We start from the raw sequence: 229,286 nt of genomic DNA on the forward strand, positions 1-229,286 counted from the left end.
CTTGATGGGCAGCACGGCGTGCGCGATGCGGGGCCCGAGGTCACGAGCCGGGTTGATGGCGTACCCGGTGGGACCACCGAGGCTCGCACCGATGCCGACCACGAGGAGCGCGACGGCCAGCGGGCCCAGCTGGTTGGGGGTGTTGCCGAACTGGATGACGATGTACACCAGCACGAAGGTGCCGAGCAGCTCGGTCATGAAGTTCCAGACGTAGGACCGGATCTCCGGGCCGGTCGAGAACACGCCCAGCTTCACGGCCGGGTCGGCCGGCTCGTCGAAGTGGTTCTTGTAGGCGACGAACGCCAGGACGGCGCCGAGGAAGGCCCCGATGAGCTGGGCCGCGATGTAGACGAGGGTCGAGGTCACGCTCACCTCGACCCCGGGGGCGTACTCCTCGGCGCCGTTGGCGAGCAGGCCGAGGGTCACGGCCGGGTTGATGTGCGCACCCGAGCGCCATGCGGCGAACACACCGGCGAACACCGCGAGGCCCCAGCCGAAGTTGATGAGGAGCCATCCGCCGCCGAACCCCTTCGTCCTCGGCAGGATGACGTTGGCGACCACGCCGGCACCGAGCAGGAGCAGCAGCCCCGTCCCGATGACCTCGGACAGGAAGACATCTCCCAGGGAGACAGAATCCACGTTGACCTCTCAGGTTGTGTTGACGGGACGTCCTTGTCACGTTCTGCACCGGGGAGCCATCCGCACGCCCCGGTGCGTCGCCGTCGGCGCAGCGGTGCGCCGGCGGAGCTCCTCTACGCGCCCGCCGCGAGCTGGCGCAGCGGGGTGATGTCCGGCGCGGCGTGCCGCGCACTCTGCGCGGCCTCGTCGTCCGGGGCCTGCTCGGCCTCGGCCTCGGCCTCGGCGCGCGCGGTGTAGGCGGCGACCTCCTCGGCGCGCGTGGACGCGTCCCAGCCGAGCAGCGGGGCCACGATGTCCGCGATCTCCTCGATCGCGCCGACCCCGCGGTCCGCCTGCTCGTAGTTGAGCCGGGTCCGGTGCAGGAAGACGTCGTCCAGGTGCAGGGCGCCCTCGTGCGTCACCGCGTACGCGATCTCGGCCCGTAGGTACGCGGGCGCGCCGGTCAGCCGCTCACCCAGGCTCGGATCGGCGTCCACGGAGGCGATGAGCTCGGGGAGCATCGAGCCGTAGCGGTGCAGGAGGTGGTCGAGCATCGTGCGGGACCAGCCGTACCGCCTCGCGATGGTCGGCGCCTGACGCTGGAGCACCTGCAGCCCCTCGGCCCCGGCGAGCGGGATGGTGTCCGTGATGGACGGCAGCCCGTGCGCGCGGCCGCCGATCGCGAAGTCGATGGCGTCCTTGGCCATCACGCGGTAGGTGGTCAGCTTCCCCCGGCGATGACGGTCAGCCCCGGGGTCGGGGAGGCGACGGTGTGCTCGCGCGACACCTTCGCCGACGACGTCCCCTCCTTGGTCCCCGGCTGCAGCAGCGGGCGCAGTCCGGCCCAGGTGCCGATGACGTCCTCGCGGCTGATCGGCCGCGACAGCACGGTGTTGGCGTGGTCGATGACGTAGTCGATGTCCGCGGCGTTGGCGACGGGGTGGACGAGGTCCTGGTGCCATGCGGTGTCGGTGGTGCCGATGACCCAGTAGCGGGACCACGGGATGATGAACAGGACGCTCTTCTCGGTCTGCAGGATCAGCCCGACGTCACCGGCGATGCGGTCGCGCGGGACGACGATGTGGATGCCCTTGGACGCCAGGACGCGCAGGCCGCCGTCGGTCCCGGCGAGCGACTCGGTCTCCTCGGTCCAGACCCCGGTCGCGTTGATCACGTGTCGGGCCCGGACGTCGAACGTCCGGCCGGTCTCGAGGTCTTCGACGGTCGCGCCCGTGACGGTGCCGCCCTCGGTCGTCGTCATCCCGACCACCTGCGTGCGCGACGCCGCGTGCGCGCCGTACGAGACCGCGGTGCGGATCAGGGTGGAGACGAGGCGGGCGTCGTCGACGCTCGCGTCCCAGTACCGGACCGCGCCGATGGCGGCGTCGTGGCGCAGGTCGGGGAAGAGCCGCTCCATGCCGCGACGCGTCACGTGCTTGTGGATCGGCAGCGCCCGACGGCGCCCGTTGACGCTGGCCAGCGTGTCGTACAGCGCGACGCCGGCGCCGACGTACGCCCGCTCCCACACGCGGTGCTCGAGCGGGTAGAGGAAGGACACCGGGCGCACGAGGTGCGGCGCGAGCCGGGTGATCAGCAGGTCGCGCTCGGTGAGCGCCTCGCGCACCAGGTGGAAGTCGAGCATCTGCAGGTAGCGCAGGCCACCGTGGACCAGCTTGCTCGAGCGGCTCGAGGTGCCGCTCGCCCAGTCCTGCGCCTCCACGATCCCCACCTTGAGACCCCGCGTCACGCCGTCGAGGGCGATCCCGGCGCCGGTGACGCCGCCTCCGATCACCAGGACGTCGAGCTCGTGGCCCGAGGTGGTGCTGGCGTCGAGCTCGTCCAGAGCCGCGCTGCGTGCCTGCGCCGTCAGTGCCGCTGTCTTCACCGTGTCCTCCTGTCGGTGCGAGCCGCTCGGCGCGCACGTCGCACGCCGACCGTCTCGTCCCCCGTGTGTCCGGAATGTCGCGCGTGCGACCCCTATGCTTCTCACCGGACGAACGGACGCGCAAGGAACGTGCACGAACGTGCACGCCACGAAAGGCTGACATGCCCGAAGAGCGCGAGCAGGACGTCCTCCGCGCGGCGTCGATGTACTACCTCCAGGACATGAAGATGGAGGTGATCGCCCGGCAGCTGCACACCTCACGCTCGACGGTGTCGCGGCTGATCAAGCGCGCGCGGGACACCGGCCTCGTCGAGATCACGCTGCGGCCGGCGAGCACGCGGGCTCCCGGGCTCGGGCAGACCCTCGGCACCCGCTTCGGCGTCGCGGCCTACGTGGTGCCCGTGCCGGACTCTGCGGCGCAGATCGACCGGCTGGACCAGGTCGCGGTCACCTCGGCCAAGCTCCTCGCGTCCTGGTTCGACTCCGACATGGTCATGGGGATCGCCTGGGGGACGACGCTCGCGGCGGTCAGCCGGCACCTTCTGCACAAGCCCACGCGGGGCAGCGCGGTCGTGCAGCTCAACGGTGCCGCCAACATGCGCACGAGCGGGATCGAGTACGCGAGCGACCTCATCTCGAGCTTCGGCTCGGCGTTCGACGCCGCGGTGCACCACTTCCCGGTGCCGGCCTTCTTCGACTTCCCGGACACGAAGGCGGCCATGTGGCGCGAGCGCTCGGTGCGCCGCGTCCTGGACGTGCAACGACGTGCAGACATCGCACTGTTCTCGGTCGGTGCCGTCGCCGGGGCGGTGCCGAGCCACGTGTACTCGGCGGGGTACCTCGACGACGCCGACATCCAGACGCTGCACGGCGAGGGCGTGGTCGGGGACGTGTGCACGGTCTTCCTGCGCGCGGACGGCAGCTACGCGGACGTCGCGCTGAACGCGCGCGCGACCGGTCCGACGCCCGCCGAGCTGCACCGCGTGCCGCGCCGGGTGTGCGTCGTGGCCGGTGACAACAAGGTCGTCCCGTTGCTCGCCGCGCTGCGCTCGGGTGTGGTGACCGACCTGGTGATCGACGAGCTGACCGCGCAGCGGCTGCTCGACGTCGCGGCGAGCGGGCACGGCGGGGCTGGGCACGGTGCAGCCGGGCACGGCGGGGCTGGGCACGGTGCGGCCGGGCACGCGGCCGGGCACGGTGGGGCCGGACGCGCGCCGCTACGGTGAGGGCGTGACCCGGACGCCCCTGACCGTGCGCCCCGCCGTGCCCGCCGACGTCCGCGCGATCCGGGACCTGGTGGCGCCGTACGCGACCGAGCGGATCCTGCTGGCCAAGGAGATGGTCGGGTACTACGAGTCGGTGCAGGAGTTCCTGGTCGCCGAGGCGCCGCCGACCAGCGAGGAGCGCGAGGGCGGGGCGACGCCCGCGGCGGGGGACGGCGGGCGCGAGCTCGCGGGCTGCGGTGCGCTGCACGTCATGTGGGACGACCTCGCCGAGATCCGCACGCTCGCCGTGTCACCGCGGTGGCGGCGTCGCGGGGTGGGCCACGCCCTGCTCGAGGCGCTCGTCGAGCGCGCCCGGACCCTGGGCCTGCGTCGGCTGTTCTGTTTGACCTTCGAGGTCGACTTCTTCGCCGCGCACGGCTTCCGGCCGATCGACGGCACACCGGTCCCATCCGACGTGTACGCCGAGCTGCTGCGCTCGCACGACGACGGCGTCGCGGAGTTCCTCGACCTCGCCCGGGTCAAGCCCAACACCCTCGGCAACACCCGGATGCTCATCGAGCTGGACTGACGCCGGGCGGCCGCCGACGACGGCCGCACCGGCGCCGGTGCTCGCCCGGCGTCCCGGCATGCTTGCGCGGCGTCGCGGCATCCCGGCGTCCCGGCGTCGCGGCGCGTGGGTGCGGCCTCAGGCCGGCAGCTGCAGGGACACGTCGTCGTCCGGCCCGACTCGCTGCACGAGACCGTCCGCGACGAGCCCGTCGACGCACCGCCGCAGCTGGGCGGCGTCGTCCCCGTCGGTCGTGAACGTCGCCAGCGGCACCGGTCCGGCGGCCGCGCGCAGCAGACCCATGACGCGCCCGCGGACCTGCCGGTCGGTGCCGGCCCAGCCCTGGGCGCGGCGCCGGTCGGCGTGCACGTCCCCGGGGTACCCGGCGGCCCGCCACGCGCAGAGGTCGGCGACCGGGCACCGGGCGCACCGCGGCGACCGTGCCGTGCACACCACGGCACCGAGCTCCATGGACGCCGCCGCCCAGGCGGCGGCCTGCGGAGCGCTCGCCGGGACGAGGGCGGCCGCGCGCCGTACCTCGGCCGCGGTCTGCGTCGGGGCGGGCAGCGCGTGCCCACCGATCACCCGGGCGACGACCCGCCGTACGTTCGTGTCGAGCACCACCGACCGTCCCCCGTACGCGAACGCGACGACGGCCGCCGCGGTGTAGGCGCCGATCCCGGGCAGCGCCCGCAGGGCGTCCTCGTCGTCCGGCACGACGCCGGCGTGCCGCTCGGCCACCGCGCGGGCGCACTCCTGGAGCCGCAGCGCGCGCCGCGGATACCCGAGCCGACCCCAGGCCCGCAGGACGTCCGCGGTGCTCGCGTCGGCCAGGGCGCGCGGCGTCGGCCACCGCTGCATCCACGACGTCCAGACCGGCGCGACCCGCACGACCGGCGTCTGCTGCAGCATCACCTCGCTGACCAGGACGCCCCAGGCGGTCCGGTCCGGCGCGCGCCACGGGAGGTCACGGCGGTTCTCGCCGAACCAGGCGACCGTCCGCTCGACCAGAGCCGCCGCGGGCGGGAGCGGGGTCGGGGAGGGCGGACGCACGCGCCCATGGTGCCCGACGCCGGCGACCGGACCGAGCCGTCGCCGTCGCCGCTGCCGTCGCCGTCGCCGTCGACGTGGCCTCGACGGCGACCGGCGTGCCGTCCGGGTCACCGTGCCGGCCACCCGTACGGTGAGCGGGTCGAGCCGGCCGACGACGGCGAGGCCGGACAGCAGAGGAGTGGTGATGAGCACGGTCCTGCATCCCGTCGGCCCGCAGCGCGCCCGCGTGTACTGGATCCGGCGGTTGCTGGTCGTGCTGCTCGTGGTCGCGCTCGTGGTCGGCTCCGCGAGCCTGGTCTCCTGGCTGCGTGGCGACCGCGGCGGCGACGCCGGGGCCGCGGCGGCCACCGAGCAGCAGGCCGACGTCGACGCGACCTCGGGTGACGACGGCGAGGCGGGGGCGGCCGACGACGCCGGTGCTGTTGACGACGCCGCCGACGGCGAGGACGGCGGCGAGGACGACGCCCCGGCGACCCCGGTCGACTGCACCCCGGCCGCCCTCCAGCTGACGCTCACCGCGGCGGACGTCGAGGTCGCGCCCACCGCGAACCCGGTGCTGACCGCGACGGTCACGAACGTCGGTGACCTGCCGTGCACGGTCGACGCCGGCGACGCCGCACGCGAGGTCGTCGTGACCTCCGGCGAGGACCGGGTCTGGTCGACCAAGGACTGCGCGCCCGACGACCGCGCCTCCCGCCAGCTCCTGCTCGCCGCCGGGGCGGCCGACTCGGTGCCGATCGAGTGGGCGCGGGTCCGCTCCGCCGAGGGGTGCCCGGCCGACCTGCCCGCACCGCGCGCCGGCACCTACCAGGCGGTGGCGACCCTCGGCGCGGCGACGTCGCAGACGGTCGTGTTCATCCTGGAGTGACGCGGCGGACGGGCCTCGCGCGTCAGACGTAGCGCTCGAGGATGCTCGACTCCGCCAGGCGGGACAGCCCTTCGCGGACCGCGCGGGCGCGCTGCTCCCCGACGCCGTCGACGGCCATGAGCTCGTCGATCCCCGCGGCGAGCAGCTTCTGCAGGCCGCCGAAGTGCCCGACCAGCCGGTCGACGATGGTGTTCGGCAGCCGCGGGACCTTCGACAGCAGGCGGTACCCGCGCGGCCCGACGGCGGCGTCGAGCGCGTCGCCACCGCCCGGCAGGCCGAGGATCCGCGCGATGTGCGCGAGGTCGAGGAGCTCGGTCGAGTTGAGCGCCGCCAGGGCGGCCTGCACGGCGGCCGGCTCGCGGTCCTTGCGGGACGTCTCGACGTAGTCGCGGATGACCAGCTCGTGGTCCGCGCCGATGCCGCCGATGAGCTCGTCGAGCTGCAGCGCGAGCAGACGCCCGTCCGTCCCGAGCTCGACGACGTAGCCGGCGATCTCCTCGGAGATCCGGCGCACCATCTCCAGCCGCTGCACCACGGCCGACACGTCGCGGACGGTGACGAGGTCCTCGATCTCGAGCGCGGACAGCGTGCCGCTGACCTCGTCCAGGCGCGACTTGTACCGCTCGAGCGTGGCGAGCGCCTGGTTCGCACGGGACAGGATGGTGTCGGAGTCCTCGAGGACGTACCGCAGCCCGCCGACGTACAGCGCGACGATCCGCATGGACTGGCTGACCGAGATCACGGGGTAGCCGGTCTGCTTGGCGACGCGCTCGGCGGTGCGGTGCCGCGTCCCGGACTCGGTGGTCTCGATGGACGGGTCCGGCAGCAGCTGCACGGCGGCGCGCAGGATGCGGGTCGCGTCCTTGTCGACGACGACGGCGCCGTCCATCTTCGCGAGCTCACGCAGGCGGGTGGCCGAGAACTCGACGTCGAGCACGAAGCCGCCGGTCGAGATCGACTCCACGGTCCGGTCGAAGCCGAGCACGATCAGGGCCCCAGTGCGGCCGCGCAGGATGCGCTCCAGGCCGTCGCGGAGCTCCCCGCCCGGGGCGACGGCGGCGAGCGTCGTCCGCAGCAGGTCGTCGGGCGTGAGGGAGGGGTGGCCACGTGCGGATCCTACGCGGGCGGTCCCGGCCCGGGGCGGAGGACGGCGGCGCCACGCCCGGGCCGCGCCGGGTCGGCGCCCGGCGTCAGTGCGTCGTCGCCTCGCGCGGCCCGCTGGCGTGCAGCACGGCCTCCGCGAGGTTCCCGGCCTCGGCGACCGTCATGCCGTCCGGTGCGCCGCCGGGCTCGACCGAGCCGAGCGGCACGACGGCGTTGGTGAAGCCGAGGCGGGCGGCCTCCGCCAGCCGGCGGGACACCCCGGCGACCGGGCGGATCTCGCCGGCCAGGCCGATCTCACCGAGCGCGATCATGTTGGTCTTGAGGGCGACGTTGTCCCGCGCGCTCACCGTGGCGAGGGCGATGGCAAGGTCGGCCGAGGGCTCCACCGTGCGCGCGCCGCCGACCGTCGAGACGTACACGTCCACGTCGGCGAGGCGGGCCCCGACGCGGCGCTGCAGCACCGCCAGGACCATCGCGAGCCGGCTGGAGTCCACGCCGCTGGTCGTCCGGCGGGGGTTGGTCAGGACGCTGGGGGCGACGAGTGCCTGGACCTCGGCGGCGAGCGGTCGACGGCCCTCGAGGGTCACGGTGACGCAGGTGCCGGGGACGTGGTGCAGCGCCTGGGAGAGGAACAGGCCGCTGGGGTCGGTGAGCCCGACGATCCCCGTCTCGGACAGGTCGAAGCAGCCGACCTCGTCCGTGGGCCCGTACCGGTTCTTGGTCGCGCGGACCATGCGCAGCCGGGAGTGGCGGTCCCCCTCGAACTGGCAGACGACGTCGACGAGGTGCTCGAGGGTGCGCGGCCCGGCGATCGCGCCGTCCTTGGTGACGTGCCCGACGAGCACCGTCGGGATGTCGCGCTCCTTGGCGACCGCGATGAGCGCCGCGGCGACCTCACGGACCTGGCTGACACCCCCGGCCGCCCCGTCGACCTGGGCGGACGCGATGGTCTGCACCGAGTCGACGACGATCATGTCCGGCCCGACCTGGTCCACGTGCCCGAGCAGCGTCGCGAGATCCGTCTCCGCGGCGAGGAGGAGCCCGGGGTCGACGGCGTGGATCCGCTCGGCGCGCAGCCGCACCTGACCGGCCGACTCCTCACCGGTCACGTACAGCACCCGCCGGCCACCGCGGGCTGCGCGGGCCGCGACGTCGAGGAGCAGCGTCGACTTGCCCACACCGGGCTCGCCGGCGAGCAGCACGACCGCCCCGGGCACCAGCCCGCCACCGAGCACGCGGTCGAGCTCCGCGACCCCGGTCGGCCGGGCACGGGACAGCTCGACGTCGATCTCCCCGATGGGGCGCGCCGGCGTCCGGATCGTGGTGGTGGCGACGGTGCGGGGGCCCCGCCACCCGGGCCGGTGTCGTCCACGACGGTGCCCCAGGCCTGGCACTCGCCGCAGCGGCCGACCCACTTGGTGGTCGTCCAGCCGCACTCAGCGCATCGCAGACCCGTCCGCGGGGTGCGCTCGGGACGTCGGGCGGTGGAGGAGGTGGCCATGCGTCGGAGGCTAGCCCGCGCCACCCACACGCCCGACCGACCCGCTCGTGCCTGTGGACCGGGTGCCGGAGGGGCGCCCACGCACGGGCACGGGCACGGGCACGGGACCGGGCACGGGCACCGGACTGGGGTCCACCCGGCGGCGGGTCCCGGTGCGTAGGCTCGCGCCGACGTGGCCCGCGAGATGGCCCTGGACACGGTCGGAGGCACGGATGACGGATGCGGGGCGGCGGCCGACCACCGCCGGGCCGCCGGGCGATTGGCCGTTCGAGCCGACGACCGCGTCCCGGTCCGGCCTCGGTCCCCCGACGGCCCCGGACGGCGACATGGCCCCCGCGGCGGAGACCGCCGACGCCGCGACGCCGCGGCGTCGGCGGTCCCGTCGGGCGATCGCGCTCGGTGCCGTCGCCGCCGTGCTGGTGGCCGGTGCCGGCGCGGCCGCCGCGGTGGGTGCGTTCCGGCCGGATCCCGTACCTGCGCCGCCGCCGCACGTCGTCGTCCTGCCGTCCCCGACGCCGACCGTCGCGCCGGTCGAGCGGCAGCCGACCAGCCCGTTCGCGGATGCGCTGCCGTCGACCGTGCTCGCGTTCGCGCTGACCGGGATCACCGAGGAGCGCTCCCTGCTCCTCGACGGTGCGCTCGAGGGTCACCGTCTGGACTACGCGGACGGCGCGGGTGGCACCCTCACGGTCCTCGCGGGGCAGTGGCCCACCCCGGAGGACGCGCGGGACGCCTGGACGCGCGCGGTGCGCGAGCCGGGCGGGGGAGCGGACGCGAGCGGCGAGGCGTCCGCCGACGACCCGACCTCCGGCGAGCCGGACCCCGACGCCCCGGACCCCGGCGACCCGACGTCGGGCGAGGTCATGGTCGACGGCACGCCCGTCGGGCGGTGGGCGCTCACGCCGGTCGACGACGGCACCGCCGTCGTGACCTGGACCAACGGGACCGCGCTGCTGCAGGTGACCGGGCCGGCCGACGTCGTCCGGGACGTGCACGCGGCCTTCCCTCTGTAGGTCCGCCCACGCGGGCCGCCTGCCGACCGGACGGCCCGCTCACCTACGCTGACGGGCGACGTCCCGCCGTCCGGCGCGGACCACCGCCGGAGAGGGACGAGATGACCGACGACGTGACCACCCCTCGGCTCGCGGTGCTCGGCGGTGGGGTGATGGGCGAGACGGTCGTGGCCGCCGCCCTGCGCGCGGGGTGGACGCTGGACGACGTCCGGGTCGCCGAGCGGTCCGCGCTGCGGGCGAACGAGCTGGCCGAGCGGTACGGGGTCCGCGCGATGGACCCGGCGCCCGCGGTCGCGGGGTGGGCGGACGTCGTCGTCGTCGCGCTCAAGCCGGGCGACGTCGGCGGCGTGCTGACCGAGATCAGCGCGCGGCTGCGCCCCGGGACGCTCGTCGTCTCGGTCGCGGCCGGTCTGACCTGCGCGTTCCTCGAGTCGCGGTTGCCCGACGGCACCCCGGTGGTCCGCGTCATGCCGAACACCCCGGCCGTCATCGGGCAGGGCGCGAGCGCGATCAGCCCGGGCACGCACGCCGGCGAGGACCACCTCGCGCTCACCGAGCGGGTGCTGGCCCGGACCGGGCTCGTGGTCCGTGCGCCGGAGAAGGACCTCGACGCCGTCACCGCGATCTCCGGGTCCGGGCCGGCGTACGTCTTCTACGTCATCGACGCGATGGCCGAGGCCGGCGTCCTGCTCGGGCTGACGCGGGACCGGGCGCGCGAGCTCGCGGTCGCGACGGTCCAGGGCGCGGCCGCCATGGTGCAGCAGACCGGTGAGCACCCGGTCGTCCTGCGCGAGCGCGTGTCCTCACCGGGTGGGACGACGGTCGCGGGGTCCGCGAGCTCGACGCGCACGGCGTGCGGGCCGCGTTCGTCGCCGCGGCGCAGGCTGCGCACGACCGCTCCGTCGAGCTCGGGGCGCAGTAGGTGGCCGAGGCCCCGACCGACCCGGTGCGGACGCGGCCGCGCCCACCGGCGATGAGCGACGTCGCCCGCGTCGCCGGGGTGTCCCACCAGACGGTCTCCCGCGTGCTCAACGACCACCCGAGCGTGCGGGACGAGACGCGGGCGCGGGTGCTCGCCGCGATCGCGGACCTCGGCTACCGGCGCAACACCGCGGCGCGGGCCCTGGTGACCCGGCGCACCGGGACGATCGGCGTCGTGACGTCCGGCTCGGCGCTCTTCGGGCCGACCAGCACGCTGATCGCGGTGGAACGGGCCGCGCGGGAGGCCGGCCTGTTCGTCAGCATGGCGACGCTCGCACGCTGGGACGCCGCCGGCGTGCACCAGGTGCTCGAGCACTTCATGTCCCAAGGGGTCGACGGCGTCGTCGTCATCGCGGCGCACGACCACGCGGTCGAGGCGGTCCGGGCGTTCGGCGCCCCCGTGCCGCTGGTCATGGTGGGCCCGCGCGGGCTCGACCACCCGGGGCTGCAGGCGATCGCCGTCGACCAGTACGCGGGTGCCCGGATCGCGACCCGCCACCTGCTCGACCTCGGGCACCGGCACGTGCTGCACCTGGCCGGGCCGCAGGACTGGCTCGACGCGCGCTCGCGCGTGCGGGGTGGCGCGACGAGCTCGCGGCCGCCGGCGTCGCGGCGGGCGAGCCGGTCGCGTGCACCTGGCACGCCGGCCAGGGTTACGAGGTCGGACGCCGGCTGGTCGCCGACGGGCTGCCGACCGCGGTGTTCGCGGCGAACGACCAGCTCGCCCTCGGGCTGCTGCGCGCCTTCGCAGAGGCCGGCGTCCGGGTGCCCGACGACGTCTCGGTGGTGGGCTTCGACGACGTCGACGGCTCTGCGCACTTCTTCCCCCGCTGACGACCGTCCGGCAGGACTTCGGCGAGCTGGGCCGGCGCTGCCTGCAGCTGCTGGTCGAGGTCATGGAGGGACGGTCGGCCGACCATGCGCCGATCGTCCCGCGGCTCGTGGTGCGGGACACCACCGGAGCGCCCCGGGCCTGAGTCGGGGTGCCGCCTTGACGTCGCTGGTGTGAGCGTTAACATCGACGTGCCCCCGGCGACCCGCCGGAGGCGCACCCGCTCGTCGCGTTGTGGCGCAGGCGGTGCACGAGCCGTCCCGGACGGGAGCGACATGGCCGTCGACCCCCAGCAGCCCCCCGCGCGTCCCCCGCCGAGCTCATCACCGAGGGCGCCACGTCGCTCGGCATCGAGCTCGGCTCCACCCGCATCAAGGCGTGCCTCGTCGGGCCGGACGGCGCGGTGCTGGCGACCGGCAGCCACGACTGGGAGAACCAGTTCGTCGACCGCGTGTGGACCTACGACCTCGACGCCGTGTGGACCGGGCTGCAGGACTGCACGGCCGCACTGCTCGCGGACGCCGAGCGTCGGCACGGTGTGCGCCCCGCGACGGTCGGCGCACTCGGGGTGTCCGCGATGATGCACGGCTATCTCGCGTTCGACGCCGACGACGGGCTCCTCGTGCCCTTCCGGACGTGGCGCAACACGACCACCGAACGGGCCGCGACCGAGCTCACCGAGCTCCTCGGGTTCAACATCCCGCTGCGCTGGTCGGTCGCCCACCTCCTCCAGGCCGTGCTGGACGACGAGCCGCACGTGCCCGCGATCCGCTCCCTGACCACGCTGGCCGGCTACGTGCACCGGCGGCTGACCGGGCGCCACGTGCTCGGCGTGGGCGACGCGTCCGGCATGTTCCCCATCGATCCGGCGACCCACGACTACGACGCCGCCATGCTCGAGGCGGTCGACGGGCTCCTCGCCGGGCGTCGTCCGGGTCTGCCCGCCCTGCGGGACCTGCTGCCCGAGGTGCTGGTCGCGGGGCAGGAGGCCGGCCGGCTCACCGCGGAGGGTGCCGCGCTGCTCGACCCGACCGGCACCCTGACGGCCGACGTGCCGCTGTGCCCGCCGGAGGGGGACGCCGGCACCGGCATGGTCGCCACGAACGCGGTCGCCCCGCGCACCGGCAACGTCAGCGTGGGCACGTCGATCTTCGCCATGGTCGTCCTGGAGCGCCCGCTCGCCGGCGTCCACCACGAGCTCGACGTGGTGACGACACCGGCCGGGGACCCGGTCGCGATGGTGCACTGCAACAACGGGGCGAGCGAGCTCGGGGCGTGGGCCGAGGTCTTCGGTCAGTTCGCCACCGCGCTCGGTCACCCGACCGCGCCCGACGACGTCTTCGGTGCACTCCTGCGCTCCGCCCTGGACGGCGACGCCGACGGTGGCGGGCTGCTCGCCTACAACTACCTGTCCGGCGAGCCGATCACGGGTCTGGCCGAGGGGCGTCCGCTCCTCGTGCGCACCCCCGGCAGCCGGCTCACGCTCGCCAACGTCGTGCGCACCCAGGTGTACGCCGCGTTCGGCACGCTCAGCCTCGGCATGCGCGTGCTGGAGGCCGAGGGCGTCGCCGTCGACGCGATGTACGCCCACGGCGGCATGTTCCGCACGGCCGGGGTCGCGCAGCGCCTGCTGGCCGCCGCCGTCCGGGCCCCGGTCGGGGTCGCGACGTCCGCGGGCGAGGGCGGGCCGTGGGGGATGGCGCTCCTCGCCGGCTACCTCGGTGCGGCCGACGACGCCGACCTCGGCACCTACCTGCGCACCCGCGTGTTCGCCGGGGCCGCGGTCGACGTCGTGGAGCCGGACGCCGCCGACCTGGCGGGGTACGCCACGTTCCTCGACCGCTACGTCGCCGGCCTCCCGGTCGAGCGGGCGGCCGTCGAGGCGGTCGACCCGGCGTGACCGGCCCCGGCCGCACCGCACGACCGGACGCACGATCCCGATCCCCCGCCGCACGTCGGCGGCACCACGAGCAGGACGCACGGCAGGAGGCCGGACATGACGACGCAGGCACTGAGCACGTACCCGGAGGCGGTGCGCGACGCCGTCGCGCGGACCCGCGACGTCGTCGCGGCCCTGCACGCCGAGCTGCCCCGGTGGGGCCTGGTGGTGTGGACGGCCGGCAACGTCTCCCAGCGCGTCGTCGTCGACCCCGCGGCGGGGCCCGGCCCGGACGACCTCCTCGTCATCAAGCCCTCGGGCGTGACGTACGACGACCTCACGCCCGCGGCCATGGTCGTGTGCGACCTGGACGGCACCCTCGTGGACGGCGACCGGTCGCCGTCGTCGGACACCGCGGCGCACGCGTACGTGTACCAGCACATGCCGCACGTGGGCGGCGTCGTGCACACCCACTCGACGTACGCGACCGCCTGGGCCGCGCGCGGCGAGGAGGTGCCGTGCGTGCTGACGATGATGGCCGACGAGTTCGGCGGGCCCATCCCGATCGGTCCGTTCGCGCTGATCGGGGACGACTCGATCGGTCGCGGCATCGTCGAGACGCTGCGTGACAGCCGGTCGCCGGCCGTGCTCATGCGCAACCACGGTCCGTTCACGATCGGCAAGGACGCGAAGGCGGCCGTCAAGGCCGCCGTCATGGCCGAGGAGGTGGCCCGGACGATCCACATCGCCCGCCAGCTCGGCGAGCCCGTGCCGATCGCGTCGTCCGACGTCGACTCGCTGTACGCGCGCTACCAGAACGTCTACGGCCAGGGCTGACGCCCCACCGCCCGCCCGGGCGGGCGCCCGTCGCCCCCGAGTAGCACCCGACCCGCACCCGACCCGCACCCGACCCGCACCCGACCCGCACCGTCCGACCGCACCAGGAGCCCCGTCATGACCAAGCCGTACGCCGACCGCGAGATCTGGTTCCTCACCGGCAGCCAGGACCTGTACGGCGAGGAGACGCTGCGCCAGGTCGCCGAGCAGTCCCAGGTCATCGCCCGCGCCCTCGACGAGTCCGACGAGGTCCCGGTGACGGTCGTGTGGAAGCCGGTGCTGAAGAGCGCGGACGCGATCCGCCGCATGGCGCTCGAGGCGAACGCCAGCGACGCGTGCGTCGGCGTCGTGGCGTGGATGCACACGTTCTCGCCGGCCAAGATGTGGATCGCCGGGCTGGACGCGCTGCGCACGCCGCTGCTCCACCTGCACACGCAGGCCAACGTCGAGCTGCCGTGGTCCGAGATCGGCATGGACTTCATGAACCTCAACCAGGCCGCGCACGGTGACCGCGAGTTCGCCTACATCCAGACGCGGCTCGGGGTCGCCCGCAAGACCGTCGTCGGCCACGCGTCGAATCCGGCCGTGCGCACGCGCATCGGGGTGTGGGTCCGCGCCGCCGCCGCCTGGGCGGCCACGCACGACCTGCGCCTCGCGCGGTTCGGCGACAACATGCGCAACGTCGCGGTCACCGAGGGCGACAAGACCGAGGCGCAGCTGCGGTTCGGCGTCGAGGTCAGCACCTGGGGCGTGAACGACCTGGTCGAGGTGGTCGACGCCGTCGCGGACGCCGACATCGACGCGCTGGTCGCGGAGTACGAGGAGATCTACGACGTCGCCCCCGAGCTCCGGGCCGGCGCGGAGCGGCACGAGTCGCTGCGCTACGGCGCACGCCAGGAGATCGGGCTCCGGACCTTCCTCGAGGGCATCGGCGCCCGCGCGTTCACCACCAACTTCGAGGATCTGGGCGGGCTGCGTCAGCTCCCCGGGCTCGCGGTCCAGCGGCTCATGGCCGACGGGTACGGCTTCGGCGCCGAGGGCGACTGGAAGACGGCGGTCCTCGTCCGGGCCGCCAAGGTCATGGGGGAGGGGCTGCCCGGCGGCGCCTCGCTCATGGAGGACTACACCTACGACCTCGTGCCCGGTGACGAGAAGATCCTCGGCGCGCACATGCTCGAAATCTGCCCGACCCTCACCACCGCGCGGCCCTCGCTCGAGGTGCACCCGCTCGGCATCGGGGACCGCGAGGACCCGGTCCGCCTCGTGTTCGACACCGACCCCGGGGTGGGCGTCGTCGTGTCGCTGGCCGACATGCGCGACCGGTTCCGCCTCACCGCGAACGTGGTCGACGTCGTCGCGCCGGACGCCGAGCTCCCCACCTCCCCGTCGCCCGCGCCGTGTGGAAGCCGCGCCCGGACTTCGCGACGTCGGCCGAGGCGTGGCTCACCGCGGGCGGGGCGCACCACACGGTGCTCACCACCCAGGTCGGCATCGAGGCGTGGGAGGACTTCGCCGAGATCGCCCGCACGGAGCTGCTCGTCATCGACGAGGACACCACGCGGCGCTCGTTCGCGCGGGAGGTCCGGACGAACCAGGCGTACTACCGGCTCGCCCAGGGCCTGTAGGGCCGGCAGGGCCGGCGGGGGCGGCAGGGACGGCCCGCAGGGGCATCCGGCGGGGATGGGCCGGACCGGCTCACCCCCGCCGCTCACCCCCGCCGCTCGCGTGCGGGCAGCGGGGTGCGCCGGTGATCGCGCCGATCACGTCCTCGTAGCTTGCCGTCGCGGTGTCGAACGACCCGCTGTTCCGGCCGTGCCGGAGCACCTCGATGCGATCGGCGACGGCGCGCACGTCGGTCATGTTGTGGCTGATGAGGATCACGCCGAGACCGAGCTCGCGCAGGCGCTCGATGTGGGTCAGGACCTCGGCGGTCTGCACGACCGACAGCGCCGCGGTCGGCTCGTCGAGCACCACGATCCGCGGGGACCCGATGAGGGTGCGGGCGATCGCCACCGACTGGCGCTGACCCTTGGAGAGCCCGGACAGCGGTGAGCGCGCGGACGGGATCCGCGAGTTGAGGCTGCGCAGGATGCTGCGGGCGATCTCCTCCATGGAGCCGTCGTCGCGCACGCCGTGGCTCGTGAGCTCCCGGCCCAGGAAGAGGTTGGCGGTCACGTCGAGGTTCTCGCACAGGGCGAGGTCCTGGAAGACCATCGCGACGCCGGCGCTGCTGGCGACCTGCGGGCTGGTCAGGTCGACCGGCGTCCCGCCGATGGCGATGGTCCCGGTGTCCGGCTCGAGGACGCCGGACACCATCTTGGCGAGTGTCGACTTGCCCGCGCCGTTGTCCCCGACGAGGGCGACGACCTCGTGCTCGTGGACGACGAGGTCGACGTCGACCAGCGCCTCCACCGCGCCGAACCGCTTGGTGATGCCGTGCATCGCCAGCAAGGGCGCGCGAGCGTCGTCGGTCATGCCCGGTCACCCCGTCCCTGTCGGTCACGTCCCCGCGGCTGCGTGGGGCGTGCGTGCGTCGTGCGGTGTCGTGCTCGGGCCCACGGTGTCATGGCGCCACCTCCTGCTCCGAGCGGGCGAGCCTGAGCTCGTCCAACGAGACGTCGGTCGACTGCAGCGCGAGGACCATCGCACCGAGGACCTCCGCCCGGGCGCCGAGGGCGCCGGGGACGACCTCGAGCGGGGCCACCCGGTTGGGCAGCACCCCGCGACGGACCGCCTCGCGCAGCGGGCCCAGGAGCAGCTCGCCGGTCTCGGCGAGCTCCCCGACCACCACGCACTGGGGGTTGACCGCGACCGCGAGCGAGGCGATCACGGTGCCGATCGTGGTCCCCGCGTCGGCGACCACCTGGGCGCAGCCGCGGTCGCCCTCGCGGGCGCGGGTGATGACGTCGCGCAGCGTGAGGTTGCCGTACGCGCTGCGCAGCGCGTCGATCAGCGCGGTGGCGCCGACGACGGTGTCGAGGCAGCCACGACTGCCGCACCGGCAGATGTCGCCCTGCGGGTCGAGCTGCAGGTGGCCGATCTCGCCCGCGGTGCCGGCGGAGCCGCGGTGGAGCGCGCGGCCCAGGACGATGCCCGCGCCCGTCCCGTAGGAGGCGCGGACGTAGACCGAGTCGGCGTGGGCGCTCGAGGCGCCCAGGGTGCTCTCGGCGAGCGCGCCGAGGTTGGCGTCGTTGTCGACGTACACGGGGCGTCCGAGCCGGCCGGCCATGATCTGGCCGATGTGGACGTCCTCCCACCCGCGCATGATGTCGGCGACCGAGATGAGGCCGGTCGCGGCGTCCACCGGTGCGGGGATCCCGATCCCGAGCCCGACGACGTCGTCGAGCACGGAGCCCATCTGCTCCAGGAGGTCCACGACGAGCAGGGCCGCCCGGTCGAGCGTGGTGTCGACGCGGTGGTCGTGCGGCAGCGGGAGGGACTGCTCGGCGATCACCTCGTGCGTGAAGTCGCCGAGCGCGACCCGCAGGTGCCGGTGCCCGATCTGGATCCCCACGGCAAGCCCCACCCGGCGGGCGAGCGTGACCATCTGGGCACGCCGCCCGCTGCGGGTGGTGCCGGCGATGTCGACGACGCCCGCGGCGAGCAGCTCGCGGACGATCGTCGACACCGTGGCGGCGGACAGGCCGGTGGCCGCGGCGAGCTCGACCTGGGTCAGCCCGCCGTAGTGCTTGACCGTGTCCACCACGAGGGTCCGGTTGGCGGCCCGCAGCCCCTGCTGCGAGCCGGCCGCGCTGCCGCGCCTGCTCACTCCTACCGTCCCCCTGCCCCTGTGGTGCGACCGGCCGACACCGCCCTCGCGTCAGCGCGTCCCGGCGCGACGCTTGTTGAGCAGGTCGAACGCCACCGCGAGCAGCAGGACGAGACCCTTGATGGCCTGCTGCCAGGCCGGGTCGACCGCCATGATGGACAGGCCCATGTTGAGCACGCCCATGATCAGCGCGCCGACGATGGCGCCCGAGATCCGCCCGATGCCGCCGGTGACCGCGGCGCCGCCGATGAAGCACGCGGCGATCGCGTCCAGCTCGTAGTTCTGGCCCGCGGCGGCGATGGCCGCGCCGGCCCGGGACGTGGTGACGATGGCCGCGACCGCCGCGAGCACGCCGATGTTGACGAAGATCCAGAAGTCGACGCGCTTGGTGCTGACGCCCGAGAGGGCGGCGGCGGGACGGTTCCCGCCGATCGCGTAGATGTGCCGGCCGAAGACGGTCCGGCCCATGAGGAAGGAGTACGCCACCACCAGGACGCCGACGATCACCAGGACGATGGGCGTGCCGCCGGCGGAGAAGGACAGGATGACGGTGAGCGCACCGATGCCCAGGCCGATCACGACGAGCTTGGCGATGAACAGCCCGAACGGCTCGGCGTGCAGGTTGTGCTTGCGCAGCGACTGCCGGGCCCGGACCTGCGTGAACGCCAGGGCGACGAAGGCCGCGGCCCCGATGAGGAGCGTCACGACGTCGGCGTTCCCGACGAAGCCGAGCACGTTGGGCAGCGAGCCGCCCGCGATGTCGATGAACTGCGACGGGAGCCCGGCCACCGTCTCGCCGACGATGACGAGCGCCAGACCGCGGAAGATGAGCATGCCCGCGAGGGTCACGATGAACGCGGGTATCCCGATGTAGGCGACCCAGAAGCCCTGCCAGGCGCCGACCAGCGCGCCGGCCGCGAGGCCGACGAGGATCGCGACGACCCACGGCAGGTCGAAGTCGCGCATGGCGAGGGCGACGATGCCGCCCACGAACGCGACCACCGAGCCGACGGACAGGTCGATGTGGCCGGCGACGATGACCATCACCATGCCGATCGCCAGGATCATCACGTAGGCGTTCTGCTGGAACAGCGACGCGACGTTGTTGGCGAGCAGGAGCTTGCCGTCGGTCAGCACCTGGAACAGCAGGATGATGACGACGAGCGCCCCGAAGATGCCGTACTGGCGGGCGTTGCCGCCGAGCCCGCCGAGCCGTTGCGCGAGCGGCACGCGGGCGCGCTCACCGGCCGGCATGTTCGGTGTCGTATTCATGTCGACGCTCATGACGCCTTCCCGTCCTTCTCCATGGTCATGTACTGCATGAGTCGTTCCTGGGTGGCCTCGGCGCGCGGCACCTCACCGGTCACCCGCCCCTGGCTGAGGGTGTAGATGCGGTCGCAGATCCCGAGCAGCTCGGGCAGCTCGGAGGAGATGACCAGGACGCCCTTGCCCTGCTCCGCGAGCTTGTTGATGATCGTGTAGATCTCGTACTTGGCGCCCACGTCGATGCCCCGGGTCGGCTCGTCGAGGATGAGCACGTCCGGGTCGGCGTAGATCCACTTGCTCAGCACGACCTTCTGCTGGTTCCCGCCGGAAAGCTTCCCGACGAGCGCCTGCACGGTGTGGGTCTTGATGTTGAGGTCCTTGCGGAACCGCTCCGCGACGGCGCCCTCCTCGCGGCGGTCGACGACGCCGCCCCGCGACAGCTTCCCGAGGGCCGCGGCCGACACGTTGTGCTGGACCGTGTCGATGAGGTTCAGCCCGTAGTGCTTGCGGTCCTCGGTCGCGTAGGCGAGACCGCTCTTGATCGCCTGGTCGACGGTGTTGAGCTGGACGAGCTTCCCGTCCTTGAACACACGACCGGAGATCCGGGAGCCGTAGGAGCGGCCGAAGACGCTCATCGCGAGCTCGGTGCGGCCGGCGCCCATCAGTCCGGCCAGCCCGACGATCTCCCCGCGGTTCACGGTGATGCTGGCGCCGTCGACGACGAGCCGGCTCTGGTCGATCGGGTGGTGCACCGTCCAGTCCTCGATCCGCAGCACCTCCGCGCCGATGCTCGGCGTGTGCTCGGGGAAGCGGTTGTCGAGCGAGCGGCCGACCATCCCGCGGATGATGCGCTCCTCGCTGACCGGCTCGGCGCCGTTCATCTCGAGCGTCTCGATCGTCCGGCCGTCGCGGATGATCGTCGTCGAGTCGGCGATCGCCTCGATCTCGTTGAGCTTGTGGCTGATGATGATCGACGTGATGCCGCGGTCCCGCAGGCCGCGGATGAGACCGAGCAGGTGCGCGCTGTCCTCGTCGTTGAGCGCGGCGGTGGGCTCGTCGAGGATGAGGAGCTTGACCTCCTTGGACAGCGCCTTGGCGATCTCGACGAGCTGCTGCTTGCCGACGCCGATGTCCATGACCTTGGTGTCCGGCCGCTCGGTCAGCCCGACCTGGCTCAGCAGGTCGGCGGCACGCGCGTTGGTGCGGTTCCAGTCGACGATGCCGCGCGCGGAGCGCTGCTCGTTGCCGAGGAAGATGTTCTCGGCGATCGACAGGTAGGGGCTCAGGGCGAGCTCCTGGTGGATGATGACGACGCCCTTGGCCTCGGAGTCCCGGATCCCGCGGAACTCCACCGTCTCGCCGTCGAGGACGATGTCGCCCTCGTAGTCGCCGTGCGGGTAGACGCCCGACAGCACCTTCATCAGCGTCGACTTGCCGGCGCCGTTCTCGCCGCAGATCGCGTGGACCTCGCCGCGGCGGACCGCGAGCGTGACGTCCTGGAGCGCGATCACGCCGGGGAACCGCTTCGTGATCCCTCGCATCTCGAGGATGTTGTCGTTCATGCTCCTCGCCCCTGTCGGTGACCCGACGGTCGATGTCTGGTGGTGCGCGGTGGTGGGCAGTGGTGGGCACGGGCCCAGCCACGGGCCGCCGGCGCCCGCGGGTGCGGACGCCGGCGGCCGGTGGGGGTGGGGTCGGTGCTACAGGCCCAGGTCGCCGGCCTCGTAGAAGCCCGAGTCCACGAGGGTCTCCTGGACGTTCTCGGGGGTGACGACGACCGGCGGGAGCAGGAAGGTCGGGACGACCTTGACGCCGTTCTCGTAGGTCTCCTCGTCGTTGACCTCGACGGTCTCGCCCTGGGCGATCTGGTCGACCATGGTCGCGGCGCGTGCGGCGAGCTCGCGGGTGTCCTTCCAGACCGACATGGACTGCTTGTCGGCGAGCATGTTCAGCACGTTGGCGTTGTCGGCGTCCTGGCCGGTGATGATCGGCCAGTTCTGACCGGGGGTGTAGCCGGCGCCCTCGAGGGCCTGCGCGATGCCCAGCGCCAGGGAGTCGTTCGGGGACAGCACGACGTCGACCTGCGTGCCGCCGCTGTAGAACGAGTTGAGGCGGTTCTCCATCTCGGCCTGGGCGGTGTCGGAGCCCCAGCCCTGGATGCCGATGCTCTGCCAGTCGTCGTTCGACGCCGGGGACTTGCCCGACGGGACGACGAGCTGGCCGCTCTCGACGTAGGGGAGCAGGACGTCCCACGCGCCGGAGAAGAAGAACTTGGCGTTGTTGTCGTCCGGGGAGCCGGCGAAGGGCTCGAGGTTGAACGGGCCGGCTCCGCCGGCGAGGCCGAGCTGCTCCTCGATGAACTGCCCCTGGAGCTGGCCGACCTGGTAGTTGTCGAACGTCGCGTAGTAGTCGACGTTCTCGGTGTCGTTGATGAGGCGGTCGTACGCGATGACCGTGATGTCGCGGTCCGCGGCCGTCTGCAGCACGGGCGCCAGGGCGGTGCCGTCGATGGAGGCGACGACGAGGATGTCCGCCTCCTGGTTGATCATGTTCTGCAGCTGGGTGATCTGCTGGTCGACCTTGTTGTCCGCGTACTGCAGCGTGGTCTCGTACCCCGCCTCCTGCAGCTGCTCCTCGAGGTTCGCACCGTCACGGTTCCAGCGCTCGAGGCTCTTGGTGGGCATCGCGATGCCGACGAGGGTCTCCTCGGCCGACGCCGCGCCCTCCTCGGTGCCGCCGCCGCCCGCGGCGGGCTCGCGCTCGCTGCTGCACGCGGTCAGGGTGACCACCATGCCGGCGGCCAGGAATCCGGCCGCGGTCCTCTTCCACACACGAGACATCCTTGTCCACCTTCTGCTCGTTACGCGTCCGGCCGCGTGGGCGACTGCGAGGCTTCGACGCCTCGCTCCGGGTCCGACTCGGTCGTCCGCGACCGTGGCCGTCCCGTGGCCGGTGTTGTCGAAGTTGAATTTAGGACCTGAACTCAAGGGCAGCAAGGGCCGTGACCAAACCGTGTCCTGTGGGCGCAGAAGGGTCCCCCGTCGGGGTGACGCGGGTGTGTGGGTTCAGAGGGTGAAGGCAAGTGCCGCCAAGCCGACTATGGCCGGGCAGCGAACCGCTCGAGCAGGTCCGCGTGGCCCGAGACCACCAGGAGGTCGTCGGGGGAGATGCGGGTGTCCGGCTCGGCGTAGACGAAGTCCTGGCCCGGTGACTTCACGCCGACCACGGTGACCCCGTAGCGCTCACGGATCTTGGTCTGGCCGATGGTGAAGCCCTGGGTCTCGCGCGGCGGCCGCATCTTGACGATCGTGAAGCCGTCCTCGACCTCGATGTAGTCGAGCATCTTGCCCGAGACGAGGTGCGCGACCCGCGCGCCGGCGTCGGCCTCGGGGAGCACCACGTGGTGGGCGCCGATGCGCTGGAGGATGCGCGCGTGCTCGTTCGAGGTGGCCTTGGCCCAGATCTGCGGGATCTCGAGGTCGACGAGGTTGCCGGTGATGAGCACGCTCGCCTCGAGGTACGAGCCGACGCCGACCACCGCGACCGGGAAGTCGCGGGCTCCCACCTGCTCGAGCGCCTCGGGGTTCGCGGCGTCCGCCTCGACGAGCGGGATCCGTCCGGCCCACTGCGCGACGAGCTCGGGCGAGCGCTCGACGGCGAGGACGTCGCGCCCGAGGTTGTCCAGCGTGGTGGCGATCGCCGAGCCGAAGCGCCCCATGCCGATCACCAGGACGCCCGCGTCCTTGGCCGGCTTGTCCCGGTCCTTCTCCCGGGCGGCCGACGACGACCAGCCCCCGCGACCGGACCGCATGCTCTCAGCCAATGATCGGCCTCTCCTCGGGGTAGCGGATGACGCGCCGTCGGCTACGCAGTGCCAGGGCGGCGGCGAGGGTCATCGTGCCAGTACGGCCGACGAACATGAGCAGGGCCAGCACGTACTTGCCGGAGTCCGGCAGCGTCGGGGTGATGCCGGTCGACAGCCCGACCGTCGCGAACGCCGAGATCACCTCGAACAGCACGACGTCGAGGGTCAGCCCGGTGACGGCGAGCAGGGCGAGGCTCGCGACGAGCACGATGGTCGCGCTGACCAGGGAGACGGCGATGGCCACCTGGAGGGCCTCGCGCGGGATCCGCCGGCCGAAGGCCTCCACGTCCCGGTCCCCGCGGGCCTCGGCGACGATCGCGAGCAGCATGACCGCGAGGGTGGTGACCTTGATCCCGCCCGCGGTGGAGGCGCTCCCGCCTCCGACGAACATCAGCGCGTCGAGGAGGAGCCACGTGCCCTCGTGCAGCTGGCCGACGTCCACGGTCGAGAACCCGCCCGAGCGCGGCATGACACCGGCGAAGAGCGACGCGAGCAGCGTCGCGTCCCAGTCCAGGGGGGCGAAGGTGCGCGGGTTGGTCCACTCGAACGCCGCCACGATGAGCGCGCCGAACACGACGAGGACCAGGCTGGTGACGAGGGTGAGCTTGGCGTGCAGGCTCCACCGCCGCGGCGTGCGCCACAGCGTGAGGAGGTTGAGCAGCGCGGGGAACCCCAGCGACCCGACGAAGACGCCGATGATGATCGGCAGCAGGACCCACCAGTCCGAGACGTACGGGTCGAGGCCCTCGGCGGTCGGGATGAAGCCGGCGTTGTTGAACGCCGAGATCGCGTAGAACACCCCGTGCCAGACCGCCTCGCCCCAGTCCTCGCCGAGCATGCGGAAGCGCGGGATCAGCACGAGGGCGATCGCGACCTCGAACGAGGCCGACGTGAGCACGACGATCCGCAGCAGCGACCCGACCTCGCCGAGCCGGCCGGTCTTGGTCTCCGCGCTGACCAGCAGGCGCTGGGTGAGCCCGATGCGCCGGGACACCGCGAGGCCCAGCAGGGACGCCAGGGTCATGACCCCCAGGCCACCGATCTGGATGCCGACGAGGATGACGACGTGCCCCCACGTGGACCAGTAGGTGCCGGTCGGCACCGTGACCAGCCCGGTCACGCAGACGGCGGACGTCGCGGTGAAGAGCGCGTCGGCGAACGGCGCGCGCTCGCCGGTCGCGGTGGCGGCGGGCATCGACAGCAGCGCGGTGAACAGGGCGACGACCGACGCGAACACGCCGATCGCCAGCCGGGCGGGGGACTGGCGTGCGAGCCGGTCGAGCGCCTCGCGCCCCGGTGCGCGGTCGCGCAGGCGCGAGCGCGGCCCTGCACCCTCGCCCCGACGGTCACGGTCGCCCACTCTGGCACGTCCGTCGGGCGACGGCGTGCGGGCGTGCGGTGCCCTCGGTGTGAGCGGTGTGCCGGGTGGGGTCGCCACCCGGCTACCGTGACGCCCATGACCGACTCCGTGCGCGTGGTGTGGTCACCTGCGCTGCTCGGCTACAGCTTCGGTCACGGTCACCCCATGTCGCCGCTGCGCCTGGACCTGACCATCCAGCTCGCCCGCGCGCTGGGCGTCCTGCGGCCCGACGGCGTGCGCCTCGTCGACGCCGAGCCCGCGTCCGACGAGACCCTGCGCACCGTCCACGACGCCGACTACCTCGCCGCGGTCCGCGCCGCGTCGGTCGAGGGGCGTCCGGACCCGTCGCGCGGCCTGGGCACGGACGACGACCCGATCTTCCCCGGCATGCACGACGCCGCCGCGCGCATCGTCACCGGCAGCCTCGACGCCGCGCACGCGGTGTGGAGCGGCGAGGCGGTGCACGCGGTCAACATCGCCGGTGGCATGCACCACGCCATGCCGGACGCCGCGTCCGGGTTCTGCGTGTACAACGACGCCGCCGTCGCGATCCGCGCGCTGCTGGCGGCGGGCGCGCGCCGGGTCGCCTACGTCGACGTCGACGCCCATCACGGGGACGGGGTGGAGCGGATCTTCTGGGACGACCCGCGCGTGCTCACCGTGTCCGTGCACGAGAGCGGACGCACCCTGTTCCCCGGGACCGGGCACGTGACCGAGGTCGGCGGTCCGGGTGCCGAGGGCACGGTGGTCAACGTCCCCCTGCCCGCCGGCACCGGCGACCGGGGCTGGCTGCGGGCGTTCGACGCCGTCGTCGAGCCCGTGGTGCGGGCGTGGGCTCCGGACGTCGTGGTGAGCCAGCACGGGTGCGACGCGCATCGCGAGGACCCGCTGGCGCACCTGAGGGTGAGCGTCGACGCGCAGCGGTACGTCGCGCAGCGGGTGCACGCGCTCTCCCACGAGCTGGCCGACGGCCGGTGGGTGGCCCTCGGCGGTGGTGGCTACTCGCTGTTCGACGTCGTCCCGCGCGCGTGGGCCCACCTCCTCGCGATCGCGGCCCACGCCGACCTCGACGCCGCGACCCCCGTGCCGGAGTCGTGGCGGCGGACCGTCGAGACGCTCTCGGGGTCACCGGCGCCGCTGACGATGAGCGACGGGGTCGAGCCGGACTTCGCGCGGTGGGCGGACGGCTACGACCCGGCCGACGACCTCGACCGCGCGCTCCGCGCGGCCCGGCAGGCGGTGTTCCCGCTGCTCGGGCTGGACACCCACTACGACTAGGTGGCTCCGCTCGCCGGTCGCGGTGGGACGCCGGCGTCGTCCTCTTTCACACCGGCCGTGCAGGCCCTAGGGTGATCGCTGCACGTCCCGCCGTCGGCGGAGCACGAGTCCCCGTCGGCGCACCGCCGGCCCCGTCCCGGAGGAGCCCTGCGGCCCATGTCGAGCGACCAGCCCCGCGTGCGGTTCCTCACCGTGGCCGAGGTCGCCGAGATCATGCGGGTGTCGAAGATGACGGTCTACCGGCTCGTCCACTCCGGTCAGATGCCCGCCGTCCGGGTCGGCCGCTCGTTCCGGGTGCCGAAGGACGCGCTGGACCACTACCTGTCGACGGCGTACATCGAGGGCGACCGCCTCACCTCCTGATCCGGCCGGCCGGCCGCGCGTCGCGGCACCGTCGACGAAGACGGTAGGGTGACCACGGAATTGGCGTGCGTGGACGATCCGACCGCGCCGCGTGTCGATCCGACCAGCACCCGCAGATCGTGAGGACTCATGGGCTCCGTCATCAAGAAGCGCCGCAAGCGCATGGCGAAGAAGAAGCACCGCAAGCTGCTGCGCAAGACGCGCCACCAGCGTCGCAACAAGAAGTAGTACTCCGGGCCCGGCAGCTGATGCCGGGCCCGTGGTGTGTCCGCCGCCGGTCGCTCCGGACGGCCGGCTACCCCTGGAGACGGCGCTGCACCGAGCGCAGCGCGAGTCCGACCACCCAGGCCACGCCCGCCCAGCTCGCCGTGCGCACTCCGCGCCGCGTCGCCGCCCGCCGCCGCCCGCGGAACTCGCGCACCGGCCACCCGGCGGCCAGCGCGTGGCGGCGCAGCCGCTTGTCGGGGTTGATCGCGAACGGGTGCCCGACGGCGGAGAGCACGGCGACGTCGTTCGCCGAGTCCCCGTAGGCGTAGGAGAGGTCCAGGTCGATCCCGTCCCGCTCGGCCAGGGCCCGGACCGCGCTGGCCTTCGCCTGGCCGTGCAGCAGGTCCCCGACGAGCCGGCCGGTGTAGAAGCCGCCGCGGTGCTCGGCCACCGTCCCGACGCAGCCGGTCGCGCCGAGACGCCGGGCGATGACGTCGCCGATCTCGACCGGGGTGGCGGTCACCAGCCACACCTCGTGACCGGCGGCGAGGTGCTCGTCGAGCAGCGCGCGGGTGCCGGGGAAGATCCGCAGCTCCATGACCTGGTCGTAGACCTCCTCGCCGATCGCGACGACCTCGGCCACGGAGTGCCCCGTCATGATGTTCAGCGCCGACGAGCGGATCTCGTCGATCTGCTCGGTGTTCTCCCCGAACAGCTGGTAGCGCGCGTTCATCACGCCCGCCCAGGCGATGTCACGCAGCCGGAAGAACCCACGCTCGTACAGCCCGCGTGCGAGGTGGAACGCGCTCGCGCCGCGGATGATCGTGTTGTCCACGTCGAAGAAGGCGGCGATCCGGGGTCCGGTCAGGGGGCGGAGGTCTCGCCGGGCGTCGGATCGGGCACCCGGTCACTGTAACGAGCGTGCCAGGGTTGTCCCATGACTCTCCGTGCGTCGATCGACGAGCCCGCCGACGAAGGGCCCGACGAGCGGCCCGACGAGCCCCGCGTCGTGCTCCTCGGGCGTGCCGGCTGCCACCTGTGCGACGAAGCGCGCGAGGTGGTCCGGGCGGTGACGGCCGAGACCGGGGACGCCTGGCGCGAGGTGGACGTCGACGCCGCGGCGGCGCACGACGGCGGCGCGCTCCAGCGGGAGCATGGCGAGGAGGTGCCCGTCGTGCTCGTCGACGGCGTCCCCCGCGGCTTCTTCCGGATCGACCCCGACCGGTTGCGCAAGGCCCTCGCCGCGCCGCCCCCACGCCCTAGCCTGACGGCGACGACGGCGAGGGAGCCCCGGGTGACCAGTCTGAGCACGAGCGGTCCGATCACGAGTGGTCTGGGCACGACCGTGCGCCCGGCCACCCGCCCCGCCGCGGCGGGGGTGCGCGACATCCCGCCGGCCACCGTCGGCCGGCTGCCCGTCTACCTCCGGGCCCTCGGCGTGCTCGCCGAGCAGGGGGTGACCACGACGTCGTCCCGGGCGCTCGCGGCGATGGTGGGCGTCGGTCCGGCGCAGCTGCGCAAGGACCTGTCCCACCTCGGGTCCCACGGGACCAAGGGGGTCGGCTACGACGTCGGCCGCCTCTCGCGGCGGATCACGGTGGTGCTGGGGCTGACCAGCCGGCGGCACGTGGTGATCATCGGGGTCGGGCACCTGGGACACGCGCTCGCCAACTACTCGGGCTTCGCGGGCCCCGACTTCGCCGTCGCCGGGCTGGTCGACGCCGACCCGGTCGTCGTCGGCACCACGGTGGCGGGGCTGCAGGTCGAGCCGACCGACCGGCTGGAGGACGTCGTCGTGCGCACCGGCGCGACCATCGCGGTGATCGCGACCCCGGACGTCGCGCAGCAGGTGTGCGACCGGGCGGTCGCCGCAGGCGTGTCCGGGGTGCTGTGCTTCGCACCTCGCGCGCTGCGGGTCCCGCCCGACGTCGACCTGCGCGCGGTCGACCTGGGGTCGGAGCTGCAGATCCTCGCCTTCCACGACCGCAAGCGCGGCCGTGCGGCGGGCGGGACGCTCGGGCCCTGACCGCTCGGGCCCCGACCGCTCGCGCGCCGGCCCACGACCGCTCGGGTGAGCGGGCGTCGACGCCCGCGGCGGCACCACGCGCGCGAGGGGCGCCGAGCCCGCGTGGTCGCGGTGCTCGACGCCCCTCGCCGGGCGTGCGGGGGTGCTGCGGCTTAGGCCTGCTTGATGGCCGAGATCTCGAGCGCGACCTTGACGTTGTCGCTGACCAGGAAGCCGCCGGTCTCCAGTGCGGCGTTCCAGGTGAGGCCGAAGTCCTTGCGCGAGATGTCGGTGGTCGCGGAGAAGCCGGCGCGGGCGTTGCCGAACGGGTCGGTCGCGGTGCCGTTGAACTCCAGGTCGAGCTCGACGGTCCTGGTCACGCCGTGGATGGTGAGGTCGCCGACCAGCACGTAGTCGTCGCCCTTCGCAGAGACGGAGGTCGAGGTGAACGTCCACGTGGGCATGGTCTCGACGTCGAAGAAGTCGGCGCTGCGCAGGTGGCCGTCGCGGTTGGCGTCGCGGGTGTCGATCGTCGCCGGGTCGAGCACGGCGGTCACGGAGGAGGACGCGAGGTCCTCGCCGATGACGATGGAGCCCTCGGTGATGGCGACGGAGCCGCGGACCTTCGCGATCCCGGCGTGACGGGTGGTGAAGCCGGCCTCGCTGTGGGACGGGTCGATGGTCCAGGTCCCGACGAGGGTCTCGGTCGGCAGGGTCGTGGTGCTCATGGGGTCCTCCGTGGCGGTCGCGGTGGATCATTGAAGACTCAACGATCCGTTAGTTGATATTTCTACTATGCTTGGGGCTGTCGCGCAAGGCCTCGTCCGTCCCGGCGGGTTGCCGCGTCCCGGAGGAGGTCCGTCCCATGTCCACGTCGTCGTCGCAGACGCCCACGCCCAGCACCGCGTCCGGCGTCGAGCCCGTGCGCTGGCTCGACGCCGAGCAGCAGGGGCACTGGCGTGCGTTCCTCGTGGGCACCGCGCGGCTGCAGGACGCGCTGGGTCGCCAGCTCGACCGGGACAGCGACCTGTCGCTGAGCGAGTACGAGGTGCTCGTCCGGCTCTCGGAGTCGCCGGACCGCACGCTGCGCATGTCGCTGCTCGCCGACGAGCTGGCGCACTCCCGCAGCCGGATCACCCACACCGTGCGCCGGCTGGAGGCGGCCGGCCTCGTCGAGCGCCAGGCCTGCGACTCCGACGGGCGCGGCGTCAACTGCCACATGACCGACGCCGGCCTCGCGCGCCTGGAGGCCGCCGCGCCGGGCCACGTGCAGGCCGTCCGCACCCACCTCGTGGACGTGCTGACCGACGACCAGCTGCGCGCGGTCGGCGAGGCGATGACCGCGGTGCGCGAGGCGCTCGAGCGCGGCTGACACGGGCCGATCTCACACCGGCCGGACCCTCGCGGGCACCCAGCACGGGTGGTGGTTTGCGAGACTGGGGGCATGGTCGCCACCACGGTCCACCTCATGCGGCACGGCGAGGTCCACAACCCCGCCGGCGTGCTGTACGGCCGTCTGCCCGGGTACCACCTGTCCGAGCGCGGGGTCGCGATGGCCGAGCGGGTCGCCGCGCACCTGGCCGGGGACCGGGAGCCGGCACCGGGGCACGACGCGACCGAGCGGGCCGACGTCGTCGCGGTGTTCGCCTCGCCCATGGAGCGCGCGCAGGAGACCGCGGCACCGGTCGCCGCCGCCTTCGGCCTGACCATCCGGACCGACGACCGCCTGCTCGAGGCCGGGAACCGCTTCGAGGGCCGGACCTTCGGGGTCGGTCCCGGGTCGCTGCGCCGTCCGGCGAACTGGCCGCTGCTCGTCAACCCGTTGCGGCCGTCGTGGGGTGAGCCCTACCGGCACCAGGTGCGACGGATGCTCGCCGTCGTCGACGTCGCCCGGGAGGCGGCGCGCGGCCACGAGGCGGTCCTGGTCAGCCACCAGCTCCCGGTGTGGGTGACCCGTCTGGCGCTGTCCGGCGAGCGGCTGTGGCACGACCCGCGCCGCCGCGAGTGCACCCTCGCCTCCCTCACGTCGCTGCGCTTCGACGACGACCGGCTCGTCGGCCTGCACTACACCGAGCCCGCTGCCGACCTGCTGCCCGCCGCGAAGCCCGTCCCGGGGGCATGAGCGTGCGCCGCGGAGCGGTTGTCGCCCTCGTCGCCGCGCTCGCCCTGGGCGGGTGCACGGCCGGGACGAGCACCGGCAACGGGTACACCGAGGACGGGCAGTCGAGCGGGTACATCTCGAGCGACGGCAGCACCCAGACGTGGGCCCCGGACGAGCGCGGGGAGCCCGTGGAGGTGAGCGGCACCGACTTCACCGGGGCGCCGGTCGACGTCGCGGACTGGCGCGGCGACGTCGTCGTCCTCAACACCTGGTACGCCGCCTGCCCACCGTGCCGCGCGGAGGCGCCGGACCTCGTCGCGCTGGCGACCGAGTACGCCGACGACGGCGTCCACCTCCTCGGCATCAACGGCACCGACGACGCCGGCGCGGCGCAGGCCTTCGAGCGGACGTTCGACGTCCCGTACCCGTCGCTCGCGGACACCGACAACGGGGCCGTCGCGGCCCTGCAGGGCTACGTCTCGATCAACGCCGTCCCGACCACGGTCGTGCTGGACCGCGAGGGCCGCGTCGCCGCGCGCGTGCTCGGCCTGGCCGACGGGTCCACCCTGCGGGCGATGGTCGACGACCTGCTCGCCGAGCCGGTCGCCGCGGCATGACGAGCGGGCTGGGCGTGAGCGGGCTGGGCATGAGCGGGGGGCTCGTGACCGGCATCGGCGCGGACTTCGCGACCACCGCCTTCTCCGGCTCGATGCTGCTCGCGGTCCCCGTCGCGCTGGTCGCCGGGCTCGTGTCCTTCGCCTCGCCGTGCGTGCTGCCCCTCGTCCCCGGGTACCTGGGGTACCTCGGCGGCATGAGCGGCGCCGCCCTGGGGCAGACCGGGCTCGGCCGGGGGACCCGAACGGCCCCCGCGGCCGGCCGCGGCCGGCTGCTGGCGGGTGTCGCGCTGTTCGTGGCCGGCTTCACGGCCGTCTTTGTCGTGCTCGGCACGCTCGCGGGCTCGGTGGGGGCGCTCCTGGGGCAGTGGGAGGACCCGCTCACCCGCGTGCTCGGCGTCGTCGTCGTGCTCATGGGGCTCGCGTTCCTCGGGTTCGTGCCGTTCCTGCAGCGCGACACCCGGCTGCACGTGAGCCCGGCGGCGGGTCTGTGGGGGGCGCCGGTGCTCGGCGTCGTCTTCGGGCTGGGCTGGGCCCCGTGCATCGGCCCGACCCTGGCGGCAGTCATCGCGCTCTCCCTGGACGGTGGCTCCCCGGCCCGCGGTGCGGCCCTGTCCGTCGCCTACTGCCTCGGCCTCGGGCTGCCGTTTCTCGCGATCGCGCTCGGCCTGGGGCGCAGCGCGGCCGCGCTCGCGTTCCTGCGCCGGCACCGCCTCGTGATCAGCCGCATCGGCGGGGGACTGCTCATCGTCATCGGGCTCGCCCTGGTCACGGGCCTGTGGGGCACCTGGACGCAGTCGCTCCAGGGCCTCATCGCCGGCTTCCGGCCGGTGGTCTGATGGCCGGCTACCGCCCCGAGGGCATCGAGGACACGTTCGACGAGCGCACCCGTGCCGCCGACGGCCCCGCCCAGGCCGCAGCGCCCGCCGCGACGCGGGGTGCCGCGACGCCGGGGGCCGCGAGCCCGGGCGCCGCGACCCCGGGTGCCGGATCCGGACGCGGTGACCGGCCGGCCGAGCTGCCCCGGCTCGGCGTCGTCGGCTGGCTGCGGTGGACGTGGCGCCAGCTGACCAGCATGCGGGTCGCGCTGCTCCTGCTCATGCTGCTCGCGGTCGCCGCCGTCCCCGGCTCCGTCCTGCCGCAGCGACCGCAGGACCCGGCACGCGTCGCGGAGTACCTCGCCGACCACCCCGACCTGGGCCCGTGGCTGGACCGCCTCGGCGCGTTCGACGTCTACGCCTCGGCGTGGTTCTCGGCCATCTACCTGCTGCTGTTCATCTCGCTGGTCGGCTGCATCGTGCCGCGCACGCGTGCCCACCTCGGCGCCCTGCGGGCGCGGCCGCCGCGTACGCCGCGCCGGTTCGACCGCTTCCCGGCGCGCGCCGGGTGGACGACGGCGCAGACGCCGGCCGAGGTGGGCGAGGCCGCACGGACCGCCCTGCGTGGTCGGCTGCGGTGGCTGCCCCGGTTCCGCGTGGACGTCCGCGCCGAGGGCGCCGGCGTGACCGTCTCCGCCGAGCGCGGGTACCTGCGCGAGAGCGGCAACCTCGTCTTCCACCTGGCGCTCGTCGGGCTGCTCATCTCGGTCGGCACCGGCCAGTTCCTGCACTACCGCGGGCAGGCGATCGTCATCGAGGACCGCGGGTTCGCGAACGCCGTCGTCGGCTACGACACGTTCGAGAGCGGCTCCGGCTTCGACCCGGCGAGCCTCGAGCCGTTCTCGCTGACCCTCGACGCGTTCACCGCCGAGTTCGACCCCGAGACCCTCGCGTCCCGCTACTTCCGGGCCGACGTCACGGTCCGCGAGCCCGACGGCGCCGAGCGTGCCGAGTCGATCCGGGTCAACCACCCCTCACCGCGGGCGGCGCGAAGATCTACCTCCAGGGCAACGGCTACGCGCCCGACCTCACCGTGCGCGACGCCGCCGGCGAGGTCGCCTTCAGCGGTCCGGTGCCGTTCCTCCCCGAGGACGACGTCTACACCTCCCGCGGTGTCGTCAAGGTGCCGGACGTCTCCGACGGACCGCAGATCGGCATGGTGGGCTACCTGCTGCCGACCGCGGACGAGTTCCTGCCGGACCGCTGGCGGTCGGTGCACCCGCAGCCGCAGGACCCGCTGCTGGTGCTGTCGGTCTGGTCCGGCGACCTGGGGCTGGACGACGGCGTCCCGCAGAACGTCTACCAGCTCGACGAGACCGGCCTCGAGCAGGCGGTCGACGCCGAGGGCACCGCCGTGACGCTCTACCTGCGCCCCGGCGAGACCGTCGCGCTCCCCGACGGGCTGGGCGAGCTGACCTACGAGGCGACCCCGCGGTTCGTCGCGCTCGACCTGCGCCACGACCCGACGCTGGCGTTCGTCCTGGTCTTCTCGCTCCTCGCGCTCACCGGTCTCGCGGTGTCGCTGTTCACCCCGCGGCGGCGGCTCTGGCTGCGGGCGGTCCCCGGGGCGGACGGTCGTACAGTGGTCACCGCCGCGGCGCTCGCCCGCGGCGACGACATCGGCCTGCAGGGTGAGCTCGACGCGGTGGTGGCCGCGGTCGCCGGCCCGGACGCCCCGTCCGACGACGACGCCGGCCCGCACGACGCCGCCCCGCCCGCCGACGCCGCCCCGCGCGACGCCGGTCCGCGCGCCGGTTCGCACGCCGGGGCCCCGAACCCCGCGGGCACCCCGTCGGCGCCCACGCATCCCCTGCACGACACGCACGACCCCGACCACGACGCGGTGACGCGACCGGAGGCACGATGACCACGGCCCAGCTCGGAGACCTCAGCACCGGCCTGGTGTGGGCGGCCGCGACCGTCTACACCGTGGCGCTGGTGGCGTACACGCTCGACCTCGCGCGCCTGGTCGACCGTCTGCCGGCCGCCCGCGCCGCCGCGGCCACGGCCGTCGCCGCGGGGGCGCGGACCTCCGCCACCGGGGCGACGACCGCCGTCGTCGACCGCGGCCCGACGGCGCCCGGGGCGTTCGCCGGGTCCGCCGACCCCGGCCGTCGCCGGTCCAAGGCCCGCGGCATCGCCCGCTCGACCACCGTGCTCGGGCTGCTGCTGCACCTCGTCGCGGTCGTGACCCGCGGCCTCGCGGCGGGGCGTGCGCCGTGGGCCAACATGTACGAGTTCACGCTCGTGGGCACGCTCGTCGCGGTCGCCGTCCTGCTCACGGTGCTCCGCCGCCGTGACCTGCCGTTCCTCGGCGTGATGGTCACCGGCGTCACCGTGCTCGGCCTGGCCGCCGGGCTGCTCGTGTTCTTCATCCAGGCGGACGGCGTCCAGCCCGCGCTCGACAGCTACTGGCTGGTCATCCACGTCGGGATCGCCATCACCTCGACCGGCATCTTCACGGTCGCGTTCGCGGCCAGCGTCCTGCAGCTGCTGCGCGACTCGCGCGCCCAGGGCTCGGCCGCGCTCGCCGGCAACGGGTGGCGGTGGCTCGAGACGGTCCCGCGGGCGAGCGAGCTCGAGGCGCTGTCCTTCCGGCTCAACGCGGTCGGCTTCGTGCTGTGGACGTTCACCCTCATCGCCGGGGCGATCTGGGCCGAGCACGCCTGGGGCCGGTACTGGGGCTGGGACCCCAAGGAGGTCTGGACCTTCGTCATCTGGGTCGTCTACGCCGCCTACCTGCACGCGCGCACCACGCGCGGCTGGGCCGGTCGTCGGGCGGCGTGGTTCGTGATCGTCGGCTACGCGTGCGTGATCGCGAACTTCACGATCGTCAACATGTTCTTCGACGGCAAGCACTCGTACTCGGGTCTCTAAGGCCGAGCCGACGCCGCCTGCGTCGTCGCTGACGCCGGAGCCGGCGTCGCTGACGCCGCGGCGGAGCGTCGGGCGCCGCTTCCCGGGAGCGTCAGGCGCCGCTGCGGGGCCCGGCGTGCCGTGGCCCGGGGAGTCGTGCCCGGGGAGTCGTCCTCGCTGTCCGCTGGGCCGGTCACGGGACCGTCGGCCGAGCTGTCCGGCTGGGGCGGCACCCCGTCCGTGCTGCGGCCCGCGGCGTCCGCCCGGCGCTGCATGCGCTCCAGCCGCCAGAGGAACTCCGGGTCGTCGTCGGGGGCGACCGGGCCGGACGGTCGCCGGGGCCTCGGGCCGGACGGACGCGGGCGTGTCCCGCCGCCGCCACCACCGCCCCCGGCGCCGCGCGCGCGGGCTTGGGAGCGGGCGACGAGCCACGCGATCGCACCGAGCACCGGCAGCAGCACGATGAGCAGGATCCACAGGGCCTTGGAGATGCCCCAGCGCTCGTCCGCCTCGCTGCGCACGACGTCGATGATCGAGTAGACGACCAGCCCGATCAGCACGACGAACAGCAGGTTCCGCATGGCTCCACCCTATGTCGGGGTGCCGCATGGGCGGGCCTACCCTGGTGGGGTGCCGCTGGTGACCTACTCCGCCCTGAGGATCGCCCTGCTCGCCGCCTGCTTCGGCCTGGGGTACCTGGCCGGGCTGCGGACGTGGTTGCTGCTGATCGTGGCGACGCTCGTGGCGTGGGGGCTGTCCTACGTGCTGCTCCGGGGGCCGCGTGACCGCGCCGCGCTGTACCTGGCCGAGCGCGCCGAGCGCCGCGCGAGCGGTCACCGGTTCTCCGCGCACGCCGAGTCCGACGCCGCGCACGAGGACGCCGTCGTCGACGGCGCGGCCGGCGGACCGACGGTGGGTGGGGCGCCGGAGCACGGCACGCCGGGGCGTGGGTCGACGTCGTCCTCGACGACGGGGCCGGACGACCGCTGACCGCTCGGCGGTCAGCGGGAGACCGCGAGCCCCAGACCGAGCAGCACGCCGTACCCGAGCTCGAGCATCCCCGTCCCGGCGAGCACCGGGACCAGCGCGATCCCGCGGGCACCGACCCGCACGGTGATCGCGAGCAGCGCGGCCGGCGGGACGAGGCCGAGCACGAGCAGCGTCCACGGGGCGGTGAACGCGCAGGCCGCCGCGAGCACCAGGGGGATCGCGAGGAACGCGACGTACAGCCGGCGGGCGCGGTGCTCGCCCAGTCGGACCGCGAGGGTCCGCTTGCCGACGACGGCGTCGGTGGGGACGTCGCGCAGGTTGTTCACCATGAGCAGCGCGCACGCGAGCAGGCCGACACCGACCGCACCCGCGACCGCCGGCCACGTGATCCGGTCGGCGAGGAGGTAGGTGGTGCCGAGCACCGCGACGAGCCCGAAGAAGACGAACACGCCGACCTCGCCGAGGCCGCGGTACCCGTAGGGCTTGCGGCCCCCGGTGTAGAACCAGGCCGCGAGGATCGACGCCGCCCCGACGGCCAGCAGCCACAGGTGCCCCGTGACGAGGACGACGACCAGCCCGAGCACCGCGGCGACGCCGAAGCACGCGAACGCGGCGCGCTTGACGTGCCCGGCCGGGGCCGCACCGGACGCGGTGAGCCGCATCGGCCCGACCCGGTCGACATCGGTCCCCCGGACGCCGTCGGAGTAGTCGTTGGCGTAGTTGACGCCGACCTGCAGCGCGGCGGCCACACCGAACGCGAGGAGGGCGATGCCGGTCTCGCGCAGCCCCCAGGGCGCGACGTGCGCGGCGGCCCCGCTGCCGACGAGCACCGGGGCGGCGGCCGCGGGCAGGGTGCGCGGGCGCGCACCGGCGATCCACTCGGCGGGGGTGGCCATGCGGGCTCCGTTCAGCTCGGCGTGCGGGGGTCGGCGCGGCGGTCGAGGCGGGCTGCGGCGAGCCCGGCCACACCGCGGCGGTCGACCTTGCCCGGTCCGCGCAGCGGGAGGCGGTCCACCGCGACGACGTGCCGCGGGGCAGCGGGCGCACCCAGGGTAGCGGCGACGTGCGCGCGCACCTGCGCCGCCTCGGGCGGCGTCTGACCGGCCCGGGGGACGACGACGGCGACCACGACCTGTCCCCACTCGGCGTCCGGGACGCCGACGACGCAGACCTCCCCGACGCCCGGCAGGCCGGCCATCAGGGCTTCGACGGCCGCGGGGGCGACCTTGACCCCGCCGGTCACCACGACGTCGTCGGCGCGGCCGAGGACGGTGAGCCGGCCGTCGTCGATCCGGCCGAGGTCGTGCGTGCGCAGCCACCGGGCACCGCCGTGGTCGTCGGTGTGCTCGCCGGCTTGCGCGCCACCCTGGTCACCGGCCTGCGCGCCGGCCTGCTCGTCGGCCCGCCTGCCGGCCGGGACGGTGAAGGTCTCCGCGTCCAGGTCCGGTCGGCCGAGGTACCCGGTCGCGAGCACCGGGCCGGCGACCAGGACCGCGCCGTCGTCGTCGAGCCGGACGCGCACGCCGTCGAGCGGGACGCCGTCGTACACGCAGCCGCCGCACGTCTCGGACATGCCGTACGTGGTGACGACCGCGACCCCGGCCGAGCGAGCCCGGTCCAGCAGCGCGGGCGGTGCGGCGGCGCCGCCGAGCAGGACGGCGTCGAAGGTGCGCAGGGCCGCGCGCCCGGCGTCGTCGTCGAGCAGGCGGTGCAGCTGGGTGGGCACGAGGGAGGTGTAGCGCCGGTCCCCGGTGAGGCGGGCGGCGTCCGCGACGAAGCCGTCGGGGCGGAAGGCGCCCGGGCCGGCGACGACCGGGACCGTGCCGGCGAGGAGCGACCGGACGACCACCTGCAGGCCCGCGACGTGGTGCGCGGGAAGGGTGAGGAGCCACTGGGCGGGGCCGCCGAGGCGGGCGTCGGTCGCGGCGGCCGAGGCGCGCAGGGCGCTCGCGGACAGCATCACCCCGCGTGGTGTCCCGGTGGAGCCGGACGTCGTCACCACGACGGCGACGTCGTCGGGCACGAGGTCGGGCCGACGGGTGACGGGGCAGGTGGGCGCCGTCGCGTCCGTCACGAGGTCGGGCGTCGTCGCCGGCGCGACCGGCACGACGGCCGGTCCGTCGCCGTCCAGGGCGGCCCGCAACGCCTGCGCGAGGTGCCCCACGTCGCCCGGGCCGGCGGGCACGGCACGCAGGTCTCGGGTCACCGGGTCAGGGTAGGTGCCGCCGTAGAGTGTCGGCGGATCGCCGCCCGCCACGGTCGGTGCGAAGAGGAGTTCCTGTCGTGCGCACCACCCCAGCCCGGACCCGTCCCACCCTGCTCGTCGCGACGGTCGCCGCGCTGCTCGCCCTCGGCGGGTGCTCCGCCGAGCCGCCGCAGACGCAGGCCACGGTCACCCGGGGCCCGGACGTCGCCGTCGACAAGGGCGCCCCGCCCTCGCCCGACGTCCCGGTGAGCTGGCCGCTGACCGGCGTCGAGGTCACCGAGGTCGCCGACCGGCCCGCGCTCGCGGTGAAGATCGAGAACCCGGTCTCCGTGCGCCCGCAGAGCGGGCTGGACGAGGCGGACGTCGTCTGGGAGCAGGTGGTCGAGGGCGGCGTGACCCGGTTCGTCGCCGTCTACCACTCCGCCGTGCCCCAGGAGGTCGGCCCGATCCGCTCCGTCCGGCCGATGGACCCCGCGATCGCCGCGCCGCTCGGTGGCGTCATCGCGTTCTCCGGCGGGCAGCCCCGGTTCGTGGACGCGCTGGCCGACGCCGGTCTGCAGGTCGTCAGTCACGACGCCGGCGACGCCGGGTTCTGGCGCCGCTCAGGTCGTGCCGCGCCGCACAACGTCTTCGGCGACCCGACCCGGTTCCTCGAGCAGGCCGACTCCCGCCACACCGCCCCGCCGCCCCCGCAGTTCACCTTCGCGACCCGGCCGGACCTCGCGACCGCGACGGAGGGGCACGCCGACCGGCTCGATCGCGCTGACGATGTCCACCTACTCGCAGCCCGGCTGGACGTGGGACGAGGCCCGCGGCGCGTGGCTGCGGACCGAGAAGGGCGTGCCGGCGACGGCGGCGTCCGGTGCGCGCCTGGCCGCCGCCAACGTCGTGGTGCTGCGGGTCGACCTCGTCGATTCCGGCACCCGGGACCCGTCCGGCGCGGTGGTCCCCGAGACGCTTCTCGAGGGCACCGGCGACGCGCTCGTCGCGACCGGCGGGCGCACGCTCGACGCCACGTGGTCCAAGGGGGCGGTCACCGAGCCGGTGCGCCTGACGACCGCCGACGGCGCCCCGGTGCGCCTCGAGCCGGGCGTCACCTGGGTCGAGCTCGTGCCGAACGAGACCGGCGGGGTCACCGCCGGCTGAGCCGCACCGTGCTCGGCGGCCCGGGGCCGCCCGCGCCCGCTCTGGCCCGCCTGCCTGCGCCCGTGCGCCGGCGCGCCGCCTGCGGGGCTCAGAAGGCGTACGGGAAGCGCGACCAGTCCGGGTCGCGGCGCTCGAGGAAGGCGTCGCGCCCCTCGACCGCCTCGTCGGTCATGTACGCGAGACGGGTCGCCTCCCCGGCGAAGACCTGCTGCCCGGCCAGGCCGTCGTCGGCCAGGTTGAACGCGAACTTGAGCATGCGGACGGCCTGCGGGGACTTGGTCGCGATGATCCGGGCGTACTCGAGCGCGAGGTCCTCCAGGTCGTCGTGGTCGGCGACCTCGTTGACGGCCCCCCACCGCTCGGCGTCCTCGGCGGAGTACTCCCGGGCGAGGAAGAAGATCTCCCGTGCCCGCTTCTGCCCGATCTGCCGCGCCAGGTAGGCCGAGCCGTAGCCGCCGTCGAAGGAGCCGACGTTCGCGTCGGTCTGCTTGAAGCGCGCGTGCTGACGGGAGGCGATCGACAGGTCTGCCACGACGTGCAGCGAGTGCCCGCCGCCCGCGGCCCAGCCGTTGACGACCGCGACGACGACCTTGGGCATCGTCCGGATGAGGCGCTGCACCTCGAGGATGTGCAGCCGTCCGGCGCGCGCCGGGTCGATCGCATCCGCCGTCTGCTCCTGCGTCGTGCCCGTGTAGCGGTACCCGTCACGGCCGCGGATGCGCTGGTCGCCGCCGGAGCAGAACGCCCAGCCGCCGTCCTTGGGGCTGGGCCCGTTCCCGGTCAGGAGCACCGTGCCGACGTCGGACGTCATGCGGGCGTGGTCGAGCGCGCGGTACAGCTCGTCGACGGTGTGCGGGCGGAACGCGTTGCGCACCTCGGGCCGGTCGAACGCGATCCGCACGACCGGGAGGTCCCGCTCGGTCCCGTCGTCGTGCCGCTCCACCCCGCGGTGGTAGGTCAGGTCGGTCAGTCCCTCGAAGCCCGCCACGGTGCGCCACCGCGCCGGGTCGAAGGTCGCGGACACGGGCGCGGGGAGGTCGCTCACCCGCGTCACCCTAGCCGCGGGTACCGACAGCGTCCGGGCCGCCGGTGGCGGGCGGCCGCGGGGTCCGCGGGCGGTGCGCCCCGGGTCGGTGACGACGCCTAGCCTGGGTCCGTGACCGCCCCGACGCCGCCGACGCCCGAGGACGTCGCCGTGTGGAGCGTGCCGATGCGCACCCGGTTCCGTGGCATCACCGTCCGTGAGGGCGTGCTGGTGCACGGCGCGGCGGGCTGGGGCGAGTGGAGCCCCTTCACCGAGTACGACGACGACGAGGCGGTGGCCTGGTGGCGCGCCGCACGCGAGGCCGCGGACGACGGCTGGCCGGCGGCCGTCCGGGACACGATCCCGGTCAACGTGACGATCCCCGCCGTCGACGCCGCCACCGCGCACCGGCTGGTGACCGCGTCCGGCGGCTGCCGTACCGCGAAGGTGAAGGTCGCCGAGCCGGGCCAGGACGTCGGCGCCGAGATCGCCCGGCTCGAGGCGGTCCGGGACGCGCTCGGGCCCGACGGGGCGATCCGGGTCGACGCCAACGCGGCCTGGGACGTCGACACCGCGGTGACCCGGCTGCGCCTGCTCGACCGCGCCGCCGGCGGGCTGGAGTACGCCGAGCAGCCCGTCCCCGGCGTGGCCGATCTCGCGGCCCTACGCCGGGCGACCCACGTGCCGATCGCCGCGGACGAGTCGATCCGCCGCGCCGAGGACCCGCTCGCCGTCGCCCGAGCCGAGGCGGCCGACGTCGTCGTGCTCAAGGTGCAGCCCCTCGGCGGCGTGCGCGCGTGCCTGCGGCTCGCCGAGCAGGTCGGGCTGCCGGTCGTCGTGTCCTCGGCGCTCGAGACGTCGGTCGGGCTCGCGGCCGGGATCGCGCTCGCCGCCGCCCTGCCGGAGCTGCCGTACGCGTGCGGGCTCGCCACCGCGCAGCTGCTCACGTCCGACCTCGTCACCGACCCCCTGCTCCCGCTCGACGGTGCCATCCCGGTGCGCCGTCCGGAGCCCGATCCCGCGCGGCTGGCGGCTGCGGCGGCGTCGTCCGACCGGGCCGCGTGGTGGGCCGCGCGCGTCGAGCGGGTCCGGGCGCTGGACCGGGGCACCACCCGGCGCTCACTACGGTGAGCGGTATGACCGAGCCCCCCGCCGCCTCGGCGACGACAGCGGCGACCACGGCGGCCCGGGTGCTCGTCCAGGCGCTGGCCCGGCTCGGCGTGCGCGACGTCGTCCTGTCGCCCGGGTCCCGCTCCGCGCCGCTCGCGTACGCGCTCGCCGCCGCCGCGCTGCCCGACGGCGAGCGCCCCGCCGGCGCACCCGCGATGCGGCTGCACGTCCGCGTCGACGAGCGCGCCGCCGCGTTCCTCGCCCTGGGCATCGCCCGCGGGACCGCGGCGCTCGACGGTGCGCCGGACGACGTCGGGCCGCGGCCGGTCGCCGTCGTCACCACGTCCGGCACCGCGACGGCGAACCTGCATCCCGCGGTCCTCGAGGCCCACCACGCCGGCGTCCCGCTCCTGCTGCTCACCGCCGACCGCCCGCACGAGCTGCGCGGGACCGGTGCGAACCAGACCACCGACCAGGTCGGCCTCTACGGCGGCGCGGTCCGCTTCGCCGTCGACGTCCCCGCGCCCAGCGGGCGGGCGGGGAGGCCCGCGACCTGCGCCACCTCGTCGCCCGTGCCGTCGCCGCCGCCCGGGGCGCGCGCACCGGCGACCCCGGCCCGGTGCACCTCGACCTCGCCTACCGCGAGCCGCTCGCGCCGGGCGCGGGCGACGCCGCGTGGCCCGAGCCGAGCGAGGACGGCCTCGTGTCCGTCGTGCCGCGCGGGGCCCTGGGGGCAGAGGTGTGGCACGGCGGCGTGGCGGGTGCGGGGCCCCGGGGGCCGGCGTCGGACGGTCAGGGCACCGGCGACGGGAGCGGCCCGGATGCCGCCGGCGACGGGCGCCGCCCGGACGACGTCGTGCCGACCGCCGTCGTCGCCGGGGACGGTGCGGGCCCGGTCGCGCGGCGGATCGCCGAGGTGAACGGGTGGCCGCTGCTCGCCGAGCCGTCGTCCGGTGCGCTGGGCGGGCCGAACGCCGTCCCGGCGTACCGGCTGCTCCTCGCCCGCGACGAGCTCGGTGGGGCCGTGCGCCGCGCCGTCGTGCTCGGGCGGCCCACGCTCTCGCGTCCGGTGCAGGCGCTGCTCGCCCGCGACGACGTCGAGGTCCTCGTCATCGCCCCGCGTGGGGCGACCTGGCCCGACGCCGCCCGCCGCGCCGGCACCGTGCTCGCCGACGTGCCGCCCCGGCTGGTCGGCGAGAGCGACGGCACCGCGGTCACGCCCGTCGCGCAGCCCGGCCCGTGGATCGAGCGGTGGCGGGCGGCCGGGGAGCGCGCCGCCGCCGTGATCGACGCGGTGCTCGACGCCGGCGCGCACGGACCGGGCGCCCCCGGCGACCTCCCGGTCAGCGGACAGCAGGTCGCCCGGGCGGTCGCGCGCGCGTGCCGGCCCGGCGACGTCCTGGTGATCGGGTCCAGCAACCCCGTGCGCGACCTCGACCTCGTCGGCGCGTGGGGTGACGCGGCGCCGACGGTGCTGGCGAACCGCGGCCTCGCGGGGATCGACGGCACCGTCTCCACCGCCCTCGGCGTCGCGCTCGCCGCCCGGGAAGCGCCCGAGGTGGGGCACGTGCGTGCCCTGCTCGGTGACCTGACCTTCCTGCACGACGTCGGCGGGCTGCTGGGTGGGCCGCTGGAGGCCCGGCCGGACCTGCAGGTCGTGGTCGCCAACGACGACGGCGGCTCCATCTTCGCGACGCTCGAGCACGGGGCCGCCGAGCACGCCGACGTCTTCGAGCGCGTGTTCGGCACCCCGCACGGCGCTGACCTGGGCTCGCTGTGCGCGGGGTACGGCGTCCGGCACGTGTTGGTGCGCGACAAGGACGAGCTCGCCGTCGCCCTGGCCACCCCGGGGCCCGGGGTGAGCGTCGTGGAGGTCGCGGTGGACCGCACCCGGCGCCGTGCGCTGGGCGAGCAGATCGCCGCGGCGGTGACGCAGGCCCTGGACTGAGCTCGTCGTGCGCCTGGATTCTCACAGCGAACGTCCAGGGAACGCCGAGGGTCGTCGCAGGTACGGGGACTTCCATGGTGGCCAACGACAGGAGGCCACCACATGACCGAGCACGACCAGACGCCCCAGGCCGCACGCCCCGACGGCGCGACGGCCCCGCAGCGCGACGACCAGCCGACCCAGACGTTCCCCGCCCCGGGCCCGACCGCACCCATGCCCACCGTCGACGCCCGCGCCGAGGCGCCGACGCCGACGGTCGACACGTCGGCCGCGACGCCGATGCCGACCGTCCAAGGGCAAGGCGCGACGCCGACGCCCGAGGTCGCCGCTGCACCGGCGCCGGCGGGCTGGACGCTCGCCGGCTCGCCGGCGGCGCCCGCGCACGGGCACGCCGCTGCCGCGCCGTCGGCCGCCGGCGGGTCCGGGGCCGGGTGGGCCGGCACGCCCACCGATGCACCGGCACCGGAGGGTCCGTCCGCCGACCGGCGCCGCCCGACGTGGGTCCCCTCGTGGGTACCGCAGCCGCAGCCGCCCTGCTCGCGAGCGTGACGACCGCCGGCATGACCGGTGCGTTCGGTGACGACGCGGCGGCGACCACGACTCCGGCGTCGCTCGCGGACATCGGGCAGGCGTCGACCGCGACGGTGCCCGTCGCGGGCTCCACCTCGGACGACCCCGACTGGGAGGCGGTCGCCTCCGCGGTGAGCGCGTCCGTCGTCGCCATCCAGGTCAGGACCGCGAACGGTGGTGGGGAGGGCTCGGGCGTCGTCATCGACACCGACGGGCACATCATCACGAACAACCACGTGGTGGCCGGCGCCACGGACGACACGGTCCAGGTGACGCTGACCGACGGCCGCCTCTTCGAGGCGACCATCGTCGGCCTCGACCCCTCGACGGACCTCGCGGTCATCCGGATCGACGACGCACCCGACGACCTGTCGCCCGCCGCTCTCGGCGACTCCGACGACGTCGTCGTCGGCGCGCCGGTGATGGCGGTCGGCAACCCGCTGGGCCTGGCCAACACGGTCACCACGGGAATCGTGTCCGCGCTCGACCGGCCGGTGTCCGCATCGTCGAGCACCGCGACGAGCGCCTCGGACGTGGTGGTGACCAACGCCATCCAGATCGACGCGGCGATCAACCCGGGCAACAGCGGTGGTCCGCTGTTCGACGCCCGCGGTCGGGTCGTCGGCATCACCTCGTCGATCGCGACGCTGTCCAACGGGTCCTCACAGGCAGGCTCGATCGGTCTGGGCTTCGCCATCCCGGCGAACCTCGCCCGCGACGTCGCGCGGCAGCTCGTGGAGGACGGTGCCGCGGAGCACGCGTTCCTCGGTGTCGCGCTGAGCGACGGCACGGCGACCGCGGACGGCGTGACCCGTCGGGGCGCCGTCGTCGAGCAGGTGACGGCGGGCTCGCCCGCCGAGGGCGCCGAGCTGCGGGTCGGTGACGTCATCGTGGCGATCGACGGCGACGCGGTCGCCGGGTCCGAGTCGCTGACCGGCTACGTGCGCGAGCGGTCGTCCGGTGACACCGCCGAGCTCACGGTGGTCCGCGACGGGGAGGCCCTCGACGTGACGGTCACGCTGGCGACGCGGGAGACTCCGGTGCCCAGCGAGCCCGGGAGCGGCGACGACCGGTCGAGCGACCCGACCAACCCGAACAACCTGCCGCCGTTCGACTGGTTCGGCGGTCGGGGCTGACGGGGCGCCTCCTCGTCGGGTGCAGCGCCACCGCGGGGGTCCGCGGTGGCGCTGCGTCGTCTTCTCCGACTCCGTGACCGGTGTCGCGGGTCAGGTGGTCGGTCCGGCGACGAGGTGGGAGCGCGCCTCGTGGACGGTCAACGGGTCGCTCGACGACGTCGTGGTCGCGGTTCCGGCCACCGGCTCCCACCCGGTCGTCCCCGCGATCTGGAAGACCGCCGACCACGTGGTGGTGAGGGTGATGCGGTGGGTTCCCTCGCCGCGGTAGCGGTGCGCGACGGTGTGCTCGGGCCACGGCCGGCCGGGGTCGTCCGTGCGCAGCGGGTCGGACCCGTCGCCGAAGTCCCAGGTGAACGTCTGCGGCGTCGCGCGGATCCGCACGCCGATGCCGAGCACCGTGGTGTCGATGACCTGCTCGGCGTCGTCGGTGAACACGACGGTGTCCGCGTTGACCAGCGTCCAGCCCGACGGCGGCTCGACCGACAGCGACGACGGGGTCAGCGGCAGGCGCTGCAGCTCTTGCGCGATCGCAGCGCGGATGTCGACATCGACGACGCATCCCCCGGGTCGACCATCGACCAGTCGGACCAGCCGCCCGGTGCGGCGGCATCCGGGGTGCGGCGGAACAGCGGCGCAACGGCGCGCTCATCCGGAAGGCATTCACGAATGGCGGTGATGGTCCCGGGCGTGTCTGCGGTGCAGTCGGGTCCGAATTGGAGATCGGTGATCTCCGGGGCGAGACCACATGAGAGAGCGAGTGACCGTCGGTACTCGCTTGCAGAATCGGCTCCGCCATTCCGTGCGGCCCCCACAGCCTCCGCAGGCCGCCCCATTGTGCCCGCGACGAGATAGCTGTCTCGGTCCGAGTGAGCGCGCCAGCTGTCGTTGCCGGAAGCGAATGCTGTAGTAGGAACCGAGAGAATCCCCATGCATACGAGAGCGAGCGGGCCATGAAGGTGAAGCTGCTTCACCGTCATGCTTCGCCCACGACCACTGCAAGGATTTTCCATCCGTTGTTCGTCCACAACGTGTCGACTCGTACGGGTCCTGAGTCCCCCACGGTTTCGTTGATAACGGTTCCGTCGTTTGCGGTGTGCCGAACGGGTGCTTGCACAAAGTGTGCGTCGACCGGGTAGCCGCCGAGAAGATCGTCCTTGGCCAGAACGGTGACATCATCCAAAGCGATCTCGCCGCCAATGTACTGTTCTTCGTTTGCGAACATAGTGGCCGCGTCGCTCGCAATGCGCGAGCAAAAGCCGCAGACGTCGGAACTCATAGACAACCAGTTCGCCGTGTCCCCGGATTGCATCGTGTACGAGTACAACGACACAAAGTATTCCGCCGCCGCAGCCGCTCCGACCTCGTCAATGCGCTCGAGCTCAGCTGGTGGCTCGGGCGCGACGACCGGCGCCTGGGTCGGAGTCGGGGTCGGGCTCGGCGTGGGACTCGGCTCCGGCGCCGTCTCGGACGGCGACGACACGATCGGCGGAGGCTCCGGGTCGTCCTGCGACGTGCACCCGGCGGCGAGCAGCACGGCAAGCACCGTGGTCAGCGTGATGCCGCGCCTGTGCAGCATGCGCACCCCTGGCATGAGGACCGGCCGTGACCGTACCAACGCCGCCCTCGCCCGGAACAGACCCCCGATCGCGTGCTGTGGACGACGTCTCAGCCGGTCAGGCGCGGGTGGTGAGCGGCGTCAGTCGCTCGCGAGCGCGTGCCGCATGGGCTCGAGCTTCGCCTCGGACTCCGCGAGCTCAGCCGCGGGGTCGGACGCGGCGACGATGCCGCACCCGGCGAACAGCCGCAGGCGGTGCGGGTCCTGCGGGTCGATCTCGGCCGAGCGCAGCGCGATGCCCCACTCGCCGTCGCCGTCGGCGCCCAGCCATCCGACCGGCCCGGCGTAGCGGCCGCGGTCCATGCCCTCGACCTCGGCGATGAGCTCGCGCGCGGCGCGGGTCGGCGTCCCGCAGACCGCAGCGGTCGGGTGCAGCGCGGCGGCGAGGCCCAGGCTGGAGGGTGCGGCGGCCCCGCCGACGTCGTGCGCCAGCACACCGGTGATGTCGCTGGCCAGGTGCAGCACGTTGGGCAGGTGCAGCACGAACGGCACGTCGGGCACGTTGGTGGAGGAGCAGAACGGCTCGAGCGCGTCGGCGACGGAGCGCACGGCGTACTCGTGCTCCTCGAGGTCCTTGGAGGAGTGGGCGAGGATCGCAGCGCGGGCGAGGTCGGCGTCGTCGTCGCCGGTGCGGCGCACCGTCCCGGCCAGCACGCGCGACGTGACCAGGCCCTTCTCGCTGCGGACCAGCAGCTCGGGGGTCGCGCCCAGCATCCCGTCGACGCTGAACGTCCAGCACGTCGGGTAGGCGTCGGCCAGGCGCCCCAGCACCCAGCGCGGGTCGAGCGGCTGCGCGGTGCGCGCCACGACGTCGCGCGCCAGCACCACCTTGTCCACCCGGCCGGCCCGGATCGCGGCGACGCCGTGCGCGACGACGTCGCGCCACCCGTCAGCGGGCACCGCGCCGTCGGCGTAGGTGACCTCGCCCGGCGCCCGGACCGGCGCGCGGTGACCGACGACCCCGCGCAGCGTCGGGGCGCGGCCGATCACGGCGCCGCTCTCGATCGTCGTCAGCCAGGTGGTGCCGCCCCGTCGCCCGACGACGACGCGTGGCACCACGAGCGCGCCCGCGGAGGGCCCGGACGCGTGCGCGTCGAACGCGAAGGACCCGAAGGCGACGGGGCCGCTCCCCGGGAGCCGGACGTCGTCGCGCACGACGGCGTGCGCCAGGACGCGGCCCCACGCGGCCTCGGCGTCCGCGAAGCGGTCCGGTCCGGAGACCTCGAGGCGCAGCGCCTCGCCCCAGCCGACGAGGCCGTCGCCGCGTCGCACCCACGCGAGCGGCGCGTCGGCGGGCAGCAGGTCGAGGAGGGCACCGGGATCCTCGACGCGGACCGTGCGCACCACGAGCGGGTGCGGGACGGTGGTCGGCGTCGGGTCGGCGGACATCCCCACCAGGGTAGGTCGGCCCCTCGCACCTCGTGGCGCGAGGGGCCACCGCGGACCTGAGACGATGAGCACATGTCGCGCGCCAGCCTGGAGAAGCAGCCGCATGAGGTCGCCCGGATGTTCGACGGGATCGCCCGCCGCTACGACCTGACCAACGACGTGATGTCGCTGGGGCAGGACCGCGCATGGCGATCGGCCACCCTCCGCGCCCTCGACGTCGGCCCGGGGGACCGGGTGCTGGACCTCGCGGCCGGCACCGGGACGTCGAGCGCGCCGCTCGCGGACCGTGGCGTGCTGGTGGTGCCGTGCGACCTCTCCTTCGGGATGCTCGAGGTCGGCAAGCGCCGCCGCCCGGACCTGGGGTTCATCGCCGGTGACGCGACGCGGCTGCCGTTCGCCGACGCGTCGTTCGACGCCGTGACCATCTCGTTCGGGCTGCGCAACGTCGTCGACACCGCCCGGGCGCTGGGCGAGATGCTCCGGGTGACCCGTCCCGGCGGACGGCTCGTGGTGTGCGAGTTCTCGCACGCCACCTGGGCGCCGTTCCGGACCGTCTACGAGAACTACCTCATGCGGGCGCTGCCGACCGTCGCGCGGGCGGTCTCCAAGGAGACCGACGCCTACACCTACCTCGCCGAGTCCATCCGTGCGTGGCCTGATCAGCGCGCGCTCGGCCGCGAGATCCGCGCCGCGGGCTGGGACGAGGTCGCCTACCGCAACCTCACCGGGGGCGTGGTGGCGTTGCACCGCGCGACCCGCCCGGAGGCCTGACCGGGACCGCGACCGCGCGCGGGCGCCGGCCGCGCCCCGGCGTCCGACGTGGTGGCGCGGACCGGGGCCGTCGTGCGCCCGGACGAGGGACCGGCGACACCGGCACGGCCGGGTGAGGCAAGCCTTCGCAGACAGCGCCCGGACGCCTGACTACAGTGGGCGCCGCTGTAGTTCGTGAACGTCTTCACAGGTGAGGCGAGCCGTGACCGGTGCACTGAGCGATGACGCAGACGTCATCGTCGTGGGCGCAGGACCCGCTGGGTCCGCGACCGCCTACTGGTGCGCCTCCGCGGGCCTGAACGTCCTCCTCCTCGAGAAGGCCGCCTTCCCCGGGACAAGGTCTGCGGGGACGGGCTCACCCCACGCGCGGTCAAGGAGCTCGTCGCGATGGGGGTCACCCTGCGCGAGAGCGACGGCTGGATCCGCAACCAGGGGCTGCGCGTCATCGGGGGCGGTCACCGCCTCGAGCTGCCGTGGCCCGAGCTGTCCTCCTACCCGTCGTACGGGCTCGCGCGGTCCCGGATGAGCCTGGACCACGCGCTCGCCGACCACGCGCGCGCCGCCGGCGCCAAGCTGCTCGATCGGACCCAGGTCACCGGGCCGCTCGTCGACGAGCGGACCGGCCGCGTCGTCGGCGTGACCGCCCGGCCCGTGGACGACGCCGGTCGCCGCAACGGCGACCCCGTCGAGTACCGCGCCCCCGTCGTCATCGCCGCCGACGGCGTCTCGGCGCGGCTCGGTCTGTCCCTGGGGCTGGAGAAGCGGATGGACCGGCCCATGGGGGTGGCCGTCCGGACCTACTTCCGCACCCCGCGGCACGACGACGCCTGGATGGAGAGCCACCTCGAGCTGTGGGACGGCGCCCCGGGGACCTCGAACCTCATGCCCGGGTACGGCTGGATCTTCGCGCTCGGCGACGGCACCGCGAACGTCGGCCTGGGCAGCGTCGCCTCGACACCCAACGCGACGAAGGTCGACTACAAGGACCTGTTCGCGCGGTGGATGGCCAACGCCCCTGCCGAGTGGGAGTTCACCCCGGACCACCAGGTCGGTCCCGTGCAGGGGGCCGCGCTGCCGATGGGCTTCAACCGCACGCCGCTGTACGGCCGCGGGCTGCTCCTCGTCGGTGACTCCGGCGGCATGGTCAGCCCGTTCAACGGCGAGGGCATCGCCTACGCGCTGCAGGCGGGCCGGGTCGCCGCGGACGCCGTCGTGCAGGCGCACGCGCGGACCACGCCCGAGGCGAAGGAGCGCGCGCTGGCGACCTACGCCACGACGATGCGCGAGGACCTCGGCGGCTTCTACACGCTGGGCCGGTACTTCGTCCGGCTCATCGAGCACCCCGAGGTCATGCGGCTGTGCACCCGGTACGGGCTGCCGCGGCCGCTGGTCATGCGCTTCACGCTGAAGCTGCTCTCGGACTGCTACGAGCCACGCGGCGGCGACATGGTCGACCGCGTCATCTCCGGACTGACCCGGCTGGTACCGGCGGCGTGAGTGCGACAAGGAGTCAACGGTGAATCCCTTCGTCCCCATCCTGGTCCTCATGGCCGTCGCGGCCGTGCTCGCGCTCGGCGGCGTCGCGTCGAGCGTGCTCATCGGACCCAAGCGGTACAACCAGGCGAAGCTCGAGGCGTACGAGTGCGGCATCGAGCCGACGCCGCAGGCCACCGGGGTGGCCGGTTCCCGATCAAGTACTACCTCGTCGCGATGACCTTCATCATCTTCGACATCGAGGTGGTCTTCCTCTACCCGTGGGCCGTCGCGTTCAGCGAGGTCGCCCTGTACGGGCTCGTCGCGATGATGGCGTTCCTCCTGCTGATCACGGTGCCGTTCGTGTACGAGTGGCGCCGCGGCGGGTTCGAGTGGGACTGACAGGACGGAGCGTTTCCTGATGGGCATCGAAGAGGCGCCGTCCGGCTTCCTGCTGACGACGGTCGAGAACCTCGCGGGGTACTTCCGCAAGGGGTCGCTGTGGCCGGTCACGTTCGGCCTGGCGTGCTGCGCGATCGAGATGATGGCGACCGGCACGTCCCGGTACGACATCTCACGGTTCGGCATGGAGGTCTTCCGCGCGTCGCCGCGCCAGGCGGACCTCATGATCGTGGCCGGCCGGGTGAGCCAGAAGATGGCGCCTGTCGTCCGGCAGGTCTACGACCAGATGCCCGAGCCCAAGTGGGTCCTGTCGATGGGCGTGTGCGCGTCGTCGGGTGGGATGTTCAACAACTACGCGATCGTCCAAGGCGTCGACCACATCGTCCCGGTCGACATCTACCTGCCCGGCTGCCCGCCCCGCCCGGAGATGCTGCTCAACGCGATCCTCGCGCTGCACGACCAGATCCAGGCCGAGCCGCTCGGCGTGAACCGGCACGAGGCGGCCCGCGCCGCCGAGGCCGCCGCGCTCGCCGCCACCCCGACCGCCCACCAGAAGGGGCTGCTGCGATGACGACCGGACCGGAGGACAAGGGTCCGCTGGACGCCGTCGCGGCCCCCGCGCAGACGCCCCCGGCGCAGACCCGGGTCGACGCCTCGCCCGTGGAGTCCGACGCCGTCGTGCACACCGACGTCGAGCAGGCACAGCAGGAGCACACCCCGACCGGCCCCGACCAGGGCGGCCGGGCGCCGATCGACGTCGTCGACGTCCGGCGCGGCATGTTCGGCGCGGCCGACGGCGGCGACACCTCCGGCTACGGCGGGCTGGTCCGCACGATCACGATGCCCGGCGCGAGCGAGCGCCCGTACGGCGGGTGGTTCGACGAGGCCGTCGACGTCCTCGCCGAGGTGCTCGGCGAGGGCGACGGCCCCGGCTTCGACGCCGCCGTCGAGAAGGTCGTCGTCGACCGTGGTGAGCTCACCCTGTACGTGACCCCCGCCCACCTCGTCGCGGTGTGCCGGGCGCTGCGCGACGACCAGGACCTGCGCTTCGAGCTCAGCATGGGCGTCTCCGGGGTGCACTACCCCCACGAGACCGGGCGCGAGCTGCACGCCGTGATGCACCTCGTCTCCGTCACGCACTCCCGGCGCCTGCGCCTGGAGGTCGCGGTGCCGGACGCCCACCCCCACGTGCCGTCCACGACGTCGGTGTACCCGACGAACGACTGGCACGAGCGCGAGACCTGGGACTTCTTCGGGATCGTCTTCGACGGTCACCCCGCCCTGGCCCGCATCGAGATGCCCGACGACTGGCCCGGGCACCCGCAGCGCAAGGACTACCCGCTCGGCGGCATCCCGGTGGAGTACAAGGGCGCCACCGTGCCGCCGGCGGACCAGCGAAGGACGTACAGCTGATGGCCACCTCCCACGCACGCACGGCCGGGACCGGCGGTGCCACGCGCGCCCCCCACGCCACGAAGGGCTTCGACGACGGCGCCGGCGGCGCCCCCACGTTCGAGGCGTCCGGCGGCGACTGGTCGCAGATCGCCGAGGAGGCCGCGCGCCTGGGCGAGGAGCGCATCGTCGTCAACATGGGCCCCCAGCACCCGTCCACGCACGGCGTGCTGCGGCTCATGCTCGAGATCGACGGCGAGACCGTCACCGAGGCCCGGGCCGGGATCGGCTACCTGCACACGGGCATCGAGAAGAACATGGAGTTCCGCACCTGGACGCAGGGCGTGACCTTCTGCACCCGCATGGACTACCTGGCGCCGCTCTTCCAGGAGACCGCGTTCTGCCTCGGCGTGGAGAAGCTGCTCGGCATCACCGACGACGTCCCGGAGCGGGCCACCGTCATCCGCGTGCTCATGATGGAGCTCAACCGGATCTCGTCCCACCTCGTGTGCCTGGCCACCGGCGGCAACGAGCTCGGCGCGACGACGATCATGATCCTCGGCTTCACCGCGCGCGAGGAGATCCTCAAGGTCCTCGAGCTCGTCACCGGGCTGCGGATGAACCACGCCTACATCCGGCCCGGCGGCGTCGTGCAGGACATCCCGCCGGGTGCGCTGGAGAGCGTGCGCGAGGCGCTCGTCCTGGTCCGCGACTACATGAGCCAGCTCGAGGACCTCATGCTGGCCAACCCGATCTTCAAGGCGCGGCTGGTCGACGTCGGGCACCTGAGCCTGTCGGCGTGCATGGCGCTCGGCGTCACCGGGCCCGTGCTGCGCTCGACCGGGCTGCCGTACGACGTGCGCAAGGCCGAGCCGTACTGCGGGTACGAGACGTACGACTTCGACATCCCGACCTCGACCGACGCCGACGCGTTCTCCCGCATCGTGCTGCGCATCGAGGAGTGCTACCAGTCCATGCGCATCATCGAGCAGGCCGTCGAGCGGCTGCAGGCGATGGGCCCCGGACCGGTCATGGTCGCGGACAAGAAGATCGCCTGGCCCGCGCAGCTCGCCATCGGGTCGGACGGCATGGGCAACTCCCTCGACCACATCCGCGAGATCATGGGCACCTCGATGGAGGCGCTCATCCACCACTTCAAGCTGGTGACCGAGGGCTTCCGGGTCCCGGTCGGCCAGGTGTACCAGTCGGTCGAGGCGCCCCGCGGCGAGCTGCTCGTGCACCTCGTCTCCGACGGCGGCACCCGCCCCTACCGCGCGCACTTCCGCGACCCGTCGTTCAACAACCTGCAGGCCGTCTCGATGATGTGCGAGGGCGGCCAGGTCGCCGACGTCGTCGTCGCGGTGGCCTCGCTGGACCCCGTCCTGGGAGGGGTGGACCGCTGATGGCCGGCTACGACGAGACGACCGAGGCGCGGCTGACCGCGGACGCGCAGGCGATCATCGCCCGCTACCCGCAGGCGCGCTCCGCGCTGCTGCCGATGCTGCACCTCGTGCAGTCCGAGGACGGCTACGTCAGCCCGGCCGGCATCGCGTTCTGCGCGCGCACCCTGGGCCTGGCGACCGCCGAGGTCTCCGCGGTCGCGACCTTCTACACGCAGTACAAGCGCCACCCCAACGGCGAGTACACCGTCGGGGTGTGCACGAACACGCTGTGCGCGGTCATGGGCGGGGACGCGATCTGGGAGGAGCTGTCCACCCACCTCGGCGTCGGCCACGACGAGACCACGCCCGACGGCGCCGTCACCCTCGAGCGCATCGAGTGCAACGCGGCCTGCGACTACGCCCCGGTCGTGATGGTCAACTGGGAGTTCTTCGACAACCAGACCCCCACGTCGGCCGTGGACACGGTCGAGCGGCTCCGCGCCGGGCAGCCGGTCGCCCCCACCCGCGGCGCCGACTCGGTCTGCTCGTTCCGGCAGATGTCCCGCGTGCTCGCCGGCTTCCCGGACGGCCGCGCCGACGAGGGCGTCGGCGCGGGCGTGCCGACCGTCCGCGGGACCGTGCTGGCGCGCGAGCGCGGCTGGAGCGCCCCGGAGTTCGACGTCGTCGCCGACGACGCGGCCGGTGCCGGTGGCGGTGTCAGCGACGACGGGCAGCCGCAGTCCAGCGCGGAACGCCCACCGACCACCCCGGCCGACACCGAGTCCGGCCGCGGGCCCGGCCGCGGACCCGGCCGTGGATCCGGCCGCAAGCCCGGCACGACGACGTCCTCGGACAAGGAGTCCTGATGGCCGCGACCACCCCGCTCGCGCCCGTGATCAGCGCCCACTGGGACGCGGAGCGCTCCTGGACGCTGGCGACCTACGAGGCCCACGGCGGCTACGCCGGGCTGCGCAAGGCGCTCGCCCTGGAGCCCGCCGACGTCGTGACGACGGTCAAGGACTCCGGCCTGCGCGGCCGCGGCGGCGCCGGCTTCCCGACCGGGATGAAGTGGGGCTTCCTGCCCGCACCGGACGGCGGTCCCCGCTACCTCGTCGTCAACGCCGACGAGTCCGAGCCGGGGACCTGCAAGGACACCCCGCTGATGATGGCGTCGCCGCAGGCGCTCATCGAGGGCTCGATCATCACGTCGTACGCGATCGGCTGCCGGCAGGCCTTCATCTACGTGCGCGGGGAGATCCTGCACGTGTACCGCCGGCTGCTGCGTGCGGTCGAGGAGGCATATGCGGCGGGCTACCTGGGCACCGACATCCTCGGCAGCGGGTACGACCTCGACATCACCGTGCACGCGGGCGCCGGGGCGTACATCTGCGGCGAGGAGACGGCGCTGCTCGACTCGCTCGAGGGCCTGCGCGGGCAGCCGCGGCTCAAGCCGCCGTTCCCCGCGGTCGCCGGCCTGTACGCGCGTCCGACCGTCGTCAACAACGTCGAGTCGATCGCGTCGGTGCCCGGCATCCTGCGGGGCGGCTCGGACTGGTTCCGGTCGATGGGCACCGAGAAGTCCGCCGGGCACGGGTTGTTCTCGCTGTCCGGCCACGTGGAGCGGCCCGGCCAGTACGAGGCCCCGCTCGGGGTCACGCTGCGCGAGCTGCTCGACCTCGCCGGGGGCGTCCGCGCGGGTCACGAGCTCAAGTTCTGGACGCCGGGCGGCTCGTCGACCCCCATCTTCACCGCCGAGCACCTCGACGTGCCGCTGGACTACGAGTCCGTCGGTGCGGCCGGCTCGATGCTCGGCACCCGCGCGCTGCAGATCTTCGACGAGACGACGTCGGTGGTCCGCGCGGTCACGCGGTGGACCGAGTTCTACGCGCACGAGTCCTGCGGCAAGTGCACGCCGTGCCGCGAGGGCACGTTCTGGCTCAAGCAGGTGCTGCGCCGGCTCGAGGCCGGGCAGGGCACGCCGGACGACATCGACCTGCTGCTCGACACGTGCGAGAACATCCTCGGCCGCGCGTTCTGCGCGCTCGGGGACGGCGCGACGTCCCCGATCACCTCGGCCATCCAGTACTTCCGCGAGGAGTTCGAGGCCGGCACGCACACCCCGGCGTCGGTGCTGTTCCCGCCGGAGCGGTCCTCGCTCTTCCCCTACACGCCCCGGACGAGGGACCACCACCTGGCAGGGACGGTGCACGCATGACCGCGACGACGACGCCGAAGACGAAGCCGGGGGCCGGGGGCGCGATCGCCGCCCAGCCACCGAAGGCCGACGAGGTGACGTTCACCATCGACGAGCTCGAGGTCACGGTGCCCAAGGGCACCCTGGTCATCCGGGCGGCCGAAGGGGTCGGCATCCAGATCCCGCGGTTCTGCGACCACCCGCTGCTCGCGCCCGTGGGCGCGTGCCGGCAGTGCCTCGTCGAGGTCTCCACACCGGACCGCGAGGGCAACCTCAAGCCCATGCCGAAGCCGCAGGCGTCCTGCACGCTCGAGGCCACGAAGGGCATGGTGGTGCGCACCCAGCGGACCTCCGCCGTCGCCGACAAGGCGCAGCACGGCATCATGGAGATGCTGCTCATCAACCACCCGCTGGACTGCCCGGTCTGCGACAAGGGTGGGGAGTGCCCCCTGCAGAACCAGGCGATGAGCAACGGCCGCGCCACCAGCCGGTTCGTCGACGTCAAGCGGACGTTCCCCAAGCCGATCGCGATCTCCACCGAGATCCTGCTCGACCGCGAGCGCTGCGTGCTGTGCCAGCGGTGCACCCGCTTCTCCAGCGAGATCGCCGGGGACCCGTTCATCGACCTGCAGCAGCGCGGTGCCGCGCAGCAGATCGGGACCTTCTCGCCCGAGGTGCTCGGGTTCACCGGCGACCTCCCCGCCGCCGGCTCCGACGTGCCCGCGGGCGCGGGTGCCGACGGGGCAGGGGCCGGGGCCGGGTACACGCCGACCGGCGACGCGCCCCGCGGTCCGGCGCTGGCCGACGAGTCGGGGCGGCCGTTCGCCTCCTACTTCTCCGGCAACACCATCCAGATCTGCCCGGTCGGTGCGCTGACCGGTGCCGCGTACCGGTTCCGGGCGCGGCCGTTCGACCTCGTCTCGACCCCCGGCGTCTCCGAGCACGACGCGAGCGGCTCGGCGATCCGGGTCGACCACCGCCGCGGCGTCGTGCTGCGGCGCCTGGCCGGCGAGGACCCGGTGGTCAACGAGGAGTGGATCACCGACAAGGACCGCTTCGCCTTCACCTGGCAGTCCGCGCCGGACCGCATCACGACCCCGCTCGTGCGCGATGAGGCGTCCGGCGAGCTGGTCCCGACGTCCTGGGCCGAGGCGCTCGAGATCGCCGCCGACGGGCTCACCGCCGCCGCCCGCGCCTCCGGGGTCGGGGTGCTGCCCGGGGACGGCTGACCCTCGAGGACGCCTACGCCTACGCCAAGTTCGCCCGCGTCGCCCTCGGCACCAACGACGTCGACCTGCGCGCTCGACCGCACTCCGACGAGGAGGAGGCGTTCCTCGCCGCGCACGTCGCGGGCGCCGGGCTCGGCGTCACCTTCGCCGACCTGGAGACCGCGCCGACGGTCCTGCTCGTCGGCCTGGAGGCCGAGGAGGAGGCCGGGATCACGTTCCTGCGGCTGCGCAAGGGAGTGCTCGCCGGACGCACCCACGTCTTCGCGGTCGCACCCCTGGCCAGCCGCGGGCTGGAGCGGCTGGACGGCACCCTCGTCCCGGCCGCGCCCGGCACGGAGGCCGAGGTGCTCGACGCGCTGGGCGCCCTCACCGACGGCCAGGCCGACGACACCGACCCCGCCACGGGCGGACCGCTCCGCGCGACCGCGGACGCCCTCGCCGGCGGCGACGCGATCGTGCTCGTCGGGGAGCGGCTCGGGGCGGTCCCCGGTGGGCTGTCCGCCGCGCTGCGCCTCGCGGCCCGGACCGGCGCGCGGCTCGCCTGGATCCCGCGCCGCGCCGGGGAGCGGGGCGGCGTCGAGGCCGGTGCGCTGCCGTCCCTGCTGCCCGGTGGCCGCCCGGTCGCCGACCCCGGTGCCCGGGTCGACATCGCGGCGCTCTGGGACGTCGAGCACGTCCCGTCCGCACCGGGCCGCAGCACCGCGGGGATCCTGCGGGCCGCGCACGACGGCTCGCTCGCGGGTCTCGTCGTCGGCGGCGTGGACCCGGCCGACCTGCCGGACCCCGCCCTCGCGCTCGCCGCCGTCGAGCGGGCCGGGTTCGTCGTATCCCTCGAGGTGCGCCGCTCCGCGGTGACCGAGCGGGCCGACGTCGTCCTGCCGGTCGCGCCGCCGTCGGAGAAGCCCGGGACCTTCCTCAACTGGGAGGGCCGGCCGCGCCCGTTCCCGCAGGCGCTCGCGTCGACCGCGATGTCCGACCACCGCGTGCTCGACGCGCTCGCGGACGCGATGGGCGCCGACCTGGGCCTGCGGACGCTGGACGCCGTGCACGCCGAGATCGACGGGCTCGGCCCGTGGGAGGGGTCACGCACGCCCGCCCCCGCGGTCCCCGGTGCGGACCCGGTCCCGGTCGGCCCCGGCCAGGCGGTCCTCGCGACCTGGCACACCATGCTCGACGCCGGCCGCCTCCAGGACGGCGAGGCGTTCCTCGCCGGCACCGCCAAGCGCGCCGTCGCACGGCTGTCCGCGACCACCGCGGCCGAGGTCGGTGTCGCCGACGGCGCACCGGTGCAGGTGTCGACCGCGGCGGGCGCCGTCGTCGTGCCGGTCGCGGTGACCGACATGCCCGACCACGTCGTGTGGCTGCCGACCAACTCGACCGGCTGCGCGGTGCGGGCGACCCTGCGGGCCACCGCGGGCTCGCACGTGCACCTGTCACCCGCCGGGGTCGGCGTCGCCGCACCGGCCGGCGGGACGCCGGCCACCGGTGACCCGGACCGCGGGTGGGGGTCGCCGACGTCGGCGGCACGCATGCCGAGCACCACGGGCAGGAGACGTCCGGGCACGAGCCGTTCGAGCAGCGCGGCCACGCCGCGTGGGACGGCAAGGGTCTGGCCGGCACCACCGACACCACGGAGGCGGGGGCATGAGCGGGCTGGCGTCCGGTGCGCTCGTCGCGGCGACGGTCGACCCGTCGATCGCGGCCGACTTCAGCGAGGACACGATCTGGGTCTGGCTGATCAAGGCCGTCGCGATCCTCGTGTTCCTGCTCACCAGCGTGCTCATCGCGATCTGGTTCGAGCGCAAGGTCGTCGCCCGGATGCAGATCCGGCCCGGGCCGAACGTGCACGGGCCGTTCGGCCTGCTGCAGTCCCTCGCGGACGCGATGAAGCTCCTGCTCAAGGAGGACATCACCGTCAAGGCGGCGGACAAGCTCGTCTACATCCTCGCGCCGATGATCTCGGTGTTCTGCGCGCTGCTGACGTTCGCCGTGATCCCGTTCGGCCCCGCCGTCACGGTCCTCGGCGTCACCACCCCGCTGCAGCTCACCGACCTGCCGGTCGCGGCGCTCTACGTGCTCGCGTGCGCGGCCGTCGGCGTCTACGGGATCGTGCTCGGCGGCTGGTCATCGGGCTCGACCTACCCGCTGCTCGGGTCAGTCCGGTCCACGGCGCAGGTCATCTCCTACGAGCTCGCGATGGGCCTGTCCCTGGTGAGCGTGTTCATCATGGCCGGCTCGATGTCGACGTCGCAGATCGTCGCGTCCCAGGAGACGCTCTGGTGGGCCCTGCCCCTGCTGCCCGCATTCGTCATCTACGTCATCTCGATGATCGGCGAGACGAACCGGCTGCCGTTCGACCTTCCCGAGGCGGAGGGCGAGCTCGTCTCGGGGTACATGACCGAGTACTCGTCGATGAAGTTCGCGTGGTTCTTCCTCGCGGAGTACATCAACATGATCAACGTCTCCGCGATCGCGACGACGCTGTTCATGGGCGGCTGGCGCGCACCGTGGCCGCTGTCGGCGATCAACGACGGGATGCTCAACACCGGCTGGTGGCCGGTGCTGTGGTTCCTGGCCAAGATGTGGCTGTTCATGTTCCTGTTCGTCTGGGTCCGCGGCACCCTGCTGCGCCTGCGCTACGACCAGTTCATGAAGTTCGGCTGGAAGGTCCTCATCCCCGCGGCGCTCGCCTGGGTCGTCCTGGTCGCCGTCGTCCAGGGCATCCGGCAGTTCAGCACCGTCGACCTCACCACGCTCCTCGTGGGGCTGGGGGTCGCGGTCGTGCTGTTCGTGGCGGCCTCCTTCTTCATCCCGACCAAGCCCGAGCCCGAGCCCCCGGCACCACCGACCGGCGAGTTCGACCCGTTCGCCGGCGGCTACCCGGTGCCCCCGCTGCCCGGGCAGCAGCTGCCGCCCTCACCGCGCCGGCGCACCGCGTCGCGCGCCGCCGTGGGCGCGGCGTCGCCCGGTGCGCAGTCGGGCACCGCGACGACCACCGCCCCCGAGCACGACCCCGACCCGGAGGTGACCCGTGGCTGACACCCGCGACCCCCAGCCCGCCGACGACGCCGCCGCGACCGGCGCCGTCGCCCCCGGGGGCGGCGAGGCGGCGAGGTGGGCGAGGCGCAGCCCGCTCCGCAGCCGTACCAGCCGCTCATCGAGCCCAAGAAGGGGATCGGCGAGCTGCTCGCCCCGGTCGCCGGCTTCGGGGTCACGTTCGCCTCGATGTTCAAGCCGACGGTCACCGAGCAGTACCCGTACGAGAAGGTGCCGCCCAAGCCGCGGTACCACGGACGCCACCAGCTCAACCGGTACGCCGACGGGCTCGAGAAGTGCATCGGCTGCGAGCTGTGCGCGTGGGCCTGCCCGGCCGACGCGATCTACGTCGAGGGCGCCGACAACGCCCCCGACGCCCAGTACTCGCCGGGGAGCGGTACGGCCGCGTCTACCAGATCAACTACCTGCGGTGCATCTTCTGCGGGCTGTGCATCGAGGCGTGCCCGACGCGCGCGCTGACCATGACGAACGAGTACGAGCTCGCCGGGCCGACCCGCGAGGGGCTGATCTGGGAGAAGGAGGACCTGCTCGCGCCGCTGCGCTCCGGGCAGCTCGCCGCCCCGCACCCCATGGTCGAGGGCACCACGGACACCGAGTACTACCGCGGGGAGATCACCGGCCCGACGCCGCAGCAGGCGGACTGGGTGCGCGAGCACCGGCCGGACGACGCGAGCGCGGCCGGCGTCGCCGCCGGGTCGGCCGTGGGTGACCCCGGTGAGCGGACCGGTCAGCCGCACGCCCACGGGTCGACCGCCGCGGCCGCCGCGTCCGCCGCGACCGGCGCCGCACGCGCCGGCGCGCGGGAGACCGACCGGTGACCGGCGCGCTGCTCACCGGCCTGCCCGGAGCCCTCCCGACCGGCCTGCCCGCCGCGCTCGCCGGCTCCCTGACCGAGGCCGGACGCACCTCCACCGGCGAGGCCGTGCTGTTCTGGGTCGTCGCGCCGCTCATGGTGCTCGCCGCGCTCGGGCTGCTGTTCGCCCGCCGGGCCATCCACGCCGCGATGTGCGTCGTGTTCGTGATGATCTCCCTCGCGGTGCTCTACATCGCCGAGGACGCCCCGTTCCTCGGAATCGTGCAGATCGTCGTGTACACCGGCGCGGTCATGATGCTGTTCCTCTTCGTGCTCATGCTGGTCGGCGTCGACGCCTCGGACTCCCTCACCGAGACCATCCGCGGGCAGCGCTGGATCGGGCTCATCTTCGGCGCCGGGCTCGGCGCCCTGCTCATCGGGGTGGTGGCCCGGACGACGTGGGACCAGCCGGTCGGGCTGGTGGAGGCGAACGCGGACTCCAACCCGGTCGGCGTCGCGCTCCTCGTGTTCGGCGACTTCGTGTTCGCGTTCGAGGTCGTCGGCGTCCTGCTGGTGACCGCCGCGGTCGGCGCCCTCGTGCTGACGCACCGCCAGCGCCTGGCCCGCCGGGTCGGGCAGCGTGAGCGCGCCGACGCCCGGATGGCCGCCGGCGGCTCGATCACCCCGCTGCCCGCACCGGGCGTCTACGCGCGGACCAACGCCATGGACGTCCCCGCGCTCGACCCGCAGGGCCGGCCCATCGAGGCCTCGGTGTCGCGGGTCCTGCGCATCCGCGGGCAGGAGCGCGGCGTCGCGGACGTCGCCGTCGACCTCGGCCCCGGTGAGGACGGCGGCGGCCAGGTCGACCGGCCGACCCCGGTGGCCGGCGACCCCGGCGAGACGACCGGACCCACCACGTCCATCACGACCGGCCGCGGCCCGGAGGTCATCCCGTGACCCTGACCCACTACCTCGTGCTCGCGTGCATCCTCTTCGCGATCGGCGCCACGACGGTCCTGCTGCGACGCAACGCGATCATCGTGTTCATGGGCATCGAGCTCATGCTCAACGCCACGAACCTCGTGCTGGTCACCTTCGCCCGCATGCACGGGGACCTCTCCGGGCAGGTGATGGCCTTCTTCGTCATGGTGGTCGCCGCCGCGGAGGTCGTCGTCGGGCTCGCGATCATCGTGCAGATCTTCAACACCCGCCGGTCGGCCTCGGTCGACGACGTCAACCTGCTCAAGAGCTGAGAGGCTCCGGTGACCTCAACCATCGCGACCGCCCCCGTGGCCGCGGCGCTCGTCAGCGCCGCCCCGGCCGACGGCACGTTCACCCAGGCCTGGCTGCTCATCGCCCTGCCGCTGCTCGGCGCCGCCGTGCTCCTGCTCGCCGGCCGCCGCGCCGACCGGTGGGGGCACTGGGTCGGCGTCGCGGCGTCGGGCGCCGCCTTCGTCGTGGGCCTGGTGCTCCTGCTCGGCATGCTCGGCCGTGACGCCGAGGACCGCGTGCTCGACCTGCACCTGTTCCGGTGGATCCCCGCCGGACCGCTCGACATCGACGCCGGGCTGCGGCTCGACCCGCTGTCGCTGACCTTCGTGCTCCTGGTGACGTTCGTCGGCACGCTCATCCACGTGTACTCGGTGGCGTACATGGAGCACGACGCCGACCGGCGCCGGTTCTTCGCCTACCTCAACCTGTTCGTCGCGGCGATGCTCGTGCTGGTCCTGGCCGACAGCTTCCTGCTGCTGTTCGTCGGCTGGGAGGGCGTGGGCCTCGCGTCCTACCTGCTCATCGGGTTCTGGAACCACCGCACTCCCAACGCCGTCGCGGCGAAGAAGGCGTTCATCGCCAACCGCATCGGTGACCTCGGGCTGCTCATCGCGCTCATGCTCATGGTCGCGACGTGGGGCGCCGTCGACTTCGACACCGTGCTCCCGGCCGCGGCAGCAGCAGGGAAGGCACCCTGACCGCGATCGGCCTCATGCTGCTGCTCGCCGCGTGCGGCAAGTCGGCGCAGTTCCCGCTGCAGTCCTGGCTCGGGGACGCGATGGCTGGCCCGACGCCGGTCTCGGCGCTCATCCACGCCGCGACCATGGTCACCGCCGGCGTCTACCTCATCGTGCGGTCCGCGCCGATCTTCGAGGGGGCGCCCACCGCCCAGCTCGTCGTCGTCGTCGTCGGGGCGATCACCCTGGTCTTCGGAGCGGTCGTCGGGTGCGCGAAGGACGACATCAAGAAGGCGCTCGCCGCGTCGACGATGTCCCAGATCGGCTACATGATCCTCGCGGCCGGGCTCGGACCGATCGGCTACGCGTTCGCGATCTTCCACCTCGTGACCCACGGGTTCTTCAAGGCCGGGATGTTCCTCGGCGCCGGGTCCGTCATGCACGGCATGGACGACTCGGTCGACATGCGCCGCTTCGGCGGTCTGTCGCGGTCCATGAAGATCACCTGGCTGACCTTCGCCGCCGGGTGGCTCGCGATCATCGGCGTCCCGGGCCTGTCCGGGTTCTGGAGCAAGGACCTCATCATTGAGGCCGCGTTCACCGGGGAGGGCTGGCGGCCCTGGGTGTTCGGCTCGGTGACGCTGCTCGGCGCGGGGCTGACCGCGTTCTACATGTCGCGGCTGTTCTTCATGACCTTCCACGGCCGCCGGCGCTGGGACGACGGGCAGGGTGTGGAGCAGGGCGTCGAGCAGGGGGTGCGGCGGACGAGGCCGCACCGGTCCGCCACCCGCACGAGTCGCCGCTGCTCATGACCGTCCCGATGATCGTGCTCGCGGTCGGGTCGGTGCTCCTCGGCGGGCTGCTCGCGCTCGGTGACGGCTTCGTCACGTTCCTCGAGCCGGTGACCGGCCACGTCGAGCACCACGAGCCCGTCCTGCCGATCCCGGTCATCATCGCCCTCACGCTCCTCCTCGTCGCCGCGGGCGCCTTCCTCGCCTGGCGTCAGTACGCGTCGTCGCCGGTGGCCGTGGTGGCCCCGACCGGCTCCGCGCTGACCCGGGCCGCCCGCCGCGACCTGTACCAGGACGACGTCAACGACGCCGCCCTCGTGCAGCCGGGGCAGTACGCCACGCGCTCGCTCGTCTACGGCGACCGCGCCGTGGTCGACGGCGCCTTCACCGGGCTCGGGAAGGTGCTCGTCGGAGCCGGCGACGCCGGCCGGCGCGCGCAGACCGGGTTCGTCCGCTCCTACGCCTCGACGATGACGGTCGGACTGGTCGTCCTCGGCGTCGTCGTCCTGGCCACCCGGATCTGAGGGAGATCTGACGTGAACCTCGAAGGTTTCCCCCTGCTCACCGCACTGATCGTGCTGCCGCTCGTCGGCGCCGTCGTGCTCTGGGTGCTGCCCACCTCCCTGCGCGAGCGGGCCCGCACCGTGGCGGTGGTCGTCACGCTGCTCGAGCTCGCGCTCGGTGTGCTCGCGCTGACCGCGTTCGACACCGGCGTGGCCGCGACCCACCAGCTCACCGAGACCCACCCGTGGATCCCGGCGATCGGCGCGAGCTACGCGGTCGGCGTCGACGGCGTCGGGCTGCTGCTCGTGCTGCTGTCGGTCGTGCTGACGCCGCTCGTGGTGCTCTCGACCCGCCGGGACGAGGTGGGCCCGGCCGACCGGCTGCGCCACTACCTCGCGCTCGTCCTCGTGCTCGAGGCGTTCATGGTCGCGGTGTTCGCGGCCCGGGACGTGTTCCTGTTCTACGTGCTGTTCGAGGCCATGCTCATCCCGGTGTACTTCCTCATCGGGGTGTTCGGCGGGGCCCAGCGCCGGTACGCGGCGGTGAAGTTCCTGGTCTTCTCCCTCGCCGGCGGGCTGATCATGCTCGCCGCGGTCATCGCCCTGTACGTCGAGGGCCCGGGCGGGCCGGAGGGCTTCCTCACCAGCACCCTGACCGGTCTGGACATGCCGGTGGTCACCGAGCGGCTGCTGTTCCTCGCGTTCTTCCTGGCCTTCGCCATCAAGGCGCCGATGTGGCCGGTCCACACCTGGCTGCCGGACGCCGCGCAGAACGCGACCGCCGGGACCTCCACGCTGCTGGTCGGCGTGCTGGACAAGGTCGGCACGTTCGGGATGCTCACGCTGTGCCTGCCGCTGTTCCCGGACGCGTCCCGCTGGGCGGCGCCGGTGATCATCGTCCTCGCGGTGATCTCCGTGCTCTACGGCGCGGTCCTCGCGATCGGGCAGCAGGACCTCATGCGGCTGATCGCCTACACGTCGGTGTCCCACTTCGGGTTCATCGTGCTGGGGATCTTCGCCTTCACCTCGGTGAGCATCCAGGGGTCCGCGCTGTACATGGTCAACCACGGGCTCTCGACCGGGGCGCTGTTCCTCGTCGCCGGGTACCTGGTCGCCCGGCGGGGCTCCCAGCGCGTCGCGGACTTCGGCGGCCTGCAGCGGGTCACCCCGGTGCTCGCCGGGACGTTCCTCGTCGCCGGCCTGTCGGCGCTGTCGCTGCCGGGGCTCTCGACCTTCGTCAGCGAGTTCCTCGTGCTGGTCGGCACGTTCGCGCGGTCCGGCCCGGCCGCCGTCGTCGCCGTCCTCGGCGTCGTGCTGGCCGCGCTGTACGTGCTGCTCACCTACCAGCGCGTGTTCACCGGCCCCGTCCGCGACGAGCTCGCGACCACGCCGGACCTGTCCGCGCGCGAACGCTGGGCGGTCGCGCCGCTCATCGCGTTCATGGTGGTGTTCGGCTTCTACCCGGCTCCCATGGTCGACCTCGTGCGTGAGCCGTCCGGCCTGACGGTCGAGCAGGTCGGCGTCCAGGACGTCGCCCCGACGCAGGGGCTGCTGAGCGGCACCGGTACCGACGACGAGGAGCACGACGTGACCGGGGCCTTCGACGCGCCGCACATCGACTGGGCGCAGCTGTCGCCCGTCCTGCTGGTGCTGGGTGCGGGGGTGATCGGGGTGCTGGTCGAGGCGTTCGCGCCGCAGCGCCTGCGCCGCCCGATCCAGCTGACCCTCGCGCTCGGCGCGACCGCCGGCGCACTCGTGGCGCTCACCGCGCTGTGGGCCGGTGTCCGCGAGACCGGCGGGACGGTCGTGCTGGGTGGCTCGATGATCCTCGACGGGCCCGCGCTGATCCTGCAGGGCATGGTCGCGCTCCTCGCGCTCCTCGCGCTGCTCGTCGTCGCCGACCGCGGGCAGTCCGGTGAGGACGCCTTCTCGCCGCAGTCCGCCGCCGTCCCCGGCTCGGACTACGAGGAGGCCGCCCGGCGCAAGGGCCTGGCCCAGACCGAGGTCTACCCGCTCGTGCTGTTCGCGACCGGCGGGATGATGATCTTCCCCGCGGCGGGCGACCTGCTGACGATGTTCGTCGCCCTCGAGATGCTCTCCCTGCCGCTGTACCTGCTGAGCGGGCTGGCCCGCCGCCGTCGCCTGCTGTCGCAGGAGGCCGCGATGAAGTACTTCCTGCTCGGCTCGTTCGCGTCGGCGTTCTTCCTCTTCGGGGTCGCGCTGCTCTACGGGTTCGCCGGCTCGGTCCGGCTCGACGCGATCGGTGCGGCGACCGCGACGGTCGTGGGGATGGACCCGCTGCTGCTCGCCGGCGTGCTGCTCGTCCTGGTCGGGCTGCTGTTCAAGGTCGGCGCGGTGCCGTTCCAGGCGTGGACCCCGGACGTCTACCAGGGTGCGCCGACCCCGATCACCGGGTTCATGGCCGCGTGCACCAAGGCCGCCGCGTTCGGCGCGATGCTGCGGTTCGTCTACGTCGTGACCCCCGGCCTGGAGTGGGACCAGCGCCCCGCCCTGTGGACCGTGGTCATCGCGACCATCGCGCTCGGGACGCTCGTCTCCCTCGTGCAGACCGACATGAAGCGCATCCTCGGGTACTCCGCGATCGCCCACACCGGGTTCATCCTCACCGGGGTCGTCGCCCTCGACGTCGACGGCGTCTCCGGCGTCATGTTCTACCTGCTCGCCTACGGTGCGGCCGCCGTCGGCGCGTTCGCCGTCATCACCCTCGTGCGTGAGGTGGACGCCGACGGCGTCGTCCTCGGGGAGGCCACGCACCTGTCGCAGTGGGCGGGCCTCGGCCGGCGCAGCCCCTGGCTCGCGGGCGCCTTCTCGCTGTTCATGCTGTCCTTCGCGGGCATCCCGCTGACGGCGGGCTTCGTCGGCAAGTTCGCGGTGTTCTCCGCGGCGGTCCAGGGCGGCGCCGCGCCGCTCGCGGTGGCCGGCGTCGTCGGCTCCGCGATCGCGGTGTTCTTCTACATCCGGATCGTCGTGCTGCTGTTCTTCACCGAGCCGCCGGCCGACGCCGGGCACGGCGGCGTCGCCGTCGTGCGGTCCGAGGGGCTCACGACCGTGGGGATCGCCGTCACCGCGGTGGCCACGCTCGGCCTCGGCGTCCTGCCCTCGCCGGTTCTCGATCTGGTCGGTGAGGCGGCTAGGTTCATCCCGTGACCCCGACGACAGCGTTCCCGCTGCCCGACCCTGCGCTCGCGGAGCTGCTCACCGCCCGCCTCGCCGTGGTCGAGGAGCGCCTGCGGGACGCCGTCGCGCACGCGGACGTCCTCGCCGACGCGACCGCGCGGCACCTCGTCAACGCGGGCGGGAAGCGGTTGCGGCCGCTGCTGACCCTGCTCGCCGCCCAGCTCGGCGACGGGCAGCGGCCCGAGGTCCTCGACGCCGCCGTCGTGGTGGAGCTGACGCACCTCGCGACGCTCTACCACGACGACGTCATGGACAGCGCGCCGCTGCGGCGCGGCGCCCCCGCCGCGCACGAGGTCTGGGGCAACTCCGTCGCGATCCTCACCGGGGACCTGCTGTTCGCGCGCGCGTCGAGCGTGGTCGCGGGGCTGGGACCCGAGGCGGTCCGGCTCCAGGCCGCGACGTTCGAGCGGCTGTGCCTGGGGCAGCTGCACGAGACGGTCGGTCCGCAGGACGGCGAGGACCCGGTGGGCCACTACCTGCAGGTCTTGTCGGACAAGACGGGGTCCCTCATCGCGACGTCGGCCCGCTTCGGGGCGATGTTCGCCGGCTGCCCGCCGGAGATCCTGCGCACGGTCACCGGCTACGGCGAGAAGGTCGGCGTCGCCTTCCAGCTCGCCGACGACGTCATCGACCTCTCCGCCGACGGCGCCCGGACCGGCAAGACCCCCGGCACGGACCTGCGCGAGCGGGTGCCGACGATGCCGGTCCTCCTGCTGCGGGCACGCGTCGCCGGCGACGCGGCGTCCGAGGCGGACCGCGCGCTGCTCACCCAGCTGGACTCCGACCTGTCCGACGACGCCGCGCTGTCCCGGGCGGTCTCCGCCCTGCGCGCCCACCCGGTCGTCGCCCAGACGCGTGAGCTCGCGGTGACCTGGGCGCAGGACGCCGTCGCGGAGCTGCGGCCGCTGCCCGCCGGGCCCGCGCGCGACGCGCTGGTCGCCTTCGCCGACGCCCTGGTGGACCGGGCATCCTGAGCCGACGTGCGCGCCGCGGGCGGGGCACGCGGCGGGCGCTGAGGTGACCGCCGACCGACAGGGGGAACGACCATGACCATGACGCCCGAGCAGGCGACCGAGTTCGCCGGCACCTTCGAGCGGCTCGTCGCCCACGTGGGCGAGGCGGTGCTCGGCAAGGCGGACGTCGTCCGGCTCGCGCTGACCTGCATGCTCACCGAGGGGCACCTGCTGCTCGAGGACGCCCCCGGGACCGGCAAGACGTCGCTCGCCCGGGCGATCGCCGCGACCGTGGACGGCACCCACAGCCGCATCCAGTTCACCCCCGACCTGCTGCCGAGCGACGTCACCGGCGTGACCGTCTACGACCAGGGCACGCGCGCCTTCGAGTTCCACCGCGGGCCCGTGTTCGCCTCGATCGTGCTCGCGGACGAGATCAACCGGGCCTCGCCCAAGACGCAGTCCGCGCTCCTGGAGGTCATGGAGGAGGCGCAGGTCACCGTGGACGGCGTCACCCACGCGGCGCCGCGCCCGTTCATGGTGATCGCCACCCAGAACCCGATCGAGCAGGCCGGGACGTACCGCCTGCCCGAGGCTCAGCTCGACCGGTTCCTCGTCAAGACGTCCATCGGCTACCCGGACCACGCGTCGACCGTCGAGATCCTGGCCGGTGCGGCGCAGCGGGACCGGTCCGGGGCCCTGCAGCCGATCGTGGGCACCGCCGACGTCGCCGCGATGATCCGGGTCGCGACCACGACGCACGTCGACGGCGCGGTCCTGGAGTACGTGTCGCGGCTCGCGGAGGCCACCCGCGCCGCACCCGACGCCCGGCTGGGGGTGAGCGTGCGCGGTGCGCTCGCGCTCGTGCGCACCGCGAAGGTCTGGGCGGCGGCGCACGGCCGCCACTACGTCCTGCCCGACGACGTCAAGGTGCTCGTCGCGCCGGTGTGGAACCACCGGCTCGTGCTCGACCCGGACGCGGAGTTCGCCGGCACCACCGCCGAGGCGGTGCTCACGCGCGTGCTCGGCGAGGTCCCCGCGCCGCTGGAGCGTCGCGCCGCCGGCTGATCCGCCTCGGCCGATCCCTTCACCCGCGACCGCGTGCCGCCGATGAGGGGTGGACGGCTGTGGACGCAGGCGTGCACGCCCGCGGCGGTGAGGAGGGGCCCATGCTCGGACGACGCCTGGCGCGCGCCCGCGACGCCCGCCTGCCCGACGCGCGGGTGCCGGACGAGCCACCGGCAGCCGCGCGGGCGCGGGCCGACGCCGGCGCACGGGTCTCCCGCGCGCGGCCGTGCACGCGGCCACGGTCGGACTGGTCGGCGTCCTGGCGGCCCTCACCGTGTTCTCGGTGACGACCGCGGTGACCGACGCGCGGGCCGCGGAGCGCGCTCAGGTCAGCGCGGTCGTCTCGGCGTGGTCGCGGGAGGCCCTCACGGCGCTCGTGCTCGAGGAGAACCTGGTCGACCAGCTCAAGGCGCCCGGCCCCGAGGAGGACGGCGAGACCGCTCAGGAGTACCTCGACGCCCGCGCGGCCGTCGACGAGGCGCTCGACGGCCTGCGCGGATCCGTCACCCCTCCCGGCGCGGGACGGTCGAGGACTGGGCCACGCTGCACGCTCGGTACGGACGCGCGGTCGAGGCCATGCTGACCGGTGGGCCGATGGACCCGTCCGCGGCCGAGGACCACGAGGAGACCTACGTCGACCCGTACTTCGACCCGCTGGAGGCCGCCCTGGAGAACGAGGTGCAGCGCCACTTCGAGGAGGCCAGCACGGCGCTGACGGCGATGGGCAGCGCGCAGCAGGCGAAGCTCGTGGCCACGCCGGTCGTGTTCGGTCTCGGCCTGGCCTTCGTCCTGTTCTTCAGCGCGGTCGTCGTCCGCGGGCGGCGGGCCGTCGTCGAGCAGGGCGAGGAGAACCGGCGGCAGGCGCTGCGGGACCCGCTGACCGGGCTGCCCAACCGCCGCGCGATGGGTGAGCGGGTCGACGCCCTGCTGAGCGGATCCGCACCCGACGCCGCGCCGATCACCCTCCTGCTGATCGACCTGGACCGGTTCAAGGAGATCAACGACACCCTCGGCCACCGCTACGGCGACCGCGTGCTCGAGGTCCTCGCCGGCCGGCTGGGCGGGTGCGTGCCGGCGTCGGCGACCGTCGCCCGGCTGGGCGGGGACGAGTTCGCGATCCTCCTGCCCGACGTCGACGACGTCGCCTCCGCGCTCGCCGTCGCCGCGACCGTGCAGGCGACGATGGACACGAACGTCGACGCGCACGGCATCTTCCTCGACGTCGACGCCTCCATCGGCATCGCGCTGGGCGAGGGCGACATGGATGCTCAGGCGCTGCTGCGGCACGCCGACATCGCGATGTACCGCGCCAAGAGCCGCGGCACCGGCGTGTGCGTGTACGACGAGGACATCGACGAGCACAGCCGCGAGCAGCTCGCGCTGCTCGGCGAGCTGCGCGGGGCGCTCGACGCCGGCGACCTCGTCCTGCACTTCCAGCCCAAGCTGGCGCTCGCGGACGGCCGGCTGTGCGGCGTCGAGGCGCTGGTGCGCTGGCAGCACCCCGTCCTCGGGCTGCTGCCGCCGGCGCGGTTCGTCCCGGTCGCGGAGCGCACCGCGCTGATCCACCCGCTGACCCGGTACGTCCTGTCGGCCGCCCTCGCGGAGTGCCGCCGGTGGCACGACGCGGGCCGCGAGCTGCACGTGGCCGTCAACGTCTCGGTCCGCAACCTGCTCGACGACGCCTTCCTCGCCGACGTCACCGGGCTGCTCGCCGCCTGGGGCGTCCCGGCGCGGTGCCTCGAGCTCGAGGTCACCGAGAGCGCCATCATGGCCGACCCCGGACGCGCCCGCCTCATGCTCGCCGCGTTCGCCGACCTCGGCGTGACGCTGTCGATCGACGACTTCGGGGCCGGGTACACGTCGCTCGCGCACCTGACGCGGCTTCCGGTCCACACCGTGAAGATCGACCGGTCGCTGGTGGCCCGCATGGTGGCCGAGCCGACCGACGCCGTGGTCGTGCGGTCCGTCATCGAGCTCGCGCACCACCTCGGGCTGACCACCGTGGCCGAGGGCGTCGAGGACGCCGCGACCCGGGACCGGCTGGCGGCGCTCGGGTGCGACGTCGCCCAGGGGTACCTGTTCAGCCGTCCAGTGCCCGCTGCGGACCTGGCCGGGTGGGTGACCGGGCCGGACCACGCCCGTGCGGAGCGGCAGCGCACCGTCACGGCCGTGCGCCCGAGCCTGCGGCCGTGCCCGGAATCTCCCGCCCCGACCGGATTGCTCGCCGCCCGATCCTCATGACCCGGGCGATCCGGACGATGGGGACGGCAGAACGGCACCGCCGTCCGGTCACCGACCGGTGACGACCTGAGGAGTGGAGGGCCCTGTGCGCACGTCCTGGGGCTCGGCGACGGACCGAGGTCGGGTCCGTCGGCTCAACGAGGACGCCCTGCTCGCGCAGCCGCCCCTCTTCCTCGTCGCCGACGGCATGGGTGGTCACGACGCCGGTGACGTCGCGAGCCGGGTCACCGTCGAGGAGTTCTCCCGCCTCGCCGACCGCGACGGCGTCACCCACGACGACGTCCAGGCGGCCTTCGCGCGTGCCGCCGCTCGGGTGCGCGAGTCGGTGGGCGCCGGTCGTACCGCCGGCACGACCGTCGCAGGGGCCGCCGTCGCCGCCGGGGGCGCGCCGTACTGGCTGGTGTTCAACGTGGGCGACTCGCGCGTCTACCGCCTCGCCGACGGATCCCTCGAGCAGGTGAGCGTCGACCACTCGGTCGTCCAGGAGCTCATCGACGACGGGCGCCTGCGCCCCGCGGACGCCGAGTGGCACCCCGACCGCCACGTCATCACGCGCGCGGTCGGCACCGGCCCGGTCCCGGAGGCCGACTACTGGCTCATCCCCGCCGGCTCGGCCGACCGGCTGCTGCTGTGCTCCGACGGGCTCACCCAGGAGCTCGACGACGACGCCATCCGATACCTCCTCATGGACCAGCCCGACCCGCAGGCCGCGGCTCAGATCCTCGTCCAGGCCGCGGTGGAGGCCGGTGGCCGCGACAACGTGACCGCCGTCGTCGTCGACCTCGGCGACGCCCGCGCCGCCGGCGTGGACGAGGCGACCATCGAACGACCCGTGACCCCGCCGCTGCGCGGGGACGGAACGGAGCAGTGACCAGCGTGGACGCCCCCGAGTACACCCCCGGCGAGTGGGTCGCCGTCGTCGCGGACGGCGGCGTCGCGCTGCTCCCGCCGACCACACCGTCCGCGCTCGTGCACCGGCTGTGGGAGTCCCTGCGCCTCGCCGGTGCCGCCGGTCCCGCCGGTGTGGTCGACCACCTGCAGGTGCTGGTGCGGGACGGTCTGGCGACCCTGCCGCCCTTCGCGCTGCTCACGCTGGACGGCACCCGTCTGCACGCCGTCGTCCGCGGTGCGGTCGAGGTCGAGGTGACCGCGGCCGGCCGCGCGTTCGTGCTCACCGCCCCCGGGGTGTCCACGTGGTCCGACGAGGTCGTCGAGGGCGTCCGCACGGTCACCGTGCGCGCGCCGGGCGACGAGGCGGACGCTGATGCGACCGCGCTCCCCATGGCCGCCGGCGTCGCCCGTGCCGGCGGCGTCCGCCTGCGCCCGACCTGCCCGCTCGCCGCCGTCGAGCCCGTTGCCGTCGACCTCGCCGCTGTCGAGCCCGTCGCCGTCGACCTCGTCGCTGTCGAGCCCGTCGCCGTCGAGCCCGTCGCTGTCGACCCTGCGCCGGCCGTGCCGGTGACCGCCCTGCCGTCCGTCACCGCGGCCCCGGCCGGCACCGCTGACCCGTCCCGCGGGGCGGTGCCGTCCCCCGTGGGGAGCCGTCGCCCGCGGTGCCGGACGTCGTGCCGGCCCCGGTGCCGACCTCCGCGGTGCCCGCGGTGGGTCCGGGGTGGCTGCTCGTGCGGTGATGTCGGTGTCGGTCGCTGCACAGGTCGCCGCACCGGTCGCCGTGCTGCCCCACCCCGCCCGCGCCGCGGACCCCGTCGTCGGTGACGAGCCCCTCGACCTCACGATGCTGCGCCCGGCCGAGACGCCGCGGCACGCGGCACCCGCCGTGGCGGGGCCGACCGAGCCGACCGATCAGCCCACCGAGCAGCCCACCGACCGGCCGAGCGACGAGCCGGCCGGGACGCGCACCGACCGGTCCGGCGCGGAGCCCGCCGACCACCCGGTCGCGCCGGAGGTGCTGCCCACCGCGTCCACCGACCACGACGGCACCACGGTGCTGAGCGCGGACGTCGTCGCGCTGCGCCGTCGGCTGCCGGAGTGGGCGGGCCACGCGGTGGCCGCGCCGCTCGCCACGTCCCTGCCCACGCCCGCCTCGCCGGCGGCCGCCCGGCTGGCCCTGTCCACCGGCGAGCGCGTCACGCTGAGCCGGCCGGTGCTCATCGGCCGGGCGCCGCAGGCGTCGCGGGTGCACAGCAGCCAGGTCCCGCAGCTCGTCACCGTGCCCAGCCCGATGCAGGACATCTCGCGCACCCACGCCGAGGTCCGCATGGACGGCGACGACGTCGTGCTGACGGACCTGCGCTCGACCAACGGCGTGCTGGTCGTGCGTCCCGCCGCGGCGCCGCAGCGCCTGCAGCCGGGGGAGGCGACCGTCCTGCAGCCGGGCGTGCTCGTCGACCTCGGGGAGGGCGTCACGTTCACCGTGGAGCGCTCGCGGTGACGGTGCCCCGTCGCCCCTCCGCGCCGCCCGAGATCCCGGGTCACACCGTCGGGCGGCTGCTCGGCATGGGCGGGTTCGCGGACGTCTACCTCTACACCCAGCACCTGCCGCGCCGGCCGGTCGCGGTCAAGGTGCTGCCGGCGGACTCTCTTGACGCGGACGTCCTCGCGCGGTTCGGGACCGAGGCCGACCTGATGGCCCAGCTCTCCCACCACCCGTCGATCGTCACGATCCACCACGCGGCGGTCGCGGCCGACGGCCGCCCCTACCTCGTCATGGAGTACTGCGCGCGCCCCGGGCTGGGGGCCCGCTACCGCAGCGAGCGCATCTCGGTCGCGGAGGCGCTCCGCATCGGGATCCGCCTCGCGTCCGCGGTGGAGACGGCCCACCGGGCCGGCATCCTGCACCGCGACATCAAGCCCGCCAACGTGCTCACCACGGACTTCGGCTGGCCGGCGCTCACCGACTTCGGCATCGCCGCCACCACCGGCTGGAGCGGTGGCGCCGCGGTCGGCATGTCCATCCCGTGGTCGCCGCCCGAGCTGCTCGCCGCCGTCCCGGACGGCGACGTGCGGGCCGACGTCTACTCCCTCGCCGCGACCGTGTACTCCCTGCTCGCCGGACGGTCCCCGTTCGAGGTCCCCGGCAGCGCCAACGGTGCGGCCGACCTCGTCGCGCGCATCGAGCGGGACCCCCTGCCGCGCACCGGCCGCACCGACGTGCCGCCGAGCCTGCACGCCGCGCTCGCGCGTGCGATGGAGAAGAACCCGGTCCACCGGTTCCACTCGGCGCTCGCCCTGGCCCGCGCGCTGCAGGCCGTCGAGCTCGAGCTCATGCTCCCGGGGACGCCGGTCGAGCTCGCCCAGGAGGGGACCGACGAGACGGCCGGCCCGGTCACCCGCTCCGGCGCCGCCCCGCACGCGCCCGCCGACGACGCCGCGACGCGCCTGCGCCCCGTGGTGAGCATCGACCCCGAGGGGGACGACGCCGCCGATGACGAGCCCGGCCGGCCGCAGCGCACGGCGGCCGAGGAGGCCGCGACGGTCACGCGTCGGCGTCCGATCGCGAGCATCACGCCCGACGCCGAGCCGGTGCACGTCGGCCCCTGCCCGCACGCCGCCGGTCCGAGCACGCCGGCCACCGGCGTGCCGGTGCTGCCCTCCTTCACCGTCCCCGCGGCAGCCGACGAGCACGCGGGCGACGCGCACGACGACCCCGAGGTCGCCCCCGGACCCGGCCCGCCCGGTCGCGGCGCGTCCTCACCGCGCTCGCGGGCGCCGCCGTCGTGGCCGCGCTCGCGGCCTCGACCACCCTCGCGCTCGGCGCCGGCGACCCGGACGTCGCCGTCGCCGCCGAGCCCGCCCCGTCGGCCACGCCGGCCGCGGTCGTCACCGCGGTGCCGGCTCCGGTCGACGTCCGCGTCACCCCGCGGCCCGACGGCACGGTGACCGCGACCTGGACGAACCCCCAGCCGCAGGACGGCGACCGGTACCTGTGGGGCGTCGTCCGGGCCGGTGCCGACACCCGCCTCGAGCTCGTCGACGACACGCAGGTCACCGTCGAGGTCGCGACGGGGTCCCCGGCCGGGACCACGGCGGCCGCGGAGCGCACGTGCGTCGAGGTCTCCATCGTCCGGGCGGACCGGCGTGCGTCCAACCGGCCCGCGCTCGGGTGCACGCCGTGACCGCGCGCCGCGGCATGCCGAACCGGCGCACGTGGACCCGGACCGGCGCCGCCGTCACCGCCCCGGTGCTGCTCGCCGTGCTGGCCCTGATCCACCCGGGCCAGGCGGTGTCACAGCTCGACCTGCACGACGGCGGCGTGTGGCTCACCAACGCCTCGACCCTCGGCGTCGGGCGCTACAGCTCGACCGTCGGCGAGCTCAACGGCGGCCTGGTCGCGGGGTCGAGCGAGGTCGACGTGCTCCAGGACGGCGCCGACGTGCTCATCCACGAGCCCGGCGTCCTCGCCGCGGTCGACCCCGCCGCCGTCACCACGACCGCCGAGGTCGCGCTGCCCGCCGGTGCCCGGGTGTCGTCGGCCGCCGGGACCGTCGCCGTCGTCGACCCCGCGGACGGCGCACTGCGGATCGGGCGCGTGGGCACGCTGGCCGAGCTCGTCCCCGACGGCCCGGCGGACGCCGAGCTCGGCGTCGGCGGGGCGGCGGTCGTGGCCGTCGGCGGGGACGTGCTGACCGTGGCCGCGGACGGGACCCGCCGCACGCTGCGGGCGGACGGCGACGGGGCCGGGGCCCGCGTCCTCACCGCCGGGGAGCCGGACGCGCAGGCGTCCGCGGCCGGGCCGGTCGAGCAGGCCACCGCCGTCGGGGACCAGCTCGTCACCCTCACCGGGACCACGCTGCGCACCGCGACCGGTGCGGTGGACCTCGCCGGTGCCGGCACCCCCTGCGGCTGCAGCAACCTGGTCCGGATGCCGCCACGGTGCTGGTCGCGGGCCCGACCGCGCTGCTCGAGGTGCCGCTGACCGGTGCGACCACGCCGGACGACGTGCGCCGCCACCCCTCCGGCGGCAGCGGCGCGCCCGCCGCACCGGTGCGGGTCGGGGCGTGCGTGTACGGCGCCTGGGCGTCCGCCACCGGCAGCGCGCTGACCCGCTGCGGGACCGACGGCCCGACCGTCGTCGACCTCGCGGGCATGACGGCGCAGGACCGGCTCGTGTTCCGGGTCAACCGGTCCGTCGTCGTGCTCAACGACACCGCGCACGGGCGGGTGTGGGTCCCCACCGAGGACCCCGAGCTGCGCGAGCCGAACTGGCAGGACATCGAGCCCGAGGCCGAGCAGGACGATGACCCGCAGGACTCCGACACCCAGCAGGGCACGCTGTCCTCGGCCACCGAGTGCACCGGTGAGTCCGCGCCCGCCACCGCGTCGGACGACGCCTACGGCGTGCGGGCCGGCCGCACCGTGCAGCTCCCGGTGCTGGCGAACGACGCGGCGTCCGACTGCGGCGTCCTCGTGCTGTCCGAGTGGGACCCGGTCCCGGCGGCGTGGGGCACGCTCACGGCGGTCCACGGCGGCCGCGCCCTGCAGCTCACCGTCGACGACGCCGCCTCCGGCACCGTCGAGTTCACCTACACCGTCACCGACGGTCGCGGTGCCGCGGCCCCCGCGACCGCGACCGTGCGGGTCACCGTCCAGCCGGCCGGCAGCAACGCACCACCCACCCAGGCGCGTCTGGACACCGTCGTCGTCGAGCAGGGTGCCGCGGTCACCGCCGACGTCCTGCCCGCCTTCACCGATCCGGACGGCGACGACCTCGTGCTCGTCGAGGCGACCGTCACCGACGGCGGGACGGTCCACAGCCGGCCCGACGGCCACGTGACCTTCCAGGCCGCCGACGGCGCGCTCGGCGTCGTCGGCGTGCGGCTGGTCGTCTCCGACGGCGTCGCCACGGCCGTGGGGGAGCTGCGGGTCGACGTGCGGCCGGTCGGCTCCCTGGTCCCGGTGGTCGACCCCGTGCACGCCGTCGCCTACGTCGGCGAGCCGGTGACCGTCCACCCGCTCGCGTCGGTCCGCAGCGGCACCACCGAGGTGCCCCGCCTCGCGGGGGTCGAGCCCCTCGTCGGGGCGACCGTCGTGCCGGACGTCGCCGCCGGGACCTTCACCGTCACCGCCGCCCGGCCGGGCCCGCTGTACGTCACGTTCACCGTGGCCGCCGGGACCCAGCAGACCACCGGGGTCGCCCGCGTCGACGTGCGCGAGCGGCCCCTCGAGGCGCAGGGGCCCACCGCCGTCGCCGACCGCGCCCTGCTCCCCCGGGCGGCGAGGTGACGATCGACCCGCTCGCCAACGACATCTCGCCGGACGGCGCAATCCTCGTGCTGCACTCCGTCGAGGTGCCCGACGGCTCGGGACTCGAGGTCGCCGTCCTGGGTCACGGGCTGCTGCGGATCACCGCGACCGGGAGCCTGCCCGGACCCGTCGTCCTGCACTACGTCGTCTCCGACGGCCTGCGCGAGGCGCGCGGGGAAGTCCTCGTGCGACCGCTGCCCGCGTCCGCCACGCAGCAGCCCCCGGTCGTGCCGGACGCCACCGCCACCGTGCGCACCGGCGGCGTCGTCACGATCCCGGTGCTCGACGGCGCCTTCGACCCCGAGGGTGGGCCGCTCACCCTCCTGCCCGACCTCGCCGAGCCCCTCGGCGAGGACGAGGGCCTGCTGTTCGTCTCCGGCGACGTGCTGCGCTACCGCGCCCCCGACCGCCCCACCACGGCCCGGGCGTCGTTCACGGTGACCGATGCCACCGGCGCCGCCACGTCGGCACGCCTGACCGTCACGGTGCACGCCGCGGACGCCACCACCAAGGCGCCGCCGCAGCCCGCCCCCGTCACCGCGCGCGTCTTCGCCGGCGAGATCACCCGGATCACCGTCCCGCTGGTCGGCGTCGACCCGGACGGCGACGGCGTGACCCTGCTCGGTCTGGACCGCGCGCCCGAGAAGGGTCGGGTCGTCGACACCGGCGCCGACTGGATCGACTACGAGGCCTTCGGGGACGAGTCCGGTACCGACCAGTTCACCTACGCGGTCGAGGACTGGGTCGGGCAGCGTGCGGTCGCCACGGTCCGGGTCGGCATCGCCGAGCGCCCCGGCACGTCCGAGCGCGTCGTCGCCCGCGACGACCGCGTCACGGTCCTGCCCGGTCGCCGGGTCGAGGTCCGCGTGCTCGCCAACGACGTCGACGCGGGCGGCAGCGAGCTCACGCTGGACCCCGCCCTGGTGACCGACCCCGGTGTCGACGCCCGCACGGTCGGCCGGCGCGTCGTCGTGCAGTCCCCGCAGGCCCCCGGGACCCTGCAGATCGCCTACACCGCCCGCAACGACCGCGGCGGCCACGCCACCGCGGTGCTGTGGGTGACGGTCGACCCGGACGCGAGCCCGGTGCCCCCCGTCGCGCGGGACGTCGTCGTCCCGGCGCGGGACACCGTCGGTCGCACGGAGGTCGAGGTCGACGTCCTCGCGGTCGCCGAGAACCGCAGCGGGCCGTTGTCCGACCTCACCGTCTCGGTGCCCGACGACGCCTCGACCGCGCGCACCACGCCCACCGGCGCGGTCGTCGTGACCCTCGCCGAGCACGCCCAGACGCTGCCGTACGTGCTGACCAACACGGCGGCGGGCGGCGGCGGCCTGACCAGCACGGCGTTCATCACGGTGCCGGCGCTCGGCGACTTCCCCGATGCCGCGGCCCCGCGCGCCGCGGCTCGAGGTGCTCGCCGGCTCGGAGCTCGAGATCCCGCTCGCCGAGCAGGTGCAGGTGGCCCCCGGTCGCACCGCCACGATCTCGGACCCCTCGCGAGTCCAGGCCACCAAGTCCGACGGATCGGCGCTGGTGCGTGACGCGACGACGCTCGTCTTCCGTGCGCCACGCTCGTACGCCGGCCCCGCCTCGATCTCGGTGGAGGTGACCGACGCGACCGCGACGGGGGACGCCGGTGCGCGCCGCGCGGTGCTGACGCTCCCGATCACCGTCCTCGCGGTCGAGGACCACCCGCCCACGTTCGTCCCCTCGACGATCGACGTCGCGCCGGGTGAGGACCCGGTCGCCGTGCCGCTGACCGCGTTCACCTCCGACCCGGTCGGCGGCGCCGGGGACGGCTACGGCTACACCCTCACCTCCGCCGTCCCGCAGGGCTTCACCGCGGTGCTCGACGGGTCGGTGCTCAAGGTCGCGGCGCTGCCCACGGCCGCCCGGGGCACCTTCGGCAGCCTGGGCCTGGCCATCCGGTACGGCGTCGCCGGGACCCTCGATGCACGGGTCGAGCTGCGGGTCACCGCGAGCACGCGCCCGCTCGCCCGCGTCGTCGAGCGCACCGTCCCCGACGGCGTGGAGGACCGCGTCACGACCGTCCCGGTGCTCGACGGCGCCTACAACCCGTTCCCCGGGTCGCCGCTGCGGGTCGTCGACGCCGTCGTGGAGACGCCCGGTGCGGGCACCGCGTCGGTGAGCGGGTCCGAGGTCGCGGTCCGTCCGGCGGCCGGGTTCGTCGGGGCGATGGTCGCCCGGTTCACGGTGCGCGACGTGACGGGGGACGCCGCACGCGAGGTCACCGGCCGTGTCACCGTCATCGTCCGGGGCCGACCCGGCACCCCGACCGCACCGCGCGTCGTCGAGGTCCGCGACCGCACCGTCGTCCTCGCCTGGGACGCACCGGTGGCCAACGGCGAGCCGATCACCGCCTACCGCGTCACGACCCACCCGGGCGGTGCGGTGCGCGAGTGCGCCGGGACCACCTGCACCGTCGACGGCCTGGTCAACGACACCGAGCACACCTTCACGGTCGCCGCCCGCAACGCCGTCGACTGGTCGCCCGAGAGCGCGCCGTCGGCGCCGGCCCGGCCGGACGCGCGCCCCGAGGCGGTCACCGCCCCGACCCTGACCACCGACGACCGCCAGCTCACCGCGACGTGGGCCGCACCGGTGAGCCCCGGCTCCCCGGTGGACCGGTACACCGTCGAGGTCAGCCCGGCGCCGCCCGCGGGGGCGTCGCTGGCCACGACCGCGACGACCACCACGCTGCGCGGCCTGACGAACGGCGTCGAGTACGTCGTGCGCGTCCGGGCCCACAACCGCGCCCCCGAGCCGGGGAGTGGAGCGCCTGGTCGGCCGTCGGCGTGCCCATGACGACGCCGTCCGCGCCCGCGCCGACGGCGGTCCGGCACCCCGCGAGCGGCACCGAGGCCGGCCGCCTCGAGGTCACCTGGGCCGAGCCGGCGACCAACGGCGCGGCGATCACCGGGTACGAGGTCACCGTCGACGGCGCGACCGTCGCGTCCCTGCCGGCGTCCGCGGCGTCCTGGTCGTTCCCCGACGCCGAGCGCGGCCGCCGCTACACGGTGGGGGTCCGGGCGCGGAACACCGTCGGCTGGTCCGCCGCCGGCACGACCACGGCCCAGACGTGGAGTGCCCCTCCGCGCCGCTCGACGCGACCGCCACCGACGGGGGCGGCGACGCGGTGCCGTGGGGTGCCGGGCGGGTCGGGCTGACCTGGCAGCCGCCGGCCGACGCCGGCGGTGCCGGGCTCACCGTCACGGGGTACGAGGTCGAGGGTGTGGGCCGCCTGAGCGGCACGTCCGTCGTCGTCGACGGGCTGACCGCCGGGCCGGCGCCGACCTTCCGCGTGCGGGCGTGGAGCTCGCGCGGCGAGGCCGGCGACTGGGCCGTGATCGCGCCGGTCGCGGTCACCACCGCGCCGCAGGCCCCCACCGTGACCGCCACCGCCACGCCCACCGACGACGACGCCCTCGCGGTGGTCGTGCGGTGGACGCCCGGCCGTGACGGCGGCAGCCCCGTGACGGGGTACCGGGTCCGGGCCGGCGACGGCGACTGGGTCGTCCGGGGGCCGCCGACCGCGAGGCGACGCTCGTCGCGCCCACCGGTGCCGGCGCGCCACGGGTCGAGGTGCAGGCGCTGTCCGCGCGCGGCACCAGTGCCGCGGCCGCCGTGAGTGCGACCCTGCCGGTGGAGCCGCCCCCGGCCCCGGCTCCCGCGCCCGTGCCCGCGCCGGGTGCCGCGGGCCCGGCCCGCACCCCGCCGGCCGAGGAGAGGACCCGATGAGCGGCGTCACGTTCACGCCCGTGCCCGTGCCCGTGCCCGTGCCCGTGCCCGCTCCTGCGCCCGTGCCCGCGCCCGTGGCCGGTGCCGCGGCCGGCGACGGCGTCCCCGGCCGCGCCACCCACCGCCCGGCCGACCCGGGGTCGCGGCGCCGCACCGTGCCGCTGTCGGTGCTCGGCCGCCTGACCGCGCTCGCCGCGCTCGCGGCGTGCGCAGCGGGGTGGTGGTTCGGCTGGGTCGAGGTCGCCACCGCGGGGGTCGCGCTGACCGTCGCGCTGCTGGTCGCCGCGGTCCTCAGCCTGGGCCGCTCCACCTACGCCGTGACCCTGGACCTGTCCGGCGACCGGGTGCGGGTGGGCGAGCGTGCGGTGGGTCGCATCGTCGTCCGCAACACCTCGCGCCGCCGCCTGCTGCCGGCGGCTGTCGAGCTGCCGGTGGGCCGCGGTGCGGCCGACTTCCCGCTGCCGTCGCTCGGGCCGGGCGCCGAGCACGACGACGTCTTCGCGGTGCCCACGTCGCGTCGCGGCGTCGTCGTCGTCGGCCCGGTCCGGTCGGTGCGGGGCGACCCGTGGGGGCTCGTGCGCCGCCGGCTGGTGTGGACCGACCCGGTCGACCTCTACGTCCACCCGGCGACCGTGGCGCTCCCCGGCGGCGGCCACGGGCTGCTGCGCGACCTCGAGGGCACATCGACCCGCGCGCTGTCCGCGAACGACCTGTCCTTCCACACCCTGCGCGACTACGTGCCCGGCGACGACCGCCGGCACATCCACTGGAAGTCGAGCGCACGGCACGGCGACCTCGTCGTCCGGCAGTTCGAGGACACCCGGCGCAGCCACACCGCGGTCGCGCTCTCGCTCGACCCGGCCGACTACGCCGACGCCGAGGAGATCGAGCTCGCGGTGTCCGCGACCGCGTCGCTGGCCCTGGCGACCCTGCGGGACGCCGGCCGGACCACCGTGCTCGCCGGCGACGGACCCCTGCGGACCGGGACGGCCACGCGGCTGCTGGACGACTGCGCGACCCTCGAGCCGGCCGTGGGCCACCCCGGGGTGGGCGACCTCGCCGGGTGGGTCGCGGCCGCCGTCCCGCAGGCCTCGGTCGTCGTGCTCGTGACCGGGTCCGCCACCGACGCTGCGACGCTGCGCGCGCACACCGCCCGGATCGCCGTCGGCGTGCCCGTCCTCGTCCTCTCCTGCGACCCCGCCGCCGGCGTCGCCGTGCGCACCGACGGCGCCCTGACCCTCGTCCGGCTGCCCGCGCTCGCGGACCTCCCGCGGGTCGTCCGCCGCGTGGTGACGGCATGACCGCCCGCCGGGCCGCCCGCGCCCCGCGCCCGGGTGCGCACGCGCTCGCCGACGTCGCCGTGCTCGTGGCGGCGCTCGCCGTCGCGGCGCTCCCGGTCGTGCCGGCGTACGCGGTCGGAGCGGTGTGGCCGGCGCTGCTGGGCGGGCTCGCGGTGGGCGCCGCGATCGCCGCCACCGCCGCCCGCCGCGGCTGGGCCGTGCTCCCCACGCTCGCCGTCCTCGTGGTCGCGTTCGTGGTGGCCGGGGGCGCGCTCGCCGCGCCCGGGACGACCCTCGGCGGCGTCGTGCCCACGGGCGCGACCGTGCGCACCCTGCTCGGCGGGGTGGTCACCGTCTGGGCGGACGTCCTGACCCGGCAGGCCCCGCTCGGCGCGGACGGTGGGACGCTCGTCGCGCCGTACACGCTCGCCGTCGCCGGTGCCGCGGCAGCCGTGAGCGTCGCGCTGCGGGCCCGGACGGCGTCGCGTGCGGTCCTCGCGGCCGCCGCACCGCCCCTCGTCGGCGTGGCGGCGCTCGCGCTCGGCACCCGGGAGACCCTCCTCCCGATGGTCACCGGCCTCGTCGCCGCCGGCGGGCTGCTCACCTGGGTCGCGTGGCGCCTCGGGCGGCTCGCGGTCCGGCGCGTGGTCGCGCTCGCCCTGACCGTCGCGGTCGCGGGGGCGGGCGGCGTCGTCGTCGGGCCCGTGCTCGCCGACCAGCGTCCGCGGTACGTGCTGCGGGACGAGGTCACCCCGCCGTTCGACCCCCGCGAGCAGCCGAGCCCGCTCGCGGGCTACCGGCGCTTCGTCAAGGACTGGCAGGACACCCCGCTGCTCACCGTCCGCGGCCTGCCGGACGGCGCACCGGTGCGGCTCGCGACCCTCGACGCCTACGACGGCGTGGTGTGGTCGGTCGGCGCGCCCGGTGCCGCGTCCGGCTCGGGCGCGTTCCGGCGCCCCGCCGGTTCGGTCGACGCCGGTGCCGCGGGCGCCCCTGCGCCGGACGGCCGCGCCGCCACGGTCGACGTCGAGGTCCACGCGCTGCCGGGGGTGTGGCTGCCGACCGTGGGGAGGCCGCCGCGGTGCGCGTCACCGGCAGCTCCGCGGGCACCTCCGCGGACACCTCTGCGGACACCTCCGCGCAGGCCGACCCGGCCGACGGGCTGCGGGTCAACCGGACCACCGACACCGCCGTGCTCACCGGCGGCGTGCCGGACGGCCTCACCTACACCCTCGACACCACGGTGCCGCCGGTGCCCGACGACGCCGCGATCGGCGCCGCCGCCCCGGCCGCGGTCACGCTGCCGCCCGTCACTGCCGTGCCGGACGTCGTCGGCCTCGTGGCGGGGGAGATGGCCGGTCAGGCCTCCACCCCGCTGGAGGTCGCGCGCGCCCTGGAGGCCGGGCTGGCCGAGCGGGGCTGGTTCAGCCACGGGAACACCGACGCCGGCGACCACCCCTCGCTGTCCGGGCACGGCGCCGACCGGATCACCTCACTCCTCAGCGGCGACCTCATGGTCGGCGACAGCGAGCAGTACGCGTCCGCGATGGCGCTCATGGCCCGCGAGCTCGGCCTGCCCGCACGGGTCGTCCTCGGCTTCCGGCCGGACGCGGGCGCACCGGCCGACGGGGACGCCGGCGAGGTCGTCGTGACCGGCGACGACGCGCAGGCGTGGGTCGAGATCGCGTTCGCCGGCCACGGCTGGGTCCCCTTCCACCCGACGCCGGACGAGAGCCGCACCCCGGACGAGCGCACCCCGCAGGACGAGGCCCAGCCGGAGCCGCAGGTCGTCCAGCCGCCGCCGCCGCCCGCCGAGCCGGTCGCGCCGCCGGAGGTGGACGCGGAGCAGCCGATCACGGAGGACCCGTCCGGGCCCGACGCCGCCACGGCCGGCTGGCCGCGCGTCGTCGCGGTCGCGGCGGCCGTCGTCGGTGTGCCCCTGCTGCTCGTGCTCGCCCCCTCGCGGGGCTCGCGGTGCTGCGGATGCGGCGTCGTCGTCGGCGACGCACCGCCCCCGACGCGGTCACCCGGGTCGTCGGGGGTGGGAGGAGGTGCTCGACGCCGCCGCCGACCTCGCCCTGCCGGTCACCGTGGGCGCCACGCGCCGGGAGGCCGCCGCGTGCCTCGCCGTCGGCGTCGGGGCGGCGAGCGCCGCCCCGCTGACCGGGCTGGCGACCCGGGCGGACGCCGTCGTCTTCGCCCCCGGGCACCCGGGGGACGCGGAGGTCGACGGCTACTGGGCGGGCGTGGACGACGTCGTCGCCGCGATGCGCGCGGCCGTGCCACGCAGCCGTCGGCTGCGGTCCCGCTGGTCCACCGCGTCGCTGCGCCGGCGACGCGGTGCCCGGGCACCGGTCCCCGTCCCGCCCCGCGACCGCACCGTCGAACAGGGCGCGCGCCCCGCCGTGCCCGCGCCGGTGACCGGTCCCTCGCCCCGCACCGTCCCCTCCCGCACCTCCACGCCCCACGCCGTCTCCGCCCGCACCGCCCCGCCCCACCCCGTCCGCACCCACCCGCGCCCCATCCGTCCGGGTCGCACCGGCCGCCACACCGTGCCCACCGCCCCGACCCCACGACCCCGCGGACGATCGTCCCGCGACGGAGAGTCATGACGCCGCTGCCCCTCACCGCCCAGGCCGAGCCGACGGCCTTCCCCGCCCCGCTCGCCGGCACCGTGCCCACGCCGCTCGCCGGCACCGTCCCCGCGCCGCCCGGCCGCCGGACGGTCGCCTACCTCGTCGACGCGGCGGTGCTGCTGCCCGGTCTGCTCGTCGGTGCCGTCGGTGTGCTCGCGCCCCTCGGCAGCGTGGCCGACCCGCGCCCGGGCGTGCGCGTCGTGCTGGTCCTGCTCGGGCTGCTGCTCGCGGTCGGGGCCGTGGGCGCCCAGGCGTGGACCGACGCGACCCGTGGCTGGACGGCCGGCAAGCGGGCCATGGACCTGCGCACGGTCGCCGCGCGCACCGGCGCACCGGCCGGTCGGGTCGGTGACCTCGTGCGGGGTGGTACGACCTGGCGGACGGCACGCTCGTGATCGACGTCCGCGACGGCCGCGACCCCACGGTGCCGGTCGCGCCGGTGCCGGTCCCGGCCACCTCGCCGACCGCCGAGCCGGCCGCGGGGTCGTCGCCCGCCGAGCCGGCCGAGCAGGCCGCGGCCACCACCTCGTCCGTCGCCCGCACCGCGACCGCCGCCGCGGCCGCGGGCGCGTCACCGCTCGTCACGCTGCCGGTTCGCGTCCCGCTGCCGCGCGCCGCAGGTGGGACGCTCCCCGTCCTGCCCACCCCGCGGCCGGCCGTGGAGCCGGCGCCGGCGGTCGGGACCCCGGGGGCGGAGCGCCGGTGAGCGGGGCGCCGACGGTGGCCACCCCCACCACCCCGGCGGCCCCGACCGGCCCGGCGGCCCCGACCGACCCGGCGACCGCACCGGTGCCGGTCGCGGCCCCCGCGCCGAGGCCGGCGGCGCCCGTCGACCGTCCGCACGGTCCGTGGGTCGAGCTCGCGCTGTCCGACGGTCGCACCGTCACCGTCGCGGGGAGCGCGCTCCTCGGCCGCGACCCGGTGCCGCGGGCCGGCGAGACGCCCGGCACACTGGTCACCATGGACGATCCCGAGCGTGCCGTGTCCAAGACCCACCTCGCCGTCGGGGTCGACGCCTCGGGTGCGTGGGTCGTCGACCGCCGCTCGACGAACGGCACGGTCGTGACCCTCGAGGACGGCCAGCAGATCATCTGCGTGCCCGAGGAGCGCGTCCGGCTGTCCGAGGGCGTCGCCGTCGGCTTCGGCGGTCACTCCTTCGCGGTCACCGCGCTCGCCCCGGCCGGCGGTCCGGACCCGCGATGAGCGGCACGACGGGCGGCACGACGGGCGGCACGGTCCGGTTCCCCAGCGAGGCGTTCCCCGCGTTCCCGGCCCTCGAGCTCGACCACCCCGCAGGCTGGTCCCCGATCGCCGCCCCGGGTGTCGTCCTGGCCGTCGCGAAGCGTGTGCCGCCGCGCAGCTTCCAGCCGGTCGTCGGCGTCACTGTGACCCGGTTCGGCCCCGGTCGCACGCTGGCCGACGCGATCGACACCGTCGTGGCGAGCGTCGCGCCGCTCGCCCAGTACTCCGAGCTGGGCCGTGCCGAGCTCCCGGTGCTCGGGCTGCCCGGCTTCCGGATCGAGGGGGCCTTCGTGCACCCGCAGCTCGGCGGGCTGGTCCAGGCCGCGCGCCTCGCCGTCGTCGACCACGGCTCCGCGGTCGACGTCGTCCAGCTCACCGGCACCTGCACGGCGCTGCAGATGCGCACCACGCTCGAGGAGATCCGCGCCATCCAGGCCGGCGCGCGCCTCGGCTGACGCCGCGCGCGGACGGCGCGTCGGGCCGCGGTCGGCCCGCGGTCGGGCCGTGACCTGCGCCGCAGCTAGTGCCGCGTCGTGGCCGTGACCGCGCGTCGGGCCAGGGCGTCCGCCCGCCCGGCCCGCAGCCCGTCCGCGGTGAGGATCACCAGCGCCAGCCACACGAGCGCGAACCCGAACCAGCGCGCCGGCGGCATCTGCTCGCCGAGCACGAGGACGCCGATCGCGAACTGCATGGTCGGGGCGATGTACTGCAGCATCCCGACGACGGACAGCGGCAGCCGCCGGGCCGCCGAGCCGAACAGCAGCAGCGGGACCGCCGTGACCACGCCGCTCGAGACGAGGGCGAGCACGTGACCGGTGCCGTGCGCACCGAACGAGCCCGTGCCGTTCGCCGCGAGCAGGAGCAGGTAGCCCAGGGCGAGCGGCAGGAGCACGAGCGTCTCGACCGCGAGCCCCGCGATCGCCGGCACGGTCCGTCCGGCACGGTTCTTGATCAGCCCGTACAGGCCGAAGGTGAACGCGAGCGACAGCGCGATCCACGGCAGCCGGCCGTAGCCGACCGTGATGACGACGACGGCGACCGTCCCGCACCCGAGCGCCACCCATTGCGCACGGCGCAGCCGCTCCCCGAGCACGAACACCGCGAGCAGCACCGTGACCAGCGGGTTGATGAAGTAGCCGAGGGCGGCGTCGACCACCTGGTCGCTCAGGACGCCGTACACGTACACCGTCCAGTTGCCGGCGACGAGCACGGCCGCGACCGCGAGCAGCGCCAGGGTGCGCGGGGTGCGCAGCACCCGGACGAAGGTGCCCCAGGTCCGCGTGACGACGAGCAGCAGCAGGCAGAAGCCCAGCGACCAGACGATCCGGTGCCCGATGATCTCGACGGCGCCGGCCGGTGCGAGCAGCGGGAAGTACAGCGGGAGCACGCCCCACAGCAGGTACGCGCCCGCGCCGAGCGCGAGCCCCGTGCGGTCCGGCAGGCCGGCGGCCGGGGCGGGGAGCGACGTGGTGGGGCGGGTGCTGCGGGTGCTGCTCACCGGGTGAACCTAGCCCTGTCGAGGGGGTCCCGTGTCGTCGGTCCCGCGGCCCGTGTCCCGGCCGACGACGAGCCCGGCGACGAGCCCGGCGACGAGCCCGGCGACGCGGCCGGGACCCGGTGTCGCCAGCGCCACATAAGGCTGACCTCACCTCAGCCCGTAGACTCGGTCCCGAGAACCCCGCGACGGCCGCACGCCATCAGCTGTGCCCACGCGGGAGTCCCCGACCCGGAAGGTCCCGCTCGTGAGCAGCACCCGACCCCTGCGCGTCGCCGTCGTCGGCGCCGGTCCCGCCGGCATCTACGCGGCCGACATCCTGTCCAAGACGGACCTGGACGTCAGCATCGACCTGTTCGAGCGACTGCCCGCGCCGTTCGGCCTGGTCCGGTACGGCGTCGCGCCCGACCACCCCCGCATCAAGCAGATCATCGTCGCGCTGCACAAGGTGCTCGACCGCGGCGACATCCGGCTCCTCGCGAACGTCGACTACGGGGTCGACCTCAAGCTCGACGACCTGCGCCAGTTCTACGACGCTGTCATCTTCTCCACCGGCTCCATCCGCGACGCCTCGCTCGACATCCCCGGCATCGACCTGCCGGAGTCGTACGGCGCCGCGGACTTCGTCTCCTGGTACGACGGCCACCCGGACGTCCCGCGCACCTGGCCGCTGGAGGCCCGCGAGATCGCCGTCCTCGGCGCTGGCAACGTCGCGCTCGACGTCGCCCGCATGCTCGCCAAGCACCCCCAGGACCTCCTGCCGACCGAGATCCCGGCCAACGTCCATGAGGGGCTGCTGGCGTCGCCGGTGACCGACGTGCACGTCTTCGCCCGCCGCGGCCCCGCGCAGGTCAAGTTCTCGCCGCTCGAGCTGCGCGAGCTCGGCCACGTGCCGGACGTCGACGTCGTCGTCCACCCCGAGGACTTCGACTTCGACGAGGGCTCGATGGCCGCGATCCACTCCTCGAACCAGGTCAAGCAGGTCGTCAAGACCCTCACCGACTGGACGCTCAAGGAGCCGGAGGAGATGACGGCGAGCCGCCGCATCCACCTGCACTTCCTGCACCGCCCGGTCGAGGTGCTCGGCGAGGACGGCCACGTCGTGGGGGTCCGCACCGAGCGCACGGCGCTCAACGGTGACGGCACCGCCAGCGGCACCGGCGAGTACCACGACTGGCCCGTGCAGGCGGTCTACCGCGCGGTGGGCTACTTCGGGTCGCCCCTGGTGGACATCCCCTTCGACGACGTCGCCGGCGTCATCCCCAACCGTGCGGGCCGCGTCGTGGACGTCGACGGCGACCCGGTCCCCGGCGTCTACGCGACCGGCTGGATCAAGCGCGGACCGGTCGGGCTCATCGGGCACACGAAGTCCGACGCGACCGAGACCGTCCGGCACCTCGTCGAGGACGTGCTGTCCGGCGACGCCGGCGACGGCCCGGTGCTGCGCACCGCGACGGACCCCGACCCCGAGGCCGTCACCGAGTTCCTCGCCTCGCGCGGTGTCCCGCTCGTCGAGTGGTCGCAGTGGCAGGTGCTCGACGCCTACGAGCGCGCCCTGGGCGAGGCCGAGGGACGCGAGCGCGTCAAGGTCGTCCCGCGCGACGAGATGACCGCCATCGCCCGCGGGGAGCAGCCGGGCGCCTGACCTCCGGGTCGCCCCCGGGGTCCACCGCTCAGCGGGGCGTCAGCCCCGGCCGGCGTCGGTGATCCGGCGCAGGAACTCCTGCGTGCGGGGCTGCTGCGGGTCCCCGAGCACCTGCTCGGGCGTCCCGCGCTCGTGCACCCGCCCGGCGTGCAGGAAGCACACCTCGTCCGCGACGTGCCGGGCGAAGCCCATCTCGTGCGTCGCGACGACCATGGTCATGCCCTCGGCCTTGAGCTCGGTCAGCAGGTCGAGGACCTCACCCACCAGCTCGGGGTCCAGGGCGCTGGTCACCTCGTCGAGCAGCATGAGGCGCGGCGAGTGGACGAGGGACCGCGCGATCGCGACCCGTTGCTGCTGCCCGCCGGACAGCTCGTCCGGGAAGGCGGTGGCCTTGTCGGCCAGGCCCACCCGCTCGAGCATCGCGCGGGCCCGCTCCTCCGCCGCCCGGCGCGGCACCCGGTGCACGAGGCGGGACGCGAGGGTCACGTTGTCGAGCACCCGCATGTGCGGGAACAGGTTGAACGCCTGGAACACCATGCCCATCCGGGCCCGGACCTCGTCGGCGTCCCGGCGCGGGTCCGTGATGTCCTCGCCCTCGAGCAGGACGACGCCGTCGTCCACCTCCTCGAGCAGGTCCACGGTGCGCAGCAGCGTGGACTTCCCCGACCCGGACGCGCCGATGAGCACCACGCAGCGGTGCGCGTCGACGGCCAGGTCGATGCCGTCGAGCACGACGTTGCGGCCGAACGCCTTGCGCACCCCGCGCACGTCGAGCAGCGGACCCGTCACCGCGGCACCCGTCACCGCAGCGCCCCCGCGCCGGCCAGGCCGCTGGTCGCGCCGGCCCACCCGCCGCGACGGGCCAGGGCGTCGGTGAACCGGGTCAGCGGGATGGTCAGCAGGACGAACAGCACCCCGGCCACGACGTACGGCGTGAAGTTGGCGTACTGCGCGGTCGAGATCTGCGCCGCACGGACGGCGTCGATGGCGCCGAGGATCGAGATGAGCCCGGAGTCCTTCTGCAGCGCCACGAGGTCGTTGAGCAGCGGCGGGACCACCCGGCGCACCGCCTGCGGCAGCACGACGGTCCGCATGGTCTGCGCCCGGCTCAGCCCGAGCGAGCGCGCCGCGGCGACCTGGGACGGGTGCACCGACTCGATGCCGGCCCGGAACACCTCGGCGACGTACGCCGAGTAGGTCAGCACGAGCGCGAGCCCGCCCAGCATCACCGCGGACGACGGGATGCCCTGCAGCCGCAGCCCCGGCAGCCCGAACCCGACCAGCAGCAGGACCAGGATGAGCGGCAGCCCGCGGAAGATGTCGACGTACGCCGTCGCGGCCGCTCGCAGCGGGAAGAACACCGGGCCGCGCAGCGTCCGCGCGATCGCCAGGGTCAGCGCGACCACGAGGATGACGACCGCCGCCACGGCCATGACGCGGACGTTGAGCCACAGCCCCTCGACCACACGGGGCAGCGAGGCGAGCGCGACGTCGGGGTCGAAGAACGACTGCCGCACGCGCGGCCACCCCGGTGAGCTCGTCAGCGCGAGCACCGCGGCCGCGACGACCGCCGCCGTGCTCGCCACGGCGACCGCGGTGGACCGCCGCGACTGCCGGCGGCGGTAGGCGAGCCGCTCGCGCTGGACGGCCGACGGCTCCCAGGCCGCGGCGCCGTCGTCCGGCACCTCGCGGTCGGTCACTGCAGGACGGGCGCGCCCGCGGACTCCGTGAGCCACTGCGCCTCGAGCTCGGCGAGCGTGCCGTCCTCGCGCAGCGCGTCGACGGCGGCGGTCACCGGCTCGGTCAGCGGGCTGCCCTGATCCAGCACGAGGCCGAACTGGTCGGGGAGTCCCCGGGGGCAGCTGCCCGACGAGCACGCCGCCGTCGAGCTCGGCGGCCGTGATGTAGAGCGCGGTGGGCAGGTCGACGACGATCGCGTCCACCAGACCGGCCGTGAGCGCCTGCTTGACCTGGTCGTTGTCGTTGAACTGCTGGACCGGGGTCGTCGGCGCGATGACCTCCGTCGCGACCTGCGCGCTCGTGGTCGCCACCATGGCCTCGATCCGGGCCTCGGCGAGCTCGGCCAGCGACGTCGCGCCCGCGACGGGTGAGCCCTCGATCGTCACGACGGCCTGCGCGGTGTCGTAGTAGCTCGAGGAGAAGTCCAGGCTCTCGCGGCGCTCGTCGCTGATCGAGACCTGGTTGATCGCGACGTCGAACGCCTTGGCGCCGGGCGCGATGATCTGGTCGAACGTCACGGTGGTCCACTCGACGTCGTCCGGCCCGTAGCCCAGCTCCTCGGCGACCGCGTATGCGACCGCGGACTCGAACCCCTCACCGCTGCTCGGGTCGTTGCCGCTGACCCACGGCTCGTACGCCGGGTCGGACGTCCCGATCGTCAGCACGCCCTCGGTGAGGGTCGGCAGGGTGCCACCGGACGCGGTGCCCGCCGTCGGCGCGGCGGGCGACGACGCGGCGTCGTCGGCCTCGTCCACCGGTGCGCACGCGCCGAGGGCGAGCGCACCGGTGAGGGCCAGGAGGAGGACACGAGAGGTGCGCATGGGGGCTCCGGGGACGGTCGACCGAGACGTGTCCGCCCCGGCGGGAGCGGCGGGGCCACAGCATAGGGAACGCTGACCGGCGGTGCGGCGTTGGTCCGGGCAGCACAGGTCGGCGGGATGGTCCGCCACGGAGGGGAGAACTGCGTCCATGGGTCGTCGGCACTACAACGGTCTGAAGACCGCCGCGCTGTTCGGCGTCATGTGGGCGGTGCTGCTGGGGCTGTACGCGCTGGTCGGCGGCGGGAACCAGAGCCTGTTCTTCGTGTTCGCGGCCGTCGGCCTGTTCGGCACGGCGTACGGCTACTGGAACTCGGACAAGATCGCGATCCGCTCGATGCGCGCGTACCCGGTGAGCGAGCTCGAGGCCCCGGAGATGTACCGGATCGTGCGCGAGCTCTCGAACCAGGCGCGCCAGCCCATGCCCCGGCTGTACCTGTCACCCACGGACGCGCCCAACGCGTTCGCGACCGGTCGCAACCCCCGCAACGCCGCCGTCTGCTGCACCGAGGGCATCCTCGACCTGCTCACCGAGCGCGAGCTGCGCGGCGTGCTCGGTCACGAGCTCATGCACGTCTACAACCGGGACATCCTCACGTCGTCGGTCGCGGCCGCCGTCGCGGGGCTCATCACGTCGTTCGCGCAGTTCCTCATGTTCTTCGGCGGCGGGAACCGCGAGCGGGGCGGCAACCCGCTCGCCGCGCTGGCACTCGCGATCCTGGCGCCGTTCGCCGCGATGCTGGTGCAGATGGCGATCAGCCGGACGCGCGAGTACGACGCCGACGAGGACGGCGCCCGGCTCACCGGCGACCCGCTCGCGCTCGCCTCCGCCCTGCGCAAGCTCGAGCACGGAACGCAGCGTGCCCCGCTGCCCCAGGACCGCGACCTGGTGGACGTCTCCCACCTCATGATCGCCAACCCGTTCCGCGGCGGCGGGATGGGCCGGATGTTCGCCACGCACCCGCCGATGGCGGACCGGATCGCGCGGCTCGAGGCGATGGCCGGCGGTGCGCATGGCGCAGGGTCGTCCGGCGGACCCCAGGTCAGTCCGCCGCTGTACTGAGCGTCCCGGTACGCGGCGACCCACGCCCCGCTCCAGGGCCTATGAGCCGCCCCGGTGCGACGTCCCGGACCGTCGGTGACGCGCCATCGGTGGCGTGCCAACGGTCCGGGACATCGCTCCCGGCTCCCGGCCGCCGGTCAGCGGTAGTTGACGAACTGCAGCGCGACGTCGAGGTCGGCGCCCTTGAGCACCGCGATGACGGTCTGCAGGTCGTCACGGCTCTTCGCCGACACCCGCAGCTCGTCGCCCGTGATCTGGGTCTTGACGCCCTTGGGGCCCTCGTCGCGGACAATCTTCGCGATCTTCTTCGCGTCCTCGCTGCTCAGGCCCTGCTTGACGGTCGCCTCGAGGCGGTACTCCTTGCCGGACGCCTTGGGCTCCTTCTCGCCGGTGTCGAGCGACTTGAGCGAGATCCCCCGCCGGATCAGCTTGGTCTCGAAGACGTCGAGGACCGCGAGCACCCGCTCGGAGGAGTTCGCCGTCATGACGATCGTCTCCCCGCTCCACGCGATCGACGCCCCCACGCCCTTGAAGTCGTACCGCTGGGCGATCTCCTTGGTGGCCTGGTTCAGCGCGTTGTCCACCTCCTGCCGGTCGACCTTGCTGACGACGTCGAACGACGACTCGCTCGCCATGTCTCCTCCAGTGCTCGTGGGTTCTCGTGGTCGGTCGGTGGTCCGTCCGCAGCGGGCCGCGGACGGCGCCCGGGGGCCGGTTCCTCCGCGCCCCGGAAGTCTTGCTATCCTTCCATCCGCACTCGCCGGTCCGGACTCGCGTCCGGCGCGGCAGGGCACGGCGGGTTACCCGAGTGGCCAAAGGGGGCTGACTGTAAATCAGCTGGCAACGCCTACGGGGGTTCGAATCCCTCACCCGCCACCAGCGCACGGGGCGTCCTCGAACGAGGGCGCCCCGTCGTCGTCCCGGTCCCGGCGCGGCTCCGGCGGTGTCCGCCGGCGACGTCCGGGGTCGGCCCGGGGTGGCGGAGGGGGTGGCGGAGGCCACGGCAGGACGATTTCGCAGCCACCCCGCGGGCGTGTAACCTGGTCCGCGCTGCCCCGATAGCTCAGTCGGCAGAGCGTCTCCATGGTAAGGAGAAGGTCAAGGGTTCGATTCCCTTTCGGGGCTCTGTTGCCAGGTCGAGGGCCGGCGCGCATGCGTCGGCCCTCGACTGGTGACACGGCGGGGTAGCTCAGGTGGTTAGAGCACACGGCTCATAATCGTGGTGTCGCGGGTTCGAGTCCCGCCCCCGCTACTGCACTCGTAGCGAACGTGCGTCGGCCGGCCGGCGGCGCGCCAGACAGGTCCGAGCGTCGCGCCAGCGGCCCGATGATGTTGAGAGAAGGCTTCAAGTGGCCAGCAAGTCGCAGGACGTCCGCCCGAAGATCACGCTCGCGTGCGTGGACTGCAAGGAGCGGAACTACATCACGAAGAAGAACCGCCGCAACAACCCCGACCGTCTCGAGATGAAGAAGTTCTGCCCTCGTGACGGCAAGCACACGGTCCACCGCGAGACCCGCTGACCCTCCCGACGTCACGCTGACGATGGGTGTCGACCCGGGCTACGCAGGCCGTCAGTACCCCGACCGAGCCGTACGAGGTCGGGCGGGAGAAGATCCGCGACTTCGCCGACGCCGTCGGTGCCGCCCATGGCGCGCACCGGGACGTCGGCGTCGCGCGTTCCCTGGGCTACGCGGACGTGGTGGCCCCCATCACCTTCGCGGTCGTCGTCGCGCAGCGCGCCGAGCAGCAGCTCATCGCCGATCCGGGGGCCGGGATCGACTTCAGCCGGGTCGTGCACGCCGAGGAGCGGTTCACCCACCACCGGCCGATCACGGCGGGGGACCGGCTGGTGACGGTCCTGCACGTCGACGCGATCACCGAGCGCGCGGGGCTGTCGATGGTGACGACCCGAGCCGAGATCAGCGCGGAGGACGGCTCGCCGGTCTCGACGGTCGTCTCGACCCTCGCCGTCCGCGGGGAGACCGCATGACCAGCACACCGGCGCCGCGTCCCGTCCTCGCCGACCTCTCGGTGGGCGATGTCGTCGCGACCGCGGCCCTCGAGGTCGACCGGTCCCGCCTGGTCCGGTACGCCGGGGCGAGCGGTGACCTCAACCCGATCCACTGGAACGAGCGCGTCGCGACCGAGGTCGGGCTGCCGGGCGTCATCGCGCACGGCATGTGGACCATGGGCGCCGCCGTCACGGTCGTCGCCGACTGGGCCGGTGACCCGGGCGCCGTCGTCGACTACGGCGTGCGCTTCACCCGACCGGTCCCGGTGCCCGACCCTGGTGCCGCCACGGTCGCGGTGTCCGCCGCGGTCGGCGCGATCGACGCCGACGCCGGCACGGCGCGCATCGACCTGACGGTCACCTGCGACGGCGCACGCGTCCTGGGCAAGGCGCAGGCGGTCGTCCGGCTCGGCTGACCACCGACGCCGCTGAGCCGCGACGGTTCCTGCTCAGCGATCCGGCTCAGCGGTCCGGCGGTGGTCCGGTCGTCGTGCCGACCTGCAGGTCGACCGGCAGCACCACCTCGGCGACCGGGCGGCCGGCCGCGAGCTCCACCGCCGCCTCGCCCGCGAGGCGGCCCTTGTCGGCGAGCGGCTGGTGCACGGACGTGAGCACGTCCGGGGCGAGCCACGGCAGCTCGATCCCGTCGAAGCCGGAGACCGACACGTCCTCGGGCACCCGCAGGCCGAGCTCGCGGGCGGCGAGGACGACGCCCGAGGCGAGCAGGTCGCTCAGCGCGACGACGGCGGTGGGCGGGTCCGCGCGGCGCAGGATCTGGTGACCCGCGCTGCGCCCGTGCTCGACGAGCGACGCGGGCGTCTCGATCACGACCTCGGGCACCACACCGGCGTCGGCGATCCCGGCCAGGCGGCGACGGGTGTGCGCGTACCCCGCACGCGTCGGGCCGTCGGCCTCCGGCGCGCCCAGCCGGCGGTCGTGCCCGTACGGCAGGGCCACCACCCCGAACCGTCGGTGCCCGAGGGCCAGCAGCTCGCGCACCATCCGCGTCGTGCCGCCGCGGTCGTCGATGCCGATGTTCGCGGTCGCCGCTCCCGGTCGCCCCGGGTCGTCGCCGATCTCCCCCTCGATCGACACCACGGGGATCCCCCGGCGGGTGAGGGCGAGCACGACGCCGTCGTCGGGACCGTTGGCCAGCACGACCACCGCGGCGTCCATGGCGGCGTTCTGCACGAGCGGTGGCACCTCGCCGGCCTCGGACGGGATGAGGAGGAGACCGAGGCTCTGCTCGCTCAGCGCGTGCGCGAGGCCGTCGAGCATCTGGGTGGAGACCGGGTCGCGGAAGCTGCGGCGCAGGCGGTCGCCCACGACGACGCCGACGATCCCCGACCGGCCGCTGCGCAGCTGCTGCCCGAGCGGGTTCGGCCCGGCGTAGCTCAGCCGGGCGGCGGCGGCGAGCACGCGGTCACGGGTGGCCGCGGCGATCGGTCCTGCGCCGGAGAACGCGAGCGACGCGGTGGAGACGGAGACGCCCGCCTCGGCGGCGACGTCGGCGAGCGTGGGTCGGGTCACGTCGGTCCATCCTCCTGGGCGCGCGGTCGCTCGTCGGCGCAGCGCGCCGCCGTCGCATGCGGGCGGCGTCACACGGCGGACCGTTTGACGCCGCGGCCAGCGTACCGAGACACTGGTCCCTCGCGATCGAATCGATTCGACGGCCGTGTCGCTCACCTCGCGCCCGCTGCGCCCCTTCCTCATGCGGCTGTTCGGGCTGAGGGGCCTCCTGTTCTCGAGCCGGCCGACGCGCCGCCCGCCGCGCACCCGCGTACCGGCACCACCGCCCGCACCACCGCCCCCGAGGTGACCCGATGAGCACGACCCGCACCACGACCGTTCCCCGCGCCGTGCAGGCCGCCTCGCGCGCGGTGTTCATCGTCTTCGTGCTCAACGGCTTCAACTTCGCGAGCTGGGCGTCCCGCATCCCCGCCGTCCGCGACCAGCTCGAGCTGTCCGCCGCGCAGGTCGGCGTGCTGCTGCTCATCGGCTCGATCGGGTCGCTCCTGGCGCTGCCGCTGTCCGGCCTCGTCGTGCAGCGCCTCGGTGCCCCGCGGACGGTCCTCGCGTTCGCCGCGGCCAACGTCGCCGGCCTGCTCGTCGCCGCGAGCGGGGTCGCGGCCGGTGAGATCGTCGTCGTCGGGGCCGGGCTCGTGCTGTTCGGCGTCGGCACGGGCGTGTGGGACGCCGCGATGAACCTCGAGGGCGCGCTGGTCGAGCAGCGACTGGGCCGCACGATCATGCCGCGCTACCACGCCGGGTTCTCGGTCGGCACGATGGCCGGCGCCGGCATCGGCGCGCTGGCGGCGGCCGCGGGCACCTCCGTGCTGCTGCACCTCGCCTTCGCCCTCCTCGCCAGCCTGGCGGGCGTCGTCTGGGCCGTCCGCGCGTTCCTGCCCGCCGGGCACGGCGACCCTGTGGCGGCCGACGCCGCCGCGGGCGTGGGGCCCGACGGCGGCGGGGCGGCGGGGGCCGGCGCCCGCGGGGCGCTGCGCGCCTGGACCGAGCCGCGCACGCTCCTCGTCGGGCTCGTCGTGCTGGCCGCGGCGCTCACCGAGGGCGCCGCCAACGACTGGGTCGGGCTGGCGGTGGTGGATGGGTTCGACCAGACCAACGCCGTCGGCGCCCTGACCTTCGGCCTGTTCGTCACGGCGATGACCGCCATGCGCCTGCTGGGCACGAAGCTGCTCGACCGCTACGGGCGGATCGCCGTCCTGCGGCTGTGCGGCGGGCTCTCGCTGACCGGCCTGCTGATCTTCGCGCTCGTGCCGTGGCTGCCGCTCGCGCTGGTCGGGGTGGTCCTGTGGGGGCTGGGTGCCGCGCTCGGCTTCCCGGTCGGGATGAGCGCCGCCAGCGACGACCCTCGCGCGCACCCGCCCGGGTGAGCGTCGTCTCGACGATCGGCTACAGCGCGTTCCTCGCCGGCCCGCCGCTGCTCGGGCTGCTCGCCGAGCACGTCGGCTACCGCGCCGCTCTGCTCGCCATCGCCGTGCCCGTCGCGATCGGACTCGTCGTCGTGCGTGCGGCCGCCCCGCTGGTCCCCGGTCCGGTCCCGCCCGGGCCGGGCGAGGCGGCACCCGCCGGTCCCGCTGACTCCACCGACCCCACCGACCCCGCCGACCCCGCCGGCTCCGGCGCCGAGCCCGACGGACCCCGTGCGGCGGGCCGTCCGACGTCCGGCGTAGCCTCGGACGCATGACTGCCGACGTCCGCACCGCCGTGCTGGCCGACCTGACCACCCTGCGGCTCGGTGGTCCGGTGAGCCGGTACGTCGAGACCGACTCCGCCGACGCCCTCGTCGAGGTCGTCCGGGCCGCCGACGCCGCCGGTGAGCCGCTGCTCGTCCTCGGCGGCGGGTCCAACCTCGTGGTGGCCGACGACGGCTTCCCGGGCGTCGTCGTGCGCGACGTCCGCAGCGGCGTCGAGGTGGAGGCGGCCGACTCGTGCGGCGGTGCGAGCATCCGCGTCCCGGCCGGGCAGGACTGGGACGCCCTCGTCGCCCGGACGGTCGACGAGGGCTGGGTCGGCGTCGAGGCGCTCTCCGGCATCCCGGGCTCCACCGGCGCCGCGCCGGTGCAGAACATCGGCGCCTACGGCCAGGAGGTGTCCGGGGTCATCTCGACCGTCCGGGTCTGGGACCGCGAGCGCCTCCGCGTCCGCACCCTGCCGCTGGTCGACCTGCAGTTCGGCTACCGGACGTCCCTGCTCAAGCGGTCCCTCGTCGATCCGGGGTCGCCGTGGGGCCCGACGCCCCGCTACGTCGTCCTCGAGGTCGGCATGCAGCTGCGCTCCGGTGACCTGTCCGCGCCGGTCGTCTACCCCGAGCTCGCGCGCCGTCTCGGTGTCGCGATCGGCGAGCGTGCCCCGCTGCGTGCCGTCCGGGAGGCCGTGCTCGCCCTGCGGCGCGGCAAGGGGATGGTGCTCGACGCCGTCGACCCCGACACCTGGAGCGCCGGGTCCTTCTTCACCAACCCGGTCCTGGCCGAGGGGCAGGCCACGACCCTGCCCGACGGCGCGCCGCGGTTCGGCGTGCGCACCTCGCGCCCGGAGCGATCCACCGGGCCCAGCCTGGGTGCGGTCGACCCCGGCCTGGTCAAGACGAGCGCTGCCTGGCTGATCGAGCACGCCGGGTTCGGCAAGGGCTTCGGGCTCCCCGGGGCCGTGTCGCTCTCGACCAAGCACAGCCTCGCGCTGACCAACCGCGGCGAGGGCTCGACCGCCGAGCTCGTCGCCCTGGCGCGCACGATCCGCGACGGCGTCCGCGACACCTTCGGGATCACGCTGGAACCCGAGCCCGTGCTCGTCGGGGTGTCCCTGGACGACGCCGCCTGACCTGCCCCACATCGCCGTCGTCGGCGGCGCCGCCGCGGGGGCGAGCAGCGCGCCCCGCACGACGTCGAGCACCTGGGCGTCGTCCAGCCCGGCCGCGCGCGCCTCGCCGACGAGGACGTGCGCCGCACGCGCGACGGCGTCGTCGGCCTGGGTGCGGCCGTCCGCGACCACGGTGCCGGTCCGGCGGCGCGTGGTGACCACGCCCCCGGTCTCGAGCTCGCGATAGGCCCGGGCGACCGTCCCGGCGGCCACGCCGAGGTCGCTGGCCAGCGCCCGGATCGTGGGGAGCCGGTCACCGGCGCGCAGGCGGCCGGCTGCGACGTGGGCGAGCACCTGGGAGCGGATCTGCTCGAAGGGCGGGACGCCCGACGCGAGATCGACCTCCAGCTGGAGCGTCACGCGGGGGTCCGGTCCCGGTGCTCGGCCGGGGCGGGTCGCAGCTCGCCGACCGCGGTCGCCGGCACGAGCGCGATCACGAGCCCGGCCAGGGCGACCACCAGGCCGAGGACGACCGCGGCGGTGCCGAGATGGTGCATCGGCAGCAGCTCGGCCACCTCGCCGTCGAGCCCGTACCGCGTGCCGACGTTCCGCAGCGGTCCGCCGGCGACGAGCAGCACGCCGGCCGCCGTCCAGGCGAGCACGAGCTGGGCGCCGCGCAGGGCCCGGTGCGCCGACAGGCGACGCAGCGCGAGGTCCCACGCCGGGTCGGCGTCGGACACCACGGGGCGCCGAGCCACGAGTCGCAGCAGCCCCTCCGCAGCGAGGAGGACGACGGCGACCGCCAGCATCAGCGGCACCCCGTAGTACCAGCCGGGGAAGGGACTCGCGCTCCTGGAGCCGAGGTCCCACGTGCGGGTCAGTGCGCGCCCGTCGTCCGCGACGAGGCCGCAGGCGACGAGCGTGACCACCGCGAGCAGGGCCCAGGCCCACGTCACCCGGCGCAGCCGGCCGGGTGCGACGTCCCGGGCGGTGCGACGCGCGAGCGGGGCGCGGCGCACGGTGCCGGACGGTCGCGGCCAGGTCGCCTCGCCGACCACCTGGACGGCCGCGAACGCGAGTCCGGCGACCGCGGGCACGAGGCCGAGAAGGACGCCCTGGGTGAGGTCCGCGGGGCGGCCGGCGACCAGCGTCGGCCCTGCGGCCAGGGTCAGCACGAGCGCCACCAGGGCGATCGCATGCACGACGGCGGCGTGGCGCCGAGCGGCCTCGGCCGCACGGGACGGCGGCGGGGCGGGCGCGCGCACCCCCACGACGGCCACCGCGACCAGGGCCACCAGACCCGCCAGCACGAGCGCGGCGAGGAGCAGGACGATCAAGCCGGGACCTGCCATGGGGACCTCCTGGAGCATCGTCCATCAATGTATCGAGTGATTGACACAATGATGCCTCGGTGTCCGGTCCGTCAAGCGTGGACGGTGCCGCCCTGGGCCCCGACCGGCGCCAGCCAGTCCTCGACGGCGGCCAGGGCACGGCCCCGGGTGGCCTCCGACGCCCGCGACGCCCGGATCGACCCCTGGCCAGGTCGGCCAGGGCGTCGTCCTCGAACCCGTGCACCTCCCGGGCGACCGCGTACTGGTCGACGAGGCGCGAGCCGAACAGCAGCGGGTCGTCGGCGCCCAGGGCGATCGTCGCCCCGGCGTCGACCAGGGCCCGCAGCGGGACGTGCGCCGGCTCCGCGTACACGCCCAGCGAGACATTGGACGCCGGGCACAGCTCGAGCGCGATGCCGTCGGCGACGAGGCGCTCGAGCACCCGGGGGTCCTCGGCTGCCCGGACCCCGTGCCCCAGCCGGTCCGGACGCAGGTGCGCCAGGACCTCGCGCACGTGCGCCGGCCCGAGGAGCTCCCCGCCGTGCGGGACGGACGCGAGCCCGGCGTGGCGGGCGATGGCGAACGCCGGCCCGAACTCGGAGGTGTCACCGCGCCGCTCGTCGTTGCTCAGCCCGAAGCCGACCACCTCACCCGGCCCGTCGCCCGCGTACCGGGCCGCGAGGCGCGCGAGGGTCCGCGCCTCGAGCGGGTGCCGCATGCGCGACGACGCGACGACGACGCCGACCTCCACGCCGGTGGTCGCGGTGGCGGTGCGGGCGGCGTCCAGCACGATCTCCAGCGCCGGCGTGACGCCGCCGACGAACGGCGCGTAGGACGTGGGGTCGACCTGGATCTCCAGCCGCAGCGACCCCTCGGCGGCATCGTCCTCGGCGGCCTCCTGCACGATGCGGCGCATCGCGGACTCCGAGCGCACGCAGGCCCGCGCGGCGTCGTACAGCCGCTGGAAGCGGAACCAGCCGCGGTCGCCCGGGGCGATCTCCAGCGGGTCGCCGTCGAGGAGGGCGGCCGGGACGCGCACGCCGGTCTGCTCGGCGAGGTCGGCCAGGGTCGACGTCCGCATCGACCCGGTGAAGTGCAGGTGCAGGTGGGCCTTGGGGAGCCGGACGAGATCGCGCATCGCGGTCAGTGTGCCAGCCGGGACGATGCCGCACGTGGCGGGCCGGTGCGCGGCCGGGCCGCCCCAGGGGTCGGCGCGCCGGCCGGTGGACGCTGGACGGCACCGACGTCGGGCGGGCGCTACTCGGCTTCCGCGAGCAGGCGCTGGATGCGCGTGACGCCCTCCGCGAGGTCGTCGTCACCCAGGGCGTAGGACAGCCGCAGGAAGCCGCTCGGGCCGAACGCCTCACCGGGCACGACGGCGACCTCGGCGTGCTCGAGGATCACCGCGGCGAGGTCCGCGGACGTCGACACCGTCGTCCCGCGCAGGGTGCGGCCCAGCAGGCCCTCGACGCTGGGGTAGGCGTAGAACGCGCCCTGCGGCGTGGGGCAGACGACGCCGTCGATCGCGGACAGCATCTCGACCATCGTGCGGCGGCGGCGGTCGAACGCGCCGCGCATCGCGTCCACGGCCGAGAGGTCACCGGTCAGCGCGGCGATCGCGGCGCGCTGCGAGACGTTGGCGACATTCGACGTCAGGTGCGACTGCAGGTTGGTGGCGGCCTTGGTGACGTCGGGCGGGGAGATCATCCAGCCCACCCGCCAGCCGGTCATCGCGTAGGTCTTCGCGACGCCGTTGAGCACGATCGTGGTGTCCGCCAGCTCGGGGACGACCTGCACGATCGGCGTGAACGCCGCGTCGTCGTAGGTCAGGTGCTCGTAGATCTCGTCCGTGAGTACCCAGATGCCGTGCTCGTGCGCCCAGCGGCCGATCGCCTCGGTCTGCTCGGCGGAGTAGACGGCGCCGGTCGGGTTGGACGGCGAGCAGAACAGCAGCGCCTTGGTCCGCTCGGTGCGCGCCGCCTCGAGCTGCTCGACGGTGACCAGGTAGCCCTGGTCCACGCCGGCGAACACCTCGACCGGGACGCCGCCCGCCAGGCGGATCGCCTCGGGGTAGGTGGTCCAGTACGGGGCGGGCAGCAGGACCTCGTCGCCCGGGTCCACGACGGCCGCGAACGCCTGGTAGACCGCCTGCTTGCCGCCGTTGGTGACGAGCACCTGCGACGGCGACACCTCGTACCCCGAGTCCCGCAGCGTCTTCGCGGCGATCGCCTCCCGCAGGGCGTTCAGCCCGGCAGCGGGGGAGTAGCGGTGGTTCGCCGGGTCGCGCGTCGCCGCTGCGGCGGCCTCGACGATGTAGTCCGGGGTGGGGAAGTCGGGTTCGCCCGCGCCGAAGCCGATGACCGGCCGGCCGGCCGCCTTGAGGGCCTTGGCCTTGGCGTCGACCGCGAGCGTCGCGGACTCCGCGATGGCGGCCAACCGGGTGGACACCCGGCGGCGGTCGGCGGGCTGAGGGGCGGCGGCGGGTGTGTTCACGGTCACGCGCTCCATCTTGGCACGCGCGGGTCGTTCGACCCGCGGCCCCCACTCGCGTACTGTGGTCCCTCGGTGGACGTCCGCCATGATCAAGCGCGCCTGCGAGGCGGTATCCTCGTTGCTCGGCTCGGTCGAACGGCGTCGATCGACCACCGAAGGGCAGTGGCGCAATTGGTAGCGCACCGGTCTCCAAAACCGGCGGTTGCGAGTTCGAGTCTCGCCTGCCCTGCGCACGCGGCAGCCCGGTCGGCCTCAGGCCGGCCGGGTTACCTCCAGGCCTGACACGTGCCGGTCCACGTGCCGGATGCCAGCACCCGGCCACACCACGAGACGTAGGGACGAACCTGTGAGCGAATCCGCACCCGCTGCGGCGTCCGGCGCCGGCGGCGCCGCCGCCGACGGTGCGCACACTGCCCGCAGCGCGCCGGAGAAGGACAGCGGTCGGGGCAACGTGTTCGCCCGCATCGCGCTCTTCGTCCGCCAGGTCGTGGCCGAGCTCAAGAAGGTCGTCCGCCCGACCCGGTCCGAGCTGTTCACCTACACGTCCGTCGTGCTGGTCTTCGTGGTCGTCGTGATGGCCTTCGTCACGGTGCTCGACCTCGGCATCGGTCAGGTCACGCTGTGGGTCTTCGGCGACTGAGCCCCGCCCGGTCCGGCGCCCCGCGGGCGACCGACGTCGCGCCACGAGCGCAGGCGTGTCCATGAACGACGGCATTCCCCAGAAAGCAGGTCACGACGTGTCCCAGGAGTCGCAGGAGCAGACCGCCGGCACCCCCGCCGAGGCGGAGCTCGAGGACGCTCTCGCCTCGATCGGTGCCGTCGAGTCCGCCCACACCACCGACGAGCTCGACCCCGCCGACGAGGCGTCCACCGAGGACGTCACGGCCGACGAGCCCGAGGCCCCGGCGACCGCCGACGAGCCGGTCGCTGACGAGCCCGCAGCCGACGACGTCGTCGTCCCCGCGGAGCCCGAGGAGGTCGACCCGGTCGAGGAGTTCAAGAAGGACCTGCGCCGCCAGCCGGGCGACTGGTACGTCATCCACTCGTACGCCGGGTACGAGAACCGCGTGAAGACCAACCTGGAGAACCGCATCCAGAGCCTCAACATGGAGGACTACATCCACCAGGTGGAGGTCCCCATGGAGGAGGTCACCGAGATAAAGAACGCGCAGCGCAAGATCGTGCGCCGCGTCCGGATCCCGGGGTACGTCCTGGTCCGCATGGACCTCACGGACGAGTCGTGGGGCGCGGTGCGCCACACGCCCGGCGTCACGGGCTTCGTCGGTCACACGCACCAGCCGGTGCCGTTGACCCACGACGAGGTCTTCTCGATGCTCGCGCCGACGCTCGCGCCCAAGGCCCCCGCGGTCGGTGGCGGTGCCAAGCCCGCGGCCGAGATCAAGGTCGACTTCACGGTCGGCGAGTCGGTCACCGTCACCGACGGCCCGTTCGACACGCTGCCCGCCTCGATCTCCGAGATCAACGCCGAGAGCCAGAAGCTCAAGGTGCTCGTGTCCATCTTCGGCCGGGAGACCCCGGTCGAGCTGTCGTTCAGCCAGGTCGCCAAGATCTGACCGGCAGGCGACGGGCCGCCCTCGGGCGGCCGCACTCTGCTGGCCGGTCGCGCGCCAGCACTGCAACCGGGTCATCGCCCACGGCGTCGGCCCACAACACGAACGGAAGGCATCATGCCCCCCAAGAAGAAGGTCACCGGCCTGATCAAGCTCCAGATCAAGGCCGGCGCCGCCACCCCGCGCCGCCGATCGGTCCGGCGCTCGGTCAGCACGGCGTCAACATCATGGAGTTCTGCAAGGCCTACAACGCGGCGACCGAGGCCCAGCGAGGCAACGTGATCCCGGTGGAGATCACGGTCTACGAGGACCGCTCCTTCACCTTCATCACGAAGACCCCGCCGGCCGCGGAGCTCATCAAGAAGGCCGCCGGTGTCGGCAAGGGCTCGCCCACGCCGCACACCGTCAAGGTCGCGACCCTCACGGGTGCGCAGGTCCGCGAGATCGCCACGACCAAGCTCGAGGACCTCAACGCCAACGACCTCGCCGCCGCCGAGAAGATCATCGCCGGCACCGCCCGCTCCATGGGCATCAAGGTCGAGGGCTGACCCTCGTCACCGGCCGGGCCCACGGGCCCGGCCTCCGGCAGGACCCGGCGCGCGCACCGCGCGCCGGCGCAGGACGGCGTCGGGCACGGGCCCGCACCGAGAACGTCAGTGGGAGGGCCACGCGCTGGCCCGCCGGATCGTCCGACCACGACTGCACAGAGAAGAGAAGCAGATGACCAAGCGCAGCAAGGCCTACCTGGCCGCCGCGGAGAAGATCGAGCAGGACCGCCAGTACGCGCCGCTCGAGGCGGTCCGCCTCGCCAAGGAGACCTCCGTGGCGAAGTTCGACGCGACCGTCGAGGTCGCGTTCCGCCTCGGCGTCGACCCCCGCAAGGCGGACCAGATGGTCCGCGGCACGGTGAACCTGCCGCACGGCACGGGCAAGACCGCCCGCGTCCTGGTCTTCGCGACCGGTGAGCGTGCCGAGCAGGCGCTCGCCGCCGGTGCCGACGAGGTCGGCGGCGACGAGCTCATCGCGAAGGTCGCGGCCGGCTACACCGACTTCGACTCCGCGGTGGCGACCCCCGACCTCATGGGCAAGGTCGGCCGGCTCGGGAAGGTGCTGGGGCCGCGTGGCCTCATGCCCAACCCGAAGACGGGCACGGTCACCATGGACGTCGCCAAGGCGGTCTCCGAGATCAAGGGCGGGAAGATCGAGTTCCGCGTCGACAAGCACGCGAACCTCCACTTCATCATCGGCAAGTCCTCCTTCAGCGACGTTCAGCTGGTCGAGAACTACGCCGCCGCCCTCGACGAGGTGCTGCGACTGAAGCCGTCGGCCTCCAAGGGTCGCTACATCACCAAGGCCGTCATCACCACGACGAACGGCCCCGGCATCCTGCTCGACCAGAGCAAGACCCGGAACCTCACCGAGGTCGACGCCGACGCCGCCTGACGCGTCCTCCAGCGGTCCCTGCGGGGCCCGGCAGCCACTGCGGCTGCCGGGCCCCGCGGTCGTCCGGGTTCGGCCCGCGGCCCGCGGAGGTGCACGCGGCCGCCCCGACCTGGCCGTCCGCGGCCCGCCGCAGGCCCGCCCGTCGACGGCGATTTGGTCCCGCCCGATCCGTCGCGTACAGTCGTCCACGCCCAAGACCGCCGGTCGTCGGCTGCCCCTCTGCGGAGTGCAGCTCACCGAAGTCCCGCAGCAGCGGAGGCCAGCGCAGGTGAGAGTCTCGTCGTCGGACCGTGTCCGGTGTGCATCCGAGCCCCGCGCCTGCGCGGGGCTCTTGTCGTCTGTGGGGCCGAGGTGGCGAGCGGTGGCACCACCATCGGAAGGATTGCCATGGCGAGGCCGGACAAGGCAGCCGCAGTCGCAGCGCTCACGGACCAGTTCCGCGAGTCGAACGCGGCCGTGCTGACCGAGTACCGCGGGCTCACTGTCGCCCAGCTCAAGCAGCTGCGGCGCACGCTCAGCGGCAACGCAACCTACGCCGTGGTGAAGAACACGCTGACCTCCATCGCGGCGAAGGAGGCAGGGGTCGACGTCGACGACGCGCACCTTGCCGGCCCCTCCGCGATCGCCTTCGTGACCGGTGACCCGGTCGAGGCTGCCAAGGGTCTGCGTGACTTCGCCAGGGCGAATCCCGCGCTGGTCATCAAGGGGGCGTCCTCGACGGTCGCGCCCTGACCGCCGAGGAGATCACCAAGCTCGCGGACCTCGAGTCCCGTGAGGTCCTGCTGGCCAAGACGGCCGGCATGTTCAAGGCGACGCTGTTCCAGGCGGCGTACCTGTTCACGGCGCCTGCGGCCAAGGCCGTGCGCACCGTCGAGGCCCTGCGCGAGAAGCAGGCCTCTGCCGAGACCGCTGCCTGAGCCGACCCGGCTCGCGCACACACCCCCAGCTCCGGGGCGTGACCGACAGGTCGTGCCTGGACAGAACGGAAGGAACGCCATCATGGCGAAGCTCAGCACCGACGAGCTCATCAGCGCTTTCAAGGAGCTCACCCTCATCGAGCTCTCCGAGTTCGTGAAGGTCTTCGAGGAGACCTTCGAGGTCACCGCCGCCGCGCCCGTCGCCGCGGCCGCCGCCCCGGCCGCCGGTGGCGGCGCCGACGCGCCCGCCGAGGAGGAGAAGTCGGAGTTCGACGTCGTCCTCGAGGCCGCCGGTGAGAAGAAGATCCAGGTCATCAAGGAGGTGCGCGCCCTCACGAGCCTCGGCCTGAAGGAGGCCAAGGACCTCGTCGACGGCGCCCCCAAGGCCGTCCTGGAGGGTGTCAACAAGGAGGCCGCTGACAAGGCCGTCGCCGCGCTCGAGGGCGCCGGCGCCACCGTCTCGGTCAAGTGACCCCTCGCCCCTGACCGGGGGCGACGGCGTCGCGACCCCGCGAGGGTGCACGTCACGCGAGGCCCGCACCGGCTGCCGGTGCGGGCCTCGCTGCATGGTGCGGGGCGGCCGGCGGAGCGCCCGACGACGGCGTCGTGGCAGCGGGGTGTGTCGTGGGCCACGTGCGCCGGGGCAGGGTACGCCCATCCGGGGCCGGTGCAAAGCCGCGTTGCGCTGGACGGTGGACAGCGCGTGGGCAGTCGGATAGGCTAGCGCTTTGCGTTGGCCTGTGCCCGCGACCCCGTATAACCCGAGCCGGATCGACACCGCACATGCGGTGTGGACGGGCTCGCGGCCGGGGGTCGCGAACCGCCGGGCGGCGCAGCGTGCACACGATCCGCAGGAAGGACCCCTCTTGGCTGCCTCGCGCACCCCTTCTGCTCCGTCCGCCGACGCTATCGCAAATCGCACCGCGTCTCGCCGTATCTCCTTCGCCCAGATCCACGAGCCGCTCGAGGTCCCTGACCTCCTCGGCCTGCAGACTGAGAACTTCGACTGGCTGCTCGGCAACGAGAAGTGGCAGGCCCGCGTGGCCGCCGCCGTCGAGGCGGGCCGGACCGACGTGCCCGAGACCGCCGGCCTGGAGGAGATCTTCGAGGAGATCTCCCCGATCGAGGACTTCGGCGGCACCATGTCGCTGTCCTTCCGGGAGCACCGCTTCGAGCCGCCGAAGTACACGGCCGAGGAGTGCAAGGAGAAGGACTTCACCTACGCCGCGCCGCTGTTCGTCACGGCCGAGTTCGTCAACTACACGACCGGTGAGATCAAGAGCCAGACGGTCTTCATGGGCGACTTCCCGCTCATGACCGAGCGCGGCACGTTCATCATCAACGGCACCGAGCGCGTCGTCGTCTCCCAGCTCGTCCGGTCCCCGGGCGTGTACTTCGAGCGGGTCGCCGACAAGACGTCCGACAAGGACATCTTCACCTCCAAGATCATCCCGAGCCGCGGTGCCTGGCTCGAGTTCGAGATCGACAAGCGTGACGCCGTCGGTGTCCGCGTCGACCGCAAGCGCAAGCAGTCCGTCACGGTGCTGCTCAAGGCCCTCGGTCTGACCGAGTCGCAGATCCGCGAGGAGTTCGCGGCGTTCCCGGCCGTGCTCGACACGCTCGAGAAGGACCACGTCAACACAGAGGACGAGGCCCTGCTCGACCTCTACCGCAAGATCCGCCCGGGTGAGCCGCCCACGGTCGAGGCCGGTCGCGCGCTGCTCGAGAACTTCTACTTCAACCCCAAGCGCTACGACCTCGCCAAGGTCGGCCGCTACAAGGTGAACAAGAAGCTCGGCATCGACGCCCCGCTCGGCGAGAGCGTGCTGTCCGTCTCCGACATCGTGGCGACCATCAAGTACATGGCCGCGCTGCACGCCGACGTCGCGACCATCCCCGGCAACCGGAACGGCGAGGCCGTCGAGGTGCGCGTCGAGACCGACGACATCGACCACTTCGGCAACCGCCGCATCCGCGCGGTCGGCGAGCTCATCCAGAACCAGGTCCGCACCGGCCTGTCGCGGATGGAGCGTGTCGTCCGCGAGCGCATGACGACTCAGGACGTCGAGGCGATCACCCCGCAGACCCTGATCAACATCCGCCCCGTGGTGGCGTCGATCAAGGAGTTCTTCGGCACGTCGCAGCTGTCGCAGTTCATGGACCAGAACAACCCGCTCGCGGGCCTGACGCACAAGCGTCGCCTGTCCGCGCTCGGCCCGGGTGGTCTGTCCCGCGACCGCGCCGGCATGGAGGTCCGCGACGTCCACCCCTCGCACTACGGCCGCATGTGCCCGATCGAGACGCCTGAGGGCCCGAACATCGGTCTCATCGGCTCGCTCGCGACGTACGGGCGGATCAACCCGTTCGGCTTCGTCGAGACGCCGTACCGCAAGGTGGAGCACGGCGTCGTCACCGAGGAGGTCCACTACCTCACGGCCGACGACGAGGACCGCTACGTCATCGCGCAGGCCAACGCGGCGCTCGACGAGACGGGCCGCTTCGCCGAGGACCGCGTCCTCGTGCGGACCAAGGGTGGCGAGGTCGACCTCATCCTCGGCACGGACGTCGACTACATGGACGTCTCGCCGCGCCAGATGGTGTCGGTCGCGACGGCCCTCATCCCGTTCCTCGAGCACGACGACGCGAACCGCGCGCTCATGGGCGCGAACATGCAGCGCCAGGCGGTGCCGCTGGTCCGCTCGGAGGCCCCGCTCGTCGGGACCGGCATGGAGCGCCGCGCGGCGGTCGACGCCGGCGACGTCATCGTGGCGAGCAAGGCCGGCGTCGTGACCGAGGTCTCGGCCGACCTCATCGTGGTGTCGGCGGACGACGGCACGACGCAGACCTACCGCGTCGCGAAGTTCCGCCGCTCCAACCAGGGCACCTCGTACAACCAGCGTGTGCTGGTCGACGAGGGCGCTCGGGTCGAGCCCGGCTCCGTGCTCGCGGACGGTCCGGCGACGGACGAGGGCGAGCTCGCGCTCGGCCGCAACCTGCTCGTCGCGTTCATGTCGTGGGAGGGCCACAACTACGAGGACGCGATCATCCTCAGCCAGCGCCTCGTGCAGGACGACGTCCTGTCCTCGATCCACATCGAGGAGCACGAGGTCGACGCTCGTGACACCAAGCTCGGGCCGGAGGAGATCACGCGGGACATCCCGAACGTCTCCGAGGAGGTCCTCGCGGACCTCGACGAGCGCGGGATCATCCGCATCGGCGCCGAGGTCGCGGCCGGCGACATCCTCGTCGGGAAGGTCACGCCCAAGGGCGAGACCGAGCTGACCCCCGAGGAGCGCCTGCTCCGGGCGATCTTCGGCGAGAAGGCCCGAGAGGTCCGCGACACGTCGCTCAAGGTCCCGCACGGCGAGTCCGGCACGGTCATCGAGGTCCGCACGTTCAACCGTGAGGACGGCGACGAGCTGCCCGCCGGCGTGAACGAGCTCGTCCGGGTGTACATCGCCCAGCGCCGCAAGATCACCGACGGCGACAAGCTCGCCGGCCGCCACGGCAACAAGGGCGTCATCTCCAAGATCCTCCCGGTCGAGGACATGCCCTTCCTGCCCGACGGCACCGCCGTCGACGTCGTGCTCAACCCGCTCGGCGTCCCGGGGCGCATGAACGTCGGCCAGGTGCTCGAGACGCACCTCGGCTGGGTCGCGAAGCAGGGCTGGGACATCGAGCTGGCCGAGGGTGCGACCTGGACCCAGGACGTCCCGTCGGCCGCGGTCCGCAGCGAGCCGGGCAACCCGGTCGCGACGCCCGTGTTCGACGGCGTGCCCGAGGACGTCCTCACCGGTCTGCTCGACGCGACCCACCCGAACCGGGACGGGGACCGCATGGTCGACGGCACCGGCAAGGCCCGGCTGTTCGACGGCCGCTCCGGGGAGCCGTTCCCGGACCCGGTCGCGGTGGGCTACATGTACATCCTCAAGCTCCACCACCTGGTCGACGACAAGATCCACGCCCGCTCGACCGGCCCGTACTCGATGATCACGCAGCAGCCGCTGGGTGGTAAGGCGCAGTTCGGTGGCCAGCGGTTCGGCGAGATGGAGGTGTGGGCCCTCGAGGCGTACGGCGCCGCCTACACGCTGCAGGAGCTCCTCACCATCAAGTCCGACGACGTCCCCGGGCGCGTCAAGGTGTACGAGGCCATCGTCAAGGGCGAGAACATCCCCGACTCGGGAATCCCGGAGTCGTTCAAGGTGCTTCTCAAGGAGATGCAGTCGCTGTGCCTGAACGTAGAGGTGCTGTCCTCCGACGGCGTCTCCATCGACATGAAGGAGAGCGACGACGAGGTCTACCGCGCTGCCGAGGAGCTCGGCATCGACCTGTCGCGCCGGCCCAACGCCAGCAGCATCGAAGAGATCTGACGTCGCCCCGCCCGGCCCTTCCGCAACGGATGGGCCGGGCGGGGACCGACCACCTGAATGAGATCCATCGTGGCCGGGAGCGACACCGCCCCCGGCCAAGCGAAGAGAGTAGGACCCCCTTGCTCGACGTCAACGTCTTCGATGAGCTGCGTATCGGACTCGCCACGGCTGAGGACATCCGCGCCTGGTCGCACGGCGAGGTCAAGAAGCCCGAGACCATCAACTACCGCACCCTGAAGCCGGAGAAGGACGGACTCTTCTGCGAGAAGATCTTCGGCCCCACCCGGGACTGGGAGTGCTACTGCGGCAAGTACAAGCGCGTGCGCTTCAAGGGCATCATCTGCGAGCGCTGCGGCGTCGAGGTGACGCGCTCCAAGGTGCGCCGTGAGCGGATGGGCCACATCGAGCTCGCCGCGCCCGTCACCCACATCTGGTTCTTCAAGGGCGTGCCCTCGCGCCTGGGCTACCTGCTGGACCTCGCGCCGAAGGACCTCGAGAAGGTCATCTACTTCGCCGCTTACATGATCACGTCGGTCGACGAGGCCGGCCGCGCCGAGGACCTGCCGAACCTCCAGAACGAGATCGACCTGGAGAAGAAGGAGATCTCGGACCGTCGCGACAACGAGATCAACACCCGCGCCCAGAAGCTCGAGGCCGACATCGCCGAGCTCGAGGCCGAGGGGGCGAAGTCGGACGCCCGCCGCAAGGTGCGCGACTCCGCCGAGCGCGAGATGGCGCAGATCCGCAAGCGTGCGGACGCCGAGCTCGAGCGCCTGGACACGGTCTGGGACCGGTTCAAGAACCTCAAGGTCGCCGACCTCGAGGGCGACGAGATGCTCTACCGCCAGCTCACCGACCGGTACGGCAACTACTTCGAGGGCTCGATGGGCGCCGCGGCGATCCAGAAGCGCCTGCAGGCGTTCGACCTCGAGGCGGAGTCCGACTCGCTGCGCGACACCATCAAGAACGGCAAGGGCCAGCGCAAGACCCGTGCCCTCAAGCGCCTCAAGGTCGTCAACGCGTTCCTCACCACGAGCAACTCGCCCGAGGGCATGGTCCTCGACGCCGTCCCGGTGATCCCGCCGGACCTGCGTCCGATGGTCCAGCTCGACGGTGGCCGTTTCGCCACCTCGGACCTCAACGATCTGTACCGCCGCGTCATCAACCGCAACAACCGGCTCAAGCGCCTGCTCGACCTCGGTGCGCCCGAGATCATCGTGAACAACGAGAAGCGCATGCTCCAGGAGGCCGTCGACGCGCTGTTCGACAACGGTCGCCGCGGGCGTCCGGTCACCGGTCCGGGCAACCGGCCGCTGAAGTCGATCTCCGACATGCTCAAGGGCAAGCAGGGGCGGTTCCGCCAGAACCTCCTCGGCAAGCGCGTGGACTACTCGGGCCGTTCGGTCATCGTCGTCGGCCCGCAGCTCAAGCTGCACCAGTGCGGGCTGCCGAAGCAGATGGCGCTCGAGCTCTTCAAGCCGTTCGTCATGAAGCGGCTCGTCGACCTCAACCACGCGCAGAACATCAAGTCCGCCAAGCGCATGGTCGAGCGCGCGCGTCCGGTGGTCTGGGACGTCCTCGAAGAGGTCATCACCGAGCACCCCGTGCTGCTCAACCGCGCGCCCACGCTGCACCGCCTGGGCATCCAGGCCTTCGAGCCGCAGCTCGTCGAGGGCAAGGCGATCCACCTGCACCCGCTCGTGTGCGCCGCGTTCAACGCGGACTTCGACGGTGACCAGATGGCCGTCCACCTGCCCCTGAGCGCGGAGGCGCAGGCCGAGGCCCGCATCCTCATGCTCTCGAGCAACAACATCCTCAAGCCGTCGGACGGTCGTCCGGTGACCATGCCCTCGCAGGACATGATCATCGGCCTGTACCACCTGACGTCGGACCGCCCGGACGACGAGGCCAAGGGCTCCGGGCGCCACTTCAGCTCGGTCGCCGAGGCGATCATGGCGTTCGACGCGGGTGACCTCGACCTCAACGCGGTCGTGCAGATCCGCATGGAGGACCTCGTCGCGCCGGTCGGCGAGACGCTCCCGGAGGGCTGGAGCGAGGGCGACCCGATCGTCTTCACGACGACCCTGGGCCGGGCCCTGTTCAACGAGCTGCTGCCGGTCGACTACCCGTACGAGAACGGCGTCGTCGACAAGAAGCGGCTGTCGGTCATCGTCAACGACCTCGCCGAGCGGTACCCGAAGGTGGAGGTCGCGGCGAGCCTCGACGCGCTGAAGGAGGCCGGCTTCCGCTGGGCCACCCGCTCGGGCGTCACGATCGCCATCTCGGACGTCGCCACGCCGACGGCCAAGGCGGGCATCCTCGAGGAGCACGAGGCCCGGGCGGCGAAGATCCAGGGCCAGTACGAGAAGGGTCTGATCACCGACGACGAGCGCCGTCAGGAGCTCATCGAGATCTGGACCCAGGCCACCGACAAGGTCGCCGAGGCCATGCGGGAGAACTTCCCGGCCCGCAACACCGTGTACCGGATGGTCGGCTCGGGTGCGCGTGGTAACTGGATGCAGGTCCGTCAGATCGCCGGTATGCGCGGCCTCGTGGCGAACCCGAAGGGCGAGATCATCCCGCGCCCCATCAAGTCCAACTACCGCGAGGGCCTGTCGGTCCTGGAGTACTTCATCGCCTCGCACGGTGCCCGCAAGGGGCTGGCGGACACCGCTCTGCGGACCGCCGACTCCGGGTACCTCACGCGGCGCCTGGTGGACGTCTCCCAGGACGTCATCATCCGCGAGGAGGACTGCGGCACCGAGCGCGGCCTGGTCATGCCGGTCGGCGTGGCGGGCCCCGACGGGACGCTGCGTCGTCACGACAAGGTCGAGACGAGCGTCTACTCGCGCACCCTGGCCACGGGGGTCGAGGTCGACGGCCGCACGATGGGCACGTCGGGGGAGGACGTCGGCGACGTGCTCATCGACGCCCTGCTCGAGGCCGGCGTCACCGAGCTCAAGATCCGCTCCGTGCTCACCTGCGAGTCCCGGGTCGGCACGTGCGCGAAGTGCTACGGCCGCTCGCTGGCCACCGGCAAGCTCGTGGACATCGGCGAGGCCGTCGGCATCATCGCGGCCCAGTCGATCGGTGAGCCCGGCACCCAGCTGACGATGCGGACGTTCCACACCGGTGGTGTGGCCTCGGCCGACGACATCACCCAGGGTCTGCCCCGTATCCAGGAGCTGTTCGAGGCCCGTACCCCCAAGGGTGAGGGCCCGATCGCCGAGTTCACCGGCCGGGTCACGATCGACGAGTCCGAGCGGACCCGCCGCATCGTGCTCACCCCGGACGACGGCTCGGAGGAGATCGCCTACCCGATCACCAAGCGGTCGCGCCTGCTCGTCACCGACGGGCAGCACGTCGAGGTCGGCACCCAGCTCGTCCAGGGCGCCGTCGACCCCAAGAAGGTGCTGCGCATCCTCGGCCCGCGGGCGACGCAGAAGCACCTCGTGGACGAGGTCCACCAGGTGTACCGCTCGCAGGGTGTGGACATCCACGACAAGCACATCGAGGTCATCGTGCGGCAGATGCTGCGGCGCGTGACCGTGCTCGACTCGGGTGACACGGACCTGCTGCCGGGCGAGCTGGCCGAGCGCGGCCGGTTCGAGGACGCCAACCGTCGGGCGGTCGCCGAGGGCGGCCAGCCGGCGTCCGGGCGTCCGGAGCTCATGGGGATCACGAAGGCCTCGCTCGCCACCGACTCGTGGCTCTCGGCCGCCTCCTTCCAGGAGACGACCCGGGTGCTCACCGAGGCGGCCATGAGCGGGCGCAGCGACCCGCTGCTCGGGCTCAAGGAGAACGTCATCCTCGGAAAGCTCATCCCCGCGGGGACGGGCCTGGCCCGGTACCGGAACGTCACGGTCGAGCCGACCGAGGCGGCCAAGGCCGAGCTGTACCCGAGCTTCGGCTACGACGAGATCGACTTCCCCGCCCTGGGCCTCGGCTCGGGCGAGGCGATCCCGCTCGAGGACCTGGACTTCGGCGACTTCCGCTGATCCGGACCCTCACCGGCTCCACCACGGCCGGAGCCCTCGGCGCCCACGCGGCGCCGGGGGCTCCGGCCGTGTCAGCCTGGTCACATGCCTTTGACCCGCCCATGCGGGCCAGGTAATGTGGTCCACCGTGCCCGCGCCGTCGGGCCCTGCGTGCATGCTCCCGCACGCGATCGCCTCGCCGGCGACGCGGAGGGAACGGGTGGACCAGTCCACCGCACGCGCACACACCACCTGCTCACCGTGGGTGATCGATGTGCCGGAGTGGGGCGACACGCCCGGCTGCGGGGGTCGGAGCGGGACTCAAGGCCTCCGGGCCGAGGCCGGGGCGCAGCCCCCGGATCGGTCCAACGGACCGGACAGCCGGTCGATCAGAGATCCACACTTCGCAACAGACACGGAGACGTAGTGCCTACGATCCAGCAGCTGGTCCGCAAGGGCCGCTCGCCCAAGGTGACCAAGTCCAAGACCCCCGCGCTCAAGGGCTCCCCGCAGCGCCGCGGTGTGTGCACCCGCGTCTACACGACCACCCCGAAGAAGCCGAACTCGGCCCTCCGCAAGGTCGCGCGCGTCCGCCTCTCGAGCCAGGTCGAGGTCACCGCCTACATCCCCGGTGTCGGCCACAACCTCCAGGAGCACTCCATCGTGCTCGTGCGCGGCGGTCGTGTGAAGGACCTGCCGGGTGTCCGCTACAAGATCGTGCGCGGCGCGCTCGACACCCAGGGTGTCAAGAACCGCAAGCAGGCTCGCAGCCGTTACGGCGCGAAGAAGGGCAGCAACTGATGCCTCGTAAGGGTCCGGCCCCGAAGCGGCCGCTCATCGTCGACCCGGTCTACGGGTCCCCGGTCGTCACGCAGCTCATCAACAAGGTGCTGCTGGACGGCAAGAAGTCCGTCGCCGAAGCGATCGTCTACGGCGCGCTCGAGGGCGTCCGCGAGAAGACCAGCGGCGACCCCGTCGTCGTGCTCAAGCGCGCGCTCGAGAACGTCCGTCCCGCGCTCGAGGTCCGCTCGCGCCGCGTCGGTGGCGCCACCTACCAGGTGCCCGTCGAGGTCCGCCCCGTGCGGTCCACGACCCTCGCGCTGCGCTGGCTCACCGACTACTCCCGCGCCCGTCGCGAGAAGACGATGACCGAGCGCCTCATGAACGAGATCCTCGACGCGAGCAACGGCCTCGGGGCCGCGGTCAAGCGTCGCGAGGACATGCACAAGATGGCCGAGTCGAACAAGGCCTTCGCGCACTACCGCTGGTAGCCCCAGCTCGCGCCGGGGAGGACCCGGCGAGACCCGCTGGGCCGAGCCCAGCTGCGCCGGGTCCCTCGGCGCGAACCAACTGCTCAGAAGGGCGACAACGTGGCACTCGACGTGCTGACGGACCTCAACAAGGTCCGCAACATCGGCATCATGGCGCACATCGATGCCGGCAAGACCACCACCACCGAGCGGATCCTGTTCTACACCGGGGTCAACTACAAGATCGGTGAGACGCACGACGGTGCGTCGACGATGGACTGGATGGAGCAGGAGCAGGAGCGCGGCATCACGATCACGTCCGCCGCGACGACCTGCTACTGGAAGGACAACCAGATCAACATCATCGACACCCCGGGCCACGTGGACTTCACGGTCGAGGTCGAGCGCTCCCTGCGCGTGCTCGACGGCGCCGTCGCGGTCTTCGACGGCAAGGAGGGTGTCGAGCCGCAGTCCGAGACGGTGTGGCGGCAGGCGGACAAGTACAACGTCCCGCGCATCTGCTTCGTCAACAAGATGGACAAGCTGGGCGCCGACTTCTACTTCACGGTCAAGACGATCGTCGACCGCCTGAAGGCGAAGCCGCTGCCGATCCAGCTCCCGATCGGGGCCGAGAACGACTTCATCGGCGTCGTCGACCTCATCGAGATGCGTGCCCTCGTGTGGCGTGGCGAGACCGCGCTGGGCGAGAAGTACGAGGTCGAGGAGATCCCGGCCGACATGCTCGAGCAGGCGAACGAGTACCGCGCCGCGATCGTCGAGGCCGTCGCCGACACGAGCGAGGAGCTGCTCGAGAAGTACCTCGGCGGCGAGGAGATCACGATCCCGGAGATCAAGAAGGGCATCCGTGCCCTCGTGCTCTCCGGCGACGCGTTCCCGATCCTGTGCGGCTCGGCGTTCAAGAACAAGGGCGTCCAGCCCATGCTCGACGCCGTCATCGACTACCTGCCGTCCCCGCTGGACGTGCCGGCCGTCGAGGGGCACGCGATCGGCGACGAGGAGACCATCCTGCGCCGCGAGCCGAAGTCGACGGAGCCCTTCGCGGCCCTCGCGTTCAAGGTCGCGTCGCACCCGTTCTTCGGCAAGCTGACGTACGTCCGGGTGTACTCCGGCCACGTGGCCTCCGGCGCGCAGGTCTACAACGCGACGAAGGACAAGAAGGAGCGCATCGGGAAGCTCTTCCAGATGCACTCCAACAAGGAGAACCCGGTCGAGGACGCCACGGCCGGCCACATCTACGCCTTCATCGGTCTCAAGGACGTCACCACCGGTGACACGCTCTGCGACCCGGCGAACAAGATCGTGCTCGAGTCGATGAGCTTCCCGGAGCCCGTCATCACCGTCGCGATCGAGCCGAAGACGAAGGGTGACCAGGAGAAGCTCTCCCTGGCCATCCAGAAGCTCGCCGAGGAGGACCCGACGTTCCGGGTGTCCCTCAACGAGGACACCGGTCAGACCGAGATCGCCGGCATGGGCGAGCTCCACCTGGACATCCTCGTGGACCGCATGCGTCGCGAGTTCAAGGTCGAGGCGAACGTCGGCAAGCCGCAGGTCGCCTACCGCGAGACCATCCGCCGTGCGGTCGAGAAGATCGACTACACGCACAAGAAGCAGACCGGTGGCTCGGGCCAGTACGCGAAGGTCCAGATGACCTTCGAGCCCCTGGACCCGTCCGAGGGCGAGCTGTACCAGTTCGACAACAAGGTCACCGGTGGTCGCGTCCCGCGCGAGTACATCCCGTCGGTCGACGCCGGTATCCAGGGCGCCATGCAGCTCGGTGTCCTGGCGGGCTACCCGCTCGTGGGCGTCAAGGCGACGCTGCTCGACGGTGCCGCGCACGACGTCGACTCCTCGGAGATGGCGTTCAAGATCGCCGGCTCGATGATCCTCAAGGAGGCGGTCCGCAAGGCGGATCCCGTCCTGCTGGAGCCGGTCATGGCCGTCGAGGTGCGCACGCCCGAGGAGTACATGGGCGACGTCATCGGCGACCTCAACTCCCGTCGCGGCATGATCCTCTCGATGGAGGACGCGACCGGCGTCAAGGTCATCACCGCGCAGGTCCCCCTGTCGGAGATGTTCGGGTACGTCGGCGACCTGCGGTCCAAGACCCAGGGTCGGGCCGTGTACTCGATGGCCTTCGACAGCTACGCCGAGGTTCCTCGGAACGTTGCCGAGGAGATCATCAAGAAGACCCGGGGCGAGTAGGCCCCATCGGTCGACCGGCCGCCCCGAGCGGCCGGTCGACCGGAGCGGGCCGAGCGCCCGTGCAGATGCCACCATGGCGCCTGCACCGTATGAGCAGATCACTACCTTGAGTCCGAGGAGGACACAGTGGGCAAGGCCAAGTTCGAGCGGACCAAGCCGCACGTCAACATCGGGACCATCGGTCACGTCGACCACGGCAAGACGACGCTGACCGCTGCCATCTCGAAGGTGCTGCACGACAAGTTCCCGGAGCTCAACCCCTTCACGCCGTTCGACGAGATCGACAAGGCGCCCGAGGAGAAGCAGCGCGGTATCACCATCAACATCGCGCACGTCGAGTACCAGACGGAGAAGCGCCACTACGCGCACGTCGACGCCCCCGGGCACGCCGACTACATCAAGAACATGATCACGGGTGCCGCCCAGATGGACGGCGCGATCCTCGTGGTCGCCGCGACCGACGGCCCGATGGCCCAGACGCGTGAGCACGTCCTGCTCGCCCGTCAGGTCGGGGTCCCGTACCTGCTGGTCGCGCTGAACAAGTCCGACATGGTCGACGACGAGGAGATCCTCGAGCTCGTCGAGATGGAGGTCCGTGAGCTGCTCAGCTCGCAGGGCTTCGACGGCGACGACGCGCCGGTCGTGCGCGTCTCCGGCCTCAAGGCGCTCGAGGGCGACCCGACCTGGGTCAAGTCCGTCGAGGACCTCATGGACGCCGTCGACGAGAACGTCCCGGACCCCGTCCGCGAGATCGACAAGCCGTTCCTCATGCCCATCGAGGACGTCTTCACGATCACCGGTCGTGGCACGGTCGTCACCGGTCGCGTCGAGCGCGGCGCGCTCAAGGTGAACGAGGAGGTGGAGATCGTCGGCATCAAGGAGAAGGCGATCAAGACCACGGTCACCGGCGTCGAGATGTTCCGCAAGCTGCTCGACTACGCCGAGGCCGGCGAGAACGTCGGTCTGCTGCTGCGTGGCACGAAGCGCGAGGACGTCGAGCGCGGCCAGGTCGTCGTGAAGCCGGGTTCGATCACCCCGCACACCGACTTCGAGGCCCAGGTCTACATCCTGGCCAAGGACGAGGGTGGGCGTCACAACCCGTTCTACGCGAACTACCGTCCGCAGTTCTACTTCCGCACCACCGACGTCACCGGCGTCATCACGCTGCCCGAGGGCACCGAGATGGTCATGCCCGGCGACAACACCGAGATGACGGTCGCGCTGATCCAGCCGATCGCCATGGAGGAGGGCCTCGGCTTCGCCATCCGTGAGGGTGGCCGGACCGTCGGCTCGGGCCGGGTCACCAAGATCATCAAGTGATCCACCGGAAGGGCCCGGGTGCTCGCACCCGGGCCCTTCCGCATGTCCCCGACCGACCGCCTCGTCGGTGGGTCGGGGGAGTGTCGTCGCTCACGCCCGCCCGAGGGGGTTGGCCAGGGCGGCGATCGTCTGGCAGACTAGCCAGGTTGCCCGGGGTCGATCGTGCGTGCGCGTAGCGCGCATGCGCAGACATCCAGGCACATCAACGTTGGAGCTCAGGTCGGCGGGGAACGTACCTGCGGCGGGGCTCAGACAGCATCCAACGGCCCCGCACCTCGAACAGGTGCGCAGCGCGACGGCGTGGCGCAAAATGCGACACGCCCGAGTGCGTGGGCCGGACAGCTAGCGGTTCGAGAGAGAGTCAGACGACGCCATGGCGGGACAGAAGATCCGCATCCGGCTCAAGTCCTACGACCACGAGGTCATCGACAGCTCGGCGCGCAAGATCGTCGACACGGTGACGCGCGCTGGTGCGACGGTCGTGGGTCCGGTGCCGCTCCCGACGGAGAAGAACGTCTTCGTCGTCATCCGGTCGCCCCACAAGTACAAGGACAGCCGCGAGCACTTCGAGATGCGCACGCACAAGCGGCTCATCGACATCATCGATCCCACGCCGAAGGCGGTCGACTCGCTCATGCGTCTCGACCTGCCGGCCGACGTGAACATCGAGATCAAGCTCTGAAGCTGGGAAGGAACTGATCATCATGACCACCCAGCAGAACGCGCGCGCCGTCACGGCCGTGCTCGGCACCAAGCTCGGCATGACGCAGGTGTGGGACGACAACGGTCGTCTCGTGCCCGTCACCGTCGTGCAGGTCGGCACGAACGTCGTCACGCAGGTGCGCACCGCTGACACGGACGGGTACTCCGCGGTCCAGCTGGCCTACGGCCAGATCGACCCGCGCAAGGTGACCCAGCCGCTCAAGGGCCACTTCGAGAAGGCCGGGGTCACCCCCGCCGGCACGTGGCCGAGATCCGTACCTCCGACGCGGCCGAGTACACGCTCGGCCAGGAGATCACCGCCGCGGCCTTCGAGGCCGGGACGACGGTCGACGTCACGGGCACCACCAAGGGCAAGGGCACTGCCGGTGTCATGAAGCGTCACGGCTTCTCCGGCGTCGGCGCCTCCCACGGTGCGCACCGCAACCACCGCAAGGCCGGCTCGATCGGTGGGGCCTCGACCCCGTCGCGCGTGTTCAAGGGCATGCGGATGGCCGGTCGCATGGGCCACGACCGTCAGACCACTCAGAACCTGACCGTCCACGCGGTCGACGCCGAGAAGGGTCTGCTGCTCGTCAAGGGCGCCCTCCCGGGCCCCAAGGGCGGCGTCGTCCTCGTGCGCAACGCAGTGAAGGGGCATGAGCGACGTGGCTGACACCGGACTCACCCTGACCGTCGACGTCCTGGACCCGAGCGGCACGAAGGCGGGCACGACCGACCTGCCCGCCGAGGTCTTCGACGTCCAGACGAACGTCCCGCTCATCCACCAGGTCGTCGTGGCGCAGCTCGCCGCGGCGCGCCAGGGCACCCACGACACGAAGAACCGTGGCGAGGTGCGCGGTGGTGGGCGCAAGCCGTACAAGCAGAAGGGCACCGGCCGCGCCCGCCAGGGCTCGACGCGTGCGCCGCAGTTCGCCGGCGGTGGCACGGTCCACGGCCCGACGCCGCGTGACTACAGCCAGCGGACCCCGAAGAAGATGAAGGCCGCGGCGCTCCGCGGTGCTCTCTCGGACCGCGCCCGCGCCGGTCGCGTGCACGTCGTCACGGGCTTCGCCCCGGGTGCCGCGCCGTCGACCAAGTCGGCTCTCTCGATCCTCGACACCCTCTCCGGACGCAAGCACGTCCTGGTCGTCGTCGAGCGCTCGGACGAGATCACCTGGAAGTCGCTGCGCAACGTCGAGCGGGTCCACCTGCTCGTCGCCGACCAGCTCAACACGTACGACGTGCTCGTCTCCGACGACGTCGTCTTCACCCAGGGCGCGCTCGACGCGTTCCTGGCCGGCCCGACGCAGGGTCGCTCGGTCACCGCCACGGCGACCGAGTCGGAAGAGGCTGCACTGACCCAGGAGGGCACGAAGTGACCGCCGTCACGAAGGACCCGCGCGACATCCTGATCGCACCGGTCGTCTCGGAGAAGAGCTACGGGCTGCTCGACGAGGGCAAGTACACGTTCATCGTGGACCCCCGCGCGAACAAGACCGAGATCAAGATCGCGATCGAGCAGGTCTTCGCGGTCAAGGTCGAGTCGGTGAACACGATCAACCGCAAGGGCAAGACGCGGCGGACGAAGTTCGGGCTCGGCAAGCGCAAGGACACGAAGCGCGCGATCGTCACCCTCCGCGAGGGCACGATCGACATCTTCGGCGGACCGGTCGGCTGAGGCCGACCGCCACGAGCTACAGATTAGGGACAGATCCCCATGGGAATCCGTAAGTACAAGCCGACGACGCCGGGGCGCCGCGGCGCGTCCGTCGCCGACTTCGTCGAGATCACGCGCTCCACGCCGGAGAAGTCGCTGGTTCGCCCGCTGCACAAGACGGGTGGTCGCAACTCGACCGGCCGCGTGACCATGCGTCACCAGGGTGGCGGACACAAGCGTGCCTACCGCGTCATCGACTTCCGTCGTCACGACAAGGACGGCGTGCCGGCCAAGGTCGCGCACGTCGAGTACGACCCCAACCGCACGGCGCGCATCGCGCTGCTGCACTACGCGCGGACGGCGAGAAGCGCTACATCGTGGCGCCGAACAAGCTCCGCCAGGGCGACGTCGTGGAGAACGGCGCCGGCGCCGACATCAAGCCCGGCAACAACCTGCCGCTGCGCAACATCCCGACCGGTACGGTCATCCACGCCATCGAGCTCCGGCCCGGTGGCGGCGCGAAGATCGCCCGCTCGGCCGGTGCGTCGGTGCAGCTGGTCGCCAAGGACGGGCCGTACGCGCAGCTGCGCATGCCGTCCGGCGAGATCCGCAACGTCGACCTGCGCTGCCGCGCCACGGTCGGCGAGGTCGGCAACGCCGAGCAGTCGAACATCAACTGGGGCAAGGCCGGCCGCATGCGCTGGAAGGGCAAGCGCCCCTCCGTCCGCGGTGTCGCCATGAACCCGATCGACCACCCGCACGGTGGTGGAGAGGGCAAGACGTCCGGTGGGCGTCACCCCGTGAGCCCGTGGGGTCAGCCCGAGGGTCGTACCCGCCGTCCGAACAAGCCGAGCGACAAGCTCATCGTGCGCCGTCGGCGCACCGGCAAGAACAAGCGCTGATAGGGAGCCGACAGATGCCACGCAGCCTGAAGAAGGGCCCGTTCGTCGACGGTCACCTCCAGAAGAAGGTCGACCTGCAGAACGAGAAGGGGACCAAGAGCGTCATCAAGACGTGGTCCCGCCGGTCGCTCATCACGCCGGACTTCCTCGGCCACACGTTCGCGGTCCACGACGGCCGCAAGCACACGCCCGTCTTCGTGACCGAGTCGATGGTCGGGCACAAGCTGGGCGAGTTCGCCCCCACGCGCACGTTCCGCGGCCATGAGAAGGACGACCGCAAGGGCCGTCGCCGCTGATGACGATTCAAGAAGGCAGGACAGCAATGGAAGCCAAGGCGCAGGCGCGGTTCGTCCGCGTCACGCCCCAGAAGGCCCGGCGCGTCGTGGACCTCATCCGTGGCAAGCAGGCCGAGCAGGCCGTGGCGACGCTGAAGTTCGCGCCGCAGGCCGCGGGGGAGACCGTGCTCAAGGTTGTCGAGAGCGCGATCGCCAACGCCCGGGTCAAGGCGGACCGTGCCGGCGAGGCGTTCGACGCCGCGTCGCTCGTGGTCCGTGAGGCGTACGTCGACGAGGGTCCGACCCTCAAGCGGTTCCGCCCGCGTGCACAGGGACGGGCGAGCCAGATCCTCAAGCGGACCAGCCACATCACCGTGGTCGTGGCCCCCGTCGAGAAGAAGGAGAGGGCCCGATAGTGGGACAGAAGGTCAACCCGCACGGGTACCGCCTCGGCATCACCACCGACCACCGGTCGCGGTGGTTCGCCGACAGCACCAAGCCCGGCCAGCGGTACCGCGACTACGTCCGCGAGGACGTGCAGATCCGCAAGCTCATGTCGACGGGCCTCGAGCGCGCCGGCATCTCCAAGGTCGAGATCGAGCGCACCCGTGACCGTGTGCGCGTCGACATCCACACCGCCCGCCCGGGGATCGTCATCGGGCGTCGTGGCGCGGAGGCCGACCGCATCCGCGGCGAGCTCGAGAAGCTCACCGGCAAGCAGGTGCAGCTGAACATCCTCGAGGTGAAGAACGCCGAGATCGATGCGCAGCTCGTGGCCCAGGGCATCGCCGAGCAGCTCGCGAGCCGTGTCTCGTTCCGTCGTGCGATGCGCAAGGGCATGCAGTCCGCGCAGCGCGCCGGCGCCAAGGGCATCCGCGTGCAGTGCGCCGGCCGCCTCGGTGGTGCCGAGATGAGCCGGAGCGAGTTCTACCGCGAGGGTCGGGTTCCGCTGCACACGCTGCGCGCGAACATCGACTACGGCTTCTACGAGGCCCGGACCACCTTCGGCCGCATCGGCGTCAAGGTCTGGATCTACAAGGGCGACATGACGGAGAAGGAGTTCGCCCAGCAGCAGGCGACCCAGGCTCCGCGTGCGCCGCGCGGCCCGCGTGCGGACCGTCCGGCTCGCGCCGGCGCCCCGCGTCGGACCGAGCGGACCGACGCGCCGGCCGCCCCCGCCGAGGCCGCTGCGGCCCCGGCCGAGGCGCCCACTTCTGGAACGGAGGCCTGAGCCATGCTGATCCCGCGCAGGCTGAAGCACCGCAAGCAGCACCACCCGGGGCGCTCCGGCGCCGCGACCGGTGGCACCGTGATCTCGTTCGGTGAGTACGGCATCCAGGCTCTCGAGCCGGCCTACGTCACCAACCGCCAGATCGAGGCTGCTCGTATCGCCATGACCCGCCACATCAAGCGTGGTGGCAAGGTCTGGATCAACATCTACCCGGACCGCCCGCTCACCAAGAAGCCGGCGGAGACCCGCATGGGTTCGGGTAAGGGTTCGCCCGAGTGGTGGATCGCCAACGTCAAGCCCGGCCGAGTGATGTTCGAGCTCGCCGGTGTCCCGGAGCCGCTGGCTCGCGAGGCCATGCGCCGCGCCCAGCACAAGCTCCCGATGAAGACCCGTTTCGTGGTCCGCGAGGGTGGTGGCAACTGATGGCTATCGGAACCAAGGAGCTCGCCCCCGACGAGCTGGACGGCTTCGACGACGAGCGACTCGTCGCCGAGCTGAAGAAGGCCAAGGAGGAGCTGTTCAACCTGCGCTTCCAGTCGGCCACCGGTCAGCTCGAGAGCCACGGGCGGCTCAAGGCCGTGCGCCGCGACATCGCGCGGATCTACACGATCCTGCGTGAGCGCGAGCTCGGCATCCGTACTGCCCCGAGCGCGAGCGAGTGAGGTCGACCATGAGCGAAACCCAGGAGGGCGCCGTGACCGCGGCCCCCGAGAGCGCTGAGCGCCGTCCCGACCGCAAGACGCGGCGTGGCTACGTGGTCAGCGACAAGATGCAGAAGACCGTCGTGGTGGAGGTCGAGGACCGGGTCAAGCACCCGCTCTACGGCAAGGTCATCCGGCGCACGAGCAAGGTCAAGGCGCACGACGAGGCCAACGCGGCCGGGATCGGCGACCTCGTCCTCATCATGGAGACGCGACCGCTCTCCGCCACCAAGCGGTGGCGCGTGGTCGAGGTCCTCGAGAAGGCCAAGTAGGCCAGCAGTACTCAGTTGCCCCCGGGGAATGCGGTGGTGGGACCACGGGTTCCACCACCGGCCCCGGGTGCATGACGGCAGCTATCCGTTCGGCCAGGCTCAGATCCCCCAGCAGGGCTCGAGAACCGGCAGACGACAGGAGTAGGTACATGATCCAGCAGGAGTCGCGACTTCGGGTCGCCGACAACACGGGTGCCAAGGAGATCCTCTGCATCCGTGTTCTCGGTGGTTCGGGACGTCGCTACGCCGGAATCGGTGACGTCATCGTCGCCACCGTCAAGGACGCGATCCCCGGCGGCAACGTCAAGAAGGGCGACGTCGTCAAGGCGGTCATCGTCCGTACCCGCAAGGAGCGTCGGCGTCCCGACGGCTCGTACATCAAGTTCGACGAGAACGCCGCCGTGATCCTCAAGAACGACGGCGACCCCCGTGGGACCCGCATCTTCGGCCCGGTGGGCCGTGAGCTTCGCGACAAGAAGTTCATGCGGATCATCTCGCTGGCTCCGGAGGTGCTCTGACCATGGCGAAGATCAAGAAGGGCGACCTCGTGGTCGTCATCTCTGGCCGCGACAAGGGCAAGGAAGGCCGTGTCCTGGAGGTCCTCGTCGAGACGCAGCGCGTCGTCGTCGAAGGCGTCCAGCGGGTCACCAAGCACGTCAAGGCCGGCCAGACCCAGCGCGGCACGCGGACCGGTGGCATCGAGACCGTCGAGGCCCCGATCCACATCAGCAACGTGATGGTCGTCGACCCGGAGACCAAGAAGGGCACCCGGGTCGGGTACCGCACCGAGGAAGTCGAGCGTGACGGTCGGACGAAGACCGTGCGGGTCCGCGTGGCCAAGCGCTCCGGGAAGGACATCTGATGACCACCGAGAGCACGGTCACCACCGGCGGGGACACCGCGCGCGACCAGTTCGCGCGCCCCGTGCCCCGCCTCAAGGCCCGGTACGCCGACGCGATCGCCCCGGAGCTCCTCACCGAGTTCGGCCACGTCAACGTCAACCAGGTGGCGCGACTGACCAAGGTCGTCGTCAACATGGGTGTCGGCGAGGCCGCCAAGGACTCCAAGCTCATCGACGGTGCGATCCGGGACCTCACCGCGATCACCGGCCAGAAGCCGCAGGTCACCAAGGCCCGCAAGTCGATCGCCCAGTTCAAGTTGCGCGAGGGCATGCCGATCGGCGCCCACGTGACGCTGCGCGGCGACCGGATGTGGGAGTTCCTGGACCGCCTGCTGTCCACGGCCCTGCCGCGCATCCGTGACTTCCGCGGCCTGTCGCCCAAGCAGTTCGACGGCCACGGCAACTACACGTTCGGCCTCACGGAGCAGTCGATGTTCCACGAGATCGACCAGGACAAGATCGACCGCGTGCGTGGGATGGACATCACCGTCGTCACCACCGCGACCACCGACGCAGAGGGCCGCTCGCTGCTGAAGCGTCTCGGCTTCCCCTTCAAGGAGGACTGACATGGCGAAGACCGCCCTGATCCAGAAGGCCGCCAAGACGCCGAAGTTCAAGGTGCGCGCCTACACCCGGTGCCAGCGGTGCGGACGTCCGCACTCCGTGTACCGCAAGTTCGGGCTCTGCCGGATCTGCGTGCGCCAGATGGCGCACGCCGGCGAGCTCCCCGGCGTCACCAAGAGCAGCTGGTAACAACTACGCCGCTGGTCCGGGCCAACCGCATCGCGGTCCCGGATACCCCGGCGAGGAAGGGCTAAGCCCACATGACCATGACCGACCCGATCGCAGACATGCTGACGCGTCTGCGGAACGCGAACTCGGCGCACCACGACACGGTGACCATGCCGTTCTCGAAGCTGAAGTCGCACATCGCGGAGATCCTCCAGGCCGAGGGCTACATCGCCGGCTGGAAGGTCGAGGACGCCCCGGTGGGGCAGTACCTCACCATCGAGCTCAAGTACGGCCCCAACCGCGAGCGCTCGCTCGCCGGTGTGCGCCGCGTGTCCAAGCCGGGCCTGCGCGTGTACGCCAAGTCGACCAACCTGCCCAAGGTGCTCGGCGGCCTCGGCGTGGCGATCCTGTCCACGTCCTCCGGCCTCCTCACCGATAAGCAGGCCGCCAAGAAGGGCGTGGGTGGGGAAGTCCTCGCCTACGTCTGGTAAGTCCGAGACGGAAAGGAGCTAGCCATGTCTCGTATCGGCAGAGTCCCCGTCCCGGTCCCCACCGGCGTGGACGTCACGATCGACGGACGCGTGGTGACGGTCAACGGCCCCAAGGGCGCCCTGACCCACACCGTGGCGTCCCCTATCCAGGTCGTCCAGGAGGACGGTGCCCTCGTGGTGTCCCGTCCGGACGACGAGCGCGAGTCGCGCTCGCTGCATGGCCTGACCCGCACGCTGCTCGCCAACCTGATCACCGGCGTCACCGAGGGCTACACCAAGCGCCTCGAGATCGTTGGCACCGGGTACCGCGTCACCGCCAGGGGCGACACGCTCGAGTTCGCGCTCGGCTTCAGCCACCCGGTGAACGTCGCGCCGCCCGCCGGCATCACGTTCGCCGTCGAGGCCCCGACCCGCTTCTCGGTCAGCGGCATCGACAAGCAGCAGGTCGGCGAGGTCGCAGCCAACATCCGCAAGATCCGCAAGCCCGAGCCGTACAAGGGCAAGGGTGTGCGTTACGCCGGCGAGGTCGTCCGGCGCAAGGTCGGAAAGGCTGGGAAGTAAGCGATGGCTCTCAAGATCATGGGCAAGGGCAAGGCGATCAGCCGCGCCCGTCGTCACCTGCGTGTCCGCAAGAAGGTCAGCGGCACGGCCGTCCGTCCTCGCCTCGTCGTCACCCGGTCCACCCGGCACATGACGGCCCAGGTCGTCGACGACACGGTCGGGCGGACCGTCGCGTCCGCCTCGACGCTCGAGGCCGACCTGCGCGCCCTCGGCGCGGACAAGACCGCCAAGGCGCGTCGCGTCGGTGAGCTCGTCGCCGAGCGTGCCAAGGCTGCCGGCGTCGACGCGGTCGTGTTCGACCGCGGCGGCAACAAGTACCACGGCCGGGTGGCAGCAGTCGCCGACGGGGCCCGCGAAGGCGGACTGGCCCTGTGACGACCACCACCTCCGTACGGAAGAAGAGGATTCACTGATGGCTGCTCCTCAGCGCAGCAACACCGGCGCGCCCGCGGGCGGCGCCGGCGGCGGCGGCGACCGTCGTGACGGCGGACGCCGTGACGGCGGACGCCGGGACGCTCCCGAGAAGAGCCAGTTCCTCGAGCGCGTCGTGACGATCAACCGCGTGTCCAAGGTCGTCAAGGGCGGACGCCGCTTCAGCTTCACCGCGCTCGTCGTGGTGGGTGACGGCGACGGCACCGTCGGCGTGGGCTACGGCAAGGCCAAGGAGGTGCCCGCGGCGATCGCCAAGGGTGTCGAGGAGGCCAAGAAGAACTTCTTCCGGGTCCCCCGCATCCAGGGCACCATCCCGCACCCCATCCAGGGTGAGGCCGCGGCCGGCGTCGTGTTCCTGCGTCCCGCGTCCCCCGGTACCGGTGTCATCGCCGGTGGTCCGGTGCGTGCGGTGCTCGAGTGCGCCGGCGTGCACGACATCCTCAGCAAGTCCCTCGGCTCCACCAACGCCATCAACATCGTGCACGCCACGGTGGCGGCGCTGCAGGGGCTCGAGGAGCCGGAGGCCGTCGCGGCGCGCCGTGGTCTGTCGCTCGAGCACGTCGCTCCGGCGCCGCTGCTGCGGGCCCGGGCAGCCGGGACCGCCGCGAAGGTGGGTGCGTGATGGCCCGCCTCAAGGTGACCCAGACCAAGTCCGCCATCGGCGGCAAGCAGAACCAGCGCGACACGCTGCGGACCCTCGGGCTGAAGCGCATCGGTGACGTCGTCGTCAAGGAGGACCGTCCGGAGATCCGGGGCATGGTCCAGACGGTGATCCACCTCGTCGCGGTCGAGGAGGTCGAGTGATGAGCGAGAACACCCAGGAGACGCCGGCCAAGGCCGGCAAGACCACCGCCGGCGCGGGCGGCACCCTCAAGGTGCACCACCTGCGTCCGGCCCCGGGTGCCAAGACCGCCAAGACCCGCGTGGGTCGTGGTGAGGCGTCCAAGGGCAAGACGGCCGGTCGCGGGACCAAGGGCACCAGTGCCCGGTACCAGGTCCCGGCCGGCTTCGAGGGTGGCCAGATGCCGCTGCACATGCGTCTGCCCAAGCTCCGCGGGTTCAAGAACCCGTTCCGCACCGAGTACCAGGTCGTCAACCTGGACAAGCTGGCGGAGCTGTACCCGGCCGGTGGCCAGGTCACGGTCGCCGATCTCGTCGCCAAGGGGGCGGTCCGCAAGGGTCAGCCGGTCAAGGTGCTCGGGACCGGCGAGATCACCGTGGCCCTCACGGTCGCGGTGGACGCCTTCTCGGCGTCCGCCAAGGAGAAGATCGTCGCTGCCGGCGGGTCCGTCGAGCAGGACTGACCACGCCAGGACGGGGTCGGAGGGGCACTCGTCCCTCCGACCCCGTTTTCGCATCCGGGCGATGATCCGTGAGGATGGCCCCTGCGTCCGCCCCGGACGCACGCACAGATGGACCGGCGCCGCCGGGACACGAGACACACACCGCCGCCAGGCGGAGCAGGAGGATCGGTGCTCAGCGCATTCGTGCGGGCGTTCAGGACGCCCGACCTGCGGCGCAAGCTGCTCTTCACGATCGCCATCATGGCGGTCTTCCGGCTCGGGTCGTTCCTCCCGACACCCGGGGTCTCCTACCCGAACGTGCAGACGTGCATCGACGAGAGCGCGGGCGGCAACGACCTGCTCGGGCTGGTCAACCTGTTCAGCGGCGGGGCGCTCCTGCAGCTGTCGGTGTTCGCGCTGGGGATCATGCCGTACATCACGGCGAGCATCATCGTGCAGCTGCTGCGTGTGGTCATCCCGCGGTTCGAGGCGCTGCACAAGGAAGGTCAGTCCGGCACCGCGAAGCTCACGCAGTACACGCGGTACCTGACCATCGGCCTCGCCATCCTGCAGTCGACGACCGTCATCACGGTCGCCCGCAACGGCGGGCTGTTCCCCGGGTGCACCGTGGACGTCATCCCGGACTCCGGCATCGCCACGACGCTCCTCATGGTCCTGACCATGACGGCCGGCACGGGCCTGATCATGTGGCTCGGTGAGCTCATCTCCGAGCGCGGCATCGGCAACGGCATGTCGCTGCTCATCTTCACGTCGATCGCCGCGAGCTTCCCCACCGCGCTGTGGTCCATCGCCGGTGGCGACGGCGGCATCGCGAAGTTCCTCATCGTCCTCGCCGTGATCGTCGTGGTGATCGCCCTCGTCGTCTTCGTCGAGCAGTCGCAGCGCCGCATCCCCGTGCAGTACGCCAAGCGCATGGTCGGACGCCGCATGTACGGCGGCTCGAGCACCTACATCCCGATCAAGATCAACATGGCCGGGGTCATCCCGATCATCTTCGCGTCGTCGCTGCTCGCCGTCCCGGGCCTGCTCGCGCAGTTCGGCGACCAGACCGCCGGCTGGGTCCAGTGGGTCGCCGTCCACCTGGTCCCCGCGGACGCGCCGCTGCACCTGGCGATCTACGTCGTCCTGATCATCTTCTTCTGCTACTTCTACACGGCGATCACGTTCAACCCGGACGAGGTCGCGGACAACATGAAGAAGTACGGCGGGTTCATCCCCGGCATCCGGGCCGGTCGACCGACCGCGGAGTACCTGTCCTACGTGATCTCGCGGATCACGGCCGCGGGCTCGGTGTACCTCGCGCTCGTGGCGCTGGTCATGACCATCGTCTTCATCCTGCTCGACGTCACCCAGGCCATCCCGCTCGGCGGCGCGTCGATCCTCATCGTCGTCGGCGTCGGCCTCGAGACCGTCAAGCAGATCGAGTCCCAGCTGCAGCAGCGGCACTACGAAGGGTTCCTCCGATGAGCGCGCGACTGATCATCATGGGTCCGCAGGGCTCCGGGAAGGGCACCCAGGCGGCCCGGCTCGCCGAGCGCCTCGGCGTCCCCGCGATCTCCACCGGCGACATCTTCCGGGCCAACGTCAAGGGCGGGACCGAGCTCGGCAACCAGGCGAAGGCGATCATGGACGCCGGCGACCTGGTCCCGGACTCCCTCACCAACGCGATGGTCCGCGACCGGCTCGCCGAGGCCGACACCGCCGAGGGGTTCATCCTCGACGGGTACCCGCGCAACGCGGCCCAGGTCGAGGCGCTCGACGCCGTCCTGGCGGAGCGCGGCGTAACCCTGGACGCCGTCGTCGAGCTGTCCGCCGACCGGGACGAGCTCCTCGCCCGGCTGGCCCGGCGCGCCGTCGTCGAGGGCCGTGCGGACGACACCGAGGAGGCCATCTCGCGGCGCCTCGCGATCTACGCCGAGCAGACCGCGCCGCTCACCGACGCCTATGCCGAGCGCGGGCTGCTCGTCGCGGTCGACGGCATCGGGGACGTCGACGACGTGACCGAGCGGCTGATGGCCGCGCTCGCGTCCCGCGTCGGCTGACGCCCGGGACCCGTGATGTTCGGACGCGACCGGATCGAGTACAAGACGCCGGAGCAGGTGCTCCTCATGCGACGCGCCGGGCTCGTGGTCGCCGACGCGCTGGCCGCGGTGCGCGCCGAGATGCGTCCGGGGCTGACGACGGCGGACCTCGACGCGGTCGCGGCGGACGTCATCCGGTCCGCCGGCGCGACGCCGTCGTTCCTCGGGTACCACGGCTTCCCCGCGACGCTGTGCGTCTCGGTCAACGACGAGATCGTGCACGGCATCCCGGGGCCCCGGGTGCTGGCACCGGGTGACGTGGTGTCGGTGGACTGCGGTGCGATCGTCGAGGGGTGGCACGGCGACTCGGCGATGACCGTGGTGCTCGACGACGCCGACCCGCTCGACGTCGAGCTCGCCGCGACGACGGAGCGCGCGATGTGGGCCGGGATCGCCGCGCTCGCCGGTGCCGACCGGCTCGGGGCCGTGGGGGAGGCCGTCGAGGACGTCGTCGACGGGGCGGCCGCCGCCGGTGCGAACGGTGGGTCGCGGTACGGCGTCGTGCAGGAGTACGTCGGTCACGGGATCGGCAGCGCGATGCACCAGCCGCCCGAGGTCCTCAACTACCGCACGCGCGACCGTGGCGCCCGGCTCAAGCCGGGCATGTGCCTCGCAGTGGAGCCGATGCTCGTGCGTGGCAGCCAGGCGAGCCGGGTGCTCGAGGACGACTGGACGGTCGTGACGGCGGACGGCTCGCGCGCCGGCCACTGGGAGCACTCCGTCGCGGTGCTGGCCGGCGGCATCACCGTCCTCACCGCCCACGACGGCGGCGCGGCGCGGCTCGCCGAGCTCGGCGTCGAGGTCGTGGCGCTCGAGGTCTGAGCGGCACGTCACACGGCGTGGCCGGTTCCCCGGCGGGTGCTCATAGCGTAGGATCGACCGTTGGGCGTGTGCCTGCTGCACTGCACACGTCCTTCCCACTGCCAGCCGCCGGTCCGTCGACCTGCCCGGGTGGGGGTGGAAGTCGTTGCAAACCGAGAGTTAGCGGAGGATATGGCAAAGAAGGACGGTGTCATCGAGATCGAGGGCAGCGTTGTCGAGGCCCTGCCGAACGCGATGTTTCGCGTGGAGCTGGCCAACGGCCACAAGGTGCTCGCCCACATCTCGGGCAAGATGCGTCAGCACTACATCCGGATCCTCCCCGAGGACCGGGTGGTCGTTGAGCTGAGCCCGTACGACCTGTCCCGCGGCCGGATCGTCTACCGCTACAAGTAACCACCACTCGATCATGCCGCCTGCTCTCGCGCCGTCCTGCGGTGCGGGCACGGTCGCGGCGGCGAAGGAACACCGATGAAGGTCAAGCCCAGCGTCAAGAAGATCTGCGACAAGTGCAAGGTCATCCGCCGGCACGGTCGCGTCATGGTGATCTGCGAGAACCTGCGCCACAAGCAGCGCCAGGGCTGACGTCCTGACGCTCGGCCCGTTCGAGCGAGAACCCGGGGGACCCTCGACCTGAGGGCGACCCACCAGCGCACAGCCACTACGCCGTAGTCCCTCGCGGGACGCGGCGCAGAACCCCCGGTCGGAGGCCGGGGCCCGCGGAACGACGCGGGAGGGCGGTGCGGCAGACCTCCGACGCAGTACAGGAGACACCGAGAGATGGCACGTCTTGTCGGCGTCGACCTCCCCCGCGAGAAGCGGCTGGAGATCGCGCTCACCTACATCTACGGCGTGGGTCGTACCCGCGCACAGCAGACCCTGGCGGCGACGGGCATCAGCCCCGACGTCCGCGTGAGGGACCTCGGCGACGCCGAGCTGGTCGCCCTGCGCGACTACCTCGAGGGCAGCTTCAAGCTCGAGGGTGACCTGCGGCGCGAGGTCGCCGCGGACATCCGTCGCAAGGTCGAGATCGGCAGCTACGAGGGCATCCGCCACCGCCGCGGCCTCCCGGTGCGCGGTCAGCGCACCAAGACCAACGCGCGTACCCGCAAGGGCCCCAAGCGCACCGTCGCCGGCAAGAAGAAGGCCGGTCGCAAGTAGCCGTGCTGCGCCGCCGCACCGGGTGAGTCACCCGAGCGCGCGGCCCACGGACCGCCGACCTCGAAGCGAGAGAGAACAGACATGCCTCCCAAGTCCCGTACCGCCGTGCGCAAGCCGCGCCGCAAGGAGAAGAAGAACGTCTCCCACGGCCAGGCGCACATCAAGAGCACCTTCAACAACACCATCGTGTCGATCACGGACCCGTCCGGTGCCGTGATCGCCTGGGCCTCGTCCGGCCAGGTCGGCTTCAAGGGGTCGCGCAAGTCGACCCCGTTCGCGGCGCAGCTCGCCGCCGAGGCCGCCGCGCGCCGTGCCCAGGAGCACGGCATGAAGAAGGTCGACGTCTTCGTCAAGGGTCCCGGCTCCGGCCGCGAGACCGCGATCCGCTCGCTGCAGGCGACCGGCCTCGAGGTCGGCTCGATCTCCGACGTGACGCCCCAGGCGCACAACGGCTGCCGCCCGCCGAAGCGCCGCCGCGTCTGATCACCCCGCGAGCGCGCCGGGCCTGGACGACCGGCCCGGTGCGCCCGCCGGCGTGAGCCGGACCGACCTTCCGACGCGGGCCCGCCCGTCGCCGGACCTGCGCATGACGCCCGCCCCGGGTGGACAGATACCCGGCGGGCACGCACCACCGCGGACGCGTCATATGGCGGACGCCCGCTGAGAGGAACCCAGAAAAGTGCTCATCGCACAGCGCCCCACCCTGACCGAAGAGGTCATCTCCGAGCGTCGCTCGCGGTTCTCCATCGAGCCGCTCGAGCCGGGCTTCGGCTACACGCTCGGCAACTCGCTGCGCCGGACCCTGCTCTCCTCCATCCCGGGTGCCGCGGTCACGTCCATCCGGATCGACGGCGTCCTGCACGAGTTCACCACCGTCCCGGGGGTGAAGGAGGACGTCACCGAGATCATCCTCAACATCAAGAACCTCGTCGTCTCCTCGGAGAACGACGAGCCCGTCGTGATGTACCTGCGCAAGCAGGGCTCCGGCGCGGTCACCGGTGCGGACATCGTCCCGCCGGCCGGTGTCGAGGTGCACAACCCGGACCTGCACATCGCGACGCTGAACGAGAAGGGCAAGCTCGAGATCGAGCTGACCGTCGAGCGTGGCCGCGGGTACGTCTCCGCGCAGCAGAACAAGTCCTACGACGCCGAGATCGGCCGCGTCCCGGTCGACTCGATCTACTCGCCGGTCCTCAAGGTGACCTACAAGGTCGAGGCGACCCGTGTCGAGCAGCGCACGGACTTCGACAAGCTCATCGTCGACGTCGAGACGAAGAGCGCGATCGCGCCCCGTGACGCGCTGGCCTCGGCCGGCAAGACGCTCGTCGAGCTCTTCGGGCTGGCCCGTGAGCTCAACGTCGAGGCCGAGGGCATCGAGATCGGGCCGTCGCCGACGGACGCCGCGCTCGCCGCCGACCTCGCCCTGCCGGTGGAGGAGCTGCAGCTCACCATCAGGTCGTACAACTGCCTCAAGCGTGAGGGCATCCACACCGTGGGTGAGCTCGTCGCCCGCAGCGAGGCCGACCTGCTGGACATCCGGAACTTCGGTGCGAAGTCGATCACCGAGGTCAAGGAGAAGCTCGCCGAGCTGGGTCTGTCCCTCAAGGACAGCCCGCTGGACTTCGACCCCACGCAGGCCGCCGGGTACTACGACGGCGACGAGGCCGAGTTCACCGAGGACGAGCCCCAGCAGTACTGACGCGGGGCCGACGGCGCCTCGGCGCCCGACCACCCATCACCTTTCCAGACTTGAGGAGTTAGACGATGCCCACGCCCACCAAGGGTCCCCGGCTCGGTGGCGGTCCGGCGCACGAGCGGCTGATGCTGGCGAACCTGGCCACCAGCCTGTTCGAGCACAAGCGGATCACCACCACGGAGGCCAAGGCCAAGCGCCTGCGCCCCCTGGCCGAGCGCCTCATCACGTTCGCCAAGCGCGGTGACCTGCACGCGCGTCGTCGGGTCATGACGGTCGTCCGGGACAAGGGTGTCGTGCACACCCTCTTCACGGAGATCGCGCCGGCCGTGGCCGAGCGTCAGGGCGGCTACACGCGCATCACGAAGATCGGTCCGCGCAAGGGCGACAACGCCCCCATGGCGGTCATCGAGCTCGTGCTGGAGCCGCTGAGCGCCAAGCAGGCGACCGTGCGCGAGGCCGAGGGCGCGACGCGCCGAGCCGCTGCGCCGACGGCCGCTGCCGCGCCCGCCGTGGACGAGACCGCGGTCGAGGCCGACGAGTCCGTCGTGGTCGGCGACGCCGAGGTGGCCGAGGACGTCGTCGTGTCCGACGACGCGGCGACCGACGAGACCGCGGCAGCCGACGAGGCTGCCGCTGCCCCCGAGGCCGACAAGGCCTGACGGGAGCGACCTGGAGGGCCCGGCACCGAGATCACCTCTCGGTTCCGGGCCCTTCGTCGTCCCGTCGTAGGGTCGCCGCCATGGGCGGTCTCCCGGTGGTCCTCGTGCACGGCGTCCGCACGTCCGCGACCATGTGGCGCGCGCAGGTGGCCGCGCTGGAACGCGCGGGTCACCGGGCGGTGGCCGTCGACCTGCCCGGGCACGGCACCCTGCGCGGCCAGCGGTTCACGCTGGACGGTGCGGTCGACCGCGTCGCCGCCACGGTCGACGACGTCGGCGGGCGCGCCCTGGTCGTCGGCCTGTCGCTCGGCGGGTACGTCGCGATCGCGCACGCGGCGCGGCGCCCCGAGCAGGTCGCCGGGCTGGTCGCCGCGGACTGCTCGACCCGTCCGCTCGCGGCGGTGGTCCACGGGTGGGTGCTGCTCGCGCGCGGCATCGGCCGGCTGCCGGACGCGGGCGCCGGCCTCAACCAGCTCATGGTCGACCTCACGCTCGCGGCCGAGGCCGCCGCCGACGTGGGCGCCGGTGGCTACGCGCTCGACGTCATGGACGACGTCCTGCGGGAGATCGGCCGGTCGCGCCCGGTCGAGGACCTGGCACGCGTCCAGGCCCCGGTGTGGATCGTCAACGGCCGGTGGGACCACTTCCGCTCCGAGGAGCGCCGGTTCCTGCGGGCCTGCCGCGACGGGCGCCTCGTCGTGCTGCGCGGTGCGCGTCACCTGGCCAGCCTCGACCAGCCGGTCGGGTTCTCGCGCGTGCTGCTCGAGGCGCTCGACGTCGTGGGTGGCTAGCGCAGGCTCCAGGCCCGCACCCCGCCCACGATGCCCGCGGAGTTGGGCACGACGACGACGTCGTCCCCGAGGCGCGCGAGCACCTGCGGGGTGAGCCGGCGGGAGTTGCCGCCACCGAGGTACAGGCGGTCCCAGAGGAACACGGGCCGCAGGCCCTCGACGACCCGCCGGACGCGGCGCGACCACAGGGCGTCGCCCAGCCGCGCGCGCTCCACCTCACCGATGAACGTGTCGTAGCTCGTGCCCCACCGCACCGGCGCGTGGGACAGCTCGAGGTGCGGGGCGAGGCGGCCGCCGTCGAACAGGGCGGACCCGAGCCCCGTGCCGACCGTCAGGACGAGCTCCAGGCCGCTGCCGGCGACGACGCCCGCACCGTGCACCTCGGCGTCGTTGAGGACGAGCGCGGGGACCCCCAGCGTGCGCGCGACGGCGGCCTCCATGTCGAAGTCCGTCCACGCGTCGACGAGCTCGGGCAGCACGCGGCTGTGCGGTCCGGAGCGGGTGATGTAGTGCGGGGTCGCCACGACGACCCCGTGCCGGATCATCCCCGGCATCCCGACGGTCGCGCGGTCGGCGGGTGGCAGGTCCGCCGCGATGCCCGCGATCGTCTCGAGGAGCCGCTCCGGCGGCAGGGGGTAGGGCGTGGGCACGCGGACCGCGGGCGCCCGCAGGGTCCCGGCGGCGTCCAGCACCGACGCCTTGATGCCGCCGCCACCGCAGTCGACGGCGAGGGTGTGCGCGGTGCTCGAGGGAGGAGTGGACACCGTCCCGACGGTACCCGGAGAGGGTGCGTAGGTTGTGGCGGTGCCTCGCATCCGACTCGACCTGTCCTACGACGGCACCGACTTCGCCGGGTGGGCGCGTCAGCCCGGTCTGCGCACCGTGCAGGGCACCCTCGAGCAGGCGCTCGGCACGGTGCTGCGTCGTGACGCGCCGCGAATCACGGTCGCCGGGCGGACCGACGCGGGCGTGCACGCCCGCGGACAGGTCGCGCACGTGGATCTCGACGACGAGGCGTGGCGGGACGTCACGGGGCGCTCCGACCGGGCGCCGGGCGTCGCGCTCGTGGCGCGGCTGACCGGGGTCCTGCCGCGCGACGTCGTCGTCCACCGCACGGGGGTCGCACCGGCCGGGTTCGACGCCCGCTTCTCCGCGCTGCGGCGGCGGTACGCCTACCGGATCGCCGACGACGCGGCGCTGCGCGACCCGCTGCGCCGCGCGCACGTGCTGTGGCACCCGCGCCCCCTGGAGGCCACCGCGATGCACGACGCCGCGCGGGCGCTCGTCGGGCACCACGACTTCGCGGCGTTCTGCAAGCCGCGGGAGGGCGCCACGACCGTCCGCACGCTCGAGGTGCTCGACTGGGACCGACCGGCCCACGGCCCGGACGCCGGGCTGGTCGTCGCGGCCGTCCAGGCGGACGCGTTCTGCCACAGCATGGTCCGGGCACTCGTGGGCGCGTCGATCGCCGTGGGGGAGGGACGGCGCCCGGTGGACTGGCCCGCTGCCCTCCTCGCGGGTCGGCGCCGGGACGCGGGCGGCGCCGTCGTGCCCGCGCACGGGCTCACGCTGGAGGAGGTCACCTACCCCCGGACGACGAGCTGGACGCCCGGGCCCGGCAGACGCGGGCGGTGCGGGTCGCGCTCGACCCCGGGCACGGCGGCGGCCGGCCCGCGGGGTGACCCCGCGGACCGGCCGCCGTCCGCCGGACCTCAGACGTCCGGGTCCTCCACGACGCGCACGGCCGCCTCCTCGGCGCTCGCCGCGCCGCCGTCGATCCCGGCGTCGGTCGCGAACATGTCGGTGCCGCCGCTCTCGACGGCGTCGCCGTCGGCGACCAGGCGCCCGGCGCGGTCGGGCTGGGTCGCGCCCTTCTCCGGCGCGTCCCAGATCTCGGGCTCCTCCTGCGCGACGCGCTGGTCGAGCGTCTCGCCGTGCACCTCCTCCCACGCCGTCTCGCCGAAGTGGTTGCTGCGGTCGCGCTCGGGCGGGGACGTGCCCAGGTCGAGCAGCTCGTCGGGGCTGCCGCCGGACATCGAGTCCTCACCGGGGATCTGGTTGCTGTCGCCCTCGGTGCCGGTGGCCGCGTCCGTGCTGGTGGCTGGTGTGTCGTCCATGGTGCTCATGACTCCACGGTGGCACCGGCTCCCGCACTTCGCCATGCGAGGTCCCCGGGCGTCGTCGGCGGCGCCGCACATCCACCACACTGGGGCGGTGGGACACGTCGACATCAGCTCCGTCAGCTTCTGGCTCCCGGACGGCCGCCCGCTCCTGGACGAGGTCGACCTGCGGGTCGGGGACGGCGCCAAGGTCGCCCTGGTCGGGCCGAACGGGGCGGGCAAGACGACGCTCCTGCGCATCGTCGCCGGCGACGTCGCGCCGCACGCCGGCACGGTCGCGCGCAGCGGTGGGCTCGCGGTCATGCGCCAGTTCGTCGGCCGGATCGACGACGACCGGTCGGTCCGGGACCTGCTCGCGTCCCTCGCCCCCGCCGCCGTCCGGGACGCGGCGGCCGAGCTCGCCGCGGCCGAGCTCGCGATCATGGAGGTCGACGACGAGCCCGCGCAGATGCGCTACGCGACGGCGCTCGTCGACTGGGCCGACGTGGGCGGGTACGAGGCCGAGGCGGGCTGGGACCAGGTCACCGACACCGTGCTGTCAGTGCCGTTCGAGCGGGCGCAGTTCCGGGAGGTCCGCACGCTGTCCGGCGGCGAGCAGAAGCGGCTCGTCCTCGAGGCGCTGCTGCGCGGCCCGGAGGAGGTCCTGCTGCTGGACGAGCCGGACAACTACCTCGACGTGCCGACCAAGCGCTGGCTCGAGCGCGAGCTCGCCGCGAGCCCGAAGACCGTCCTGTACGTGAGCCACGACCGCGAGCTGCTCTCCCGCACCGCGACCCAGGTGGCCAGCGTCGAGCCGACCCCCGCGGGGTCGACGGTGTGGGTGCACGGGGGCGGGTTCCTCACCTTCGGTGCGGCCCGGGAGGACCGGCGGTCCCGGCTCGAGGAGCTGCTGCGCCGGTGGGAGGAGGAGCACGCCAAGCTCAAGGAGCTCGTCCACACGCTGAAGAACAAGGCGGCCTTCAACGACGGGCTCGCGTCGCGCTACTCGGCCGCGCAGACCCGCCTGCGCAAGTTCGAGGAGGCCGGGCCGCCGCAGGTCGTCGCCCGCGAGCAGAACGTCCGCGTGCGCCTGACCGGCGGCCGGACCGCCAAGCGCGCCGTCGTCGCGACCGCGCTGGCGCTGACCGGCCTCATGCACCCGTTCGACCTCGAGGTGTGGTTCGGCGAGCGCGTCGCCGTCCTGGGCTCCAACGGGTCGGGCAAGTCCCACTTCCTGCGGCTGCTCGCCGCGGGCGGGTCGGACCCCGACCGGGAGCACGAGCCGGCCGGCGACGCCGTCGTCGCGCCGGTCGCGCACACCGGACGCGTCGTGCTGGGCTCGCGCGTGCGTCCCGGCTGGTTCGCGCAGAACCACGCCCACCCCGAGCTGACGGGCCGCACGCTCCTGGAGATCCTGCACCGCGGTGACGAGCGCCGGTCCGGGATCGGCCGGGAGGCGGCCAGCAAGGCCCTCGACCGGTACGAGCTCGTCGCCGCGGCCGAGCAGGCGTACGACACGCTCTCCGGCGGGCAGCAGGCGCGGTTCCAGATCCTGCTGCTCGAGCTCGGCGGGGCCACCCTGCTGCTCCTGGACGAGCCGACCGACAACCTCGACCTGCACTCGGCGGAGGCGCTCGAGGCGGGGCTCGCGGCGTTCGAGGGCACGGTGCTCGCGGTGACCCACGACCGCTGGTTCGCCCGGGGTTCGACCGCTTCCTGGTCTTCGGGGCCGACGGCGACGTCGTCGAGACGCCGGAGCCGGTGTGGGACGCCGGCCGGGTGCGCCGCGCGCGCTGAGGTGGGTGTGACGCAGAGCGTTTTGACCCCCGCGAGTCGTGCGGCTACTCTGGTGTGTCGTTGTGCGTCCCGTCGTGGACCGGTGCTCCCACTCGCCGGCTCCTTCGCGTGGATGCGCACGCACCAGCACTCATCGGTCGTCCGCCCATGCGGGCGCGCCGGAGACCTCACTAAACGAAACGAAGGCTTACGACCGTGCGCACGTACACCCCGAAGCCCGGCGACGTCGAGCGGACCTGGCACGTCATCGACGCGACCGATGTCGTCCTGGGCCGCCTCGCCACGCAGGTGGCCACCCTGCTGCGCGGCAAGCACAAGGCGACCTTTGCCCCCCACGTCGACAACGGTGACTTCGTCATCGTCATCAACGCCGACAAGGTCGCGCTGACCGGCAACAAGCGCGAGACCAAGCTGGCCTACCGCCACTCGGGCTACCCGGGCGGTCTGCGGTCGGTCACGTACGCCGAGCTGCTGGACAAGCGCCCGGACCGTGCCGTGGAGAAGGCCGTGCGCGGCATGCTCCCGAAGAACTCGCTCGCCGCCCAGCAGCTGAGCAAGCTCAAGGTCTACACCGGCTCCGAGCACCCGCACGCGGCCCAGCAGCCGCAGCCCTTCGAGATCACCCAGGTCGCGCAGGGGGCCTGAGCCCGCTGACGCCAGCCGTACACACAGGACGCGAGGACACCACCAGTGGCCGAGACCACGGTCGACATCGACCTTGAGGGCGACGACACGCCCACCAGCTACACCTCCGAGAGCGCGGCCCCGACGGGCCGTGGCCAGAGCATCACCGCGCCGGGCAACGCCCTGGGCCGCCGCAAGGAGGCCGTCGCCCGCGTCCGCCTCGTGCCCGGCACCGGCACGTGGAAGATCAACGGCCGCACCCTCGAGGAGTACTTCCCGAACAAGGTGCACCAGCAGCTCGTCAACTCCCCGCTGGCGCTCGTCGACGTCGAGGGCCGCTTCGACGTCGTCGCCCGCATCACCGGCGGTGGTGTGTCCGGCCAGGCCGGCGCGCTGCGCCTGGGGATCGCGCGTGCCCTCAACCTGATCGACGAGGAGCACAACCGCCCCGCCCTGAAGAAGGCCGGCTTCCTCACCCGTGACGCCCGCGTCGTGGAGCGCAAGAAGGCCGGCCTCAAGAAGGCGCGCAAGGCCCCGCAGTACTCCAAGCGCTGATCGCCCCGCGCTGACCGACGGCCCCGATGGTCACGACCATCGGGGCCGTCGGTGTGTCACGACCTCTCGCTCTCTCCGCACACGACAGGAGCACACACCCATGGGACGTCTCTTCGGGACGGACGGCGTCAGAGGCGTGGCCAACCGCGACCTGACCGCCGAGCTCGCGCTCGACCTCTCCGTCGCCGCCGCGCACGTGCTCGGGTCGCTCGGCGCCTTCGCCGACAGCCGGCCGCGCGCCGTCATCGGGCGCGACCCGCGGGCGTCGGGGAGTTCCTCTCCGCCGCGACCGCCGCCGGCCTCGCCAGCGCCGGCGTCGACGTCGTGAACGTCGGGGTGCTGCCGACCCCGGCCGTGGCCTACCTCACCGGCAAGCTGGGCGCCGACCTCGGGGTCGTGCTGTCCGCGTCGCACAACCCGATGCCGGACAACGGGATCAAGTTCTTCACCCGGGGCGGGGTCAAGCTGGACGACGCCGTCGAGGACGCCATCGAGGCGCGGCTGCGCGAGCCGTGGGAGCGCCCGACCGGCGCTGCCGTCGGGCGGATCAAGATGGACACCGGCCACGCCGGTGACGAGTACGTCGAGCACCTGGTGGCCTCGATCTCCACCCCGCTCGAGGGCCTGCGCATCGCCGTCGACTGCGCCAACGGCGCGGCCAGCGAGGTCGGCCCGCAGGCGCTGCGCGAGGCCGGCGCCGACGTCGTCGTCATCAACGGCTCGCCGGACGGCCGCAACATCAACGAGCAGTGCGGGTCCACGCACCCCGAGCAGCTGCAGGCCGTGACGGTCGCGTCCGGCGCCGACCTCGGCGTGGCGTTCGACGGTGACGCGGACCGCTGCCTCGCGGTCGACCACACCGGTGCGCTGGTCGACGGCGACCAGATCATGGGCGTGCTCGCGGTGGCGATGCGCGACGCGGGCACCCTGGCGCAGGACACGCTCGTCGCGACGGTCATGAGCAACCTCGGCCTCAAGCTGGCGATGACGGCGCAGGGCATCCGGATGCTCGAGACCGGCGTCGGCGACCGGTACGTGCTCGAGGAGATGCGCTCGGGCGGCTACAGCCTGGGTGGGGAGCAGTCCGGCCACGTCATCATGGCCGCGCACGCGACCACCGGCGACGGGGTGCTCACCGCGCTCCAGCTCGCGTCCCGGGTCGCGGCCACGGGGCAGAAGCTCGCCGAGCTGGCCGGCATCGTCCAGCGGCTCCCGCAGGTGCTCGTCAACGTCTCCGGCGTCGACAAGAGCCGGTCGGCGACCGACCCCGCCCTGCTCGCCGCGGTGGCGGACGCCGAGGCGGCCCTCGGCACCACCGGGCGCGTGCTGCTGCGGTCCTCGGGGACCGAGCCGCTCGTGCGGGTCATGGTCGAGGCCGCGAGCCAGGACGACGCGCAGCGCATCGCGAGCGACCTCGCCGGCGTGGTCCGCACCCGGCTCGCGCTCTAGACCCGTGAGCACGTCTGGGGTACCCAGCGTCGCCGAGCTGGTCGACCGCCTGCTGTCCGGGCCGGACCCCGCCCCGATCGTCCAGGCCGGTCACCCCGTCCTGCGACGCCCGGCGCTCCCGTACGACGGTCAGCTCGCCGACCTCGAGGACCTCCTCGCCCTCATGCGCCGCACCATGCACGCGGCTCCCGGTGTGGGTCTCGCGGCCCCGCAGGTCGGCATCCCGCTCGCCATCGCCGTCCTGGAGGACCCGGGGGTCGCGGACCCGGGCGTCCAGGTGCTGCGGGAACGCCCGCCGCTGCCGTACCGCGTGCTGGTCAACCCGCGGTACACGCCGGTCGGCGACGAGCGGGTGCCGTTCTACGAGGGCTGCCTGAGCGTGCGGGGCTGGGCCGCCGTGGTCGCACGCCACCGGCAGGTCCACCTGACCGGCCAGGACGAGACCGGGCGGGCGCTCGACGAGGTCGTCACGGGGTGGCCCGCGCGCATCGTGCAGCACGAGACGGACCACCTGAACGGCACGCTCTACGTGGACCGCGCCGAGCTCCGGTCGCTGACCTCCGACGACGGCATCGGAGCCGCACTGGCGGCCGAGCCGTCGCCCGCGACGGCGGCCCGGGTGCTCGGGTTCGACCTCGGTTGAGTCATCCTGCGGGCCCCCGGGATCCACCCCGAGGCGGATGCCGAGCGCTCCGGCGGCGCGTGAGGATGGGTTCGCCCCGTCGCCGGACCGGTCGGGGTGAACGTCCGGCCAACCCGGGGCCAACCAGGGAAAACCCTGATGACCGCGGGTGGCACCCGTCCCTAGGCTGGCGGTCGTGCGCAGGCGATCTGCGCACCCGGCCCGCCGGACGCCGACACCAGGAGCTGATGACACGTGCTGGAGGAGTGGCTCCTCGCGCTCGCGGCGTCCCCCTGGTCTACGCCGCCATGTACCTGTTCGCGACGATCGACGGGTTCTTCCCACCGGTCCCCAGCGAGTCGGTCGTCATCGCGCTGGCCGCGGTCGCGATGGCGACGGGTGAGCCGAACCTCTGGCTCGTGATGGCGGTCGCAGCCGCCGGTGCGTTCACCGGCGACCAGGTCGCCTACGCGATCGGTCGCCGGGTCAAGGTGCGCAGCACCCGGCTGCTGCGCAGCCGCCGGGCACAGCGCACCCTGGACTGGGCCGAGCTCGCCCTGGCCAGCCGGGGGGCCTCGTTCATCATCGGCGCCCGCTACATCCCCGTCGGGCGGGTCGCGGTCAACATGACGGCCGGCGCGGTCGGCTACCCGCGCGGCCGGTTCACCGGGCTGACCGCGCTCGCGGCCGTCTCGTGGGCGCTGTACTCGACGGCGATCGGGGTCGGCGCCGGGGCCTGGCTGCACGACCGGCCGATGGTGGCCGTCGTCGTCGGGGTCGTCGGCGGGGTCGTCATCGGGCTCGTCGTGGACTGGGCCATCGGGCGGGCGCAGGGGCGCCCACGGCTGCGTGCCCGGGTGAGCTCGCCCCCGGTCACCGTGCGCCGTGAGCCGGCCGCTGCCCTGGTCGCACCGGCCCGCGACGTCTGACCAGCCGTCAGACCTTGCGCAGCCGGGCGCGCTGCACGGCGTGGTCCGCGCCCTTGGTCAGAACCAGGGTCGCGCGGCTGCGGGTGGGCAGGATGTTCTGCACGAGGTTCGGTGCGTTGATGGAGTCCCAGATCATCTCCGCCCGGGCCACCGCCTCGTCGTCGCTGAGGTCGGCGTAGCGGCGGAAGTACGACTCCGGCCGGGAGAACGCCGTCCGGCGCAGCGACAGGAACCGGTCCACGTACCACTGGCGCACGTCGGACGTGCGCGCGTCGACGTAGATGGAGAAGTCGAAGAAGTCACTCACGGTCAGGCTCGACGCGCCCTCGACGGTGGGGCGCGACGGCTGCAGCACGTTGAGGCCCTCGACGATGAGGACGTCCGGGCGGCGCACGACGACCTCGCCGCCGGGCACGATGTCGTAGCGGAGGTGGTCGTAGACCGGAGCGGTCACCTCGGGCCGGCCCGCCTTGACCTTGGACAGGAACCGCACCAGCGCGCGGCGGTCGTAGGACTCCGGGAACCCCTTGCGGTCCATGAGGCCGCGCCGCTCCAGCTCGGCGTTGGGGTACAGGAAGCCGTCGGTCGTCACGAGCTCAACCCGGGGGTCTGCGGCCAGCGCGCCATGAGCTCGCGCAGCAGGCGTGCGGTGGTGGACTTGCCCACCGCGACCGAGCCGGCCACCCCGATGACGAAGGGCGTCCCTCCGGAGTCCTCGCCGAGGAAGGTCGTCGACGCCCGGTGCAGGTGCCGGGTCGCCTCGACGTAGAGCGTGAGCAGCCGCGACAGCGGGCGGTACACCGCGTCGACCTCGGCGAGGTCGATGGGGTCACCGAGCCCGCGCAGGTGCTCGACGTCCGCGTCGGTCAGCGGCAGCGGCGTCGACCCCGACAGTCGCGTCCACGCCTCCCGGTCGAGCTCCACGTAGGGGGTGGACGGGGTGAGGTCGACGGGGGCTGGCACGGGGCAATCTTGCCCGACGGTTCACCCGCCCGCGGCCCGTGATCAGCGGGGGCGCCCCATGGTCGCCGGTAGAGTTCGGGCCCATGTGCGGAATCGTCGGGTACGTCGGTACCCAGCAGGCCAGCGGCCGTCCCCTCGAGGTCGTCATGGAGGGACTGCGGCGTCTGGAGTACCGCGGCTACGACTCGGCCGGGGTCGCGCTCGTGTCGCCCGACGGTGGTCTGAGCACCGCGAAGAAGGCCGGCAAGCTGGCGAACCTCGTCGGTGAGCTCACCGCGACCCCGCTGCCGGCGGCGACGGCGGCGATCGGCCACACGCGGTGGGCGACCCACGGCGCCCCGAACGACCTCAACGCGCACCCGCACGTCGCGGGTCCGGTCGCCGTCATCCACAACGGCATCGTCGAGAACTTCGCCCAGCTCAAGGCGGAGCTGCTGGCGGACGGCGTCGAGTTCGTCTCCCAGACCGACACCGAGGTCGCCGCCCACCTGCTCGCCCGCGCGTACGCCGAGGCCGGTGACCTGTCCGCCGCGATGTGCGCCGTCGCGCGGCGCCTCGAGGGCACCTTCACGCTGCTCGCGGTCCACGCGGACGTGCCCGACGTCGTCGTCGGTGCGCGCCACGACTCCCCGCTGGTGGTCGGCCTCGGGGAGGGAGAACTTCCTCGGCAGCGACGTCGCCGCGTTCATCGCCCACACCCGCGAGGCGCTCGAGCTCGGCCAGGACCAGGTCGTGACCCTCGGCCCGGGCGACGTCCAGGTCACCGACTTCTTCGGGGTGCCCGCCCAGGCGCACCGGTACACGGTCGACTGGGACACGGCCGCCGCGGAGAAGGGTGGCTTCGCGTCGTTCATGGACAAGGAGATCCACGACCAGCCGCAGGCCGTCGCGGACACCCTGCTCGGCCGCACCGACATCGACGGCAAGCTCGTGCTCGACGACCTGCGCATCGACGAGTCGGTGCTGCGGTCGATCGACAAGATCGTCGTCATCGCCTGTGGGACCGCCGCCTACGCCGGGCACGTGGCCAAGTACGCCATCGAGCACTGGTGCCGCATCCCGGTCGAGGTCGAGCTCGCGCACGAGTTCCGGTACCGCGACCCGGTCGTGGGCCCGCGCACGCTGGTCGTGGCGATCTCCCAGTCGGGGGAGACCATGGACACGCTCATGGCGGTGCGGCACGCCCGCGAGCAGGGCGCCAAGGTGCTCGCCATCTGCAACACCCACGGGTCGACCATCCCGCGCGAGTCCGACGCCGTCCTGTACACGCACGCCGGCCCGGAGATCGCGGTCGCGTCGACCAAGGCGTTCCTGTCGCAGATCACCGCCGCCTACCTCCTGGGGCTCTACCTCGCCCAGCTGCGCGGCAACAAGTTCCCGGACGAGATCGCCGAGACGTTCGACCAGCTGCGCGCCATGCCCGAGCGCATCCAGACCGTGCTGGACCGTGCCGACCAGGTCCGCAAGGCGGCTCGTGCGATGGCAGACGTCCCGTCGGTGCTCTTCCTCGGGCGGCATGTCGGCTTCCCGGTCGCGCTCGAAGGTGCGTTGAAGCTCAAGGAGCTCGCGTACATCCACGCCGAGGGCTTCGCCGCCGGTGAGCTCAAGCACGGGCCGATCGCCCTGATCGACGAGGGGCAGCCCGTCTTCGTGATCGTCCCGTCGCCGCGGGGTCGCGACTCGCTGCACTCCAAGGTGATCTCCAACATCCAGGAGATCCGGGCGCGCGGGGCGCGGACGTTCGTCATCGCCGAGGACGGCGACGACGCCGTCACCCCGTACGCCGACGAGGTCTTCTACGTCCCGCAGTGCCCGACGCTGCTGTCGCCGCTGCTCGCGACCGTCCCTCTGCAGGTGTTCGCGTGCGAGCTCGCGACGGCTCGCGGGCTCGACGTGGACCAGCCGCGCAACCTGGCGAAGTCGGTCACCGTCGAGTGACGACCGGCGGGCGACCGACGTGATCATCGGGGTCGGGATCGACGTCGTTGACGTCGGTCGCTTCATGGCGACCATCGAGCGGGTGCCGGCGCTCCGGGACCGCCTGTTCACGCCGGACGAGCGCGAGCTGCCGCCCGCGTCGCTCGCCGCGCGGTTCGCCGCCAAGGAGGCGATCGCGAAGGCGCTCGGCGCCCCTGCCGGGATGAGCTGGCAGGACGCGACCGTGCGCCGGACGGTCGGTGCCCAGCCGGTCGTCGAGGTGACGGGCACCGTCGCCGCGCGCGCCGACGAGCTCGGTGTGGCGCGTTTCCACCTGTCGATCTCGCACGACGCCGGCATCGCGTCCGCCGTGGCGATCGCGGAGGGTGACCCGGCGTAGCTCCCGCACGCCGCACGTGGCGAGCGCGAGGAGGCCGCTGCCTCCCCGCCGTATCGGACCCGCCGGTGCGGGCCGGATCCTGGCTGACGTCGGCGCGCCCCGTGCGGCGGCAGGCGGGACTCCGTCGCGTGGCCGTGCGCACCGCCGTCGCACCCCGTCCCGCGAGCCCCTCGGCACGTCTCCCGCTCATGTCAGCCGTGCCTCGACGGGGAGCTCGGCACTCGGGCGCCGGCAAACGGGTCAGTCGTCCACGTGGCGTCCAGTTCATCGTTCGCCTCTTCGCCCCGGGACCGCCGACCGCCCCGTGGGTCGGCTGCGCCCGACGACGGGCCGTCGCTCGTCGGGTCGCCGGGTCGTCGTCGGTGGACGCGGTACCGCCACGTCGGTCGGCCGCGCTAGCGGGCTGACCCGCGCTGCGTCGCACCCTGTGCCGGGTGGCCCGGCGCCGCCGAGGGACGGATCCTCCACGGCCGGAGAGGGGGCGTCGGGTGTGGGGTGGTGGCGCTCCCGCGGCGGCGCGGCGCCGGGGTGCGTGCCGACGTCTCGTCCGGTGCGGTCGCGGAACCGGTAGGTGGCCCGGGCGAGTGGTCCGGGCGGTGCGGTGCCCGGTGATCGACCCGGCGGTGACGTCGCCGTTGCGGTGCCGGGGGCGCGGGTGATGACCAGGTCGCGCCGGTGGGTCTCGTGGTGGTGGAACCCGCACATGAGGATGCCGTTGTCGGCGGAGGTGGGGCCGTTGTCGCGGTCCCACCAGGTGATGTGGTGGATCTGGCACCACCGCGCCGGTGCGTGGCAGGAGGGCCATCCGCACTCGCGGTCGCGGGCGATGATCACCTTGCGCAGCTGCCCGGTGAACAGCCGCTGCGACCGGCCCAGGTCCAGGGGCGTGCCGTCGGCGTCGATGACGGCGCGGGTGAGGTCGCAGTCGCACATCGCCGCCGCGAGCTCGCTGACCGGGACGGGGGTGCCGTCCTCCAGCGTCGCCGCCGGGTAGGCCACCGGTTCGGTGCGGGCCACGGGGCCACCGGCCGCGTCGCCGGCTGAGTCGCCGGCGACGGGCCCCACGCCACCAGCGCCTGCGCGCATGCCCGTGGCAACGCGGGCGCCCGTGCGTGCCTTATTCACGGTGCTGGCACCGGCTGCGCGGCGTCGCCGGTCGCGTTCGGACCGGGCGGCCACCCAGGTGTCCGGGGTGAGGATCATGGTGATCTGCGGCGGGACGTGCCCGCCGGGCTTGGTGCCCGGGTCGGCCAGCACGTGCTCGGCCATGTCTGTCAGCGCGTCCGCGCGCCGCTGCCCGGGGTCACGGTCGTCGTCCTCCGCCGGCCGCGGCGACAGCGCCTCCAACGCCAGGGCGACCTTGTGTCCGGCGATCGGGTCCAGGCGCCCCTTGAGGAACGTCCCGGTCGAGGACTGGGACAGGTGCAGGTACCGCTCGCACCGCTCCGCCTGGTGCTGACGGTCGAACCCGTCGGGGTCCACCCCCGCTACCCACTGGTCCACGGTGACCTGGAACGTGCCCGCGTCCTGGCGCTCGGCGACCTCGACCAGGGCCCTCTGCACCGCCGGGTCGGCGATCAGCGCACGTTGGGTCGGCGTCCCGGTCGCCGCGACCTTCCCGAGCACCGCGGCGTGCCCGGCCGTGATCCGCCCGTCGACCACCGCCGCGGCCGCCACAGGGGCCGCGTCGAGCTGCTCCGCCTGCCGGACCTGCGCCCCGGCAGCTCGCGCACCCGCGCCCGACGTGCGTCCCCGTGCTGCCTCGTAGGACCGGTCGCCCGCTCCCCGCCATACCCCGGCGTCCCGGTCAGCCACCAGGACGGCTCCGCGGACCACGCTGAGGCCGTCGATGGCTCGGTCCAGGTCCGCCAGCAACGCCGACCGGTCCCCGGGTGACCACCCGGCTGCCTCACCGACCTGGCTCGTCAGTGCCGTCATCGCGGCCACGATCGCCCGCCCGGAGGCCAGGGCGGCCGTCGCGCCAGCCGTCGACGGAGCCCCGGACCCAGCGGGGGCGGCAGGCGGTCCCGCGGTGGCCGTCGTCGCGCCCGGAGCGGGCGCCGCCGACGAGGCGGCCACGCGCGTGGCGAGCATCGACTCGATCGCCATCGCCGCCACCTCCGCGCTTCGAACGTTTGTTCGAAGTCTACCGGGGCCCTCTGACATCGTGGGGTGCCGGGAAAAGGCTGTGGACAGCGAACACTCCGAGCGAGCTGGGTCTTCTCCTCGCCTGACAGCACCCGTACGGGCTTGTCCGCGTCGTCCCCGGAGAGCAGGACCCGGCGCCGTGCGACCGGGCGCCCCTGGTGAGGTCGCACGTTCCGCAGAACCGGCGCGCGGGGGCAGGCATCCGGGGCGAGGCCGGGGCAGGTCCGCAAGACCGCGGCGTTCGATCCGCCGTCGGCCCCGGCTAGTCCCGGCATCAGCCCCGCGACCGAACCGGCCCGCAGTCGGCTCCGCCGACCCCGCCCCGGCCCACCGTCACACGGACCCGCCCCCCGCCCCCGTCACCGCAGCGCCGGGACGACCTGGCTCTCGAACAGCTCGATGCCGGACCGGTCGTACGCGGCCTCGGCGAAGTACGTGATCGCGTACGTCATCCCCAGGCCCTGCAGCTCGGTCAGCTTCTCGACGATCTGCTCCGGCGTCCCGACGAGCGGGCCGTTGCGGAACTCCTCGAGCACCCCGTCGGCCTTGGCCGGCACGGTCTGGCGGTAGTGGTCGTGGACCCACGCCAGGCGGTCCTGGACCTCGGCCTCGTTCTCGCCGATGACCACGTTGTAGTTGGCGGACCGGACGATCTCGCCGAAGTCCCGCCCGAGCGTCTCGCAGTGCCCGCGCAGCACCTCGGACTTGTGCGTGAACGTCTCGGGGTCGCCGGCGAAGTTCGTGTACGCCGCGTGCTGCGCCGCGATCCGCAGTGTCTTCTTCTCGCCGCCCCCGGCGATCCACAGCGGCGGGCCGTCGGTCTGCAGCGGCAGCGGCGACAGCTGCGCGCCGTCGACCTGGTAGAAGCGGCCGTCGAGCGACGCCACGCCCGTGCTCCACAGCTGGCGGAAGATCTGCACGCCCTCGTCCAGCGCGGCGATGCGGTCCCCGGCGGACGGGAACCCGTAGCCGTAGGCGCGCCACTCGTGCTCGTACCAGCCGGCGCCGATGCCCATCTCGACGCGCCCGCCGCTGATGACGTCCGCGGTGGCCGCGACCTTCGCGAGGTACGCGGGGTTCCGGTACGCCATGCAGGTGCACATCTGACCGAGCCGGACGCGCCGCGTGCTCGCGGCGTACGCGTTGATGAGGCTCCACGCCTCGTGCGTCGCCTCGCCGTTGGGCTCGGGGACGGCGTGGAAGTGGTCGTAGACCCAGATCGACTCCCACGCGTCGCCGTCGTCGGCGTGCTGCGCCAGACCGTTCATCACCGCCCAGTGCTCGCTCGCGTCGATGCCGGTGAGGTCCTGCCGCCAGCCCTGGGGGATGAAGAGTCCGAATCGCATGCGCCGGACCCTAACCGCGGCCGGTGGCCGGCGCGCGCCCGTGCACCGAGGATGAGACGCGTGATCCTGGGGTACACCGCGCAGCAGGTCAGGGACGCCGAGGAGCCGCTGCTCGCGGCCGGTCCGGAGGGTGCGCTCATGGCGCAGGCGGCGTTCGGCCTCGCCGTCCGCGTCTGCCGGCTGCTGCGCGAGCGCCGCGGCGGCGTCCGGGGCGCGTCGGTCGTGGCCCTCGTCGGCCCGGGGTCGAACGGCGGGGACGCGCTGCACGCGGGCGCCGAGCTCGCCCGTCGTGGCGTCGCGGTCGTCGCCGTGACGACGTCGTCGGCCGTGCACGGCCCGGGTCTCGCCGCGCTGCGGGCCGCGGGCGGCCGGGTCCTCACCGTGGTCGACGACGGCGCGGGCCGCCGGGTCTGGGTGGGTGACGCCCTCGCGGAGGCGGTCGCCGCCGACGTCGTCCTCGACGGGCTCCTCGGCATCGGCGCGCACGGTGCGCCGCGCGGGGTGGCCGGCGAGCTCGTCACGCTCCTCGCCGAGCTCCTGGCCGACGACGCCGCCCCCGGCGCCCCGGACGTCGTCGCGGTCGACGTCCCCAGCGGCATCGGCGTCGGCGACGGCGCCCGATCCGGCCCGGTCCTGCCCGCCGACCTCACGGTCACGTTCGGGGCGGTCAAGGCCGGCCTCCTGCTGCCGCCGGCGACCGGCGCCGCCGGGGACGTCGACCTCGTCGACATCGGCCTCGACCTGAGCCCCACGCCGCCGACCGTGGCCCGCCTCGAGCCGCACGACGTCGCGGACCTGTGGCCGGTGCCCGGAGCGGGCGCGCACAAGTACACACGCGGCGTCGTCGGCGTCGTCGCCGGGACCTCGGTCTACCCGGGAGCGGCCGTCCTCGCGGTCAGCGCGGCGGTGCTCGCCGGGGCCGGGATGGTGCGGTATCTCGGCCCCGAGCGGGTGGCCGACGCGGTGCTCGCCGCGCGCCCCGAGGTCGTCACCGGTGGCGGGCGCGTGCAGGCGTGGGTGCTCGGCCCCGGCGTCGACCCGGACGACGCCGAGCAGGCCGGACGCGTCCGGGACGCGCTGGCCGCCGCGCTGCGCGACGACCTGCCCGCCGTCGTCGACGCCGGTGCGCTCCGCCTCCTGCCCGACCGCGTCCCGCCGTCGGTCGTCCTGACGCCGCACGCCGGGGAGCTCGCGACGCTCCTCACGGCGCGGGGGAGTCCGTCGACCGCGGAGACGTCGACGCCGAGCCGTTGCGCTGGGCGCGCCGCGCGCACGAGCTGACCGGTGCCACCGTGCTGCTCAAGGGGCCGACGACGCTCGTCGTCGGTGCTGGCGGGTCGGTGTGGAGCCAGGCCGACGCACCGGCGTGGCTCGCGACGGCCGGGGCCGGGGACGTCCTCGCCGGGGTCCTCGGGACCCTGCTCGCCGGCCGGTCGGCCGACGTCGCCGCCGACCCGGCGCTCGCCGCCGCGCTCGCGGCCGCCGCCGCGCTGCTGCACGGCCTCGCGGCGCACCGGTCCGGTCCCGGTGGCCCCGTGCACGCGCTCGCGGTGGCCCACGCGGTGCCGGGCACGGTCGCGGCCCTGCTGGGCGGCGCAGGGACGGCCGTGCCGGGGCCGCACGCGCTGCCCGCGGTGCCGCCGGGCGCACGGGGCCAGGACCTCCCGGTGGGACACTGGCGCGCGTGAGCTCCTACCCCGCCCGCGCCGTCGTCGACCTCGGTGCGATCCGGTCCAACGTCCGCGCGCTCGCGGACCACGCGCCGACCGCCGCGGTCATGGCCGTGGTCAAGGCGGACGGGTACGGGCACGGCCTGCTGCCCACGGCCCGCGCCGCCGTCGACGGTGGCGCGACCTGGCTGGGCGCCGCGCAGGCGGACGAGGCCCTCGCGCTGCGCGCCGGTGGCCTGGACGTCCGGGTGCTGACCTGGCTGTACTCCACCGGCGTCCCCATGGAGGCGCTGCTCCTCGCCGACGTCGACCTCTCCGTCGCCGCCCCGTGGGCGCTGGACCGCGTGGTCGCCGCCGCCCGCGCGACCGGCCGCACCGCGCGCGTGCACCTCAAGGTCGACACCGGCCTCGGGCGCAACGGGCTGACGCCGGCCGACCTGCCGGACGTCCTCGACGGCGCCCTGCGCGCCCAGGCCGAGGGCGCGCTGCGGGTGACCGGCGTGTGGTCGCACCTCGCGTTCGCCGACGAGCCGGACCACCCGACCGTCCGCCGGCAGGCGGAGGTCTTCGCCGACGCCGTCCGGGTCGTCGAGGCCGCGGGGGCCACGCTCGAGGTCCGGCACCTCGCGAACTCCGCTGCCACGCTGACCAACCCCGCGATCCACCACGACCTCGTGCGGCCCGGGCTTGCGGTCTACGGGCTGTCCCCGGTGCCGGCGCTGGGTGGTCCCGGCGCGTACGGGCTGACCCCGGCGATGACCCTCGAGGCCGAGCTCGCCACGGTCAAGCGCGTCCCCGCCGGCCACGGCGTGTCCTACGCGCACGCCTACGTCACGCCGGCTGAAACGGTGCTCGGCGTCGTGCCGATCGGGTACGCCGACGGCGTGCCCCGGCACGCGTCCGGGTCGCTGCCGGACCACCCCGGCGGGCCCGTGCAGGTCGGCGGTCGGCGCAGCGCGGTCGCCGGACGGGTCTGCATGGACCAGTTCGTGCTCGACCTCGGGCCGGACGCCCGGGACGTCGCGGGGGATCGGGTCGAGCTCTTCGGCACCGGCGCCGCCGGTGGTCCCACCGCCGAGGACTGGGCCCGCGCCGCGGGCACGATCTCCTACGAGATCGTCACCCGCGTCGGCGCGCGCGTCCCGCGGGAGTACGTGGGCGAGGCGCCGTCCGACGCCGCCGCGGCCGGCGCCGCCACGGACCACGAGGGCGGCCTCGCCGGCGCCGTCGCGACCGGCGGGAGCGCGGCATGACCGAGCCGGACGTGACCCGCACCGAGCTCGCCGACGCGGACGCGACCCGCCGGCTGGGCCGCGCGCTCGCCGGGCTGCTGCGTGCGGGCGACCTCGTCGTGCTGACCGGCGACCTCGGTGCCGGCAAGACGACGTTCACCCAGGGCATCGGGGCCGGTCTCGGCGTCCGCGGTCAGGTCGCCTCGCCGACGTTCATCATCGCCCGGGTGCACCCGTCGCTGACCGACGGACCGGCGCTCGTGCACGTGGACGCCTACCGCCTGGGGTCGCTCGACGAGGTCGACGCGCTCGACCTGGACGCGAGCCTCGACGAGTCGGTCACGGTGGTGGAGTGGGGCGAGGGGCTCGTCGAGTCGCTCGCCGAGGACCGCCTCGAGGTGTCGCTGCGCCGCCCGCGTGGCGGTGCGGGCACGCTCGGCGTCGGCGGGTCGGGCCCGGCCCGTGCGGCGTCCGGGGAGGACGAGGACGCCTCCGCCGGCACCCGGGTCGTCGAGCTGCGGGGCGTCGGACCGCGCTGGGCCGGGGTCGAGCTGCCGGTCGTAGGCTGACGCGCGTGCCCGTCCTCGCTCTCGACACCTCGGCCGCCGTCGCCGTCGCGCTCACCACCGACGAGGGCGCCCCGCTGGCCGCCCGCCACCTGACCGAGGAGCGGCGCCACGCCGAGCTGCTCGCGCCCATGGTCACCGACGTGCTCCGCGACGCCGGGGTCGACCGCCGGGACCTCACCGCCGTCGTCGTCGGCACCGGTCCCGCGCCGTTCACCGGCCTGCGCGTCGGGCTGGTCACCGCGCGCACCCTCGCCCTCGCCCTCGGGGTGCCGGTCCTCGGGGTGTGCAGCCTCGACGCGCTCGCGGCGCAGGCCGTCGCCGACCTCGGGCTCGCGCCGGGCGGCGAGGTCCTCGTCGCGACCGACGCCCGGCGCCGCGAGGTCTACTGGGCGCGGTACCGCGTCGGCCCCGCCGGCGACCCAGCCGGCGACCCAGCCGGTGCTGCAGAGGTCGAGCCGCTGACCGGACCTGCGGTCGCCCGTCCCGCGCAGCTCGCGGACGACGGCGTGGCCGACGGCGCCGTCGTTGTCGGGCGCGGCGCGGCGCTGTACCCCGACCACCTCACCGGGGCCGCGGGTGCCCCGCTCGACCCCGACCCGGCGGTCCTGGCGCGGCTCGCGCTGGCCCGCCGGACCCGCGGCGTCGCGCAGCCGTCCGAGCCGCTGTACCTGCGCCGCCCCGACGTCATGGAGCCGGCCGCACGCAAGCGGGCGCTGGGATGAGCACGGGGACGAGCGGAGCGCCGGGCGACGCCGTCGCCGTGCTCCGGCCGCTCACCACGGCGGACCTGCCGGCACTGGTCGACCTCGAGCGCGAGCTGTTCGGCGCGGGGGCGTGGTCGGCCGCCATGCTCGCCGAGGAGCTGGCGGGGCCGGGACGCTGGTACCTCGGGCTCGCGCCGGGACGGGAGGCGCCGCCCGTGGGGTACGCCGGCCTGTGGTTCGACGGCGACGACGCCCAGGTCATGACGATCGGCGTCGCGACCGCCCACCAGGGACGCGGCCTCGGGAGGCTGCTGCTCGACGGGCTCGTCGACCGCGCCCGCGAGCTCGGGGCCGCGTCCGTGCTGCTCGAGGTGCGCGTCGACAACGCGCCGGCGCTCGCGCTGTACGAGCGCGCCGGCTTCGCGCGGCTCGGCCGGCGGCGGGGCTACTACCAGCCCGAGAACGTCGACGCCTTCACGATGCGGCTCGCGCTGTGAGGGCCGGTCGCGATCCGGCCGACGACGCCCGCACCCGGGTGCTGGTCGACGCCGCCACCCTGGCCCGGCTCCTGGAGGCAGGTGCGCCGGTGACCGTCCTCGACGTCCGCTGGGCGCTCGGCCGCACCGACGGGCGCGCCCAGCACGCCGCCGGGCACGTGCCGGGCGCCGTCTACGTCGACCTCGACACCGAGCTCGCGGCGCCGCCGTCGGCCGCGGCGGGACGTCACCCGCTGCCCGTGCTCGCCGACCTGGAGCGCGCGGCCCGGCGCTGGGGCGTGCGCGCCGGTGTGCCGGTGGTCGCGTACGACGCGGTCGGCGGGATGTCCGCCGCCCGCGCGTGGTGGCTGCTGCGGTGGGCCGGGCGCACCGACGTGCGCCTGCTCGACGGCGGCGTCGACGCGTGGGTCGCGGCCGGTGGGACGCTCGAGATCGGCGACGTCGTGCCCGCGCCGGGGGACGTCGTCCTGCGCCCGGGTGCCCTGCCCACGCTGGGCGCCGACGGCGCGGCCGCCCTCGCCGCGGCGCCGGACGGCGTCCTCCTCGACGCGCGCGCGGCCGAGCGCTACCGCGGCGAGGTCGAGCCGGTCGACCCGCGCGCCGGGCACGTCCCCGGTGCGGTGAGCCTGCCGACCGCCGGGAACCTCACGGCGGACGGCCGGTTCGCCCCGGCCGGCGTGCTCCGCGACCGCTTCGCCGCCACCGGGGCGGTGGACCGGCGTCCCGTCGGGGTCATGTGCGGGTCGGGGGTCACCGCGGCGCACGAGGCGGCCGCCCTCGCGACCCTCGGCGTCGAGGCCGCGCTGTACCCGGGGTCGTGGTCCCAGTGGTCCGCCGACGGCGCCCGCCCGGTCGCCGTCGGCCCCGACCCGGGCTGACGCGCCGCGGGAGCGTCAGACCTCGGCGGAGACCTGGTCCCAGCTCAGCCGCGGCGCGCGGGGCCGGACCGACTCCGGACCGGCGGGCGTGCCGACGTTGAGCACCATGATCGAGCGCCAGCCGTTGTCGGCGAAGAACTCCGCGTCGATGCCGGTGGCGTCCATGCCGGCCATCGGGCCGACGTGCAGCCCGGCCGCGCGCAGCCCGACGATGAGGTAGCCGGCCTGGAGCCAGGCCGAGGACCGGGCGAGCGCCTCGCGCGCGTCGGGGTCGGGGAACATCCCGTGCGGGTCCGGCAGGTGCGGGGCGAGCACGTCGAGGTGCTCGTGGAAGTCCCGGTCCGCCGCCACGACGAGCGTCAGCGGCGCGGCGAGCACGCGGGCGCGGTTGCCCTCGGCCATGTGCGCGGCGAGGCGCTCGCGGCCCTCCGCCGAGCGGACGACGAGCGTCCGCATCGGGACGGTGTTCATCAGCGTCGGTCCCCAGCGCACGAGGTCGTGCACCGCCTCGAGCTGGGCGTCCGTGACCTCGCCGTCGGCGAAGGCGTTGACCGTCCGCGCCTCCCGGAAGAGCAGGTCCGCGACGTCGTCGCCCACGGCCAGGCCGCTCGGGGTGAAGTCGAGGTCGTCCAGGGCGGTGGTGTCGGTGCTCATGACAGGTCGAACCAGCGGGCGGGGAGCGGCTTCCGGCGGCCGGTGTGGGCTGCGTCACGCGGCGGGCGCGACGGTGTCCGGGCGCACCGGTGCGGCGCGGCCGGACGCCGCACCGCCCCACCCGCCGCCGTTAGCCTGACGCCATGGCGCTCCCCCTCGTCCTCGGCATCGAGACCTCGTGCGACGAGACGGGCGTCGCCCTCGTGCGCGGCGACGATCTGCTGGTCGACGCGGTCGCCAGCTCGATGGACGAGCACGCGCGGTTCGGCGGGATCATCCCCGAGGTCGCCTCGCGCGCCCACCTCGAGGCGATGGTCCCCACGGTGCAGCGCGCGCTCGACACCGCCGGCGTCGGGCTCGCCGACGTCGACGCGATCGCCGTCACCGCCGGCCCGGGGCTGGTGGGTCCGCTGACGATCGGCGCGGCCGCCGCCAAGGCGCTCGCGGTCGGCCTGGACGTCCCGCTGTACGGCGTCAACCACGTCATCGGGCACGCCGCCGTCGACGAGCTCGTGCACGGGCCGTTCCCGGAGCGGCTCATGGCCCTCGTCGTCTCCGGCGGGCACTCCTCGCTCCTGCTGGTCGACGACATCGCCACCGACGTCACGGAGCTCGGCTCGACCCTCGACGACGCCGCCGGTGAGGCCTTCGACAAGGTCGGCCGCCTGCTCGGCCTGCCCTACCCCGGCGGGCCGCACATCGACCGGCTCGCGCGCGAGGGCGACCCCGACGCGATCCGCTTCCCCCGTGGGCTGACCGCCGCGAAGGACCAGGAGCGCCACGCGTACGACTTCTCGTTCTCCGGCCTCAAGACCGCGGTCGCCCGCTGGGTCGAGTCGTGCCAGGACGCCGGCCGCCCGGTCCCGGTGCCCGACGTCGCCGCGTCGTTCGCCGCCGCCGTCGCGGACGTCCTGACCGCGAAGACCGTCGCCGCCTGCCGTCGGCACGACGTGGGCACGCTCGTCGTCGGCGGCGGGTTCTCCGCCAACTCCCAGCTGCGCGAGCTGATGGCGACGCGGTGCGCCGACGCCGGCATCGAGCTGCGCATCCCGCCGATCCGGTACTGCACGGACAACGGCGCGATGATCGCCGCGCTCGGCGCCGCCGCGGTGCGCCGCGGACTCGAGCCGTCGTCGCTCGACCTGCCGGTCGACTCGTCGATGCCGCTCACCCGCGTCACCGTCTGAGCCGCGTCACCACCTGCGCCGCGTCTCCACGTGGCGCGAGCAGTCCGAGCCGCGTCGGCGCGTGACGGCTCGCTACAGCGGCCGGCCCGCCCGCATCTCGTCGACGAGCGACTGCACGACCGCCCCGAGGTCCCCGCCGTTGCGTCGGGCGACGGCGCGCTGCCGCTGGTAGGACGCGCCGCGGTCGAGGATGGTGTGCACCCCGCCGAGCTCGTCGGTGCAGCCGAGCCGCGCCGCGGTCGGCTCGAGGTCCGACACCAGACGGCGGACGGCGTCGGTGACGAGCTCTTCGTCGCCCTCCTTGTTGAGGATGATGATCGCGTCCATGCCGTAGCGCGCCGAGCGCCACTTGTTCTCCTGCACGAACCACGGCGGCATGACGGGCAGCTCGCGGCCCTCGTCGAGCATCGTCGAGAAGTGCTCGACCAGGCAGTGCATGAGCGCGGACAGCGCCATGAGCTCGGTCTGGTTCGTGGTGCCGTCGCAGACGCGCATCTCGAGCGTGCCGAACCGCGGGGACGGCCGCACGTCCCAGCGGACCTCGTCGAACTGGTCGATGACGCCGGTGTGCAGCATGTCCGCGACGTACCCCTCGAGCTGCTCCCAGCGCTCGAACTGGAACGGCAACCCGGCCGTGGGCAGCTGCTGGAACATCAGCGCACGGTTGGAGGCGTACCCGGTGTCCTTACCGCCCCAGAACGGGCTCGACGCGGACAGCGACTGCAGGTACGGCAGCGCGGTGAGCACCGCACGGGAGATCGGCAGGACCTTGTCCCGGTCCTCGATGCCCACGTGCACGTGGACGCCGTAGATGAGCATCTGCCGGCCCCACCACTGGGTGCGGTCGATGAGCGTGGCGTACCGCTCCTTGTCGGTGACCTTCTGGTTGTTCCACCGCGCGAAGGGGTGCGTGCCGGCGCACATGAGCTCGACCCGCAGCGGGTCGGTGACCGCGCGCACCTCGTCGATCGCGCGCTGGAGGTCGGCGCCGGCCTCGCCGACCGTCCGGCACACCTTGGAGACCATCTCGACCGTGTTGAGCAGCAGCTCCTGGCGGATGTTCGGGTGCTCACCGCCGTCCGCGGGCCGGACGGCGTCCAGCACGGTCGTCGCGACCTGCCGCAGGTCGCCGGAGTCGGCGTCGACGAGCGCGAGCTCCCACTCGATGCCGACGCTCGAGCGGGCGGACTCGGCGAAGGGGAGCCGCATCAGGCCACCTCTCCGATGCTCGCAGGGGGCGTCACGGGCTCGACCACGAGGACCTGCTGGGAGCCACCGACCCGGGTGAGGACGACGGTCGCCTCCGCGTCACCGCGCAGGTCGAGCTGCTTGCGCAGCTGCTCGGGGACGACGGCGGTCCCGCGCTTCTTGATGGTCAGCCGTCCCACCCCGCGCTCGCGCAGGTACGTGCGCAGCCGCTTGAGGCCGAACGGCAGCGTGTCGACGACCCGGTACGCGGTCGCGAGCGGGGTGTCGTGCAGGGCGTCCGCGGTGACGTACGCGATGGTCGGGTCCACCAGTCGTCCGTCCACGTCGCGGGCGACCTGGGACACCAGGCCGGCGCGGATGACGGCGCCGTCGGGCTCGTACAGGTAGCTGCCCACCGCGCCGACCGCGGCCTGACCCGCGCCCTCGTCGCGGACCGCGAGCGCCGAGCCCGCGCGCAGCACGAGGGCGCTGCGGCCCGGGCCGTCCGTGCGCAACGGGCCGAACCACAGCCCCGCCTCGACGACGTCGCCGCCGACCGAGACCCACTGCGTCTCCGCGTCCGGTGGCAGCGCGCCGTGCGGGATGCCGGGGCCCACCTTGATCCCGAGTGCGGGGACCTGGGCGGTCAGCGCCTGCACGGCGTCCAGCGGGGGCTCGTAGGCGGCCGGGTCCCACACACGCCGGCCGGACGTGACGCGGCGGGCCGGGTCGGCGTAGACGCCGTCGACGCCCTCGGCGCGCAGGTCGAGCGTCAGGCCGTCGTCGTGCCGGACGACGGCGTCGGGGAAGTGCCGCAGGTTCACCGTCGCGAGCGCCGCGGTGAGCTCGTCGCGGTCGACCGCCAGCACGGCGAGGCCGACACCGGCGAACGCCAGGGCGTCGGCGCCGATCCCGCACGTGAGGTCGGCGACCCGGGTGACGCCCGCGTCGACGTAGCGGCGGGCGTGGTGGGCGGCGACCGTCAGTCGCGTGGCCTGCTCGAGGCCGGCCGCAGTGAACAGCATCCCATCGGCGAAGGTGTCGAGCTTCGCGTGGGCCCGGGCCCGCAACCGGGACTGCGTGAGCGCCGCGGCGACGAGGTCGGGGTCGACGCCGTCGCGGCGCAGCTGCTCCGAGATCGCCATGGTGCGGCCTTCGTCGTACGGCGGCAGGCCCGACAGCAGCGCCCACCCCTCAGGGCTGAGCAGCTTGGTGAGCCCCGCGGCGTCCATGCGCCGATCCTGCCACGACCCCCTCACGGGCGACCTGGGGAACCGCGCCACCGGCCCGGGTTAGCACTCGCCTTGACCGAGTGCTAACGCGTTCCTAGAGTGACCGGTGGCGCTCCCGTCAGGGCGTGCCACCGCACCCCATCCCGGCTCGACCGGCACCCGCGACGACGGCGGGCCGGACCAGGGTGCTCCACCGGACATCAGCAACTCACACGCGAAGGGGAGGTCCGCAGTGTCGGTCTCCATCAAGCCGCTCGAGGACCGCATCGTGGTCAAGACGCTCGAGGCAGAGCAGACCACGGCTTCCGGCCTGGTCATCCCGGACAGCGCCAAGGAGAAGCCCCAGGAGGGCGAGGTCCTGGCAGTGGGCCCGGGTCGCATCGACGACAACGGCAACCGCGTCCCGCTGGACGTGGCCGTGGGTGACAAGGTCATCTACAGCAAGTACGGCGGCACCGAGGTCAAGTACTCCGGCGAGGAGTTCCTCATCCTCTCGGCTCGCGACATCCTCGCGATCGTCGAGAAGTGACGACTGCCTGATCTCAGGCGACGGGCCTCGCGCCCGGCACCACGACAGCGCCCCCACCCGGTCCTCCGGGTGGGGGCGCTGTCGTCGGGGAGGGGCCTGTCGCGTCGACTCGTCAGCGGGGGTCGGCGGCTGCAGGGACGACGACGCCCCCGCACCCGGATCTCCCCGGGGGCGGGGGCGCTGCCTGTCGTGCTGTTCGCTGAGCTGGTCTCAGACCGCTTCGCGGGCGGCGGCCGGCTTGGCGAGGACGGCGGCACGCTCGTCCTCCGAGAGCCCGCCCCAGACGCCGTAAGGCTCGCGCACCTTCAGCGACTGCTCGCGGCACTCCTGGATGACCGGGCAGGTCGCGCAGATCGCCTTGGCGGCCTCCGCGCGACGGCGGCGGGCCGAGCCTCGTTCACCCTCGGGGTGGAAGAACAGGGTGTCGTCCGCATCGCGGCAGGCGCCTTCGAACTGCCACTCCCACAGGTCCATCACGGGTCCGGGCAGACGCGAGATCTCGGTCACGAGGTCCTCCTTGACGATGCACGGCCCGCTCCAGGTGCGGAGGGGTCCGTCCGTTCTTGCGATGTTGGTGACCGGCCGTTGCTGCGCCGGTGACCCGAACGCTACAACCGAGCCAGAAGTTGTTCAAGTACCTCGTCGGACCGATTCACGAGCAACTTCGGCTGCAACGGTGCAGGCCATCCGGCCCCCGGCGCAGATGCGCCCCGTGCCTGGCCGCCGGTCCCGCCGGTGGTGATCGCTCCATGGGGTCGGCACAATCGGGCCATGACCTCCACTCGGGACCGTGGCGACGACGTCGCCCGGCCTCGGCCGTCGCGCTCCGACGCCCCGCCCGAGGTCCCCGCGCTGACGGTTGCCGCCGTGGCCCGCCGCCTCGGGGTCGCGCCGGCGACGCTGCGGACGTGGGACCGGCGGTACGGCCTCGGTCCCTCCGAGCACTCGGCCGGGTCGCACCGTCGGTACACCGCCGACGACGTCGCCCGCCTCCTCGTCATGCGCCGGCTGACCCTCGAGGGAGTCGCACCGGTCGAGGCGGCTCGCGCCGCGCGCGACGCCGACCCGGCGCTCGCCGGTGACTCCGGCGCCCGGATCCTGCCGCACACCCCGACCGGCGATGCCCCGGCGCGGGCCGCCACCCCCGCCTCGCTGGTCGAGGCCGCTCTCGCCCAGGACGAGGCGGAGTGCCGCGCGCAGCTCGCGTCGGCCGCCGACGACGTCGCCGCGTGGTGGACCGGTCTCGTCGAGCCCGCCCGGGCCGGCCTCGCGAGCCGGACCGTCCTCGCCCGCCCCGGCGAGGACCCGGAGGCGGTGCTCGAGGCGTCCGTGCTCGCCGTCCTGCGTGCCCGCCCCGTGCCGGCCGAGGTGCTGGCCGCCGTCGGGCAACGGGTCGTGCTGCTGCTGGCCCCACCCGACCACGCCCGTCCGCTCGCGCTGCACGCGCTGGCCGCCGCGCTCACCGACCGCGGCGTCGACGCACGGGTGCTGGCGGGGCCGGTCGACCGCCATCGCGTCCTGGAGCTCGCGGTCATGGTCCGACCGGTCGCCGTCGCGCTGGTGGGCGAGCAGCCCGCACCCGACCTCGCGATCGTCGGCGAGCTGCACGCGGCCCAGCCCGACCTCCCGCTGTTCGTCGGGCTGGTCGACGACGAGGCGGCCGCGACGCTCCCGCTCGACCACGCCGTGCACCGGGCGCGCAGCTTCACCGGCTTGTTCCACGAGGTCCTCGCCGTCTCGCGTCCCTGAGCGCGTTCGACCGTGCCGCCCGGCGGGACCCGTGACGCGGGAACCAGTGGCGCGCGCCGACGGGGAGCACACAACGGGGCCGCGCAGGAGCGTGCACGCGGACTGAACACCTTCGGGTGACGTCGGTGTGGCGTTTCACCCGTGGACCACACTCATCCGGAGCATCGCGGCGTCGATATTGGACCTGAACGAGTTGGCGCCACGGGGCGCCGACCCCCGCGCCATGGACGGTGCGGGCCTGACGTGAGGAGACGTCGATGACAGGGGTCGTGGTGTGCCACGGCTCGCCGGCCGTGCGCGAGCGGCTGGTGGCAGCCGCACAGGGCGTGCCGGCGCTGACGCCGGTCCGTGCAGCCGCATCCGGCGAGGAGCTGCTGCTCCTCGCCCGCCGACAGGCTCCCAGCATGGTGCTGCTCGACGCGCACCTGCCCGGGACAGGGCCGGTGGAGGCGATGCGTCGTCTTCGTCTGATGAACATCGGCTCCGCCGTCGTGATGCTGGCGCAGCCGGGCGACGAGATCGCCCTGGACCGCGCCGTCGCGCTCGGCGCCCGGGGCTTCGTCGCGCCGGACGTCGGCCGCTCCGAGCTGGCCGCGGTGGCCGCGCACGTGCTGGTCGCCGGTGCGGGGCCGAGGACTGGCCTGCCCACGCGGCTGCCCGCGGTCCCCGCCCCGGCGAACGGGTCGGCGCGCCGGCTCGGCGGCTCGACGGTCGGCGCCGGGGTCGGGGCGGTGCGCGCGGTCGCACCCGCGGCCCGCGAGCGGGAGGTCGAGTCGGCCACGGTGCAGGTGCCCAAGCCCGAGCTCACCAAGCGCGAGATCGAGGTGCTGACCGGGATGAGCAACGGGCGCTCGAACGCCCAGATCGGCGCCGACCTCTTCCTGTCGGAGGACACCGTCAAGACCCATGCTCGCCGGCTGTTCCGCAAGCTGGGGGCCGCGGACCGCGCGCAGGCGGTCGCGATCGGGCTCCGTCGGGGGCTCATCCGCTGACCCGTCCGCTGACCCGTCCGTCCCCGGACCGCTGACCCGTCCGCCTCCGTGCCACTGGTCGGCACTGAGGCGGACGGCACATCGGCTGCCCCGAGGGTGCGACGTAGGATCGGCGGATGACCGAGTACGGCACCCCCGGGCCCGACGCGTCCCACGATCCCTTCGGCCTGATCGGCCTCACCTACGACGACGTGCTCCTCCTGCCGGGCGAGAGTGACGTCGTGCCGTCCGAGGTGGACACCACCGCGCGGCTCACGCGGAACATCACCGTCGCCGTGCCGCTGCTGTCGGCCGCGATGGACACCGTGACCGAGGCGCGGATGGCCATCGCCATGGCCCGCCAGGGCGGCATCGGCGTCCTCCACCGCAACCTGTCGATCGAGGACCAGGCCCACCAGGTCGACCTCGTCAAGCGGTCCGAGTCGGGCATGGTCACCGACCCCGTCACGGTCGGCCCGCACGCGACGCTCGCCGAGCTCGACGCGCTGTGCGGCAAGTACCGCGTCTCCGGCCTGCCGGTCGTCGACGTCGACGACCGCCTGCTCGGCATCATCACCAACCGTGACCTGCGCTTCGTCGCGCCCGGTGACTTCCCGGTGCGGCGCGTGCACGAGGTCATGACCCCCATGCCGCTGGTGACCGCGCCGGTCGGCATCTCGCGCGAGGACGCTGCGGCCCTGCTGGGCAAGCACAAGATCGAGAAGCTGCCGATCGTCGACGCCGAGGGCCGGCTGTCCGGGCTCATCACGGTCAAGGACTTCGTCAAGACCGAGCAGTACCCGCACGCCACCAAGGACGACGAGGGCCGGCTGCGGGTCGCGGCCGGCGTCGGGTTCTTCGGCGACGCGTGGGAGCGCGCCATGGCGCTGGTCGACGCCGGCGTCGACGTCGTCGTCGTGGACACAGCGCACGGGCACGCCCAGGCGATGCTCGCGATGATCCACCGGCTCAAGACCGACCCCGCGGCGCGCGGCGTCGAGGTGATCGGCGGCAACGTCGCCACCCGCGCGGGGGCGCAGGCGCTCGTCGACGCGGGTGCGGACGCGGTCAAGGTCGGGGTCGGCCCCGGCTCCATCTGCACCACGCGGGTCGTCGCCGGCGTCGGCGTCCCGCAGATCACCGCGATCCACGAGGCCGCCAAGGCCACGCGCCCGTCCGGCATCCCGGTGATCGGCGACGGCGGCCTGCAGTACTCCGGCGACATCGCCAAGGCGCTCGTCGCCGGTGCGGACACCGTGATGCTCGGCTCGCTCCTCGCCGGCTGCGAGGAGAGCCCGGGCGACCTCGTGTTCGTGGGCGGCAAGCAGTTCAAGAACTACCGCGGCATGGGGTCCATGGGCGCGATGGCCTCGCGTGGACGCGTCTCGTACTCCAAGGACCGCTACTTCCAGGCCGACGTCGCCTCCGACGAGAACATCGTCCCCGAGGGCATCGAGGGGCAGGTCCCGTACCGCGGTCCGCTGCGCGCCGTCGCCCACCAGCTCGTCGGCGGTCTGCACCAGTCGATGTTCTACGTCGGCGCCCGGACGATCCCCGAGCTCCAGGCGCGCGGCCAGTTCGTGCGGATCACGCCGGCAGGGCTCAAGGAGTCCCACCCGCACGACATCCGGATGACCGTCGAGGCGCCGAACTACGGCGGCGGCCGCTAGGGCTGACCGGGCGAGCGGATGCGGACCGGCGCCCGCCGGGTGAGGCTGAGGGTCGCGTCCTCGGCGGCCGTCAGCCGCCACGCACCCCGACCCGAAGGAGCACCATGGCGAAGCTGTCCGGTACGACCGTCGCCTTCCTCACCAGCAACGCCGGCGTGGAGCAGCCCGAGCTGACCGAGCCGTGGCAGGCCGTGATCGACGCGGGCGGGAGCCCGGTGCTGATCGCGCCCGAGTCGGGCGAGGTGCAGGCCGTCGTCGGCGACCTCAACCCCGCGAGCACCTTCCCGGTGGACCGCACGGTGGACCAGGTCACCGCGGAGGAGTTCGTCGGGCTCGTCATCCCGGGTGGCACGGTCAACGCGGACACCCTGCGGACCAACGTGGCGGCGCAGAACCTCATCCGGGCGTTCGTCGAGCAGCGCAAGCCGATCGCGGCGATCTGCCACGCCCCCTGGACGCTGATCGAGGCGGACGTCATCGCCGGCAAGACCACGACGTCGTACCCCAGCCTCGCCACCGACCTGCGCAACGCCCGCGCGACCTGGGTCGACGAGGAGGTCGTCGTCGACGACTCGCAGGACTGGACGCTGGTGACGTCCCGCAACCCCGGCGACCTGCCGGCCTTCACCACGGCGCTCGTCGCGGCGTTCGCGAAGTAGGCACCCGCTCGGCCACGACGGCCCGCTCCCGGCTCCGGGGGCGGGCCGTCGGCACGTCGGCCTGCCCGACCCTGCCCGACGCTGCCCGGGCGCCCCGGTAACCTGAGCCGGTGAGCAACGAGATCGAGATCGGTCGTGGCAAGCGCGGACGGCGCGCCTTCTCCTTCGACGACGTCGCCGTCGTGCCCTCCCGGCGCACGCGTGACCCGGAGGAGGTCTCGGTCGGCTGGCAGATCGACGCCTACCACTTCGAGCTGCCGCTGCTCGGGGCGCCGATGGACTCGGTCGTCAGCCCGGACACCGCGGTCGCGCTGGGTCGCATGGGCGGTGTCGGCGTCCTCGACCTCGAGGGGCTGTGGACGCGCTACGACGACCCGACCCCCACCTCGAGGAGATCGCCGGCCTCGACGGGTCGGTCGCGACAGCGCGCATGCAGGAGCTCTACGCCGCGCCGATCCAGCCCGAGCTCATCACGCAGCGCCTCAAGGAGGTGCGCGCCGCCGGCGTGACCGTGGCGGGTGCGCTGTCGCCGCAGCGCACGCAGGAGTTCTCGCAGGTCGTGGTGGACGCCGGCGTCGACCTGTTCGTCATCCGCGGCACGACGGTCTCGGCCGAGCACGTCTCGGGGCGCGCGGAGCCGCTCAACCTCAAGCGCTTCATCTACGAGCTGGACGTCCCGGTGGTCGTGGGAGGTGCCTCCACCTACAGCGCCGCGCTGCACCTCATGCGCACCGGTGCGGCGGGTGTGCTGGTCGGCTTCGGCGGCGGCGCCGCCCACACGACCCGCGTCTCGCTGGGCATCCACGCGCCGATGGCGACCGCGGTGGCCGACGTCGCCGCGGCGCGCCGGGACTACCTGGACGAGTCCGGCGGCCGGTACGTGCACGTCATCGCCGACGGCGGCGTCGGGCGCTCGGGCGACCTGGTCAAGGCGATCGGCTGCGGTGCGGACGCCGTCATGCTCGGGGCGGCGCTGGCGCGTGCGTCCGAGGCGCCGGGCCGCGGGTGGCACTGGGGCCCCGAGGCCCACCACCCGCAGCTCCCGCGCGGCGAGCGGGTGAGCGTCGGCACCGCGGGCACGCTCGAGGAGATCCTGTTCGGTCCGGGACGCCGCGCCGACGGCACCCTCAACCTCATCGGAGCGCTCAAGCGGGCCATGGCGACCACGGGGTACTCCGACCTCAAGGAGTTCCAGCGGGTCGAGGTCGTCGTCTCGCCGTACCAGCCGCACTGACCCGTCTCCTCAGAAGGGCCACGGCTGTCGGCCTGACGGTCGTCCGTCAGGTCGACAGCCGCCGCACCTGCGACCAGACGGTGCTCCACGGCTCGGTGGGCCCGTCGCACACGCGGACCGGCGCACCCTGCTCCTCGTTGTCGACGCCGGCGCCGTTGTCGATCGTGTCGACGGTCCGGCACCCGGTCAGCCACGACGGCACCTGCCGGTAGCCGACGAGGACGACCGGCCCGGCCAGGGTGTCCGGCGGCGGTCCCCAGTCGGCGTAGCCGTTGTGCCCGCTGTGGACGGGGACCGTCGTCCCGTACCACTCGAGGGCGCCGGCCTGCCCGTAGTTGGCGGTGACGACCACGACGGCGCCCGACCGGTCCACCGCGTCCTGCACCTGGGCGACGAGCTCGGGCCAGCCGATCATCTCGCCACCGTCCTCGATGACGTCGTGGAGCACCGAGCCGCCGTACACGGACGCGGGCAGCAACGGCAGGGCTGCCGGCCACGACACCATCCCGGCGAGGGCCAGCACCACGCCCGCGCGCCGGACGCCGGCGCGCGTCGACGTCCGGACCAGGGCGTCCGCGCCGACGGCCACGAGCGCCGGCAGCACGCCCGCCAGGTAGTACGCCTTGCCGCCGGTGACCGCGTAGACGAGCACGAGGACGACGGCGGCCACCCCGACCGGACGGGCCCGCTCCAGCGCCGAAACCCGCCACAGCCGCGCCGCCCCGCGGACCGCGAGCACGGTCGCCACCGGGCTGAGCAGCACCACGAGCAGGAGCACGAAGCCCAGCCGCTGCCCGGCAGTGCCGTACTCCTCGGTGATGTCGGCGGCGAGCGCGAGCTGCGGCCAGCCACGCGACGCCTGCCACCAGAGGTTCGGAGCCCACAGCACCAGGGCGACGAGCGCGCCGCACCACGCCCACGGCGAGCGCAGGTGGTGCCGGACGGCCGGGGTCGCAGCCACACCGATCACCAGCGCGACGAGCAGCAGCGCCACCAGGTGCTTGTTGAGCAGCCCGACGCCGCCCACCAGCCCGACGGCGAGCCACCACCGGGCGTCGTCGCGCACCAGCGCCCGGGCCGCGAGCCACACCACCGTCGCCGACAGCAACGCGTCCGTCGTCGCCGTGGACAGCATGTGCCCGAGGACCACGGTGACCGCGCCGGTGGCGACGGTCAGCGCGGTGAGCACCTGTGCCGTCGGCCCGGCCCGCAGCTCGCGTGCGGTGAGCGCCGCGACGACGACCAGCGAGGCGGCGAGCAGCGCGGGCACGAGGTGCAGGACGACGAGCGAGCCGGGCGCAAGGGTGTCGGCGGCGCGGGCGAGGAGGGCGTCAGCGGCGGCTGGTCGGGGTAGCCCCACGCGGGCCGGCGCCCGGCCGCCACGAAGTAGAGCTCGTCGCGGTGCGGGCCGTAGCGCCCCGACACCAGGACGAGGACGGCGAGCAGGCCCGCGGCGATCGCGAGCACCGGGCCGGCGGCGAACGGCTCGGGGTGCGGGCGCCGGGTGATCGGCGCGGGGACGGCCACGGCGTCGGCCACGCAGGCGACCGTAGCGCTGCGGGGCGCACCACGTCGCGGGTCCGGCGCGGACGTGGCCCCCGCCGTCGACGACAGCGGGGGCCACGCGGTGGGCCGGAGGGGGTGAGGCGTCGTCAGCCCTCGGCCCCGGGCGGCGCCGAGCCGTCGCTCGCGCCGCCGCCGATCGCCGCGACCGACTGCCGGGCGATCGCGAGCTCCTCGTTGGTCGGCACGACCATGACCAGGGTGGACGTCCACGACGGGGAGATGATCGTCGGCTCCTTCTTGGGGCCGGCGTTGCGCTCCGGGTCGATCGCGATGCCCAGTCCCTCGAGCCCCGCGACCGCCAGCTCGCGCACCCGGGCGTCGTTCTCGCCGACGCCTGCGGTGAAGGTCAGCACGTCGACCCGGCCGAGGACGGCGAGGTAGGCGCCGATGTACTTGCGCAGCCGGTGGATGTACACGTCCAGGGCCACCTGCGCGTCGGCGTCGCCCTCGCCGATGAGGCGGTGCAGCTCGCGGAAGTCGTTCTCGCCGGACAGACCCTTGACCCCGGAGCGGCGGTTGAGCAGCTCGTCGATCTGATCGACCGACATCCCGGCGTTGCGGTGCAGGTGGAACACGACCGCGGGGTCGATGTCACCGGTCCGGGTGCCCATCACCAGGCCCTCGAGCGGGGTGAGGCCCATCGACGTCTCCACCGCGTCACCGCCGCGGACCGCCGACGCCGACGCGCCGTTGCCCAGGTGCAGCACGATCTGGTTCAGGTCCTCCAGCCGCCGGCCGAGGGCGCGCGCCACCTTGCCCGAGACGTACTGGTGCGACGTGCCGTGGAAGCCGTACCGGCGGATCGCGTGCTTCTCGGCGACCTCCCGGTCCAGGGCGTAGGTCGACGCCGCCTGGGGAGTGTCTGGAAGAACGCGGTGTCGAAGACCGCGACGTGCGGGACGTCGGGCAGCAGCGAGCGGGCGACCTCGATGCCGCGCAGGTTCGCGGGGTTGTGCAGCGGCGCGAGCGGCGACAGGTCGGCGATCGCGTGCTGGACGTCGTCGTCGACCACGGCGGGTGCGGAGAAGCGGGAGCCGCCGTGCACGACGCGGTGCCCGACGGCGACCACCTGGGCCTGCGCGAGGTCCGGGCCTGCCTCCTCGAACAGGGCCAGCGCGGTGCGCAGCGCCTCGCCGTGGTCGGTGACCGGACCGGTGCGGCGCGTGGTGTTGCCGGCGAAGGTGTGCTTCGCGACGCCGTCGGGCTCGCCGATCCGCTCGACGAGGCCGGACGCGATCGCCTCGCCCCCGACCGGGTTGACGAGCTGGTACTTCAGGGACGACGAGCCCGAGTTGATGACGAGCACGCTGCCGTGCGCGCCGTGCGCCAGGTGCGGGCTCGGGCGGTCGCCGACTCCGGGGGTGAGGCTCATGCGGACGTGCCCTTCTGGTCGGCGGCGGCCCGGTCGGCGGCGGAGGAGGCCGTGGCGGCGGCCCCCGCGAGCGCCTGGGCCTGGATCGCGGTGATCGCGACCGTGTTGACGATGTCACCCACGAGTGCGCCGCGGGACAGGTCGTTGACGGGCTTGTTCAGACCCTGCAGCACCGGCCCGACGGCGACCGCACCCGCCGACCGCTGCACGGCCTTGTAGGTGTTGTTGCCGGTGTTGAGGTCGGGGAAGACGAACACGGTCGCGCGTCCGGCGACCAGCGAGTCCGGCAGCTTGGTGCGGGCGACCGAGGCGTCCACGGCGGCGTCGTACTGGATGGGGCCCTCGACGCTGAGCTCGGGCCGGCGCTGCCGGACGAGCTCGGTGGCCGTGCGGACCTTCTCCACGTCCGCGCCCGAGCCGGACTCGCCGGTCGAGTACGACAGCATCGCGATGCGCGGCTCGATGCCGAACTGCGCCGCGGTCGCGGCCGAGGAGATCGCGATGTCCGCGAGCTGCTCCGCGGTCGGCTCGGGGTTGACCGCGCAGTCGCCGTAGACGAGCACGCGGTCGGCGAGGCACATGAGGAACACGCTGGAGACGATCGAGACGCCTGGGACGGTCTTGATGATCTCGAACGACGGCTTGATGGTGTGCGCGGTGGTGTGCATCGCGCCGGAGACCATGCCGTCGGCGAGCCCGAGGTGGACCATCATCGTGCCGAAGTACGACACCGAGGAGACGATCTCCCGGGCCCGCTCGAGCGTCATGCCCTTGTGGGCGCGCAACGCGGTGTACTCCGCCGCGAAGCGCTCGTGCAGCTCGCCGGTGCGCGGGTCGACGATGTGCGCCTCGTCCAGCGCCAGGCCGAGCTCGGTGGCCCGGGACCGGATGGACGTCTCGTCGCCGAGGAGGGTGAGCTCGGCGACCCCGCGCTGCAGCAGCGTGCTCGCCGCGCGCAGCACGCGGTCGTCGGCCCCCTCGGGCAGCACGATGTGCTTGCGGTCGGCTCGGGCGCGGTCGAGCAGGTCGTACTCGAACATCAGCGGGGTGACGACCTCGGGTCGGGGCAGCTCGAGCCGGGCGAGGAGGGCGTCGCCCTCGACGTGCTGCTCGAACAGTGCGAGCGCGGTGTCGACCTTGCGCTGGGAGTCCGCGGACAGCCGGCCGCGGGTGCCGGCGACGGCGCTCGCGCTGCGGAACGTGCCGAGGTCGGTGCGGATGACGGGCACACGCTGGCCGAGGCCCTCGACGAGCCGGCCCATCGACCCCTCGGGGTAGAACCCGCCGTTGAGGATGATCCCGGCCAGGGACGGGAAGCCCGACGCGGCGTGCGCCATGAGCAGTCCCAGCAGCACGTCCGTCCGGTCCCCGGGGGTGATGACCACGGCGCCGTCGGACAGCCGGTCGAGGAGGTGCTCGAAGGACATCGCACCGACCAGGACGTCCAGCGCCTCACGGCCGAGCAGCTCCTCGTCGCCGACCACGAGCCGCCCGCCGACCGCCTCCATGAGCGCGCCCACCGTCGGTGCGACGAGGAACGGCTCCTCGGGCAGCGTCCAGGCCGGCACGTCGCCGGTGAGGGTGGCGCGCACCTCGTCGAGGTCGCCGGTGCACCGGTTGGCGACCACCCCGATGACCTGCGCGTGGTTCGTGCGCATCTCACCGATGGAGACCTCGACGACCTGCCGGACCTCGGCCGAGGTGCGCCCGTTGCCGCTGACCACGAGCAGGGCCGGCGCGCCGAGGTTCGCCGCGATCCGGGCGTTGAAGGACAGCTCCGTCGGCCCGGCGACGTCGGTGTAGTCCGTCCCGACGATCACCACGACGTCGCAGCGCCGGGCCACCTCGTGGTACCGCGCGACGATGTCCGCCAGCGCGCGCTCGGGGTCGGTGTGCACCTGGTCGTAGGTGACCCCGAGGCACAGGTCGTACGGGAGGTCGACGGCGTCGTGGGCGAGCAGCAGCTCGAGCACGTAGTCGGTCCGGTCGGTGGACCGCGCGACGGGCCGGAACACGCCGACCCGCTCCGCACGCCGGGTCAGCAGGTCCAGCACGCCCAGGGCGACCGTCGACTTGCCGGTGTCCCCCTCGGGGGACGTGATGTAGACGCTGCGTGGCGCGTGGTCGGCGGCCGGCGGGGCCGCCCTCGTGTCGAGCGTGGTCACTCGTTGTCCCCTCCGGTGGCGGTCGTGCCGGCCCCCTGGCCGGTGTAGGTCGGGCCGGCGCCCTCGGTGCCCGTCTCCCCGGCGTCCGGCCACACCCAGGCGGCCACCTCGGGGATGTCCTCGCCGTGCACGCGGGTGTACTCCCGGGCCCGGATGCGCGAGTCGACCATCCGCTGGCGCAGGCCCGCGGCCTTGGACCGCAAATGCGGCACCTGGTCGATGACGTCGATGACGAGGTGGTACCGGTCGAGGTCGTTGAGCATGACCATGTCGAACGGCGTCGTCGTCGTGCCCTCCTCCTTGTAGCCGCGCACGTGGATGTTGGGGTGGCCCTTGCGGCGGTACGTGAGGCGGTGGATGAGCCACGGGTAGCCGTGGTACGCGAAGACGACCGGCTTGTCGGTCGTGAACAGGGTGTCGAAGTCCCGGTCGGAGAGCCCGTGCGGGTGCTCCTTGGCGTCCTGCAGGCGCATGAGGTCGACGACGTTGATGACCCGGACCTTGAGGTCCGGCAGCTCGCGGCGCAGGATGTCCGCGGCCGCGAGGGTCTCCAGCGTCGGGACGTCACCGGCGCAGCCGAGGACGACGTCGGGGTCCTCGCCCGGGATCTCCGACCCGGCCCACTCCCAGATGCCCAGGCCGCGGGTGCAGTGCGCGACCGCCTGGTCCATGGTGAGGAAGTTGGGCGCCGGCTGCTTGCCGGAGACGACGACGTTGACGTAGTCCCGGCTGCGCAGGCAGTGGTCGTAGGTGGACAGGAGTGTGTTCGCGTCCGGCGGCAGGTACACCCGGACGATCTCGGCCTTCTTGTTGACCACGTGGTCGATGAACCCGGGGTCCTGGTGGCTGAACCCGTTGTGGTCCTGGCGCCACACGTGGCTGGACAGCAGGTAGTTGAGCGAGGCGACCGGACGGCGCCACGGGATGTCCCGGGTGACCTTGAGCCACTTGGCGTGCTGGTTGAACATCGAGTCGACGATGTGGATGAACGCCTCGTAGCAGTTGAACAGCCCGTGCCGCCCGGTCAGCAGGTAGCCCTCGAGCCACCCCTGGCACTGGTGCTCGGACAGCACCTCCATGACGCGTCCGGCGCGCGCGAGGTGCTCGTCGACGTGGTCCCCGGTGAGCTCGGCGTTCCACTGCTTGTCGGTCACCTCGAACACCGGCTGGAGGCGGTTGGACGCCGTCTCGTCCGGGCCGAAGATCCGGAAGTTGTCCGGGTTGAGCCGGATGACCTCCGCGAGCCACTGCCCGAGCACGCGGGTCGCCTCGCTGATCGAGCCGGCCGGGGTCGGGACGTCCACCGCGAAGTCGCGGAAGTCCGGCAGGCGCAGGTCCTTGAGCAGCAGGCCGCCGTTGGCCACGGGGTTGTCGCTCATCCGCAGCGTGCCCGCCGGGGCGAGACGAGCGATGTCCTCGCGGAGCGTGCCGGCGTCGTCGAACAGCTCGTCCGCGCGGTACGACTTCAGCCAGCCCTCGAGCACCTGCAGGTGCTCGTCGGTGTCGCGGGCGCTGGCGAGGGGGACCTGGTGGGAGCGCCACGAGTCCTCGACCTGCTTGCCGTCGATGACCGGCGGGCAGGTCCAGCCCTTCGGGGTGCGCAGGACGATCATCGGCCAGGCGGGGCGCGAGTCGTCGCCCGCGGCGGCCCGGGCCTTGATGTCGGCGATCTCGTCGAGCACGGTGTCGAGCAGCTCGGCGAACCGGCGGTGCACGGCCGCCGGGTCCTCGCCGTCGAAGCCGCCGGAGAACAGGTGCGGCTTGTGCCCGTACCCGCGCATGAGGTCCATGAGCTCGGACTCGGGGATGCGCGCGAGGACCGTCGGGTTGGCGATCTTGTAGCCGTTGAGGTGCAGGATCGGCAGGACCACGCCGTCCTTGACCGGGTTGACGAACTTGTTCGAGTGCCAGGACGTCGCGAGCGGGCCGGTCTCCGCCTCGCCGTCGCCGATGACGGCGGCGACCAGCAGGTCCGGGTTGTCGAACGCGGCCCCGTAGGCGTGCGACAGCGCGTAGCCGAGCTCACCACCCTCGTGGATCGAGCCGGGCGTCTCCGGCGCGACGTGGCTGGGGATGCCGCCGGGGAAGGAGAACTGGCGGAACAGCCGGCGCATGCCCTCGGCGTCCGGGGTGATGTCGGAGTAGGTCTCGGAGTACGTGCCATCGAGGTAGGCGTTCGCGACCAGGCCCGGGCCGCCGTGCCCGGGGCCGGTGACGTAGATCGTGGACTGCCCGCGCTCGACGATCGCGCGGTTGAGGTGCGCGTACAGGAAGTTCAGTCCCGGGGTGGTGCCCCAGTGACCCAGCAGCCGCGGCTTGACGTGGTCGCGGTGCAGCGGCTGACGCAGCAGGGGGTTGTCGAGCAGGTAGATCTGCCCGACCGACAGGTAGTTCGACGCCCGCCACCACGCGTCGACCCGGTCCAACGTCTCGTCGGTCAGTGGCTCGTCCGGTCGGCGCGCCCAGGCGCTCGGTGCGGTCGTGGCGGTCGTCTGCACGGTCATCGGTATCCCTCATCCCGTCAGCCGACGACGCGGCTGCGTCGTCGGACACTTGCCTGGTGGTGCTGCCTCGTGCTGCTCGTGGTGGTGCGGGTCCCGCTGCTCGTGCTCCTCGGGCGGCCGGCGTGGGGCGACGACCGCACGCGAGCCTCGGGTGGCTCGACCCGCGTCGTCATTCTCATCACATCCCCGTGTCCGCCGCACAGGCCCTTCGTCACGGGAGGGCTGCCGGCCGTGTGCTCCCGGGTAGCGTGCGAGGGTGCCCCCGCGTGAACCGACGTCGATGCTCCGCGCCGCGCTGCAGCCCCGGATGCTGGTGATCCTGGTCCTGCTGCTCGCGGCCGCGGCGGTCTGCGCGCGGCTCGGTGTGTGGCAGCTCGAGCGGGCCCAGCTCCGCGGCGAGATGGCCGATCGCCAGGAGGCGGCCGCGGCGCAGGGCGAGGCTCCCCGTCCCCTGGGCGAGGTCCTCGCACCGCAGACGACGTTCAGCGGTGAGCTGCTGGGGCGCGCCGTGAGCGTCGAGGGGACCTACGAGCCGGACGGTCAGCTGTTGGTCACCGACCGGGCGCTCGACGGCCGGGACGGCCTGCTCGTCCTCACGCCGCTGCGCGTCGCGGCTGCCGGCTCGGCTCCTGACGCCGAAGGGGCCGAGGGCACTGCTGACGGTGGCGCCGAGGGCCGCCCCGGTGCTCGCGGTGGTCCGCGGCTGGGTCGAGTCCCCCGACGACGTGGGTGACGTCCCGTCCGGCCCGGTCGAGCTCACCGGGTACCTGCAGGCGGCGGAGGCGGCCGGCGCCCTCGACGCCGCAGGCGGACGGGCGGAGGCGATCAGCGCCGCGCAGCTCGTCAACGTGTGGGGCGGGCCGATCTACTCGGGCTACCTCGTGCTCGCGACGTCGCAGCCGTCGCAGGACGCTGCCCTGGAGCCCCTCGGGCCGCCGCAGCCGCGCGGGGGCAGCGGGTGGGACCTGCGCAACCTCGGGTACGCGCTGCAGTGGTGGATCTTCGGGCTGTTCGCGGTCGCGCTGTGGCTGCGACTCGTGCGCGACGAGGCCCGCGGCGAGCTCCCGCCGGGTGAGGAGCTGCCCGACGGGATCGTGGCCGGGGGCTCGTCCGGTGAGGGGCCGTCCGGTGAGAGCCCGTCCGGTGAGGGCGTCGCCGACCCGGACGTGGCCGGTGAGGACGCGGGTCGCGACCGTTCCGTCAGGGGGCCGGCGGACGCCGACGCATCTGCTTGACCGACCGCCGCTGGCGCTCGGCTGCTGCGCGCCGGACGCGCGAGCTCCGGCTCGGCCGGGCGGCACGCCGGGGCGGGGCCGGGGAGCGAGGGCGTCGTCGAGCAGGGTGGTGAAGCGCTGCAGGGCCGCCTGCCGGTTGCGGAGCTGCGAACGGTGCTCGGACGCCGCGATGACGAGCACACCGCGGCTCAGCCGGGACCCGAGCCGGGCGGCGACGCGATCGCGCTGCTCCTCGGTGAGCGCCACGGTCGCCGTGAGGTCCCAGACCAGCTCCACCCGGGAGTCGGCCGTGTTGACGGACTGACCGCCCGGGCCGCCGGACCGCGAGAAGCGCCAGACCAGCTCGTCGTCGGGCACGACGACGCCGCCGCGCAGGGTCACCGGTCCGAACATGGGGACAGCCTCCCGCGGCCCGGGCGCCCGACGCGAACGGCACGGAGATCGACAGCCGTCGCCGGGCGCGGCACAGTCGGCCCGTGCAGATCCTCGTGGTGGGTGGGACCGGCTGGCTCGGTGGCGAGGTGGTGCGGGCCGCGCTCGCGCGCGGGCACGACGTCGCCACGCTGGCTCGTGGGGTCTCGGGTGCCCCGCCCGCCGGTGTCCGCGCGCTCACCGCGGACCGCGACGACGCGGCGGACGTCGCCCGGGCGCTCGCGGGCGTGCGCCCCGACGCCGTCGTCGACACCTCCGGCTACACCGTCGCCGGTGCGCGGACGACGGCCTCGCACCTCGCCGGCGTGGGCGCCTACGCCTACGTCAGCAGCCTCAACGCGTACCGCGACTGGCCTGGCTCGCCCATCCGTGGGGTCGACGACCCGGTGTTCGGTGAGCCCGACGACGACCCCGCCGACTACGGCCCGATGAAGGCGGCGAGCGAGCGCGTGCTCGCCCGGGCGCTGGACGACCGTCTGCTCGTCGTGCGGTCCGGGCTCATCGCCGGCCCGGGCGACCCCACCGGACGACTGGGCTGGTGGCTGCGGCGGATGGCGCGCGGCGGGCCGGTCGTGGTGCCGGTCGACGTGTGGGACCAACCGGTGACGTTCGTGGACGTCCGCGACCTGTCGGGCTGGATGGTCGAGTCGGTCGAGTGCGGACGCTCGGGCGCGGTGAACGCGACCGGCGACGTCGGGGTGACGACGTTCGGCCGGTTGCTCGAGCTGTGCCGGGACGTGGTCGGGGACGACGCGCGCTCCCCGGTGACCTGGGCGGAGCGGGACGACGCGACGCTGCTCGCGGCAGGCGTCCAGCGGTGGGTGCACCTGCCGTTCTGGGTGCCGGCCGACGAGGCCCGTGCGCTGTGGGACATCGACACGAGCAGCGCGCGGCGTGCCGGCCTGCCCAGCCGCCCGATCGAGGAGACGGTCACCGACCTGTGGGCGTGGCTGCGCGGGCAGCCCGAGGCGCTCGACGACGACGCCGCACCCGCCGGACGAACGCGGCCCGGGTTGCCGGACGACGTCGAGCAGGCGCTGCTCGGGTAGTCGCGCTGGCTCAGCCGGGAGGCGAGGGAGTGCGGTGTCGCTCGGCGGTCATCCGGCAGGGCGGTTCGCGAGGGGGTCGAGGCGGCCCGGGCCGGGTACGTCGTCACGGTAGGTATCGCCGCGTCGCAGCCGTGTGGGTCGGTTGCAGACATCAACCGTTGTCCTGTGCGTCTTCGGCTGGAAATCCCAAGTGCCCGCAGGCGGAGGCCGAATCCTTTGTTCCACAGCACCAGCGGCGGCGCGCCGGAATGTCAGAGTCGTCCGTAGAATTGCGGTGTCGGCACAGGTGGTGCGGCAGCGATCGGGAGGAGGGCGGTAATCATGACCGAAGGTGTTCCGCCCTCATCGGACGACGCGGGCGGCGTACCCGTGCCCCTTTCCCCGGAGGTTGCTGCCGCTCTGTCCGCGATCGATTCCGCCGTGTCATTCCTCGCAGGACTCGACCTGTCGGTGCTCGACGGTCGCGAGGCCGCGGTGGTGGCGCGCCGGCTCGCGGAGGTGACCAGCCGGGCGGGGGTGGCGAAGGTGCGGTTGCTGCCGGTGATCGACGACGACGGCGTGTGGGCGCTCAGCGGTGCGCGGTCGTTCCCGGTGTGGCTGTCCCACGACCACCGCCTGTCGGTCGCGACTGCCCGGGCGCAGGTGCGGCTGGGGCGGACGCTGCGCGACCACCTGCCGGTCACTGCGGCTACCGCCGTGGCCGGTGACGTGACGGTGGAGCAGGCGCAGGTCATCGCGACGCTCGCTCCCACGAGCGAGCAGCGTCGCGAGCTGCTCGCCGACCCGGAGCACGAGTGCAACGAGACCCTCCTGGTGGAGCAGGCGCGGCAGCTGTCGGTCGACGAGACCCGGGTGTTCGTCCGGCACTGGGCCGCCTATGCCGACCCGGACGCCGACGACCGCGGGTACGTGGACTCGTGCGACCGGGAACGCCTGGACATCGCGCGCCTCGGGGACGGGTACCGGGTGGAGGGTCAGCTCACCGCGGAGCACGGTCAGGCGCTCAAGGCCGCCCTCGCCGCGGTGACGCCGGTGCCGGCGGCTGATGACGACCGCACCTCGTCCCAGCGGCGGGCGCACGCCCTGGGCGACGTGGCCCAGATCGTGCTGGACAACGGGCTCGCCGGGACCGGGCGGGCGGTGCGCCCGGTGGTGACCGTGCTGGTCGACTACCCGACCCTGGCGGCCCTGGTCACCACCGCAGACACCCGGCCCCGGCAGGGCAGCCTCCTCGACGACGACGGCAGCGGGGACGGCTCAGGTGACGAGGTCCCGTCCCGCACCCCGCCGGTGCTGACGAAGGCGATGCTGACGGGTCAGACGGTCGCTGGTGGACCGCAGTACGAGGACCGCACCCCCGTCCCCCGCAGGGTTCTCGACCGGATCGCGTGCGACGGCGGCGTCAACCGGATCCTGTTCGGCCCGGACTCCGAGGTCCTCGACGTCGGCCGTACCGAACGAACATTCACCCGGGCACGGCGAGCGGCGATCATCGCCCGCGACAAGCACTGCCGATATCCCACGTGCACCGCACCACCGATCATCTGCCAGGCGCACCACGTCGAACAATGGGCCCGCGACGGCGGAAAGACGAGCGTGGACAACGGCATCCTGCTGTGCGCATTCCACCACCGGATCGTCCACGACCGGAACATCGCGATCCGTCGCCACCGCGGTCGATGGGAATTGACCGACCGCCACGGAGAGGTCATCGACCCCGACCGGGACCGGCCCTTCGCGGCGCGGTGGCGGAAGAACAGACCCACGACGGAATGACCGGTTGAGCACGCACGATTCGTGTCCGTGTCGGTGGGCGTGCGAGCCGCCCGCCCCTCACTCCCGCTGCCACGAGTGCCACAGGGCGGCGTAGTCGCCGTCCGCGGCGACGAGCTCGTCATGCGACCCGATCTCGGTGATGCGGCCTGCGTCCACCACCGCGACGCGGTCGGCGTCGTGCGCGGTGTGCAGCCGGTGCGCGATGGCCACCACCGTGCGTCCCTCGAGCACGGCCGAGAGCGAGCGCTCCAGGTGCCGCGCGGCACGCGGGTCCAGCAGCGACGTCGCCTCGTCGAGCACGAGCGTGTGCGGGTCGAGCAGGACCAGCCGGGCGAGCGCGAGCTGCTGCGCCTGCGCCGGGCTCAGCACCGTCCCGCCCGAGCCGACCGCGGTCGCGAGACCGTCCGGGAGCGCACCGACCCAGCCCCACGCGTCCACGGCCTCCAACGCGGCGACCAGCTCGTCGTCGGTCGCCCCGGTGCGCGCGAGCCGCAGGTTGTCCGCGATCGTGCCGACGAAGACGTGGTGCTCCTGGGTGACCAGCGCGACGTGCCCGCGCAGCTCGTCCAGCGGCAGGTCCACGAGCGGCACACCACCGACGGCGACCTCCCCGCCGGTGGGCGGGTGCACCCCGGCGAGCATCCGCCCGAGGGTCGACTTCCCGGCCCCGGACGGCCCCACGACGGCGAGCCGCTCGCCGACCCGCAGCTCGAGGTCCACCGAGTGCAGCACGTCGTGCCCGGGCCGGTAGGCGTACCGGACCCCACGCCCGACCACCTGCTCGTCGGCCGGCTGGGCCTCGGTCGCGGTCCGGTCCGGCGGCACGCCCTGCACACCGACGATGCGCGCCAGCGACGTGCCCCCACCTGGATCTCGTCGAGCCAGAAGATCAGCTCGCCGATGATCGGGATGACCTGGACCGCGTAGAGCGTCACCGTGGTGACGGCGCCGATCATCGCGTCCCCGGTGGAGATCAGGTGGGCGCCCCACACCAGCACCCCGACGACCGGCAGCAGGAACGCGATGTCGACGCCGGGGAACAGGATCGTACGCAGCCGCAGCGTGGCCCGCTCCGCCTCGAACGCCTCGCGCAGGTCGGCGTCGACGCGCTCACGCCGCCGTGCGCCCAGGCCGAGGGCGTCCACGGTGCGCGCACCCTCCACCGACTCGGTGATGGTGCCGTTGAGCCGCGAGTACGCGGCGGACTCGCGCAGGTACGCCGGTGCCGCCCGCCGCAGGTACCACCGCGTCACGGTCACCAGGAGCGGGACACCGGCAAGGAGACCGATCGCCACCAGGGCGTTCGTCAGTGCTGCGGCCACCAGGGTGAGCACGACCGTCGCCGCCGTCACCAGCAACCGCGGCACCCCGAACCGGACGGTGTACTGCACCCGGTCGATGTCGTTCGTCATCCGGGCCACGAGGTCCCCGGTGCCGGCCCGCTCGACCGTCGACAGCGGCAGCCGCGTCACGGTGGACACGAACTCCTCGCGCAGCTCGGCGAAGGCGGTCTCGCCGAGCACCATCGCGGTGCGACGGGCGAACCGGGTGAGCACCGCCTGGGCGAGGACGGCACCGACGAGCAGCGCGACCGCGCGGTCGATCGCGTCGACGGTCGTGCCGCGGGTCACCCCGTCGACCAGCGTGCCCAGCAGCCACGGCCCGGCGAGGCCGGCGAGCGCGGCCAGACCGTGGAGGACGACGGCGAGCGCGAGCCGCGCACGGTGGCGACGGAGCAGCGTGCGGGTGTGCCGGCGCAGGCCGGTGGCGTCAGCAACGGGCAGCTGCACGGTCGTCCTCCCTCGGGGTCTCGATCTCGGTCTCGGTGACGGGCTCGGTGTGGGCCTCCGCGATGGCGGGCTCGGTGTGGGCCTCCGGCTCCGCGGCGGCGCGGGACACGACGGCGCGGTACGCCCGCGCGTCGGGCCCGTCGCCGTCCATGAGCGAGCGGTGCGTGCCGACCGCCCGCACCCGCCCGCCCTCGACCAGCGCCACCTCGTCGACGGCGTCCAGCACGAGCGGGCTCGCGGTGACCACGACGGTCGTGCGACCGCGCCGGGCGTCGGCGAGCCGTGAGGCGATGCGGGCCTCCGTGTGGGCGTCGACCGCGCTGGTGGGCTCGACCAGCACGAGGACCTCGGCCTCGGTGAGCAGCGCACGGGCCAGCGCGACCCGCTGCCGTTGACCACCGGACAGCGAGCGGCCCTTCTCGGCGAGCTCGCCGTCCAGCCCACCGGGCACCGAGTCCAGGACGTCGCCGGCGTCCGCGACGTGCATCGCGCGCTCGAGGTCGGCCCGGCTCGCCCGGCCCCGGACGTCGAGCTCGTCCGCGAGGCGCCCGGTGAACAGGTGCGGGGTGGACTCGGCGACCACGACGCGCTCGCGCACGTCGGCCAGCCGCAGCTCGGTCAGCAGCGTGCGTCCCCAGCGCACCGGCGGCACGACGCTCTCCCCGCCGAAGCGCCCCAGCCGGGCCGCCACCCGGGCGCTGTCGTCCGGGTCGGCGCTGACCAGTGCGAGGAGCACCCCGGGCCGGACGACGAGGCCGCTGGCGTCGTCGACCAGGGGCGCGGCCGGCTCCGGCGTCACCGGCGTGACGGGGTCCTGCGCCGCGGTGACCGGCACCCGCAGGACGGCGAGGATCTTGCGCGCACCGACGACGGCGCGGGTCGTCACCCGTAGCGCCTCGGTCGCGGTCCACAGCGGCTCGGTGAGGAAGGCCGCGAACCCGTAGAACGCGACGAGCTGTCCGGGGTGATCTCGCCCGCCAGGGCGAGCCGCGCGCCGTACCAGACCACCGCGGCGAGGAAGAGGCCGGGCAGCAGGGTCTGCAGCGCGTCGAGGAGCGACTGCGTCTGCGCGACCCGCACCCCGGTGCGCCGCACGGTCTGGGACTGCTCCGCGTACCGCCCGGCGAACACCTCCTCGCCACCGATCCCGCGCAGGATGCGCAGGCCCGAGACGGTGTCCGCGCCGAGCGTGGTCAGCCGGCCGGACGCCTCGCGCTGGGCGGACTGCCGTCCCTGCAGCGGCTTGACCAGCAGGGACAGGATCCCGACGACGACCGGCAGCCCCACCAGCACGAGCACGCCGAGCGCGACCGACGTGCGCATGAGGAGCACCGCGATGGTCGCGTACGCCGCGACGCCACCGAGGAAGCGCGCCGCGATGGCGAACACCTCACCCATGCGCAGCGCGTCGCTCGCGACGGTGGCGACCACCTCGCCGGTCGGGAGCTCGGCGGTGACGGCGTCGCCGGTCCGGGTGACGTGGCGACCGATGAGCTGGGACGACGTGAAGGCCGCGCGGAGCCAGTTCTCGACGTCGAGCCGGTGCCCGACGACGTTCGCGGCCGCCTGCACGAGCCCGACCCCCAGCAGCGCGGCGCAGCCCGCGAGGAGGGTCGACGAGACGCCGTCGTCCAGGCCGCCGTCGACCACGCGGCCGAGCATGTACGGCAGCAGCGCGCCGGCGACGTTGGCGACGACGCCGACGCCGATCGCGGCCAGCAGGACGCCGGCCTGCCGACGGGCGTGCCACCACAGCAGCGCGCGCGGCGACGTGAGCGGGGAGTGCCGGGGTCGGCGAGGGGAAGGGGCGCACAGGGGGCAACGGTAGGCGTGACCACGGACACCCCGGTACGCATTTACCCCCGCCGCCCACCGTGGGCGATGATCACGGGGTGACCACGCCGCAGCCCGCCCCGTCCGCCGCGAGCTCCGCAGCGAGCTCAGCCGCGAGCCCCGCCGCCACCCCGGCCGTCCGCGAGCCGGCCAAGGCGCGCGCGGCCCTCGGTCGCTACCGCGTGATGGCGTACATCACCGGCGTGATGCTGCTCGTGCTCGTGGTCGAGATGGTCCTCAAGTACGTGGTCGGGGCGCCGGACGACCTCATGCGCTGGATCGAGTGGATCCCGTTCGCGCACGGCTGGATCTACGTGGTCTACCTCGTGACCGTGCTCGACCTGTGGTCGAAGCTGCGCTGGGGCTTCGGCCGGCTCGCGGTCATGGTGCTCGGCGGCGTCGTTCCGGTCATGTCGTTCGTGGTGGAGCGCCGCGTCCACGCCGACGCCGAGGCCCGGCTGCCTCACTAGACTCAGCGCCGTGACCGACACCCCGCAGCCCGTCGCGCCCGAGCCCTCCGACCTCGCAGAGGTCGACCCCGCACAGGCCGCCTCCGTGGTCGGTGCGCCGTCCCACCGGCCGGTCCTCGTCGTGGACTTCGGCGCCCAGTACGCCCAGCTCATCGCCCGGCGCGTGCGCGAGGCGAACGTCTACTCCGAGATCGTCCCGCACACCGCGAGCGTCGACGAGATGCTCGCCCGCGACCCGTCCGCGATCATCCTGTCCGGCGGGCCCTCGAGCGTGTACGCCGACGACGCCCCCGGGGTGGACCCGGCGCTGTTCGAGACCGGCGTGCCCGTGCTGGGCATCTGCTACGGCTTCCAGGCGATGGCGCAGGCCCTCGGCGGGACCGTGGCCCGCACCGGACGCAGCGAGTACGGCGGCACGTCCGTGGCCGTCGCGCGCTCCGGCGACCTGCTGCAGGGCTCGCCCGCGCAGCAGGCGGTCTGGATGAGCCACGGTGACGCGGTGCAGTCCGCGCCCGAGGGCTTCGACGTCCTCGCGACGTCGCCCGGTTCACCGGTCGCCGCGTTCGAGGACCGGGAGCGGCGCCTGTACGGGCTGCAGTGGCACCCCGAGGTCAAGCACTCGCCCATGGGGCAGCGCGCGCTCGAGAACTTCCTGTACGACGGCGCCCGCCTGAAGCCCGACTGGAACGCGGGCAACGTCGTCGCCGAGCAGGTCGCCGCGATCCGCGCCCAGGTCGGCGACGCGCGCGTCATCTGCGGGCTGTCCGGCGGGGTCGACTCGTCGGTCGCCGCCGCCCTCGTCCACCAGGCCGTCGGGGACCAGCTCACCTGCGTGTTCGTCGACCACGGCCTGCTGCGCGCCGGTGAGGCCGAGCAGGTCGAGGAGGACTTCGTCGCCGCGACCGGGGTGCGGCTCATGGTCGTCGACGCCCGCGAGCGGTTCCTCGGGGCGCTGGCCGGCGTGACCGACCCGGAGACCAAGCGCAAGATCATCGGCCGCGAGTTCATCCGCGTCTTCGAGGACGCAGCCCGCGCGGTCGTCGCTGACGCGGGCGCCCACGGCGACGAGGTCAGGTTCCTCGTGCAGGGGACGCTCTACCCCGACGTCGTGGAGTCCGGCGGTGGCGAGGGCGCGGCGAGCATCAAGAGCCACCACAACGTGGGCGGTCTCCCGGACGACCTGCAGTTCGAGCTCGTCGAGCCGCTGCGGGCGCTGTTCAAGGACGAGGTCCGTGCCGTCGGGCTCGAGCTCGGGGTGCCCGAGGGCATCGTGTGGCGCCAACCGTTCCCCGGGCCGGGGCTCGGCATCCGGATCATCGGCGAGGTCACGGCCGAGCGGCTCGACGTGCTGCGCGCGGCCGACGCCATCGCGCGCGAGGAGCTCACCCGGGCCGGGCTGGACCGCGAGATCTGGCAGTGCCCGGTCGTGCTGCTCGGTGACGTCCGCTCGGTCGGCGTCCAGGGCGACGGCCGCACGTACGGTCACCCGGTCGTGCTGCGGCCGGTCTCCTCCGAGGACGCGATGACCGCCGACTGGACGCGGCTGCCGTACGAGGTCCTCGCGACCATCTCGACCCGGATCACGAACGAGGTGCCCGAGGTCAACCGGGTCGTGCTCGACGTGACGAGCAAGCCGCCGGGCACCATCGAGTGGGAGTAGACGCCCCCCGCGAGCGCCAGGGCACGACCGGCCGGTCACCGAGGTGAGGTGACCGGCCGGTCGCACGTCCGACCCGGGGCCGGCGACGTCGCCGGCCGGGTCCTGTGTCGTCAGCTCACCCGGCAGGGCTCGCCGTCGAGCAGGACGAGCAGCGGCTCGGCCGCCAGGTCGCCGCGCGCAAGGAACCCGACGGTGTGCGACCGGCCGGGCCGCAGGTCGGCGCGGTGATCGGGCGCCCGCCCGGTCACCACGAGGCCCGACTGCGACACCTGCGCACCCCAGGCCCGCTCCACCGTCACGTCGCCGGGCAGCGCGAACTGCAGGTCCCAGCCCGACACGGTGTCGGTGCCGGTGTTCGTCAGGCGCAGCTTGCCCCGGACCAGGCCGTGCCGCTCCCGCACGTCCACGCGCACCGCGCAGGTGGGCTCGGCGAGCGGCTGCTCGGCGAGGGCGAGCAGCTCGGCGGCCTGCTCGGGGAACCACTGCCCGGCGGGCGGGTCCTGGATCCCGCGGACCGGGTCGAGCGGGCCCCCGAGGCCGCGGTAGCACTGCCCGTCGGACTCGCCCGGCACCTTGATCCACAGCAGCGCGTCGATCACGGGGTTGCCGGTGTCCGTCGTGGGGAGCAGGCCCAGCCCGCGGTCCGGCGGGTTGCACCAGTCCTCGGGGTCCGGGTAGACCCCGGCCGGCGGCGTCCACGGGCCCTGGCCGTTGCGGCTGGTGTCCAGGACCGCGTGCTTCTGCGCGGCCCGGTCACGGACGAGACCGGTCGCGGCGAAGTCCTCGTCGAACTTCGCGTCGGTCATGTCCCAGGTGGCGAGGTCGTCTGGTGAGGCCGGGAAGTACTGGCTCCCGCACATGGACGGCTCGTACCCCTCGGCCGACGGCTCGGACGACGTCGACAGCGCGAGGCAGTCCGAGACCCACCCGGCGTACCGCTCGAGCCTCTCGGTCCGCTGGTAGTTCGACGCGTTGAGGAAGAACCCGTCCGCGCTCTCGACGCCGGCCTTGATCAGCCGGTCGGTCACGTCGCCCACACTCAGCCAGCCCGTGTGGGTGCCGTCGAGGTAGACGGCCGTCTGCGGGAGTGCGGTGAGGGCGTCGACCGCGTGGTTCAGCTGGGTGAACCGGTCCGCCGCGGCGGTGGCGGGGTCGAGCTCCGCGGGCTGGCACCACTCGGGCGACGTCGCCCCGACCGGGGTGTACCAGGGGATGATCCCCAGGCCGTCCGGCTCCAGGACGACGATCGCCTCCCGGTCGCCGATGCCCGCGGCCACGCCGTCGATCCAGGCGGCGTACTCCGCGGTGTCGCGCGCGCCGCCGGCGGAGTACTGGGCGCAGTCCCGGAACGGCAGGTTGTAGGCCACGACGGTGGGGACGGCGCCCTGGGCGGCGGCCGCGCCGACGAGCGCGTCCACCTCGGCCTGGACCTGCGCCGGTGTGCCCGAGGTGAACCACGTCGCCGTGGGGACGGAGGCGAGCAGCAGCGCGTCGTCGCGCTCCTCGCCGTCGAGGCCGGCGGCGTGCTCGAGCGTGGAGCTGGTCCAGTCGACGTACAGCGTGGTCGACGGGTCGAGGACGTCGTCGGCGGCGACGGCGGGCTGCGCCACCAGGGCGGAGCCGACGAGCGCGAGGCAGGCTGCCGCCGCCGCGGCGGTCGCAGGTCGGTGACGGGAGGAGGAACGTGGCATGGAAGCGCTCCCAGATGTCGGGCGGTCCACGGTGCGTCGGTGCAGTCGTGGTCGACCGGGTCGGGCGTCCTCGCCCGGGCGGCGCCGCTCGCGGCGCCCCGATCGGCACTCACCGTGACCCGGGTCACAGGCGAAGTCAAGCCCCCGTGACGGATCGCGGTCGCGGCGGTGCGAGCTCGGGGTCGACCGCTGCGGGGCAGGACGCCGCGCCCATCCCAGGGGCTGGCACCGCCTGGACGACCCGGCGCGATGGTGGCAGCCTCGTCGGAAATCGTTATCCCGTCGCCCGCGCGGTCGTGCCCGGAGCGACCAGCCCATCGGCCTGTGCCGGACGGGCGTGCACACCGACATCCAAGGAGCTCATCGCGTGACCATGACGCCGGACATCGACCCGTGCTGGCTGCCGGCCCGCGCCCTGGCATCGCTCGGCACCCGCCGCGTCCTCGTCCTGGCCGGTGACGCCCCCGTCGCGGGCGCGGTGACGGCGGAGGTCGCGACGGCGACGTCCGCCCACGGTGGTGCCCAGGCGGCGCCCGGCGAGCACGCCGACGTCGTCCTCGCGACCCTGAGCGGGCTCGCGTCGCTGCCGTCGGGCGACCCGGAGAGCGCGGACACCGTCGCGGCCGCGCTGGTCGCCGCGCGGGACGCGGCCGAGGCCGAGCCGCTCGGTCCGGAGTCGTTCCTCACCGTGCGCCGCGACGGCGTCACCGTCGTCCTCGGCGGGGAGGGTGCGGGGCTGCTCTACGGGCTGCACCACCTCGTGCGCCGTGGTGCGGCGGCAGGGGTGGCGGCAGGGAGGACGGTGCCGGACGCAGGGGAGGCCGCCGTCGAGCGGCACGCGCCGGCGCAGCCGATCCGCATGCTCGACCACTGGGACAACATCGCCGCCGACACCCCGATGGGCGCGGTCGAGCGCGGGTACGCGGGTGCGTCGATCTTCTACGCCGACGGCCGCGTGCGCGAGGACCTGAGCCGGGTCGAGCAGTACGCGCGGCTGCTGGCGAGCACCGGCGTCAACGCGGTCGGCCTGAACAACGTCAACGTGCACCGCCGCGAGGCCGAGCTGCTCACCACCGCGCTGCCCGACGTCGCGCGTCTCGCCGCGGTCTTCCGCGCCCAGGGCATCCGCGTCTACCTCAGCGTCGACTTCGCCGCCCCGATCACGCTGGCCGGGATGGCGACGTCCGACCCGCTCGACGAGGGCGTCCAGGACTGGTGGGCGCGGGCCGCCGCCGACGTCTACGCGCAGATCCCGGACTTCGGCGGCTTCGTCGTCAAGGCCGACTCCGAGGGTCGACCCGGTCCGTTCGCCTACGGCCGCGACCACGCCGACGGCGCCAACATGCTCGCCCGTGCGCTCGCGCCGTTCGGTGGGACGGTCTTCTGGCGCGCGTTCGTCTACGACCACCGCCAGGACTGGCGCGACCGCACGACGGACCGCGCCCGCGCCGCCTACGACCACTTCGCGCCGCTGGACGGCCGGTTCGACCCGAACGTCGTCGTCCAGGTGAAGAACGGGCCGATCGACTTCCAGGTGCGCGAGCCGATCTCCCCGGTGATCACGGCGATGCCGCGCACCCGGCTCGCCGTCGAGCTCCAGGTCACCCAGGAGTACACCGGCCAGCAGAAGCACGTGTGCTACCTCGGGGCGCAGTGGGAGGAGTACTTCGGCGTCCGGCTGTGGGGCGACGACCGCACGCTCGCCGACGTCGTCGGTGGCGTCACCGCGGTCTCCAACGTCGGCGACGACGCCTTCTGGACCGGGCACCCGCTCGCGCAGGCCAACCTCTACGCCTTCGGGCGGATGGCGTGGGACCCGACCCTCGGCGCGGGCGACGTGCTCGACGAGTGGATCGCGCTGACCTTCGGCTCGGACGAGGCGGTCGCGGCGACGGTCCGGGCGGTCATGGCCGACTCGTGGCGCACTCTCGAGCTGTACACCGCCCCGCTCGGCGTCGGGTTCATGGTGCGCCCCAACCACCACTACGGCCCCGACGTCGACGGCTACGAGTACACCCCGTGGGGCACGTACCACTTCGCCGACCGCGACGGGATCGGTGTCGACCGCACCCGGGCGACCGGCACCGGGTACACCGGTCAGTACCCCGCGCCGTGGGACGACGTGTACGAGTCCCTCGACACGTGCCCGGACGAGTTCCTGCTGTTCTTCCACCACGTGCCGTACTCCCACGTGCTGCACTCCGGGAGCACCGTCGTCCAGCACATCTACGACACCCACTTCGCAGGCGTCGAGCGGGTCGAGGAGATGGCCCGCGCCTGGGCGACCCTCGAGGGCGCGGTGCCGGACGCCGTGTTCGCGCGGGTGACCGAGCGCCTCGTCGAGCAGCGGCGCAGCGCGGTGGAGTGGCGCGACCAGATCAACACGTACTTCCTGCGCAAGTCCGGCGTGCCGGACGCGCACGGGCGCCGGATCTTCTGACCGCAGCGCCGGGTGCACGACGGCGGCGCCGTCCGGGGCAGGTCCCGGCGGCGCCGTGGTGCGTCCGGCGTCAGGCGGTCGCGGGCGGGGAGCGGTGCTCTCCCGGACGACGAGCTCGATCGCGAGGTCGATCCGCAGGTTGGTCGGCTGGACGCCGTCGGCGAGGTCGAGCACCATCCGGGTCGCGGTGCTGGCCATCTCGAGCAGCGGCTGACGCACCGTGGTCAGCGGCGGACCGACCCAGGAGACGATGGGGAGGTCGTCGTACCCCACGACCGAGAGGTCCTCGGGGATCCGCAGCCCGAGCTCGCGGGCGGCGCGCAGCACGCCGAGCGCCTGGTAGTCGCTCCCGGCGAAGATCGCGGTCGGCCGGTCCGGTCGGCGCAGCAGGTCGAGCCCGTGCCGGTACCCGCCCCCGACGAAGAAGTCGCCGTACCGGACCAGGGCCGGGTCGACCGGGATGCCCGCCTCGTCCAGCGCGCTGCGGTAGCCGTCGATCCGGGCGCGGCTGCACAGCACGTCGGCCGGCCCGGAGATGACGGCGACGCGGCGGTGGCCGAGCTCGACGAGGTGGCGGGTCGCGGCGAGCCCGCCGTTCCAGTTCGCGGAGCCGACCGTCGGCACGCCCGGCGGCGGCTCGCCGGCGGTGTCGACGACGACGAACGGGATGGACCGCGCCTCGAGCTGGCTGCGCTGGGCGGTGTCGAGGTCGGAGAGCACGAGGATCACCCCGAGCGGTCGGCGGGCGAGCACGTCGTCGAACCACTCCTGCGGTGGACGGTGCTCACCGCCCAGCTCGGAGAGCACCACGCCCAGACGCGCCGGCCCGGCGACGGCCTCCACCCCGCGGATGATCTCCGCCGCCCACGGGGCGCCGTGGTCGTGGAAGACGAGGTCGAGGAGGCGCGAACGGCTCTCGGGCCGGCCGACCCCACGGCGTGCGCGGTACCCGTGCTTGGCGATGGTCGCCTCGACCCGGGCTCGCGTCTCGGGGGCGACGTCCCGCCGGCCGTTGAGCACCTTGGACACGGTGGGGACCGACACGCCGACCTCAGCGGCGATCGCCGCGATCGTCGAGCGGGGTGATCCGGTGGTCGTCATCGTCCGCCTCATGTGAGCGCTCATCCAGCCGGCGCGCCGTGACCCGGGGACGTCCTCGGCGCCCTGTGCGGCTGGTTTTCGATCGTGAAGGTACCGCACTTTCGGTGGGTCCCCGCAAGGTCGGACATCGCGGAACAGCACCGCATCGGCCTCCGTCAGGCGCGGGAAGCGCTTGCTCCTCCACGGAGAGCGCTTGCTGCCGGTGTCGCCCCGGGGTTGACCGGTTCCGTCACGCCGCCTACGGTTGCGGACGATGTCGGCGTGGACGCCGACAGTTTCGAACCACGACGCGGTGGCGGAGGGCAGGACATGACGAGACGCACCCGGCTGCCGAGGACAGGTGGCAGCCAGTGACCACGCCACAGAATCTCGAGGCGTCCTCGCCGGCAGGCGGTAGGCCGACCGGTCCCCTGGGAGACGCGGCGGCCGGCATCGCGGTGGCGAACACCAGCAAGCGGACGCTCGGCAAGCCGCGGTCCTGGAAGAAGGCGCTGCGGCGCGACTGGCAGCTGTACACGCTGCTGGTGCTGCCCGTGGTCTTCCTGCTGATCTTCCGGTACGTCCCCATGCTGGGGAACGTCATCGCCTTCCGGCGGTTCCGGCCCGGTGGCAGCATCTTCGGTGACGAGTGGGTCGGCATGCGGTACGTCGAGCTCTTCATCAACGACGCGAAGTTCTGGGACGTCTTCCAGAACACCGTGATCCTCGGGGCGCTGTCGCTCATCATCGTGTTCCCGCTGCCCATCATCCTCGCGCTGCTGCTCAACGAGGTGCGACGGATCTGGTTCAAGCGGCTGGTCCAGACGATCTCCTACCTGCCGCACTTCATGTCGATCGTCATCGTGGCCGGCATGGTCCTGCAGATCTTCTCCGTGCAGGGGACGGTCAACCAGATCGTCACGGCGCTCGGCGGGGAGCCGATCGCGTTCATCCAGCGTGCGGAATGGTTCCGCGACATCTACATCTCGTCGGAGATCTGGCAGACGGTCGGCTGGGGCACCATCCTCTACCTCGCCGCCCTGACCACGGTCGACGCCAGCCTCTACGAGGCGGCGCGGATCGACGGCGCCAACCGGTGGAAGCAGACCTGGCACATCACCCTGCCCGGCATCCGGCCGACGATGGTCACGCTGCTCATCCTCAACATCGGGACGTTCATGGCGGTGGGCTTCGAGAAGGTCCTGCTGCTCTACAACCCGCTGACGTACCCGACGGCCGACGTCATCTCCACCTACCTGTACCGCATCGGCATCGAGTCCGCGAACTTCAGCTACGCGACCGCGATCGGCCTCTTCGAGGCGATCATCGGTCTCACCTTGATCCTGTCCGCCAACGCGATCTCTCGCCGAGCAGTGGGGACGAGCCTGTGGTGACCGTCGACCCGACCACGACCGACCGCCGGCTCGGGGGCCCGACCCCGCTGCCCGGACCGTCAAGGACACCCGCGGCTATCGCGCGTTCTCCGTCGTCAACGCGATCGTCCTGGTCCTGGTCATGATCGTGACCCTGTACCCGTTCGTGAACATCCTTGCGCAGTCGTTCTCGGGCGAGGCGTTCATCACCTCCGGGCAGGTGAACCTGGTGCCCCGAGGGTTCAACCTGGACACGTACGGGACCGTCATGGGTGACCGCCTGTTCTGGGTCAACTACCGCAACACGGTGGTCTACACCGTCGTCGCGACGGCGATCGCCATGGTGCTCACGACGACGTTCGCCTACGCGATCTCCAAGAAGCACCTGCGCGGGCGCGGCCTCTTCATCGGCCTCGCCGTCTTCACGATGTTCTTCAACGGCGGGCTCATCCCCAACTACGTGCTGATCAACGAGCTCGGCATGACGAACACCATCTGGGCGATCGTCATCCCGAACGCGATCAGCGTCTTCAACCTGCTGGTCATGAAGTCGTTCTTCGAGAACATGCCGGAGGAGCTGGAGGAGGCGGCGGCGATCGACGGCCTCAGCACGTACGGGACCCTGCTGCGGATCGTCCTGCCGCTCAGCAAGGCCGTCATCGCCACGATGGTCCTCTTCTACGCGGTGTCGTTCTGGAACTCCTGGTTCACCGCGTTCCTCTACCTCGACGACGCCGAGCTGTACCCGGTGACCGTCTACCTGCGGAACCTCATCGCCGGCGCGACGACGGCGTCCTCGTTGGGCGCCGGCGGCGAGGGGGCCGCGCAGGTCTCCGCCAACATCCAGTCCGTGACGATGGTGCTCACCGTGCTGCCCATCGTCCTGCTGTACCCCTTCGTCCAGAAGTACTTCGTCTCGGGGATCATGCTCGGCTCCGTCAAGGGCTGATCCGCCGACCCACCCAGCTGTTTCGTGACCTGAACGACGACGTTCGACCGAGGAAAGGCAGTCAACGATGAGGACCCACACCAGGCGTGTGCTCGGCGGGATCACCGCCGGAACGCTGGCGCTCACGCTCGCAGCGTGCGGCGGCTCCGACGAGGGCGAGGGCGAGGGCGACGGCACCGTCGACGCCGCCGCGCTCGAGGACAACATGGTCGGCGCGATGGAGGACTACTCGGCCGGCGACACGTTCGTGGCGACCGAGCCGGTGGAGTTCGGGCTGCTCTACCGCGACCACCCGAACTACCCTCTCCAGGACGACTGGCCGATGCTCCAGAAGCTCGAGGAGAACCAGAACGTCACCTTCGACATCACGACGGCACCGCTGAGCGATTGGGAGCAGCGCCGCAGCCTCCTCATCGGGGCGGGTGACGCCCCCTGCATCATCCCGGTGACGTACGCGGGGCAGGAGAACCAGTTCGTGTCGTCCGGCGCGATCCTGCCGGTCAGCGACTACGTCGAGTACATGCCCAACTTCCAGGCCAAGGTCGAGGAGTGGGAGCTGGAGCCCGAGCTCGACACGCTGCGTCAGGCGGACGGGAAGTACTACCTGCTCCCGGGCATCCTGGAGCAGCTGCGGTACGACTACACCCTCGGCATCCGCACCGACGTCTTCGAGGCGGCCGGTGCCGAGACGGCGCCCGAGACGTGGGACGACCTGCGTGAGTCGTTCGAGGCCGTCAAGGCCGCGCACCCGGACCAGTACGTCCTCTCGGACCGCTTCAGCGTCCCGACGCCGCTCGGTGCCCTCTTCAACGTCGCCGCGCCGAACTTCGGCACGGTCGGCGGCTGGGGCTTCGGCGAGGGGCTGCAGTGGGACGAGGCGGCCGGTGAGTTCAGCTTCGCCGGTGCGACGGACGAGTACCGCTCGATGGTCGAGTACTTCCACGGCCTCGTCGAGGCGGGGCTCCTGGACCCGGAGAGCTTCACCCAGGACGACGACACGGCCGTGCAGAAGCTCACCTCGGAGCAGAGCTACGCGATCACCACGAACTCGCAGGAGATCCTGCGGCACCGGGAGACGCTCGACACGACGGTCGGCGCCGGCAACTACCAGCTGAACAAGATCCGCGTGCCCGCCGGGCCCGCCGGTGACCTCGTCGCCGGCACCCGGATGGAGAGCGGGATGATGATCTCGGCGGACTGCGCCGAGAACGAGAACTTCGTCGCGATGCTGCAGTTCATCGACTGGCTCTACTACTCCGACGAGGGCCTGGAGTTCGCCAAGTGGGGAGTGGAGGGCGAGACGTTCACCACGGAGGGCGACGGCACGCGCGTGCTGAACTCGGACATCACCATCCAGTCGCTCAACCCGGGCGCACCGACGAACCTCCAGGTGGACCTCGGGTACCACAACGGCGTGTTCATGCTGGCGCAGGGCTCGACGCAGGACCTGGTGACCTCGATGCTCTCCGAGGAGGAGCAGAACTTCCAGGAGGTCATGGCCACCAAGGAGCAGGCCGCGGTCGCCCCGCCGCACCCGCTCGACGAGCTCGAGCTCGAGCAGGCCAGCCTGTACCAGACCGCCCTGACGGACTACGTCACGCAGAACACCCTGGCCTTCATCCTCGGCCAGCGTGACCTGTCCGAGTGGGACGCCTACGTCGCCGAGCTCGAGGGCCAGAACATGACGGCGTACGTGGACATCATGAACGCCGCCCAGGAGCGCTTCGCCGAGAACAACGGCTGAGCCCTTGATCACCTCCGCCCGGTCGCACGGCCAGCAGGCCGTGCGACCGGGCGGACGCGTTCGGTCCTCCGGACGCGCTGCCGCACCGTGTCGAGAGAAGGAGCAGGAGAGCGTGCCGACGTCGTTCGTCCCCGGGCAGTGCCTGGGCCGGCCGAGGAGTCCGTCCCGGACCGACCACGACGTGCTGCACGCGACCGCCGTGGCCACCGAGGCGGTCCAGGACGAGACCGGGCCGTGGATCGGCGACCCGCGCATCCCGGGCGACCATCCGTGAGCGGGCCCGCCCCCGACCGCAACGGCCCGCTCACGCGTGCGGCGTCCGCCATCTACTGGTTCGTCGTCGTCGAGGTGCTATGGGTCCTGCTGACCGCGCCCGGCTTCGTGGCGGCGCTCTTCCTCGCCCGCGACGCGAGCAACCTGCCGCTGTACGCGCTGGCGGCCGTCCCGGTCGGTCCGGCCACCGCCGCCGCCCTGTTCGCCTGGCGGGTGTTCTTGCGCGAGCGGGACCCGTCCCCGGCGCACCAGTTCGGTCGCGGGCTGCGGCTCGGGTGGGCCGACGCGCTGCGGTCCTGGGTACCGGCACTCGTCGCTCTCGTCGTGCTCGGCACGAACGTCGCGTACGCCGGCGCCGCCGGGCTCGCCGCACCGGTCGTGCTGCTCCAGGTCGTCCTCGGCGTCGTGGTCCTGCTGTGGGCGGTGCGCATGCTCGCCCTGGCGTCGTCCTTCTCGTTCCGGTGGCGCGACGCCGCCCGGCTCGGGATCTACACGCTGCTGAACCGCCCCCTCGTGACGCTCGGGATGGTCTCGCTCCTCGTCCTGGTCGCCGGCCTCGCCGTGGTCACGTTCGACGCCGTGCCGGTCCTCCTCGCGTCCGTCCTCACCTACTTCCTCGCACGCAACGAGAACCCCGTGCTGGACGACGTCCAGCGCCGCTTCGTCGCGCCGTCCCCGCCCACGTCGTCCTCCACCACGCCGTAGCACCGACCCGTAGTCCCACCCATCACGAACGAGGGAAAGCCCATGACCGTCGACCACACCGTCCCCCTGCGCACCGAGCTGTCCGTCGACGGCGAGGCGCGTGTGCGCGAGCTCATGGGGCGCATGACGCTCGAGGAGAAGCTCGCGCAGCTCGTCGGGCTCTGGGAGGGCCGCGGCGGCAGCGGCGAAGGGGGCGACGTCGCCCCGATGCAGGACGCGATGCAGGCCGAGATCGACGAGCTCGAGGCGTATGCCACGCACGGCCTCGGCCAGCTCACGCGCGTCTTCGGCACCACGCCGGTCGAGCCGCTCGACCAGGCGCAGGCGCTCGCCCGCAAGCAGCTGTGGCTCCAGCAGAACACCCGCCTCGGCATCCCCGCGCTGGTGCACGAGGAGTGCCTCACCGGGCTCGCGGCGTGGAAGGCGACGACCTTCCCCGCGCCGCCGTCCTGGGGCGCCAGCTTCCACCCCGAGCTGGTCGAGGAGATGGGCCGCGCGATCGGAGAGTCCATGCGCTCGCTCGGCGTCCACCAGGGCCTCGCGCCCGTGCTCGACGTGATCCGCGACGCCCGCTGGGGCCGCGTCGAGGAGTGCATCTCCGAGGACCCGTACCTCATCGGGACCGTCGCGACGGCCTACGTGCGCGGCGTGCAGAGCACCGGCGTCATCGCGACGCTCAAGCACTTCACCGGGTACTCCAACTCGCGCGCCGGCCGGAACCTCGCGCCGGTGCACGCCGGACCGCGCGAGATCCAGGACGTGTTCCTGCCGCCGTTCGAGATGGCGGTCCTGGACGGCGGCGTCGACTCGGTCATGAACTCCTACTCCGAGATCGACGGCATGCCGTCCGCCGCCGACATCGACCTGCTCACCGGGGTGCTGCGCGAGCGCTGGGGCTTCACCGGCACCGTCGTCGCCGACTACTTCGCGGTCGCGTTCCTGCAGACGCTGCACGGCCTGGCCGGTGACCTCGGCCACGCCGCGGGCATCGCGCTCACCGCGGGCATCGACGTCGAGCTGCCGACCGGTACCGCCTACCTCGAGCCGCTCGCCGAGCTCGTGCGCTCGGGCGACATCGACGAGGCGCTGGTGGACCGCGCGCTGCTGCGCGTGCTCGGCCAGAAGGAGCGCCTCGGCCTGCTCGACGCGACGTTCGACCCGGACGCGGTCGGCGACATCGACCTCGACCCGCTGCCGCACCGCGAGCTCGCGGCCCGGATCGCGGAGGAGTCCGTGGTCCTCCTGACGAACGACGGCACGCTGCCCCTCGCGGCCGCGGAGTCCAGGCCGACGATCGCCGTCGTCGGGCCCAACGCGGACGCCACCGAGGCGCTGTTCGGCTGCTACTCCTTCTCCAACCACGTGCTGTCCCAGCACCCGTCGTTCGAGCTCGGGCTCGACGTCGCCACCGTGCGCGAGGCGCTCGGGCGCGAGCTCGCGGACGCCGATCTGCGCTACGCCAAGGGCTGCGACGTGCAGGGCGACGACACGACGGGGTTCGCGGCCGCCGTCGAGGCCGCCGAGGGCTCGGACGTCGTCGTCGCCGTCATGGGCGACCTCGCGGGGCTGTTCGGCCGCGGGACGTCGGGGAGGGCTGCGACGCCGACTCCCTCGAGCTCCCGGGTGTGCAGCGGCAGCTGGTCGAGGCGCTCCTCGCGACCGGGAAGCCGGTCGTGCTGGTGCTGCTCACCGGCCGGCCGTACGCGGTCGACTGGGCGGTCGAGCGGTGCGCCGCCGTCGTGCAGTCGTTCTTCCCCGGCCAGGAGGGTGCGCAGGCGGTCGCCGGCGTGCTGTCCGGGCGCATCAACCCGTCGGGTCACCTGCCGGTGACCATGCCGCGGTCCGTGGGGGCGCAGCCGTACAGCTACCTGCACCCCAAGCTCGGTGCGCAGAGCTCGGTGAGCAACCTCGACACCGCGCCGGTCCTGCCCTTCGGGCACGGGCTGTCCTACACGTCGTTCGAGTACACCGACCTGACCCTCGAGTCCGAGACGGTGCCGACCGACGGGGCGATCCGGGCGACCGTCCGGGTGCGCAACACCGGCGAGCGCGACGGCGCCGACGTCGTCCAGCTCTACGGGAAGGACCCGGTCGCCTCGGTGACCCGTCCGGTGATCCAGCTGCTCGGGTACGCCCGGGTCGAGCTCGCCGCCGGCGAGAGCGCCGAGGTGGCGTTCGACGTCCCGACCACTCGCCTGGCGTTCAGCGACCGTCGCATGGTGCGGGTCGTCGAGCCGGGTGAGGTGCAGGTGTCGGTCGGGAACTCCTGCGCGGACCTCGTCCTGACCGGGACGGTGACGTTCGACGGCGCCGTCCACGAGGTCACCACCGCGGACCGCCGCGTGGTCGACGTGGAGGTCCGCCGGGACGCCTGATCGGCACCGGGGGCCGGGCGCGCATGCCGCGCCCGGCCCCCACTGCACGGCTGACCTCCCACCGGCCCCGCGCTGCCGACGGCGGATCGCGGCCCGGTGGACGGTGCGCCGCCCCATACGGCCGGCGACGGTGCCGGCGTGACGAAGGGAATGGATCGATGACGATCTGGAGATCACGACGCGTGCCCACGGTGGGTGCGGTCCTGATGACGGTGGCCCTCGGGCTCGGCGGTCAGTCGGCCGTGGCCGTGCCCGGTGCAGCGCCCGGCTCGGGTGACGGGCCGGCCGGCGGGGCGGTCGTCGTCCCGCCCGGGACACCACCCAACCCCGCCGCACCGCGGCCCTACTTCCCGGCCGACGTCACGCAGATCCCCGCGACCGAGAGCCTGCCCGATCTGTTCACCTTCCTCAGCCCGACGGCCGACCCCAACGGCAACGGGACCGTGGACGACGCGGGCGAGTGGGACGCCCGGGCCGACGAGCTCGCCGACGCGCTGCAGTACTACCTGTACGGGTACCAGCACCCCACCCCGGAGGACGGCTCCGTCTTCACCAGCGTCGACGTCCCCGAGACGACGACGGTCACCTTCTCCGCCGTGTTCGACTTCTCCACCTTCACCACGCACCTGCCGGCGGGCTCGTACACGTTCGCGCCGGGCGGTGGGTTCACGCTGCTCCCGGTGCCGGACTTCGTGGCCGAGGCCGCGTACGACGCACCGGACGGGTACCCGGACTGGGCGGCGGGCGACACCTGGGACGACCACCGCGACCTGCTCACCGTCACCCCCGCAACCGCCCGCACCGAGGTGCGGGTGAGCGACCCCGAGGCACCGGGGGCAACGACGGCGTCGATCCGGCTGGACGCCTTCGAGGTCCCCGTGCAGGGGGTCGACACCGACCTGCCCGGCCCGTACCCCGTCGTGCTGACCGTCGGGGGCCTCTCCGCCCAGCAGGTCACCACGCTCAAGGCCAACGGGTACGCGTACGTGTCGATGAACACCGGCTCGGTGTACTCCGACAGCGCCGCGCACACCGGCGCGTACAACGAGCTGTACCCGTACCGGGCCGGCACCTACGAGTACGACAGCGGCACCCTGCTGGGCTGGGCGTGGGGGATCAGCCGCATCGTCGACGCCATCAAGAACGACGCCGAGGCCGCGAACTCCCGCGACCTGGCGTGGGACCAGACCGCGGTCACCGGGGTGTCCCGCAACGGCAAGGCGGCCGTGCTCGCGGCGGCGTTCGACGAGCGCATCGCGGTGGCGGCGCCGAGCGACCCCGGCGGCGGCGGGCTGAGCGGCTTCCGGTACTCGACCGAGGGGCAGATGTTCACGTACGACACCCCCGACGGCTTCGACGGCATCTACTCGCGCAACGAGACGGTGCTGCGCGCCATGGGCATGCCGTACTGGTTCACGTCCAAGGCGCTGGACTTCCGCCCCGACAAGGCCGAGCACGCCCCGTTCGACCTGCACGCCGTCGCCGCGCTCGTCGCGCCGCGACCGCTCATCACGTGGACCGGCGAGGCCCAGCAGGCCTGGCTCAACTCGCCGAGCACGGTCGTGAGCCTGCAGGCGGCGCGGGAGGCCTACGAGCTGCTCGGTGCGGGGGACGACATCGCGTGGGTCGTGCGCGACGCCGCCCACGCCAACCAGGACCGCGACCTGCCCGACCTCGTCGCGATCATGGACCGCGAGTTCGGCCGCAGCGACACGCTGACCCGCCGGCACCTGGCGACGCTGGCCGAGCCGGACGGCTCCGCCAAGGACGGCAGCGGCGTCATCTACCCCGAGGCCACCTTCGACAGCATCGCGGCGATGTCCCGCAGCCCGTACGAGCTCGAGCTCGTCGATCCGGTGGTCCCGCCCCGGCAAAGACACCCTGTGGAGCGAGGACACCTACGTCACCGCCGGCCAGGAGCGCACCCTGCGCTTCCACACCGACGCCCGCCAGGTCACCCTGACGCTCCCCGACGGACGCCGCCTCGTCCGCCCGGCCCCGCGCGGTGTCGCGACCTTCACGCTGCGGCCCGCCCAGGCGCAGGCCGGGCGGTACGTCGCCGAGACGCGCGACCACGGCCAGGACCCGAGGACGGTCGAGCTCGCCGGCTTCTCGCTCGCCGACGCGCTGCGCCACGGGCTCAACCTCAGCAGCGGCTCACCGGACGGGATGGCGATCGGCTTCTCCAGCCCCGTCGACCTCGAGGCGGGCGACCCCGAGCTGCTCGTCGACGGCGTCCCGCTCAGCACGAGCGTCCACGACGACGGCACGACCGACGGCTACCTCCAGCGGTACGGCGTCTCGCTCAAGACCCGCGGCGCACCCGAGGGACCCTCGGACGGCACGACGAGCTTCGTGCTCGGCGTGCGTGACCTCCACCTGGAGGCGCTGCCGGGCTGGACGCTCGGCGTCGACGTCGCCGTGACGAAGGACCAGGTGCCGGACTGGCGGGGCGTGCTCGTGGACGGCTTCACCTCCCCGTTCGGCGAGGCACCGAGCTGGGCGTCGGACGACCTGCAGAACACCCCGCTGCACGGCAACCTCCATGGCGCCTGGCCGCTGTACCCCAACTCCGTCGACGACGACGGTGCCCGGCCGACCACGGTCCCGACCGCGACCGCGTTCGACACCGCGATCACGGCCACCGACGGCGACGCCACCGGGGTCACGTTGCGGTTCAGCGAGGCGCTCGACCCGCGCGAGCTGGGTCTGGGCGTCGAGGACGCGGGCCCGTGGACGGTGCAGTGGGCCGCCGACGCGCGGTCCGCGCGCGTCACGTTCGACGAGCCGCTGCCCCGCCGGGCGAAGGACGTGCGGCTCGTCGTGTTCCGCGCGGTCGACACCGAGGGGAACATGATCGGCGGCCCGCAGACGCTCAGCGCCCGCGTGCGCTGAGCTGCGTGCGCTGAGCCCGCGTGCGCTGAGCCCTGAGCGACGGCCGAGGGGCGGGACGTGATGGCCACGTCCCGCCCTTCGCCGTGCGCGGTCAGCGGTACCGGTACAGCCGGACGCGCTGGATCGCGAAGCGGCCGGGCTCGAGGCGCACATGGCGACCCTGGTGGGTCTGGTCGCCGTTGAGCCACCGACGGTGCTGCCAGACGCCGGCGTCGTCGTAGCGGCCCTCCTCGCAGCTGAGGATGCCGACGGTCTCGGTGCCGGCGTCGACCGGGTCGAACGTCAGGGTGACCCCGATGCCGCCGACCACGAGCTCGTCTGGCCCGGTGGCGATGACGATCGCGCCTGCGGGCAGCCGGGTGGTGTCCTTCGCCCGGTCCCCGACCTCGTTGATGACGCCGTCGGCCAGGCTCGGCGCGGCGATGCGCTCGTACCTCGCGGCGAGCACGACGTCGCCCAGCGGCACCCGGTGCGGCACCCGCTGGTCGTCGGCGGGCGGCAGCAGCCCGGTCATCGTGCCCTTCCCCGCGTGCTGCACCAGGAGCGGGGTGAGCTGCCGGACGACGTCGTAGGACGCCGCCAGCAGCCGTGCGGGTGTCTCCTCGATGGTCTCGATGCCGAACGGGGAGAATCCGATCGCGGCGTGCTTGCCGTAGGCGTACAGCGCATTGGCGGCGGCGTCGACGCTCCGAAGCGCCTCCGGGATGAACAGCGGGTTGCCGCTGCGGACGTACCTGTCGGCCCACTCGATGAAGTTCGGGAAGTAGATGTCGGGCGCGATGAAGTCCAGCGCCGGCGCGCCCGCGCGCCACACGTCGATGAGGTGCGGCAGCGGCCCGGCGCTCGGGTACTGGCCGGGCTGCGTCCCGGGGCGGATCAGCGCGGCGTTGGTGTACATCGGGAGGTCGAGCTCCGCCTTGCCCGCCGCCGTCACGGCCTGGACGTAGCGCGCGAACGCCCACGCCATGAACAGCTCGTCCGTCGCCGGCCCGGCGCCGAAGACGTCGGTCCAGGTGCCCTCGCTGCGCCCGCCGGCTGCGGACCACTGCGCGGCGAGCTCGGGGGCGAGGGTCTCGCGGTGCTCGCCCAGGTAGGCCATGAGCGCGGCGGGTACCGGGCCGGCGAAGGCGGCGTCGGCCTCGGGCGTGCGGTCGCGCGCCTCGGGGATCATGCCGATCTCGTTCTCCACCTGCACGAGGACGACGACGTGCTCGGGGTCCGCCTCGCGCAGGTGACCCATCAGGGCCGCGAACGCCCGCGCGTCGGCGTCGCGGTTCGCGTCGTCGAAGGGGGTGAGGATCTCCAGCGCCTTGCCGCGCGAGTCACGCGAGCGCGGGAAGCGCGCGACGTCGGTCTTGACCCAGCCGGGTACGTAGGACGACATGCTGTTCTTCCAGCTGCCGAACCACAGCAGCACCAGGCGCATGCCGTACCCGTGGGCGTCCTCGACGAGCTCGTCGACACTTCTCCAGTCGAACTGGCCCTCGACGGGCTCGACCACGTCCCAGTACACGGGCGCGACCACGGCGTTGAGGCCGAGCGCCTCGAGCCGTGACCAGTGCTCGGCCAGGAACGTCCGCTCGGCGCTGGAGTTGCCGAGCTCGCCGCCGCGGATGATGAACGGCGCGCCGTCGACGACGAGCTGGGTCGCGGTGCCGGACCGCTCCAGCCGGGGCAGCGGGGATCGGTCCTGCGGGTCGGGGCCGGGGGATGTGGAGGGTGTCGTCACGGCCGTGGAGTCTGCCACGGGGCGCTCACGGCCTCCGGGTGCGTCCTGTGCTCGGACGCACGCGCGGCTAGCCTGACCCGCGTGCTGATCGCCCACGTCTCGGACTGCTACCCGCCCCGGACCGGTGGCATCGAGTCCCAGGTCAGCGACCTGGCGGCGCGGCAGGTCGCCGCGGGGCACGAGGTGCACGTCCTCACCGCGACCCTGGGCGAGGGCGGCGAGCGGGGTGGGGTGGTCGACGTCGAGCAGGGCGTCCACGTGCACCGCCTGGGCGCCCGGATGCCGTTCGACCTCCCGGTGAACCCCGCGCAGTCGCGGCTGATCACCGCCGCGCTGCGCGACGTGCGCCCGGACGCCGTCCACGTGCACGCCGGGGTGCTCTCGCCGTTCGCCTTCGACGGCGCCCGCGCCACGCGCCGCGCGGGCCTGCCGCTCGCCATCACGTGGCACTGCATGCTCGACGGCGTCGTGCCGCTGCTGCGGGCCGGTGCCCGTGCCTCCGGGTGGGCGGGTGCCCCGGCGGCGCTCAGCGCGGTGAGCGGGGTCGCCGCGGCACGGGTCGCCGAGGTCTTCGGGGCGCCGGTGTCGGTGGTGCCCAACGGGCTCGAGCTCGACCGGTGGGCGCCGGTGTCGGCCGTGCCTGCCGACGTGCCGGCCGATGTGCCTGCCGACGTGCCTGGCGACGTGGCTGGCGGCGCGGGTGCCGTGCCCCCGTCCACCCCGAGCGGCCGCTGCGGCTGGTGGCGACCATGCGGCTCGCGCCGCGCAAGCGCGCGGTGCCGCTGGTGGACCTGGTCGGCCGCGCTGCGGCGCGGCTGCCCGCGGGTGCGCTGCGTCTGGACGTCATCGGTGACGGTCCGGACCGGGCCCGGGTCGCCGCCCGGGTGGCACGGCTCGGACTGGACGACGTCGTGACGCTGCGGGGGCGGCTGCCCCGTGCCGAGCTGCGGGCCGCGTACGCGGAGGCCGACGTGTTCCTCGCACCCGCCGAGCTCGAGGCCTTTGGGATCGCCGCGCTCGAGGCGCGCACGGCGGGCCTCGCGGTGGTCGCGCGCCGGGGCACCGGGATCGAGGAGTTCGTGGCCGACGGCACCGACGGCCTGCTCGTCACCGACGACGACGCGATGGCCGACGCCGTGCTGCGGCTCGCCGAGGACCCCGCGCTCCTGGCAGCCATGCGCACGCACAACGCCACGGTCCGCCCGGACCAGGGGTGGGACCGCGTGCTGCGCGCGGCCCAGGCGGAGTACGACCGCGCGGGGGTGCTGGCCGGCGCCTGACGGGCACCGGCCAGCACCCCCGCGTCACGTGGCGGGTTGGACGCGCACCACGCGTCAGCGGCGGCGTCGTGCCCCGGTGACGACCGAGCCGACCACCAGGGCGATCCCGGCGAGCGCGAGCAACCCGATGAACGCCAGCTCGACGTCGAAGCGGGCACCCGACGCGATCGCGATGAGACCCGCGCCGATGATCGCGATGACGAGCCCCCACACGACCGTGCCCACACGCAGGGACGGACGGGGCCCACGGTCGCCGTCGGGGGCCCCGTCCGGCGCCGCGTCACGGTCGCCCGGGACGGGCAGGGCGGTCGACCCGGATCCCGGCACGGCGGGCGGCACGCTGGCGGACCCCTGCTCGGCCGAGGGGTGCGGTCCGTCCGCTGCGGGTCCGGTCGCTCCGGGTCGAACGTCTCGAACACGAGCGTCGGGTCGTCGGTCCGGGCGTTCGCCGGGCGCCGGATCGGCGCGGTCGGCTGGTCGGCGTGCTGGCCGGCGCGCTGCCCGCCGAGGGGCAGGGGGCGGTCGCGTCGTTCTCGGTGCTCATGAGTTCTCCTCCACGACGCGGACCTCGCCCGCGCCTGCTGTGATGCGGACGGCGAGGTCGACGTCGCCGTCGCCGTCCTGCACCTCGTCGCTCCTGAACTGGGTGCTGATGCCGGGCGAGAAGCCCGTGTGGAGCTCCCGGCCGTCCACGTCCCACCGGATCTCACCGGCGGTGAGGGCGATGTCGCCGGTGACCGCGGCGTCGTCGGGCACGACGACCAGCAGGCTGCCCGCGCTCGCGGAGATCGGGACGTCGATCGTGCGAGCGCCGAGCGGGACCTGCGTGAGGTCGACGGTCAGGTCGCCGAAGCCGGTGGAGATGCCGTCGCGGGCCTCGTCGGCCGTCATCGGCGTCCACACCTCACCGGACGAGACGCGGAACCGCCCGGAGTCACCGAGGAAGCCGACGCGCTCGTCCGAGCCGGTGACGAGAGCGACCGGGATCGCGGCCAGGATGCCGACGATCGCGAGGAAGCCGAGGGTGCCGCTGGACCGCCCCCGCAGGCCGGCGATCATGATGGCGAGGCCGGTGAGCACGATCCCGATCGCCAGGCCGGTCAGGCCGAGCGGGAGGTCGCCGAGCTGGTCCTCGCGCTCGAGCACGAGCAGGGTGGCCAGCCCGAGCAGGGTCAGGCCGACGACGGCGCCGACGGCTCCGACGCCCGGCCCCTGGACGCGGGGCTTGCGGGGGCGGGGCGGCGGCGGTGGGACCGGTGGTCCCGGCCGGTAGCCGCCGGTTCCGTACGGACCGCCGGGTGCACCGGGGGCGTGCCGGCCCCACCGGTGGACCAGCTGGGTGCGGGCGGCGGGGGAACGGTGCCCGACGACGACACGGTGCCCGACGACGAGCCGGTGCCCGACGACGGCACGGTGCGCGACGCCGAGCCGGGGGAGGCGGGACGGTCCCCGTCCCGGGATGCGGTGAGGTCGCCGGGACCGCGCCGTACCCGGGGTGCGGGACGGAGCCGCGCGGGTCCGCGGGGCGCGGGGCGGCCTGCCACGTGCCTTCGGCGGGGCCGGCCGTCCCGACCGGCTGACGATCGCGGCGCCCGGCGGCGGCGATCACGATGGCGATGAGCGCGGCGAGGGCGGCCGCCCACAGCAGACCGTTGACCCACCCCAGCCCGCGGTCGTCCCACCACCCGAACCAGCCGTTGCCGCGGTTGAGCCCGACCACCACGAACGCGATCGCTCCGAGCAGCGCGGCGTCGAACCGGCCGCGGATCGTCTCCTCGAGGTGGATGCGGCCGTCGATCTCCTCGGGCAGGAGCGCCCAGGCGAGGCCGTACAGCAGGAGGCCGGCGCCGCCGAACAGGACCGTGACGCCGAGCAGCCCACGCACGAGGAGCGGGTCGATGCCGAAGCGGCGCGCGAGGCCGCCGCACACGCCACCGATCCAGCGGTCCTGCGTGCGCAGCAGGCCGGTCCGCCGCAGCGCGGGGAAGAAGCCGTCAGCGCGCGGCGTCGGGCCGGGAGCGGAGCTGGGCGTCGGGCCCGGGGTCGGGCCGGGAGTGGAGGTGGAGGCCCAGCCGCCTGCGGCGCCGGGCGTGGGGTCGGGGCGGGGCCCGGGGGCGGAGTCCGGCGGGACGGTCTGGTCGCCCGCCGGGGGTGTCGTCGATTCCATGCCCCGATCGTGTCGCGCCCGGGGCGCGGTGGGCATCGGGTACCCCCTGACCGGACCCTGAACGGGCCCCGGCCGTCCCCTGGCAGATGTCGTCGTCCGCCCCGGAGCGGGTCCGGGACGTGTGACGATCGGGGCGTGGAGACCCCTCTCGACCCGACCATGGGTGAGCGAAGTCCGCGGCCGCTGGGCCGCGTCGGCGTGCTGCCGCTGCGCCGGCCGCCCCACGGGCGCTGGGTCGCCGGGGTGGCGGCCGGGCTGGCCGCACACCTCGGCCTGCCGGTCGGGGTGCTGCGGTTGGCCCTGGTGGTCGGGACGCTCGCCGGCGGTGCGGGTCTCGCGCTCTACGTCTTCCTCTGGGTCACGGTCCCCACGGCGGATCCGGCGCAGGTCGCCGAGGAGAGCCGCCCGGCGGCCCTGGCCCGGCTCGCGCCCCGGCTGCGGTCGACCGACCGGACCGTCCCGGTGACCGACATCGCGGTCGGCCTGCTGCTGCTCGCGGGAGCGGGACTGCTCGTCGCGACCCGCAACGGCGTCGACATCCAGCTCTCCTGGGTGCTGCCGACCCTCATCGTGCTCGTCGGGACGGCGCTGGTGTGGAGCCAGCTCGACTCCGTGCAGCGGGAGCGGTGGCTGTCCCGAGCCGGTGGGCGCACGCCGGTCAGTCTCGTCCGGCTCGCCGGCGGGATCGTGCTGGTCGGGGTCGGTGTGCTGCTGCTCGTCGGTCAGGACGAGCCGGTCGACGCGCTGGTGCGGTCGGGGGTCGCGGCGCTCGCGGTCCTCGCCGGTGCCGGTCTGGTCCTCGCCCCGTGGGGGCTGCGGCTCGTCCGTGAGCTGGGGGACGAGCGGGCCGCGCGCGCCCGCGAGGCGGAGCGGGCCGACATCGCCGCGCACCTGCACGACTCCGTCCTGCAGACCCTCGCGCTCATCCGGGCCCGGGCGGACCAGCCCGCCGAGGTCGCGCGGATGGCACGCGCGCAGGAGCGCGAGCTGCGCGAGTGGCTCTACGACGACCGCTCCGAGCCCGGGACGTCGGTCGCGGCGGCGCTGCGGTCGGTCATCGCCGAGGTGGAGGACGGTCGCGCGGTGGCGATCGACGCCGTCGTCGTCGGCGACCGCGTCCCGGACGCGGACACCGAGGCCCTGCTGCAGGCGACGCGCGAGGCGCTGGTGAACGCCGTCGTGCACGGGCGGCCGCCGGTGTCGCTGTACCTCGAGGTCGCCGACGACGCCGTGGAGGTCTTCGTGCGGGACCGCGGCGAGGGCTTCGAGCTGGCGACGGTGCCGCTCGACCGGTTCGGGGTGCGGGAGTCCATCATGGGGCGGGTCCGGCGACGCGGCGGCACCGCGACGGTGACGTCCCGGCCCGAGCGCGGCACGGAGGTGCACCTGCGGGTCCCGGTCCGGACGAACGGCCATCATGACCCGGGCACGGACGGCGACAGCCGCCCGAACGGGCGGCGGGAGGACGGACGATGAGCGAGAGCGGTGGGCCGGTGGCCGGGTCGGCCGGCGGGCCGGTCGGCGGCGCGGTGGACGTCGTGCTGGTCGACGACCACCTGATGTTCCGCACCGGGGTGCGGGCCTCGCTCGACGCGCGCGTCCGGGTGGTGGGCGAGGCCGACGACGTCGGCTCCGCGATCGCTCAGGTCCGCGCGCTGCGGCCGCCGGTGGTGCTGCTCGACGTGCACCTGCCCGGGGGCGACGGCGGTGGTGGTGCGGAGGTCATCACCGCGTGCGCCGATCTGCTGGCCACCACGCGGTTCCTCGCGCTGTCCGTCTCCGACGCCGCGGAGGACGTCGTCTCGGTGATCCGCGCGGGCGCTCGCGGCTACGTCACCAAGGCGATCTCGGGGCCGGACCTGTCCGACGCCGTCCGGCGCGTCGCCGACGGCGACGCGGTCTTCTCGCCGCGGCTGGCGGGCTTCGTCCTGGACGCGTTCGGCACCGCGGCCGGTGACGTCGCGATCGCCGACGACGAGCTCGACCGCCTCTCGGCCCGGGAGCGCGAGGTCATGCGGCTCATCGCCCGCGGCTACAGCTACCGGGAGGTCGCCTCGGAGCTGTTCATCTCGATCAAGACCGTCGAGACCCACGTCTCGGCGGTGCTGCGCAAGCTGCAGCTGTCGTCCCGGCACGAGCTCACGCGGTGGGCGGCGGCGCGGCGCCTGCTCTGACCGCCGCGCCGGCCGCACCGGCCGCGCCGGCCGCACCGGCACGATCGGCGCCGGCAGCACCGGGCCGGAGCTCTACGCTGGGCGCCCATGGAGACCCTCTACGACGTCCTGCTCGTGCTGCACCTGATCGGCTGGGCCATCGTCCTGGGCGCCGCGGTGGTGAGCATGCGGACGCCGACCATCCCGCGCGGGATGCTCCACGGCATCCTCACCGCGCTCGTCACCGGCATCGTGATGGTCGGGCTGGCGTCCGCGGGGCTCGCGGCCGACGAGCCGAACAACGTGAAGATCGGTCTGAAGCTGCTGATCGCGGTCGTGGTGACGGCGCTCGTCGTCCTCGGTGGGCGTCGGGAGCGCGTCACGACCGGCCTCCTCGGGGCGATCGCCGGGCTGACCGTCGTCAACGTCGCGATCGCGGTCCTGTGGCAGTGACCGGGCCCGTGGGGCCGGTCGGGTCGGTCGGCGCGACGGGGCCGGTCGGGCCGGTCGGGCCGGTGCCCGCGGCCGAGCTCCGCTCCCCGGGGCAGCCGTGAACGCGCTCGGCGAGGTGCTCGTCGGGCTGGTCATCCTCATCGGTCTCGTCGGCGTCGTCGTCCAGGTGATCCCCGGGTCGCTGCTCGTGCTGGGCGCCGTGATCGTGTGGGCGGTCCTGGAGGGCACCGGGATCGGGTGGGCGGTCGCGGTGCTGGCGACCCTGGTCACGGCGGCAGCCCTGGTGGCGAAGTACCTCGTCGCCGGGCGGCACCTGAAGCGGGCCGGTGTGCCGAACCGGACGCTGGTCATCGGCGGGCTGGCGGGGATCGTCGGCTTCTTCGTCGTGCCCGTCGTCGGGCTGTTCCTCGGCTTCGTGCTCGCCGTGTACCTCGTCGAGCTCAGCCGGCTGGGGGACGCCACCCGTGCCTGGCGCGCCACCGTGGTGGCCCTGCAGGCCACCGGCATCACGATCCTCATCGAGCTCGCCGGCGCCCTCATCGCCTCGGCAGCGTGGCTCATCGCCGTCCTCGCCACCTGACGCGCACGCCGGTCGCCGGAACGGCTCCACTAGGGTCGTCGCGCTCGTCCCGACCGACCCCTGGAGCCCCCACCGTGCCTCGCCCCACCGCCCGCCTCGCCGTCGTCCTCGCGTCTGCGGCGCTCCTCCTCGCCGGCTGCACGTCGTCGGACGACGAGCAGGACACCGCCGACTCGGCCGCCCCGACCGCGTCGGCCGAGGAGGCGCAGGCCGCCGACGAGACGACCGAGGCCATGCGCGAGGGCGCCGGCGAGGACGCCCAGGAGCAGCCCGTCACCGCGACCCTGCCCGTGCTCGGGTCACGGGAGACCACGGCCGGGAGCACGCCGCTGCGGGTCGACCTCAACGAGGTCGCGGTATCGGGCGAGGTGATGACCGTGCTCTTCACCGTCCACAACCTCGCCGAGGACACCGACAACTGGCAGGTCGGCCAGTTCTTCGACGACGGCACCAGCACCGCGCCGCTGGACGCCGACGGCGAGCGCGGCGAGGAGACCAGCACGCTGCGGGCCTTCACCACCGACGGTGTGACCGTCGTCGATGCGGTCAACGGCATGGCACACCGCGCCGCCTACGACACGGCGGGCGCGTGCGCGTGCTCCGGTGGCCTGTCCAACACCTTCGTCGGCGCGGGGACGGCGCTCGTGCTGAGCACGTCGTTCGCCGCGCCGCCCGAGGACGTCGACACCGTGACCGTCCAGATCCCGGGCGCCGGGTCCTTCGATGGCGTCGCGCTGACCCGATGAGCGACCGACGCGCGGTCCCCGCCGCTCGCTCGCTCGCGCACCCGTGCGGGGCGTGCGGCGGACACAGGGGGTCAGCGCGCTCGGCGTGCTGGGTGTGGTGGGTCTGCTGGGCGTGCTGGGCGTCGCCGGCGCAGGAGCGGCCCCCGCCGCGGCCGTGGCGACGTCGTCCGCGGCTGCGGCGGCGTCGCCCAGCCCGACGCCCTCGGAGCCGAGAACCGTCGCTCTCCCCGATCACGACCGACGTCGCGATCGCGCCGGTGGTCCCGCTCACCGGGCCCGTCCTGCCGGTGGTCGCACCGGTCGCCGAGCTCATCGCGCGGACGGCGAGCGTCGACGGCGCCGTCGGGCGGGACGAGGCGCCCGAGCAGGAGGCGTACACGCTGTCCGGCGACGTGTTCTTCGAGCCCGACTCCGCCGCGCTCACGCCGCGGGCCGAGGCCGAGCTGGCCACGATCGCCGCGTCGCTCGGCGACGGGCGCCCGGCATCCGTCGAGGTCGTGGGGCACACCGACTCCGTCGACGACGACGCCCACAACCAGGCGCTCTCCGAGGCGCGCGCGGCGGCCGTCCAGCAGTCTCTGCTCGCGCAGGTCCCCGGACTGCCGGTGACCACCCAGGGGCGCGGCGAGACCCAGCCCGTCGCGCTCGAGGAGGGGTCACCCGCCGAGGTCGACCGGGCGCGTGCGCTCAACCGGCGGGTCGAGATCACCGCGACGCGCTGAGGGCGACGGAGGGCTCGACCCCTCACGCCACGCCGGACGAAGCCGATGGGTGCGGGAGCACCCGTCCGCTCCCGCACCGTCGAGGAACCCATGAAGCGCTTGAGCTCACTGTCGATCGCCCGCCGGCTGGTCGCCGTCGTCCTGGTCACCGCGATCGGGCTCGTCGCCCTGTCCGTGGTCGCCTCCGTCCAGGTGCGTGACCGCATCATGACGGAGCGCCAGGCCGCGACCCGCACCGTCGTGGAGACCGCGCTCGGCGTCCTGCAGCACTACGGCGCCGAGGAGGCGGCCGGGCGGCTCTCCCAGAGCGAGGCGCAGGCGTCCGCGATCGAGGCCGTGCGCGCGCTGCGCTACTCGGGCCAGGAGTACTTCTGGATCAACGACATGGCCCCGACCATGGTCATGCACCCCATGAAGCCCGAGCTCGACGGCACCGACCTGTCCCAGAACGAGGACCCGGACGGCAAGCGGCTGTTCGTCGAGATGGTCGACGTCGTGCGGGCCGACGGCGCGGGCTTCGTCGCCTACCAGTGGCCGAAGCCGGGCATGGACGCGCCCCAGCCCAAGGTCTCCTACGTCGCGGGCTTCGAGCCGTGGGGCTGGGTCATCGGGTCCGGGGTGTACGTCGACGACGTGCAGGGCGCTGCGCTCGCGGACGCCCGCCGTCTGCTGATCGCCGCCCTGATGATCGTCATGGTCACCGCCGGCGTGAGCGTGGTCGTGGGGCGCAGCATCGTGCGGCCGCTGCGGCGGGCCACCGATCTGCTCGCGGCCGGTGACCTGGCCACGCGTCTGGACACCGGTCGGGGGCGGACGGAGCTCGACCACCTCGCCGCCCAGCTGAACGCCACCCTCGACCGGGCGTCCGCGGTGACCGCGGGCGTCACGGCCGCCGCCGGTGAGCTGGACGCCGCCGCCGTCCGCCTCGTCGCGAGCAGCGACGGGCTCGCCCGTGGGGCCGAGGACGCCGCCCGGGTGACGGAGTCGGTCTCCGGCACCGCGGAGGAGGTGAGCGTCGGGATCGACACCGTGGCGTCCGGCACGCAGGAGATGGGGACGTCGATCGCGGAGATCGCGCGCAACGCGAACGCGGTCGCGAAGATCGCGGCCGAGGCCGTCGAGGTCGCGACCGCGACGAACGCCACGGTCGCCGAGCTCGGCACGTCGTCGGCCGAGATCGGCAGCGTCGTCAAGGTCATCACGTCGATCGCGGAGCAGACGAACCTGCTCGCCCTCAACGCCACCATCGAGGCGGCTCGCGCCGGGGACGCGGGGAAGGGCTTCGCCGTCGTCGCCGGGGAGGTCAAGGACCTCGCGCAGGAGACCGCCCGCGCCACCGGCGACATCTCGGCGCGCGTGGTCGCGATCCAGAGCGCCGCGTCGCAGGCAGCCGGGGAGATCGCGCGGATCAGCGAGATCATCGCGCGGGTCAACGACTTCCAGACGACGATCGCCGGCGCGGTGGAGGAGCAGACCGCGACGACGGCGGCCATGGCCGACAGCGTGGAGCGGGTCGCCGTCGGCGGGCGCGGGATCTCGGTCGCGCTGGCCGCCGTCGGCGAGTCGTCGCAGCGCACCGGCGTGGACATCGAGGCCATCCGGTCCGCCGCGCACGACCTCGCGGAGACGTCGGCGCGCTTGCAGGGTGCGGTGGCGGTGCTGGGTGGCTGACGGCGCGGCGCAGCTGACGGCTCCCGTGTGCGGCCGCGTGCGGCGGGCGGGCGGCGGGCGTGCGGCGGTGCGTCGGAGGGAGGCGTGACGTAGCGCTCGTCGTCGCGTGTGGGTGGTCGCGCCTACCCTGGTGGTGCCATGACGTCGCTCTTCGAGAACCTCCCGCTGCCCGGACTCACCCCTGCGGAGCTGAGCCCGCGCGACGCCGCCGGGACGCCTCGCGGGGGCCCGCGCGCACCGGGGGCCGCGCCCGGCGCTGCGCCGACCGAGGTGTCGACCGCTGCGCCGACCGATGCGTCGACGGGCGCCCCAGACGGCGCAGTCGGGGCGTCCAGGCGTTCGTCCGGCGTCCCCGGACACGGGTCGACCCCTCGGCGCGCGACCCGGAGAGCCTGCTCACCGGGCTCAACCCGCAGCAGCGCGAGGCCGTGCTGCACGCGGGGAGCCCGCTGCTCATCGTCGCCGGCGCCGGGTCGGGCAAGACGCGGGTGCTCACCCACCGCATCGCGTACCTGCTGGGCACCGGACGGGCCCGGCCGGGCGAGATCCTCGCCATCACGTTCACCAACAAGGCCGCGGGCGAGATGCGCGAGCGGGTCGAGTCCCTCGTGGGGCCGGCCGCCCGGATGATGTGGGTGTCGACGTTCCACTCCGCGTGCGTGCGCATCCTGCGCAAGGAGGCGGCCACGCTCGGCCTGCGCTCGACGTTCTCCATCTACGACGCCGCGGACTCGCAGCGGCTCATGACGATGGTCGCCCGCGAGCTCGAGCTCGACCCCAAGAAGTACCCGCCGAAGGCGCTCGGCTCGCGGATCTCCGCGCTCAAGGACGAGCTCGTCGACCCCGAGACCTTCGCCCGCGAGAGCGGGGCGTCGTCGGGCGCCGCCAACGACTTCGACGCCGTGCTCGCCCAGGCCTACGAGCGATACCAGGCGCGGCTGCGCCAGGCGCACGCGCTCGACTTCGACGACCTGATCATGACCACCGTCAACCTGCTGCAGGCGTTCCCTGCGGTGGCCCAGCACTACCGCCGCCGCTTCCGGCACGTGCTGGTCGACGAGTACCAGGACACGAACCACGCGCAGTACACGCTCGTCCGTGAGCTCGCGGGGCACGACCCCGCACGGGACGCCGAGGACGGCGTCGCCACCGCCGGCTCGGCCGACGGGGGCGACGTCGAGCCCGGGAGCTCACCGTCGTCGGCGACGCCGACCAGTCGATCTACGCGTTCCGCGGTGCGACCATCCGCAACATCCTCGAGTTCGAGGCCGACTACCCCAGCGCGCGCACCATCCTCCTCGAGCAGAACTACCGCTCGACCCAGACGATCCTCACCGCCGCCAACGCGGTCATCTCCCGCAACCCGGGCCGCAAGCCCAAGCGGCTGTGGACGGACTCGGGGGCCGGCGCGCAGATCGTCGGCTACGTCGCGGACAACGAGCACGAGGAGGCCCGCTTCGTCGCCGAGGAGATCGACCGGCTGAGCGACTCCGACGGCGTGCGACCCGGCGACGTCGCGATCTTCTACCGCGCGAACGCCCAGGCCCGCGCGCTCGAGGAGGTGCTCATCCGCGTCGGGCTGCCCTACAAGGTGGTCGGGGGGACGCGGTTCTACGAGCGTCGGGAGATCAAGGACGCCGTCGCCTACCTGCGCGCGGTCGACAACCCCGACGACGACGTCAACGTGCGCCGCATCCTCAACGTGCCCAAGCGTGGGCTGGGGGACCGGTCCGAGGCGATGGTCGCGGCCTTCGCCGACCGCGAGCGGATCTCGTTCGGCGCCGCGCTGGACCGCGTCGACGAGGTGCCCGGGCTTGCGTCCCGCTCGGCCAACGGGCTCCGGGCGTTCGCGGCGATGATGGCCGACCTGCGCGCGCTCGCGGCCTCCGGTGCCGGCGCCGCCGCGGTGCTCGGCGCGGTGCTCGACCGCAGCGGCTACCTCGCCGAGCTGCGGGAGAGCGAGGACCCGCAGGACCAGTCCCGCGTGGAGAACCTCGCCGAGCTGCACGCCGTCGCGACCGAGTTCGAGCAGAGCGACCCCGAGGCCGACCTCGCGGACTTCCTCGAGCGCATCTCCCTCGTCGCCGACGCCGACCAGATCCCCAGCTCCGACGACGCCGACGGCGCCCCCGGGTCGACCAGGGCGTCGTCACCCTCATGACGCTGCACACCGCGAAGGGCCTGGAGTTCCCGGTGGTGTTCCTCACCGGGCTCGAGGACGGCACCTTCCCGCACATGCGGTCCCTCGCGGACACCGACCAGCTCGCGGAGGAGCGCCGGCTCGCGTACGTCGGCCTGACCCGCGCCCGGCAGCGGCTGTACATCTCGCGCGCCGCCGTCCGGACGTCGTGGGGGTGCCGAACGAGTTCCCGGCGAGCCGGTTCCTCGACGACCTGCCCGACGAGCTCCTCGACTGGCGCCGTCGGGAGTCGAGCATGGCCGTCCTGCGGTCCGGCGCCGGGTACGGGTCGGGGTACGGCGTGGGCGGGTACGCGCCCGGGTCGTACGGCAACGGGTCGGGCGCACCCCGCACCGGTCCGGCCAAGCGCGCCGTGCCGCCGTCGCCGGACGGCCCGACGTTCGGGTCCGCGACCCCGCGGCCGGCCGGCGACGTGCCGAGCCTGCAGGTCGGCGACCGCGTCACGCACGACGCGTACGGGCTCGGCACGGTGGTGGTGGTCGAGGGCGCCGGACCGAACGCAGTCGCGAAGATCGACTTCGGCTCCGAGGGGACCAAGCGGCTGCTGCTGCGGTACTCGCCGGTCAGCAAGCTGTAGGCGCTCCGAGGGCTCGAGCTGCTCCCACGACCGGACGTCGACCCGCAGGCGCCGCACACCGGCGGGCCTGTGGTCGGGGCGACATCGGCTCGATGTGAAGTGCACCGAGCGCCGCGACTACCATCACCGAGGCGGCGTGGTCATCGGACGGCACACGTCAGCGGCGACGGAAGGACCCATCCAAGGTGGACCTGTTCGAGTACCAGGCACGAGACATGTTCGAGAAGCACGGCGTCCCCGTGCTCGGCGGCATCGTCGCCACGACGCCCGAGGAGGCTCGCGCAGCTGCCGAGCAGCTCGGTGGCGGGACCGTGGTCGTCAAGGCCCAGGTCAAGACGGGTGGTCGGGGCAAGGCCGGCGGCGTCAAGCTGGCGCACAACTCCGACGAGGCGGCCGAGAAGGCCGGTGACATCCTCGGCATGGACATCAAGGGCCACACGGTGCACCGCGTGATGATCGCCGCGGGCGCCAAGATCGCCGAGGAGTTCTACTTCTCGCTCCTGCTGGACCGCGCCGAGCGCCGGTACCTGGCGATGGCGTCCGTCGAGGGCGGCGTGGAGATCGAGCAGCTCGCGGTCGAGCGCCCCGAGGCGCTGGCCCGCGTCGCCGTCGACCCGCAGGTCGGGATCGACGACGCCAAGGCCCGTGAGATCGCGCAGGCCGCCGGCTTCCCGGACGCGATCCTCGACGCCGTCGCGAACGTCTTCGTCAAGCTGTGGGACGTCTACCGGAACGAGGACGCCACGCTGGTCGAGGTGAACCCGCTGGTCCGGACCGAGGACGGCGAGATCGTCGCGCTCGACGGCAAGGTGACGCTGGACGAGAACGCGGAGTTCCGCCACGCCGACCACGCCGAGCTCGAGGACGCCCAGGCGGCCGACCCGCTCGAGGCGAAGGCCAAGGAGAAGGGCCTCAACTACGTCAAGCTCGACGGCGAGGTCGGCATCATCGGCAACGGCGCCGGGCTGGTCATGAGCACGCTCGACGTCGTCGCGTACGCCGGCGAGGAGCACGGCGGCGTCAAGCCCGCCAACTTCCTCGACATCGGCGGTGGCGCGTCGGCCGAGGTCATGGCGAACGGGCTCGACATCATCCTGTCCGACCCGCAGGTCAAGTCGGTGTTCGTCAACGTCTTCGGTGGGATCACCGCGTGCGACGCCGTCGCGAACGGCATCGTGCAGGCGCTGGCGATGCTCGGGGACAAGGAGAACAAGCCGCTCGTGGTCCGGCTGGACGGCAACAACGTCGTCGAGGGCCGCGCGATCCTCGAGAAGGCCGCCCACCCGATGGTCACGCTGGCCGACACCATGGACGGCGGCGCGGCCAAGGCCGCCGAGCTGGCCAACGCCTGAGCCCCGGCCGAGAAGAAAGAGACTGATACCCCCATGGCAATCTTCCTGACCGAGAGCTCCAAGGTCATCGTCCAGGGCATGACCGGCTCCGAGGGCCAGAAGCACACGACGCGCATGCTCGCGTCGGGCACCGCCGTCGTCGGCGGCGTCAACCCGCGCAAGGCGGGCACGTCCGTCGACTTCACCACCGCCGACGGCGCCGTCTCGGTGCCGGTGTTCGGCTCCGTGAAGGAGGCCGTCGCGGAGACCGGCGCCGACGTGTCCGTCATCTTCGTGCCGCCGGCCCACACCAAGGGCGCCGTCCTCGAGGCCGTCGACGCGGGCGTGCCGCTCGTCGTCATCATCACCGAGGGCGTGCCGGTCGCCGACACCGCCGAGTTCTTCTCCTACGCGCAGTCCAAGGGTGTCCGGCTCATCGGCCCCAACTGCCCCGGCCTCATCAGCCCCGGGAAGTCGAACGTCGGGATCATCCCGGCCGACATCTCCGGCGCCGGCAAGATCGGCCTCGTGTCGAAGTCCGGCACGCTGACCTACCAGATGATGTACGAGCTGCGGGACTTCGGGTTCTCCACCGCGATCGGCATCGGCGGCGACCCGATCATCGGGACCACGCACATCGACGCCCTCCAGGCGTTCGAGGCGGACCCGGAGACCGAGGCGATCGTCATGATCGGCGAGATCGGTGGCGACGCGGAGGAGCGTGCGGCGGCCTTCATCAAGGACAACGTGACGAAGCCGGTCGTCGGCTACGTCGCCGGGTTCACCGCGCCCGAGGGCAAGACGATGGGCCACGCCGGCGCGATCGTGTCGGGCTCGTCCGGCACCGCGCAGGCGAAGAAGGAGGCCCTCGAGGCCGCCGGGGTCAAGGTCGGCAAGACGCCGAGCGAGACCGCGGAGCTCATGCGGTCGATCCTCTCCGCCTGACCTCTCCTCGAGCGGCGCCCGCCTGACGGCGCCGAGCACGGCTCACGACGGCGTCGGTCCACCCGGACCGGCGCCGTCGTCGTCTCTGCCGTCGCGCACGAGCCGCCGTCCCGCACAGGCTGCCGTGCCTCGCGAGCCGCTGTCCCTCCCCAGCCGCCGTCCCTCCCCAGCCGCCGTCCCGCGCGAGCCGCCGTCTCTCGCGAGCCGCCGTCTCTCGCGAGCCGTGTGGCGCGGCGGGCGGGTGGGCGGACGGGCCCGGTGCGGCGACGTCGGGCACGTCACAGGGCGTCGATGACGGTCCGCCCGGCGCGGCGGGAGCCGGCCGGACGGTCGCGTCGGTGACCATGGAGCGGTGAGTGGCAGCAGCTGGGGGTCCGCGGGTACGGCGACGCTGTCCCGGTGGGGGCACCGGTTGCTGACCGCCGAGGACGGGTCGCGCCGCTCCCTCTCCGGGTCGGTCGACGGTGCACCGCGATGGTTCGGCGGTCTCGCCGCCGGGCTGCAGGCGGCCTTGCTCTCGCTCGCGGTGGTGGTGCTCCCCACCGTGGCGGCCTACGTCGCGACGTCGGCCGATCCCTCCAACCAGGACGTGGGCTGGCTGCGGTCGGTCGCGTTCGGTGCCGGGCTGTGGCTCCTGGGTCACGGTGCGCCGCTCGACGTCGGCGACGTCCGCATCTCCCTCATCCCGCTGGGGCTCACCGCGATGGCGGTCTTCGCGTGCTACGCGTCGGCCCGTCGCTCGGGTCGCCCGACGTGGAGCGGGTACGGGGCGGGCGTCGCGGGCTACGTGGCGGTGGCACTCGGGGTGGCCCTGCTGTCGGACGGCGGCGGGGCGCTGCGCGGTGTCGTCGGCGCCGTGTGCGTCTCCGCCTTGGGTCTGGGCAGCGGCCTGCTCGCCCAACCGGGGGCGCCGCGGCTGCACGACCTGAGCCAACCGCTCTGGCGGCGCGTCCCCGCGCCCGTCCGGGTCGGCGCCGCAGCCGGCGTCATGGCTGTCGCCTCGCTGGTCGTGGTGGCGTGCGTGGTCGTCGCCGCGTGGTTGCTCGGCAGCCGGTCGCGCGTGTGGGCCGTCACCGAGAGCCTCGGGGTCGACGTCGTCGGCGGCACCGTCCTCCTGCTGAGCCAGCTCGCGCTCGTCCCCGACCTCGTGATGTGGGCGCTCGCGTACGTCGTCGGGCCGGGGTTCGCGGTCGGGGCAGGGACGCATCTGACGTCTGCCGAGGTGATCGCCGGTCCGCTGCCCGCGCTGCCCCTGCTCGCCGCGTTGCCCGGGTCGGAGTCCGCCACGGGTGCGTGGAGCGCGTGGTGGCCGCTGCTGACCGTGATCGCCGGAGCCGGCGTGGGGTGGTGGGTGCACACGCGGCTGCGGCGAGGGCAGTGGTGGCACCCGCTCGTCGCGTGCCTGACGACGGCGGCGGTCGCCGGGCTGGGTGCCGGCGTGCTGGTCGGCTTGGCCAGCGGTTCGGCCGGACCCGGCCGGATGACCGAGGTCGGCGGGTCCGGGGTGCTGGTCGGGGCGGCGGTGGCGCTCGGCACCCTGATCGGCGCCGCCGTGGTGGCGCTGCCGTTCAACCCGGAGGTCCGCAGCGAGGCGTCCCGGCACTGGCGTCGGGTGCGTGCGGGCGACCGCGTGCCCACCGGGGCGGTGCCCGTCGTCGGCCCCATCCTCACCGAGGACGACGCGACGGACGACGACGTGTCGCACGACGCCTCAGCGCCCGACGCCGCAGCGCGCGATGCCTCAGCGCACGACGCCGAGCCGGCCGACGACACACCTGCCGAGGGGGTGCTCGTCGACCACGCGCGCACCCACGACGTGCGCAGCGACGCTGTGCGCACCGAGGACGCTCGCAGCGACGACGTGTGCACCGACGACGTGTGCACCGACGACGCACGCACCGACGACGGGCGTCCGGCAGGGTGACGCCCTGACGGCTTGCGCCGTGACGCTCTGCGCGCCCTGACGCCCCGACGCCCGGCTCAGCCGGTCGGGGCGGGACGGGTGCCGACGAGCCGCTCCTGGACGGCGCGTTCGAACTGGTCGTCGCACTCCCGGGTCGCGGAGATCGTCACCGCGCCGGCGAGGCACCGCTGCCGTTCGAGCTGCTCGGGCCACACGGCGAGCAGCGAAGCCATCATGAGCGCGACCAGCCCCGCGACGCCGACCATGATCCCGAGTGCCGCGAGCGTGGCTCCGCGGACGCCGCCGCGCCACGCCTGCACGAACCCGTGGACACCGACGCCGACCGCGGCCAGCACGAACACCAGGGAGGCGCCCTGCCAGGGCACGGGCAGCGGCAGCGTCACCAGGCCGGCGATGAAGAAGGCGTAGAACCGCAGCGCGCGGCGCGAGGCGACCCGGGTCGCCTCGACCTGCTCCGGGGTCAGGGGCGGCTTCTCCGGCGGGGTCGGTCCGGCGAGTGGGGTTGGCCCGCCGGGCGGGGTCGGCCCGCCGAAGGGATTCGGTACGCCGGGTGGCCGGGCGCCACCTGCGCCGGGGCCACCACCCTGCGACGACGACGACGACGACGACGGCGCGTCGCCGTCCGGCGGGGTGCTCGCCGGGTTGGGCCATGCCGCCGGACCGGGTCGCCCCTCCGCGGGCGGGCGGCTGTGGCCGCCGGTGCTCTCACCGGGGGTGCGTACGGGTTGCCCACGACGACGTGTTCTCCTCACCTGCGGCATGCTCACCTGCAGCATCCTGATCCGCGGCCCGGGAGGGCACGGCGAACCATTGTCACCCACCGTCGATAGGGTCGTCGGCGTGACGAGCGCCCCACCGCCCTCAGCCCGGTCGACGAGCGACGCGTCGTCCTCGCAGCCCTCTCGGCCCGTGCAGCAGTCACGGCCGGCGCCGACGACGACGCCGCACGGCGAGCCGGTCGCGGCGACGTCGGCCCGTCGCGTGGTCGTGCTGGTGTCGGGAGCGGGTAGCAACCTCGCGGCGCTCCTGGCCGCGCACGACGACGCGTCGTACGGCGCACGCGTCGTCGGCGTCGTCAGCGATGTCGCGGGTGCTGGCGGGCTGGACGTCGCGCGGGGGCCGGGGTGCCGACCGCCGTCGTGCAGCCGCGCGACTTCCCCGACCGGGCGACGTGGGACCGGGCGCTGGCCGAGGCGGTCGCCGTCTTCGGCGCCGATCTGGTGGTGAGTGCCGGGTTCATGCGGATCCTCGGGGCGGCGTTCCTCGACCGGTTCCCGGGGCGGGTGGTCAACACCCACCCGGCGCTCCTTCCGTCGTTCCCCGGTGCGCACGGTGTGCGTGACGCCCTGACGTACGGGGTGCGCGTCACCGGAGCGACGCTGCACGTGGTCGACGCCGGGGTCGACACCGGGCCGATCATCGCCCAGGTGGCTGTGGCGGTGGACGACGCGGACGACGAGGTGTCCCTGCACGAGCGCATCAAGGTGGCAGAGCGCGCCCTGCTCGTGGAGTGGGTGGGGCGCGTCGCGCGCGGGACGATGGCGGTCGACGGGCGACGGGTGACCGTGCGCTGACGCGTCCGGCGACCGCGCCCGGTAGCCTGGGGTCGGCCGTGACTGGCGTACCTGAGGTGGGCACAACCACCGGGGAGCGGCCGAGAGCGAACCCGCCGGTGCACCGTCCGCCTGGGTGCCTGGGTCCACGAGCACACCGTTGCCGCACCGACCCATGAGGAGCGCCATGACCCACGTCCAGGCCCCGCTCGACGCCGTCGCCGACCCGACCGCCGACTCCACCCGCCGCCCGCTGCGCCGCGCGCTGGTGAGCGTGTACGACAAGGCCGGCCTCGTCGAGCTCGCCACCGCCCTGCACGCCGCCGGCGTCGAGATCGTGTCGACCGGGTCGACCGCGGCGACCATCGCGGGGGCCGGCGTGCCCGTCACCCCGGTGGAGGCGCTCACCGGGTTCCCCGAGTGCCTCGACGGCCGGGTCAAGACGCTGCACCCGCGGGTGCACGCCGGGATCCTCGCCGACACCCGCCGTCCCGAGCACCTGGCGCAGCTCGCCGACCTGGGCATCGAGGCGTTCGACCTCGTGGTCGTCAATCTCTACCCGTTCACCGCGACCGTGGCGTCCGGCGCCGGGCCGGACGAGTGCGTCGAGCAGATCGACATCGGCGGGCCGTCCATGGTCCGTGCCGCCGCGAAGAACCACCCGAGCGTCGCCGTCGTCGTCGACCCGTCCCGGTACGGCGACGTCGTGGCGGCCGCAGGTGCGGGGGATTCACGCTCGCCGAGCGCCGTGCGCTCGCTGCGGCGGCCTTCGTGCACACGGCCACGTACGACGTCGCGGTCGCGAGCTGGATGGGCAACGTGCTCGTCCCGCACGAGGACGCGGAGGGGGACGCGCCGGCGATGCCGTTCCCGTCCTGGGTAGGCGCGACGTGGGACCGCCGCGCCGTGCTGCGGTACGGCGAGAACCCGCACCAGCCCGCGGCGCTGTACACGCACGGGCACGGCACGGACGGGCTCGCCCAGGCCGAGCAGCTGCACGGCAAGGAGATGAGCTACAACAACTACGTCGACGCGGACGCCGCCTGGCGTGCCGCGCACGACCACGACGGCCCGGCGGTGGCGATCATCAAGCACGCCAACCCGTGCGGGATCGCCGTGGGCGCGGACGTCGCCCAGGCGCATGCCCGTGCGCACGCGTGCGACCCGCTGTCGGCGTTCGGCGGCGTGATCGCCGCGAACGTGGTGGTGACGGCGGCGATGGCCGAGCAGGTCGCGCCGGTGTTCACGGAGGTCGTCGTCGCGCCGGACTTCGAGCCGGCGGCGCTGGAGATCCTCACCGCGAAGAAGAACATCCGGCTGCTGCGGGTGGCGAACCCGCCGGCCGCATCGGTCGAGCTGCGCCCGATCAGCGGGGGCTGCTCATGCAGCACGTCGACCGGGTGGATGCGGCCGGTGACGACCCGACGACCTGGACCCTGGCCGCGGGGAGCCCGCCGACGACGCGACGCTCGCGGACCTCGCGTTCGCGTGGCGGTCGGTGCGTGCGGTGAAGTCGAACGCGATCCTGCTGGCGTCCGACGGTGCGTCGGTCGGCGTGGGCATGGGCCAGGTGAACCGGGTCGACTCGTGCCGACTGGCGGTCGAGCGGGCCGGGACGGGTGAGGACGGTCGTGCGCGGGGTTCGGTCGCCGCCTCGGACGCGTTCTTCCCGTTCCCGGACGGGCTGCAGGTCCTGCTGGACGCCGGGGTGCGTGCAGTGGTGCAGCCGGGTGGGTCGGTGCGGGACGACGAGGTCATCGCGGCTGCGCAGGCTGCCGGGGCGACGCTGTACCTCACCGGGACGCGCCACTTCGCGCACTGACGGGCTGCTTGACGGGCGCCGTTGGTCGGTGGGTCCTGGAGTCGTCTCGGCGGGTCGGACGGATGCGCTCCGTCCGACCCGCCCTGCGACACCTGCGGGCGGGCGGCGGTGTCGCTTCGAGTTCCGGGCTGGGTCCTCGCGCGAGGTGGACTGCCAGTGCAGGCTGCCGCTCGGGGCCGCTATCCGGGCCGCCGATCCGAGTGCCCACTCCACATGGGCTGCCCAGTTCGAGTTGAGTCTGAGGGCTGAGCCCGAGCACTGGCGCCGGACGGGATCCTGAGTCGGACGTCAGCCGGGCCCGTCCGTGCCCGGCGGGTCGGCCGCGCTCAGCGAGTCCATGGTGCTGCGGATCGGGTTGCCGAATCGGTCGGTGAAGCGCCAGGTGTGGGTGTCGCGGGTGATGGTGATGTTCATGCGGTGGATGAGGTCGTGGTGGTGCCAGCACAGGAGTATCCCGTTGGTGACGCTGGTGGTGCCGTGGTCGCGGGCCCATTGGTCGACGTGGTGGGTCTCGCAGAGCACGGGTGGGGCGGTGCAGCCGGGGTAGGCGCAGTGTTTGTCGCGGGCGATGATCGCGGCGCGCATGTGCGGGTGAAGAGTCGTTTCTCGCGGCCGACGTCCAATATCTGGGAGTCGGCCGAGAAGAGGAACCTGGTAAATCCGCCGTCGCACATCAACCGGTTCAGTGCGGCCCGGGGGACAGGGGTGCCGTCGTGGTACTGGGGGATGCCGATCGGTGAGGTGCCGCTGACCGCGGCTGCGGTGAGCAGGTCGTCAGACCCGGGCTGGTGGACGGCCGCCTCGGCCGCTTCGGTGGCCTCGGCTCCCTCGGCGTGGCCGGCCTGCTTGGGTTGGTCGGTCTGTGCGGCGTGTGCGCTCAGCGCGGCGGGGGCCACGCCACCGGCCGGCGCCACGACGCCGTCCGTGCCGTCCGTGGAGTGCGCGGTGGACATCTCGGGACCGGGGCCGGCGCTGTCTTCGGCCTGGCCGCCGTCCGCGCCGGCTCTCGTTCCGTTGGCCGCGGCTGTCGCAGCGGTTGTTGCTGCGCCTGCCCGGGCGTGTGCGGCTGCTTCGGCGTCGGTGATGACGCTGTAGGGCACCAGGACGCTGACGTGGGGGCGCACTCCGCCGCGGGTGCCGGTCAGGCCGCGGTCGAGGACGACGCGGGCAAGGTCGCCGAGCGCTTGGGCGCGCCGCCGGGCGGGGGTCCGTTCGTCACCGACCGCGGGTACGGGGGTGATCGCTTCGAGGGCGGCCTTGAGGTACTGGCCGTTGTCGATGGTGAGCTGCCCGGCCAGGTGGTACCCGTCGGACGTGCGGGACATGGTGAAGTGCTCGCGGTCCGCGGCGTCGCGGTAGCCGCGGTCGTCGGCGTCGGGGTCGGCGGCGGCGGCCCACCGGCGGGTGAGGATCCGCAACGAGTCGACCGGCCACACCTTGGCCTGCCCGACGAGGAAGTCCTCGTTGCAGTCGTTGCCCGGGTCGGCGAGGACCTCGCACCGCAGCGAGGTGGTGGGGGCGATGGTGCCGATGACCTGGACCTGCTCGTGAGTGATCGCCCCGGCGACACCGGCAGCCGCGGTGGCGGGCAGGTGGTCGCGCAGCGCCCGGCCCAGGCGCACCTGGGCGTGCGCGGTGCGCACCGAGACCCGGTGCCGGGCGGCGACCCAGCGGGGGAACGACCGTGCCCCACCCAGGGCCCACAGCCCGTCCGCCTCGACCACCGGCAGCATCCGCACACCGACCACCCCGAGGCGGCTGACGACCGACGCCGCCGCAGCAGCGATCACCGCCGCCTGGGCACCGTCCAGCCCGGTGGTGTCCACCCCGGCCACCGCGTCGGTCGCGGACAGCAACGCACCCACCGCCGCGGCGACGTCGGGCGGCAACACGGACAGATCAAGCGACCCGGTGCGTGCATTTCCCGAAGGAGTGGGCGTGACGTCGTCGGAATCCACCGCACCCACCTCCCCGCCGGACGGTCGCGGCGTCGTCGCCGCTTTTCTTCAACTCCCTGACCTCCATGCTAGGAGGAGCTACTGACACGCCCGATAATGGAACCGGCTGTTGTGGACGGGGCGACGAGCGAAGCGGCTGAGGGTGGTTCGCGCGATCGTGAACGGGCTGCTTCGGTAAGCTGCTGCGCGCCGGGATGGGGTCGCGATGGCAAGAGGCCGAGAATCTCCACACCCCGTGGCCATCGGTGGATCACACGCGAATCCTCGGCCACTTCTTCGCAGGCTGTGCCGGCGCTACCGACTACCTGCGGGCAGGCTCTTCCCGGACGACGGCGTCCCGCAGCTGTCGTGACGCGTCGGCGGCGACCTCGGGGTCGAGCACGGGCAACGTCGGACCGGTGAACAGGCGCCGGGCCGCGGCGACATCGCGCGGTCGGTCCACGGCGAGCATCGCGGTGAGGACGCGCCCCCGCCCGTCCGCCGGCATCCCGCTGGCTGCAGCCACGCCGCTCGTGTCCGACTCACCCGCCACGCCGGCCGAGCCCGGTGCGGCGAACCACAGCGCAACCCAGCCGGCCCCACCATCGGGGTCCCCGCGAAGCACGAGCTCGTCGCCCGGTTGCTGCTGGCCGTAGAGGGTCAGGTCGTGCCCGAGTTGGGTGGAGAACACGTACGGCGCTGGATCGTCCGGCACCGGCTCGACGTCATCCGTCCCCACTCCACCCGGTACCCCGCCCAGCAGCGCGCGCACAGCCGTCGCCGGACCCCGCAGTGCACCGTCCCAGTGCCCGCCGGCCACCCAGCCGTGCCGCGGCGACCAACGCCGCGCGATGTCGCCGACCGCCCGCACATGCCCCGGTGCGCCCACGACGCCGTGCCACGCGTCGACGCGCAGCGACCCGTCGGGGTCGCGGGGGAGCGCACCGTCGAGCCACTGCGTGTCCGGCCGGGCGCCGACGGCGGCCAGCACGACGTCGGCCGGGAGGCGGCGTCCGTCGGCGAGCCGGACGCCGTCGTCGGCCACGGAGGTGACCTCAGCGCCCAGCTCGAGCCGCACGCCAGCCGCGGCGTACCACCCCCGGGTGAGGTCGCCGACCCGAGCCCCGAGGGCGGCGCTCAACGGAGCACTCGTCGCCTCGACCACGGTCACGTCGACCCCCGCAGCGGCAGCGACACCGGCGACCTCGGCGCCGATCCAGCCGGCGCCGACGATCACCAGGCGTGCCCCGGTGATGAGGCGCGACCGCAGGCGTGCGGCGTCGTCGGCGGTGTGCAGCGTCACGGCGTCCCGCCACGCCGCCGGCAGGACGGCGCGAGATCCGGTCGCGAGCACGACGGCGTCCGCCCGCACCTCGGCGTCACCGGCGCACACCGCGACGCCGTCGGTCTCGACGACGAGGCGGTCCGCGGCACTGCCGACGTGGACGTCGTCGGCAAGCGCGTGCACGTCGACACCGAGCTCGTCGGTGAGCCAGGCCGGCTCCGTGCGGTCGATCAGGTGCTTGGACAGCGGTGGACGGTCGTACGGCGGGACCGTCTCCCGTCCCAGGAGGGTCACGCGGCCGTCGAAGCCCTGCGCCCGCAGCGCGGCGACCGTCTGCGCGCCGGCGAGGCCACCACCGACGACGACGACGGAGCGCACGGCATGAGCGGGGGCCGTGACGGCCGGGGGCGTGGTGGCAGGGCGACGGTCGTCAGGCACCCGGCCAACGGTAGTCTGGCGCGCCGGGAGGCCAGTCGATGCCGGAGCAGGACCGCGCGCACGCGCCGGACCACGCGCGCGTGGACGCCGCGCCCCCGCTCGGCCCCCTGCCCCAGCCGCACCCGACGACCCGCGCGCCGCCGCACGTGCGTCCCTCGCCGCCGGTCGCAGCCCCTCGCTGTGGTGGGTGTGCGCCGGGCTCGTCGTGGTCCTCGTGGTCACCGTCGCTGCCGGACCGACGCCCGGCGGGCTCGTGCTCGCCGGTCTGCTCGCCGGCTTCGCCGTCGCGCGTGCGGTCCTGCGCCCCGCGCCGGTCGCGCTGGCGGTGCGCTCGAGGGCGTCGGACACCGCGGTCCTGGCGGCGCTCGCCCTCGCGGTCGGCGTCCTGTCGGCCGTCATCCCCACGCCCTGATACGCACGGCCAACGCCGGCGCATGGCGCCTGCCACCGGGGGACGCGGTCACAGGTCGCCACGCCGCCGGGGGCAGCGGTCACAGGTCGCCACGCCGCCGCGCCGGACCCGCGCGTGCCGGCGTCCACCACGACCGAGGATGGGGCCATGCGCACACCGTCCTGGGTCGAGCTCCTGGTCCTCATGGTGCACGGGCCCGGCGGGCCCGATCCCACCGTCCGCGGCACGATCCGCAGCCGCGACGCTGCCGACGCACGGGGCAACGCCATGGACTGGGTCGTGCTCGGTGGCGCGCCACAGCCCGTCATGGCGGGTGCCGGTGCGACGCCGGGTGAGGACGGCGACGTCGTCGGGCACGTGTGGCGCGACGGAGCGCGCATCCGCCTCGAGCACGCCGACCGGGTCCCGCGGGTCATCGCGGACGAGCGCACCGTCTGGTCGTTCAGCGACGACCCGACGACGCCCACGGCGGCGCCGCGCTCGACTTCGTCCTCGCCGGCGCGGGCCACCACCTGCTGACCAGGCGCGACGCGAACGAGTTCGTGGGCGACGACTTCACCCGACCCACCGGCGGTGTCGACGGGACCGGCGTCGTCGGCG

At 73.7% G+C, this 229,286-nt stretch carries 197 protein-coding genes, 4 tRNA genes, 38 pseudogenes and 1 riboswitch (2 of these 240 cut by a window edge); of the genes and pseudogenes, 180 read left to right on the plus strand and 59 right to left on the minus strand.

Going from position 1 to position 229,286, the window contains the following annotated elements:
• Positions 1 to 639, minus strand: the 5' portion of a protein-coding gene (locus REH70_RS00865; RefSeq protein WP_310750652.1) for an MIP/aquaporin family protein. Its footprint begins 99 nt before the window's first position; only the first 639 of its 738 coding nucleotides appear in the window; it begins with the start codon at positions 637 to 639; its stop codon lies beyond the left edge, outside the window.
• Positions 640 to 752: 113 nt separating this feature from the next.
• A pseudogene (locus tag REH70_RS00870) lies at positions 753 to 2,503 on the minus strand (glycerol-3-phosphate dehydrogenase/oxidase).
• A 161-nt stretch (positions 2,504 to 2,664) separates the two neighbouring features.
• Between REH70_RS00870 and REH70_RS00875 the strand changes: the two are divergent.
• Entirely contained in the window at positions 2,665 to 3,729 is a 1,065-nt protein-coding gene (locus REH70_RS00875; RefSeq protein WP_310750654.1) for a sugar-binding domain-containing protein, read from the plus strand.
• A 4-nt stretch (positions 3,730 to 3,733) separates the two neighbouring features.
• Positions 3,734 to 4,297, plus strand: coding sequence for an amino-acid N-acetyltransferase (locus tag REH70_RS00880; protein ID WP_310750657.1), 564 nt, complete (start codon positions 3,734 to 3,736; stop codon positions 4,295 to 4,297).
• A 117-nt stretch (positions 4,298 to 4,414) separates the two neighbouring features.
• Here the strand turns inward: REH70_RS00880 and REH70_RS00885 are convergent, their stop codons facing one another.
• Positions 4,415 to 5,329 (minus strand): A/G-specific adenine glycosylase, encoded by a 915-nt coding sequence (locus tag REH70_RS00885; protein ID WP_310750661.1) that lies wholly within the window; start codon positions 5,327 to 5,329, stop codon positions 4,415 to 4,417.
• Between the two features lie 184 nt (positions 5,330 to 5,513).
• Between REH70_RS00885 and REH70_RS00890 the strand changes: the two genes are divergently transcribed.
• Positions 5,514 to 6,197, plus strand: a complete 684-nt coding sequence (locus tag REH70_RS00890) for a hypothetical protein (RefSeq protein ID WP_310750664.1) — start codon at positions 5,514 to 5,516, stop codon at positions 6,195 to 6,197.
• Positions 6,198 to 6,219: 22 nt separating this feature from the next.
• On the opposite strand, the gene disA is transcribed toward REH70_RS00890, so the two are convergent.
• On the minus strand, positions 6,220 to 7,275 hold the full coding sequence (disA, locus tag REH70_RS00895) for a DNA integrity scanning diadenylate cyclase DisA (protein ID WP_310754084.1): 1,056 nt from the start codon (positions 7,273 to 7,275) through the stop codon (positions 6,220 to 6,222).
• Positions 7,276 to 7,387: 112 nt separating this feature from the next.
• Positions 7,388 to 8,802 (minus strand): annotated as a pseudogene (gene radA, locus REH70_RS00900) (DNA repair protein RadA).
• 326 nt (positions 8,803 to 9,128) lie between these two features.
• Between radA and REH70_RS00905 the strand changes: the two are divergent.
• From REH70_RS00905 to araA, 6 genes and pseudogenes are all read left to right on the plus strand, one after another.
• Positions 9,129 to 9,815, plus strand: coding sequence for a hypothetical protein (locus REH70_RS00905; RefSeq protein ID WP_310750667.1), 687 nt, complete (start codon positions 9,129 to 9,131; stop codon positions 9,813 to 9,815).
• Positions 9,816 to 9,916: 101 nt separating this feature from the next.
• The gene (gene proC, locus REH70_RS00910; protein WP_310750670.1) at positions 9,917 to 10,792 is read left to right on the plus strand and encodes a pyrroline-5-carboxylate reductase; all 876 of its coding nucleotides are present in this window, start codon (positions 9,917 to 9,919) and stop codon (positions 10,790 to 10,792) included.
• Positions 10,789 to 11,773 (plus strand): annotated as a pseudogene (locus REH70_RS00915) (LacI family DNA-binding transcriptional regulator). The gene proC and the pseudogene REH70_RS00915 overlap by 4 nt, the downstream one beginning before the upstream one ends.
• A 177-nt stretch (positions 11,774 to 11,950) precedes the next feature.
• Positions 11,951 to 13,528 carry an FGGY-family carbohydrate kinase gene (locus REH70_RS00920; protein WP_310754085.1) on the plus strand — a complete coding sequence of 526 codons (1,578 nt, stop codon included), beginning with the start codon at positions 11,951 to 11,953 and terminating at the stop codon, positions 13,526 to 13,528.
• A gap of 96 nt (positions 13,529 to 13,624) precedes the next feature.
• On the plus strand, positions 13,625 to 14,344 hold the full coding sequence (locus tag REH70_RS00925; protein ID WP_310750672.1) for an L-ribulose-5-phosphate 4-epimerase: 720 nt from the start codon (positions 13,625 to 13,627) through the stop codon (positions 14,342 to 14,344).
• Positions 14,345 to 14,461: 117 nt separating this feature from the next.
• Positions 14,462 to 15,969 (plus strand): annotated as a pseudogene (gene araA, locus REH70_RS00930) (L-arabinose isomerase).
• Positions 15,970 to 16,039: 70 nt separating this feature from the next.
• Here araA and REH70_RS00935 read toward each other — a convergent pair.
• The 7 genes from REH70_RS00935 to REH70_RS00965 all read right to left on the minus strand — a co-directional run bounded on the left by REH70_RS00935 (position 16,040) and on the right by REH70_RS00965 (position 24,556).
• Positions 16,040 to 16,819 carry an ATP-binding cassette domain-containing protein gene (locus tag REH70_RS00935; protein ID WP_310750675.1) on the minus strand — a complete coding sequence of 260 codons (780 nt, stop codon included), beginning with the start codon at positions 16,817 to 16,819 and terminating at the stop codon, positions 16,040 to 16,042.
• An 88-nt stretch (positions 16,820 to 16,907) separates the two neighbouring features.
• Positions 16,908 to 18,113, minus strand: coding sequence for an ROK family transcriptional regulator (locus tag REH70_RS00940; protein WP_310750677.1), 1,206 nt, complete (start codon positions 18,111 to 18,113; stop codon positions 16,908 to 16,910).
• A 51-nt stretch (positions 18,114 to 18,164) separates the two neighbouring features.
• Positions 18,165 to 19,397 (minus strand): multiple monosaccharide ABC transporter permease, encoded by a 1,233-nt coding sequence (gene mmsB, locus REH70_RS00945; protein ID WP_310750680.1) that lies wholly within the window; start codon positions 19,395 to 19,397, stop codon positions 18,165 to 18,167.
• Positions 19,394 to 20,941: a multiple monosaccharide ABC transporter ATP-binding protein gene (gene mmsA / locus REH70_RS00950; RefSeq protein WP_310750683.1), complete on the minus strand. Its 1,548-nt coding sequence runs from the start codon at positions 20,939 to 20,941 to the stop codon at positions 19,394 to 19,396. Before mmsA ends, mmsB begins: the two co-directional genes overlap by 4 nt.
• A gap of 138 nt (positions 20,942 to 21,079) precedes the next feature.
• A complete protein-coding gene (gene chvE, locus REH70_RS00955; protein ID WP_310750685.1) occupies positions 21,080 to 22,219 on the minus strand; it encodes a multiple monosaccharide ABC transporter substrate-binding protein in 1,140 nt (379 codons plus the stop codon).
• 257 nt (positions 22,220 to 22,476) lie between these two features.
• A complete protein-coding gene (locus REH70_RS00960; RefSeq protein ID WP_396134610.1) occupies positions 22,477 to 23,202 on the minus strand; it encodes a potassium channel family protein in 726 nt (241 codons plus the stop codon).
• Complete coding sequence (locus REH70_RS00965) at positions 23,195 to 24,556, minus strand: potassium transporter TrkG (RefSeq protein WP_310754088.1); 1,362 nt, start codon at positions 24,554 to 24,556, stop codon at positions 23,195 to 23,197. Before REH70_RS00965 ends, REH70_RS00960 begins: the two co-directional genes overlap by 8 nt.
• Positions 24,557 to 24,700: 144 nt before the next feature.
• On the opposite strand from REH70_RS00965, the gene REH70_RS00970 reads away from it, so the two are divergent.
• From REH70_RS00970 to REH70_RS00980, 3 genes are all read left to right on the plus strand, one after another.
• Positions 24,701 to 25,882 carry an acetoin utilization protein AcuC gene (locus tag REH70_RS00970; protein ID WP_310750688.1) on the plus strand — a complete coding sequence of 394 codons (1,182 nt, stop codon included), beginning with the start codon at positions 24,701 to 24,703 and terminating at the stop codon, positions 25,880 to 25,882.
• 156 nt (positions 25,883 to 26,038) lie between these two features.
• Positions 26,039 to 26,245, plus strand: coding sequence for a helix-turn-helix domain-containing protein (locus REH70_RS00975; RefSeq protein WP_310750691.1), 207 nt, complete (start codon positions 26,039 to 26,041; stop codon positions 26,243 to 26,245).
• Between the two features lie 129 nt (positions 26,246 to 26,374).
• The gene (locus REH70_RS00980) at positions 26,375 to 26,473 is read left to right on the plus strand and encodes a 30S ribosomal protein bS22 (RefSeq protein WP_003792170.1); all 99 of its coding nucleotides are present in this window, start codon (positions 26,375 to 26,377) and stop codon (positions 26,471 to 26,473) included.
• A gap of 67 nt (positions 26,474 to 26,540) precedes the next feature.
• On the opposite strand, the gene REH70_RS00985 is transcribed toward REH70_RS00980, so the two are convergent.
• Positions 26,541 to 27,320 carry an HAD-IB family hydrolase gene (locus REH70_RS00985; protein ID WP_310754089.1) on the minus strand — a complete coding sequence of 260 codons (780 nt, stop codon included), beginning with the start codon at positions 27,318 to 27,320 and terminating at the stop codon, positions 26,541 to 26,543.
• Between the two features lie 69 nt (positions 27,321 to 27,389).
• Here REH70_RS00985 and REH70_RS00990 point away from each other — a divergent pair, with 69 nt between their 5' ends.
• On the plus strand, positions 27,390 to 28,478 hold the full coding sequence (locus tag REH70_RS00990; RefSeq protein WP_310751108.1) for a redox-sensing transcriptional repressor Rex: 1,089 nt from the start codon (positions 27,390 to 27,392) through the stop codon (positions 28,476 to 28,478).
• Positions 28,479 to 28,630: 152 nt separating this feature from the next.
• Here the strand turns inward: REH70_RS00990 and REH70_RS00995 are convergent, their stop codons facing one another.
• Positions 28,631 to 29,185: a YceI family protein gene (locus tag REH70_RS00995; protein ID WP_310751111.1), complete on the minus strand. Its 555-nt coding sequence runs from the start codon at positions 29,183 to 29,185 to the stop codon at positions 28,631 to 28,633.
• A 137-nt stretch (positions 29,186 to 29,322) separates the two neighbouring features.
• Between REH70_RS00995 and REH70_RS01000 the strand changes: the two genes are divergently transcribed.
• The 6 genes and pseudogenes from REH70_RS01000 (at position 29,323) to ccsB (ending at position 34,927) form a co-directional block, all read left to right on the plus strand.
• Positions 29,323 to 29,829, plus strand: a complete 507-nt coding sequence (locus tag REH70_RS01000) for a MarR family transcriptional regulator (RefSeq protein ID WP_310751114.1) — start codon at positions 29,323 to 29,325, stop codon at positions 29,827 to 29,829.
• A 72-nt stretch (positions 29,830 to 29,901) separates the two neighbouring features.
• Positions 29,902 to 30,579, plus strand: coding sequence for a histidine phosphatase family protein (locus tag REH70_RS01005; protein WP_310751117.1), 678 nt, complete (start codon positions 29,902 to 29,904; stop codon positions 30,577 to 30,579).
• Entirely contained in the window at positions 30,576 to 31,175 is a 600-nt protein-coding gene (locus REH70_RS01010) for a TlpA disulfide reductase family protein (RefSeq protein ID WP_310751120.1), read from the plus strand. Before REH70_RS01005 ends, REH70_RS01010 begins: the two co-directional genes overlap by 4 nt.
• Positions 31,172 to 32,011 carry a cytochrome c biogenesis CcdA family protein gene (locus REH70_RS01015; RefSeq protein WP_396134611.1) on the plus strand — a complete coding sequence of 280 codons (840 nt, stop codon included), beginning with the start codon at positions 31,172 to 31,174 and terminating at the stop codon, positions 32,009 to 32,011. Before REH70_RS01010 ends, REH70_RS01015 begins: the two co-directional genes overlap by 4 nt.
• A 260-nt stretch (positions 32,012 to 32,271) precedes the next feature.
• Positions 32,272 to 33,917, plus strand: a pseudogene (locus REH70_RS01020) (cytochrome c biogenesis protein ResB).
• On the plus strand, positions 33,914 to 34,927 hold the full coding sequence (ccsB, locus tag REH70_RS01025; RefSeq protein WP_310751122.1) for a c-type cytochrome biogenesis protein CcsB: 1,014 nt from the start codon (positions 33,914 to 33,916) through the stop codon (positions 34,925 to 34,927). The pseudogene REH70_RS01020 and the gene ccsB overlap by 4 nt, the downstream one beginning before the upstream one ends.
• Here the strand turns inward: ccsB and REH70_RS01030 are convergent.
• Positions 34,924 to 35,487, minus strand: a complete 564-nt coding sequence (locus REH70_RS01030) for a PLDc N-terminal domain-containing protein (RefSeq protein WP_310751125.1) — start codon at positions 35,485 to 35,487, stop codon at positions 34,924 to 34,926. The genes ccsB and REH70_RS01030 overlap by 4 nt on opposite strands.
• 49 nt (positions 35,488 to 35,536) lie before the next feature.
• Between REH70_RS01030 and REH70_RS01035 the strand changes: the two genes are divergently transcribed.
• Positions 35,537 to 35,896, plus strand: coding sequence for a DUF4229 domain-containing protein (locus REH70_RS01035; RefSeq protein ID WP_310751127.1), 360 nt, complete (start codon positions 35,537 to 35,539; stop codon positions 35,894 to 35,896).
• 11 nt (positions 35,897 to 35,907) lie between these two features.
• On the opposite strand, the gene REH70_RS01040 is transcribed toward REH70_RS01035, so the two are convergent.
• Together REH70_RS01040 and REH70_RS01045 are read right to left on the minus strand one after the other, a co-directional pair.
• Positions 35,908 to 36,792 (minus strand): 1,4-dihydroxy-2-naphthoate polyprenyltransferase, encoded by an 885-nt coding sequence (locus REH70_RS01040; protein WP_310751130.1) that lies wholly within the window; start codon positions 36,790 to 36,792, stop codon positions 35,908 to 35,910.
• Positions 36,793 to 36,803: 11 nt separating this feature from the next.
• Positions 36,804 to 38,102, minus strand: a complete 1,299-nt coding sequence (locus REH70_RS01045; protein WP_310751133.1) for an AMP-binding protein — start codon at positions 38,100 to 38,102, stop codon at positions 36,804 to 36,806.
• Between the two features lie 305 nt (positions 38,103 to 38,407).
• On the opposite strand from REH70_RS01045, the pseudogene REH70_RS01050 reads away from it, so the two are divergent.
• Both REH70_RS01050 and REH70_RS01055 read left to right on the plus strand, forming a co-directional pair.
• A pseudogene (locus tag REH70_RS01050) lies at positions 38,408 to 38,716 on the plus strand (DUF3048 domain-containing protein); the annotation flags it as partial.
• Positions 38,717 to 38,870: 154 nt separating this feature from the next.
• Positions 38,871 to 39,248, plus strand: a complete 378-nt coding sequence (locus REH70_RS01055) for a DUF3048 C-terminal domain-containing protein (RefSeq protein WP_310751136.1) — start codon at positions 38,871 to 38,873, stop codon at positions 39,246 to 39,248.
• 88 nt (positions 39,249 to 39,336) lie between these two features.
• Here the strand turns inward: REH70_RS01055 and REH70_RS01060 are convergent, their stop codons facing one another.
• Positions 39,337 to 40,293: a 1,4-dihydroxy-2-naphthoyl-CoA synthase gene (locus REH70_RS01060; protein ID WP_310751139.1), complete on the minus strand. Its 957-nt coding sequence runs from the start codon at positions 40,291 to 40,293 to the stop codon at positions 39,337 to 39,339.
• Positions 40,294 to 40,458: 165 nt separating this feature from the next.
• On the opposite strand from REH70_RS01060, the gene REH70_RS01065 reads away from it, so the two are divergent.
• The 5 genes from REH70_RS01065 (at position 40,459) to REH70_RS01085 (ending at position 45,036) form a co-directional block, all read left to right on the plus strand.
• Entirely contained in the window at positions 40,459 to 41,403 is a 945-nt protein-coding gene (locus tag REH70_RS01065; protein ID WP_396134708.1) for an o-succinylbenzoate synthase, read from the plus strand.
• 5 nt (positions 41,404 to 41,408) lie between these two features.
• On the plus strand, positions 41,409 to 42,302 hold the full coding sequence (locus tag REH70_RS01070) for a thiamine pyrophosphate-binding protein (RefSeq protein WP_310751145.1): 894 nt from the start codon (positions 41,409 to 41,411) through the stop codon (positions 42,300 to 42,302).
• Complete coding sequence (locus REH70_RS01075) at positions 42,239 to 43,330, plus strand: hypothetical protein (protein ID WP_310751148.1); 1,092 nt, start codon at positions 42,239 to 42,241, stop codon at positions 43,328 to 43,330. Before REH70_RS01070 ends, REH70_RS01075 begins: the two co-directional genes overlap by 64 nt.
• Positions 43,331 to 43,432: 102 nt before the next feature.
• Positions 43,433 to 43,879: a hypothetical protein gene (locus REH70_RS01080; protein WP_310751150.1), complete on the plus strand. Its 447-nt coding sequence runs from the start codon at positions 43,433 to 43,435 to the stop codon at positions 43,877 to 43,879.
• Complete coding sequence (locus REH70_RS01085) at positions 43,840 to 45,036, plus strand: trypsin-like peptidase domain-containing protein (RefSeq protein WP_310751153.1); 1,197 nt, start codon at positions 43,840 to 43,842, stop codon at positions 45,034 to 45,036. The genes REH70_RS01080 and REH70_RS01085 overlap by 40 nt, the downstream gene beginning before the upstream one ends.
• A gap of 90 nt (positions 45,037 to 45,126) precedes the next feature.
• On the opposite strand, the gene REH70_RS01090 is transcribed toward REH70_RS01085, so the two are convergent.
• The 3 genes from REH70_RS01090 to REH70_RS01100 all read right to left on the minus strand — a co-directional run bounded on the left by REH70_RS01090 (position 45,127) and on the right by REH70_RS01100 (position 48,040).
• Entirely contained in the window at positions 45,127 to 45,471 is a 345-nt protein-coding gene (locus REH70_RS01090) for a PKD domain-containing protein (RefSeq protein WP_310751156.1), read from the minus strand.
• Between the two features lie 538 nt (positions 45,472 to 46,009).
• The gene (locus tag REH70_RS01095; protein ID WP_310754092.1) at positions 46,010 to 46,612 is read right to left on the minus strand and encodes a DUF6318 family protein; all 603 of its coding nucleotides are present in this window, start codon (positions 46,610 to 46,612) and stop codon (positions 46,010 to 46,012) included.
• Positions 46,613 to 46,732: 120 nt separating this feature from the next.
• Positions 46,733 to 48,040 carry an isochorismate synthase gene (locus REH70_RS01100; protein ID WP_310751159.1) on the minus strand — a complete coding sequence of 436 codons (1,308 nt, stop codon included), beginning with the start codon at positions 48,038 to 48,040 and terminating at the stop codon, positions 46,733 to 46,735.
• 72 nt (positions 48,041 to 48,112) lie between these two features.
• Between REH70_RS01100 and REH70_RS01105 the strand changes: the two genes are divergently transcribed.
• The 40 genes and pseudogenes from REH70_RS01105 to REH70_RS01290 all read left to right on the plus strand — a co-directional run bounded on the left by REH70_RS01105 (position 48,113) and on the right by REH70_RS01290 (position 87,012).
• Positions 48,113 to 48,811 carry a demethylmenaquinone methyltransferase gene (locus REH70_RS01105; RefSeq protein WP_310751162.1) on the plus strand — a complete coding sequence of 233 codons (699 nt, stop codon included), beginning with the start codon at positions 48,113 to 48,115 and terminating at the stop codon, positions 48,809 to 48,811.
• A gap of 202 nt (positions 48,812 to 49,013) precedes the next feature.
• Positions 49,014 to 50,308, plus strand: a pseudogene (locus tag REH70_RS01110) (geranylgeranyl reductase family protein).
• A 19-nt stretch (positions 50,309 to 50,327) separates the two neighbouring features.
• Positions 50,328 to 50,686, plus strand: a pseudogene (locus REH70_RS01115) (NADH-quinone oxidoreductase subunit A).
• A 19-nt stretch (positions 50,687 to 50,705) separates the two neighbouring features.
• On the plus strand, positions 50,706 to 51,257 hold the full coding sequence (locus tag REH70_RS01120; protein WP_310751165.1) for an NADH-quinone oxidoreductase subunit B family protein: 552 nt from the start codon (positions 50,706 to 50,708) through the stop codon (positions 51,255 to 51,257).
• The gene (locus REH70_RS01125) at positions 51,254 to 52,099 is read left to right on the plus strand and encodes an NADH-quinone oxidoreductase subunit C (RefSeq protein ID WP_310751167.1); all 846 of its coding nucleotides are present in this window, start codon (positions 51,254 to 51,256) and stop codon (positions 52,097 to 52,099) included. Before REH70_RS01120 ends, REH70_RS01125 begins: the two co-directional genes overlap by 4 nt.
• A complete protein-coding gene (locus tag REH70_RS01130; RefSeq protein ID WP_310751170.1) occupies positions 52,099 to 53,481 on the plus strand; it encodes an NADH-quinone oxidoreductase subunit D in 1,383 nt (460 codons plus the stop codon). Before REH70_RS01125 ends, REH70_RS01130 begins: the two co-directional genes overlap by 1 nt.
• Positions 53,481 to 54,326, plus strand: coding sequence for an NADH-quinone oxidoreductase subunit NuoE (gene nuoE / locus REH70_RS01135; protein ID WP_310751173.1), 846 nt, complete (start codon positions 53,481 to 53,483; stop codon positions 54,324 to 54,326). The genes REH70_RS01130 and nuoE overlap by 1 nt, the downstream gene beginning before the upstream one ends.
• The gene (gene nuoF / locus REH70_RS01140; protein ID WP_310751176.1) at positions 54,326 to 55,675 is read left to right on the plus strand and encodes an NADH-quinone oxidoreductase subunit NuoF; all 1,350 of its coding nucleotides are present in this window, start codon (positions 54,326 to 54,328) and stop codon (positions 55,673 to 55,675) included. The genes nuoE and nuoF overlap by 1 nt, the downstream gene beginning before the upstream one ends.
• Positions 55,672 to 58,328: pseudogene (locus tag REH70_RS01145) on the plus strand (NADH-quinone oxidoreductase subunit G); the annotation flags it as partial. The gene nuoF and the pseudogene REH70_RS01145, both read left to right, overlap by 4 nt.
• 56 nt (positions 58,329 to 58,384) lie before the next feature.
• Complete coding sequence (locus tag REH70_RS01150) at positions 58,385 to 58,531, plus strand: hypothetical protein (protein WP_310751179.1); 147 nt, start codon at positions 58,385 to 58,387, stop codon at positions 58,529 to 58,531.
• Positions 58,528 to 59,922 carry an NADH-quinone oxidoreductase subunit NuoH gene (nuoH, locus tag REH70_RS01155; RefSeq protein WP_310751182.1) on the plus strand — a complete coding sequence of 465 codons (1,395 nt, stop codon included), beginning with the start codon at positions 58,528 to 58,530 and terminating at the stop codon, positions 59,920 to 59,922. The genes REH70_RS01150 and nuoH overlap by 4 nt, the downstream gene beginning before the upstream one ends.
• Before the next feature lie 75 nt (positions 59,923 to 59,997).
• Entirely contained in the window at positions 59,998 to 60,399 is a 402-nt protein-coding gene (locus tag REH70_RS20210) for a NuoI/complex I 23 kDa subunit family protein (RefSeq protein ID WP_396134613.1), read from the plus strand.
• On the plus strand, positions 60,354 to 60,758 hold the full coding sequence (locus REH70_RS20215) for a 4Fe-4S binding protein (RefSeq protein ID WP_396134709.1): 405 nt from the start codon (positions 60,354 to 60,356) through the stop codon (positions 60,756 to 60,758). Before REH70_RS20210 ends, REH70_RS20215 begins: the two co-directional genes overlap by 46 nt.
• A gap of 131 nt (positions 60,759 to 60,889) precedes the next feature.
• Entirely contained in the window at positions 60,890 to 61,690 is an 801-nt protein-coding gene (locus tag REH70_RS01165) for an NADH-quinone oxidoreductase subunit J (RefSeq protein ID WP_310754094.1), read from the plus strand.
• Positions 61,687 to 61,986, plus strand: a complete 300-nt coding sequence (gene nuoK, locus REH70_RS01170) for an NADH-quinone oxidoreductase subunit NuoK (RefSeq protein ID WP_310751185.1) — start codon at positions 61,687 to 61,689, stop codon at positions 61,984 to 61,986. Before REH70_RS01165 ends, nuoK begins: the two co-directional genes overlap by 4 nt.
• 36 nt (positions 61,987 to 62,022) lie before the next feature.
• A pseudogene (gene nuoL, locus REH70_RS01175) lies at positions 62,023 to 63,997 on the plus strand (NADH-quinone oxidoreductase subunit L).
• 12 nt (positions 63,998 to 64,009) lie between these two features.
• Positions 64,010 to 67,144, plus strand: coding sequence for an NADH-quinone oxidoreductase subunit NuoN (gene nuoN / locus REH70_RS01180; protein WP_310751188.1), 3,135 nt, complete (start codon positions 64,010 to 64,012; stop codon positions 67,142 to 67,144).
• Positions 67,141 to 68,148, plus strand: coding sequence for a polyprenyl synthetase family protein (locus tag REH70_RS01185; protein WP_310751191.1), 1,008 nt, complete (start codon positions 67,141 to 67,143; stop codon positions 68,146 to 68,148). The genes nuoN and REH70_RS01185 overlap by 4 nt, the downstream gene beginning before the upstream one ends.
• Before the next feature lie 72 nt (positions 68,149 to 68,220).
• Positions 68,221 to 69,195, plus strand: coding sequence for a MoxR family ATPase (locus tag REH70_RS01190; RefSeq protein WP_310751194.1), 975 nt, complete (start codon positions 68,221 to 68,223; stop codon positions 69,193 to 69,195).
• Positions 69,196 to 69,421: 226 nt separating this feature from the next.
• On the plus strand, positions 69,422 to 69,778 hold the full coding sequence (locus REH70_RS01195) for a hypothetical protein (protein ID WP_310751197.1): 357 nt from the start codon (positions 69,422 to 69,424) through the stop codon (positions 69,776 to 69,778).
• Positions 69,772 to 71,436 (plus strand): bifunctional diguanylate cyclase/phosphodiesterase, encoded by a 1,665-nt coding sequence (locus REH70_RS01200; RefSeq protein WP_310751199.1) that lies wholly within the window; start codon positions 69,772 to 69,774, stop codon positions 71,434 to 71,436. Before REH70_RS01195 ends, REH70_RS01200 begins: the two co-directional genes overlap by 7 nt.
• 85 nt (positions 71,437 to 71,521) lie before the next feature.
• On the plus strand, positions 71,522 to 72,307 hold the full coding sequence (locus REH70_RS01205; RefSeq protein WP_310751202.1) for a protein phosphatase 2C domain-containing protein: 786 nt from the start codon (positions 71,522 to 71,524) through the stop codon (positions 72,305 to 72,307).
• Positions 72,304 to 73,152, plus strand: a complete 849-nt coding sequence (locus tag REH70_RS01210; protein WP_310751205.1) for a hypothetical protein — start codon at positions 72,304 to 72,306, stop codon at positions 73,150 to 73,152. Before REH70_RS01205 ends, REH70_RS01210 begins: the two co-directional genes overlap by 4 nt.
• On the plus strand, positions 73,109 to 73,828 hold the full coding sequence (locus tag REH70_RS01215) for an FHA domain-containing protein (RefSeq protein WP_310751209.1): 720 nt from the start codon (positions 73,109 to 73,111) through the stop codon (positions 73,826 to 73,828). Before REH70_RS01210 ends, REH70_RS01215 begins: the two co-directional genes overlap by 44 nt.
• Entirely contained in the window at positions 73,825 to 75,276 is a 1,452-nt protein-coding gene (locus REH70_RS01220) for a serine/threonine-protein kinase (protein WP_310751212.1), read from the plus strand. Before REH70_RS01215 ends, REH70_RS01220 begins: the two co-directional genes overlap by 4 nt.
• A complete protein-coding gene (locus REH70_RS01225; protein ID WP_310751216.1) occupies positions 75,273 to 75,512 on the plus strand; it encodes a hypothetical protein in 240 nt (79 codons plus the stop codon). The genes REH70_RS01220 and REH70_RS01225 overlap by 4 nt, the downstream gene beginning before the upstream one ends.
• Positions 75,509 to 76,312 carry a hypothetical protein gene (locus tag REH70_RS01230; protein ID WP_310751219.1) on the plus strand — a complete coding sequence of 268 codons (804 nt, stop codon included), beginning with the start codon at positions 75,509 to 75,511 and terminating at the stop codon, positions 76,310 to 76,312. Before REH70_RS01225 ends, REH70_RS01230 begins: the two co-directional genes overlap by 4 nt.
• On the plus strand, positions 76,270 to 77,619 hold the full coding sequence (locus REH70_RS01235; protein ID WP_310751222.1) for an Ig-like domain-containing protein: 1,350 nt from the start codon (positions 76,270 to 76,272) through the stop codon (positions 77,617 to 77,619). Before REH70_RS01230 ends, REH70_RS01235 begins: the two co-directional genes overlap by 43 nt.
• Entirely contained in the window at positions 77,616 to 79,181 is a 1,566-nt protein-coding gene (locus REH70_RS01240) for an Ig-like domain-containing protein (RefSeq protein ID WP_310751226.1), read from the plus strand. Before REH70_RS01235 ends, REH70_RS01240 begins: the two co-directional genes overlap by 4 nt.
• Positions 79,174 to 80,466, plus strand: coding sequence for a fibronectin type III domain-containing protein (locus REH70_RS01245; RefSeq protein WP_310751229.1), 1,293 nt, complete (start codon positions 79,174 to 79,176; stop codon positions 80,464 to 80,466). The genes REH70_RS01240 and REH70_RS01245 overlap by 8 nt, the downstream gene beginning before the upstream one ends.
• Positions 80,463 to 80,828 (plus strand): fibronectin type III domain-containing protein, encoded by a 366-nt coding sequence (locus REH70_RS01250; protein ID WP_310751232.1) that lies wholly within the window; start codon positions 80,463 to 80,465, stop codon positions 80,826 to 80,828. Before REH70_RS01245 ends, REH70_RS01250 begins: the two co-directional genes overlap by 4 nt.
• Positions 80,798 to 81,289: a fibronectin type III domain-containing protein gene (locus REH70_RS01255; RefSeq protein WP_310751235.1), complete on the plus strand. Its 492-nt coding sequence runs from the start codon at positions 80,798 to 80,800 to the stop codon at positions 81,287 to 81,289. Before REH70_RS01250 ends, REH70_RS01255 begins: the two co-directional genes overlap by 31 nt.
• A 106-nt stretch (positions 81,290 to 81,395) precedes the next feature.
• Positions 81,396 to 82,700, plus strand: coding sequence for a DUF58 domain-containing protein (locus REH70_RS01260; RefSeq protein ID WP_310751238.1), 1,305 nt, complete (start codon positions 81,396 to 81,398; stop codon positions 82,698 to 82,700).
• A pseudogene (locus REH70_RS20220) lies at positions 82,697 to 83,716 on the plus strand (transglutaminase domain-containing protein); the annotation flags it as partial. The gene REH70_RS01260 and the pseudogene REH70_RS20220, both read left to right, overlap by 4 nt.
• Positions 83,717 to 84,030: 314 nt before the next feature.
• Positions 84,031 to 84,339 (plus strand): annotated as a pseudogene (locus REH70_RS01265) (transglutaminase-like domain-containing protein); the annotation flags it as partial.
• 391 nt (positions 84,340 to 84,730) lie between these two features.
• Positions 84,731 to 85,291, plus strand: a complete 561-nt coding sequence (locus REH70_RS01270) for a hypothetical protein (protein ID WP_310754490.1) — start codon at positions 84,731 to 84,733, stop codon at positions 85,289 to 85,291.
• Positions 85,288 to 85,710, plus strand: coding sequence for an RDD family protein (locus tag REH70_RS01275; RefSeq protein ID WP_310754095.1), 423 nt, complete (start codon positions 85,288 to 85,290; stop codon positions 85,708 to 85,710). The genes REH70_RS01270 and REH70_RS01275 overlap by 4 nt, the downstream gene beginning before the upstream one ends.
• Complete coding sequence (locus tag REH70_RS01280; protein ID WP_310751241.1) at positions 85,707 to 86,021, plus strand: hypothetical protein; 315 nt, start codon at positions 85,707 to 85,709, stop codon at positions 86,019 to 86,021. The genes REH70_RS01275 and REH70_RS01280 overlap by 4 nt, the downstream gene beginning before the upstream one ends.
• Complete coding sequence (locus REH70_RS01285; protein ID WP_310751244.1) at positions 86,018 to 86,518, plus strand: FHA domain-containing protein; 501 nt, start codon at positions 86,018 to 86,020, stop codon at positions 86,516 to 86,518. The genes REH70_RS01280 and REH70_RS01285 overlap by 4 nt, the downstream gene beginning before the upstream one ends.
• Positions 86,515 to 87,012 carry an LpqN/LpqT family lipoprotein gene (locus REH70_RS01290; protein WP_310751247.1) on the plus strand — a complete coding sequence of 166 codons (498 nt, stop codon included), beginning with the start codon at positions 86,515 to 86,517 and terminating at the stop codon, positions 87,010 to 87,012. The genes REH70_RS01285 and REH70_RS01290 overlap by 4 nt, the downstream gene beginning before the upstream one ends.
• 65 nt (positions 87,013 to 87,077) lie before the next feature.
• Here the strand turns inward: REH70_RS01290 and rarD are convergent, their stop codons facing one another.
• Entirely contained in the window at positions 87,078 to 88,055 is a 978-nt protein-coding gene (rarD, locus tag REH70_RS01295; RefSeq protein WP_396134616.1) for an EamA family transporter RarD, read from the minus strand.
• A gap of 244 nt (positions 88,056 to 88,299) precedes the next feature.
• Between rarD and REH70_RS01300 the strand changes: the two genes are divergently transcribed.
• Entirely contained in the window at positions 88,300 to 89,697 is a 1,398-nt protein-coding gene (locus REH70_RS01300) for an FAD-dependent oxidoreductase (RefSeq protein ID WP_310751250.1), read from the plus strand.
• A gap of 39 nt (positions 89,698 to 89,736) precedes the next feature.
• Here the strand turns inward: REH70_RS01300 and REH70_RS01305 are convergent, their stop codons facing one another.
• The 3 genes and pseudogenes from REH70_RS01305 to REH70_RS01315 all read right to left on the minus strand — a co-directional run.
• Positions 89,737 to 90,486: an amino acid ABC transporter ATP-binding protein gene (locus tag REH70_RS01305; RefSeq protein WP_310751254.1), complete on the minus strand. Its 750-nt coding sequence runs from the start codon at positions 90,484 to 90,486 to the stop codon at positions 89,737 to 89,739.
• A gap of 11 nt (positions 90,487 to 90,497) precedes the next feature.
• Entirely contained in the window at positions 90,498 to 91,397 is a 900-nt protein-coding gene (locus REH70_RS01310; protein WP_310754098.1) for an amino acid ABC transporter permease, read from the minus strand.
• A gap of 402 nt (positions 91,398 to 91,799) precedes the next feature.
• Positions 91,800 to 92,408 (minus strand): annotated as a pseudogene (locus REH70_RS01315) (transporter substrate-binding domain-containing protein); the annotation flags it as partial.
• Here REH70_RS01315 and htpX point away from each other — a divergent pair.
• Positions 92,407 to 93,318, plus strand: a complete 912-nt coding sequence (htpX, locus tag REH70_RS01320) for a zinc metalloprotease HtpX (protein WP_310751257.1) — start codon at positions 92,407 to 92,409, stop codon at positions 93,316 to 93,318. The pseudogene REH70_RS01315 and the gene htpX sit on opposite strands and share 2 nt — an antisense overlap.
• A gap of 137 nt (positions 93,319 to 93,455) precedes the next feature.
• Here the strand turns inward: htpX and REH70_RS01325 are convergent, their stop codons facing one another.
• Positions 93,456 to 93,953, minus strand: a complete 498-nt coding sequence (locus tag REH70_RS01325; RefSeq protein WP_310751260.1) for a YajQ family cyclic di-GMP-binding protein — start codon at positions 93,951 to 93,953, stop codon at positions 93,456 to 93,458.
• A gap of 159 nt (positions 93,954 to 94,112) precedes the next feature.
• On the opposite strand from REH70_RS01325, the gene REH70_RS01330 reads away from it, so the two are divergent.
• From REH70_RS01330 to REH70_RS01355, 6 genes and pseudogenes are all read left to right on the plus strand, one after another.
• A tRNA-Tyr gene (locus REH70_RS01330) sits at positions 94,113 to 94,197 on the plus strand.
• A 173-nt stretch (positions 94,198 to 94,370) separates the two neighbouring features.
• Positions 94,371 to 94,443, plus strand: a tRNA-Thr gene (locus REH70_RS01335).
• A gap of 53 nt (positions 94,444 to 94,496) precedes the next feature.
• Positions 94,497 to 94,570 (plus strand) — tRNA-Met (locus REH70_RS01340).
• 97 nt (positions 94,571 to 94,667) lie between these two features.
• A complete protein-coding gene (gene rpmG / locus REH70_RS01345) occupies positions 94,668 to 94,838 on the plus strand; it encodes a 50S ribosomal protein L33 (RefSeq protein WP_146899560.1) in 171 nt (56 codons plus the stop codon).
• 22 nt (positions 94,839 to 94,860) lie between these two features.
• Positions 94,861 to 95,308 (plus strand): annotated as a pseudogene (locus REH70_RS01350) (MaoC family dehydratase N-terminal domain-containing protein).
• On the plus strand, positions 95,305 to 95,745 hold the full coding sequence (locus tag REH70_RS01355; protein WP_310751265.1) for a MaoC/PaaZ C-terminal domain-containing protein: 441 nt from the start codon (positions 95,305 to 95,307) through the stop codon (positions 95,743 to 95,745). The pseudogene REH70_RS01350 and the gene REH70_RS01355 overlap by 4 nt, the downstream one beginning before the upstream one ends.
• Before the next feature lie 46 nt (positions 95,746 to 95,791).
• Here the strand turns inward: REH70_RS01355 and REH70_RS01360 are convergent, their stop codons facing one another.
• Positions 95,792 to 96,859, minus strand: coding sequence for a LacI family DNA-binding transcriptional regulator (locus REH70_RS01360; RefSeq protein WP_310751268.1), 1,068 nt, complete (start codon positions 96,857 to 96,859; stop codon positions 95,792 to 95,794).
• A 293-nt stretch (positions 96,860 to 97,152) separates the two neighbouring features.
• Between REH70_RS01360 and REH70_RS01365 the strand changes: the two are divergent.
• Positions 97,153 to 98,381, plus strand: a pseudogene (locus REH70_RS01365) (MFS transporter); the annotation flags it as partial.
• A gap of 152 nt (positions 98,382 to 98,533) precedes the next feature.
• A complete protein-coding gene (locus REH70_RS01370) occupies positions 98,534 to 99,670 on the plus strand; it encodes a UDP-N-acetylmuramate dehydrogenase (protein WP_310751271.1) in 1,137 nt (378 codons plus the stop codon).
• Between the two features lie 177 nt (positions 99,671 to 99,847).
• Here REH70_RS01370 and REH70_RS01375 read toward each other — a convergent pair.
• From REH70_RS01375 to REH70_RS01390, 4 genes and pseudogenes are all read right to left on the minus strand, one after another.
• A pseudogene (locus REH70_RS01375) lies at positions 99,848 to 100,069 on the minus strand (GntR family transcriptional regulator); the annotation flags it as partial.
• On the minus strand, positions 100,066 to 101,001 hold the full coding sequence (locus tag REH70_RS01380) for a hypothetical protein (protein WP_310751274.1): 936 nt from the start codon (positions 100,999 to 101,001) through the stop codon (positions 100,066 to 100,068). The pseudogene REH70_RS01375 and the gene REH70_RS01380, both read right to left, overlap by 4 nt.
• Before the next feature lie 71 nt (positions 101,002 to 101,072).
• Positions 101,073 to 102,118: pseudogene (locus REH70_RS01385) on the minus strand (adenosine deaminase).
• Between the two features lie 119 nt (positions 102,119 to 102,237).
• Positions 102,238 to 103,488, minus strand: coding sequence for a pyridoxal phosphate-dependent aminotransferase (locus REH70_RS01390; RefSeq protein ID WP_396134618.1), 1,251 nt, complete (start codon positions 103,486 to 103,488; stop codon positions 102,238 to 102,240).
• 141 nt (positions 103,489 to 103,629) lie between these two features.
• Between REH70_RS01390 and REH70_RS01395 the strand changes: the two genes are divergently transcribed.
• The 44 genes and pseudogenes from REH70_RS01395 (at position 103,630) to REH70_RS01610 (ending at position 137,912) form a co-directional block, all read left to right on the plus strand.
• A tRNA-Trp gene (locus tag REH70_RS01395) sits at positions 103,630 to 103,702 on the plus strand.
• A 117-nt stretch (positions 103,703 to 103,819) separates the two neighbouring features.
• Positions 103,820 to 104,113: a preprotein translocase subunit SecE gene (gene secE, locus REH70_RS01400; protein ID WP_310751280.1), complete on the plus strand. Its 294-nt coding sequence runs from the start codon at positions 103,820 to 103,822 to the stop codon at positions 104,111 to 104,113.
• A gap of 97 nt (positions 104,114 to 104,210) precedes the next feature.
• The gene (gene nusG, locus REH70_RS01405; RefSeq protein ID WP_310751282.1) at positions 104,211 to 105,047 is read left to right on the plus strand and encodes a transcription termination/antitermination protein NusG; all 837 of its coding nucleotides are present in this window, start codon (positions 104,211 to 104,213) and stop codon (positions 105,045 to 105,047) included.
• A gap of 114 nt (positions 105,048 to 105,161) precedes the next feature.
• Positions 105,162 to 105,592: pseudogene (rplK, locus tag REH70_RS01410) on the plus strand (50S ribosomal protein L11).
• Between the two features lie 172 nt (positions 105,593 to 105,764).
• Positions 105,765 to 106,487, plus strand: a complete 723-nt coding sequence (rplA, locus tag REH70_RS01415; RefSeq protein WP_310751285.1) for a 50S ribosomal protein L1 — start codon at positions 105,765 to 105,767, stop codon at positions 106,485 to 106,487.
• A gap of 387 nt (positions 106,488 to 106,874) precedes the next feature.
• Positions 106,875 to 107,404, plus strand: a pseudogene (gene rplJ / locus REH70_RS01420) (50S ribosomal protein L10).
• 82 nt (positions 107,405 to 107,486) lie between these two features.
• Positions 107,487 to 107,876, plus strand: a complete 390-nt coding sequence (gene rplL, locus REH70_RS01425; RefSeq protein WP_310751288.1) for a 50S ribosomal protein L7/L12 — start codon at positions 107,487 to 107,489, stop codon at positions 107,874 to 107,876.
• A 394-nt stretch (positions 107,877 to 108,270) separates the two neighbouring features.
• Positions 108,271 to 111,774: a DNA-directed RNA polymerase subunit beta gene (gene rpoB, locus REH70_RS01430; protein ID WP_310751291.1), complete on the plus strand. Its 3,504-nt coding sequence runs from the start codon at positions 108,271 to 108,273 to the stop codon at positions 111,772 to 111,774.
• 119 nt (positions 111,775 to 111,893) lie between these two features.
• Positions 111,894 to 115,772, plus strand: coding sequence for a DNA-directed RNA polymerase subunit beta' (locus tag REH70_RS01435; protein WP_310751293.1), 3,879 nt, complete (start codon positions 111,894 to 111,896; stop codon positions 115,770 to 115,772).
• A 405-nt stretch (positions 115,773 to 116,177) separates the two neighbouring features.
• Entirely contained in the window at positions 116,178 to 116,552 is a 375-nt protein-coding gene (gene rpsL, locus REH70_RS01440) for a 30S ribosomal protein S12 (RefSeq protein ID WP_310751296.1), read from the plus strand.
• Complete coding sequence (gene rpsG, locus REH70_RS01445) at positions 116,552 to 117,022, plus strand: 30S ribosomal protein S7 (protein ID WP_310751300.1); 471 nt, start codon at positions 116,552 to 116,554, stop codon at positions 117,020 to 117,022. Before rpsL ends, rpsG begins: the two co-directional genes overlap by 1 nt.
• Before the next feature lie 99 nt (positions 117,023 to 117,121).
• Positions 117,122 to 119,224 (plus strand): elongation factor G, encoded by a 2,103-nt coding sequence (gene fusA, locus REH70_RS01450; RefSeq protein WP_310751303.1) that lies wholly within the window; start codon positions 117,122 to 117,124, stop codon positions 119,222 to 119,224.
• 126 nt (positions 119,225 to 119,350) lie between these two features.
• Positions 119,351 to 120,544, plus strand: coding sequence for an elongation factor Tu (gene tuf, locus REH70_RS01455; protein ID WP_298456440.1), 1,194 nt, complete (start codon positions 119,351 to 119,353; stop codon positions 120,542 to 120,544).
• Positions 120,545 to 120,917: 373 nt separating this feature from the next.
• Positions 120,918 to 121,226: a 30S ribosomal protein S10 gene (gene rpsJ, locus REH70_RS01460; RefSeq protein ID WP_019146773.1), complete on the plus strand. Its 309-nt coding sequence runs from the start codon at positions 120,918 to 120,920 to the stop codon at positions 121,224 to 121,226.
• Positions 121,227 to 121,248: 22 nt separating this feature from the next.
• Positions 121,249 to 121,919, plus strand: a pseudogene (gene rplC / locus REH70_RS01465) (50S ribosomal protein L3).
• Positions 121,903 to 122,625 (plus strand): 50S ribosomal protein L4, encoded by a 723-nt coding sequence (gene rplD, locus REH70_RS01470; protein WP_310751326.1) that lies wholly within the window; start codon positions 121,903 to 121,905, stop codon positions 122,623 to 122,625. The pseudogene rplC and the gene rplD overlap by 17 nt, the downstream one beginning before the upstream one ends.
• Positions 122,622 to 122,924: a 50S ribosomal protein L23 gene (gene rplW / locus REH70_RS01475; RefSeq protein ID WP_310751329.1), complete on the plus strand. Its 303-nt coding sequence runs from the start codon at positions 122,622 to 122,624 to the stop codon at positions 122,922 to 122,924. Before rplD ends, rplW begins: the two co-directional genes overlap by 4 nt.
• 39 nt (positions 122,925 to 122,963) lie before the next feature.
• Positions 122,964 to 123,805: pseudogene (rplB, locus tag REH70_RS01480) on the plus strand (50S ribosomal protein L2).
• A gap of 14 nt (positions 123,806 to 123,819) precedes the next feature.
• Positions 123,820 to 124,101 carry a 30S ribosomal protein S19 gene (gene rpsS / locus REH70_RS01485; RefSeq protein ID WP_310751332.1) on the plus strand — a complete coding sequence of 94 codons (282 nt, stop codon included), beginning with the start codon at positions 123,820 to 123,822 and terminating at the stop codon, positions 124,099 to 124,101.
• Positions 124,102 to 124,127: 26 nt separating this feature from the next.
• The gene (rplV, locus tag REH70_RS01490) at positions 124,128 to 124,496 is read left to right on the plus strand and encodes a 50S ribosomal protein L22 (protein ID WP_310751335.1); all 369 of its coding nucleotides are present in this window, start codon (positions 124,128 to 124,130) and stop codon (positions 124,494 to 124,496) included.
• Complete coding sequence (gene rpsC / locus REH70_RS01495; RefSeq protein ID WP_310751338.1) at positions 124,496 to 125,311, plus strand: 30S ribosomal protein S3; 816 nt, start codon at positions 124,496 to 124,498, stop codon at positions 125,309 to 125,311. Before rplV ends, rpsC begins: the two co-directional genes overlap by 1 nt.
• Before the next feature lie 3 nt (positions 125,312 to 125,314).
• Complete coding sequence (gene rplP, locus REH70_RS01500; RefSeq protein WP_310751340.1) at positions 125,315 to 125,734, plus strand: 50S ribosomal protein L16; 420 nt, start codon at positions 125,315 to 125,317, stop codon at positions 125,732 to 125,734.
• Positions 125,734 to 125,973: a 50S ribosomal protein L29 gene (gene rpmC, locus REH70_RS01505; RefSeq protein WP_298456400.1), complete on the plus strand. Its 240-nt coding sequence runs from the start codon at positions 125,734 to 125,736 to the stop codon at positions 125,971 to 125,973. The genes rplP and rpmC overlap by 1 nt, the downstream gene beginning before the upstream one ends.
• A gap of 8 nt (positions 125,974 to 125,981) precedes the next feature.
• Positions 125,982 to 126,284 (plus strand): 30S ribosomal protein S17, encoded by a 303-nt coding sequence (gene rpsQ, locus REH70_RS01510; protein ID WP_310751345.1) that lies wholly within the window; start codon positions 125,982 to 125,984, stop codon positions 126,282 to 126,284.
• 149 nt (positions 126,285 to 126,433) lie between these two features.
• A complete protein-coding gene (gene rplN / locus REH70_RS01515) occupies positions 126,434 to 126,802 on the plus strand; it encodes a 50S ribosomal protein L14 (protein ID WP_146899653.1) in 369 nt (122 codons plus the stop codon).
• A 2-nt stretch (positions 126,803 to 126,804) separates the two neighbouring features.
• Positions 126,805 to 127,146: a 50S ribosomal protein L24 gene (gene rplX, locus REH70_RS01520; RefSeq protein WP_310751352.1), complete on the plus strand. Its 342-nt coding sequence runs from the start codon at positions 126,805 to 126,807 to the stop codon at positions 127,144 to 127,146.
• Complete coding sequence (rplE, locus tag REH70_RS01525) at positions 127,146 to 127,751, plus strand: 50S ribosomal protein L5 (RefSeq protein WP_310751355.1); 606 nt, start codon at positions 127,146 to 127,148, stop codon at positions 127,749 to 127,751. The genes rplX and rplE overlap by 1 nt, the downstream gene beginning before the upstream one ends.
• A gap of 1 nt (position 127,752) precedes the next feature.
• Positions 127,753 to 127,938, plus strand: a complete 186-nt coding sequence (locus REH70_RS01530) for a type Z 30S ribosomal protein S14 (RefSeq protein WP_298456386.1) — start codon at positions 127,753 to 127,755, stop codon at positions 127,936 to 127,938.
• A gap of 71 nt (positions 127,939 to 128,009) precedes the next feature.
• A complete protein-coding gene (rpsH, locus tag REH70_RS01535) occupies positions 128,010 to 128,408 on the plus strand; it encodes a 30S ribosomal protein S8 (RefSeq protein ID WP_298456384.1) in 399 nt (132 codons plus the stop codon).
• Positions 128,409 to 128,432: 24 nt separating this feature from the next.
• Positions 128,433 to 128,969, plus strand: a complete 537-nt coding sequence (gene rplF, locus REH70_RS01540; protein ID WP_310751361.1) for a 50S ribosomal protein L6 — start codon at positions 128,433 to 128,435, stop codon at positions 128,967 to 128,969.
• A gap of 3 nt (positions 128,970 to 128,972) precedes the next feature.
• Complete coding sequence (gene rplR, locus REH70_RS01545; protein ID WP_310751364.1) at positions 128,973 to 129,344, plus strand: 50S ribosomal protein L18; 372 nt, start codon at positions 128,973 to 128,975, stop codon at positions 129,342 to 129,344.
• Positions 129,345 to 129,381: 37 nt separating this feature from the next.
• Positions 129,382 to 130,023 (plus strand): 30S ribosomal protein S5, encoded by a 642-nt coding sequence (gene rpsE, locus REH70_RS01550; RefSeq protein WP_310751367.1) that lies wholly within the window; start codon positions 129,382 to 129,384, stop codon positions 130,021 to 130,023.
• A complete protein-coding gene (rpmD, locus tag REH70_RS01555; protein ID WP_310751370.1) occupies positions 130,023 to 130,205 on the plus strand; it encodes a 50S ribosomal protein L30 in 183 nt (60 codons plus the stop codon). The genes rpsE and rpmD overlap by 1 nt, the downstream gene beginning before the upstream one ends.
• The gene (gene rplO, locus REH70_RS01560; RefSeq protein ID WP_310751373.1) at positions 130,205 to 130,705 is read left to right on the plus strand and encodes a 50S ribosomal protein L15; all 501 of its coding nucleotides are present in this window, start codon (positions 130,205 to 130,207) and stop codon (positions 130,703 to 130,705) included. The genes rpmD and rplO overlap by 1 nt, the downstream gene beginning before the upstream one ends.
• Before the next feature lie 168 nt (positions 130,706 to 130,873).
• Positions 130,874 to 132,172 (plus strand): preprotein translocase subunit SecY, encoded by a 1,299-nt coding sequence (gene secY, locus REH70_RS01565; protein WP_310751376.1) that lies wholly within the window; start codon positions 130,874 to 130,876, stop codon positions 132,170 to 132,172.
• A complete protein-coding gene (locus REH70_RS01570) occupies positions 132,169 to 132,747 on the plus strand; it encodes an adenylate kinase (protein WP_310751379.1) in 579 nt (192 codons plus the stop codon). Before secY ends, REH70_RS01570 begins: the two co-directional genes overlap by 4 nt.
• A gap of 15 nt (positions 132,748 to 132,762) precedes the next feature.
• On the plus strand, positions 132,763 to 133,608 hold the full coding sequence (gene map / locus REH70_RS01575; protein WP_310751381.1) for a type I methionyl aminopeptidase: 846 nt from the start codon (positions 132,763 to 132,765) through the stop codon (positions 133,606 to 133,608).
• Positions 133,609 to 133,779: 171 nt separating this feature from the next.
• Positions 133,780 to 134,001 (plus strand): translation initiation factor IF-1, encoded by a 222-nt coding sequence (gene infA, locus REH70_RS01580; RefSeq protein WP_012867920.1) that lies wholly within the window; start codon positions 133,780 to 133,782, stop codon positions 133,999 to 134,001.
• Between the two features lie 75 nt (positions 134,002 to 134,076).
• The gene (rpmJ, locus tag REH70_RS01585; RefSeq protein WP_009740505.1) at positions 134,077 to 134,190 is read left to right on the plus strand and encodes a 50S ribosomal protein L36; all 114 of its coding nucleotides are present in this window, start codon (positions 134,077 to 134,079) and stop codon (positions 134,188 to 134,190) included.
• Positions 134,191 to 134,385: 195 nt separating this feature from the next.
• Positions 134,386 to 134,766 (plus strand): 30S ribosomal protein S13, encoded by a 381-nt coding sequence (gene rpsM, locus REH70_RS01590; RefSeq protein WP_298456313.1) that lies wholly within the window; start codon positions 134,386 to 134,388, stop codon positions 134,764 to 134,766.
• Positions 134,767 to 134,847: 81 nt separating this feature from the next.
• The gene (rpsK, locus tag REH70_RS01595) at positions 134,848 to 135,249 is read left to right on the plus strand and encodes a 30S ribosomal protein S11 (RefSeq protein ID WP_298456310.1); all 402 of its coding nucleotides are present in this window, start codon (positions 134,848 to 134,850) and stop codon (positions 135,247 to 135,249) included.
• A 196-nt stretch (positions 135,250 to 135,445) separates the two neighbouring features.
• On the plus strand, positions 135,446 to 136,465 hold the full coding sequence (locus REH70_RS01600) for a DNA-directed RNA polymerase subunit alpha (protein ID WP_310751444.1): 1,020 nt from the start codon (positions 135,446 to 135,448) through the stop codon (positions 136,463 to 136,465).
• A gap of 65 nt (positions 136,466 to 136,530) precedes the next feature.
• On the plus strand, positions 136,531 to 137,121 hold the full coding sequence (rplQ, locus tag REH70_RS01605; protein WP_310751447.1) for a 50S ribosomal protein L17: 591 nt from the start codon (positions 136,531 to 136,533) through the stop codon (positions 137,119 to 137,121).
• An 80-nt stretch (positions 137,122 to 137,201) separates the two neighbouring features.
• Positions 137,202 to 137,912: an alpha/beta hydrolase gene (locus REH70_RS01610; RefSeq protein WP_310751449.1), complete on the plus strand. Its 711-nt coding sequence runs from the start codon at positions 137,202 to 137,204 to the stop codon at positions 137,910 to 137,912.
• On the opposite strand, the gene REH70_RS01615 is transcribed toward REH70_RS01610, so the two are convergent.
• Positions 137,909 to 138,676, minus strand: a complete 768-nt coding sequence (locus tag REH70_RS01615; RefSeq protein ID WP_310751452.1) for an ROK family protein — start codon at positions 138,674 to 138,676, stop codon at positions 137,909 to 137,911. The genes REH70_RS01610 and REH70_RS01615 overlap by 4 nt on opposite strands.
• A 40-nt stretch (positions 138,677 to 138,716) precedes the next feature.
• Here REH70_RS01615 and truA point away from each other — a divergent pair.
• A pseudogene (gene truA / locus REH70_RS01620) lies at positions 138,717 to 139,594 on the plus strand (tRNA pseudouridine(38-40) synthase TruA).
• Positions 139,595 to 139,624: 30 nt separating this feature from the next.
• On the opposite strand, the gene REH70_RS01625 reads toward truA, so the two are convergent.
• Positions 139,625 to 140,143 carry a DUF5709 domain-containing protein gene (locus tag REH70_RS01625; RefSeq protein ID WP_310751455.1) on the minus strand — a complete coding sequence of 173 codons (519 nt, stop codon included), beginning with the start codon at positions 140,141 to 140,143 and terminating at the stop codon, positions 139,625 to 139,627.
• On the opposite strand from REH70_RS01625, the pseudogene REH70_RS01630 reads away from it, so the two are divergent.
• The 6 genes and pseudogenes from REH70_RS01630 to REH70_RS01655 all read left to right on the plus strand — a co-directional run bounded on the left by REH70_RS01630 (position 140,127) and on the right by REH70_RS01655 (position 145,987).
• Positions 140,127 to 141,808 (plus strand): annotated as a pseudogene (locus REH70_RS01630) (ATP-binding cassette domain-containing protein). The gene REH70_RS01625 and the pseudogene REH70_RS01630 sit on opposite strands and share 17 nt — an antisense overlap.
• Before the next feature lie 195 nt (positions 141,809 to 142,003).
• Entirely contained in the window at positions 142,004 to 142,453 is a 450-nt protein-coding gene (gene rplM / locus REH70_RS01635) for a 50S ribosomal protein L13 (RefSeq protein WP_310751458.1), read from the plus strand.
• Positions 142,454 to 142,498: 45 nt separating this feature from the next.
• Positions 142,499 to 142,987, plus strand: a complete 489-nt coding sequence (gene rpsI / locus REH70_RS01640; protein ID WP_310751460.1) for a 30S ribosomal protein S9 — start codon at positions 142,499 to 142,501, stop codon at positions 142,985 to 142,987.
• Positions 142,988 to 143,087: 100 nt separating this feature from the next.
• A pseudogene (gene glmM / locus REH70_RS01645) lies at positions 143,088 to 144,436 on the plus strand (phosphoglucosamine mutase).
• Between the two features lie 4 nt (positions 144,437 to 144,440).
• The gene (locus tag REH70_RS01650; RefSeq protein ID WP_310751464.1) at positions 144,441 to 145,079 is read left to right on the plus strand and encodes a peptide deformylase; all 639 of its coding nucleotides are present in this window, start codon (positions 144,441 to 144,443) and stop codon (positions 145,077 to 145,079) included.
• Between the two features lie 245 nt (positions 145,080 to 145,324).
• On the plus strand, positions 145,325 to 145,987 hold the full coding sequence (locus REH70_RS01655; RefSeq protein WP_310751467.1) for a DedA family protein: 663 nt from the start codon (positions 145,325 to 145,327) through the stop codon (positions 145,985 to 145,987).
• Positions 145,988 to 145,994: 7 nt separating this feature from the next.
• Here the strand turns inward: REH70_RS01655 and coaA are convergent.
• A pseudogene (gene coaA / locus REH70_RS01660) lies at positions 145,995 to 146,950 on the minus strand (type I pantothenate kinase).
• Between the two features lie 83 nt (positions 146,951 to 147,033).
• Between coaA and glmS the strand changes: the two are divergent.
• Both glmS and REH70_RS01670 read left to right on the plus strand, forming a co-directional pair.
• A pseudogene (gene glmS, locus REH70_RS01665) lies at positions 147,034 to 148,888 on the plus strand (glutamine--fructose-6-phosphate transaminase (isomerizing)).
• A 19-nt stretch (positions 148,889 to 148,907) separates the two neighbouring features.
• Entirely contained in the window at positions 148,908 to 149,267 is a 360-nt protein-coding gene (locus tag REH70_RS01670; protein ID WP_310751470.1) for a holo-ACP synthase, read from the plus strand.
• Positions 149,268 to 149,531: 264 nt separating this feature from the next.
• Here REH70_RS01670 and REH70_RS01675 read toward each other — a convergent pair whose 3' ends face one another.
• Positions 149,532 to 151,376: a DUF222 domain-containing protein gene (locus REH70_RS01675; RefSeq protein ID WP_310751473.1), complete on the minus strand. Its 1,845-nt coding sequence runs from the start codon at positions 151,374 to 151,376 to the stop codon at positions 149,532 to 149,534.
• Positions 151,377 to 151,774: 398 nt separating this feature from the next.
• Entirely contained in the window at positions 151,775 to 152,761 is a 987-nt protein-coding gene (locus REH70_RS01680) for an LLM class F420-dependent oxidoreductase (RefSeq protein WP_310751476.1), read from the minus strand.
• A 60-nt stretch (positions 152,762 to 152,821) separates the two neighbouring features.
• Here REH70_RS01680 and REH70_RS01685 point away from each other — a divergent pair, with 60 nt between their 5' ends.
• Genes REH70_RS01685 through REH70_RS01715 form a run of 7 tightly spaced genes read left to right on the plus strand, consistent with a single transcriptional unit; the run spans position 152,822 to position 158,311 of the window.
• A complete protein-coding gene (locus tag REH70_RS01685) occupies positions 152,822 to 154,042 on the plus strand; it encodes an NAD(P)H-hydrate epimerase (protein WP_310751479.1) in 1,221 nt (406 codons plus the stop codon).
• On the plus strand, positions 154,012 to 154,449 hold the full coding sequence (locus REH70_RS01690) for an NAD(P)H-hydrate dehydratase (RefSeq protein ID WP_310751482.1): 438 nt from the start codon (positions 154,012 to 154,014) through the stop codon (positions 154,447 to 154,449). Before REH70_RS01685 ends, REH70_RS01690 begins: the two co-directional genes overlap by 31 nt.
• Entirely contained in the window at positions 154,446 to 155,684 is a 1,239-nt protein-coding gene (gene alr, locus REH70_RS01695; protein ID WP_310751485.1) for an alanine racemase, read from the plus strand. The genes REH70_RS01690 and alr overlap by 4 nt, the downstream gene beginning before the upstream one ends.
• Positions 155,681 to 156,232 (plus strand): tRNA (adenosine(37)-N6)-threonylcarbamoyltransferase complex ATPase subunit type 1 TsaE, encoded by a 552-nt coding sequence (gene tsaE, locus REH70_RS01700; RefSeq protein ID WP_310751488.1) that lies wholly within the window; start codon positions 155,681 to 155,683, stop codon positions 156,230 to 156,232. The genes alr and tsaE overlap by 4 nt, the downstream gene beginning before the upstream one ends.
• Before the next feature lie 5 nt (positions 156,233 to 156,237).
• Positions 156,238 to 156,954 (plus strand): tRNA (adenosine(37)-N6)-threonylcarbamoyltransferase complex dimerization subunit type 1 TsaB, encoded by a 717-nt coding sequence (gene tsaB / locus REH70_RS01705; protein ID WP_310751491.1) that lies wholly within the window; start codon positions 156,238 to 156,240, stop codon positions 156,952 to 156,954.
• Positions 156,951 to 157,433 carry a ribosomal protein S18-alanine N-acetyltransferase gene (rimI, locus tag REH70_RS01710; protein ID WP_310751494.1) on the plus strand — a complete coding sequence of 161 codons (483 nt, stop codon included), beginning with the start codon at positions 156,951 to 156,953 and terminating at the stop codon, positions 157,431 to 157,433. The genes tsaB and rimI overlap by 4 nt, the downstream gene beginning before the upstream one ends.
• A complete protein-coding gene (locus REH70_RS01715; RefSeq protein ID WP_310751497.1) occupies positions 157,430 to 158,311 on the plus strand; it encodes a sulfurtransferase in 882 nt (293 codons plus the stop codon). Before rimI ends, REH70_RS01715 begins: the two co-directional genes overlap by 4 nt.
• A 15-nt stretch (positions 158,312 to 158,326) precedes the next feature.
• On the opposite strand, the gene REH70_RS01720 is transcribed toward REH70_RS01715, so the two are convergent.
• Complete coding sequence (locus REH70_RS01720; protein ID WP_310751499.1) at positions 158,327 to 158,965, minus strand: malonic semialdehyde reductase; 639 nt, start codon at positions 158,963 to 158,965, stop codon at positions 158,327 to 158,329.
• A gap of 143 nt (positions 158,966 to 159,108) precedes the next feature.
• On the opposite strand from REH70_RS01720, the gene tsaD reads away from it, so the two are divergent.
• Positions 159,109 to 160,152, plus strand: coding sequence for a tRNA (adenosine(37)-N6)-threonylcarbamoyltransferase complex transferase subunit TsaD (gene tsaD / locus REH70_RS01725; protein ID WP_310751502.1), 1,044 nt, complete (start codon positions 159,109 to 159,111; stop codon positions 160,150 to 160,152).
• A gap of 72 nt (positions 160,153 to 160,224) precedes the next feature.
• On the opposite strand, the gene REH70_RS01730 is transcribed toward tsaD, so the two are convergent.
• Together REH70_RS01730 and REH70_RS01735 are read right to left on the minus strand one after the other, a co-directional pair.
• Positions 160,225 to 161,361, minus strand: coding sequence for a glutamate--cysteine ligase (locus tag REH70_RS01730; RefSeq protein WP_310751504.1), 1,137 nt, complete (start codon positions 161,359 to 161,361; stop codon positions 160,225 to 160,227).
• Entirely contained in the window at positions 161,361 to 162,572 is a 1,212-nt protein-coding gene (locus REH70_RS01735; protein ID WP_310751508.1) for a class I SAM-dependent methyltransferase, read from the minus strand. The genes REH70_RS01730 and REH70_RS01735 overlap by 1 nt, the downstream gene beginning before the upstream one ends.
• Positions 162,573 to 162,804: 232 nt before the next feature.
• Here REH70_RS01735 and groES point away from each other — a divergent pair, with 232 nt between their 5' ends.
• On the plus strand, positions 162,805 to 163,101 hold the full coding sequence (gene groES, locus REH70_RS01740) for a co-chaperone GroES (RefSeq protein WP_298456233.1): 297 nt from the start codon (positions 162,805 to 162,807) through the stop codon (positions 163,099 to 163,101).
• A 210-nt stretch (positions 163,102 to 163,311) separates the two neighbouring features.
• On the opposite strand, the gene REH70_RS01745 is transcribed toward groES, so the two are convergent.
• The gene (locus tag REH70_RS01745) at positions 163,312 to 163,608 is read right to left on the minus strand and encodes a WhiB family transcriptional regulator (protein WP_310751513.1); all 297 of its coding nucleotides are present in this window, start codon (positions 163,606 to 163,608) and stop codon (positions 163,312 to 163,314) included.
• 264 nt (positions 163,609 to 163,872) lie between these two features.
• Between REH70_RS01745 and REH70_RS01750 the strand changes: the two genes are divergently transcribed.
• From REH70_RS01750 to REH70_RS01770, 5 genes and pseudogenes are all read left to right on the plus strand, one after another.
• The gene (locus REH70_RS01750; protein WP_310751515.1) at positions 163,873 to 164,850 is read left to right on the plus strand and encodes a MerR family transcriptional regulator; all 978 of its coding nucleotides are present in this window, start codon (positions 163,873 to 163,875) and stop codon (positions 164,848 to 164,850) included.
• A 257-nt stretch (positions 164,851 to 165,107) separates the two neighbouring features.
• Positions 165,108 to 165,842, plus strand: coding sequence for a response regulator transcription factor (locus REH70_RS01755; RefSeq protein ID WP_310751517.1), 735 nt, complete (start codon positions 165,108 to 165,110; stop codon positions 165,840 to 165,842).
• A gap of 116 nt (positions 165,843 to 165,958) precedes the next feature.
• The gene (gene guaB, locus REH70_RS01760; RefSeq protein ID WP_310751520.1) at positions 165,959 to 167,491 is read left to right on the plus strand and encodes an IMP dehydrogenase; all 1,533 of its coding nucleotides are present in this window, start codon (positions 165,959 to 165,961) and stop codon (positions 167,489 to 167,491) included.
• A gap of 104 nt (positions 167,492 to 167,595) precedes the next feature.
• Positions 167,596 to 168,150, plus strand: coding sequence for a type 1 glutamine amidotransferase domain-containing protein (locus REH70_RS01765; RefSeq protein ID WP_310751523.1), 555 nt, complete (start codon positions 167,596 to 167,598; stop codon positions 168,148 to 168,150).
• A gap of 110 nt (positions 168,151 to 168,260) precedes the next feature.
• A pseudogene (locus tag REH70_RS01770) lies at positions 168,261 to 169,384 on the plus strand (GuaB3 family IMP dehydrogenase-related protein).
• Positions 169,385 to 169,430: 46 nt separating this feature from the next.
• Here the strand turns inward: REH70_RS01770 and REH70_RS01775 are convergent.
• The 5 genes and pseudogenes from REH70_RS01775 to REH70_RS01795 all read right to left on the minus strand — a co-directional run bounded on the left by REH70_RS01775 (position 169,431) and on the right by REH70_RS01795 (position 176,991).
• Positions 169,431 to 170,654, minus strand: coding sequence for a glycosyltransferase family 39 protein (locus tag REH70_RS01775; RefSeq protein ID WP_310751526.1), 1,224 nt, complete (start codon positions 170,652 to 170,654; stop codon positions 169,431 to 169,433).
• Positions 170,558 to 170,923, minus strand: a complete 366-nt coding sequence (locus tag REH70_RS01780) for a hypothetical protein (RefSeq protein ID WP_310751528.1) — start codon at positions 170,921 to 170,923, stop codon at positions 170,558 to 170,560. The genes REH70_RS01775 and REH70_RS01780 overlap by 97 nt, the downstream gene beginning before the upstream one ends.
• Positions 170,924 to 171,036: 113 nt before the next feature.
• Positions 171,037 to 172,322 (minus strand): annotated as a pseudogene (locus REH70_RS01785) (acetate kinase).
• Positions 172,319 to 174,487 carry a phosphate acetyltransferase gene (gene pta, locus REH70_RS01790; protein ID WP_310751531.1) on the minus strand — a complete coding sequence of 723 codons (2,169 nt, stop codon included), beginning with the start codon at positions 174,485 to 174,487 and terminating at the stop codon, positions 172,319 to 172,321. The pseudogene REH70_RS01785 and the gene pta overlap by 4 nt, the downstream one beginning before the upstream one ends.
• The gene (locus REH70_RS01795; protein WP_310751534.1) at positions 174,484 to 176,991 is read right to left on the minus strand and encodes a phosphoketolase family protein; all 2,508 of its coding nucleotides are present in this window, start codon (positions 176,989 to 176,991) and stop codon (positions 174,484 to 174,486) included. The genes pta and REH70_RS01795 overlap by 4 nt, the downstream gene beginning before the upstream one ends.
• 256 nt (positions 176,992 to 177,247) lie before the next feature.
• On the opposite strand from REH70_RS01795, the gene REH70_RS01800 reads away from it, so the two are divergent.
• Together REH70_RS01800 and REH70_RS01805 are read left to right on the plus strand one after the other, a co-directional pair.
• Entirely contained in the window at positions 177,248 to 177,724 is a 477-nt protein-coding gene (locus REH70_RS01800) for an SURF1 family cytochrome oxidase biogenesis protein (RefSeq protein ID WP_310751537.1), read from the plus strand.
• Positions 177,675 to 178,226, plus strand: a complete 552-nt coding sequence (locus tag REH70_RS01805) for an SURF1 family cytochrome oxidase biogenesis protein (RefSeq protein ID WP_310751540.1) — start codon at positions 177,675 to 177,677, stop codon at positions 178,224 to 178,226. Before REH70_RS01800 ends, REH70_RS01805 begins: the two co-directional genes overlap by 50 nt.
• Positions 178,227 to 178,382: 156 nt before the next feature.
• Here the strand turns inward: REH70_RS01805 and REH70_RS01810 are convergent.
• Positions 178,383 to 178,619, minus strand: a pseudogene (locus tag REH70_RS01810) (peptide chain release factor-like protein); the annotation flags it as partial.
• An 83-nt stretch (positions 178,620 to 178,702) separates the two neighbouring features.
• Here REH70_RS01810 and REH70_RS01815 point away from each other — a divergent pair.
• Entirely contained in the window at positions 178,703 to 179,707 is a 1,005-nt protein-coding gene (locus REH70_RS01815) for an NAD-dependent epimerase/dehydratase family protein (protein WP_310751543.1), read from the plus strand.
• A gap of 420 nt (positions 179,708 to 180,127) precedes the next feature.
• Positions 180,128 to 181,483 (plus strand): DUF222 domain-containing protein, encoded by a 1,356-nt coding sequence (locus tag REH70_RS01820; protein ID WP_310751546.1) that lies wholly within the window; start codon positions 180,128 to 180,130, stop codon positions 181,481 to 181,483.
• A 57-nt stretch (positions 181,484 to 181,540) separates the two neighbouring features.
• Here REH70_RS01820 and REH70_RS01825 read toward each other — a convergent pair.
• The 3 genes and pseudogenes from REH70_RS01825 to REH70_RS01835 all read right to left on the minus strand — a co-directional run bounded on the left by REH70_RS01825 (position 181,541) and on the right by REH70_RS01835 (position 184,935).
• Positions 181,541 to 183,273 (minus strand): annotated as a pseudogene (locus REH70_RS01825) (ABC transporter ATP-binding protein).
• A complete protein-coding gene (locus REH70_RS01830; RefSeq protein ID WP_310751549.1) occupies positions 183,254 to 184,159 on the minus strand; it encodes an ABC transporter ATP-binding protein in 906 nt (301 codons plus the stop codon). The pseudogene REH70_RS01825 and the gene REH70_RS01830 overlap by 20 nt, the downstream one beginning before the upstream one ends.
• Positions 184,156 to 184,935, minus strand: coding sequence for an ABC transporter transmembrane domain-containing protein (locus REH70_RS01835; protein WP_310751552.1), 780 nt, complete (start codon positions 184,933 to 184,935; stop codon positions 184,156 to 184,158). The genes REH70_RS01830 and REH70_RS01835 overlap by 4 nt, the downstream gene beginning before the upstream one ends.
• Before the next feature lie 230 nt (positions 184,936 to 185,165).
• Between REH70_RS01835 and REH70_RS01840 the strand changes: the two genes are divergently transcribed.
• Entirely contained in the window at positions 185,166 to 185,576 is a 411-nt protein-coding gene (locus tag REH70_RS01840) for a DUF3817 domain-containing protein (protein ID WP_310751555.1), read from the plus strand.
• A gap of 85 nt (positions 185,577 to 185,661) precedes the next feature.
• A complete protein-coding gene (guaA, locus tag REH70_RS01845; RefSeq protein WP_310754100.1) occupies positions 185,662 to 187,236 on the plus strand; it encodes a glutamine-hydrolyzing GMP synthase in 1,575 nt (524 codons plus the stop codon).
• 110 nt (positions 187,237 to 187,346) lie between these two features.
• On the opposite strand, the gene REH70_RS01850 is transcribed toward guaA, so the two are convergent.
• Positions 187,347 to 188,927, minus strand: coding sequence for a glycoside hydrolase family 6 protein (locus REH70_RS01850; protein ID WP_310751558.1), 1,581 nt, complete (start codon positions 188,925 to 188,927; stop codon positions 187,347 to 187,349).
• Positions 188,928 to 189,300: 373 nt separating this feature from the next.
• Between REH70_RS01850 and REH70_RS01855 the strand changes: the two genes are divergently transcribed.
• A complete protein-coding gene (locus REH70_RS01855; RefSeq protein WP_310754101.1) occupies positions 189,301 to 191,367 on the plus strand; it encodes an alpha-glucuronidase in 2,067 nt (688 codons plus the stop codon).
• An 84-nt stretch (positions 191,368 to 191,451) separates the two neighbouring features.
• On the opposite strand, the pseudogene REH70_RS01860 reads toward REH70_RS01855, so the two are convergent.
• Positions 191,452 to 192,468: pseudogene (locus REH70_RS01860) on the minus strand (LacI family DNA-binding transcriptional regulator); the annotation flags it as partial.
• Positions 192,469 to 192,905: 437 nt separating this feature from the next.
• On the opposite strand from REH70_RS01860, the gene REH70_RS01865 reads away from it, so the two are divergent.
• From REH70_RS01865 to REH70_RS01900, 8 genes and pseudogenes are all read left to right on the plus strand, one after another.
• Positions 192,906 to 193,841, plus strand: coding sequence for an ABC transporter permease subunit (locus tag REH70_RS01865; RefSeq protein ID WP_310751561.1), 936 nt, complete (start codon positions 192,906 to 192,908; stop codon positions 193,839 to 193,841).
• A 103-nt stretch (positions 193,842 to 193,944) separates the two neighbouring features.
• Positions 193,945 to 194,769: a carbohydrate ABC transporter permease gene (locus tag REH70_RS01870; RefSeq protein WP_310754102.1), complete on the plus strand. Its 825-nt coding sequence runs from the start codon at positions 193,945 to 193,947 to the stop codon at positions 194,767 to 194,769.
• Between the two features lie 67 nt (positions 194,770 to 194,836).
• Positions 194,837 to 196,513 carry an extracellular solute-binding protein gene (locus tag REH70_RS01875; RefSeq protein WP_310751564.1) on the plus strand — a complete coding sequence of 559 codons (1,677 nt, stop codon included), beginning with the start codon at positions 194,837 to 194,839 and terminating at the stop codon, positions 196,511 to 196,513.
• Between the two features lie 112 nt (positions 196,514 to 196,625).
• On the plus strand, positions 196,626 to 196,787 hold the full coding sequence (locus REH70_RS01880; protein ID WP_310751567.1) for a hypothetical protein: 162 nt from the start codon (positions 196,626 to 196,628) through the stop codon (positions 196,785 to 196,787).
• Complete coding sequence (locus REH70_RS01885) at positions 196,784 to 197,491, plus strand: DUF624 domain-containing protein (RefSeq protein WP_310751570.1); 708 nt, start codon at positions 196,784 to 196,786, stop codon at positions 197,489 to 197,491. Before REH70_RS01880 ends, REH70_RS01885 begins: the two co-directional genes overlap by 4 nt.
• 42 nt (positions 197,492 to 197,533) lie before the next feature.
• A pseudogene (locus REH70_RS01890) lies at positions 197,534 to 199,866 on the plus strand (glycoside hydrolase family 3 N-terminal domain-containing protein).
• Between the two features lie 206 nt (positions 199,867 to 200,072).
• Positions 200,073 to 202,238, plus strand: coding sequence for a hypothetical protein (locus tag REH70_RS01895; RefSeq protein ID WP_310751573.1), 2,166 nt, complete (start codon positions 200,073 to 200,075; stop codon positions 202,236 to 202,238).
• The gene (locus REH70_RS01900; protein WP_310751576.1) at positions 202,222 to 202,761 is read left to right on the plus strand and encodes a hypothetical protein; all 540 of its coding nucleotides are present in this window, start codon (positions 202,222 to 202,224) and stop codon (positions 202,759 to 202,761) included. Before REH70_RS01895 ends, REH70_RS01900 begins: the two co-directional genes overlap by 17 nt.
• A 91-nt stretch (positions 202,762 to 202,852) precedes the next feature.
• On the opposite strand, the gene REH70_RS01905 is transcribed toward REH70_RS01900, so the two are convergent.
• Positions 202,853 to 204,490 carry a DUF5597 domain-containing protein gene (locus REH70_RS01905; RefSeq protein WP_310751579.1) on the minus strand — a complete coding sequence of 546 codons (1,638 nt, stop codon included), beginning with the start codon at positions 204,488 to 204,490 and terminating at the stop codon, positions 202,853 to 202,855.
• Positions 204,491 to 204,673: 183 nt separating this feature from the next.
• Here REH70_RS01905 and REH70_RS01910 point away from each other — a divergent pair.
• Together REH70_RS01910 and REH70_RS01915 are read left to right on the plus strand one after the other, a co-directional pair.
• Positions 204,674 to 205,048: pseudogene (locus REH70_RS01910) on the plus strand (glycosyltransferase); the annotation flags it as partial.
• Positions 205,049 to 205,239: 191 nt separating this feature from the next.
• Complete coding sequence (locus tag REH70_RS01915) at positions 205,240 to 205,770, plus strand: glycosyltransferase (protein WP_310751582.1); 531 nt, start codon at positions 205,240 to 205,242, stop codon at positions 205,768 to 205,770.
• Between the two features lie 54 nt (positions 205,771 to 205,824).
• On the opposite strand, the gene REH70_RS01920 is transcribed toward REH70_RS01915, so the two are convergent.
• From REH70_RS01920 to REH70_RS20225, 3 genes and pseudogenes are all read right to left on the minus strand, one after another.
• Positions 205,825 to 206,109, minus strand: coding sequence for a hypothetical protein (locus tag REH70_RS01920; protein WP_310751584.1), 285 nt, complete (start codon positions 206,107 to 206,109; stop codon positions 205,825 to 205,827).
• A gap of 201 nt (positions 206,110 to 206,310) precedes the next feature.
• A complete protein-coding gene (locus REH70_RS01925; RefSeq protein ID WP_310751587.1) occupies positions 206,311 to 206,916 on the minus strand; it encodes a LiaF domain-containing protein in 606 nt (201 codons plus the stop codon).
• Between the two features lie 664 nt (positions 206,917 to 207,580).
• A pseudogene (locus REH70_RS20225) lies at positions 207,581 to 207,973 on the minus strand (PspC domain-containing protein); the annotation flags it as partial.
• A 123-nt stretch (positions 207,974 to 208,096) separates the two neighbouring features.
• Here REH70_RS20225 and REH70_RS01930 point away from each other — a divergent pair.
• The 14 genes and pseudogenes from REH70_RS01930 to REH70_RS01980 all read left to right on the plus strand — a co-directional run bounded on the left by REH70_RS01930 (position 208,097) and on the right by REH70_RS01980 (position 221,239).
• On the plus strand, positions 208,097 to 209,413 hold the full coding sequence (locus REH70_RS01930) for a PspC domain-containing protein (RefSeq protein WP_310754103.1): 1,317 nt from the start codon (positions 208,097 to 208,099) through the stop codon (positions 209,411 to 209,413).
• Positions 209,410 to 210,111, plus strand: a complete 702-nt coding sequence (locus tag REH70_RS01935; RefSeq protein WP_310751590.1) for a response regulator transcription factor — start codon at positions 209,410 to 209,412, stop codon at positions 210,109 to 210,111. The genes REH70_RS01930 and REH70_RS01935 overlap by 4 nt, the downstream gene beginning before the upstream one ends.
• Before the next feature lie 87 nt (positions 210,112 to 210,198).
• Positions 210,199 to 210,543 carry a hypothetical protein gene (locus REH70_RS01940; RefSeq protein WP_310751594.1) on the plus strand — a complete coding sequence of 115 codons (345 nt, stop codon included), beginning with the start codon at positions 210,199 to 210,201 and terminating at the stop codon, positions 210,541 to 210,543.
• A gap of 97 nt (positions 210,544 to 210,640) precedes the next feature.
• Complete coding sequence (locus REH70_RS01945) at positions 210,641 to 211,123, plus strand: DUF456 domain-containing protein (protein WP_310751598.1); 483 nt, start codon at positions 210,641 to 210,643, stop codon at positions 211,121 to 211,123.
• 74 nt (positions 211,124 to 211,197) lie between these two features.
• Positions 211,198 to 211,869 carry a hypothetical protein gene (locus tag REH70_RS01950; protein ID WP_310751601.1) on the plus strand — a complete coding sequence of 224 codons (672 nt, stop codon included), beginning with the start codon at positions 211,198 to 211,200 and terminating at the stop codon, positions 211,867 to 211,869.
• A gap of 257 nt (positions 211,870 to 212,126) precedes the next feature.
• Positions 212,127 to 212,591 carry an OmpA family protein gene (locus REH70_RS01955; protein ID WP_310751604.1) on the plus strand — a complete coding sequence of 155 codons (465 nt, stop codon included), beginning with the start codon at positions 212,127 to 212,129 and terminating at the stop codon, positions 212,589 to 212,591.
• A gap of 90 nt (positions 212,592 to 212,681) precedes the next feature.
• Positions 212,682 to 214,262 carry a methyl-accepting chemotaxis protein gene (locus REH70_RS01960; protein WP_310751607.1) on the plus strand — a complete coding sequence of 527 codons (1,581 nt, stop codon included), beginning with the start codon at positions 212,682 to 212,684 and terminating at the stop codon, positions 214,260 to 214,262.
• Between the two features lie 428 nt (positions 214,263 to 214,690).
• Positions 214,691 to 215,317, plus strand: a pseudogene (locus tag REH70_RS20230) (UvrD-helicase domain-containing protein); the annotation flags it as partial.
• A gap of 164 nt (positions 215,318 to 215,481) precedes the next feature.
• Positions 215,482 to 216,423, plus strand: a complete 942-nt coding sequence (locus tag REH70_RS20235; protein ID WP_396134710.1) for a 3'-5' exonuclease — start codon at positions 215,482 to 215,484, stop codon at positions 216,421 to 216,423.
• Positions 216,420 to 216,533: pseudogene (locus REH70_RS20240) on the plus strand (3'-5' exonuclease); the annotation flags it as partial. The gene REH70_RS20235 and the pseudogene REH70_RS20240, both read left to right, overlap by 4 nt.
• Before the next feature lie 83 nt (positions 216,534 to 216,616).
• Positions 216,617 to 217,039: a hypothetical protein gene (locus tag REH70_RS20245; protein ID WP_396134625.1), complete on the plus strand. Its 423-nt coding sequence runs from the start codon at positions 216,617 to 216,619 to the stop codon at positions 217,037 to 217,039.
• Positions 217,040 to 217,224: 185 nt separating this feature from the next.
• On the plus strand, positions 217,225 to 218,391 hold the full coding sequence (gene sucC, locus REH70_RS01970; protein WP_310751610.1) for an ADP-forming succinate--CoA ligase subunit beta: 1,167 nt from the start codon (positions 217,225 to 217,227) through the stop codon (positions 218,389 to 218,391).
• A gap of 33 nt (positions 218,392 to 218,424) precedes the next feature.
• Positions 218,425 to 219,315, plus strand: a complete 891-nt coding sequence (gene sucD, locus REH70_RS01975) for a succinate--CoA ligase subunit alpha (protein WP_310751613.1) — start codon at positions 218,425 to 218,427, stop codon at positions 219,313 to 219,315.
• A gap of 352 nt (positions 219,316 to 219,667) precedes the next feature.
• Positions 219,668 to 221,239 (plus strand): DUF6350 family protein, encoded by a 1,572-nt coding sequence (locus REH70_RS01980; protein WP_310751616.1) that lies wholly within the window; start codon positions 219,668 to 219,670, stop codon positions 221,237 to 221,239.
• A 56-nt stretch (positions 221,240 to 221,295) separates the two neighbouring features.
• On the opposite strand, the gene REH70_RS01985 is transcribed toward REH70_RS01980, so the two are convergent.
• Complete coding sequence (locus REH70_RS01985) at positions 221,296 to 222,006, minus strand: hypothetical protein (RefSeq protein WP_310751619.1); 711 nt, start codon at positions 222,004 to 222,006, stop codon at positions 221,296 to 221,298.
• 214 nt (positions 222,007 to 222,220) lie between these two features.
• Between REH70_RS01985 and purN the strand changes: the two are divergent.
• A pseudogene (purN, locus tag REH70_RS01990) lies at positions 222,221 to 222,813 on the plus strand (phosphoribosylglycinamide formyltransferase).
• 28 nt (positions 222,814 to 222,841) lie between these two features.
• A riboswitch (ZMP/ZTP riboswitch) is annotated at positions 222,842 to 222,937 on the plus strand.
• A 42-nt stretch (positions 222,938 to 222,979) separates the two neighbouring features.
• A pseudogene (gene purH, locus REH70_RS01995) lies at positions 222,980 to 224,614 on the plus strand (bifunctional phosphoribosylaminoimidazolecarboxamide formyltransferase/IMP cyclohydrolase).
• A 288-nt stretch (positions 224,615 to 224,902) separates the two neighbouring features.
• Here purH and REH70_RS20250 read toward each other — a convergent pair.
• The 3 genes from REH70_RS20250 to REH70_RS02010 form a co-directional block, all read right to left on the minus strand.
• Positions 224,903 to 225,136, minus strand: coding sequence for an HNH endonuclease signature motif containing protein (locus tag REH70_RS20250; protein WP_396134628.1), 234 nt, complete (start codon positions 225,134 to 225,136; stop codon positions 224,903 to 224,905).
• A complete protein-coding gene (locus tag REH70_RS02005) occupies positions 225,025 to 226,572 on the minus strand; it encodes a DUF222 domain-containing protein (RefSeq protein ID WP_310751624.1) in 1,548 nt (515 codons plus the stop codon). Before REH70_RS02005 ends, REH70_RS20250 begins: the two co-directional genes overlap by 112 nt.
• A gap of 301 nt (positions 226,573 to 226,873) precedes the next feature.
• Positions 226,874 to 228,274, minus strand: a complete 1,401-nt coding sequence (locus tag REH70_RS02010) for an FAD-dependent oxidoreductase (RefSeq protein ID WP_310751627.1) — start codon at positions 228,272 to 228,274, stop codon at positions 226,874 to 226,876.
• A gap of 187 nt (positions 228,275 to 228,461) precedes the next feature.
• On the opposite strand from REH70_RS02010, the gene REH70_RS02015 reads away from it, so the two are divergent.
• From REH70_RS02015 to REH70_RS02025, 3 genes are all read left to right on the plus strand, one after another.
• Positions 228,462 to 228,686, plus strand: a complete 225-nt coding sequence (locus tag REH70_RS02015) for a DUF3017 domain-containing protein (RefSeq protein ID WP_310751629.1) — start codon at positions 228,462 to 228,464, stop codon at positions 228,684 to 228,686.
• Positions 228,687 to 228,833: 147 nt separating this feature from the next.
• Positions 228,834 to 229,205: a hypothetical protein gene (locus tag REH70_RS02020; protein WP_310751632.1), complete on the plus strand. Its 372-nt coding sequence runs from the start codon at positions 228,834 to 228,836 to the stop codon at positions 229,203 to 229,205.
• 23 nt (positions 229,206 to 229,228) lie between these two features.
• Positions 229,229 to 229,286, plus strand: partial view of a hypothetical protein gene (locus tag REH70_RS02025; protein ID WP_310751635.1) — the 5' end (the start) only. The gene runs 581 nt beyond the window's last position; only the first 58 of its 639 coding nucleotides appear in the window; its start codon is at positions 229,229 to 229,231; the stop codon falls past the right edge of the window.

The sequence above is a fragment of the Cellulomonas sp. ATA003 genome (assembly GCF_031582905.1).
Classification (GTDB): Bacteria; Actinomycetota; Actinomycetes; order Actinomycetales; family Cellulomonadaceae; genus Pengzhenrongella.

What these genes read in the sequence shown, in the direction of transcription:
- REH70_RS01940 (WP_310751594.1), top strand. Translation starts at nt 210,199, where the DNA reads ATGGAGACCCTCTACGACGTCCTGCTCGTGCTGCACCTGATCGGCTGG.
- REH70_RS00970 (WP_310750688.1), top strand. Translation starts at nt 24,701, where the DNA reads ATGACCGACTCCGTGCGCGTGGTGTGGTCACCTGCGCTGCTCGGCTAC.
- rplQ (WP_310751447.1), top strand. Translation starts at nt 136,531, where the DNA reads ATGCCCACGCCCACCAAGGGTCCCCGGCTCGGTGGCGGTCCGGCGCAC.
- REH70_RS01930 (WP_310754103.1), top strand. Translation starts at nt 208,097, where the DNA reads ATGGGTGAGCGAAGTCCGCGGCCGCTGGGCCGCGTCGGCGTGCTGCCG.
- REH70_RS00975 (WP_310750691.1), top strand. Translation starts at nt 26,039, where the DNA reads ATGTCGAGCGACCAGCCCCGCGTGCGGTTCCTCACCGTGGCCGAGGTC.
- rpmJ (WP_009740505.1), top strand. Translation starts at nt 134,077, where the DNA reads ATGAAGGTCAAGCCCAGCGTCAAGAAGATCTGCGACAAGTGCAAGGTC.
- chvE (WP_310750685.1), bottom strand. Translation starts at nt 22,219, where the DNA reads ATGTCTCGTGTGTGGAAGAGGACCGCGGCCGGATTCCTGGCCGCCGGC.
- REH70_RS01795 (WP_310751534.1), bottom strand. Translation starts at nt 176,991, where the DNA reads ATGACCGTGCAGACGACCGCCACGACCGCACCGAGCGCCTGGGCGCGC.
- nuoE (WP_310751173.1), top strand. Translation starts at nt 53,481, where the DNA reads ATGGCCGGCTACGACGAGACGACCGAGGCGCGGCTGACCGCGGACGCG.
- REH70_RS01765 (WP_310751523.1), top strand. Translation starts at nt 167,596, where the DNA reads ATGGCGAAGCTGTCCGGTACGACCGTCGCCTTCCTCACCAGCAACGCC.
- REH70_RS01935 (WP_310751590.1), top strand. Translation starts at nt 209,410, where the DNA reads ATGAGCGAGAGCGGTGGGCCGGTGGCCGGGTCGGCCGGCGGGCCGGTC.
- REH70_RS01040 (WP_310751130.1), bottom strand. Translation starts at nt 36,792, where the DNA reads ATGGCCACCCCCGCCGAGTGGATCGCCGGTGCGCGCCCGCGCACCCTG.
- map (WP_310751381.1), top strand. Translation starts at nt 132,763, where the DNA reads ATGTTCGGACGCGACCGGATCGAGTACAAGACGCCGGAGCAGGTGCTC.
- rpsE (WP_310751367.1), top strand. Translation starts at nt 129,382, where the DNA reads ATGGCTGCTCCTCAGCGCAGCAACACCGGCGCGCCCGCGGGCGGCGCC.
- REH70_RS01070 (WP_310751145.1), top strand. Translation starts at nt 41,409, where the DNA reads ATGACCGAGCCCCCCGCCGCCTCGGCGACGACAGCGGCGACCACGGCG.
- rplR (WP_310751364.1), top strand. Translation starts at nt 128,973, where the DNA reads ATGGCTCTCAAGATCATGGGCAAGGGCAAGGCGATCAGCCGCGCCCGT.
- REH70_RS01165 (WP_310754094.1), top strand. Translation starts at nt 60,890, where the DNA reads ATGGTGCTCGCCGCGCTCGGGCTGCTGTTCGCCCGCCGGGCCATCCAC.
- REH70_RS01915 (WP_310751582.1), top strand. Translation starts at nt 205,240, where the DNA reads ATGCGGCTCGCGCCGCGCAAGCGCGCGGTGCCGCTGGTGGACCTGGTC.
- rplD (WP_310751326.1), top strand. Translation starts at nt 121,903, where the DNA reads ATGAGCGACGTGGCTGACACCGGACTCACCCTGACCGTCGACGTCCTG.
- REH70_RS01325 (WP_310751260.1), bottom strand. Translation starts at nt 93,953, where the DNA reads ATGGCGAGCGAGTCGTCGTTCGACGTCGTCAGCAAGGTCGACCGGCAG.
- rimI (WP_310751494.1), top strand. Translation starts at nt 156,951, where the DNA reads ATGAGCACGGGGACGAGCGGAGCGCCGGGCGACGCCGTCGCCGTGCTC.
- REH70_RS01250 (WP_310751232.1), top strand. Translation starts at nt 80,463, where the DNA reads ATGACGACGCCGTCCGCGCCCGCGCCGACGGCGGTCCGGCACCCCGCG.
- tsaD (WP_310751502.1), top strand. Translation starts at nt 159,109, where the DNA reads ATGGCGCTCCCCCTCGTCCTCGGCATCGAGACCTCGTGCGACGAGACG.
- tsaE (WP_310751488.1), top strand. Translation starts at nt 155,681, where the DNA reads ATGACCGAGCCGGACGTGACCCGCACCGAGCTCGCCGACGCGGACGCG.
- rpsG (WP_310751300.1), top strand. Translation starts at nt 116,552, where the DNA reads ATGCCTCGTAAGGGTCCGGCCCCGAAGCGGCCGCTCATCGTCGACCCG.
- rpsJ (WP_019146773.1), top strand. Translation starts at nt 120,918, where the DNA reads ATGGCGGGACAGAAGATCCGCATCCGGCTCAAGTCCTACGACCACGAG.
- REH70_RS00980 (WP_003792170.1), top strand. Translation starts at nt 26,375, where the DNA reads ATGGGCTCCGTCATCAAGAAGCGCCGCAAGCGCATGGCGAAGAAGAAG.
- REH70_RS01380 (WP_310751274.1), bottom strand. Translation starts at nt 101,001, where the DNA reads ATGGCAGGTCCCGGCTTGATCGTCCTGCTCCTCGCCGCGCTCGTGCTG.
- REH70_RS01960 (WP_310751607.1), top strand. Translation starts at nt 212,682, where the DNA reads ATGAAGCGCTTGAGCTCACTGTCGATCGCCCGCCGGCTGGTCGCCGTC.
- rplX (WP_310751352.1), top strand. Translation starts at nt 126,805, where the DNA reads ATGGCGAAGATCAAGAAGGGCGACCTCGTGGTCGTCATCTCTGGCCGC.
- rpsQ (WP_310751345.1), top strand. Translation starts at nt 125,982, where the DNA reads ATGAGCGAAACCCAGGAGGGCGCCGTGACCGCGGCCCCCGAGAGCGCT.
- REH70_RS01390 (WP_396134618.1), bottom strand. Translation starts at nt 103,488, where the DNA reads ATGGAGCGCGTGACCGTGAACACACCCGCCGCCGCCCCTCAGCCCGCC.
- rplL (WP_310751288.1), top strand. Translation starts at nt 107,487, where the DNA reads ATGGCGAAGCTCAGCACCGACGAGCTCATCAGCGCTTTCAAGGAGCTC.
- REH70_RS02020 (WP_310751632.1), top strand. Translation starts at nt 228,834, where the DNA reads ATGCGCACACCGTCCTGGGTCGAGCTCCTGGTCCTCATGGTGCACGGG.
- REH70_RS01835 (WP_310751552.1), bottom strand. Translation starts at nt 184,935, where the DNA reads ATGCTCGGCCGCGTGGTCGACGGCGGCCTGGACGACGGCGTCTCGTCG.
- REH70_RS01610 (WP_310751449.1), top strand. Translation starts at nt 137,202, where the DNA reads ATGGGCGGTCTCCCGGTGGTCCTCGTGCACGGCGTCCGCACGTCCGCG.
- REH70_RS01200 (WP_310751199.1), top strand. Translation starts at nt 69,772, where the DNA reads ATGCTGACCGGTGGGCCGATGGACCCGTCCGCGGCCGAGGACCACGAG.
- REH70_RS00905 (WP_310750667.1), top strand. Translation starts at nt 9,129, where the DNA reads ATGGCCCCCGCGGCGGAGACCGCCGACGCCGCGACGCCGCGGCGTCGG.
- rplA (WP_310751285.1), top strand. Translation starts at nt 105,765, where the DNA reads ATGACCAAGCGCAGCAAGGCCTACCTGGCCGCCGCGGAGAAGATCGAG.
- REH70_RS01120 (WP_310751165.1), top strand. Translation starts at nt 50,706, where the DNA reads ATGGGCATCGAAGAGGCGCCGTCCGGCTTCCTGCTGACGACGGTCGAG.
- REH70_RS01735 (WP_310751508.1), bottom strand. Translation starts at nt 162,572, where the DNA reads ATGGACGCCGCGGGGCTCACCAAGCTGCTCAGCCCTGAGGGGTGGGCG.
- REH70_RS01570 (WP_310751379.1), top strand. Translation starts at nt 132,169, where the DNA reads ATGAGCGCGCGACTGATCATCATGGGTCCGCAGGGCTCCGGGAAGGGC.
- REH70_RS01130 (WP_310751170.1), top strand. Translation starts at nt 52,099, where the DNA reads ATGGCCACCTCCCACGCACGCACGGCCGGGACCGGCGGTGCCACGCGC.
- rplN (WP_146899653.1), top strand. Translation starts at nt 126,434, where the DNA reads ATGATCCAGCAGGAGTCGCGACTTCGGGTCGCCGACAACACGGGTGCC.
- rpsM (WP_298456313.1), top strand. Translation starts at nt 134,386, where the DNA reads ATGGCACGTCTTGTCGGCGTCGACCTCCCCCGCGAGAAGCGGCTGGAG.
- mmsA (WP_310750683.1), bottom strand. Translation starts at nt 20,941, where the DNA reads ATGAACGACAACATCCTCGAGATGCGAGGGATCACGAAGCGGTTCCCC.
- REH70_RS01895 (WP_310751573.1), top strand. Translation starts at nt 200,073, where the DNA reads ATGACGGTGGCCCTCGGGCTCGGCGGTCAGTCGGCCGTGGCCGTGCCC.
- REH70_RS01355 (WP_310751265.1), top strand. Translation starts at nt 95,305, where the DNA reads ATGACCAGCACACCGGCGCCGCGTCCCGTCCTCGCCGACCTCTCGGTG.
- REH70_RS01010 (WP_310751120.1), top strand. Translation starts at nt 30,576, where the DNA reads ATGAGCGTGCGCCGCGGAGCGGTTGTCGCCCTCGTCGCCGCGCTCGCC.
- rplE (WP_310751355.1), top strand. Translation starts at nt 127,146, where the DNA reads ATGACCACCGAGAGCACGGTCACCACCGGCGGGGACACCGCGCGCGAC.
- proC (WP_310750670.1), top strand. Translation starts at nt 9,917, where the DNA reads ATGACCGACGACGTGACCACCCCTCGGCTCGCGGTGCTCGGCGGTGGG.
- rpsS (WP_310751332.1), top strand. Translation starts at nt 123,820, where the DNA reads ATGCCACGCAGCCTGAAGAAGGGCCCGTTCGTCGACGGTCACCTCCAG.
- REH70_RS01105 (WP_310751162.1), top strand. Translation starts at nt 48,113, where the DNA reads ATGTCGCGCGCCAGCCTGGAGAAGCAGCCGCATGAGGTCGCCCGGATG.
- guaB (WP_310751520.1), top strand. Translation starts at nt 165,959, where the DNA reads ATGACCGAGTACGGCACCCCCGGGCCCGACGCGTCCCACGATCCCTTC.
- REH70_RS01015 (WP_396134611.1), top strand. Translation starts at nt 31,172, where the DNA reads ATGACGAGCGGGCTGGGCGTGAGCGGGCTGGGCATGAGCGGGGGGCTC.
- REH70_RS01275 (WP_310754095.1), top strand. Translation starts at nt 85,288, where the DNA reads ATGACGCCGCTGCCCCTCACCGCCCAGGCCGAGCCGACGGCCTTCCCC.
- REH70_RS01625 (WP_310751455.1), bottom strand. Translation starts at nt 140,143, where the DNA reads ATGTCGACGTGTCCCACCGCCCCAGTGTGGTGGATGTGCGGCGCCGCC.
- REH70_RS01005 (WP_310751117.1), top strand. Translation starts at nt 29,902, where the DNA reads ATGGTCGCCACCACGGTCCACCTCATGCGGCACGGCGAGGTCCACAAC.
- rpsH (WP_298456384.1), top strand. Translation starts at nt 128,010, where the DNA reads ATGACCATGACCGACCCGATCGCAGACATGCTGACGCGTCTGCGGAAC.
- REH70_RS01850 (WP_310751558.1), bottom strand. Translation starts at nt 188,927, where the DNA reads ATGCCACGTTCCTCCTCCCGTCACCGACCTGCGACCGCCGCGGCGGCG.
- rpsK (WP_298456310.1), top strand. Translation starts at nt 134,848, where the DNA reads ATGCCTCCCAAGTCCCGTACCGCCGTGCGCAAGCCGCGCCGCAAGGAG.
- rplV (WP_310751335.1), top strand. Translation starts at nt 124,128, where the DNA reads ATGGAAGCCAAGGCGCAGGCGCGGTTCGTCCGCGTCACGCCCCAGAAG.
- REH70_RS01855 (WP_310754101.1), top strand. Translation starts at nt 189,301, where the DNA reads ATGACGCCGGACATCGACCCGTGCTGGCTGCCGGCCCGCGCCCTGGCA.
- REH70_RS00935 (WP_310750675.1), bottom strand. Translation starts at nt 16,819, where the DNA reads ATGACCGACGACGCTCGCGCGCCCTTGCTGGCGATGCACGGCATCACC.
- REH70_RS01095 (WP_310754092.1), bottom strand. Translation starts at nt 46,612, where the DNA reads ATGCTGCACAGGCGCGGCATCACGCTGACCACGGTGCTTGCCGTGCTG.
- sucD (WP_310751613.1), top strand. Translation starts at nt 218,425, where the DNA reads ATGGCAATCTTCCTGACCGAGAGCTCCAAGGTCATCGTCCAGGGCATG.
- REH70_RS00890 (WP_310750664.1), top strand. Translation starts at nt 5,514, where the DNA reads ATGAGCACGGTCCTGCATCCCGTCGGCCCGCAGCGCGCCCGCGTGTAC.
- rplP (WP_310751340.1), top strand. Translation starts at nt 125,315, where the DNA reads ATGCTGATCCCGCGCAGGCTGAAGCACCGCAAGCAGCACCACCCGGGG.
- REH70_RS00875 (WP_310750654.1), top strand. Translation starts at nt 2,665, where the DNA reads ATGCCCGAAGAGCGCGAGCAGGACGTCCTCCGCGCGGCGTCGATGTAC.
- REH70_RS00995 (WP_310751111.1), bottom strand. Translation starts at nt 29,185, where the DNA reads ATGAGCACCACGACCCTGCCGACCGAGACCCTCGTCGGGACCTGGACC.
- infA (WP_012867920.1), top strand. Translation starts at nt 133,780, where the DNA reads ATGGCAAAGAAGGACGGTGTCATCGAGATCGAGGGCAGCGTTGTCGAG.
- ccsB (WP_310751122.1), top strand. Translation starts at nt 33,914, where the DNA reads ATGACCACGGCCCAGCTCGGAGACCTCAGCACCGGCCTGGTGTGGGCG.
- rpmC (WP_298456400.1), top strand. Translation starts at nt 125,734, where the DNA reads ATGGCTATCGGAACCAAGGAGCTCGCCCCCGACGAGCTGGACGGCTTC.
- REH70_RS01030 (WP_310751125.1), bottom strand. Translation starts at nt 35,487, where the DNA reads ATGCGGAACCTGCTGTTCGTCGTGCTGATCGGGCTGGTCGTCTACTCG.
- REH70_RS01755 (WP_310751517.1), top strand. Translation starts at nt 165,108, where the DNA reads ATGACAGGGGTCGTGGTGTGCCACGGCTCGCCGGCCGTGCGCGAGCGG.
- rplO (WP_310751373.1), top strand. Translation starts at nt 130,205, where the DNA reads ATGAGCGAGAACACCCAGGAGACGCCGGCCAAGGCCGGCAAGACCACC.
- REH70_RS01750 (WP_310751515.1), top strand. Translation starts at nt 163,873, where the DNA reads ATGACCTCCACTCGGGACCGTGGCGACGACGTCGCCCGGCCTCGGCCG.
- REH70_RS01875 (WP_310751564.1), top strand. Translation starts at nt 194,837, where the DNA reads ATGAGGACCCACACCAGGCGTGTGCTCGGCGGGATCACCGCCGGAACG.
- REH70_RS01065 (WP_396134708.1), top strand. Translation starts at nt 40,459, where the DNA reads ATGCGCACCCGGTTCCGTGGCATCACCGTCCGTGAGGGCGTGCTGGTG.
- REH70_RS01190 (WP_310751194.1), top strand. Translation starts at nt 68,221, where the DNA reads ATGACCATGACGCCCGAGCAGGCGACCGAGTTCGCCGGCACCTTCGAG.
- REH70_RS00990 (WP_310751108.1), top strand. Translation starts at nt 27,390, where the DNA reads ATGACTCTCCGTGCGTCGATCGACGAGCCCGCCGACGAAGGGCCCGAC.
- REH70_RS01720 (WP_310751499.1), bottom strand. Translation starts at nt 158,965, where the DNA reads ATGAGCACCGACACCACCGCCCTGGACGACCTCGACTTCACCCCGAGC.
- REH70_RS01125 (WP_310751167.1), top strand. Translation starts at nt 51,254, where the DNA reads ATGACGACCGGACCGGAGGACAAGGGTCCGCTGGACGCCGTCGCGGCC.
- REH70_RS00925 (WP_310750672.1), top strand. Translation starts at nt 13,625, where the DNA reads ATGACGACGCAGGCACTGAGCACGTACCCGGAGGCGGTGCGCGACGCC.
- REH70_RS01290 (WP_310751247.1), top strand. Translation starts at nt 86,515, where the DNA reads ATGAGCGGCACGACGGGCGGCACGACGGGCGGCACGGTCCGGTTCCCC.
- REH70_RS01680 (WP_310751476.1), bottom strand. Translation starts at nt 152,761, where the DNA reads ATGCGATTCGGACTCTTCATCCCCCAGGGCTGGCGGCAGGACCTCACC.
- mmsB (WP_310750680.1), bottom strand. Translation starts at nt 19,397, where the DNA reads ATGAGCGTCGACATGAATACGACACCGAACATGCCGGCCGGTGAGCGC.
- nuoF (WP_310751176.1), top strand. Translation starts at nt 54,326, where the DNA reads ATGGCCGCGACCACCCCGCTCGCGCCCGTGATCAGCGCCCACTGGGAC.
- REH70_RS01100 (WP_310751159.1), bottom strand. Translation starts at nt 48,040, where the DNA reads ATGTCCGCCGACCCGACGCCGACCACCGTCCCGCACCCGCTCGTGGTG.
- REH70_RS01370 (WP_310751271.1), top strand. Translation starts at nt 98,534, where the DNA reads ATGACTGCCGACGTCCGCACCGCCGTGCTGGCCGACCTGACCACCCTG.
- htpX (WP_310751257.1), top strand. Translation starts at nt 92,407, where the DNA reads ATGGGTCGTCGGCACTACAACGGTCTGAAGACCGCCGCGCTGTTCGGC.
- REH70_RS01260 (WP_310751238.1), top strand. Translation starts at nt 81,396, where the DNA reads ATGAGCGGCGTCACGTTCACGCCCGTGCCCGTGCCCGTGCCCGTGCCC.
- REH70_RS01675 (WP_310751473.1), bottom strand. Translation starts at nt 151,376, where the DNA reads ATGGCGATCGAGTCGATGCTCGCCACGCGCGTGGCCGCCTCGTCGGCG.
- REH70_RS01530 (WP_298456386.1), top strand. Translation starts at nt 127,753, where the DNA reads ATGGCGAAGACCGCCCTGATCCAGAAGGCCGCCAAGACGCCGAAGTTC.
- REH70_RS01055 (WP_310751136.1), top strand. Translation starts at nt 38,871, where the DNA reads ATGTCCACCTACTCGCAGCCCGGCTGGACGTGGGACGAGGCCCGCGGC.
- rpmD (WP_310751370.1), top strand. Translation starts at nt 130,023, where the DNA reads ATGGCCCGCCTCAAGGTGACCCAGACCAAGTCCGCCATCGGCGGCAAG.
- rplF (WP_310751361.1), top strand. Translation starts at nt 128,433, where the DNA reads ATGTCTCGTATCGGCAGAGTCCCCGTCCCGGTCCCCACCGGCGTGGAC.
- REH70_RS01730 (WP_310751504.1), bottom strand. Translation starts at nt 161,361, where the DNA reads ATGCGGCTCCCCTTCGCCGAGTCCGCCCGCTCGAGCGTCGGCATCGAG.
- nuoH (WP_310751182.1), top strand. Translation starts at nt 58,528, where the DNA reads ATGAGCGGGCTGGCGTCCGGTGCGCTCGTCGCGGCGACGGTCGACCCG.
- REH70_RS01000 (WP_310751114.1), top strand. Translation starts at nt 29,323, where the DNA reads ATGTCCACGTCGTCGTCGCAGACGCCCACGCCCAGCACCGCGTCCGGC.
- REH70_RS01080 (WP_310751150.1), top strand. Translation starts at nt 43,433, where the DNA reads ATGACCGAGCACGACCAGACGCCCCAGGCCGCACGCCCCGACGGCGCG.